206 protein-coding genes, 2 tRNA genes, 1 other RNA gene, 2 pseudogenes and 2 riboswitches (1 of these 213 cut by a window edge) are annotated in these 230,686 nt (G+C 41.2%); of the genes and pseudogenes, 105 read left to right on the forward strand and 106 right to left on the reverse strand.

Translation table 11 applies throughout. The features are described from left to right. Window positions 1-12: 12 nt before the first annotated feature. Window positions 13-429 carry a gamma-glutamylcyclotransferase family protein gene (locus NPE20_RS02160; protein WP_256536950.1) on the reverse strand — a complete coding sequence of 139 codons (417 nt, stop codon included), beginning with the start codon at window positions 427-429 and terminating at the stop codon, window positions 13-15. A 173-nt stretch (window positions 430-602) separates the two neighbouring features. Between NPE20_RS02160 and NPE20_RS02165 the strand changes: the two genes are divergently transcribed. The 6 genes from NPE20_RS02165 (at window position 603) to NPE20_RS02190 (ending at window position 6,744) form a co-directional block, all read left to right on the forward strand. Next, window positions 603-1,961, forward strand: coding sequence for a glutamine synthetase family protein (locus NPE20_RS02165; protein WP_256536951.1), 1,359 nt, complete (start codon window positions 603-605; stop codon window positions 1,959-1,961). Window positions 1,962-2,014: 53 nt separating this feature from the next. Continuing rightward, window positions 2,015-2,404: a GxxExxY protein gene (locus NPE20_RS02170; protein ID WP_256536952.1), complete on the forward strand. Its 390-nt coding sequence runs from the start codon at window positions 2,015-2,017 to the stop codon at window positions 2,402-2,404. 83 nt (window positions 2,405-2,487) lie between these two features. Beyond that, window positions 2,488-3,525 (forward strand): hypothetical protein, encoded by a 1,038-nt coding sequence (locus tag NPE20_RS02175; RefSeq protein ID WP_256536953.1) that lies wholly within the window; start codon window positions 2,488-2,490, stop codon window positions 3,523-3,525. Window positions 3,526-3,611: 86 nt separating this feature from the next. Beyond that, window positions 3,612-4,481, forward strand: a complete 870-nt coding sequence (locus tag NPE20_RS02180) for an HAD-IIA family hydrolase (RefSeq protein ID WP_256536954.1) — start codon at window positions 3,612-3,614, stop codon at window positions 4,479-4,481. An 8-nt stretch (window positions 4,482-4,489) separates the two neighbouring features. After that, complete coding sequence (locus NPE20_RS02185; RefSeq protein ID WP_256536955.1) at window positions 4,490-5,539, forward strand: glycoside hydrolase family 43 protein; 1,050 nt, start codon at window positions 4,490-4,492, stop codon at window positions 5,537-5,539. Window positions 5,540-5,664: 125 nt separating this feature from the next. Next, window positions 5,665-6,744, forward strand: coding sequence for an aldose epimerase family protein (locus NPE20_RS02190; RefSeq protein WP_256536956.1), 1,080 nt, complete (start codon window positions 5,665-5,667; stop codon window positions 6,742-6,744). Between the two features lie 66 nt (window positions 6,745-6,810). Here NPE20_RS02190 and NPE20_RS02195 read toward each other — a convergent pair whose 3' ends face one another. Next, window positions 6,811-7,392, reverse strand: a complete 582-nt coding sequence (locus tag NPE20_RS02195; RefSeq protein WP_256536957.1) for a nucleotidyltransferase family protein — start codon at window positions 7,390-7,392, stop codon at window positions 6,811-6,813. 3 nt (window positions 7,393-7,395) lie between these two features. Continuing rightward, on the reverse strand, window positions 7,396-8,556 hold the full coding sequence (locus NPE20_RS02200) for an XdhC family protein (protein ID WP_256536959.1): 1,161 nt from the start codon (window positions 8,554-8,556) through the stop codon (window positions 7,396-7,398). A gap of 128 nt (window positions 8,557-8,684) precedes the next feature. On the opposite strand from NPE20_RS02200, the gene moaA reads away from it, so the two are divergent. The 5 genes from moaA (at window position 8,685) to NPE20_RS02225 (ending at window position 13,657) form a co-directional block, all read left to right on the forward strand. Beyond that, window positions 8,685-9,674, forward strand: coding sequence for a GTP 3',8-cyclase MoaA (moaA, locus tag NPE20_RS02205; protein ID WP_256536960.1), 990 nt, complete (start codon window positions 8,685-8,687; stop codon window positions 9,672-9,674). A 12-nt stretch (window positions 9,675-9,686) separates the two neighbouring features. Further along, window positions 9,687-10,880 (forward strand): molybdopterin molybdotransferase MoeA, encoded by a 1,194-nt coding sequence (locus NPE20_RS02210; RefSeq protein WP_256536961.1) that lies wholly within the window; start codon window positions 9,687-9,689, stop codon window positions 10,878-10,880. 87 nt (window positions 10,881-10,967) lie between these two features. Continuing rightward, a complete protein-coding gene (gene moaC, locus NPE20_RS02215) occupies window positions 10,968-11,450 on the forward strand; it encodes a cyclic pyranopterin monophosphate synthase MoaC (RefSeq protein ID WP_256536962.1) in 483 nt (160 codons plus the stop codon). Further along, window positions 11,431-12,612: an NTP transferase domain-containing protein gene (locus NPE20_RS26915; RefSeq protein WP_256536963.1), complete on the forward strand. Its 1,182-nt coding sequence runs from the start codon at window positions 11,431-11,433 to the stop codon at window positions 12,610-12,612. Before moaC ends, NPE20_RS26915 begins: the two co-directional genes overlap by 20 nt. After that, window positions 12,602-13,657 (forward strand): HesA/MoeB/ThiF family protein, encoded by a 1,056-nt coding sequence (locus NPE20_RS02225; RefSeq protein WP_256536964.1) that lies wholly within the window; start codon window positions 12,602-12,604, stop codon window positions 13,655-13,657. Before NPE20_RS26915 ends, NPE20_RS02225 begins: the two co-directional genes overlap by 11 nt. 88 nt (window positions 13,658-13,745) lie before the next feature. Here NPE20_RS02225 and NPE20_RS02230 read toward each other — a convergent pair whose 3' ends face one another. Next, entirely contained in the window at window positions 13,746-14,165 is a 420-nt protein-coding gene (locus NPE20_RS02230) for a molybdenum cofactor biosynthesis protein MoaE (RefSeq protein ID WP_256536965.1), read from the reverse strand. 1 nt (window position 14,166) lies between these two features. Continuing rightward, the gene (locus NPE20_RS02235; RefSeq protein ID WP_256536966.1) at window positions 14,167-14,409 is read right to left on the reverse strand and encodes a MoaD/ThiS family protein; all 243 of its coding nucleotides are present in this window, start codon (window positions 14,407-14,409) and stop codon (window positions 14,167-14,169) included. 97 nt (window positions 14,410-14,506) lie between these two features. On the opposite strand from NPE20_RS02235, the gene fdhD reads away from it, so the two are divergent. Genes fdhD through NPE20_RS02250 form a run of 3 tightly spaced genes read left to right on the forward strand, consistent with a single transcriptional unit; the run spans window position 14,507 to window position 18,022 of the window. After that, window positions 14,507-15,382 carry a formate dehydrogenase accessory sulfurtransferase FdhD gene (fdhD, locus tag NPE20_RS02240; protein WP_256536967.1) on the forward strand — a complete coding sequence of 292 codons (876 nt, stop codon included), beginning with the start codon at window positions 14,507-14,509 and terminating at the stop codon, window positions 15,380-15,382. Then, window positions 15,360-15,713: a DUF7009 family protein gene (locus NPE20_RS02245; RefSeq protein ID WP_256536968.1), complete on the forward strand. Its 354-nt coding sequence runs from the start codon at window positions 15,360-15,362 to the stop codon at window positions 15,711-15,713. The genes fdhD and NPE20_RS02245 overlap by 23 nt, the downstream gene beginning before the upstream one ends. Continuing rightward, complete coding sequence (locus tag NPE20_RS02250) at window positions 15,710-18,022, forward strand: FdhF/YdeP family oxidoreductase (protein ID WP_256536969.1); 2,313 nt, start codon at window positions 15,710-15,712, stop codon at window positions 18,020-18,022. The genes NPE20_RS02245 and NPE20_RS02250 overlap by 4 nt, the downstream gene beginning before the upstream one ends. Before the next feature lie 119 nt (window positions 18,023-18,141). Here NPE20_RS02250 and NPE20_RS02255 read toward each other — a convergent pair whose 3' ends face one another. Both NPE20_RS02255 and NPE20_RS02260 read right to left on the reverse strand, forming a co-directional pair. Beyond that, on the reverse strand, window positions 18,142-18,546 hold the full coding sequence (locus NPE20_RS02255) for a pentapeptide repeat-containing protein (protein WP_256536970.1): 405 nt from the start codon (window positions 18,544-18,546) through the stop codon (window positions 18,142-18,144). Between the two features lie 122 nt (window positions 18,547-18,668). Further along, window positions 18,669-19,091: a secondary thiamine-phosphate synthase enzyme YjbQ gene (locus NPE20_RS02260; RefSeq protein WP_256536971.1), complete on the reverse strand. Its 423-nt coding sequence runs from the start codon at window positions 19,089-19,091 to the stop codon at window positions 18,669-18,671. A 288-nt stretch (window positions 19,092-19,379) separates the two neighbouring features. Here NPE20_RS02260 and arsN2 point away from each other — a divergent pair, with 288 nt between their 5' ends. Then, complete coding sequence (arsN2, locus tag NPE20_RS02265) at window positions 19,380-19,814, forward strand: arsenic resistance N-acetyltransferase ArsN2 (protein ID WP_256536972.1); 435 nt, start codon at window positions 19,380-19,382, stop codon at window positions 19,812-19,814. On the opposite strand, the gene NPE20_RS02270 is transcribed toward arsN2, so the two are convergent. Then, a complete protein-coding gene (locus NPE20_RS02270; protein ID WP_256536973.1) occupies window positions 19,811-20,434 on the reverse strand; it encodes an RNA polymerase sigma factor in 624 nt (207 codons plus the stop codon). The genes arsN2 and NPE20_RS02270 overlap by 4 nt on opposite strands. Window positions 20,435-20,555: 121 nt before the next feature. On the opposite strand from NPE20_RS02270, the gene NPE20_RS02275 reads away from it, so the two are divergent. Both NPE20_RS02275 and NPE20_RS02280 read left to right on the forward strand, forming a co-directional pair. After that, window positions 20,556-20,948 carry a hypothetical protein gene (locus NPE20_RS02275; protein ID WP_256536974.1) on the forward strand — a complete coding sequence of 131 codons (393 nt, stop codon included), beginning with the start codon at window positions 20,556-20,558 and terminating at the stop codon, window positions 20,946-20,948. 106 nt (window positions 20,949-21,054) lie between these two features. Then, on the forward strand, window positions 21,055-21,318 hold the full coding sequence (locus tag NPE20_RS02280; RefSeq protein ID WP_256536975.1) for a DUF4342 domain-containing protein: 264 nt from the start codon (window positions 21,055-21,057) through the stop codon (window positions 21,316-21,318). 7 nt (window positions 21,319-21,325) lie between these two features. Here NPE20_RS02280 and NPE20_RS02285 read toward each other — a convergent pair whose 3' ends face one another. Beyond that, on the reverse strand, window positions 21,326-23,281 hold the full coding sequence (locus NPE20_RS02285) for an ATP-binding protein (protein WP_256536976.1): 1,956 nt from the start codon (window positions 23,279-23,281) through the stop codon (window positions 21,326-21,328). A 221-nt stretch (window positions 23,282-23,502) separates the two neighbouring features. Between NPE20_RS02285 and NPE20_RS02290 the strand changes: the two genes are divergently transcribed. Continuing rightward, window positions 23,503-23,805 (forward strand): hypothetical protein, encoded by a 303-nt coding sequence (locus NPE20_RS02290; protein WP_256536977.1) that lies wholly within the window; start codon window positions 23,503-23,505, stop codon window positions 23,803-23,805. An 18-nt stretch (window positions 23,806-23,823) separates the two neighbouring features. Here NPE20_RS02290 and NPE20_RS02295 read toward each other — a convergent pair whose 3' ends face one another. From NPE20_RS02295 to NPE20_RS02305, 3 genes are all read right to left on the reverse strand, one after another. Beyond that, window positions 23,824-24,204 (reverse strand): iron chaperone, encoded by a 381-nt coding sequence (locus NPE20_RS02295; RefSeq protein WP_256536978.1) that lies wholly within the window; start codon window positions 24,202-24,204, stop codon window positions 23,824-23,826. Continuing rightward, window positions 24,194-24,667, reverse strand: coding sequence for a VOC family protein (locus NPE20_RS02300; protein WP_256536979.1), 474 nt, complete (start codon window positions 24,665-24,667; stop codon window positions 24,194-24,196). The genes NPE20_RS02295 and NPE20_RS02300 overlap by 11 nt, the downstream gene beginning before the upstream one ends. A gap of 97 nt (window positions 24,668-24,764) precedes the next feature. Next, a complete protein-coding gene (locus NPE20_RS02305; protein WP_256536980.1) occupies window positions 24,765-25,673 on the reverse strand; it encodes a Nif3-like dinuclear metal center hexameric protein in 909 nt (302 codons plus the stop codon). 98 nt (window positions 25,674-25,771) lie between these two features. Here NPE20_RS02305 and NPE20_RS02310 point away from each other — a divergent pair, with 98 nt between their 5' ends. From NPE20_RS02310 to NPE20_RS02335, 6 genes are all read left to right on the forward strand, one after another. Further along, window positions 25,772-26,272: a cupin domain-containing protein gene (locus NPE20_RS02310; RefSeq protein ID WP_256536981.1), complete on the forward strand. Its 501-nt coding sequence runs from the start codon at window positions 25,772-25,774 to the stop codon at window positions 26,270-26,272. Window positions 26,273-26,321: 49 nt separating this feature from the next. Then, window positions 26,322-26,804: a regulatory protein RecX gene (locus NPE20_RS02315; protein ID WP_256536982.1), complete on the forward strand. Its 483-nt coding sequence runs from the start codon at window positions 26,322-26,324 to the stop codon at window positions 26,802-26,804. 99 nt (window positions 26,805-26,903) lie between these two features. After that, window positions 26,904-26,976, forward strand: a tRNA-Gly gene (locus NPE20_RS02320). A gap of 50 nt (window positions 26,977-27,026) precedes the next feature. Continuing rightward, a tRNA-Leu gene (locus NPE20_RS02325) sits at window positions 27,027-27,111 on the forward strand. Between the two features lie 363 nt (window positions 27,112-27,474). After that, window positions 27,475-28,590, forward strand: a complete 1,116-nt coding sequence (locus tag NPE20_RS02330; protein WP_256536983.1) for a WD40/YVTN/BNR-like repeat-containing protein — start codon at window positions 27,475-27,477, stop codon at window positions 28,588-28,590. 284 nt (window positions 28,591-28,874) lie between these two features. Next, entirely contained in the window at window positions 28,875-29,516 is a 642-nt protein-coding gene (locus NPE20_RS02335; RefSeq protein ID WP_256536984.1) for a 3-keto-disaccharide hydrolase, read from the forward strand. Window positions 29,517-29,592: 76 nt separating this feature from the next. On the opposite strand, the gene NPE20_RS02340 is transcribed toward NPE20_RS02335, so the two are convergent. From NPE20_RS02340 to NPE20_RS02360, 5 genes are all read right to left on the reverse strand, one after another. Beyond that, window positions 29,593-30,636 carry a DUF6807 domain-containing protein gene (locus NPE20_RS02340; RefSeq protein WP_256536985.1) on the reverse strand — a complete coding sequence of 348 codons (1,044 nt, stop codon included), beginning with the start codon at window positions 30,634-30,636 and terminating at the stop codon, window positions 29,593-29,595. A gap of 5 nt (window positions 30,637-30,641) precedes the next feature. Next, window positions 30,642-32,000 carry a Gfo/Idh/MocA family protein gene (locus NPE20_RS02345; RefSeq protein WP_256536986.1) on the reverse strand — a complete coding sequence of 453 codons (1,359 nt, stop codon included), beginning with the start codon at window positions 31,998-32,000 and terminating at the stop codon, window positions 30,642-30,644. A 256-nt stretch (window positions 32,001-32,256) separates the two neighbouring features. Then, the gene (gene ppsA, locus NPE20_RS02350; protein ID WP_256536987.1) at window positions 32,257-34,905 is read right to left on the reverse strand and encodes a phosphoenolpyruvate synthase; all 2,649 of its coding nucleotides are present in this window, start codon (window positions 34,903-34,905) and stop codon (window positions 32,257-32,259) included. Between the two features lie 234 nt (window positions 34,906-35,139). Continuing rightward, window positions 35,140-35,895 carry an SDR family oxidoreductase gene (locus NPE20_RS02355; protein WP_256536988.1) on the reverse strand — a complete coding sequence of 252 codons (756 nt, stop codon included), beginning with the start codon at window positions 35,893-35,895 and terminating at the stop codon, window positions 35,140-35,142. Window positions 35,896-36,004: 109 nt separating this feature from the next. Then, window positions 36,005-36,808, reverse strand: coding sequence for a hypothetical protein (locus NPE20_RS02360; protein ID WP_256536989.1), 804 nt, complete (start codon window positions 36,806-36,808; stop codon window positions 36,005-36,007). A 356-nt stretch (window positions 36,809-37,164) separates the two neighbouring features. Here NPE20_RS02360 and NPE20_RS02365 point away from each other — a divergent pair, with 356 nt between their 5' ends. Genes NPE20_RS02365 through NPE20_RS02375 form a run of 3 tightly spaced genes read left to right on the forward strand, consistent with a single transcriptional unit; the run spans window position 37,165 to window position 39,865 of the window. Further along, window positions 37,165-38,133 (forward strand): nitrilase-related carbon-nitrogen hydrolase, encoded by a 969-nt coding sequence (locus NPE20_RS02365; protein WP_256536990.1) that lies wholly within the window; start codon window positions 37,165-37,167, stop codon window positions 38,131-38,133. Window positions 38,134-38,137: 4 nt separating this feature from the next. Beyond that, the gene (locus NPE20_RS02370) at window positions 38,138-39,442 is read left to right on the forward strand and encodes an epoxide hydrolase family protein (RefSeq protein ID WP_256536991.1); all 1,305 of its coding nucleotides are present in this window, start codon (window positions 38,138-38,140) and stop codon (window positions 39,440-39,442) included. An 18-nt stretch (window positions 39,443-39,460) separates the two neighbouring features. Then, entirely contained in the window at window positions 39,461-39,865 is a 405-nt protein-coding gene (locus NPE20_RS02375; protein WP_256536992.1) for a cupin domain-containing protein, read from the forward strand. Window positions 39,866-39,962: 97 nt separating this feature from the next. On the opposite strand, the gene NPE20_RS02380 is transcribed toward NPE20_RS02375, so the two are convergent. Beyond that, the gene (locus NPE20_RS02380) at window positions 39,963-40,307 is read right to left on the reverse strand and encodes a HopJ type III effector protein (protein ID WP_256536993.1); all 345 of its coding nucleotides are present in this window, start codon (window positions 40,305-40,307) and stop codon (window positions 39,963-39,965) included. Window positions 40,308-40,553: 246 nt separating this feature from the next. On the opposite strand from NPE20_RS02380, the gene NPE20_RS02385 reads away from it, so the two are divergent. Next, complete coding sequence (locus tag NPE20_RS02385) at window positions 40,554-40,892, forward strand: hypothetical protein (RefSeq protein WP_256536994.1); 339 nt, start codon at window positions 40,554-40,556, stop codon at window positions 40,890-40,892. Between the two features lie 55 nt (window positions 40,893-40,947). Continuing rightward, window positions 40,948-42,192, forward strand: a complete 1,245-nt coding sequence (locus NPE20_RS02390; RefSeq protein WP_256536995.1) for a hypothetical protein — start codon at window positions 40,948-40,950, stop codon at window positions 42,190-42,192. A gap of 76 nt (window positions 42,193-42,268) precedes the next feature. On the opposite strand, the gene NPE20_RS02395 is transcribed toward NPE20_RS02390, so the two are convergent. Continuing rightward, window positions 42,269-43,981 (reverse strand): phospholipase D-like domain-containing protein, encoded by a 1,713-nt coding sequence (locus NPE20_RS02395; RefSeq protein ID WP_256536996.1) that lies wholly within the window; start codon window positions 43,979-43,981, stop codon window positions 42,269-42,271. Between the two features lie 285 nt (window positions 43,982-44,266). Between NPE20_RS02395 and NPE20_RS02400 the strand changes: the two genes are divergently transcribed. Both NPE20_RS02400 and NPE20_RS02405 read left to right on the forward strand, forming a co-directional pair. Continuing rightward, complete coding sequence (locus NPE20_RS02400) at window positions 44,267-46,726, forward strand: bifunctional UDP-N-acetylmuramoyl-tripeptide:D-alanyl-D-alanine ligase/alanine racemase (RefSeq protein WP_256536997.1); 2,460 nt, start codon at window positions 44,267-44,269, stop codon at window positions 46,724-46,726. Window positions 46,727-46,825: 99 nt separating this feature from the next. Next, the gene (locus tag NPE20_RS02405) at window positions 46,826-47,419 is read left to right on the forward strand and encodes a DUF502 domain-containing protein (RefSeq protein ID WP_256536998.1); all 594 of its coding nucleotides are present in this window, start codon (window positions 46,826-46,828) and stop codon (window positions 47,417-47,419) included. Here NPE20_RS02405 and NPE20_RS02410 read toward each other — a convergent pair. Continuing rightward, window positions 47,403-48,665, reverse strand: coding sequence for a TCR/Tet family MFS transporter (locus NPE20_RS02410; RefSeq protein ID WP_256536999.1), 1,263 nt, complete (start codon window positions 48,663-48,665; stop codon window positions 47,403-47,405). The two genes, NPE20_RS02405 and NPE20_RS02410, sit on opposite strands and share 17 nt — an antisense overlap. A gap of 16 nt (window positions 48,666-48,681) precedes the next feature. Next, the gene (locus NPE20_RS02415) at window positions 48,682-49,944 is read right to left on the reverse strand and encodes a TCR/Tet family MFS transporter (protein ID WP_256537002.1); all 1,263 of its coding nucleotides are present in this window, start codon (window positions 49,942-49,944) and stop codon (window positions 48,682-48,684) included. Window positions 49,945-50,051: 107 nt separating this feature from the next. Between NPE20_RS02415 and NPE20_RS02420 the strand changes: the two genes are divergently transcribed. After that, the gene (locus NPE20_RS02420) at window positions 50,052-52,007 is read left to right on the forward strand and encodes a redoxin domain-containing protein (protein WP_256537003.1); all 1,956 of its coding nucleotides are present in this window, start codon (window positions 50,052-50,054) and stop codon (window positions 52,005-52,007) included. A gap of 105 nt (window positions 52,008-52,112) precedes the next feature. Here NPE20_RS02420 and NPE20_RS02425 read toward each other — a convergent pair whose 3' ends face one another. Further along, window positions 52,113-52,730 (reverse strand): 2'-5' RNA ligase family protein, encoded by a 618-nt coding sequence (locus NPE20_RS02425; RefSeq protein WP_256537004.1) that lies wholly within the window; start codon window positions 52,728-52,730, stop codon window positions 52,113-52,115. A 73-nt stretch (window positions 52,731-52,803) separates the two neighbouring features. Here NPE20_RS02425 and dinB point away from each other — a divergent pair, with 73 nt between their 5' ends. Further along, the gene (gene dinB / locus NPE20_RS02430; RefSeq protein ID WP_256537006.1) at window positions 52,804-53,988 is read left to right on the forward strand and encodes a DNA polymerase IV; all 1,185 of its coding nucleotides are present in this window, start codon (window positions 52,804-52,806) and stop codon (window positions 53,986-53,988) included. A gap of 61 nt (window positions 53,989-54,049) precedes the next feature. Here dinB and NPE20_RS02435 read toward each other — a convergent pair whose 3' ends face one another. Genes NPE20_RS02435 through NPE20_RS02450 form a run of 4 tightly spaced genes read right to left on the reverse strand, consistent with a single transcriptional unit; the run spans window position 54,050 to window position 56,220 of the window. Next, window positions 54,050-54,571: a GNAT family N-acetyltransferase gene (locus tag NPE20_RS02435; protein ID WP_256537007.1), complete on the reverse strand. Its 522-nt coding sequence runs from the start codon at window positions 54,569-54,571 to the stop codon at window positions 54,050-54,052. Between the two features lie 2 nt (window positions 54,572-54,573). After that, complete coding sequence (locus NPE20_RS02440) at window positions 54,574-55,164, reverse strand: hypothetical protein (protein ID WP_256537008.1); 591 nt, start codon at window positions 55,162-55,164, stop codon at window positions 54,574-54,576. Next, on the reverse strand, window positions 55,151-55,648 hold the full coding sequence (locus NPE20_RS02445) for an RNA polymerase sigma factor (RefSeq protein WP_256537009.1): 498 nt from the start codon (window positions 55,646-55,648) through the stop codon (window positions 55,151-55,153). The genes NPE20_RS02440 and NPE20_RS02445 overlap by 14 nt, the downstream gene beginning before the upstream one ends. Before the next feature lie 44 nt (window positions 55,649-55,692). Next, window positions 55,693-56,220 carry a hypothetical protein gene (locus NPE20_RS02450; RefSeq protein WP_256537010.1) on the reverse strand — a complete coding sequence of 176 codons (528 nt, stop codon included), beginning with the start codon at window positions 56,218-56,220 and terminating at the stop codon, window positions 55,693-55,695. A gap of 48 nt (window positions 56,221-56,268) precedes the next feature. On the opposite strand from NPE20_RS02450, the gene NPE20_RS02455 reads away from it, so the two are divergent. From NPE20_RS02455 to rpmA, 5 genes are all read left to right on the forward strand, one after another. Further along, a complete protein-coding gene (locus NPE20_RS02455; protein ID WP_256537011.1) occupies window positions 56,269-57,642 on the forward strand; it encodes a dicarboxylate/amino acid:cation symporter in 1,374 nt (457 codons plus the stop codon). A gap of 60 nt (window positions 57,643-57,702) precedes the next feature. Beyond that, a complete protein-coding gene (locus tag NPE20_RS02460; RefSeq protein ID WP_256537012.1) occupies window positions 57,703-58,077 on the forward strand; it encodes a four helix bundle protein in 375 nt (124 codons plus the stop codon). A gap of 39 nt (window positions 58,078-58,116) precedes the next feature. After that, window positions 58,117-58,620, forward strand: coding sequence for a hypothetical protein (locus tag NPE20_RS02465; protein ID WP_256537013.1), 504 nt, complete (start codon window positions 58,117-58,119; stop codon window positions 58,618-58,620). Window positions 58,621-58,688: 68 nt separating this feature from the next. Continuing rightward, on the forward strand, window positions 58,689-58,997 hold the full coding sequence (gene rplU, locus NPE20_RS02470) for a 50S ribosomal protein L21 (protein WP_067059538.1): 309 nt from the start codon (window positions 58,689-58,691) through the stop codon (window positions 58,995-58,997). Window positions 58,998-59,046: 49 nt separating this feature from the next. After that, the gene (rpmA, locus tag NPE20_RS02475) at window positions 59,047-59,487 is read left to right on the forward strand and encodes a 50S ribosomal protein L27 (RefSeq protein WP_256537014.1); all 441 of its coding nucleotides are present in this window, start codon (window positions 59,047-59,049) and stop codon (window positions 59,485-59,487) included. Window positions 59,488-59,754: 267 nt separating this feature from the next. Here the strand turns inward: rpmA and NPE20_RS02480 are convergent, their stop codons facing one another. Further along, window positions 59,755-61,353 (reverse strand): M1 family metallopeptidase, encoded by a 1,599-nt coding sequence (locus tag NPE20_RS02480; protein WP_256537015.1) that lies wholly within the window; start codon window positions 61,351-61,353, stop codon window positions 59,755-59,757. A gap of 172 nt (window positions 61,354-61,525) precedes the next feature. Here NPE20_RS02480 and NPE20_RS02485 point away from each other — a divergent pair, with 172 nt between their 5' ends. Further along, complete coding sequence (locus tag NPE20_RS02485; RefSeq protein WP_256537016.1) at window positions 61,526-62,362, forward strand: NIPSNAP family protein; 837 nt, start codon at window positions 61,526-61,528, stop codon at window positions 62,360-62,362. Between the two features lie 63 nt (window positions 62,363-62,425). On the opposite strand, the gene NPE20_RS02490 is transcribed toward NPE20_RS02485, so the two are convergent. The 3 genes from NPE20_RS02490 to rnr form a co-directional block, all read right to left on the reverse strand. After that, on the reverse strand, window positions 62,426-62,833 hold the full coding sequence (locus NPE20_RS02490; protein ID WP_256537017.1) for an energy transducer TonB: 408 nt from the start codon (window positions 62,831-62,833) through the stop codon (window positions 62,426-62,428). 3 nt (window positions 62,834-62,836) lie between these two features. Further along, window positions 62,837-63,811, reverse strand: a complete 975-nt coding sequence (locus tag NPE20_RS02495; protein ID WP_256537018.1) for a polyprenyl synthetase family protein — start codon at window positions 63,809-63,811, stop codon at window positions 62,837-62,839. Window positions 63,812-63,896: 85 nt separating this feature from the next. Beyond that, entirely contained in the window at window positions 63,897-66,035 is a 2,139-nt protein-coding gene (gene rnr / locus NPE20_RS02500) for a ribonuclease R (protein WP_256537019.1), read from the reverse strand. Between the two features lie 321 nt (window positions 66,036-66,356). On the opposite strand from rnr, the gene NPE20_RS02505 reads away from it, so the two are divergent. The 5 genes from NPE20_RS02505 to NPE20_RS02525 all read left to right on the forward strand — a co-directional run bounded on the left by NPE20_RS02505 (window position 66,357) and on the right by NPE20_RS02525 (window position 69,746). After that, the gene (locus NPE20_RS02505; RefSeq protein WP_256537020.1) at window positions 66,357-66,764 is read left to right on the forward strand and encodes an aspartate/glutamate racemase family protein; all 408 of its coding nucleotides are present in this window, start codon (window positions 66,357-66,359) and stop codon (window positions 66,762-66,764) included. After that, window positions 66,742-67,047, forward strand: coding sequence for an aspartate/glutamate racemase family protein (locus tag NPE20_RS02510; RefSeq protein ID WP_256537021.1), 306 nt, complete (start codon window positions 66,742-66,744; stop codon window positions 67,045-67,047). Before NPE20_RS02505 ends, NPE20_RS02510 begins: the two co-directional genes overlap by 23 nt. 63 nt (window positions 67,048-67,110) lie before the next feature. Then, on the forward strand, window positions 67,111-68,433 hold the full coding sequence (locus NPE20_RS02515; protein ID WP_256537022.1) for an MFS transporter: 1,323 nt from the start codon (window positions 67,111-67,113) through the stop codon (window positions 68,431-68,433). Window positions 68,434-68,445: 12 nt separating this feature from the next. Continuing rightward, window positions 68,446-69,174, forward strand: coding sequence for a (Fe-S)-binding protein (locus NPE20_RS02520; protein WP_256537023.1), 729 nt, complete (start codon window positions 68,446-68,448; stop codon window positions 69,172-69,174). A 260-nt stretch (window positions 69,175-69,434) separates the two neighbouring features. Further along, window positions 69,435-69,746, forward strand: coding sequence for a hypothetical protein (locus NPE20_RS02525; RefSeq protein WP_256537024.1), 312 nt, complete (start codon window positions 69,435-69,437; stop codon window positions 69,744-69,746). Window positions 69,747-70,052: 306 nt separating this feature from the next. On the opposite strand, the gene NPE20_RS02530 is transcribed toward NPE20_RS02525, so the two are convergent. After that, the gene (locus tag NPE20_RS02530) at window positions 70,053-71,453 is read right to left on the reverse strand and encodes an MBL fold metallo-hydrolase (RefSeq protein WP_256537025.1); all 1,401 of its coding nucleotides are present in this window, start codon (window positions 71,451-71,453) and stop codon (window positions 70,053-70,055) included. Window positions 71,454-72,134: 681 nt separating this feature from the next. On the opposite strand from NPE20_RS02530, the gene NPE20_RS02535 reads away from it, so the two are divergent. After that, entirely contained in the window at window positions 72,135-73,229 is a 1,095-nt protein-coding gene (locus tag NPE20_RS02535; protein WP_256537026.1) for an MBL fold metallo-hydrolase, read from the forward strand. Window positions 73,230-73,284: 55 nt separating this feature from the next. Here NPE20_RS02535 and NPE20_RS02540 read toward each other — a convergent pair whose 3' ends face one another. From NPE20_RS02540 to NPE20_RS02550, 3 genes are read right to left on the reverse strand one after another with little or no spacing between them, the layout of a single operon-like run. Next, window positions 73,285-75,117, reverse strand: coding sequence for an ABC transporter ATP-binding protein (locus NPE20_RS02540; RefSeq protein WP_256537027.1), 1,833 nt, complete (start codon window positions 75,115-75,117; stop codon window positions 73,285-73,287). 37 nt (window positions 75,118-75,154) lie between these two features. Next, window positions 75,155-75,694, reverse strand: a complete 540-nt coding sequence (locus NPE20_RS02545) for a hypothetical protein (protein WP_256537028.1) — start codon at window positions 75,692-75,694, stop codon at window positions 75,155-75,157. Window positions 75,695-75,704: 10 nt separating this feature from the next. Further along, complete coding sequence (locus tag NPE20_RS02550; protein ID WP_256537029.1) at window positions 75,705-76,481, reverse strand: SAM hydrolase/SAM-dependent halogenase family protein; 777 nt, start codon at window positions 76,479-76,481, stop codon at window positions 75,705-75,707. 103 nt (window positions 76,482-76,584) lie between these two features. On the opposite strand from NPE20_RS02550, the gene NPE20_RS02555 reads away from it, so the two are divergent. From NPE20_RS02555 to NPE20_RS02570, 4 genes are all read left to right on the forward strand, one after another. Then, window positions 76,585-77,550: a PhoH family protein gene (locus tag NPE20_RS02555; RefSeq protein WP_256537030.1), complete on the forward strand. Its 966-nt coding sequence runs from the start codon at window positions 76,585-76,587 to the stop codon at window positions 77,548-77,550. Window positions 77,551-77,701: 151 nt separating this feature from the next. After that, window positions 77,702-78,646, forward strand: coding sequence for a phosphoribosylaminoimidazolesuccinocarboxamide synthase (locus NPE20_RS02560; RefSeq protein ID WP_256537031.1), 945 nt, complete (start codon window positions 77,702-77,704; stop codon window positions 78,644-78,646). Between the two features lie 52 nt (window positions 78,647-78,698). Further along, complete coding sequence (locus NPE20_RS02565; protein ID WP_256537032.1) at window positions 78,699-79,076, forward strand: STAS domain-containing protein; 378 nt, start codon at window positions 78,699-78,701, stop codon at window positions 79,074-79,076. Between the two features lie 18 nt (window positions 79,077-79,094). Beyond that, window positions 79,095-80,012, forward strand: coding sequence for a ribonuclease Z (locus tag NPE20_RS02570; protein ID WP_256537033.1), 918 nt, complete (start codon window positions 79,095-79,097; stop codon window positions 80,010-80,012). A gap of 82 nt (window positions 80,013-80,094) precedes the next feature. Here NPE20_RS02570 and NPE20_RS02575 read toward each other — a convergent pair whose 3' ends face one another. Together NPE20_RS02575 and NPE20_RS02580 are read right to left on the reverse strand one after the other, a co-directional pair. Beyond that, entirely contained in the window at window positions 80,095-81,039 is a 945-nt protein-coding gene (locus NPE20_RS02575; protein WP_256537034.1) for an MlaD family protein, read from the reverse strand. Between the two features lie 40 nt (window positions 81,040-81,079). Then, on the reverse strand, window positions 81,080-82,000 hold the full coding sequence (locus NPE20_RS02580; RefSeq protein ID WP_256537035.1) for an N-acetylmuramoyl-L-alanine amidase family protein: 921 nt from the start codon (window positions 81,998-82,000) through the stop codon (window positions 81,080-81,082). 94 nt (window positions 82,001-82,094) lie between these two features. On the opposite strand from NPE20_RS02580, the gene NPE20_RS02585 reads away from it, so the two are divergent. The 3 genes from NPE20_RS02585 to NPE20_RS02595 are packed head-to-tail and all read left to right on the forward strand — an operon-like array spanning window position 82,095 to window position 87,568. Next, window positions 82,095-84,800 carry a putative LPS assembly protein LptD gene (locus NPE20_RS02585; protein WP_256537036.1) on the forward strand — a complete coding sequence of 902 codons (2,706 nt, stop codon included), beginning with the start codon at window positions 82,095-82,097 and terminating at the stop codon, window positions 84,798-84,800. Between the two features lie 2 nt (window positions 84,801-84,802). Next, window positions 84,803-86,038: a competence/damage-inducible protein A gene (locus NPE20_RS02590; protein ID WP_256537037.1), complete on the forward strand. Its 1,236-nt coding sequence runs from the start codon at window positions 84,803-84,805 to the stop codon at window positions 86,036-86,038. A gap of 57 nt (window positions 86,039-86,095) precedes the next feature. Further along, a complete protein-coding gene (locus NPE20_RS02595; protein WP_256537038.1) occupies window positions 86,096-87,568 on the forward strand; it encodes a dihydrolipoamide acetyltransferase family protein in 1,473 nt (490 codons plus the stop codon). Window positions 87,569-87,633: 65 nt separating this feature from the next. Here NPE20_RS02595 and NPE20_RS02600 read toward each other — a convergent pair whose 3' ends face one another. The 6 genes from NPE20_RS02600 to NPE20_RS02625 form a co-directional block, all read right to left on the reverse strand. After that, the gene (locus tag NPE20_RS02600; protein WP_256537040.1) at window positions 87,634-88,833 is read right to left on the reverse strand and encodes a glycosyltransferase family 87 protein; all 1,200 of its coding nucleotides are present in this window, start codon (window positions 88,831-88,833) and stop codon (window positions 87,634-87,636) included. Window positions 88,834-88,950: 117 nt separating this feature from the next. Beyond that, complete coding sequence (locus NPE20_RS02605) at window positions 88,951-90,183, reverse strand: homoserine dehydrogenase (protein WP_256537041.1); 1,233 nt, start codon at window positions 90,181-90,183, stop codon at window positions 88,951-88,953. Further along, window positions 90,183-91,238 carry a homoserine O-acetyltransferase family protein gene (locus tag NPE20_RS02610; protein ID WP_256537042.1) on the reverse strand — a complete coding sequence of 352 codons (1,056 nt, stop codon included), beginning with the start codon at window positions 91,236-91,238 and terminating at the stop codon, window positions 90,183-90,185. The genes NPE20_RS02605 and NPE20_RS02610 overlap by 1 nt, the downstream gene beginning before the upstream one ends. 79 nt (window positions 91,239-91,317) lie before the next feature. Further along, complete coding sequence (locus tag NPE20_RS02615; protein WP_256537043.1) at window positions 91,318-92,631, reverse strand: O-acetylhomoserine aminocarboxypropyltransferase/cysteine synthase family protein; 1,314 nt, start codon at window positions 92,629-92,631, stop codon at window positions 91,318-91,320. 237 nt (window positions 92,632-92,868) lie between these two features. Then, window positions 92,869-92,980: riboswitch (SAM riboswitch) on the reverse strand. Window positions 92,981-93,169: 189 nt separating this feature from the next. After that, complete coding sequence (gene tnpA, locus NPE20_RS02620; protein WP_256537044.1) at window positions 93,170-93,631, reverse strand: IS200/IS605 family transposase; 462 nt, start codon at window positions 93,629-93,631, stop codon at window positions 93,170-93,172. Window positions 93,632-93,747: 116 nt separating this feature from the next. Further along, window positions 93,748-94,863: a trans-sulfuration enzyme family protein gene (locus tag NPE20_RS02625; RefSeq protein ID WP_256537045.1), complete on the reverse strand. Its 1,116-nt coding sequence runs from the start codon at window positions 94,861-94,863 to the stop codon at window positions 93,748-93,750. 273 nt (window positions 94,864-95,136) lie between these two features. Between NPE20_RS02625 and mqnE the strand changes: the two genes are divergently transcribed. The 13 genes from mqnE to NPE20_RS02690 all read left to right on the forward strand — a co-directional run bounded on the left by mqnE (window position 95,137) and on the right by NPE20_RS02690 (window position 109,030). Continuing rightward, complete coding sequence (mqnE, locus tag NPE20_RS02630) at window positions 95,137-96,330, forward strand: aminofutalosine synthase MqnE (RefSeq protein ID WP_256537046.1); 1,194 nt, start codon at window positions 95,137-95,139, stop codon at window positions 96,328-96,330. A gap of 82 nt (window positions 96,331-96,412) precedes the next feature. Further along, window positions 96,413-97,039, forward strand: coding sequence for a histidine phosphatase family protein (locus NPE20_RS02635; protein ID WP_256537047.1), 627 nt, complete (start codon window positions 96,413-96,415; stop codon window positions 97,037-97,039). A gap of 12 nt (window positions 97,040-97,051) precedes the next feature. Next, entirely contained in the window at window positions 97,052-97,795 is a 744-nt protein-coding gene (locus NPE20_RS02640; RefSeq protein WP_256537048.1) for a menaquinone biosynthetic enzyme MqnA/MqnD family protein, read from the forward strand. 166 nt (window positions 97,796-97,961) lie between these two features. Further along, complete coding sequence (locus tag NPE20_RS02645; protein ID WP_256537049.1) at window positions 97,962-98,768, forward strand: SDR family oxidoreductase; 807 nt, start codon at window positions 97,962-97,964, stop codon at window positions 98,766-98,768. Window positions 98,769-99,035: 267 nt separating this feature from the next. After that, window positions 99,036-99,512 (forward strand): hypothetical protein, encoded by a 477-nt coding sequence (locus NPE20_RS02650; RefSeq protein ID WP_256537050.1) that lies wholly within the window; start codon window positions 99,036-99,038, stop codon window positions 99,510-99,512. Window positions 99,513-99,743: 231 nt separating this feature from the next. Next, the gene (locus tag NPE20_RS02655; RefSeq protein WP_067061679.1) at window positions 99,744-99,941 is read left to right on the forward strand and encodes a cold-shock protein; all 198 of its coding nucleotides are present in this window, start codon (window positions 99,744-99,746) and stop codon (window positions 99,939-99,941) included. Between the two features lie 118 nt (window positions 99,942-100,059). Next, window positions 100,060-101,304 carry an MFS transporter gene (locus tag NPE20_RS02660; RefSeq protein ID WP_256537051.1) on the forward strand — a complete coding sequence of 415 codons (1,245 nt, stop codon included), beginning with the start codon at window positions 100,060-100,062 and terminating at the stop codon, window positions 101,302-101,304. A 162-nt stretch (window positions 101,305-101,466) separates the two neighbouring features. After that, window positions 101,467-102,381, forward strand: a complete 915-nt coding sequence (gene hemF, locus NPE20_RS02665; protein WP_256537052.1) for an oxygen-dependent coproporphyrinogen oxidase — start codon at window positions 101,467-101,469, stop codon at window positions 102,379-102,381. 2 nt (window positions 102,382-102,383) lie between these two features. Next, on the forward strand, window positions 102,384-102,782 hold the full coding sequence (locus NPE20_RS02670) for a hypothetical protein (protein WP_256537053.1): 399 nt from the start codon (window positions 102,384-102,386) through the stop codon (window positions 102,780-102,782). Between the two features lie 179 nt (window positions 102,783-102,961). After that, entirely contained in the window at window positions 102,962-105,601 is a 2,640-nt protein-coding gene (gene gyrA, locus NPE20_RS02675) for a DNA gyrase subunit A (protein WP_256537054.1), read from the forward strand. Between the two features lie 3 nt (window positions 105,602-105,604). Further along, entirely contained in the window at window positions 105,605-106,714 is a 1,110-nt protein-coding gene (locus NPE20_RS02680; protein ID WP_256537055.1) for a tetratricopeptide repeat protein, read from the forward strand. 79 nt (window positions 106,715-106,793) lie between these two features. Continuing rightward, on the forward strand, window positions 106,794-108,041 hold the full coding sequence (locus NPE20_RS02685; protein ID WP_256537056.1) for a tetratricopeptide repeat protein: 1,248 nt from the start codon (window positions 106,794-106,796) through the stop codon (window positions 108,039-108,041). A gap of 236 nt (window positions 108,042-108,277) precedes the next feature. Next, window positions 108,278-109,030, forward strand: a complete 753-nt coding sequence (locus NPE20_RS02690) for an SDR family oxidoreductase (protein ID WP_256537057.1) — start codon at window positions 108,278-108,280, stop codon at window positions 109,028-109,030. A gap of 135 nt (window positions 109,031-109,165) precedes the next feature. Here the strand turns inward: NPE20_RS02690 and NPE20_RS02695 are convergent, their stop codons facing one another. Further along, window positions 109,166-109,363, reverse strand: a complete 198-nt coding sequence (locus tag NPE20_RS02695; protein ID WP_256537058.1) for a hypothetical protein — start codon at window positions 109,361-109,363, stop codon at window positions 109,166-109,168. 200 nt (window positions 109,364-109,563) lie between these two features. Here NPE20_RS02695 and NPE20_RS02700 point away from each other — a divergent pair, with 200 nt between their 5' ends. Genes NPE20_RS02700 through NPE20_RS02715 form a run of 4 tightly spaced genes read left to right on the forward strand, consistent with a single transcriptional unit; the run spans window position 109,564 to window position 112,371 of the window. Continuing rightward, the gene (locus NPE20_RS02700; RefSeq protein ID WP_256537059.1) at window positions 109,564-110,040 is read left to right on the forward strand and encodes a DUF4442 domain-containing protein; all 477 of its coding nucleotides are present in this window, start codon (window positions 109,564-109,566) and stop codon (window positions 110,038-110,040) included. Between the two features lie 16 nt (window positions 110,041-110,056). After that, window positions 110,057-110,311: a hypothetical protein gene (locus NPE20_RS02705; protein WP_256537060.1), complete on the forward strand. Its 255-nt coding sequence runs from the start codon at window positions 110,057-110,059 to the stop codon at window positions 110,309-110,311. A gap of 14 nt (window positions 110,312-110,325) precedes the next feature. Beyond that, on the forward strand, window positions 110,326-110,949 hold the full coding sequence (locus tag NPE20_RS02710) for an AlbA family DNA-binding domain-containing protein (RefSeq protein ID WP_256537061.1): 624 nt from the start codon (window positions 110,326-110,328) through the stop codon (window positions 110,947-110,949). A 39-nt stretch (window positions 110,950-110,988) separates the two neighbouring features. Further along, window positions 110,989-112,371 (forward strand): MATE family efflux transporter, encoded by a 1,383-nt coding sequence (locus NPE20_RS02715; protein WP_256537062.1) that lies wholly within the window; start codon window positions 110,989-110,991, stop codon window positions 112,369-112,371. On the opposite strand, the gene NPE20_RS02720 is transcribed toward NPE20_RS02715, so the two are convergent. The 7 genes from NPE20_RS02720 to NPE20_RS02750 form a co-directional block, all read right to left on the reverse strand. Continuing rightward, a complete protein-coding gene (locus tag NPE20_RS02720) occupies window positions 112,368-113,270 on the reverse strand; it encodes a histone deacetylase family protein (protein WP_256537063.1) in 903 nt (300 codons plus the stop codon). The genes NPE20_RS02715 and NPE20_RS02720 overlap by 4 nt on opposite strands. A 5-nt stretch (window positions 113,271-113,275) precedes the next feature. After that, the gene (locus NPE20_RS02725) at window positions 113,276-114,133 is read right to left on the reverse strand and encodes a bestrophin family protein (protein WP_256537064.1); all 858 of its coding nucleotides are present in this window, start codon (window positions 114,131-114,133) and stop codon (window positions 113,276-113,278) included. A gap of 6 nt (window positions 114,134-114,139) precedes the next feature. After that, entirely contained in the window at window positions 114,140-115,426 is a 1,287-nt protein-coding gene (gene kynU, locus NPE20_RS02730) for a kynureninase (RefSeq protein ID WP_256537065.1), read from the reverse strand. 116 nt (window positions 115,427-115,542) lie between these two features. After that, window positions 115,543-116,040 (reverse strand): pyridoxamine 5'-phosphate oxidase family protein, encoded by a 498-nt coding sequence (locus NPE20_RS02735; protein ID WP_256537066.1) that lies wholly within the window; start codon window positions 116,038-116,040, stop codon window positions 115,543-115,545. Window positions 116,041-116,080: 40 nt separating this feature from the next. After that, window positions 116,081-116,683, reverse strand: coding sequence for a DNA-3-methyladenine glycosylase (locus tag NPE20_RS02740; protein WP_256537067.1), 603 nt, complete (start codon window positions 116,681-116,683; stop codon window positions 116,081-116,083). Beyond that, the gene (locus NPE20_RS02745; protein ID WP_256537068.1) at window positions 116,684-117,337 is read right to left on the reverse strand and encodes an alpha/beta fold hydrolase; all 654 of its coding nucleotides are present in this window, start codon (window positions 117,335-117,337) and stop codon (window positions 116,684-116,686) included. Then, on the reverse strand, window positions 117,330-117,812 hold the full coding sequence (locus NPE20_RS02750) for a GAF domain-containing protein (RefSeq protein ID WP_256537069.1): 483 nt from the start codon (window positions 117,810-117,812) through the stop codon (window positions 117,330-117,332). Before NPE20_RS02750 ends, NPE20_RS02745 begins: the two co-directional genes overlap by 8 nt. 73 nt (window positions 117,813-117,885) lie before the next feature. Here NPE20_RS02750 and NPE20_RS02755 point away from each other — a divergent pair, with 73 nt between their 5' ends. Next, window positions 117,886-118,599 (forward strand): DUF3291 domain-containing protein, encoded by a 714-nt coding sequence (locus NPE20_RS02755; RefSeq protein WP_256537070.1) that lies wholly within the window; start codon window positions 117,886-117,888, stop codon window positions 118,597-118,599. Then, window positions 118,596-118,844 carry a hypothetical protein gene (locus NPE20_RS02760; protein ID WP_256537071.1) on the forward strand — a complete coding sequence of 83 codons (249 nt, stop codon included), beginning with the start codon at window positions 118,596-118,598 and terminating at the stop codon, window positions 118,842-118,844. The genes NPE20_RS02755 and NPE20_RS02760 overlap by 4 nt, the downstream gene beginning before the upstream one ends. A gap of 323 nt (window positions 118,845-119,167) precedes the next feature. On the opposite strand, the gene NPE20_RS02765 is transcribed toward NPE20_RS02760, so the two are convergent. The 4 genes from NPE20_RS02765 to NPE20_RS02780 form a co-directional block, all read right to left on the reverse strand. Continuing rightward, the gene (locus tag NPE20_RS02765) at window positions 119,168-119,884 is read right to left on the reverse strand and encodes a Dph6-related ATP pyrophosphatase (protein WP_256537072.1); all 717 of its coding nucleotides are present in this window, start codon (window positions 119,882-119,884) and stop codon (window positions 119,168-119,170) included. Window positions 119,885-119,913: 29 nt separating this feature from the next. Then, the gene (locus NPE20_RS02770) at window positions 119,914-120,600 is read right to left on the reverse strand and encodes an SIR2 family NAD-dependent protein deacylase (protein WP_256537073.1); all 687 of its coding nucleotides are present in this window, start codon (window positions 120,598-120,600) and stop codon (window positions 119,914-119,916) included. 70 nt (window positions 120,601-120,670) lie between these two features. Further along, the gene (locus NPE20_RS02775; RefSeq protein WP_256537074.1) at window positions 120,671-121,243 is read right to left on the reverse strand and encodes a DUF6580 family putative transport protein; all 573 of its coding nucleotides are present in this window, start codon (window positions 121,241-121,243) and stop codon (window positions 120,671-120,673) included. Window positions 121,244-121,297: 54 nt separating this feature from the next. Then, window positions 121,298-123,223 carry a TonB-dependent receptor plug domain-containing protein gene (locus NPE20_RS02780; protein ID WP_256537075.1) on the reverse strand — a complete coding sequence of 642 codons (1,926 nt, stop codon included), beginning with the start codon at window positions 123,221-123,223 and terminating at the stop codon, window positions 121,298-121,300. 250 nt (window positions 123,224-123,473) lie between these two features. Next, window positions 123,474-123,672: riboswitch (cobalamin riboswitch) on the reverse strand. A 110-nt stretch (window positions 123,673-123,782) separates the two neighbouring features. Here NPE20_RS02780 and NPE20_RS02785 point away from each other — a divergent pair. Further along, a complete protein-coding gene (locus NPE20_RS02785) occupies window positions 123,783-124,628 on the forward strand; it encodes an SRPBCC family protein (protein ID WP_256537076.1) in 846 nt (281 codons plus the stop codon). A 300-nt stretch (window positions 124,629-124,928) separates the two neighbouring features. Here the strand turns inward: NPE20_RS02785 and NPE20_RS02790 are convergent, their stop codons facing one another. The 5 genes from NPE20_RS02790 to thrS all read right to left on the reverse strand — a co-directional run bounded on the left by NPE20_RS02790 (window position 124,929) and on the right by thrS (window position 128,679). Further along, window positions 124,929-125,315: a hypothetical protein gene (locus tag NPE20_RS02790; protein ID WP_256537077.1), complete on the reverse strand. Its 387-nt coding sequence runs from the start codon at window positions 125,313-125,315 to the stop codon at window positions 124,929-124,931. 99 nt (window positions 125,316-125,414) lie between these two features. Next, a complete protein-coding gene (rplT, locus tag NPE20_RS02795; RefSeq protein WP_067059791.1) occupies window positions 125,415-125,759 on the reverse strand; it encodes a 50S ribosomal protein L20 in 345 nt (114 codons plus the stop codon). A gap of 76 nt (window positions 125,760-125,835) precedes the next feature. Then, the gene (gene rpmI, locus NPE20_RS02800; RefSeq protein WP_256537078.1) at window positions 125,836-126,036 is read right to left on the reverse strand and encodes a 50S ribosomal protein L35; all 201 of its coding nucleotides are present in this window, start codon (window positions 126,034-126,036) and stop codon (window positions 125,836-125,838) included. Window positions 126,037-126,185: 149 nt separating this feature from the next. Beyond that, the gene (gene infC / locus NPE20_RS02805) at window positions 126,186-126,752 is read right to left on the reverse strand and encodes a translation initiation factor IF-3 (RefSeq protein ID WP_134337813.1); all 567 of its coding nucleotides are present in this window, start codon (window positions 126,750-126,752) and stop codon (window positions 126,186-126,188) included. Window position 126,753: 1 nt separating this feature from the next. After that, complete coding sequence (thrS, locus tag NPE20_RS02810; protein WP_256537079.1) at window positions 126,754-128,679, reverse strand: threonine--tRNA ligase; 1,926 nt, start codon at window positions 128,677-128,679, stop codon at window positions 126,754-126,756. A gap of 482 nt (window positions 128,680-129,161) precedes the next feature. On the opposite strand from thrS, the gene NPE20_RS02815 reads away from it, so the two are divergent. Continuing rightward, complete coding sequence (locus NPE20_RS02815; RefSeq protein WP_256537080.1) at window positions 129,162-129,662, forward strand: hypothetical protein; 501 nt, start codon at window positions 129,162-129,164, stop codon at window positions 129,660-129,662. Here the strand turns inward: NPE20_RS02815 and NPE20_RS02820 are convergent. Next, complete coding sequence (locus tag NPE20_RS02820; protein ID WP_256537081.1) at window positions 129,659-130,192, reverse strand: DinB family protein; 534 nt, start codon at window positions 130,190-130,192, stop codon at window positions 129,659-129,661. The genes NPE20_RS02815 and NPE20_RS02820 overlap by 4 nt on opposite strands. Window positions 130,193-130,276: 84 nt before the next feature. Here NPE20_RS02820 and NPE20_RS02825 point away from each other — a divergent pair, with 84 nt between their 5' ends. Next, complete coding sequence (locus tag NPE20_RS02825) at window positions 130,277-131,530, forward strand: TraB/GumN family protein (RefSeq protein WP_256537082.1); 1,254 nt, start codon at window positions 130,277-130,279, stop codon at window positions 131,528-131,530. Window positions 131,531-131,661: 131 nt separating this feature from the next. Here the strand turns inward: NPE20_RS02825 and NPE20_RS02830 are convergent, their stop codons facing one another. The 9 genes from NPE20_RS02830 to NPE20_RS02870 form a co-directional block, all read right to left on the reverse strand. Then, complete coding sequence (locus NPE20_RS02830; protein WP_256537083.1) at window positions 131,662-132,615, reverse strand: D-2-hydroxyacid dehydrogenase; 954 nt, start codon at window positions 132,613-132,615, stop codon at window positions 131,662-131,664. A gap of 91 nt (window positions 132,616-132,706) precedes the next feature. After that, the gene (gene serC / locus NPE20_RS02835; RefSeq protein WP_256537084.1) at window positions 132,707-133,774 is read right to left on the reverse strand and encodes a 3-phosphoserine/phosphohydroxythreonine transaminase; all 1,068 of its coding nucleotides are present in this window, start codon (window positions 133,772-133,774) and stop codon (window positions 132,707-132,709) included. A 197-nt stretch (window positions 133,775-133,971) separates the two neighbouring features. Continuing rightward, a complete protein-coding gene (rpe, locus tag NPE20_RS02840) occupies window positions 133,972-134,622 on the reverse strand; it encodes a ribulose-phosphate 3-epimerase (RefSeq protein WP_256537085.1) in 651 nt (216 codons plus the stop codon). 92 nt (window positions 134,623-134,714) lie between these two features. Then, window positions 134,715-135,371, reverse strand: coding sequence for a 3-oxoacid CoA-transferase subunit B (locus tag NPE20_RS02845; RefSeq protein WP_256537086.1), 657 nt, complete (start codon window positions 135,369-135,371; stop codon window positions 134,715-134,717). A gap of 113 nt (window positions 135,372-135,484) precedes the next feature. Then, window positions 135,485-136,186, reverse strand: a complete 702-nt coding sequence (locus NPE20_RS02850) for a CoA transferase subunit A (protein ID WP_256537087.1) — start codon at window positions 136,184-136,186, stop codon at window positions 135,485-135,487. 156 nt (window positions 136,187-136,342) lie between these two features. Beyond that, window positions 136,343-138,706, reverse strand: coding sequence for an ABC transporter permease (locus NPE20_RS02855; RefSeq protein ID WP_256537088.1), 2,364 nt, complete (start codon window positions 138,704-138,706; stop codon window positions 136,343-136,345). A gap of 154 nt (window positions 138,707-138,860) precedes the next feature. Then, window positions 138,861-141,335: an ABC transporter permease gene (locus tag NPE20_RS02860; protein WP_256537089.1), complete on the reverse strand. Its 2,475-nt coding sequence runs from the start codon at window positions 141,333-141,335 to the stop codon at window positions 138,861-138,863. A gap of 91 nt (window positions 141,336-141,426) precedes the next feature. Beyond that, the gene (locus tag NPE20_RS02865) at window positions 141,427-143,793 is read right to left on the reverse strand and encodes an ABC transporter permease (RefSeq protein ID WP_256537090.1); all 2,367 of its coding nucleotides are present in this window, start codon (window positions 143,791-143,793) and stop codon (window positions 141,427-141,429) included. Window positions 143,794-143,821: 28 nt separating this feature from the next. Continuing rightward, the gene (locus NPE20_RS02870; RefSeq protein ID WP_256537091.1) at window positions 143,822-146,245 is read right to left on the reverse strand and encodes an ABC transporter permease; all 2,424 of its coding nucleotides are present in this window, start codon (window positions 146,243-146,245) and stop codon (window positions 143,822-143,824) included. A gap of 65 nt (window positions 146,246-146,310) precedes the next feature. Between NPE20_RS02870 and NPE20_RS26920 the strand changes: the two genes are divergently transcribed. Next, on the forward strand, window positions 146,311-146,379 hold the full coding sequence (locus tag NPE20_RS26920; RefSeq protein ID WP_354003234.1) for a YSIRK-type signal peptide-containing protein: 69 nt from the start codon (window positions 146,311-146,313) through the stop codon (window positions 146,377-146,379). On the opposite strand, the pseudogene NPE20_RS02875 reads toward NPE20_RS26920, so the two are convergent. The 14 genes and pseudogenes from NPE20_RS02875 to NPE20_RS02940 all read right to left on the reverse strand — a co-directional run. Next, a pseudogene (locus NPE20_RS02875) lies at window positions 146,373-148,736 on the reverse strand (ABC transporter permease); the annotation flags it as partial. The gene NPE20_RS26920 and the pseudogene NPE20_RS02875 overlap by 7 nt on opposite strands. 212 nt (window positions 148,737-148,948) lie before the next feature. Then, window positions 148,949-151,318: an ABC transporter permease gene (locus tag NPE20_RS02880; RefSeq protein WP_256537093.1), complete on the reverse strand. Its 2,370-nt coding sequence runs from the start codon at window positions 151,316-151,318 to the stop codon at window positions 148,949-148,951. A 26-nt stretch (window positions 151,319-151,344) separates the two neighbouring features. Beyond that, window positions 151,345-152,373: a DUF4097 family beta strand repeat-containing protein gene (locus NPE20_RS02885; protein ID WP_256537094.1), complete on the reverse strand. Its 1,029-nt coding sequence runs from the start codon at window positions 152,371-152,373 to the stop codon at window positions 151,345-151,347. 142 nt (window positions 152,374-152,515) lie between these two features. After that, window positions 152,516-154,918, reverse strand: coding sequence for an ABC transporter permease (locus NPE20_RS02890; RefSeq protein ID WP_256537095.1), 2,403 nt, complete (start codon window positions 154,916-154,918; stop codon window positions 152,516-152,518). Between the two features lie 214 nt (window positions 154,919-155,132). Continuing rightward, window positions 155,133-157,499, reverse strand: a complete 2,367-nt coding sequence (locus NPE20_RS02895; protein WP_256537096.1) for an ABC transporter permease — start codon at window positions 157,497-157,499, stop codon at window positions 155,133-155,135. A gap of 45 nt (window positions 157,500-157,544) precedes the next feature. Beyond that, window positions 157,545-159,947: an ABC transporter permease gene (locus NPE20_RS02900; protein WP_256537097.1), complete on the reverse strand. Its 2,403-nt coding sequence runs from the start codon at window positions 159,945-159,947 to the stop codon at window positions 157,545-157,547. A gap of 76 nt (window positions 159,948-160,023) precedes the next feature. Continuing rightward, window positions 160,024-162,378, reverse strand: coding sequence for an ABC transporter permease (locus tag NPE20_RS02905; RefSeq protein ID WP_256537098.1), 2,355 nt, complete (start codon window positions 162,376-162,378; stop codon window positions 160,024-160,026). A gap of 20 nt (window positions 162,379-162,398) precedes the next feature. Continuing rightward, on the reverse strand, window positions 162,399-164,789 hold the full coding sequence (locus NPE20_RS02910; RefSeq protein WP_256537099.1) for an ABC transporter permease: 2,391 nt from the start codon (window positions 164,787-164,789) through the stop codon (window positions 162,399-162,401). A gap of 24 nt (window positions 164,790-164,813) precedes the next feature. Next, on the reverse strand, window positions 164,814-167,192 hold the full coding sequence (locus NPE20_RS02915; RefSeq protein WP_256537100.1) for an ABC transporter permease: 2,379 nt from the start codon (window positions 167,190-167,192) through the stop codon (window positions 164,814-164,816). 70 nt (window positions 167,193-167,262) lie between these two features. Further along, complete coding sequence (locus tag NPE20_RS02920) at window positions 167,263-169,620, reverse strand: ABC transporter permease (protein ID WP_256537101.1); 2,358 nt, start codon at window positions 169,618-169,620, stop codon at window positions 167,263-167,265. Between the two features lie 70 nt (window positions 169,621-169,690). Beyond that, window positions 169,691-172,126 (reverse strand): ABC transporter permease, encoded by a 2,436-nt coding sequence (locus NPE20_RS02925; protein ID WP_256537102.1) that lies wholly within the window; start codon window positions 172,124-172,126, stop codon window positions 169,691-169,693. A 22-nt stretch (window positions 172,127-172,148) separates the two neighbouring features. Beyond that, window positions 172,149-174,527, reverse strand: a complete 2,379-nt coding sequence (locus tag NPE20_RS02930; RefSeq protein ID WP_256537103.1) for an ABC transporter permease — start codon at window positions 174,525-174,527, stop codon at window positions 172,149-172,151. Between the two features lie 236 nt (window positions 174,528-174,763). Then, window positions 174,764-175,441: an ABC transporter ATP-binding protein gene (locus NPE20_RS02935; RefSeq protein ID WP_256537104.1), complete on the reverse strand. Its 678-nt coding sequence runs from the start codon at window positions 175,439-175,441 to the stop codon at window positions 174,764-174,766. Between the two features lie 139 nt (window positions 175,442-175,580). Continuing rightward, window positions 175,581-176,837, reverse strand: coding sequence for an efflux RND transporter periplasmic adaptor subunit (locus tag NPE20_RS02940; protein ID WP_256537105.1), 1,257 nt, complete (start codon window positions 176,835-176,837; stop codon window positions 175,581-175,583). 301 nt (window positions 176,838-177,138) lie between these two features. On the opposite strand from NPE20_RS02940, the gene NPE20_RS02945 reads away from it, so the two are divergent. The 3 genes from NPE20_RS02945 to NPE20_RS02955 all read left to right on the forward strand — a co-directional run bounded on the left by NPE20_RS02945 (window position 177,139) and on the right by NPE20_RS02955 (window position 180,447). Next, window positions 177,139-178,494 carry a sigma-54-dependent transcriptional regulator gene (locus NPE20_RS02945; protein ID WP_256537106.1) on the forward strand — a complete coding sequence of 452 codons (1,356 nt, stop codon included), beginning with the start codon at window positions 177,139-177,141 and terminating at the stop codon, window positions 178,492-178,494. Then, window positions 178,484-179,839, forward strand: a complete 1,356-nt coding sequence (locus NPE20_RS02950) for a sensor histidine kinase (protein WP_256537107.1) — start codon at window positions 178,484-178,486, stop codon at window positions 179,837-179,839. Before NPE20_RS02945 ends, NPE20_RS02950 begins: the two co-directional genes overlap by 11 nt. Before the next feature lie 104 nt (window positions 179,840-179,943). Next, complete coding sequence (locus NPE20_RS02955; RefSeq protein ID WP_256538665.1) at window positions 179,944-180,447, forward strand: NADPH-dependent FMN reductase; 504 nt, start codon at window positions 179,944-179,946, stop codon at window positions 180,445-180,447. A 64-nt stretch (window positions 180,448-180,511) separates the two neighbouring features. On the opposite strand, the gene NPE20_RS02960 is transcribed toward NPE20_RS02955, so the two are convergent. Beyond that, a complete protein-coding gene (locus NPE20_RS02960) occupies window positions 180,512-181,249 on the reverse strand; it encodes an abortive infection system antitoxin AbiGi family protein (protein ID WP_256537108.1) in 738 nt (245 codons plus the stop codon). A gap of 181 nt (window positions 181,250-181,430) precedes the next feature. Here NPE20_RS02960 and htpG point away from each other — a divergent pair, with 181 nt between their 5' ends. The 3 genes from htpG (at window position 181,431) to NPE20_RS02975 (ending at window position 184,397) form a co-directional block, all read left to right on the forward strand. Next, entirely contained in the window at window positions 181,431-183,314 is a 1,884-nt protein-coding gene (gene htpG / locus NPE20_RS02965; protein ID WP_256537109.1) for a molecular chaperone HtpG, read from the forward strand. A 295-nt stretch (window positions 183,315-183,609) separates the two neighbouring features. Further along, the gene (locus tag NPE20_RS02970; protein ID WP_256537110.1) at window positions 183,610-184,119 is read left to right on the forward strand and encodes a DUF4251 domain-containing protein; all 510 of its coding nucleotides are present in this window, start codon (window positions 183,610-183,612) and stop codon (window positions 184,117-184,119) included. 11 nt (window positions 184,120-184,130) lie between these two features. After that, window positions 184,131-184,397, forward strand: coding sequence for a hypothetical protein (locus tag NPE20_RS02975; RefSeq protein ID WP_256537111.1), 267 nt, complete (start codon window positions 184,131-184,133; stop codon window positions 184,395-184,397). Window positions 184,398-184,421: 24 nt separating this feature from the next. Here the strand turns inward: NPE20_RS02975 and NPE20_RS02980 are convergent, their stop codons facing one another. The 16 genes from NPE20_RS02980 to NPE20_RS03055 form a co-directional block, all read right to left on the reverse strand. Then, window positions 184,422-185,351 carry a sugar phosphate isomerase/epimerase family protein gene (locus tag NPE20_RS02980; protein ID WP_256537112.1) on the reverse strand — a complete coding sequence of 310 codons (930 nt, stop codon included), beginning with the start codon at window positions 185,349-185,351 and terminating at the stop codon, window positions 184,422-184,424. 92 nt (window positions 185,352-185,443) lie between these two features. Further along, on the reverse strand, window positions 185,444-188,044 hold the full coding sequence (locus NPE20_RS02985; RefSeq protein WP_256537113.1) for an MGH1-like glycoside hydrolase domain-containing protein: 2,601 nt from the start codon (window positions 188,042-188,044) through the stop codon (window positions 185,444-185,446). A gap of 9 nt (window positions 188,045-188,053) precedes the next feature. After that, window positions 188,054-189,124 carry a dipeptidase gene (locus NPE20_RS02990; protein ID WP_256537114.1) on the reverse strand — a complete coding sequence of 357 codons (1,071 nt, stop codon included), beginning with the start codon at window positions 189,122-189,124 and terminating at the stop codon, window positions 188,054-188,056. 42 nt (window positions 189,125-189,166) lie between these two features. Beyond that, on the reverse strand, window positions 189,167-190,279 hold the full coding sequence (locus NPE20_RS02995; RefSeq protein WP_256537115.1) for a D-TA family PLP-dependent enzyme: 1,113 nt from the start codon (window positions 190,277-190,279) through the stop codon (window positions 189,167-189,169). A gap of 10 nt (window positions 190,280-190,289) precedes the next feature. Next, on the reverse strand, window positions 190,290-190,754 hold the full coding sequence (locus tag NPE20_RS03000; RefSeq protein WP_256537116.1) for a RidA family protein: 465 nt from the start codon (window positions 190,752-190,754) through the stop codon (window positions 190,290-190,292). 233 nt (window positions 190,755-190,987) lie between these two features. Continuing rightward, a complete protein-coding gene (locus NPE20_RS03005) occupies window positions 190,988-192,088 on the reverse strand; it encodes a hypothetical protein (protein WP_256537117.1) in 1,101 nt (366 codons plus the stop codon). 101 nt (window positions 192,089-192,189) lie between these two features. Next, on the reverse strand, window positions 192,190-192,984 hold the full coding sequence (locus NPE20_RS03010) for a hypothetical protein (protein ID WP_256537118.1): 795 nt from the start codon (window positions 192,982-192,984) through the stop codon (window positions 192,190-192,192). Between the two features lie 11 nt (window positions 192,985-192,995). Further along, window positions 192,996-194,549, reverse strand: coding sequence for a vanadium-dependent haloperoxidase (locus NPE20_RS03015; RefSeq protein ID WP_256537119.1), 1,554 nt, complete (start codon window positions 194,547-194,549; stop codon window positions 192,996-192,998). An 8-nt stretch (window positions 194,550-194,557) separates the two neighbouring features. Beyond that, window positions 194,558-195,499, reverse strand: a complete 942-nt coding sequence (locus tag NPE20_RS03020) for a hypothetical protein (protein WP_256537120.1) — start codon at window positions 195,497-195,499, stop codon at window positions 194,558-194,560. Between the two features lie 177 nt (window positions 195,500-195,676). Next, complete coding sequence (locus NPE20_RS03025; RefSeq protein ID WP_256537121.1) at window positions 195,677-196,231, reverse strand: hypothetical protein; 555 nt, start codon at window positions 196,229-196,231, stop codon at window positions 195,677-195,679. A 116-nt stretch (window positions 196,232-196,347) separates the two neighbouring features. Beyond that, window positions 196,348-197,472 carry a beta-1,2-mannosidase gene (locus NPE20_RS03030; RefSeq protein ID WP_256537122.1) on the reverse strand — a complete coding sequence of 375 codons (1,125 nt, stop codon included), beginning with the start codon at window positions 197,470-197,472 and terminating at the stop codon, window positions 196,348-196,350. Window positions 197,473-197,474: 2 nt separating this feature from the next. Continuing rightward, a complete protein-coding gene (locus tag NPE20_RS03035) occupies window positions 197,475-198,164 on the reverse strand; it encodes a class I SAM-dependent methyltransferase (RefSeq protein ID WP_256537123.1) in 690 nt (229 codons plus the stop codon). A 49-nt stretch (window positions 198,165-198,213) separates the two neighbouring features. Continuing rightward, on the reverse strand, window positions 198,214-198,705 hold the full coding sequence (locus NPE20_RS03040; RefSeq protein WP_256537124.1) for a DUF421 domain-containing protein: 492 nt from the start codon (window positions 198,703-198,705) through the stop codon (window positions 198,214-198,216). A gap of 192 nt (window positions 198,706-198,897) precedes the next feature. Beyond that, a complete protein-coding gene (locus tag NPE20_RS03045) occupies window positions 198,898-199,692 on the reverse strand; it encodes an SDR family NAD(P)-dependent oxidoreductase (RefSeq protein ID WP_256537125.1) in 795 nt (264 codons plus the stop codon). 32 nt (window positions 199,693-199,724) lie between these two features. Further along, on the reverse strand, window positions 199,725-200,579 hold the full coding sequence (locus NPE20_RS03050) for an SDR family oxidoreductase (protein WP_256537126.1): 855 nt from the start codon (window positions 200,577-200,579) through the stop codon (window positions 199,725-199,727). A gap of 48 nt (window positions 200,580-200,627) precedes the next feature. Continuing rightward, a complete protein-coding gene (locus tag NPE20_RS03055) occupies window positions 200,628-201,791 on the reverse strand; it encodes a zinc-dependent alcohol dehydrogenase (RefSeq protein ID WP_256537127.1) in 1,164 nt (387 codons plus the stop codon). Between the two features lie 231 nt (window positions 201,792-202,022). Here NPE20_RS03055 and NPE20_RS03060 point away from each other — a divergent pair, with 231 nt between their 5' ends. The 7 genes from NPE20_RS03060 to smc all read left to right on the forward strand — a co-directional run bounded on the left by NPE20_RS03060 (window position 202,023) and on the right by smc (window position 210,148). After that, the gene (locus NPE20_RS03060) at window positions 202,023-202,862 is read left to right on the forward strand and encodes an MBL fold metallo-hydrolase (RefSeq protein ID WP_256537128.1); all 840 of its coding nucleotides are present in this window, start codon (window positions 202,023-202,025) and stop codon (window positions 202,860-202,862) included. Between the two features lie 199 nt (window positions 202,863-203,061). Beyond that, window positions 203,062-203,922 (forward strand): sigma-70 family RNA polymerase sigma factor, encoded by an 861-nt coding sequence (locus NPE20_RS03065; RefSeq protein WP_129875191.1) that lies wholly within the window; start codon window positions 203,062-203,064, stop codon window positions 203,920-203,922. Between the two features lie 61 nt (window positions 203,923-203,983). Continuing rightward, window positions 203,984-204,688, forward strand: a complete 705-nt coding sequence (gene nfi / locus NPE20_RS03070; RefSeq protein ID WP_256537129.1) for a deoxyribonuclease V — start codon at window positions 203,984-203,986, stop codon at window positions 204,686-204,688. Window positions 204,689-204,703: 15 nt separating this feature from the next. Beyond that, a complete protein-coding gene (locus NPE20_RS03075) occupies window positions 204,704-205,045 on the forward strand; it encodes a hypothetical protein (protein ID WP_256537130.1) in 342 nt (113 codons plus the stop codon). Beyond that, window positions 205,023-205,685 (forward strand): ATP-binding cassette domain-containing protein, encoded by a 663-nt coding sequence (locus NPE20_RS03080; protein ID WP_256537131.1) that lies wholly within the window; start codon window positions 205,023-205,025, stop codon window positions 205,683-205,685. The genes NPE20_RS03075 and NPE20_RS03080 overlap by 23 nt, the downstream gene beginning before the upstream one ends. A gap of 4 nt (window positions 205,686-205,689) precedes the next feature. After that, window positions 205,690-206,475, forward strand: a complete 786-nt coding sequence (locus NPE20_RS03085; RefSeq protein ID WP_256537132.1) for a PhzF family phenazine biosynthesis protein — start codon at window positions 205,690-205,692, stop codon at window positions 206,473-206,475. A 127-nt stretch (window positions 206,476-206,602) separates the two neighbouring features. Further along, on the forward strand, window positions 206,603-210,148 hold the full coding sequence (gene smc / locus NPE20_RS03090; RefSeq protein ID WP_256537133.1) for a chromosome segregation protein SMC: 3,546 nt from the start codon (window positions 206,603-206,605) through the stop codon (window positions 210,146-210,148). 67 nt (window positions 210,149-210,215) lie between these two features. Here the strand turns inward: smc and NPE20_RS03095 are convergent, their stop codons facing one another. Genes NPE20_RS03095 through NPE20_RS03110 form a run of 4 tightly spaced genes read right to left on the reverse strand, consistent with a single transcriptional unit; the run spans window position 210,216 to window position 213,341 of the window. After that, complete coding sequence (locus NPE20_RS03095; protein WP_256537134.1) at window positions 210,216-211,727, reverse strand: S41 family peptidase; 1,512 nt, start codon at window positions 211,725-211,727, stop codon at window positions 210,216-210,218. A 59-nt stretch (window positions 211,728-211,786) separates the two neighbouring features. Next, window positions 211,787-212,404, reverse strand: a complete 618-nt coding sequence (locus NPE20_RS03100; RefSeq protein WP_256537135.1) for an HAD hydrolase-like protein — start codon at window positions 212,402-212,404, stop codon at window positions 211,787-211,789. Beyond that, window positions 212,385-212,681: a hypothetical protein gene (locus NPE20_RS03105; RefSeq protein ID WP_256537136.1), complete on the reverse strand. Its 297-nt coding sequence runs from the start codon at window positions 212,679-212,681 to the stop codon at window positions 212,385-212,387. The genes NPE20_RS03100 and NPE20_RS03105 overlap by 20 nt, the downstream gene beginning before the upstream one ends. Beyond that, complete coding sequence (locus tag NPE20_RS03110; RefSeq protein WP_256537137.1) at window positions 212,682-213,341, reverse strand: ABC transporter ATP-binding protein; 660 nt, start codon at window positions 213,339-213,341, stop codon at window positions 212,682-212,684. Window positions 213,342-213,519: 178 nt separating this feature from the next. On the opposite strand from NPE20_RS03110, the pseudogene sucC reads away from it, so the two are divergent. The 4 genes and pseudogenes from sucC to nhaA all read left to right on the forward strand — a co-directional run. Further along, window positions 213,520-214,716, forward strand: a pseudogene (gene sucC / locus NPE20_RS03115) (ADP-forming succinate--CoA ligase subunit beta); the annotation flags it as partial. 237 nt (window positions 214,717-214,953) lie between these two features. Further along, entirely contained in the window at window positions 214,954-215,484 is a 531-nt protein-coding gene (locus NPE20_RS03120) for a YceI family protein (protein WP_256537139.1), read from the forward strand. 106 nt (window positions 215,485-215,590) lie between these two features. Next, the gene (locus NPE20_RS03125) at window positions 215,591-216,211 is read left to right on the forward strand and encodes an L-threonylcarbamoyladenylate synthase (RefSeq protein ID WP_256537140.1); all 621 of its coding nucleotides are present in this window, start codon (window positions 215,591-215,593) and stop codon (window positions 216,209-216,211) included. Between the two features lie 43 nt (window positions 216,212-216,254). Then, window positions 216,255-217,400, forward strand: a complete 1,146-nt coding sequence (gene nhaA, locus NPE20_RS03130) for a Na+/H+ antiporter NhaA (protein ID WP_256537141.1) — start codon at window positions 216,255-216,257, stop codon at window positions 217,398-217,400. On the opposite strand, the gene trpA is transcribed toward nhaA, so the two are convergent. Next, window positions 217,390-218,160 carry a tryptophan synthase subunit alpha gene (trpA, locus tag NPE20_RS03135; protein ID WP_256537142.1) on the reverse strand — a complete coding sequence of 257 codons (771 nt, stop codon included), beginning with the start codon at window positions 218,158-218,160 and terminating at the stop codon, window positions 217,390-217,392. The two genes, nhaA and trpA, sit on opposite strands and share 11 nt — an antisense overlap. 305 nt (window positions 218,161-218,465) lie before the next feature. On the opposite strand from trpA, the gene NPE20_RS03140 reads away from it, so the two are divergent. From NPE20_RS03140 to NPE20_RS03160, 5 genes are all read left to right on the forward strand, one after another. Next, complete coding sequence (locus NPE20_RS03140) at window positions 218,466-219,950, forward strand: sodium:solute symporter (protein ID WP_256537143.1); 1,485 nt, start codon at window positions 218,466-218,468, stop codon at window positions 219,948-219,950. A 22-nt stretch (window positions 219,951-219,972) separates the two neighbouring features. Further along, on the forward strand, window positions 219,973-220,680 hold the full coding sequence (locus NPE20_RS03145) for an LOG family protein (RefSeq protein WP_256537144.1): 708 nt from the start codon (window positions 219,973-219,975) through the stop codon (window positions 220,678-220,680). A 312-nt stretch (window positions 220,681-220,992) separates the two neighbouring features. Beyond that, window positions 220,993-221,091, forward strand: an RNA gene (gene ffs, locus NPE20_RS03150) — signal recognition particle sRNA small type. 103 nt (window positions 221,092-221,194) lie between these two features. After that, entirely contained in the window at window positions 221,195-222,151 is a 957-nt protein-coding gene (locus NPE20_RS03155; RefSeq protein WP_256537145.1) for a YpdA family putative bacillithiol disulfide reductase, read from the forward strand. Window positions 222,152-222,222: 71 nt separating this feature from the next. After that, on the forward strand, window positions 222,223-223,236 hold the full coding sequence (locus NPE20_RS03160; protein ID WP_256537146.1) for a LacI family DNA-binding transcriptional regulator: 1,014 nt from the start codon (window positions 222,223-222,225) through the stop codon (window positions 223,234-223,236). Here the strand turns inward: NPE20_RS03160 and NPE20_RS03165 are convergent. Further along, window positions 223,233-224,102 carry an inositol oxygenase family protein gene (locus NPE20_RS03165; RefSeq protein ID WP_256537147.1) on the reverse strand — a complete coding sequence of 290 codons (870 nt, stop codon included), beginning with the start codon at window positions 224,100-224,102 and terminating at the stop codon, window positions 223,233-223,235. The two genes, NPE20_RS03160 and NPE20_RS03165, sit on opposite strands and share 4 nt — an antisense overlap. 586 nt (window positions 224,103-224,688) lie before the next feature. Here NPE20_RS03165 and NPE20_RS03170 point away from each other — a divergent pair. From NPE20_RS03170 to NPE20_RS03205, 8 genes are all read left to right on the forward strand, one after another. Next, window positions 224,689-225,342: a GNAT family N-acetyltransferase gene (locus NPE20_RS03170; protein ID WP_256537148.1), complete on the forward strand. Its 654-nt coding sequence runs from the start codon at window positions 224,689-224,691 to the stop codon at window positions 225,340-225,342. Between the two features lie 27 nt (window positions 225,343-225,369). Further along, window positions 225,370-226,569: an argininosuccinate synthase gene (gene argG, locus NPE20_RS03175; RefSeq protein ID WP_256537149.1), complete on the forward strand. Its 1,200-nt coding sequence runs from the start codon at window positions 225,370-225,372 to the stop codon at window positions 226,567-226,569. After that, window positions 226,562-226,912, forward strand: a complete 351-nt coding sequence (locus tag NPE20_RS03180; protein ID WP_256537150.1) for a cupin domain-containing protein — start codon at window positions 226,562-226,564, stop codon at window positions 226,910-226,912. The genes argG and NPE20_RS03180 overlap by 8 nt, the downstream gene beginning before the upstream one ends. Continuing rightward, window positions 226,893-227,891, forward strand: coding sequence for an N-acetyl-gamma-glutamyl-phosphate reductase (gene argC, locus NPE20_RS03185; RefSeq protein WP_256537151.1), 999 nt, complete (start codon window positions 226,893-226,895; stop codon window positions 227,889-227,891). Before NPE20_RS03180 ends, argC begins: the two co-directional genes overlap by 20 nt. 56 nt (window positions 227,892-227,947) lie before the next feature. Next, on the forward strand, window positions 227,948-229,078 hold the full coding sequence (locus NPE20_RS03190) for an aspartate aminotransferase family protein (protein ID WP_256537152.1): 1,131 nt from the start codon (window positions 227,948-227,950) through the stop codon (window positions 229,076-229,078). Between the two features lie 84 nt (window positions 229,079-229,162). Next, window positions 229,163-230,113 (forward strand): Rossmann-fold NAD(P)-binding domain-containing protein, encoded by a 951-nt coding sequence (locus NPE20_RS03195; RefSeq protein ID WP_256537153.1) that lies wholly within the window; start codon window positions 229,163-229,165, stop codon window positions 230,111-230,113. 10 nt (window positions 230,114-230,123) lie between these two features. Further along, window positions 230,124-230,504 carry a hypothetical protein gene (locus tag NPE20_RS03200; protein ID WP_256537154.1) on the forward strand — a complete coding sequence of 127 codons (381 nt, stop codon included), beginning with the start codon at window positions 230,124-230,126 and terminating at the stop codon, window positions 230,502-230,504. A gap of 1 nt (window position 230,505) precedes the next feature. Next, a protein-coding gene (locus tag NPE20_RS03205) for an FMN-binding negative transcriptional regulator (protein ID WP_256537155.1) crosses the window boundary here: on the forward strand, window positions 230,506-230,686 show its 5' end (the start). It continues 437 nt past the right edge of the window; 181 of the gene's 618 nt are visible here — the first part of the coding sequence; it begins with the start codon at window positions 230,506-230,508; its stop codon lies off the right edge, out of view.

Genomic DNA, 230,686 nt, shown 5'->3' on the forward strand with positions numbered 1-230,686 from the left:
AATCCCCCGTGTTTAATTACCGGGGGATTTTTTTTGCTTTATATATTCTGAATAATTGCCCGATGTTATTTGCGGTAAATCAGCAATGGGTAAATTATAAAGGTAAACCCAGGCCTCAATTATTTCACTATTAGTTTCAACAGGCTTTAGCACTCTCTCAAATAAATTGGGCTGTTCCTGTCCGGGCCCGAAACCTTCATAATCATCGATCACACGCAGATTTTCTTCGGGGTGACAAAGCTTGAGGACGCTACCATAGATGTATTGTTCGGCACCACCGGGAATAACTAACCCCGGGTACTCGCCAATATCATAAAGTATACCTTTCATTTTTCCCAGAGTAATATAGGTACAATGCTGATTCAGATAATCAGCAAACTCGTTGCCGGGTTGTAAGAGAGTACCATAAACAAATAGGAGGTCGGTCATTAATTTAAAGATAAGGAAGTCTAATTTATAACTACCATAAAGCTTACAAATAGCACTAAATAAAAAAGATATCCTCTGTGTTCTTTGTGGCTTTCTATTTGTGTGCTCTGTGGTAAAACAAAATACGGCACATATTATTTATCTTGCTTAAATTGGCATTTTATACTACAGCAATGAATACGGAACAGGTTATCACCTATATCAAAGAAAATAATATCCAGAAAATAAAGTTTGCTTTTGCCGATATCGATGGCATTTTGCGGGGCAAAGTTATCAGCACGCAAAAATTTATTGACGGATTGCAGGGTGGCTATGGCTTTTGCGATGTTGTTTTTGGATGGGATAGCAGCGATGTTACTTATGATAATGTTGAGATAACAGGTTGGCATAGTGGTTACCCTGATAAACAATGTTATATCGACCTGTCTACTTTCCGCACCGTGCCGTGGGAGGATAATATTCCCTTCTTTTTGGCTGATTACACAGGCCCGAACGGTGAAGCATTATCTGCCTGCCCGCGTAGCCTGCTCAAACAAATTACCAAACAATGTGAAGATTTAGATTACCATGCCGAATTTGCGCAGGAATTTGAGTGGTTCAACTTTAAGGAAACGCCGCAATCGTTACAGCAAAAAGGTTTCGCCAATATGGAGCCTTTAACACCCGGCATGTTTGGCTATTCTACACTTCGCACCTCACAAAACAGCGGGTTTTACTATGACCTGTTTAATTTGCTAACGCAATTTAATATCCCAATAGAGGGCTTACATACCGAAACAGGCCCTGGTGTGTACGAGGCGGCAATCGCCCATTCAGAAGTTTTAGATGCCGCAGACAAAGCTGTATTATTTAAAACCGCCGTTAAAGAAATAGCTTACAAACATGGCATAACCGCAACTTTTATGGCCAAATGGAACCAGGACCTTCCCGGTTGCAGCGGCCACATCCATCAAAGCCTGTGGACTAAAGATCAATCAGATAATCTTTTCTACGATGGTAACGATGTAAATAAAATGAGCGAACTGCATAAGCAATACCTGGCCGGGCAGTTATACTGTATGCCACATTTGTTGCCCATGTATGCACCAACTATCAACAGTTATAAACGCCTTGTTGAAGGTGCATGGGCTCCAACCACTATTACCTGGGGCTTGGATAACCGCACCACAGCACTTCGGGTTATAAATACATCAAAAGCCTATACCCGCTTAGAAACCCGCATCCCGGGTTCTGATACCAATCCGTACGTGGCTATGGCTGCTGCTTTGGCATCTGGTTTATATGGTATCAAAAACAAACTAAGGCTGGATATTGCCCAAACGGTAGGTAATGGATATCAAAATAAAAGCAATGGTAGCCTGCATGCCAACTTGTTTGATGCTGCTACTGCCATGCAAAACTCTGCCATAGCCAATGAACTATTTGGCGAAGGCTTTGTACAGCACTTTACCCAAACCCGTCTTTGGGAACACCGCCAATATGCCAAAAGCGTAAGCGACTGGGAGTTGAAGAGGTATTTTGAGTCGATATGATCGGGATTAAACGAATTTTACTGATTAATGGGATTTTGATTTTCTGATTTGATATGCAAGAGCAATTAATGCACGAAGATTTAACGCACAAAATAATTGGATGCGCAATGAAGGTGCATTCGGCACTTGGTGCAGGATTTTATGAAGCTATTTATCAACGTTCATTAGAAATTGAATTGACTTTTGAAGGGGTAATCTTCGAGCGAGAAAAAGATATGCCAATTTATTATCGTGAAATTAAAGTGGGTTCGAGACGCGTTGACTTTTTTGTTGGCGATTTAATTATGGTGGAACTTAAAGCAGTTGCCGAATTGGAAGATTTACATGTGGCGCAAGCATTGAATTATCTGGAGGCATACAACAAACAGGTTGGATTGCTAATTAATTTTGGAAATAAATCGTTAACATTTAAACGGCTGTTAAATAAGAAGTATCGGCAATAACATATATTTGGCCTACAATCAACCTAATTTATGCCAGGACAATCAAAATCCGACAAATCATATAAATCTGCTTAATCCCGGTCATGGACTTTCATCTCATTATAAAATCTGCCTGGGCAGACTACGATAAATCTAAAACCATCAAGGATATTGAGGATATCAGCGCGATGGTTTCAACCAATCACGTGTATCGTATCACCTTTGATGACGAGGATATCATCATAGCCAAGCTTTCCTTTTTTGGTAAGTTTGAGCACTTTAAGGAAGATCATCGCATTATCCAGTCCTTATCAAATAACCTGCTTTATCCGTTCGAGAACCTGTTGTCTAAATCTCTGTTAAAAAACAACCGGGTTTATGTATATCGCTATAAACACGGTAAAGACGATGCATGGGTGGTATTTTATAACCCAACCCGCATTTTAAACCGGTTGCCCCGTCGCCTTAATAATGAACAGATAAAGAAACTGGGGTCGCAGTTAGGCAAATTCCACAAAGCTTGCTCGCGCATTAAGAACGTATTGCCAAAATCATCTAAAACCCTGCGCACCGATATTTACGACTTGCAACGACAGCTTGAAAAAGACGAGCGCAAGTTTGGCTCACGTATGCAGGTAGATCTGCTTAAATATCACTGCGAGCAGTTCCTGAAGAACAGGTCGCGATATAATATGAGTTCTTTCGAGATCATCCCGGTATTTATCGACTGGAACATCGGCAATTTCTCGGTAACGCCCGACCTGGACTTGTATTCCCGCTGGGATTACGACTGGTTCCGAATGAGCTATCGCCTGTTAGACTTTTACTTTTTTAGCCGTGTGGTATCTGATGCCGGCGACCGTACAGTGTTCAGTTATGTAATAGGGCCAATGATGGAAGATAGGTTTATCACTTTTCTGAAAGAATATCACGAAGTAAATCCAATTACGGCTGATGAAATTCGCTTTTTGAAAGAAGCTTACCGATTTTTCATCCTCAACTATGTAATAAAAGATGGCAAATACTTTTTTAATGAACAATATGCCAAAAAATTGCAGGCCGAGGCACTGGAGATCTATCTGCCATCAGTAGACAGGGATTTTGATGCCGAGAAAATAATTAAAGCTTTAAACTTAGAGTGAGTGGTTGATTGGGTTGATTAGTGAGTGGTTGCCGCTTAACTAATCAACTTAATCTAACTCAATCAACAAATAACTTAACTATATAGATGAAACGCATTGAGGATTTTAAATCGATAATAGACCGTTACGAAATTATTTTTTTCGATGCGTTCGGCGTGTTAAAAACCCACAGTGGGTTAGTGCCGGGTATAGAACGAACATTCGATTATCTGGAGGCACAGAAGAAGGAATATTATATAGTTACCAATGATGCCTCGCGCAGCCCGGGGCAATTAGCGCAATCTTATCATAATAAAGGCCTTTACGCGGTTACTGCAGATCGTATTATATCATCAGGTATGCTTACCAAAGAATACCTTGATCTTAAAGTAAACGATGGGATAGTGGCTTATTTGGGCACAGCAGATTCGGCACATTACCTGGAAAGTTCTGGCCTGCATACTCTGCCTGTACGTGATATCAATAGCAGCAATATAGATAAAGTGAACCTGTTGGTTTTTATGGATGATGAGGGTTTCGACTGGTGCGAGGACCTTAATAAAACCGTTAACCTGCTGCGTAAACGCACCATTCCGGCTATTGTGGCCAATACAGATTATGCTTATCCGGTATTAAAAAACGATGTGGGCATTGCGATAGGTGGTATAGCTGGTATGATAGAAGCTATTGTGGGTAAGCAGTTTATCAGGTTTGGCAAGCCCGATTCGCAGATGTTTATGTTTGCGTATGACCTGATACGTGAGTATAGAAACATTAGCAAAAAAGAAATTGTTATGGTAGGTGATACCCTGCAAACGGATATTATAGGTGGCAATAAATTTGGGTTAGATACTGTACTTGTACTAACCGGTAATACGCAGGCAACCGACTATGAAAACCGTATCGAGGCTACCGGTATTGTACCAACCTATATTTGTAACAGTGCGGTTTTAGGTCCTGATGTTTTAGCTTTTTAATTACCTGTATGAAAAAGGTGATCTTAAACCTGTTATTTATAACCCTGCTGATACATGCAGCACCAGCATTAAGTCAGCATAAAAAAACATTTACCAATCCCATATTACCTTCTGGGGCCGATCCATGGGTGATTTACCAGAATGGATACTACTATTACACTAATTCGTTGCAGAATAAGCTGGTGATATGGAAAACCAAAAACCTGGCCGACCTTAAAACGGCAGAAAAGAAAACCGTTTGGACACCGCCTGCAAATACACTTTACTCTAAAGAACTTTGGGCGCCCGAACTGCATTACATCAACAAGAAGTGGTACATGTATTTTGCTGCCGATGACGGCAATAATAACAACCACCGCTTATATGTACTGGAAAATGCATCTACCGACCCGCTTAAAGGTGAATGGGCGTTTAAAGGCAAGCTAAGTGACGCCAGCGATAAATGGGCGATAGACGGCTCGGTGTTTACTCATAAAGGCCAGCTTTACCTGATATGGGCCGGATGGGAAGGTGACGAGAACGGCCAGCAGGATATTTATATTGCCAAAATGAAAAACCCATGGACGGTGGACGGCAAACGCGTGAAAATTTCTAGTCCGCTTTACGATTGGGAAAAGTATGGCGACCTGCACGATGCCAACAATCCGCCACATGTAAACGTAAACGAAGGCCCGGAAATATTAAAACATAATGGCAAACTTTTCTTAATTTACTCGGCCAGCGGCTGCTGGACAGATTTTTATGCATTAGGGATGCTAAGCGCTTCGGCTAATAGTAACTTATTGGATGCCCGGTCATGGACTAAATCGGCAAAACCGGTATTTAAAAAATCTGTTAAGAATGGGGTGTATGCACCCGGCCATAATTCGTTCTTTAAGTCGCCGGATGGAACCGAGGATTGGATCTTGTACCACGCCAATTCAAAACCCGGGCAAGGGTGTGGCGAATACCGCTCACCGCGCATGCAAAAATTCACCTGGAATAAAGATGGTTCGCCAAATTTTGGTGAGCCTGTTAAAGAAAATACGGCGTTAGCCATACCATCGCAAACCAATTAATGCAAAACACTAATTATAAAAATATTATGCGAAATTCATTTAAAAAACCAACTTTGGCGCTTGCAATCGCAGGGAGTATGTTTGTTGCTGCCTGTAATCAATCTGCTAAAAAAAACACATCCACAATGACCGACAGTACCTCAACCACTCCCCAATTACCACCAGCATCTGCTTTTGAAAAAACTATTAACGGTAAGCAAACGCATTTATATATCCTTAAAAATAAAAATGGGGTAGAAGCTGCCGTAACTAATTATGGTGGCCGTATTGTAAGCCTGTTAGTGCCAAATAAAGATGGTAAATTAACCGATGTGGTATTAGGCTTTGAAAGTGTAGATGGTTTTATAAATTCAAAAGAACCATATTATGGCGCTACAATAGGCCGTTTTGGTAACCGCATAGCTAAGGGAAAATTTAAGTTGGATGGCAAGGAATATACTTTGGCTACCAATAATGGCCCCAATACCTTACACGGTGGTCATCCTGGTTTCCAGGAGGTTGTTTGGGATGCTAAACAGATAGATAGTGTCACATTAGAGCTAAGTTACCTGGCTAAAGACATGGAAGGTGGTTTCCCTGGTAACCTGAATGTGAAAGTAACCTACCAGATAACTGATGATAACGCTATGAAAGTTAGTTATTTAGCTACGACAGATAAAAATACTGTAGTTAATCTGACCAATCATGCGTTTTTTAACCTGAATGGTGAAGGTAGCAGCACTATATTGGATCATCTGGTTCAAATAAACGCCGATAATTATACCCCGGTAGATAGCACACTTATCCCAACCGGAAAAATTGAAGCTGTTGCAGGCACGCCTTTCGATTTTACAAAAGCAACCACCATTGGCGCACGCATCAATACCGATAACGTACAGCTAAAAGATGGTAAAGGCTATGATCATAATTTTGTACTGAGCCAACACGATATGAGCACACCGGTAGCTACTGTTATTGGTGACAAAAGCGGTATAAAAATGGAGATCTTTACCGAAGAACCTGCGATGCAATTTTATAGCGGTAACTTTATGCAGGCGCAAAATGCAATGAAGGGCGGCAAAAAGGATGAGTTCCGTACATCGTTTGCTATGGAAACACAGCATTATCCCGATTCACCAAATCAACCAACATTCCCATCAACTGAGTTAAAACCCGGGCAAACCTATAAAACACAATCGATCTATAAGTTTTCGGTAGTGAAATAAAACACACTTGTAGAGACGCGATACTTCGCGTCTCTTTTTGTTTTTACACGAAGCGGAGTAATTACACTACTTTTTGTTGAGCTTCTCAAAATCCTCCAAAGTATCAATATCTACCTCGCCTAATGGAAACGGAACGGCTTGCACATCATCAGCATGCTGCAACAAAAGTTTCTTTGCGCCTTCTTTACCTTTTAAGGCCAGCAAATAGGGGAAATAGGCCTGTTTGAATAAAGCCGGCACACCAAGGGTATTATGATATTCGGATGCAATAATGCCCTTATCAGATGTTTCAGATACGTCAATCAATTGCTTTAATAAATCTGCATCGGCAAAAGGCTGATCGCAAAGCATAAATATGATAGATGTAATGTTCAGATAAGCGCTTTGTATTTCTTCAACAGCCAGACTGATAGATGTCGCCATCCCTTCGAGCCAGTTAGTATTGTAAAGGATGTTTACCGGCTGATCTTTAATTGAATATTCAATATCCTCGCGGTTTGCACCTAACACAACCAACACTGTTTCTGTAACTGATAAAGCGTTTTTTACTGCTCTTTGCAACAGTGTTTGCCCATCATAAACAAGGTTTTGTTTTGCTGAGCCCATTCTGCTTGATGGGCCTGCAGCAAGTATTACTATGGCAGTCATAAGCTAAATATTTTCGGTTAATGATTGTTGTATTATCTGTTCACCGCCACGAATGTGGTTAGTTGCTTTATACCGTAACGACGAACCATTCCGTTTTGTTAAAACGGCTTGTATCTCTGCTATGATAGATAAGGCTATTTCTTCAGAATTTTCAGAGCCAACATCCAGTCCGGCAGGGCCGTAAATGCTTTCCAGTTGCTCATCCGTTATGTTGACTCCTTCTTCCCTCAACTCATCCAATATGCGGTTTAAACGTTTCTTTGGGCCCAAAGCGCCTATGTATGGTAGCTGTAGTGGCAACAATTGCTTTAGCATTGCCATGTCGTAATTGTAATTGTGGGTCATCAACACAAAAACGGTACGGTTATCCAAACTCAGCTTACTTAAAGCATTATCAGGTTTGGTAACAATAAGCTTATCGGCAAGAGGGAAACGTTCGGGTATAATATAATTAGACCGGCCATCAATAACCGTTATCTGCCAGCCTAAAACCGCGGCCAGTTTGGTAAGCGGGATAGCATCATTACCGGCACCAACAACAATTAACGAAACAGCAGCCCGCAGTAATTCTATAAAACAGGTAAACCTATCTTCGTATATATAAGTTTTAGTAACCGAATTGCCATTCTTTAATACATCCTTTGCATCAATTAAAACCGCATCTTCAATCGTACTATCCGGAAAAACTCCTGTAACCTGTTCATCTTTATTCATTAAGGCACAAGTGCCGGGCTGCGCAGCCTGCTTATCATTCAAGGTAAAAATGGTAACAAGAACTACCGGCTCCCGCTTACTTAAAAACTGTTTAAATAAAGCGATTGGATTATTAGATGATGACGGATCGATCGGCTCTATCAGAATATGGATAATACCATTACAACCCAGCCCAACGCCAAGTTTGGCATCGTCCTCGTCGGTGGTATCATAAGTAACCAGTATGGGTTTTTGCTGTGCCATAACCAGCCGGGCTTTGCGCAGGGCATCGCCCTCTAAACAGCCGCCGCTAATGGCGCCTGTTAACTGACCATCGTCGGTTACTATCATGCGCGCGCCGGCACGGCGATAGGAGGATCCTTCCACATGCACAACGGTTGCCAATGCGGTTTGCTTGCCTGCTATTTGGGCATGGTCAAATGCTTTTACTATGTCTTGTAGTTCTTTCACACTGATGGTTATTCAAAAATAAGCTAATCAGCCCATTTATTAGACATTTAAAGTACAATTTAAAGTGTTTGTAATCATTAACTTTGTAATATTGACTTTGTTTATTAAACATAATTAAAAACAAACACTTGCTTTTAGATAACCACGGAAGAAAGATCAATTACCTGCGACTTGCCGTTACCGACCGTTGCAACTTGCGCTGCTTTTACTGTATGCCCGAGGATGGATTGAACTGGCTATCGCGCAAGGAGTTGATGACCTATGAGGAAATGCTGCAGGTGTGCACCTTGCTGGTTAAAATGGGAATCGAAAAGATCCGCATTACCGGTGGCGAGCCATTTGTGCGTAAGGATATTATGCAGTTGCTTACCGCTTTGTTAAAACTGGACGGGCTAAAAGAACTTAGCATTACTACCAACGGCGTTTTAACCGCGCCGCATGTGGCCGACTTGAAAAAGATAGGGGTGCGATCTGTAAACCTGAGTTTAGATACGCTGGATGCAAACCGTTTCTTCACCATTACCCGCCGGGATGAATTTGCCAACGTGATGGAAACCATGGAGGAGTTGCTAAAGCACGACATCGAAGTGAAAATAAACACCGTTGTAATGGCCGGTAAAAACACGCAGGATATTATCCCGCTGGTAGGGTTGACAAAAGATTTGCCGGTGAGTGTCCGCTTTATTGAGGAAATGCCTTTTAACGGCGATGGGCACAGCCATAGCGGCATTGTATGGGATTACGTAAGAATCTTTGATGAGATAAGACAAACGTTCCCCGAGATTCAAAAAGTACCCGATCCGCAATATTCTACTTCATATAATTATCAGGTGCCAGGGCATAAAGGGAGTATTGGTATCATTGCTGCCTACTCTCGTACATTCTGTGGCACTTGCAACCGCATCCGTATTACACCGCAGGGAACTTTGAAGAACTGCCTTTACGATGATGGTGTACTGAATATTAAAGATCTGATGCGTTCTGGTATGGATAATGCCGAACTGGAGACGACTTTACGTGAAGCATTTAACAATCGCCAAAAAGATGGCTGGCAGGCCGAACAAAAACGATTAGAGAACCCGAATTTTCATGAATCTATGGCCACTATAGGCGGCTAACATATTTATAACATGACAACGGTAGAAGAAGCCGAGAAAATAATACTTGCCCAGTTAAAAGATCATGGCGTAGAAACTGTACCCTTTGAACTGGCTTTAGGTAGGGTTCTGGCTGAGAATATCAAAGCCGACCGCGACCTGCCGCCCTTTAACCGGGTTACCATGGATGGCATCGCGATAGCGCACGAAGCCATTGAACAAGGTATCACCACATTCAAAATAAAAGCCACACAGGCAGCAGGCGAGGAGCCTATAGCTATCGATACTCCTGATGAATGCATTGAAATAATGACAGGTGCTGCTTTGTCGCCGTCGGTGGATGCCATCATCCGTTATGAAGACCTGGAGATAAAAGAAGGTACAGCAAAGCTTCTTATCACCGATATCAAACACGGGCAAAATATCCATCAAAAAGGGAAAGATAAAAAGCAAGGTTATACGGTAGCTGCTGCAAATCAGCTAATAACACCGGCTATTATCAGCTTAGCGGCATCGGTTGGTAAAGCGGAACTACAGGTTAAAAAAATGCCTAAAGTGATGATCATATCATCAGGCGATGAACTGGTAGATGTAGCAGATACGCCATCAGGTTTTCAAATCAGGCGGTCAAATAATTACACCATTAAAGCCGTTTTAACACAACATGGTTTGGATGCTGATATGCTGCACATTCCGGATAATCCCGAGATCACAAGGCAACAAATACAAAACTGCCTGCAAAATTACGATGTGATATTGTTAAGCGGTGGTATAAGCATGGGCAAATTCGATTATATCCCCCAGGCTTTGGAAGATCTGCAGGTTAAAAAACTATTCCATAAGGTACAGCAGCGCCCCGGTAAACCATTTTGGTTTGGCAGGCATGACAATGGCGTATTGGTGTTCGCGTTTCCCGGTAACCCGGTAGCTACGTTTATGTGCCTGCACCGCTATTTTTTATTGTGGCTGAATACTACACTTGGTTTACCAGCTAAACAACCGGTGTACGCGCAATTGGCTAAAGATTTTACTTTTATGCCGCAGCTTAAATACTTTTTGCAGGTAAAGCTTAATTTTACGCAGCAGGGGATACTATCAGCCCAACCTATAGAAGGCAATGGCTCAGGTGATTTTGCTAACTTAGCTGATACCGATGCTTTTATAGAACTACCGTTGGAACGTAATGAGTTTAAGCAAGGGGAGGTGTTCCCGGTAATTAAATTCTGAACCGGGATTTATAAGATTTAACAGATTAAGGGATTTTTATTTGCGAGACAAAGCAAAGCAATCGGTGTAATCAAAAAAATATAATCAGTGGAATCACAAAAATTAAGTCATTTAGATAGTCAGAATAACCCAAGCATGGTAGATGTATCCGGAAAATCGGTTACCTACCGTACAGCTACTGCGCAAAGTATTGTGGTATTGCCAACTGAAGTTTTACAGCATTTGGTAGATGGCGAGCTGCAAAGCAAAAAGGGTTCAGTGTTTCAAACGGCAATAATTGCAGGGATAATGGCCGCTAAAAAAACCGGCGACCTGATACCACTTTGCCATCCATTGGGCATGGATAACTGTAAGGTAACTATAAAGTTATCTGCCAGCAATGAAGTAGTAATTGAATGTACGGCAAGCATCAGCGCCAAAACGGGTATCGAGATGGAGGCTCTTGTTGGCGCATCAATAGCGGCGCTTACTGTATACGATATGTGTAAGGCCATGAGCCACGATATTGTAGTTAAAGAAACAAAACTGATAGCAAAAACCGGAGGTAAACGTGACTTTAAAAGAGCATAAAAAGCATACCGCTATTATCCGCCCGGCTATGGGTAATTTCGGCCGTAACGAGTGGGCTATGCTGGGCGGGCCATGCACGGTTATTAAGTTTCTGGCCGACCAGATCATTACCGCATTATCGCCCCGATACCAATGCGCTTACGCGGATACCTCACATAACGATGACATGATGGGCTTGCCGGGCAAATTGGCCAGCGGTGCAGCTTTAGAATATACCGATCAGATAAATCATACCCAGTTAAATTACAAAGCGCCGTTAACACCATTTACACAACGCGAGCTATTTTCGGCAATGGATCTGGTATTGGTGAACGGTAACCACCAACAGGCAAAAGCACAGGTAGTAATTATTGATATCAACAAACGGGGATCTTTACAAAAACGTGTTGCGCAGTTAACCAATGTAGAGTTGTTTTTAATGGCTGATAACGCCAATGAGATCCCCGATTTTATACAAGAAGCGCTACCTAATTGGCAGGAGATACCTGTATTGAAACTGAATGATGATACTTTAGCGATCATTGAGTTTTTTAAAACCAAACTACAGCAAGCTAAACCTATTTTAAACGGATTAGTATTGGCCGGTGGTAAAAGTGCCCGAATGGGATATGATAAAGGCGCGGTGAACTGGTATGGTAAAGAGCAGCGTTACCACATGGCCGATCTGCTGAAAAAGCACTGTGTCGAAGTTTATATTTCCTGTCGTGATACAGAGCAACAGAAAGAGATAAATGCTGAATACTTAAGTCTGCCGGATACCTTTACCGGCCTCGGCCCTTATGGTGCAATCCTGTCAGCCTTTAGGGAACAACCTGACAGGGCATGGCTGGTTATAGCCTGCGATTTGCCATTGGTAGATGCCAATGTGCTACAGCATTTGATAGATAACCGTAACACGGCAACCATTGCTACAGCTTACCAAAGTGATTATAAAGATTTCCCTGAACCGTTGATAACTATTTATGAACCAAAAAGTTATCCAACCTTACTTCAATATTTAGCGCAAGGGTATTCTTGTCCGCGAAAGGTATTGATCAATAGCGATATAACATTGCTGCAATCATCGGAACCGGATGCTTTGGCCAATGTAAACACACCCGAAGAACTGGACAGGATCAAGCGGATCCTTCACCACAAAATAGCTGCCACCAATGCATCCTGATCTGTTACGATATAGTTGCCAGGTAGCATTACCCGGTTTTGGCGAAGCATCGCAGCAGTTATTGCAGAACGCCAAAGTACTTGTAGTGGGTGCAGGTGGCTTAGGTTGCCCTTCGGCTCAATACCTGGCAGCAAGCGGCGTTGGTACTGTAGGTATTGCCGATTTTGATACGGTATCCATCAGTAACCTGCACAGGCAGGTTTTGTATAATCCATCGGATGTAGGCCAGTTAAAAGCAGAGGTTGCCTGTGAGCGATTACAAAAGCAAAATCCGGGTATAAAACTGGTGCCGCATACTGCAAAAATCACTTCAGGCAATGTGATGCAAGTTATTGAAGGTTATGATATTGTAATAGATGGTACAGACAACTTCGATACCCGTTATTTACTGAATGATGCTGGGGTATTAGCAGGCAAACCTATAGTCTATGGTGCTATATACCAATACGAGGGACAAGTTGCCGTATGGAATGTGCTAAATAAAGACGGCACCTGCTCACCCAATTACCGCGACCTATTTCCGCAGGTAGACGCTACTCAGATCCCTAACTGTACCGAAGGTGGGGTAATACCTACGCTCGCCGGAATAATTGGTTGTATGCAGGCTAATGAGGTGATAAAGTACATTACTAAAGCTGGAGAGGTGTTGGCCGGTAAAGTGTTGGTATTTGATGCCCAAACTATGCAAAGCCGCATTATTAAGATCGGTACCACTACTAAAACCAATATCACAGCATTGCAAAAAACGGCAGATATCCCAACTATTACGGCTACTGAAGCAAAAAAAGGTCTTGCCAATGATACTATAGAATTGGTTGATGTTCGCACTGATCAGGAACGCGATGAATTTGACATCGGCGGGATGCATTTTGAACTGGATGAGGTAGAAGATAACCTGGATGAATTTGAAGCCGGTAAATCGTATGTATTCTATTGTTCGTCTGGAAAAAGGAGTGGAGAAGCTGTGAAATTACTTCAGCAGAGGTTGCCGGGTGTTAAAGCTTATTCTTTGGAAGGTGGGTTAGGTTCCTGGAACCAGGATTAAGCGGATTTTTTATGATTAAAAGGATTTTGATTTGCATAATTATCACTCCAATCAAATACCTAAATCCGTTTCATCGTAAGAATCTCGGTCACGGATGTGCTGCTACCCACACCTCTCCATCTTCAAAAAACTCTTTTTTCCAGATGGGCACCGTTTGCTTTAGGGTGTCTATGATGTAACGGCAGGCTTCAAAAGCAGCGTCGCGATGCGCGGCAGATACGGCAATAATTACCGGTATCTCGCCAACCTGCAACGTTCCTGTACGGTGATGTACCAACACCTTTTGCACCGGCCACTTATCAAATGCTTGTTTAGTTATCTTTTCTATTTCATTGATAGCCATTTTGTTATAGGCTTCAAATTCAAGTTTTAATACCGGCTTACCTTTGGTGGCATTACGCACTGTTCCAATAAAGACATCTATGCCCCCGGAGTCTGGCGACATAATCCAGTCTATGCAGGCCTGGATGTTTAATGGTTCGGTATGTATCTCTATTTGGGTTTGCATGTTATCCTCCACTAACAGGCGGTATAATCGCCACTTCGTCGCGATCTGTTATTACCCCGCCATCTTCCGCATATTCATTATTAACCGCCACCATGTAGCTGGCCAGGTGTTTTAATCTGGGGTACTTCTCTTCCAGCGATGTTTTCAAATCGGCAGTAGTGGCATTATCGGCCAACGCAACCGTTACCGATGCCCCTCCGAATATATCTTTGGCAATGCCGAATGCGAGTACGGTTATTTCCATAATGCAAATATGCAACAATCTTGTTCATAACATCAATAACACGTACTAGTTGTGGCAAAAGAAGAACAATACTTTGCGCTAAATTGTATATTTGAATATGGCTGCAAATGCTGTTTTACAAATACCGGTTACTTGTGTTACCAATGGCGAAAGCGAAGAGCTAAACGACGCTATTGCCATCGAAGAACCTTTAGAGATCCGCCTGGAGCACGGCCCTGCTGCGGAACGTAAAGTGCAAAATATATCCGTTACCATGCGTACACCCGGTAACGATGCCGAACTGGCCACCGGCTTTTTATTTACCGAAGGAATCATTAAAAATGCTTTGGATATTCAGCAGGTAGCGCACTGCTTTATTGCCTGCACCGAAAACCGGGAAAACGTGATACAGGTTAGTTTAGCTGAAAACATAACCCCACATCTGCAAAATACCGAGCGCAATTTTTATACTACTTCCAGCTGCGGGGTTTGCGGCAAAAGTTCAATAGATGCTATCCGCACAGTTAGTAGCTATGAAAATAATTTTCCCGATAATAGTATCATCAATACAGATGTGTTAACCACATTACCGGGGATATTAAAAAAGCATCAAAAAGTATTTGCAGATACCGGCGGTTTGCATGCCTCAGCTTTGTTTAGTGCAGAAGGTGAATTGCTTTTGCTTCGCGAGGACGTAGGCAGGCATAATGCTTTGGATAAACTGATTGGTGCAGCCATCAATCAAAATATATTGCCTTTAAACAGATCGGTTTTGCTGCTAAGCGGAAGGGCAAGTTTTGAATTGGTGCAGAAGGCCGCTATGGCAGGCATTAATATCATCGCCGCGGTGGGTGCGCCATCCAGTTTGGCGGTGCAGCTGGCGCAAGAGTTTAACATTACACTTGTCGGTTTTTTACGCGGACAACGGTTTAATATTTACACAGCGCCACAGCGCATTTTAATACCGAGTTATGAAGATTCGCATCAAAAATAATGGTTTACGATACAGGCTTACCCGCAGCGAGGTGGAGGCCTTTGCCCTTGATGGTGTATTTAAAGAAAAGATACAAATAGGCGATGACGCACTTACGTATGTATTGCAGCGCACAGTGGAGGAGGTGCTTTCGGCATCCTTTAAAAACAATATTATTACCATGCTGGTGCCCGAGAAAATGGCCGATGAATGGACAGGTACAGACCAGGTTGGCTTCGAACATAAAACAAACGACCTGCATTTGCTTGTCGAAAAAGATTTTACCTGCCTGGATAACGTGGACGAAGACCAGAGTGATAATTACCCCAACCCCTTAGCAGCAAAGTCATGAGCAAGGAAAACGAACAACCCGCAGCAGAGAATCCGGAAACACTGCATAAATTAACAGTTAGCCAACCAAAAAAATGGGCAGCGGGAATGCCTGCTGTAACGGCGGCGCTAAAGGATGTTTTTGAAGAGACGGGCGCCATTCGCGGGCCGGGTGCTTTGTTTAGCATGAACCAAAAGGGAGGGTTTGACTGCTCCAGCTGTGCCTGGCCTGATCCGGATGATGACCGGTCGCCCGTAGCAGAATATTGCGAGAATGGGGCAAAGGCTTTGGCTGAAGAAGCTACCACAAAAAAGCTAACGCCAGAGTTTTTCGCGCAAAACGCTGTGGTCGATTTGGCTAAACTGGATGATATGGAGATAGGGAAGAAAGGCCGTATAGCGCAGCCCGTTTACCTGCCGAAGGGTGGCACGCACTATCAGCCTATAAGCTGGCATGACGCTTTCCATAAAATAGGCGATAAGCTGAATAGTCTGGCCTCGCCAAACGAAGCGGCCTTTTATACTTCCGGGCGTACAAGCAACGAGGCATCTTTCGTATACCAGCTTTTTGTGCGCGAATATGGCACCAACAACATGCCCGATTGCTCTAATATGTGTCATGAATCTACCAGTACCGCATTGGCCGAGGCCATTGGTATTGGCAAGGGTACAGTTACATTGAATGATTTTTACGACACAGACGTGATCATCATTATGGGGCAAAACCCGGGCACTAACCATCCAAGAATGCTCACCGCCCTGGAAAAAGCCAAAAATAATGGCTCTAAGATCATTGCTATAAACCCGCTGTATGAGGCCGGGTTGATGGCATTTAAAAATCCACAAACGGTGAAGGGCATATTAGGTTTTAGCACTCAACTGGCCGACTTATACCTCCAAGTGCAAATAAACGGCGATATGGCCCTGTTAAAGGCCTTAGAAAAGCTTTTGTATGATGCAGAGATGCAGGAACCCGGCAAAGTGTTTGACAGGCAATTTATTGAGAAAAGTACGGTTGGTTATGAAGAATTTATCAGCCGTGTAAAACACTTTGATGTAGATGCTCTTTGTGCCGCGGCTGGTGTGCCGGTTGAGCAGATGAAACAGGCCGCAGACACGATTAAACATAAAAGTAAGATCATTATTTGCTGGGCCATGGGTATCACACAGCATAAGAACGGTGTAAATGCCGTTAAGGAAATTGTGAACCTTACTCTGCTTAAAGGCAGTATTGGCAAAGCAGGCGCCGGATTATGCCCCGTACGCGGGCATAGTAACGTACAGGGCAATCGCACCATGATGATCTATGATAAGCCTTACAAAAAGCAATTAGATAAGCTAAAAGAAGTATTTGGCTTTGAACCACCGCGCGAACATGGTTACGATGTGGTAGGCTCTATAAAAGCTATGCATGAGGGCAAACTGAAAGTGTTTTTTGCTATGGGAGGTAATTTTCTTTCGGCTACGCCGGATACTACTTTTACCGCCGAAGCCATGCGAAAGCTGGAGATGAGCGTGCATGTATCTACCAAGCTTAACCGCAGCCATTTGGTACATGGCGAGGAAGCTATTATTCTACCTACACTTTCCCGCAGTGATAAGGACGTAGTACACGGCGAAGACCAGTTTATTAGTTGCGAAAACTCGATGGGGGTGGTGCAATCATCCAAAGGAATCTTAGAGCCAATATCTGAAGAACTGCTGAACGAAACCCAGATAGTTTGCGAACTGGCCAAAGCTACATTAGGGAGCCGTACAGTAATAGATTGGGATAAGTATGCCAATAGCTATGATGCCGTTCGCGATGCAATAGGGCAGGTGATACCGGGCTTTGAAAATTATAATCAACGCGTACGGTTGCCGGGAGGCTTTTATCTCCCCAATGCGCCACGCGAGGGTAAATTTGAAACAGAAGAGTTTAAAGATAAAGCCCCGTTCACTATTACACAGTTACCAGATCATCAAATGGCTGACGATGAATATATGATGACCACCATCCGCAGTCACGACCAGTTTAATACCACTATTTACGGTATGCAGGATAGGTACCGGGGTATCCATAACGAGCGCCGGGTAATATTCATGAACCCTAAAGACATAGCCAAAGCTGGTTTTATACAGGGCGATAAGGTAGACCTGTTCAACTATCACGACGACATCGAACGTGTAGCCCGTTTGTTTATCATTGTACCTTACAATATCCCCGAACGCAACACCGCAACCTATTATCCCGAAGGAAATGTATTAGTACCTATAAACAGTGTAGCCGAAAAAAGCAATTGCCCTACAAGTAAGCTGGTATTTATTAAGATAAGGAAGCATGACGGATAAGTAACAACCTTGTCATTTCGAACAAGGTACGAGGAGAAATCTTGTTCGATATAGCAGGTCGGCTACAAGCATATAATAACAAGATTTCTCTCTGTCGTTCGAAATGACAGGCGTGTAGCCTATTTGCTATTATACGCCCTTAACAACTCCTCCACCAAAATACCATTGATAGTCATGCCGGTTAGGTTACAATCACTTATAGCTATATCGCTTAAGTTACAATCAGTTATCGTACTGCCATGCAAATCGCAATCTTCAAATTTCAATGGGCGTTGTTTGGCATTAGGGTCGTAATACATATGTCCTTCTGGCGGCATACCAATGCTGTGGATGTAAGCGCCACCCATCTGTGCGCCGTTTATTTCCAGATCGCTCAGGTTTGCATCTGATATTTTAACGCTGGTGGCCGATACGTCGTTCATTTCCAATCCATTAATGCACGACATCGTGATCTTTGAGTTCTCAATCCTTGCTTCGTGCACATTGAGTTGTTTCGCGCTGTTTATTATCTCTATTAATTCCATAATAGTCATTATTGGTATAGTATAAAGGTCGCAAAAAATGCAGCCCGTATTAGGGGTTTTTTGCGCCAAAAACAGGGGTTTTAACGACTTTTTTTCGCCCCAAAAACGGATTTAAAACGCCATTACTCGCCCCAGGCAGTAATTACTAGGCTTCGGCTGCCACCATAATTGCGGTGCTCGCATAAATAAATACCCTGCCATGTTCCCAAAGCTAATCGCCCGTTACGGATGGGGATAGTTACCGAGCTTCCCAGCATAGCGGCTTTCAAATGCGCAGGCATATCATCCGAGCCTTCGTCATCGTGGCGATAGTCGGGGTCATTTTCGGGCACGACTTTGTTGAAATACATTTCAAAGTCCTGCCTTACGGTTGGGTCGGCATTTTCATTTATACTTAACGACGCTGATGTATGCTGAATAAATACCTGGCAGATGCCTGTTTTTATTTCGCCGATTTGGGGCAAGGCATTCACAACTTCGTTTGTAATGATATGGAAACCCCTTCTGCGCTGGTTTAAATCAAGTATTTGCTGAAATATTTTCATTATTGTAAGTAGGTAAGCAAGGTAGTAAAATGCTTGTTATTGAAAACTGGATTTATCAGTTGCATTACCATTATACTTTGTTTATGGTGCATATTCAGTTATGATAAATCATCAAGCAAAAACTAAACCAACAACATAGAGCCCGTTGTAGGTACAAATATTTCTGATTACAATTGTTGTATGGTATTTTAAATGATGATTGCAAATAGTCGTTTAAATGAAAAGCGGTCAGGCAGCAACTATCAAAACAAAACAACACCAATAATTGCTTTAAAATAAAACCGATATATGAACATTGAACTAAAACCGGCTGAACTGTACAGGGATAATGTTATAGAACTATTAACTACCGAAAAGCTCCCTACAAGCGACCTCCCAGGGATACTGAATAACTTTGTTGTAGCGGTAAATAACCAAACCGTAACCGGTGTTGCAGGGCTGGAAGTTTACGGCAATTATGGGCTGTTGCGTTCACTGGCTGTTAACCAAAACTCGCGTGGTAGGGGTATAGCTGCCCATCTGCTTAGTAAAATTGAAACACTGGCTGCTGAAAAAGGACTTGAAGCTATATATCTGCTTACCGAAACTGCTAAAGATTATTTTGAGCGCAAAGGTTATGAGCATATCGCCCGTATGGATATCCCTGAAGAGGTAAAAGCATCATCAGAGTTTACACATGTTTGCCCGGAATCGGCAACGGCTATGCAAAAATCGTTGAATTAGTCTATCCTTATTTTATCCATCACATAGTTAACTACAACATCGCATCTGATCAGGTTAAATTCATATACCTGTTTTGGTTCCCAATAACCGTAAAGTCCATCGCGCAGCATTTCTTTGGCGCGGCTTAAGCGTATTTTAACGTTAGATTCGCCAAGGTTTAATGCATCCATTGTTTCGGTCGTACTCATTTCCTGTATCTCGCGCATTACAAACACCATCCTGTATTTTTCAGGCAGATCGGCAACAGCCTTTTCCAGTATAAGTTTCAACTCTTTATTCATCAAATCCTTTAGCGGTGTATCGTTATGATGTTGGTTAACGGGTGTTTCCATAAGTACCTTTTGAAGTTGTATTTTTCTTTTTTTATGCAGCAGGCTTTCGTTGATCAGTATTCTTGTTAGCCAGGTGCTAAAGCTCGATTTACCTTTAAAATTACCCAATTGCTGGTAAGCGTTAATATAGGCTGTTTGCATAATGTCCTCGGCCTCTTTATCATCGTTGATAATGGCCATACTTATACGGTATAATTGCTGGTTAAACTTGCGCATTAAAACCTCATACAAGTGCTGCTCGCCTTTAATTATCCTGTCAACAATCTCTTCGTCGCTTAAATTCATCATACTTTTTGGATGCCTAATACAATATAGAGCATTGAGGCGGTAAAGGGTTACAAAATATAGGAAACATGCAATTTGTACCCCTTTTTAATCAGCCTCCATCTAATGTTAAAACAAATAGATTATGACAGATAGCATTAAAACAACAGCACAGGTTCAAACAATATTGAAACTGAGTTATGGCATTATCCCGATTGTGGCAGGGGCAGATAAGTTTACCAATATACTTACCGATTGGTCTCATTACTTAAACCCATCAATTGAAGGTATTTTGCCTTTTAGCGCACACGTATTTATGATGATAGTTGGCGTTATAGAAATTATTGCCGGTGTACTTGTGTTTTTAAACCCGCAAAAAGGTGGATTACTGGTAAGCGCCTGGTTGGTACTAATTGCTTTGAGTTTGCTTGCAAGCGGCCATTATCTGGATGTGGCCGTGCGCGACCTGGCAATGGCTATAGGGGCGTTTTCTTTGGCTAAACTATCGGGAATTAACGACATAAAATCCTCGGTATAATATTGTTAGGCATAACCTGCCATATATAATTAAGATGGCAGGTTATTTATTAAGATGCTGAAATATAAATTTTGTAACTTCATAGACTAATATAAGTCTATACGGTATGACAAAGAAAGAAACATTTAGCATTCACGGTAAAAACCTGGTTAATAAGATCAAAGAACTTATTGAAGAAGGCAATGTTACCAGTATTACCATAACCGATAAGCATGGTAAAGAATTAATGACCTTCCCCTTAGCAGTGGGTGTTGTTGCCGCTGTAATAGCGCCGGTACTTGCCGCAGTTGGCGCACTGGCCTTATTTGTTGGCGAATGCAGCCTTATTGTTGAGCGCGAAGAGAAAGAGGACGAGGGAGAGGTTATATAAGCTTTTACTATGCATTTTTAAGCGTTATTGTGAAGGCAGAGCCTTCGCCGGGCTTGCTTTGTACTTGTATAGTGCCGTCGTTTATTTCAATAAACTCTTTACAAAGCAGTAAGCCTAAACCAGTACCACTTTCGTTGCCAGTGCCGCGGGTACTTACATTAGCGAAGTCGAAAATTCCACCCAGTTTATCGGGAGCAATGCCAATACCATTATCTTTTACAGTAATGGCTACCTGCCCGTTTGTTGATGTGGCGCTTATGGATACATCACCGCCGGGTACGCTGAATTTTATGGCGTTTGATAACAAGTTACGGATGATAAACTCGAAATGATCGGCATCTGCCAGTACCATAACATCATCTGTAATAGTATTTTTAACATGGATGTTTTTATCATTGGCAACGCCTGCCAGAAATATTACAGCACGTTTTATTAAAGGATTGATCAAAAAATAGGTTTGATTAAGCTGGATTCCCTTTATTTGCATTTGCCCCCATCTAAGCAGGCTATCAAGGGTTTCTAACGATGCCCTCGCGTTTATTTCCAGCCGGTGAAGCATCTCTTTACGATCTGATGGATCAAGATCATCATCAATTAACTGCAGCATATTAATAACCGAAATAAACGGTGAGCGCAGGTCATGCCCAAGTACCGAAAAAAGTTTATCCTTAACTGTATTTGATTCCTGCAGTTCGGCATTGGTTTTATTAAGCAAGCGGTTTAATTGTCGGGTTTTAAAGTAGTAGAATATCACCACCAAAAGAATAACCATTACACCTGCAATTACTCCATAGGCCACCCTTTGCTCCAGCAAGCTTTTGTTATTGGCAAAACGCAGTTCCTGCACCCGTGCTTTAGACTGGTTTAACTCGTAAGCATTTTGCAGACTTACAATTTGCCGCGACATTTTCTTATAAAAGAAATCATCGGCCAGTTGATATTGCTTTGTACGGGCCGCATATGCCGCCTTATAATTTTGCTGGGATTCGTAGATGCCCGCAATGGCGTTTAACTCTTCAATTTGCTCTTTGTAGGCTTTTTTACTTTCTGATAATTGTAACGCCTGCTGCCAGTAGTATAATGCGTTTTTGGGGTCGGCTTTGCCATATGTGGTTGCCAGGCCGGTTAAGGTTTGTATCTGACGTATATAGTTATTGATCTTCCTTGCCTTTTCAAGCGCCGTTTTTTGCAATGTGATAGAAGTTTGGATATCGCCGCCTTTGGCATATACAGATGCAAGCGTATTGGTAAGCGTAATATTTAAACCCTGATATTGAGGAATATTGCTCAACTTAATGCCTTTTAACAGGTATGGTTTGGCTTCTTCCAATTTGCTGGTTTCGCGATACGCTATACCAATATCATTAAACAGGTTAAGCGATAGGTTAGAGAAAGGGATCTTGTTGTTCAGTTTCTCGGCTGTGCGGTAATACGCAATCGCTTTAGGATATTTCTTTTGCCCGGCAAAGGCTTCACCCAGGGTGATGTATCCTTCCATTTGTCCCAATTGATTACCATTACGCTGGCTGATAGCTAAGGCCTGTAAAAAGTAGCCGATAGCCTTATCAAATTGGCCCTTACGCATTTCAACAACACCCAGGCGTATATTTTCTGTAGCCATACCTTTTGTATTGCCAACTCGTTTATACAGGTTAAGTGCTTCGAGGTATTTTTTTCGCGAATTATCAAACTGGCCAACGTTATCATCTATCATACCTAGTTGGTTCAGCATCAAAGCCTGCCCTGCAGGGTCTTTTAATCGTTTTGCAAGATCAAGCCCTATATTAGCAAAATATGTTGCCGAGTCGGATTTATCATAACGATAACGGGAAACTAATTTATTGTAATGTTCAATAGTATCCGCCGGTTGGATGGGGGAGGTTTGCGCATTTAATTTGCGGGATACAATTGTAAAGAGTATTAGTAAAACAATACTTTTACAACAGCACGTAGGGGTTCGCAAATGCAGGGTCACTTTATTACTTGAGGAGCTTAAATTTAAATAGAGCCTAAAGGTACCAAAAAATACGTTTTTATTGTTTTATGAGTATAGAAAATTTTAAAACTATACGTAATTTTATAAAACAATACGCACATTAATATAATATTATCTTGTTGAAAATTTAACAATAAATCAAACAACTTAGAGGTATGTTTGTCATATCAATATAATCTTAAAGCAATATGGTAATTTTAAAAGTTGGTACAGAAAATGAGCCTGAAAAGCAGGTAGAAATTGTTACTGAAAGAGGTGTTTGGGGAAGCGGCGCCTACAAAATATTTGCCGCAAACTTTTTGAACAGACTGTCGCATAAAGACATACCCAGTGAACCAACAGATAGTAATGACCCTAATTTTCTGGGAGAAATAAGCATAGATAAAGAAAGAGAAAAATGGGAATACAAAGGTACAAAGCTAAAAATACCTGAATTAAAGAAAATAGTAGATTTTATATTTGACTATAAAGCGCCGGATGCGGTTTATTAGTAAATAGGGCTTTTGGCCCTATTTCTTTTTCAGCAAAGCTAAATTCTCGTTTTGCTTAGCACGTATCTGCACTATTTTTTTTATAAGCTCAACAGGCAAAGGCTTTCCGGGCGGGAAGTGCAGTGTAGCACCCGATGTTTTAATGCCTTTAAGCTCCTCCTTCAGTTCTTTCACTAAAGGAGGGCTCATGGTATAAAAGCTGCTGGAATTTTTGTTGACACCAATGCCTACCAGCATATAGTGATATTTAAAGCAGGGCACCTGGTAGCTTATAGATTCCTGCGCTTGCGGGATAACCGATAGCACAATATCCCGCATCTCCTGCAAATTGGCCCTGTATTCTTCCGGCTGGCTTTCAAGGTATTCTTCAAAGTTTTGTGGATTACCGTTATCCTTCATAAGCATCTTGTAATCCTTTAATGTCCAGCTTTTTCATTTGCATCATAGCCTGCATAACACGCGCTGCCTTTTCACGGTCGCTATCGCCAAGCATCTCTATTAATATAGTGGGCGTAACCTGCCAAAAAAGTCCGAATTTATCTTTCAGCCAGCCGCATTCTACCTTTTGGCCGCCATCTGCTGATAATTTTTCCCAGTAATAGTCAACCTCGTCTTGTGTTTTGCAGTCTATTACAAAAGATATAGCCTCAGTAAATTTAAAAAGCGGGCCTCCGTTCATGCCGGTAAACTCCTGGCCGTTAATTGTAAAGTTAGCCGTCATTACCGAACCTTCAGGGCCGGGGCCTGCTTTCGAGAACCTTCGTATCTCACCAGCTTCAAAGCTTTTAAATACGCTGCTATAAAATTCAATAGCTTCTTCCAGGTTGTTATCAAACCATAAAAATGGGGTTATCTTATTCATAACGTTTTAATTTAGTGTTTGGTTATACAAATATACCCCGCTATTTAATTGGATAACAGGGGTAAACGCGACAAATCAAGGGGTGAAAACCGAAGTATTAAAGCCAGGTAAACGGATCGCCGGATTTAATATGAGTAACCTTTACGTCTGTAAGTTTTGGTTGCAGCCAATCTACAAAGTATTCCATACCGGGTTCTTCGCTTAAAGCATGGCCCAGTATTATTAACGAAATATTAACGCCCAATAAATATGCGTCGCGAATGTATTCGGCGGTTTCCCATTCAGATACTTCACCACAAATAAGCACATCTGGTTTGTCGGATACTGCAAAACCTACCTGCATTTTCCCGCCAGGCGCACCGGGCAATAAAGTAATGCGACTGCAGTTTTGCTTAAGATCGCCAATAACACGCAGGTGTGCTATACCTAAGCTCGTTTTTAGGTGCTGCACCAATTGTTGCAAACTGACAGAAGGAATAGTTAAAGTAGGGCTCCCAGCTTTAAAATAGGGTAGCCATTTTAATTTTTTGATTACACCGTATTCAACAGCATCCGGGTTTAAAGAGTGGCAATAATCATGAAAGCGCCATACCGTTATATTGTGTTTTTTAAGTAGGGCCTGTTTTTGCTCTACTATGGCATTGTCTTTTACCCATTCGGGGTTGTCAGTATGGTTATAAAAGGTTGGTTCGTGGGCTATAATAAAGTTGGCATTTAGCTTAGCCGCCTGCTCAATTACCGCAACGGTTGCAAACATGGTGGTAACAATCCCGGTAACAACCTGGCTGGCATCTCCTGATTTTAATGTATCAACCGTATTAGGAATAGGCGAGAGGTTGCCTTCTTTCATAATCAGGTCCATAACCTGCTGAACGGTATATTGCTTTTGTGCAGACAAACCGCTTGCAAAAGAAGAGCGAGATAGCAAAACTAAACCTCCTGCTGATATGGCGGATGTGGTAATGAACTTTCTGCGGGTAAAGATAGAATTGGCTGACTTTTTCATATGGGTGGATACTTATTGCAATATATTAAATCCGGACATGTTTTTCCTGATCTTTATAATTTGAGTATTAGTGGCAGGTGTTTTGTACCTTGTATAGTATGGAAAATTCAAACAACGTTTTGGTAGCTACGGGTCCGCAGGATGGCGATAACCTTTCTGTAGCAGGAGGTATTTACCGGATACTGGTAAGCGGCAAGCAAACTAACGGTGAGTTCGCGGTGATAGAAATGTCGGTGCCTGCGGGTGGCGGGCCGGGGCCACATGCGCACGCAGGTTTCCAGGAATCGTTTTATGTGATAGAAGGGGAGGTAGAGGTACAAACCGAGGATGGTAAATTTATCGCTACTAAAGGCTCTTTTGTGAATATACCTTTGGGTGGCATGGTACATTGCTTCAAAAATAAAACGGACCATCTTGCCAAATTACTTTGTACAGTTGTACCCGCCGGATTGGAAGAAATGTTTCTGGAGATAGGTAAACCCGTAAAAGCCGATGAATATATTCCGCCGCAACCTATGGATGAAGCTACGATGAAGAGGTTTGTAGCGATTGCCGAAAAGCATGGGCAAAAATTGTTTCCACCTGATTATCTGGATTAGGGTAGAATCGTTATAGATCTTAATAGAATTTTATTCATTTTTGGTTTTGATGGATGCCCCTAAAAAAGTAAAAATTACCGATATAAATGTTGCCATGGCCAAGGCCGAGCATTACTGCGCCTACCAGGAGCGCTCACAGCAGGAGGTACGTAATAAACTTTACGACTGGGGGCTTTGGACGGATGCGGTAGAAAACATCATCACCAAATTGATTGAAGAGAATTATTTAAACGAAGAGCGGTTTGCCAAAGCTTACGTTAAAGGCAAGTTTAACCAGAAAGCCTGGGGCAGGATCAAGATAAAACAAGGACTAAAATTGAAAAATGTATCGCCGGTGCTGATAAAAAAAGCACTTTTAACCATAGATGCGAGCGATTACATGGATGTATTGACCCGTTTAATTGACAAAAAAGCAGCCACCCTGCCTGAGAAAGATGCCTACAAACGCAGATATAAACTGCAGCAGTATGCTTTAAGCCGTGGTTTTGAACCCGAGCTTGCCGTAGAGGTTTTGAAAAACAGCGAGTTATAAAAAACTTGAAAAAAAGTTTATTTTTTCCTTGCAGAACATTCATTTCTGTCTATATTTGCACTCCCGCAAACGCAGTAATGCTAAGCAGGAAATACCAATGCGAAAGTAGCTCAGTTGGTAGAGCACGACCTTGCCAAGGTCGGGGTCGCGAGTTCGAATCTCGTCTTTCGCTCAAATCCCTTTCTAACAGAAGGGATTTATTGTTACAAAGGTTAATCACCTGCTCAGATGGTGGAACTGGTAGACACGCAGGACTTAAAATCCTGTTCCCGTTAAAGGAGTGCGGGTTCGATTCCCGCTCTGAGTACTTTCTAAATGAATCGACACAAAGCCTGATATGAAAATATCAGGCTTTGTTGTTTTTGATGATGCCGGCTCGACCTCGGCGCCCGACTGCAAGGGTAGTTCATGTCCGATCCTGCGGAGCAAAACCTCGCTTCTTGCGATGTCGAAGTCGTAACTCCCGGGCATACTGAAAGCCGCACATAATTACAGAGATAAACGAGAGTAATATCAATCCAAACAGATAACTGCGTTTCCTGGAGAGGGGATTTCGGCTATAAAACACACTGTTTACGTTTTATTTACAAAGTTTACATTTTTATTTACAATCCTAATTCTTCAGACGGAAAGATATCAAAGTAGATTTGCTGAATCAAATTGATGGGTTATGAAAAATGAAAAAATGAAAAAATTATTTGTGTTTGTTCCGGCCGTCGTACTGGTATTGTTTCTACTAAATTCTTTTGTGTTAAAAGAAAAGGAAGCGGGGAAAAAAACAACAAAAGAGACTAAAACAGGGCTTTTGAACATCGTTTTCAGATCTACTGATGGCGGACAAACATGGCAGAACATTAGCAAAGGGCTGCCTGAAAATTTGCAGAGAGAAGGTGTGTGGAGTAATGGTTTATTTGCAAATGACCGTGGGCTCTATTTACGTGCTGGCAATGGGGTTTATCACAGTGAAGCAAATTCCACAACTACTTTTTGGACAAAAGAGATTTTCCCTGGTAAACAACGTAACCTTGCCTCCGGCAAGAATGGGATACTTGCGTATGATTTAAGGGGTCAATTTTTAAAAAAAATAAATGGAACGAATAATTGGTCGCCCATGTACACGAATTTTCAAGAGCAAGCCGTACGCATAGACAGCACGATGGATTGGATGTACAAAAATTATAAAGAGAAAGAAGTACGCACCGTTTTTGAAACTACCGAAGGCACAGTTCTCATTGGCTCCAGCAACAGCCTTTTTAGATCCACTAACAGTGGAAAAACCTGGAAACAATTGCATGTTGGAGACGGTAGAATGAAAATGGTAGAGTCAAACGGTGTATTGCTGACTACCAGCAAAGATGGAATATTAAGATCGACCGATGATGGTGAAAACTGGGATCGTGTGATTACTGAAGGGGGGCTTGGCATTGCTGTGGAACGTATAGATGGGGGATTTGCTGCTATTGTCTACAACCCAATAACCCAAACAAACAGCATGCACGTTTCACTGGATAGTGGAAAAACCTGGAATGCCATGGGCGAAGAACTTCAACCTTCCTGGGGTAGTTTATTAATGAAAAAAATAGGCTTACTTAAATCTTCATCGGATATTTTATCAATTAAACAAATGGGTAAATATTTAATATGTGGCCGCTCAGATGGTATATTCCGGTCATCAGACATGGGCAAAACATGGAAACAACTGTTACTTCCTGCTATAGAAAATTATGGCTTCAATTTATCTGTTTCGGGCAACGTTATTTATGCCATACCAAATAAAGGGTGTTGAAAAAATACTAATGATAAAACCTTCTGTCTATACTTTGTTTAGAAATCGACATCTTCGTGAGTACTTTCTAAATGAATCGACACAAAGCCTGATATGAAAATATCAGGCTTTGTTGTTTTAAACTATGCCGGTTCGACGCCGGCACACCTATCTTTCTGCTGTATTGAATAACAAATTGCCGGGAACGGATGATTTTTCTTCACTCAATATAATATGATCGTAATGCGTATTTTAGATGCAGCCAAAAGATAAGCTTAGTGGATGATAATATAAAAGAACTTAAAATGAAAACAAAGTGGAGCAGTATTACATCAATTTTTATGATGATCGCAGGATTTATCTTAATTAACCTGCAAACCAGCGCCCAAACGGGAGTTAGTGAATCTAATTTAAAAAAGGATACCTGGAAACCAGAGGCTGGTTTTGAAAGCCTTTTTGACGGAAGCACCCTTAATGGATGGTGTTATCGAAATAAAGAGGGAAAAGTCACAGAAGATTTTAAAGGAAAGACGGTGTCATCTGACGGACGCTATTCTGCTGCAAACGGAATCCTGGTGGTCAATTATCCGGTAGGGGCTGAACGAAAAATACAAGAGTCGTGGACCTTGCGAGAATTTCCAAAAAACTTTGTTCTGAAAATAGAATTTCGCGCATCAAAAAATGCGGACAGCGGAATATTTTTACGAAAAGAGCAGCTTCAATGTCGTGATTACCTTGTTGCAGGCCCTTATACCGACCTGAAAAATTACCGGCCACAGGATTGGAATGTGATTACTGTTACCGTCAAAGACAATATTGCCCACTGCGAATGCAATGGCGAAGTATTGGAGAACGCGCTGATGTTACCTGCAACCGGCCCTTTAGGATTGGAGGGTGATCGTGGACAAATGGAATACCGTCATATTCAAATAAAGGAACTACCATAGTTTAAGATTCCGATGTAATAAGGAAGATAACCGGTGGTAATTCCATTTTTAAGTATAAAAGCTCAGTTCTTTCAGCTTACTTTTTAGCAAAGCTTCCTGCAAGCGTATTGAGTTGAGCTGCGCTGGTAGTTTGGCTGCCGTTGTTAATGACAACACGATACCGGAAAGTTACTGATTCCCCTTTTTTAAGGGTCAGCATTTTCTCGGATTTACTGTTGGTAAAGATCTTCTCGCCAAGTGGGTTAGCAGCAAATAAACCATATCCGCGGGCATGCCAAAAGGTTGGATAATTGGGGTTTTTAGGATGATCTATTATAGCGATGCTTACTGAATCGGCACCCATTTTACCAAAAACTTTGCACCATACCCCACGGCTACTCCAGGCATCGTCTCCTGTTTTGCCGGCACTGGTTATATAATTACCATTGGCCACATGGTCTGTACCGCCTTTTACTACGGTTACGTTGCCTTTATCATCAGTAAACTTCTGATCTTTAGCATCGGGCATCTGTAGCTCATGAGCTAAGCGCAATCCCAGCAATCCATCTTTTGCATCCTTAAAAAAAGCATCCTTATCTGCTTTTAAAGTCGTAAAACGATCAATTACACGCTGGTTCTCGTTACCGCTAAATTCATAACGGGTTGTTTCTTCTACTATAACATCCTTTTGCTGATCGGTCCAGTTAGCATGGTAGGTTAATACACCGGTATTGCCACTTTTTGTCTCTAAAATACGGTCGGTACGTATCCAGCCATAAAGGTTCTTTTTATTTGCAGGGATAGCGTAAGAATTATTCCAGAAATCTAATCCGTTCAAATTTTCAAAGTTAAACCAAAGGCCAATATGATGCGGGTGATCTGTTGGGTCACCTTCTCTTGACTCGAGTGGGAAACTACGGGTAACAACAGTTCCATTAGCGGCATGCAGCGGATATAAAACCGGCTTTTCTAATGTATCGGGGTACAGGAAACTGGTAAACAGCTTGCCGCCGATAGAAATATCCACCTTGTTTTCATTTGCCGATTTCAGCACCGTAACAGGTTGCGTCTTTTGAGCAAATACTACTGAACCCAGGGCCATCACGACTATAAACAAACTCAAATTCTTAAATCTGATCATTCTAATTAGTATTTAAATATTTTGCCATTTGCCATTACTTCCTGTGTTTTCTCATCAAATGTGGCTTTATAACCGGTATGGACGGCGGCATTGGTCATAATATTAGCTATAGAATGGCTATAACCTGCCTCAACCGGTGCATTTGGCTCTTTACGGCTGCGTACGCATTCCATCCAGTTACGCACATGGTTTGACGTCAGTACATCCCCGCCGGTGTTGGCCGAAGCGACCACTTTTTCTGTATTCGCCAAACTGATCTCGGGCAGCAGGTTTGCTTTCATATTCATGGCAGCAGCCATCTTTTCGGTTAATCCCCCTTCCGAAGAAACTTTGTTGGTGTTCAGGTTTAATTCACCACCGTTTGAGTAATAGATCTCTGCCGGATGCTCTTCACCATTATGCATACGCGAGCCAAAGGTAACCTGGAAGCCTGTTGACAGATCATCAAGCGGGCCATAATCAAAAGCGGCTGAAATGGTATCCCAGTTTCTGCGGCCATCTTTCCATTTATAAATACCGCCATTAGCTACAACGCTGCGCGGATGTTTAAGTCCGCTAAACCAGTGAACGGTATCAATTTGATGGCTCATCCACTGGCCGGGCAGCCCTGATGAATATGGCCAAAACAGGCGGTACTCCAAATATTTCCGGGGATCAAATGCTTCATACGGGCGGTTCATAATAAATCGTTTCCAGTCGGTATCCGCTTCTTTTAACTGGCCTAATAATTCCGGTCTGCGCCAGCGCCCCGGCTGGTTAACATTCCAGGTTAATTCAACCATAGTAATAGGGCCAAATTTACCCGAACGGATAAAATCATTGGCAGCATGGTAATTGGCCCCGCTCCGGCGTTGCGAGCCTATCTGAACGATTTTACCTGATTCCTTGATGGCCTTAAGAGCAGCACGGTTATCTTCCATGGTTTCGGCAAAAGGTTTTTCCACATAGGCATCACATCCTGCTTTTACAGCTTCAATGGCATGGCGGGCATGCTGGAAATCGGCGGTGCTGATGAATACTGCATCAATAGTTTTGCTATCATAAAGTTCTTCATTATTCCGGTAGGCCTTTACCTCATTCTGCATCTTATCTTTCCAAACAGCAGCACCTTCTTCCCTGCGTTGCTTCCAGATATCTGATACACCCACTACTTCAAAGTTAAGTTCCTTGTAATGGTTCATAAAACTGGGTATATGAGAACTTTTGTGCCTGTCTGAAAAACCTACAACACCAACCCGTACACGGTCGTTAGCGCCAATAATACGTTTATAGCTCTTAGCGCTTGTCCAACTGGTTTTAGTAAGCAATACACCGGCAGTGGCCAATGCGGTTTGCCTGATAAAAGTACGGCGTGATTTTTCCATGCTGCTTTAAAAAGATTTTATTTAGGTTATTTATTTGAAATTATAAGCACCGGCCATCCGGCGGGCTTTCATCATTATATTTTTCTGAAAAATAGGTATCTGGTTTACATCGGTGGTTAGCCGACTAAACCAAATATCGATGAAATCATACAAAAAGTGATACTATTTTTTAGGATTAAATGTAACAATTATGCGGTCTTGCCATTTTAACCCTACTTAACGATATCAAAAGGTCGGTATTTCTTTTAATAGCAATTTAGAGTATTTCTACATAACCATCCGTTCCATTCACTCGGATCCTTTGCCCGTCTTTGATCAGCCTGGTAGCATTTTCTACTCCAACAACTGCCGGCAAACCATATTCACGTGCGATAACTGCTCCGTGGGTCATCAGCCCGCCAACTTCGGTGACCAGGCCTTTTATCGATACAAACAACGGCGTCCAGCTGGGGTCAGTAAATGCAGTAACCAATATATCTCCGTCTTCCAGGTCGGCATCTTCCATATTTAAGATGACACGTGCCCGTCCCTCTATAACTCCAGACGATACAGCAAGGCCAACAATGGCTTCGGCCGGGAGATCTTCCCGTTTGTACTTACCTGTAATGATCTCACCATCTGATGTAATAACACGTGGCGGAGTTAGCTTTTCATACAATTTATGCTCGTCTTTTCTTTTGCTGATGATCTGGTGATCCAGTTTATTTGTGCGTACCACTTCCCGCAATTCTTCAAAAGTGAGATAGTAAATATCTTCTATGTCATCAATAATACCGGCTTGTAATAGTTGTTCGGCCTCTTTCAGTAAAGCCTTTTTATAAACGAAAAGGCGGTTAACAATACCGTATTTTGGATATTCACGATAACCGGCGAAATTCCGGAGCAGGCTGATCATTTGTTTCGTCTCTTTTGCTTTTTGTTCACCATCCGGTAATTGCTTCAATCTATCTAATAACTCTTCTTCTTTTTTCGAAGCCTCCCGCAGTCCGTGCTCAAATTTTCGCTTGCTTGCATCAGACTCAAAGTTTTTGATATTATTAAGGATCATGGGGACAAGTATTAACGGCTTTTCACGCCAACGCGTTCTTGTAATGTCGATCTCACCGGCACATCGCATACCGTATTTATCAAGGTAGGCATTGATAGCATCCCGGGTTTCCTGTCCACCATTAAACTTAACCAGTCCATCCAAAAATTTATCATCTTTTACCTGTTGCAAATAATTAACTATTTCCGGATAGGGGCGAATCACATCCGCGACATTCAATAGCTCCAGGCCCATTTCTGAAGTAATATTGTTGGGTACAGACTGGGCAAGCGTATCTGCCGCGTTTTTTTCACCCAACCACTTTTTCATATTTTCATTGATCCATGTGGAAGCATCCATAGAAGCCATGATCGCACTTAAATTTTGCGGGGTAAATAAGCTCTTCTTTGATTGCTGACCATCTTCCAGGATAAAATCGAACAGATCTGATCCTGACCTTGTTTGGATGTTTTGTTTTAACTCTTCTACGGACCTTTGGTCAAGGCTGATCAGATCAGAAACAATGGCTGGATCATTTTCGATCTGTGCAAGGATATCTGCAGCCGATTTACCTGCACTGCTTTTAATGGAAGCCGGTTCTTCTTTATCATTTGGTAACGATCTGATAAAATCTCCCCGCTCTGTAAGGGTTATAAGCGCATCTTTTATGAGCGGATCGTGTTCACCCATAACATCTATAATTGTTTTTCTGCTTGCAGGTGAAGCCAGCATAGAGGTGACATCAACAAACAACCTCCCGCCGGCTTTAAACATCGGCCTAAAAGCTGTTAACTGCCATAAAGATAATCCTAATGGTTTCATGGCATCGGTCATCATTTGCTGATGGCCAACAGATACATAAACACGGTTTTCCTTGTCACTTGCTTCGGGGATAGGGTATAAAGTAGTGATTGGCCGGCTCTGGACGATATAAAATATATCGCCGGCCAAACACCATTCTATATCCTGGGGATGGCCGAAATGTTCTTCGATCTTTCGGCCAATGCGTTCGAGCTGCAAGATCTGCTCATCCGTCAGTGTTTGCTTATTCTGTAGCTCAGGCTCCATCTCCTGCTCTTGGGTGCCGCCATCTTTTAAAGCATAAATAGCCAGTTTTTTGTTAGATATCCTTTTATCTATAATTTTATGGTCACATACTTTATAGTTATCAGCATTCACCAAGCCGGAAACCAAGGCCTCACCAAGTCCGAAGCCGGCATCAATAGAGAGCACTTTCCTGTTAGAAGTAACGGGATCGGCAGTAAACAAAATACCCGCAGCTTGTGGGAAAATCATCTGCTGAACAACCACAGACAGGTACACTTTACGATGATCGAAACCGTTTTGAAGGCGGTAAATTACAGCCCTATCGGTAAACAACGAAGCCCAACACATGCGGATATGCTTTAGGATCGATTCTTTTCTGATAATGTTTAAATAGGTATCCTGCTGGCCTGCAAAAGATGCGTTCGGCAGGTCTTCTGCGGTAGCACTTGACCGCACAGCAAAGGCATCATTTTCATCAAACTTTGTTAAATAAGCCGTAATCTCTTCAGTTATATCATTAGAAATAGGTGCGCTTTCGATGACCTTACGGATCTTTGTACAGATCTCACTAATACTTGCCCGCTCTTCTGCTTTAAAGCGCGTTAACTCATCCAGTAAACTGTTAAGCTCGGGGTTATTTTCGGTCGATTTCTTATAGGCTTCGGTAGTAATACAAAAACCTGCCGGCACCTGTATGCCTTTGATCCGGGACAGTTCGCCCAAATTAGCGCCCTTGCCACCTACAGTCATAAATTGCGAATTATCTATCTCCTGAAAATCAAATACATATGCGTTTGTATTTTCACTCGCTTTTTTGTTTTCTGGTATCATACTGACGGCTTTTTAGAGATGTGCAAATCCAAAAATATAATGTATGGTGTATCAAAACACAGTTTTTTAACTATATTTTTTTGCGTGCAATATGATGGAAGTAAGAGCGTTATCCATACAAAAGAGAGTTGGGGTCTTTGTGTGTTGAAAAGAAAAGCCTGACACTTTCGTACCAAGCTTTTATCCCGCTTTGACTTCTATGCTGGGTAGAATCTCTCACGCAGTATTGCTCTCTTATCGCTGATTTTCAGGTTTTGCGATCCAATCCGCGTAGTTTGTTTTGCCCAGGAAAACAGCAGCTTCGGGTACTAAAGTATCAGCAGTAATTAGTGCTCCTGAATATGGGGCTCGGCTATCGGATGCTACCTCATAGCTTTTATGCGTTGCCTGTAAATATTGCTTCACCCACACTGCCATATCAAATTTTTCGGGGCCGCCTATTTCCAGGATCTTATTAGCTGGTTTTCCTAATGCTGTTTCAGCAACGAAAGCTGCCACATCTTTGCTTGCAATAGGCTGAATGTTGGCTGCAGGTACTATTACTTTGCCGTCAACCACGCTCATTTGAACAATACCACCCGCAAACTCAAAGAACTGTGTGGCATGAACAATGGTATAGGGGATACCCGATGCCCTGATCAAATCTTCCTGCACTTGCTTTGCACGGAAATAACCGCTGGCCTGTAGTTTTTGAGTACCTACTACCGATAAGGCAATATGATGCTGCACGCCTGCTGCCTTTTCTGCAGGTAATAGGTTTTCGTTAGCCGTTTTGAAAAAATTCATCACCGCATTATCTTCAAAAGAAGGCGAGTTTGATACATCTACCACTACCTGTGCGCCCTGCAGCACTTCACTTAAACCTTCGCCGGTAAGTGTGTTAACACCGTTGTTGGGTGAAGCTGCAATCACCTCGTGCCCGGTTTGCTGTAATTGATTTACCAATTGGCTACCAATAAGGCCGGTACCGCCGATAACTACTACTTTCATGATCTGTGTATTTAAGGTTAATTATATACCACAAAGATCGAACATAGTTCGCCTTAGAAAAATTAACCTTGATTAAGAAATACGCATGTAAAGTAATTCCTTTAACAGGTTAAAATTTAACCAATAGCTTTTCAGAAATAAGCTTACCATCCTTGTAGTATTCAAAAATCCAATCTTCGCCCTTTTTCAAAACTATTCCGTTAGCAGTGGCATTACTGGCTATAAAATAGTTCTCTGCCGATGTTTTCAGGAGGGTTAAAACTATTTTGGGGGTGGTGTCAATTAATTGATAACCGTTGGCTATTGCCTGGGCATACAACGTTCCCGCCGGTTGATTGGGTACGGCTTCGGTTGTTGCCTTTGCAGATGTTATTGAAGCTGTTACCTGTGATTTTACAGGTACTGCCGGGTTCGTTGTAGTTGTAACCGTTGGCTTTTCAACCGCTGCTGCAACTGTTGTTGTGGCTACTGTTGGGGCCGGTTCATTGGCAGATGCGTTATAGGTATATGAAACGGATGTAAGAGCATCTCTTAAGGCCATATCATAAGCCGCCCTATAATCTTTCTCCCGGCTTTTACCTTCTTTACTTTTTAAAATAATATTGCCCTGGCAATCTTTTAATAAAAGTGTAAGGCTGGTGGTAAACATTCCACTTTTCTCCAATAAGTCGGCACTTAAGGCGCGGCATTTATTGTTAGCTATTTCGGCGGGCAATTCAGCATTATCAAAATAAACTGTAAAACCTTTTTCCTGTAAAAGAGCTTTGGTTAAGCTGTTTAGTAAATACTGATCATTTTGTTTAAGGAAACTGAATTTTTCGGGCACGACAACATACTTGTAATTATTAATAGTGTTTTGGGAATAGCCTAAAAAAGGGAGTAATAAAAACAGCACTAAAACATATCTTTTCATATAAAACGATTATTGATTCCTAATTAGATTAAATTTGATAGCACTAAAATTAGCGTTATTTTTTAATAAGTCTTAGCGCTACGATTATTGGGTTTACGATTACAGCTTTTTTACTTTGGAGCCAATACCACTTCTTAAAAAATCCATCCCCCAATTAATGAGCATTATCCTTTCATGGTAAAAACTTTATCAAGTTAAGTACTTCGCGCATCAGTATGCCCGGTTCCCAACCTAGTTTGTCCGGTTCACCTGTTTATTGATGGTTCAAAAGCTATTGCACTCCTATGTTTGACTCATAAATCAAATAGCTAAATAAATAAATTATGGAAAATATTAAAAAATCAGCCACTCCAAGGGTGGTGAAGGTGGCGGCTGTACAGATCAGTCCGGTATTATACAGTCTTCAGGGAACTGTGGAGAAGATAATCAATAAAATAGGGGAACTGGGTGAGAAAGGCGTTCAATTTGCCACCTTCCCGGAAACCATCATTCCTTATTATCCCTACTTTTCTTTCATACAAGCACCGTATATGATGGGAAAAGAACATCAACGTTTACTGAATGAATCTATAGTTGTCCCATCCGCAGAAACCGAGGCCATTGGTGAAGCCGCAAAACAGGCCAATATGGTGGTTTCAATTGGTGTTAACGAACGCGACGGGGGGACTATCTATAATACACAGCTTCTTTTCGACGCAGATGGAACATTGATCCAGCGCCGTCGCAAACTTACGCCTACCTATCACGAACGAATGATCTGGGGGCAGGGTGATGCTTCCGGTCTTCGTGCCGTTAATAGTGCCGCCGGGCGCATAGGGCAGTTAGCATGTTGGGAACACTATAATCCATTGTTCCGTTACGCCCTGATGGCTGATGGTGAGCAGATCCACTCAGCAATGTACCCCGGATCTTTTTTGGGGCCTTTGCACGGTGAGCAGACAGAGATCAATGTTCGCCAGCACGCACTTGAATCAGCCTGTTTTGTAGTTTGTGCAACAGGTTGGCTTGATGCCGATCAGCAGGCGCAGATCGCTAAGGATACAGGTGGCCCCATTGGCCCAATCTCAGGAGGTTGTTTCACTGCCATTATAGCGCCTGATGGCCAAATTATAGGTGAACCTTTAAAAACTGGTGAAGGAGAGGTAATTGCTGATATAGACTTTGCACAAATTGATGCACGCAAGCGATTAATGGATGCGGTTGGCCACTACAGCCGTCCTGAATTAGTTAGCCTGGTTATCGACCGTGCTCCGGCAACTCACGTTCATGAACGCGTTAGCTCCGCAGGGTTTGATACTGAACGGGTACAAATTTTATCAAAGTAATAACATGAAACCACTAAATATTATAACCCGAACATTATTCTTCGGAATATTGACCTTTCAGTTTGCTGTTGCAGCTGCACAGGGTGTATCAAACGCAGATCTTAAAAATAATGAAAGCATTAGGCCTTTTAAAGTAAATATTCCTAATGCAGATCTAAAAGACCTTCGTCAGCGCATTATGACCACAAAATGGCCCGAAAAAGAAACAGTTGCTGATCAGTCACAAGGGGCAAAGCTTGCCAAAATGCAAGACCTGGTGCGTTACTGGGGTAACACCTATAGCTGGAGAAAAGCAGAAGCCAGGCTAAACGCTTACCCGCAATTTATAACTAAGATAGACGGGGTTGATATTCACTTTATCCACGTTCGTTCTAAAGTACCTAACGCAATGCCACTTATTTTAAGCCATGGATGGCCGGGTTCTGTATTTGAATTTCTAAAAGTTATTGATCCTCTAACTAATCCTGTTGCCCATGGTGGGAAAGCGGAAGATGCTTTTGATGTAATTATACCGTCTTTGCCGGGTTTTGGTTTTTCAGGCAAACCGGCCGAAACCGGGTGGGATCCTGATCGTATTGGGAAAGCCTGGGGAGTTTTAATGAATCGCCTTGGTTACAAACATTACGTAGCCCAGGGTGGTGATTGGGGTGCCGGTATCGTAAATGCGATGGCACTACAGGCCCCGGCAGGTTTATTGGGTATCCACAGTAACTTACCGGCTACCTTACCGGGCGATGTAGGCATGGCATTAGCTGCCGGCGGGCCTGCACCAGCTGGCTTATCTACACAGGAACGAACCGTGTTTGATGACCTTGCTAAATTTTTTAAAGAAGGGAACTTCGCTTACCTGGTAACGATGACCTCACGCCCACAGGCCGTGGGGTATGGTTTAACCGATTCGCCAGCCGGCCTTGCTGCATGGATGCTTCTTCATCCCGGTTTTGCTAACTGGTCTTACGGTGCCGATCCCAAACAATCGCCGACAAAAGATGAAGTATTAGACGATATCTCGTTATACTGGCTTACCAACACTGCGGCTACGTCGGCCCGGATATACTGGGAGAACAGAGGGAGGCAGCTTATCAGCGCCGTTTCGCAGAAAACCGATCAGATCTCGCTGCCGGTAGCCATCACAGTATTTCCGGAGGATGTTTATAAGGCCCCCGAAACATGGGCACGGCGCGCCTACCGTAACCTGAGCTACTTCCATGAGGTAGAAAAGGGTGGTCATTTTGCAGCCTGGGAACAACCACAATTATTTACTGAAGAGCTGCGTGCAGCATTCAAACCACTTCGGTCATCACTATAAATTAAAACAATAAAACAAATGAAAACGAACAATAATTTCCTGTTAAATGCAATCACTGTCATCAGTTTCATTGCATTGTTTATACCAGGTTTAGCTGTAGCACAGCAATCGGGAATAAAACGGACAGAGTTACAGCGACACGATCTAAGCATACCGGGGCGCGAGACCGTTCAGGTGCGGATAGATTTTGAAAAGGGCGCGGCATTCGGAAAGCATTCGCATCATGGAGAAGAGATCATCTATGTTCTTGAAGGGGAATTCGTATATGAGGTTGAGGGCCAATCTCCTGCAACACTCAAGGCAGGAGATGTTCTATTTATCCCGGCAGGTGTTACCCATGCTGCAAAAAATGTGGGCAAAGGAACGGCTGTTGAGCTGGCAACTTACGTTGTTGAAAAGGGAAAACCGCTTGTTGAAATGTAAGTGACAACCGTTAGATAAATAGGAGAGGGAGGATTCATGGCTTTGCAAGCGGTACGCTTGCGAAAGCCATGAATCCTTTTTTGTATGCCGACGGTTTTTATGGCTTCAAAACCAGGGCTTCTCCTTCAAAAGCTATACCCGGCCAACCGTGAGCCATAAACTGCCTGATATTTTGATGATCTGTGGCGGTTGGGTTAGCTAACACAGATTGGTAATGTTCTGCAAATAGGTGAAGGGTATCTGCTGCATCTAAGTTATTTATTTGAGCAAAGGCAAAAACTTTGGCACTACCTTGGTTTTGTGTTGCTTCATTATATGCATCGCCATTTTTAAACGCGGTAGGCTGATGCTGGTAATAAGTTTCTATAAATTCGATAACGTTATTAAACGCAAGTGTATTTTCCTTTAAAGCTGTAATTAAAGTACGTAGCTGTTCTTTCATTTGGCAATAATATTAAAAAATCACTTCCTGATGAAGGTTATCAATAATAAACAATCAATTGAAATTGACCTGCCATGGCATATTTGCCAGTAAAAATAATACTCATAATATTTTTTTTTCAAATACTTTGAAATGCAAAGTACTTTTGTTTAACTTTGTTACGCAAAGTACTTTAAACGTGTTGGTATTGTATATCAAGCACTTAATTATATCAAAAACTATTTATAACTTATAAACTAAATTATCATGACACAGACAAACAATTTAACAACACAGCTAATCCAGCCATCTGCATTAGGTAAACGAATGTTAATAGGCGGGGGGATCGCTTTACTCGTGATCTCGGTTTTTTTGCTTGGTGTAAATCACCCTAATCCTGCCTGGGGAAAGCTATGGATGATAAGGCCGCTAATTATAACTCCGTTAGCAGGGGCAATGGGTGGTTTGTTTTTTTACTTTATGGATAAAGTGCTTAACCAAAGCGGCTGGAAAAGGGTAGTGACACTTATATTGGGCGTTATGGGATACATCATTGCATTGTGGATGGGTACCGTTTTGGGATTGGCCGGCACGTTGTGGCACTAAACAGAATTAACAGATCAACATTAACGATTTAACAAAAAGTTTAAATTATAAACTCATGAAAGACGAAATACTTGCCCATTTAAACGACCCCGGGCACCTCGAAAAGATGTACCGAACTAATAAGGGGCCTTTTAAACGAGAGTTCCGCACTATATATCCGGAGCTAAAAGGCAACACACTCGCTGATTTCTGGAACGAAAGGCTGAACTATGAAAGTGATGAGATCAACTGGGGCACAGGCAGGGAATTATTCTTTGTGATAATTGCCTCGTTGGTGGCAGGGATTATCGCAAAGCTACCGGCAATTTTTTCTATAAACGAAGAGTTTTTCTATCCCAGAAACATCGGCTTTGTGGTGTTCCCGCTGCTTACGGTTTACTTTGCCTGGAGGAACAAACTCTCAACCGGTAAAATAGCTTTTATTGTTGGCGCAACCCTCGCAGGTTTAATTTTTATTAATTTCCTGCCTGATGTTAAGAAAAGTGATACCCTCATTTTATCGTGCATTCATTTAGTTTTATTTCTATGGTCGGTATTAGGTTTTGCTTTTGTTGGCGGGAGCAAAAAAGACGAGGAGAAGCGACTTAGCTTTTTAAAGTATAATGGCGATTTGGTTGTCATGGCAGCTCTCATTGTTATAGCAGGCGCAATTACGAGCGGTATAACCGTCGGGCTTTTCTCGCTTATAGGTTTTCATATTGAAGAGTTTTATTTCCAGAACATTGGAGTATTTGGGCTTGCCGCTGTACCAATTGTAGGCACCTACCTTACTCAAACCAACCCGCAGTTAGTAGGTAAAGTTTCCCCGGTAATCGCTAAACTGTTCAGTCCGCTTGTAGTGGTGATGCTGGTAGTTTATTTGATAGCGATAATTTACTCGGGCAAAAACCCTTATAATAACCGGGATTTCCTGCTGATCTTTAATGCTTTACTGATCGGTGTTATGGCTATCATCTTCTTTTCTGTTGCCGAAACATCTAAAACAAATAATAGTTATACGCAGATCTGGGTTCTTTTCCTGCTATCTGTTGTAACTATATTGGTTAATGGCGTTGCGCTTTCTGCCATTTTGTTCCGGATCTCAGAATGGGGGTTCACACCAAACAGGACTGCCGTTTTGGGGGGCAATGTCTTAATTTTAATAAATCTGCTTTTAGTAACCGCGCAGCTTTTTAGGGTGGTTTCAAAAAAAGGCGACATAACCGGAGTAAGAAGGGTTATTGCCTTCTACCTGCCCATCTACTTCGTATGGACAATCATCGTAACCTTTATATTTCCGCTGATATTTGGGTTTAAATAACGGAACAAAATTTATACAAGCGCTATGAATCGATGATTTATAGGCGCTTGTATTTGGATTAATTTTCAGCGTAAATTCAAGCAAATAAAAGCCTGTCTTTTATCTTACGAATCTCTGTGTAGTCCTCCAGCCACCAGGGCTCATCTATAAGGTTCTGCGGTGCCGGTTTCAGCGCTAGTTTGAGCTTGTTTTTTTTGGCAGCTTTTGTTACTACCCTAAAATGGTAGTGGTCGAAAATGCGCAGCGCTTCTATCATATAAGCAACCGCTATCTTGCGATTTTTTATCAGCACCAGGTTCTCGCCGTTGGTGCCATCCGCGGCAAACGAAAAATTGTAGGACCCCATGTAGACCCGGGCGCTTGGCTTATCAAAATCAATCACCACAAATTTATGGTGCATGCGGGTTCCACCGCCGCCTGTAGGTTCAGATTTAAAAGGCTCGGGTACATCTTTCTCTAATGAAGCCGGACTAACCGGGGAGTAGTTACCATTTGGTGTCAGGAGCTTAAACCCGCCGGCCTTTTTATCAGAAATGCCGTAAACAAAGATCTTATCGTTCAGTGTGACATCTGTCAATGCTTTGCGTACGGGGCCGCTGGTTTGCGACAAAAATGCCATGGAGTAGAAAAGACTGGAGCGGGTGGTTGCAATATCCGCGCCGATGCTACTCAATATAGTATTACCGCCCGAATGTGGCGAAAAAGCCACACTGGCGTTGATGCCTGTTAATCCGAGCGGTTGCCAGGCTGCCGATACTGAGCCGCCAAAGTCGGCTGCACTGTCACTTGTCCAGTATTGTTCAAAGGCAGCTTTAAAAACGTTTACACTGGTTTTACCTGTCAGTACAATGGCATTATTATTCTGTACGTACAAACCACGCCAGGCAAAGTTGGTTGAACCGCAAACCACCAGTTGGAGCGTTGGGCTATAAACAATGATGGTTTTGTTATGCTGCAGCTTACCCATATGCTGCCTTTTAACACCTAAAGCGGTAAGCATTAAGCGTTCTTCCGCCTGTTTTTCGGCAGAATTATCCTTGCCATGATCACCATCATTATCAATTATGAGGCGTAGCTTTTTACCCAATTGCTCCAGGCGGGTAACAATTTCGGGTACATTCAGGTCATAAGCCACAACGTCTATCTTAGCGTTGGGGTCGGCAATGGCTTTATCCAATACTTCAAATAACGCGCTGCGGGCCTCAAATCCCATCCAGGCCAGCGCCACGGCGGCTTTAGGATGGCTTGGCTGAAAGTTCAGACTTAGTTTAGCGTTTGCCGGCAATAGCGTTTTAATCGGGCCGTCCTTTTCGTAAAAATCAACAAATGCCTGCGAGGCTACAAAACCACGCGTAAAGCTCACATTGAGTTTGCCCGGATAAGTTTCGCGATGTAGTTCAATACCGGCCTGTTGGAATTCCCCATAGCTAAGTTCGCCCAGGGCGTTCATGAACACGGGCGAAACACGATAAATGAATTTACCGGGAATTTCGGCATTGCGCGGAAAATGCACCCAGCGAAATTTTTGTATAGGTGAAAGCTTTGTGGACAGCTTTAAATTTTTATCCATTCCTGTGTTTCCGGGAAAAGAGAGGCGATTTTTGAGCGCGAAAAATTTTTCACCGCCGGGCTCCTGGTATTCTATAGCAAAGCCGACAAAATCGCGTGGCGGCTCAGCGGCTTTCCAGTTCATGGCTACAAGGGTCATTCCCTCGCCGCGGTGAAGTTTAAGGCTAAACAAGGCTTTGGCATTTTTGCCGCTAACCTGAAATTCTTTTTCGGTTGGCATAAGGATAGGGGATTTATAGGCAGTGGTTTGTATTGTTAAATTTAATCAATACTTATCTATATATCATTAATAATCAGAATATTAATATTTTATAAATAACTGTCGGGCTAAGGAAGTGATGCAAATCGTTTTCTAAATTAGATAATACTGTTCCCCGAGGGTTAACTTATCCACGGAACATTGGTAATGAGAAAAGCCGATCCTAATGAGTTACTTTTTTTCGTTTTAAATAATTTTTGTCACCACTTAATATTAAATCAATTAAAAGTGTACGATATTCGTGTCATGCAAAATTCTTACACCATTAATGATGTAAAACAGGTTATAAAGGCCACCGGTAATATAGTAGATGATACCACCATAAGCGTGTTACTGACAGATACTCGCCGAATTAGTAACCCGGCTATATCGCTGTTTTTTGCACTGGCCGGCAGGCGCGACGGGCACGAATTTATTGCAGATGCTTATACGGCAGGTGTGCGCAATTTTGTGGTTAACCACCAGCCGGATACCATTATGCCCGATGCTAATTTCCTGATAGTGTCAGATGTATTGGAAGCTTTGCAGGGCCTTGCAGCGCATCACCGGAAACAGTTTGATATAGAAGTGATAGGCATTACCGGCAGCAATGGCAAAACCATTGTAAAAGAATGGCTGTACCAGTTAATGAGTCCTGAAAAAAACATCGTTCGTAACCCAAAGAGTTATAACTCGCAGATAGGGGTACCGCTTTCTGTATGGCAAATGAACGAAACGCATAACCTTGGCATATTTGAGGCGGGGATCTCTACTCCGGGCGAAATGGATAAGCTGGAGGCCATTATACAGCCCACAATAGGGGTGCTTACCCACATAGGTACCGCGCACGATGAAGGCTTTGCATCGCCGGAAGAAAAATTGTCTGAAAAATTAAAATTGTTTAAAAACTGTAAACAATTAATATATAATTATGAAGCTTTATTAGATCATAAGGACGAGTTGAAAACCCGTGAGTGTTTTTCGTGGAGCCGCAAGTTTAACCTGGTTGACCTGTATGTTTTCAGCGAAACAACCATATCCGGCAAGTATTATATGCGTGCCATGTATAAGGAGAAAGAAATAGAGTGCCTTTTGCCATATCGTGACGAGGCTTCAATAGAAAACGCTATTGTTTGCTGGGCAACTATGCTGGCAATGGGCTATAGCCCTGCAGATGCCGACGACCGTATTGAGCGCCTCGCTGCGGTAAGCATGCGCCTGGAATTAAAGCACGGCATAAACGATTGCTCTATTATTGATGACTCCTATAATTCAGATATTCAATCATTAGAGATAGCGCTGAACTTTTTGAACCAGCAAAATCAGCACCAAAAGAAAACGTTGATCCTGTCGGATATTTATCAATCCGGCTTAAAACAAGATGCCCTGTATAAACAGGTAGCGCAAATGGTAAGCACTAAACAGGTAGACAGGTTTATAGGCGTGGGTACGTTTCTGCAGGAGTATAAAGAGTATTTCAACTTGCCCCAGATGCATTTTTATGCCGATACAGCCACTTTGCTGAAGGAATTGAACAAACTGCACCTGCACGACGAAACCATCCTTATAAAAGGTTCCCGTAGCTTTGAATTTGAACGGATAAGCAGGTCATTGGTACAAAAAGCACATGAAACGGTATTGGAGATAAACCTGAATACCTTATTAAGCAACCTCAACTTTTACAAAGCTAAACTGGAGCCTGGCGTTAAAATAATGGCTATGGTTAAGGCTTTCTCATACGGAAGCGGAACTTTCGAGGTGGCTAACATGCTGCAGTATAACAAAGTAGATTATTTGGCGGTGGCTTATACTGATGAAGGTATCGCCCTGCGGGAAACCGGTATCACCCTGCCCATAATGGTGCTTAACCCAGAGCCACTGGCTTATGATAAACTGGTAGCCAATAAATTAGAACCTGCTATCTATAGCTTTACTTTACTTGACGAGTTTGTGAAATTCGCGCAAGATGAGGATGTGTATAACTATCCGGTTCATATTAAAATAGACAGCGGCATGCACCGTGTAGGCTTTGAAGCGTTTGAGGTGGAACAATTGTGCGATCTGCTCGAGACAAACCCCTACATTCAGGTACAGTCGGTATACTCGCACCTGGTAGCAAGCGATGCCGAGCAGCATGATCTGTTCACCGTTCAGCAAATAAGCATATTTGAAAAAGCATATTCACAAATAGAAGATGCTATTGGTTATAAGCCCATTAAACATATTAGCAATACATCGGGCATTACCCGCTGGCCTAATGCACAATATGATATGGTTAGGCTGGGTATTGGCCTGTATGGTGTTGATGCCGCTGTACCGCGCGAAGAAACCGGGTTGCAGCCGGTAGCTACGTTAAAAACTACCGTATCACAGGTAAAGAAAATGCCCGCTGCCGAAACTATTGGCTACAACCGCAATGGCAGCCTTAAAGCCGATGGTAAAATAGCGACCGTACGTATTGGTTACGCCGATGGTTATTTGCGTGCCTTTGGTAATGGTGTAGGCCGTATGCTGATAAACGGTACACTGGTGCCAACGGTTGGTAACATTACTATGGATATGTGTATGCTTGATGTAAGCAATGTAGAGGTAAAAGAAGGGGATGAGGTGATTGTGTTTAACGAACAGCAACGTATAGAGGAACTTGCCCTCCAAATTGGCACCATCCCTTATGAAATACTAACAAACATTTCGCAAAGGGTAAAAAGAGTGTACTTTTACGAGTAAATGTGAAGATATGCAAATGTGCAGATTTTAGATGTGCAGATTTCCAGTAGATATGCAAATCACTAAATCACTCATTCATTAAATCACTAATTATTTGAGATGAAGAGAATATTCCGTGCCTTACTTAATTATTTTATTAAAGGACTATTAATAGTTGTGCCGCTTGGCGCGGCCTTTTTCCTGATATTCTGGATCATATCACGAATTGATACTTCGCTAAACTTAAGCAGTGAAATACTGGTAGATAGCCAGGGCAAACCTTTATACATACCCGGTTTAGGCATTCTAAATGTGGTAGTTATAATTTTGATAGCCGGCATACTGGTAACCAACGTAATTACCGACCCCATAAAGAAATGGTTTATGCGCTGGCTAAACCGCCTGCCGCTATTCAAGTTCCTTTACTCATCAATAAAAGACCTTACCGAAGCTTTTGTGGGCGAGGAGAAAAAATTCAACGAGCCTGTTTTGGTTGAAGTAAACGAGTTTGGCCTTAAGAAAATTGGTTTCCTGGTACAAAAGGACATGAAAGCGCTTGATCTGCCGGGCGAGGTTGCGGTATATTTCCCCATGTCGTATTCATTTGCCGGGCAGGTGGTTATTGTATCGGTAGATAAGATAAAACCAATTAACCGAAGCGCTGCCGAAGTGATGAAATTTGTGATATCAGGCGGTGTTAGCGGCCTGGAGTAGTGGCGTTTTGGGGTAGCAGTTTTGGGTCTTTCTTTTTAAAACTCCGTATCGTTAATATAATACTGATAAACATCAGCACGGCACCCATCAGGAATGGCGCCCCCGGAAAATAAACCGAAGCCCCCTTAATAGTAAAGTGATGGAACAGTGTGGTCATCATTAGCGGGCCAATTATGGTTGTCACGCTTACCAAACTGGCAAGTGCACCTTGCAGTTCGCCTTGTTCATTAGCAGGTACATTTTCAGATATAAAGCCTTGTAAAGCCGTACCACCTATGCCGCCTAAACAATAAGGTATCATAAAAACATACATTAGCCAGCCTACATTATTAAAGGAGATAAGTATAAGCCCGATACCATAAAATGCAATGCCTGCCATTATGTTCTTGCGAAGGCCAAACTTTGGTATGGTCCATCGTACAAAGCCACCTTGTATACCTGCTATAAGCAAGCCAATGAATATTCCCAGCGCACTAATGCTATGCAATGTCCATTGAAACTTTTCGATCAGATAAAACGGAAGAACGCTTTCAATAGCCTTTTGGCCTACGTACACTAAAGTATAAGCTGTAATAAGCGTACTTATCGCCATCGAGTATTTTCTCAACCTTAATAAAGAACCGACAGGATTTGCACGTTTCCATTCAAACCGGCGGCGGTTGCGCATAATTAATGATTCGGGCAGTACAAAATAGCCATATAAGGCATTTAATAACGCCAGTCCCGCGGCCACTATGAATGGTAATTTTATCCAGTAAGCGCCTAAAAAACCACCCAGGCCAATACCTAAAATAAAGCCCAGGCCCGTTGCAGCGCCTATTAATCCGAAATTAGCAGCACGTTTATCGCCGCTGCTTACATCGGCAATATAGGCGGTAGCAGTAGTTGTACTTGCACCCGCAATACCGGCAATTAACCTGCCCACAAAAAGCCAGGCAATGGTGGGGGCAAAGGCCATAAAAAGATAATCGATGCCAAAACCAAAAAGAGAGAACAGTAATACAGGCCTGCGGCCTATCATATCGCTTAAGTTACCCAAAACCGGGGCAAACAAAAACTGCATAGATGCATAAGTGAATGTTAAGTACCCGCTATATTGGCTGGCCATACTAATATCAACATGGGCCAGCTCTTCCAGTAATTTGGGGAGGATAGGGATAATAATACCCAACCCAAGCACATCGATAAATATCGTAATGAAAATGAATCCTAAAGCAGCTTTGCCGTGTTGTACGGGTTTCTCCATATTTATTAATAAGCAATTAATGCAGAATGCTGTTATAAGATGTTTTATCGATAGATTGTTTCTCTTTTTTGAAACTTCTAACAGCAAGCAATGCAGCAATAAGCATTAATGCTGATGCTATAAAGTAGGGTGCACCCGGTAAATGAACAGGGGCCTTGCTATTAGTAAAGTAATAAAACACGTAGGTCATAAACCACGGGCCGAATATGGAGCTCAAGCTCATTAAACTAGTTAGTCCGCCTTGCAGTTCGCCTTGTTCATTTTTGGGTACTTCGTTGGTCATAACGCCTTGTAATGCCGGGCCGCAAATACCACCCAATGCATAAGGCACCATAAAGGCAAACATCATCCAGCTTTGGTTGGCCAGGCCAAATAACAACATCCCAATAGCATACAATACCAATCCAATCCAAATACTGCGGTTTTGGCCAAGTTTGGGGATAGCGACCCTTATCAATCCACCTTGTACTATGGCGATGGTTAAACCAATAAAACCTAAAGAATATCCAACCACATCTTCACTCCATTTAAATTTTTCCATGGTGTAATACGTCCACACACTTTGCACGGCATGCCCCGCAAAATAAACAATGAACAGGCAGGTAGCCAGGCCAATAACCGCCGGATATTTTTTTAGTTGCAGTAACGATCCCATTGGGTTAGCGCGTTTCCAGTCAAAATTACGGCGGTGTTCTTTATCTAAAGATTCAGGCAGGATAAAAAAGCCATAAGCAGTATTCAATAAAGCCAATGCGGCAGCGGCATAAAACGGATAATGCGTATCGTATTTACCCAGTATACCACCTATAACAGGTCCAATAATGAAACCAAGGCCAAATGCTACACCTATCATTCCGAAGTTTTGAGCACGTTTTTCCGGCTCGCTTACGTCTGCTATATAGGCAGATGCCGTGGTGAAACTGGCGCCGGTTATTCCCGCTATTATGCGGCCAACAAACAGCCAGCCAATAGTAGGGGCAAAGGCAAGGAAAAGGTAATCAATACCAAAGCCCAGCAAAGAAAATAATAGTACCGGCCTGCGGCCATATTTATCGCTAAGGTTACCTACCAGCGGCGAGAAAAGGAATTGCATAGCCGAGTAAGCAACAAATAATAATCCGGATATTTTGGATGCATCACTTAAGTTACCGTGAATAAGCTTTTCGATAAGTTTTGGAAAAACAGGGATGATGATAGCTAAACCGATAACATCAATAAGCAGGGTAATAAATATAAAGCTTAGGGCAGCCTTCTTTTTTGGTTGTGTAAGCGGGTCCATTGCCGTAAATAAACAACTAATAATTTAAATATCTATAACTAATTGTCAGATAAAATTTGGAAATTACCTAACTAAATCCGTACATTGACTAAAAACTTAGTTATCGCATGAAAACATCTAAAATCTTTTTAGCAATACCTTGCGCGTTGCTATTGCAAAGTTCATTTGCACAAACGGCAGATCATCTTAAGTTATCAAATTCTTCGCCGGCGCCCGGTGAGAAGATAACCGTTACCTATGACCCGGCAGGCACCCCGCTTGATGGTAAAGACAAGCCCCAGGCGGTTGTGTATTTTTTAGATAATAAGAAGTTCCCGGCGGCTGATATTGACCTTAAGGCAGATGGAAAATTATTGAAAGGTGATTTTACGGTACCAGCAGCAGCCAAAGCTTTTTTTGTAAAGCTAAGCAGCGGTGAAAATGTAGATGACAATGCCGATAAGGGATATGTTTACCTGGTTTACAATAAAGATAAAAAGCCGGTTGAGGGCGCTTATGCCAGCAAAGCTTATTTAATATACTCTGGCATGGGTAATTATTTTGCAAAAATTAAACCCGATGTGCCCGAAGCAACCGAGTTGTTTAAAAAAGAATTTCAGTTATATCCGCAAAGTGAAAAAGAATATCAGCTTAACTATCTGATGCTTTTAGCCGGATCAAAGGATGATGCTGATAAGAAATTATTGGAAAGCAAGGTTGCAAAATTAGCCGGCAGTGCCGATGAAAAAGATATGATGCAGGCGGCCACACTTTATACCCGCCTTAAAAAAGCAAAAACAGCCGACTCGCTAACTGCTGTTATAAAAGCAAAATTCCCGCAGGGCGATGCTGTTAAAAACGCTATGGGTATGGAGGTCAATAAAGAAAAAGACCCTGCAAAAAAGGAGGCCCTTTATGCTGCTTACATAGCTAAATACCCTGAGAAAGATGAGAAAAACTCTATTCAGGATAATTTCCGTGTGCAAATAGCCTCGGCATATTTAGAGGCAAATAATATGGAAGGTTACAAAAAATGGGAGCCTTTGGTGAAAAATAAATCATCACTGGCAGGGCCGTTAAATAACATAGCATACGAGTGGGCAAAAAAGGGTGAACATTTAGAAGATGCTGCCATGCTGTCGAAACAATCGTTAGATATATTGGATGCGAGTTTAAATGATACGGATGGCATGATGTACAGCACGCCTAAACAAGCCCGTGAAAATAACCGTGCTAGTTATTATAACGATGCCGATACCTATGCGTTAATATTACTTAAGCAAGGCAAAAATGCTGAAGCATTGAAATATCAGCAAGAAGTATATGATAACACAAAATATCCCGACCCGGAAATAATTGAGCATTACGCGCAGATACTTGCGGCTAACGGCCAGCACGCTAAAGCGCTTACGGCGATAGAAAAAGCATTTGTAGCCGGTAAAGCCAATGAAGCTTCGAAGCAGGAACTTGCATTAGACTATGTAAAGGTTAAAGGCAGCGATAAAGGCTATACAGAATATTTGGCCTCATTAGAGGCTAAGGCAAAAGCTAAATCAAGAGAGAAATTTGCCAAGGATATGATAAACATGCCGGCACCTGCCTTTGCACTAAAAGATTTTGACGGTAACGAAGTTTCTTTGGCAAGCCTTAAAGGCAAAGTTGTGGTGGTTGATTTTTGGGCAACCTGGTGCGGCCCTTGTAAAGCGTCATTCCCGGGGATGCAAATGGCGGTTACTAAATATAAAGATAACCCTAATGTGAAGTTTTTATTTATTGACACCTGGGAAAATGGCGACAATTTCCTGCCTGGAGTTAAAAAATTCATTGCCGATAACAAATACACCTTCCATGTATTAGTAGATGAAAAAGGTGAGGATGGAAGACAGGCTAAAGTTGTGTCGCAGTTTAAAGTAGATGGTATACCAACTAAATTCGTAATCGATAAAAGCGGGAATATCAGGTTTAAATATGTAGGCTATTCAGGCTCGGCAGATGCTGTACTGGATGAAGTAACCAACATGGTTGAAATGGCAGCCGACCCTGATGCAGTTACCACATCGCCTAAGGTATCCATGCTTAAATAAAGTAATTGCTCATAATAAAAAGGCGGTCTGTATGTGCAGGCCGCCTTTTTTATGATAACAGGGTTTGTAATTGAGCGGATAAACATCGCATGAGAGATGATTGATTTAAAACAAATTAATCTGGTTCTTCACCTCTTCACTCACATTGGCTTGCTTATCCAATTCAGCTAAATGCTCAAAACTCTTCGTCCCTCTAAACCGGAAGGTTTTAAATGGCTCCCATTTGGGGAAACTGCCAAAGGTTTCACGCTTTACAATTTTAAGCTCTTTTATCCAAAAGGGTTCTACCAGTTTTTTATGGTGGAAATGTGGCCACAGGGTATCAAAATCAGCCTCGGGTATGTTACGGGTAACGGTAATATGCGGAACCAGCGTTTTCCTGATGCTGAGGTTTTTCTTTAAAAGGCTAAACCATGCATCTACCGCAGGCGTAATGCGGATGTGAGCATAAATAGTGTACTGACTATGCAGATGAGGAAAATATTTAAAGCCATCAATATGCAGCAAAACCGGGGGCATAATGTTCAGGCTCTTTTCCAATTTGGTAACATCGGCAAAGAAGGGTTTTTGCCGCTCTGCATGCATAACAGAAATATGCGCCGGCGAATCCATACTTTTAAACTCACCGATATGTTTCGCTGATGCTTTTTTGTATTTGCCAATAAGCTCCTTAACAGGTTCGGGCGGGGATAGGAGGAAGAGATAGTCGGCATAGCTGGTCATAAGATCTGTGAATTATAGCTCACAAATTTTGCTAATTATTTTAGTAATTCAAATTATATTTTCATATTTGTGCATGGATGCTAAGCGGCATATAGTACATATCGACCTCGATTCATTCTTCGTATCTGTAGAGCGTAAATTCAACCCTTCACTTATAGGCAAAGCTGTTATTATAGGCGGTTCGGCCGATAGGGGTGTGGTGGCTTCCTGCAGTTATGAGGCGCGTGCATTTGGTGTACATTCTGCTATGCCTACACGGCAGGCGCTAAAGCTTTGTCCGCATGCTATTGTGATACATGGCACGCATGGCCGCTATTCAGAGGCTTCACGTGAGGTTACTCAGATCATCCATAACATGGTGCCACTGTACCAAAAATCGTCGGTAGATGAGTTTTATATCGACCTGAGCGGCATGGAGCGTTTCCATGATCCGTTTAAACTGGCCTGCGAGCTTCGCCAAAAGGTGATCCGCGAAACAGGGCTACCCATTTCTTTCGGTATGGCATCAGGTAAAACTGTAGCTAAAATGGCTACCAACCAGGCAAAACCCAACGGACAGCTTTGGATACAGCATGGTAAAGAAAAAGAATTTTTAGCCCCGCTCAATATTGGTAAGATCCCCGGACTGGGCGAAAGCACCTGCCAAAAGCTTTACCAATACGGTATCGAAAAAATTGGCGACCTGCAACGGGTGAACCTGAAGTTCCTGGAGGCAGTTTTCGGCAAGGCTGGCACTTATATTTATAACAGGGCTAATGGTATTGATGACAGCGAGATCATCCCGCATAGCGATCGTAAATCCATCTCAACCGAAACTACCTTTCATAGCGATGTGAATGATAAACGTACGTTGGAAAATGTATTAGTAAGCATGACCGAAGAACTGGCCGGTAAGCTTCGCCGGGAGAATAAAGTTTCGTCGTGCCTGGCCATTAAGATCAGATATGCCAATTTTGAAACGCATACCCAACAGCAAAAAATTGCCCTTACCGCCGCCGAGCACATCCTAATACCGGGCATTAAAAACCTACTCACAAAAGCATGGAACCAGCATAGGCCAATAAGGCTGATAGGCGTAAAATTAAGTAACCTTTGCACAGGCAGCTATCAGATAAACTTGTTCGAAGATAATGAGGAACGCATAAAGCTTTACCAGGCTATGGATAATATTAATTTCCGCTTTGGCGATAAAACGGTTTGCAGGGCAGCGGGTATGGAGATAGGAGCAAGGACGTTTAATCCGTTTATGAAGGGGTAGTAATAGATGTGCAAATATGCAGATGTGCGGATTTCAAATGCATATCCTCGCATCTGCACATCTACAACTCCTTGCGCATCAAAATGTCGGTTTGCTCGTCGGTGCCCAGCATAAAGGAGTGGCTGCCAAACTGGATAAAACCTTTGCTTTTATAAAAATTGATGGCTTTGTTGTTATGTTCCCAAACACCAAGCCATATGTATGCCATCTTTTCATCAACGGCTGTTTGTATGGCAAAATCTAATAAGTGTTTACCTATTTGCTTGCCTTGATGTTCCTGAAGAATATAGATCCGTTCCACCTCAAGGGCGTTGGCATCCTGCAACTCGGTTTGGGCCGAATTGTAGTTGAGCTTTATATAACCTGTTATAGCATTATCAACCACTGCAAAATAGAAATGCGAATCGGGGTTGCTAAGTTCTTGCTCATATCTTTTTAGCGTGAACGCTTTTGAGGCATACGCCTCCATATCGGCGGCGTTGTTTAAGTGGGCAAAGGCATCAAAAAAAGTTTTGCGGCTTAGGTTAAGCAGGGTTTCAGCATCGGCTAAGCTTACCCTATTTATTTGGATAGAAGAATTCATTATTAATCAAATTGTTCCTGTAAACGCTCCAGCCTATCAATCATCAGGTTAAGCTTTTCCTCTTCGTTTTTAAACATTCGGGGTTTTAGATAGAATGTTGTGAACATGAACCAAATAATGATAGAACCATAAGTAACCCCTTTAAAAATACCCGAAGCATTTTGCAGCACTTCTACAAAGTACAGCGCAAGGCCGGCGCTTATCAGCAAGGTATAAATATAGTAGAACCAGCCAATAACTTTGGTGCGGTTTTTTTGATATTCCTTAAGGCTATCGAGATATTCGGTTGGGTTTACGGTAGCGTCGCGCTTGCTCAAAATGTGATAATGCCTTACAATAAGCGTAAGGTACATAAACATTGTAATTAACACTATCAGGATACCAACAGTGGTAACCCATGAATTAAACGCACCAAACAATGCGATAATAAAAGCGAACGCTATTATTACAACCATGGCCACAATGCTCCAGTATATGCGGTTTGTTAAACCGCGTACCCCGCTTTTTACCTGCTTCAGCACTTCATCTACCGAAAGCTGCTCCTTTTTTGGCTGTCCCTGCCAAACCGACATTAAATGATCAAAGTCTTTCATATTGATTGTATAACTCTGTCAATTTTTGTTTAATGCGATATATCTTCACCCTCAAATTCCCTTCTGATATTCCCGAAACATCTGCAATTTCGGGGTACGGCACTTCGTCAAGTACCAACGTAATTATAATTCTTTCTGATTCTTCCAATTTTGATATGCACTTATACAGCAAAGCAACCTGCTCGTTTTTCTCTGAAAATTCTTCGCGTTTATTTTCAGCAATTTGCGGGGTAAGTTCGTCTTTGGCCTGGCGTTTCTCTGACCGTAAATAAGTTAAACAAGTGTTTACCGCTATGCGGTATATCCAGGTAGATATAAGCGCCTGATTACGAAACTTGTGAAGGTTTTGCCAAACTTTTAAAAAGGTTTCCTGCAACAGATCGTTAGCGGCGTCATCATCGCCGGTATAACCATAGCACAAATGGTAAATTTTTTTTGAATTGGCTTCGTAAATTTTGCGGAAAGCGTCTTCTCTATCTGCCACCTGGATTAGTTAATTTTTATTTTGACAAATTAACAGCTTAAATGTTACAACAGGTAACTTTTTTTATTAAACCAGGGTAATTTATCATCGGCATCATCCAACAGCTTGTTAAATTCCTGACTGTAATCAAATTGCAGGTCTTCGTGAAGCTTCCCAATTGAGGCACGAACCTTTTCTATCTGCCTTATTAATATCAAACGAATAGGTTTATAGGAAGTTTGCCTAAGCACATATTGCAGATAATTTTGGCAGAAGTTTAAAAGCAACTCTATTTCGGCAGTTTTATTACCTATAAATTTGGTGTACTTGGTAAGCATCTTTAATATTTTACGCAGCGCCTTTGCCGTAAAATAACTTTGAGCCGGCAGTTGGCTAAACATAAAACCGGCTTCGGCTTTTATGCTTTCAATAAAACCCTGCTCGTTATGCGATTCGAATAACAAATAGGCCAATAGCTCCTTATTCTCTTTTTTATAACGTATTAACCGCAGGCATAATTCGGCCAGCTGCTCCTGTGGTAAGTGCTGTAATTCCTTCTTAATTTGCTGCAGGCCATAGGTAGTAATACTCATTGATATTAAAGTTTTTAATTTTGTAGTTTTGCGCCACCAAATAAACACATGCAGAAGAGCAAACTAACCCTGTACATTTTTATAGCATTAATATTAGGCGTGCTAGCCGGATACATTTACAATGCTACTGTTATAAACAATATTAATACCAAGTTAAGCGCCGCCGAGGTAAATATAAAAACAATAGACGAGCAATTGGTTGTTGCCACCGATACCACAACAGCAACCTATAAAGCATTAAAGCTGGAACGCAAGGCGCAGGTAACCATCCGCAAAGCGGCAGATACCAGCCGCGAGGATAAGCTGGTTGGCTTTACAATTTTAAGCGATATATTTTTGAGGCTGATTAAAATGATAGTTGCACCGCTGGTGTTTACCACCCTGGTTGTGGGTGTAGCCAAAGTGGGTGATATTAAGTCGGTTGGACGTATTGGTGGTAAAACGCTGCTTTGGTTTTTAAGCGCCACACTTGTTTCCTTAGTATTAGGGATGATTTTGGTTAACTTTTTTAAACCCGGCCAGGCCATGCATTTGCCATTGCCAGATAGCCATCTATCTACCGGTATTGAAAAAACAACCTTATCGCTTCGCGATTTTATAAGTCACGTTTTCCCTAAAAGCTTTATTGAGGCAATGGCCAATAACGAGATCTTGCAGATCGTTATCTTCTCGCTATTTTTTGGCGTTGGTACTGCAGCCATAGGCGAGAAAGGCGAAATAGTGATAAAAGCAATGGACGCTTTTGCACATGTTATTCTAAAAATAACCGGCTACGTAATGCAACTGGCGCCACTGGCCGTATTTGGTGCCATAACAGCTATTATTGCTAAACAGGGCTTAGGTATATTATCTACCTATGCTATATTTATTGGTGAGTTTTATTTTTCGCTGCTGATATTATGGCTAGTTATTATACTGGCCGGGTCGGTAGTATTACAGGGGCGGGCATTTAATTTAGTAAGCCGCATTAAAGATGCTATGCTTATCGCGTTTAGTACCTCAACCAGCGAGGCTGCTTATCCCAAGGTATTGCTGGAGCTGGAGCGCTTTGGCTGTAATAATAAAATAGTAAGCTTTGTATTGCCGCTGGGTTATTCGTTTAACCTTGATGGCTCTATGATGTACATGACCTTCGCATCACTTTTCCTGGCGCAATCATACAATATCCATCTTTCGTTTGAGCAGCAACTGACTATGTTGCTTATCCTGATGGTTACCAGCAAAGGTATTGCAGGGGTTCCGCGGGCATCACTTGTAGTAATTGCGGGTACCATATCAATGTTCAACATCCCCGAAGCCGGTTTAGCACTATTAATAGGTATCGATCCGTTATTGGATATGGGCCGCTCTGCAACCAACGTTTTAGGAAATGCAATGGCAACCGCTGTAGTAAGCAAGTGGGAGGGGGAGCTGGAGAATTAATCAATTATTGAGTTATTGAATTATCGAATTATTGATTGAGTATGATGTTAATTGTTATTTATGTCAGATAGTGAAAGGGTAGATTTTGCGGAATCATTAAAAAAACGAACAAAAAAATTTGTCGTTGACAACATAAAGCTTTTCAGGACCTTACCAAAAACTGAAGAAGCCAAAATAATAGGCAGGCAATTATTGCGTTGTTCTTCATCTGTAGGTGCAAATTACAGAGCTGTTTGCAGGGCACGTTCACAAGCGGAGTTTCATTCAAAACTTTCAATAGTTGTAGAAGAGGCCGATGAAAGTGTATTTTGGATGGAAATACTTGTGGAAGCAGGAATAGTACAGACGCCAGAAATCGAGTCTCTTTTTAAAGAGGCCAACGAAATACTCAAAATAGTTTCCGCATCAAGAAGAACCGTATCAGAAAAAAAATAAATCAATAATTCTATAATTCACTAATTCTATAATTCTCTCATGAATAATCGTTCTAAAAAAATATTCCTTATAATGAGCATAGTGGTGCCGTTTTTATTGTACTGTATCTACTACTACGGTATGATGATCAAGAACGCGCCTTACAAGTTCTCCGAATTTCAGTCGATACGTTTTGAATATGGTTATGGCGATACGCTAAACAATATTTACGATTCTAAAACCGGTGAATACCAGTTTGTGAACAGGCGCGATTCTATTGTAAAAATAAACCTTAAGCTAAGCAAAAGCGACTTATTATACCTGCACCGTAAAGCGGCTGACCTGGGCTTTTGGGATTTCCCGTCAAACGAGCTTAACCCGGATGTAAAGGGCAGGGTGCCCCGGTATGTAATACAGTTTAATTATCTGCGTAAAACCAAAAAGGTGATGTATGATGCATCCTATAATGGTGCCGAAAAGCTGAAGGATGCCAACGACCGCCTGATAATAGAAATTAAAAAGATATTGAGCGATGCGGAAGCACGACAAAGAAATAGCAAGTAGGGGATTGCTTTTATTAAAAACTATCCATATATTTGCACCTCAAAATTTAAAACAATAATTAATCAACAATGTACGCAATAGTAAGTATAGCCGGACAGCAATTTAAAGTTGCAAAAGACCAGCAGATCTTTGTACACCGTTTACAGGGAGATGAAGGCGCTAGTATTGAATTTGACAATGTGTTGTTAGCAGAAAACGAAGGTAAATTCAAATTAGGTTCTGATTTGAAAAGCGCTAAAGTATCAGCTAAGATCGTGTCTCATTTAAAGGGTGATAAAGTAATTATCTTCAAAAAGAAACGCAGAAAAGGTTACCAGAAGAAAAATGGTCACCGTCAGCAATTTACCAAGATCGAGATCACCGGTATAACATTATAATTAAATTTTAACCGACTCGATTCATTAGGGTCACAAAAGAAATTAAGAAATGGCACACAAAAAAGGGGCCGGTAGTTCAAGAAACGGCCGCGAATCACATAGCAAGCGTTTAGGTATCAAAATTTTCGGTGGTCAGCCAGCTATTGCAGGTAACATCATTGTTCGTCAGCGTGGTACCAAACACAACCCGGGCCTTAACGTAGGTATCGGTAAAGATCATACCTTATTTGCATTAAAAGCAGGTCACGTAGTATTCAAAAAGAAAGCAGATAACCGTTCATACGTTTCAGTTATTCCTTTTGAAGTTGCACCTGTTGCAGAAGATTTAGCACCTGCACCAGCAGTTAAAGCTGAAGCAAAAGCAAAGAAAGTTGAAGCACCTGTTGCAGAAGTTGAAGTAGCTGAAGAAGCTCCTAAAGCAAAGAAAGCAGCAGCACCAAAAGCAAAAAAAGAAGCAGCACCTGATGCTGAAGAAGCTCCTGCCGAATAATTAAGCGAAGCTCACACAATATAAAAAGCCCTTATCAAATTGATAAGGGCTTTTTTTGTGGGGAATAATTAAATAAAACCCGCGTCATTGCGAGGTACGAAGCAATCTCTTTAGGACAATTGTACACTTTGCATAAACTAATGGCTTAAAGAGATTGCTTTGTCGCTTATGCTCCTCGCAATGACGTGACGGAGACAGAAAAAAAATAGCGATGGGTTTTACACCCATCGCTATCAGTAAAAATTAACGTCTTTGCGAGAAATTTCTTTATTCCAATATCACTTTCTTTAAATACCAGCCATCGGCATCAATAACCGGTGTGGTTTTACTGTCAACTGTTATCCCTTTGGCGGTTACTACCATGCGTTTTGTGCCGGCATCGGTAGTAACATCAATTGGCAAGTCGGTGCTTATATTTTGCAGTGTTATTAAATACTTATCTCTTGGCCTGGCTTTTACGCTTACTTCAAGCTTATTGGTGGTACGCAGGTAAAAGTCAAACAATGGTTTAAGCGATTTACCGTAAGCCTTGCTGAAATATTGCTCCACATCATCGGTAACATTCTGATGGTCGTAGGTAAAATTTGGATCGGTCACAAAACCTTTCAGGGTAGGGAAGAAAAGACTGTCGCCCATTACATAATGCAGGGTATGCATAAAGTAACCGCCTTTGCTGTAGATATCGCCGTTATACGCCGATGCCTCGTCAATATCTTTTCCTAACACAATGGGTTGCTTATTCTGAATGCCAAAAGCAGATTTCTTGAAACGATCTATATAAGCCTGTTTGCCTTCTAAGTCCAAAATTGGCAAGGCATCAGCATAGGTATCAATACCTTCGTGGATCCAGTAGTCGGCCCAATCGCGGGCGGTAACTTTATTGCCCCACCATTCGTGGCCAAATTCGTGGAACATCAGCCAGTCGAAATCCTGCCCACCAACTTTAGTGTATCTGAATTTGTTACCGTAGGCGTTCATACTTTGATGCTCCATGCCTAAATGCGGCGTTTCTACAAGGCCCAGTTTTTCTTTAGCCCAGGGATATTCGCCAAAATACTTTTCTTTTGATTGGGCGGCCTTAATGGTCATATCAACCAGGTGCTGACCTTTAGATTCATGTTCTTTCAACACATAAAACTCAACAGGAACAGTATTACCTGCAACCGATTTATAACTACCTTTTACTACTGTATAATCGCCGGCGTTAAATACCAGGCTGTAGTTATTTATGCTGTATTTGGTTTGCCAGTGATAAGTAGCCGTATTACCTTTTTTACTTACACCTTTTAATACACCCGGGCCTGCAACAACCAGGTCCTTCGGAACGGTTATCAGCATGTCGCCGCCCTCGTTCGGCTCGTCGGACGGGTGATCTTTACACGGGAAAAAGATCTTACCGCCGGTTTGTTCGGCAGTAACCGCCAGCCATGGGTGGCCGGTAGAGTCTTGCGTAAAGGTAAAGCCATCATCCCACGGTGGATTTTTGGCAATGCGTGGTTTACCGCCGTATATTACTTTGATGCTTGCTTTACCGGCAGCCAGTTGTTTTGCAAGATTAATAGTTATTAAACCATTTTTATGGTCAAATGCTTCCTTTTTACCATTTACCGAAACAGCGCCAACGTGCAACGAATCCAACAGGTCAAGGATCAACACTTTAGTCGGTTGCGCCATTATCACGTCAATAACAGTAGAGCCATCTATTGATTTTTGCTGAAAATTAACGTTTAGCGCAATGGTGTAATGGCGCACGTCCATTATAGCTTGCTCTGGTTTAAGCTTGCCGCCGGATGTTTGGGCATCGGCACCCAACCCAAAGCCGGCAAGTATAATTGCCAGGGCGGTTATTTTTGATCTATATTTCATCAGATAAGGAATTGTGTTTTTAAAGATAAGGATGTGGATCTATATATGAAGATAAGGTTTGTAAAACTTATATGTGCAAAGGATGCTATTTTGAATATAAAATGGTTTTTATGTATTAGAAATTATGAAGGAATTTTATATACTTTTATGAACATAAAAAACCTTTAATAGCATGAGAATTAACTATTTAAGATTTATTTGCCTTTTACTGATGGCATTTATTGAAACGCAAAATGTATCTGCCCAAAGCAAAAAAGATTTTTACCAGTTAAAAATTTACAGGTTAAAAGATGATACACAAGTAACGCGGGTTGATTCCTTTTTAAAAAATGCCTATTTGCCGGCATTGCACCGCCTGGGTATAAAACAAGTTGGTGTTTTTAAACTAATTGCCAATGATACAACCATGCTAAAAGCGATGAGGGTGTTTAAGCCAAGTGACAATGATGTTAATAAAACAAAATCGATTTATGTATTTATACCCCTAAAATCATTGCAACAGTTTCATGATATCACCTCTAAACTGGATAATGATGCCATGCTGGCCAATGATGGAAAAAGCTATTTTGAAGCAGCGTATAATAATGTTCCCTATCAAAGGATAGAAACAGTTTTGCTGGAAGCGTTTCCCGATCACCCTAAATTTGAAATGACTGCACTTAAATCTGCTGTAAAAGATAGGATATATGAGCTGCGCAGTTACGAGGGGCCAACCGAAAGAAAATATGCCAGTAAAGTAAAAATGTTTAATGCCGGCGGGGAAATCCCCCTGTTTAAACAATTAGGGTTTAATGCCGTTTTTTATGCCGCTGTGCTGGCCGGCAGCCATATGCCTAACCTTATGTATATGACCAGTTTTGAAAGTATGGATGCCAGAAATGCTCATTGGCAAGCTTTTGTAAATTCCCCCGAATGGAAAAAATTAGTGGCCATGCCAGAATATAGTAATACGATCTCGGGTGCCGAAGTACTATTGTGCCACGCTGCCGAATATTCTGATATTTATTAACAGCCGTGGGTAATGTCTTAATGTATAGCTCTTGTTGGTGACAACACCAACAAGAGCTATACATTAGTCATCCAATTTAAAAAAATTTATAGGCATTTGGAACTTTACACGTACCGGCTGCCCGTTTACTTTACCGGGTATCCATTTTGGCATTGCATTTATTAATCGGACGGCTTCCGCATCAGTCTCGGGCGATAAACTTTTTTGTACAGAAACGCTGCTTATACTGCCATCTTTTTCAACAACAAATGTCAATATAACCCTTCCCTGCAAATTTGCCTCTTTTGCTTCCTCCGGGTACTTTAGGTTTTTATTAATGAACTTTATCAATTTACCAATACCACCAACAAATTCGGGCGATTCTTCAACGTTATGCAAAGTTGTAGTATCCTTTTTTAACGTGTCGGTAACTTGTGCTTTAGCGGCAAATGAACAAATAGTGCAAATAAATATAAATAGTATCGTTTTCATCTTTTAATATTCCCTAACCAACAACCCGTCTGCAAAATCGCGTAGGTATTGTTTGCTTTCTTCGGGCAGGTTAATTTGATCCAACGCTTCAAAAGCTTTTTCGGCATATGCCTGCATCTCTGCTTCAGCGTGTTGGCGGATGTTTACACTGTTATAGATGCCAGTAACAGCTGTAACTTTTTCGGCCGGGTCAAAAGTGGTAAAGGTGATCCAGCGGACCAGTTCCTCGGCATCGGTATCTTTAACCAGCTCGAGCGCCTTTATCAGCAGATATGTTTTTTTGTTGGAGATAATATCCCCGCCAACCTGCTTCCCAAATTTTTCGGGGTTGCCATATACATCCAATATATCATCCTGCAACTGGAAAGCTATCCCCAGATACTCGCCAAACTGGCAAAGCAGTTCCGCGTCTTTTATATCGGCCTTGCCTATAAGTGCGCCTATCTTTAATGCGCCACCCAATACAACCGCCGTTTTAAGGCGTATCATGTTGATGTATTCCTCAATGCTGATATTATTACTCGTCTCAAAGGTCATATCCAGTTGCTGGCCTTCGCATACGCCTACAGCGGTATTATTAAAAATGTCCAGCACCTGGCGTAGTATATTCTCGCGAACCTGCATCATCAGCTTATAGCCTTCAATCAGCATTACATCCCCCGATAATATGGCTACATTGTTATTCCATTTCTCGTGAACGGTGGTTTTACCGCGCCTTTTTGGGGCGTTGTCCATAATATCATCATGCATCAGCGTGAAGTTGTGGAACACCTCAATGGCAAGGGCAGGAGGAAGGGCAGCTTCTACATCGCCGCCAAATAAATCGCAGGCCATCAGGAGCAGGGCGGGGCGCATACGCTTGCCACCCAATGCCAGTATATATTTTATTGGCTCGTATAATTCCGCGGGATATTCAGGGAATTTCAGTTCAGATACGGAACTTGCAATCAACGACTGCAGATCTTCAAGTTTTCTCATGTATAGAATGCGCGATAATGTGCGGGATGGGGGAGCGAAGAGCGGATTAACGCACCTAACACCCACACCCCGCACTCATCACATATTAATTATGTACTAATGTAAAGTCTATCTGCTTTTTGGTAAGGTCTACATTTTTAACACGGATCTGTACCTCATCGCCCAACTGGTAAATTTTCTTTTTACGCTGGCCTATAATGGCGTAGTTTTTCTCGTCTAAAGTATAAAAATCATCGCTTATATCACGCAGGCGTATCATACCCTCGCATTTATTCTCAATAATCTCTACATACATCCCCCATTCGGTAACCCCCGAAATGATGCCCGTAAATATATTACCCACCTGATCTTTAAGGTATTCGGCCTGTTTGTATTTAACTGATGAACGCTCGGCATCGGCAGCTTTTTTCTCCATTTGCGAGCTGTGCTTGCATAATTCTTCGTAATGATCGGCATTGGCACTTTGGCCGCCGTTAAGATAATGCTGCAACAGCCTGTGTACCATCACATCCGGGTACCGGCGAATAGGCGAGGTAAAGTGCGTGTAATGGTCAAAAGCCAAACCGTAATGGCTGCTGCTTTTTGTGGTATATATCGCCTTGGCCATCGAACGGATAGCCAGTTGGGTAAGTACGTTCTGTTCTTTTTTACCTTCCACATCCTCCATTAAAAAGTTGAGGGATTTGGCGGTTTCTTTATCAGATTTTGTGTTGATCTTATAACCAAATCTTGCTGCAAACTGCGCAAAGTTGGCCAGTGCATCGGGTTTTGGTGTATCGTGCACGCGGTAAACAAAGGTGTACTTATGCTTGCCTTTGCCCATTTTGCTTACATGCTCGGCAACCTTGCGGTTAGCCAGCAACATAAAATCCTCAATCAGTTTGTGCGCATCCTTACGTTCTTTTACATATACGCCGATAGGTTTGCCGGTTTCATCCAGCTTAAATTTAACTTCGGTAGTTTCAAAGCTGATGGCGCCTGCCTTAAACTTACGTTCGCGCAGTTTATAGGCCAGGGCATTTAGCTTTTCTATCTCTTCCACATAATCGCCGGTTTTAGTCTCTATCACATCTTGCACTTCCTCGTAGGTAAAGCGCCTGTCTGAGTGGATCACGGTTTTACCAAACCATTGGTCAATAATATCAGCGTTTTCATCCAACTCAAAAACAGCGGCAAAGCACAGTTTGTCCTCTTTAGGGCGAAGCGAGCATAATCCGTTTGATAACCTTTCGGGCAGCATAGGTATAACACGGTCTACCAGGTAAACAGATGTGCCACGTTCGTAGGCTTCCTTATCCAAAGCAGAATCGGGGATGATGTAGTGCGATACATCGGCTATGTGCACGCCAACTTCGTAATTACCGTTATCCAGTTTTTTAAAGGATAAGGCATCATCAAAATCTTTGGCATCAAATGGGTCAATGGTAAAGGTTAGCACATCCCTAAAATCGCGGCGTTTGGCTATTTCATCGGCAGTGATATCATTGGGTATCTCCTCGGCTTCGCGTTCAACTTCGGCAGGGAAGGATAGAGGGAATCCATACTCGGCCAGTATGGCGTTCATTTCTGTATCATTCTCGCCCTGTACGCCAAGGATATGTTTGATACGGCCTATCGGATTTTTAGCACCGGCCGGCCAGTCGGTAATTTCGGCAACGGCTTTTATACCATTTTTGGCACCATTCAAATCGCTGATGGGGATAAAAATATCGTGCATCATTTTGCGATCATCAGGGATAAAGAATGCAAAGCGTTCTGATAGTTTTACCACACCAGTAAACTCCATTTTATTACGCTGCAAGATCTCTATTACTTCGCCTTCCTGATTTTTACCGCGGCTTTTTGCATATACATAAACCTTAACACGGTCGCCATTTAAGGCATTGCGCAGTTTACGTGGGGCAACAAAAATATCGGTTTCATCAGGATCATCGGTCACAATAAAGGCCGAGCCATCATTAGTAAGATCAACCTTACCTTCAACAAAGGTTTTTAGTTCGAGTAATTGGAATTTGCCCGGCGATACTTCTTTCATTACGCCTTTAAAGGCTTCGTTCTTTAAAATATCGAGGATAACGCCACGGGCATCAGGGTCGCGTACGTTAAGTTTGGCAGAAACTTGTTTATGATTTAATGGCGTATTGCCGTTTTGTTCAAATATATCCAGTACCATTTGCGTTAGCACCTGGTCAATGGTGGAGTTGTGTTTATTCTTTTTAGACATTTATAGATGTTTGTTGCTAAGGTACGAAATGGTACTTGTTTTTATGTTGTAACGATTACTAAACACTATGGTTTGCGTAAGCATAATGTAAAAAACGTTCGCAAACCTCGCCAAGTCAAGCGTCCACGCTTGACTTTAGTGCTTTGGCAGCGTCCATGCTGCCGGTTATCGTGAGCGTGGACGCTCACATAACATATAATTCAAGCGTAGACGCTTGAACGGGCGTGCATACTGCGTAAGCTTAATGTAAAAAGTAATCCTTTTGCTGTCTTATACATAAAAAGAAGGGTGCGGGTTTACAAAAAAATATAGTTTTACCGCATGAAAACTTTAGGGCTTATTGGCGGTACAAGTTGGGTATCAACTATAGATTATTACAGATTCATTAATCAGGGCGTGAATGATAAACTGGGTGGCGTGAATGCCGCACAGCTGCTTTTACACTCGTTTAATTATGCCGAGATAGCCAAAAACCATGCTACCAACAATTGGGCTAAAACTACCCAAATGGTTATTGAAGCCGGCATAGGTTTACGCAATAGCGGTGCCCAGGCCATTGTATTATGTGCAAATACCCTGCACTTAATTGCCGACGAAGCCGAAAATGGAATTGGGTTACCCGTAATAAACATAGCCACAGCAACAGCAAACGTTATTAATAGCCACGGACTTACCAAGGTTGGTTTGCTGGGTACAAAGTATTACTATGGAACATACTTTTTTTACTGATAAACTATCGGCAGCAGGTATTGAGCCATTAACACCCAACCAAACCGACCGGGATTTTATCCACCAGACGTTAATGGACGAACTGGGCAAAGGCATATTTTTACCCGAAACCAAAGCCCGTTACCTACAAATAATAGACAGCCTGATACAGCAGGGCGCCCAGGGCATTATATTAGGATGCACCGAAATACCTTTACTGATAAAGCCAGAAGATACTGATGTGATACAGTTTGATACCACCCAGATCCATTCGGCCGCGGCAGTTGAGTTTGCTTTGGGATAAGCTGCAACGTTGATTTTTTCAAATATTTCTTAAACTACAAAAATTGCATACTTTTAGTGTGCAATGCAAGAAAAAAACAAACCTAAAACCATCCGCGCCTGGGCCATGTTCGACTGGGCAAATTCGGCTTATAACCTCGTAATCACCACAACTGTTTTTCCGGCTTATTATGTAGCCATAACAGAAAATGCCTCTAACGGCAACCAGGTAAGCTTTTTTGGCCATAGTTTTATAAATACAGCGCTAACAAATTATGCTTTGGCTGCTGCCTATATGGTTATGGTACTTTTGCTTCCTATACTAAGCTCTATTGCCGACTATCGCGGCAATAAAAAAATATTTATGCAGTTTTTTACCCTTTTGGGTTCAGTTGCTTGTTGTGGGCTATTCTTTTTTAATGCAGAACGCATTGAGTGGGGCGTTATTTGTTTTGCCCTGGCGGCAATTGGGTATAGCGGGGGCTTTGTATTTTATAACTCCTATCTACCGGAAATAGCAACGCTTGACATGCAGGATAAGGTTAGCGCAAAGGGTTTTACTTATGGCTATATAGGTAGTGTATTGTTGCAGCTTATTTGTTTTGCCTTTGTGTTAAAGCCTGAGATATTTGGCATTAACGATAAAGCGTTACCTGCGCAACTATCCTTCCTGCTGGTGGGTTTATGGTGGATCGGTTTTGCTGCCATACCTTTTTCTGTCCTGCCAAAAGGCAGTCCCAATGCACAAACACACCAGCATAATATAATAAAAGGCGGCTTTATTGAATTGGGAAAGGTGTGGGTAAAAATTAAAAGCATGCCTTTATTAAAACGATATTTACCCTCGTTCTTTTTCTATTCGATGGGGGTGCAAACTATTATGCTGGTTGCAACGGCCTTTGCCGCTAAAGAACTGCATATGAAAACACCAGAGTTGATTACTATCATCCTTATTATACAAATTGTTGCTATTGGAGGCGCAATACTTATGTCGCGCCTGTCTGACAAGTATGGTAATGTTCGCATTCTGATATTTGTGGTTTTCATGTGGATAGGGATCTGCATAGCCGCTTATTTCACCACAACATCCACTCAATTTTATATTATTGCCGTTATTGTAGGTTTGGTAATGGGAGGGATCCAATCACTTTCCCGGTCTACCTATTCAAAATTTCTGCCGCAGAACATCCCGGACACGGCTTCATTCTTCAGCTTTTACGATGTTACCGAAAAGCTGGCTATTGTAGGTGGTTTATTCAGTTTCGGGCTGATAGAAGAACTTACCGGCAGCATGCGTAATTCCACCCTGGTTTTGGGCTTGTTCTTCGTTGTTGGGCTTATCTTATTGTATTCTTTATTAAGAACAGAGCAGAAAATGCAGAAAAATTCGGAATTTAGCGCTCTTTAAAGATTTGTGCAGATGACAATTGAGTTATTCATTCCTTGTTTTATAGATCAGTTGTATCCCGATACCGCTTTTAACACCGTAAAGGTGCTTGAAAAGGCCGGCTGTACCGTAAATTACAATCCCGAACAAACCTGCTGCGGCCAGCCTGCTTTTAACGCCGGTTTTTGGGACGATGCCAAAACTGTGGGCAGCAAATTTCTGAATGATTTTAAGGAGGACAGTGTAATTGTATCGCCCTCGGCATCATGTACCGGTATGGTACGTAATTATTATAACGACCTGTTTACCAACACTACATCGCATAATAAATGCCGCAATATACAAAGCAACATTTACGAGCTGAGCGATTTTTTGGTGAACATATTACAGGTTGATTATTTTGGCGCCGAGCTGGAAGGCCGTGCAGTTTACCACGATAGCTGCGCCGGCCTGCGCGAATGCAAAATTAAAGACGAACCCCGCCAGCTGCTGTCAAAAGTATTAGGCCTGGAGCTTGTCGACCTGAAAGATAACGAAACCTGCTGCGGCTTTGGAGGCACCTTTGCCGTTAAGTTTGATGGTATATCAACCGCTATGGCGCAGCAAAAGGTAGATAACGCCCTGGCTGTCAAAGCAGATTATATCATCTCTACCGATGCATCATGCCTGTTGCACTTGCAAGGCTATATCGATAAAAACAACCTGCCCATAAAAACCATCCACATAGCCGATGTTCTGGCACACGGGTGGGGGAATGTGTAACCGGGATTAAGCAATTTTGCAAAAAATGATCCTCCCCACTATGTCATTTCTCCTTGTCATGCTGAACGTATGTGAAGCATCTAATCGCCGACATGCAATTTCGATAGGCAAAGTTCGCTAATAGATCCTTCGCTATCGCTCTGGATGACAAGGGAATTGGAAGTGAATCTTGTCGCAAAATACCTGTTATATTGTCTTAAAATAGCCTCACGTTTTATCTTTCTCAAACGTAAATTTGATTTGTCTAATCAAAACAGTTTATGAAAGCATTAAGGGTACATTACACCACCACCGCCGAATTTGCGCCGGTAAACCAGGCCAACATTGCAGGCATAGTAAAAGAATTAAAAGAACTTAACCATCCCGGGATTAAATATAGCACCTGGCTACTGCCGGATGAAAAAACCTTTATGCACTTTGACCAGTTTGAAAACGAAGAAGCGCATAATGTTTTAACGTCCTTGGCATCTTTCAAAAAATTCGATGAAGAACTTTGGGCAAGCGGGTTAGAGGCCGAACCCGTATTGGAACATATAACATTGGTAGCCGCGACGGAAGAGTTTTTTGATTGATGATATGTCATGCTGAACGTATGTGAAGCATCTATTCGCCGACATGCAATTTCGAAATGCAAAGTTCGCGAATTAGATCCTTCGCTCTCGCTCAGGATGACAAGGTTGATAGATCAATACTCGTCGAAGTTTTAAACGACCCAAAATAACGCAAGGCTTTTTCTTGCGAAACTCAAAACTTAAAGTTTTATCATTATAGGACGAAACTTAAGCTAAACTTCGACCATTGAAAGGCGAAAAAAGGCGTTTTAAGGGCGTTCCAGGGGCGTCAATATTGGCATATATTACGTCGCTACACCAAAAATTTTACAACTCGTAAGCCACCGCTTTTTCCGGTATGGTAACCTTGTAACCACCCTGCTCCAACGCGTCGGCCATGGCCTGCATACTGGTCGCCTCGCCATGCACCAAATAAACGCCTTTAAGCTTGTTTACGTCCTGAGTCTTAATATTATCCAACAGATCCTCATGGTCGCCGTGGGCGCTTAAAACATCGGTTTGTTTGATCGTGGCGTAAACAGACAGGTCGCGATCCTTAATGTGTACGATAGGGTCGCCACGCAGCAGACGGTAGCCTAAAGTGCCCTTAGCGCAATAACCTATGAATAAAATGGTGCAATAGTAGTTTTGAATATTGTAGAAAAGGTGATCCTGGATGCGCCCGCCTTCCAGCATACCGGCTGATGAAATGATAATACAGGGTTCGTAATAGTTAGATACTTGCCTGCTATCCTTAAGGGTTTCTACATAGGTAAGGTGTTCAAATTCAAACTCATCGCCTTGTTTGTTATAAAACTCCTGTGCTTCGGCATTTACCAGGTTGTGGTGTTTGCGGTAAAGGCTGGTGGCTCTTGCAGCCATAGGGCTATCCACAAATACCTTAACAGGAGGAAGCAAACCGCTATTGAAGATCTTATTTAGTGCGAATACCAGCGATTGCGTGCGCCCAATACTAAACGCAGGGATAATTAACCGGCCCTGTTCTACTACACAAACTTTTTCGATGGTTTCTATCAAAGTTTCCTGTACCGATTTCCCTTTGCTATGCATCCTGCCGCCGTAGGTAGATTCTGATACGATATAGTCGACCGGTGGCAGTGGATCAGGGTCATTTAATACCGGGTAGTTTTTGCGGCCAATATCTCCTGTAAAGGCAATTGTTTTTTCTACACCTTCATCATTTACCTTCAGTACAGCCGCGGCAGCGCCAAGCAGGTGACCTGCAGGTATAAACGTTAGTTCGATGTCGCCGGTAATGCGGAAGGGCTTATTGTAACTTATGGTTACAAAGCGCTCAACCGTATCCATTACATGCTTTTGCAGGTACAGGGGCTGCGGCCCGCCTGCACTATGTTTATGTTTACGCCTGTTACGATGATTACCCTTTTGGGCTTTTTGCAAGAAGATGTTTACCGAATCCAGCAGTAACAACTCCGTCAGATCGGCGGTAGGGGGCGTGCAAAGGATCTGGCCATTGAAACCCATTCGTACCAGGGTGGGCAGGTTGCCTGAGTGGTCGATATGCGCATGTGTTAAAATAACAACATCTATCTCTTCGGGTCTAAAGCCAAAATCTTCGTTAACCTGTATGTTATGATCTTTCTCGTAATCGAGGCCGCAGTCTATCAGTATTTTATATTGACCTACCTGAAGCAGGTGCATGCTGCCCGTTACCTGTTGGGCAGCGCCGTGTATAGTTAATTTCATTTATTTAGTTCGCGGGCCGTATACAAGGGTATGTGGCCTATTGCAATAATAACAATTAATCCTTGAATTTTAAGAGATTTTGACTGTTCCATTTTTGTCTTGTTCCACTAAAATAATGGAACAAGCGGAACAAGTGGAACATGTTTATAATCAGCATATTAATGTTTTTACCTTTCGTTCTCTATTTAAAGTTTAACTTTAAATTATATAAGCAACTATCTTTTTTACAGTATTTTATATTTTTTTTAATTCTGTTCCATTTTTAAAAAATGGAACAAAAATGAACATATTGACTCGTCTTAAAATGATTGACAGAAAAACCGGGATTTTTTTAGTCTTTTTTCGACTTTATTTCGGCCTATTTTAGGCACTATAAAGTTAACTACAAGCCAAAAAAAGATATTTAACTATTTTAAACTAAACATTTGATTTATATATAATTACAGTTTTTAACGTCTGTCCACTTGTTCCGAAGTGAACAAAATGGAACAGGCATTTTTAGTACAAACCGGACAATTCCTGACTTATTTTTCTGAGGATATCTCAACAACAGATTTTCTAAAAGGAACAAACCAACAATAACAATAAGCTCCAATTTTGATTCTGTAACATTTGAAGCTCAATTCGCCTGCAATACGTCGTTGATAAAATAATTATCTAACCTTAAGCGTTTTTGGGTTTATGATAAGGAGTTGTTTGGGGATTGGGGTGGTTGTGTTGTTGCTGATAACGATCGTGGGTTGTGGCCTGGTAAAGTCAGTGGGGAAAAATCCCGAAGGTGAAGCGCTCGCCCGGTTAGACACTCTATCTAATTACAAAAATGGCGGTTTCGAAAATTTGGCTGAACGTTCTGACACGACAGTCAAACGCAACAAGTTACTTTTGTTGTTACACAACCGTTCTAAAATCACCAGGCCTTCTCACGGGTTGCCATGGGTCAAAACTGATCTAAAAACACTAACAGCACCTGCACCAATCGTGGTTTGGTTTGGGCATTCATCTTTGCTCATCAAAACCGGGCAGGGTAACGTACTCATCGATCCAATTTTTAGCAACCATGCCGGCCCGGTGCCTGGATTGATGACGGCATTTCAAGGAACTACTAATTACCATGCGAAGGATATGCCGCCTATAGATGTGCTCATCATTTCCCATGACCACTATGATCACATGGATTACCGGACCCTGAAAAGATTGAAAGACCATATAAAAACGGCGGTTGTGCCAATGGGTGTAGGTTCGGATCTGATATATTGGGGGTTTGATCCTAAAAAGATAATTGAACTGAATTGGAACCAGTCGGTTACGCTACCTGGTGGCCTCCAGGTTACCGCTACCCCGGCGCAGCACCGCAGTAACCGCACATATGCCAAAGCAAATAAAACGCTTTGGGCATCTTATGTGATACAGACAGATCACTACCGGTTTTTTTACGGTGGCGATAGTGGATATGGGCCACTCTTTAAACAAATAGGCCAACAGTATGGCCCATTCGATCTGGCTTTTTTAGAATGCGGACAGTACAGTCCAAACTGGCCATGGGCACATCTGTGGATGGGGCAAGCGGCCCAGGCAGCTATTGATCTGCAGGCCCGTTTGCTGCAGCCTATCCACTGGGCCAAGTTTGAAGCAGCTGATCATCCCTGGAACGAACCTGTAAAGGAGCTCCTTCCCGCTGCCGAAAAGCTGGGTGTTCAGGTAAGCATTCCTCGTATTGGCGAGCCTTACACCTTGGGCAATCCGCCTAAGAAAACAGTTTGGTGGAATTTTAAATAATGCGTGAGCTAATTAACCTAACTAATAGCCTAAGCATAAACTTTTAATTTTTCAATTAGCTCTGCGCGGTCTCGAATTGTAACTGGCTCAGATAACGGTATAAGCCCTGCTCATTGGCTATTAACTCCTGGTGATTGCCGGTTTCTATGATGTTACCTTTTTCCAGTACAATGATCTTATCTGCCTCGCGGATGGTTGATAAGCGGTGAGCTATGATAATAGACGTACGGCCTTTCATCAGTACCTCCAGCGCTTCCTGCACCAAACGTTCAGATTCTGAATCGAGCGATGAGGTTGCTTCATCCAGTATCAATATAGCGGGGTTTTTAAGTAATGCACGGGCAATGGCAATACGCTGGCGTTGTCCACCGGATAGTTTTACGCCACGTTCACCCACAATAGTATCATAGTCTTCAGGGAAGGAGGTAATGAACTGGTCCGCATTGGCTTTTTTAGCGGCCGCTACAATTTCTTCTTTGCTTGCGCCCAGTTTACCGTAGGCGATATTCTCTAATATGGTACCGCCAAACAGCAGTACATCCTGCGGCACTATAGCTACCTGGTTACGGATATCGGTTAAGGCATATTCATCGGCATCCAGTCCGTCAAAGTAAATGCTTCCGCTTTGCGGATGGTAAAATTGCAATATCAGCGCCGCCATAGTAGATTTACCCGAACCACTTGGCCCCACAATAGCTACCCGCTGCCCGGCATCGGCAGTAAAAGAAATGTCTTTTAAAACCGTTAACTCCGAACGCGAAGGGTAGGCGAACACCACGTTATTAAACGCCAGGTTACCATAAATTTTCTGTTTTACAACATTATCTATAGCGTTGATAGAAACATCTTCGCCCTTCTCATCCAGTATCTCTAAAACGCGCTCGCTGGCTCCAACAGCCTTTTGCAGGTTAGCATACAAGTCCGGGAAACTACCCATTGCAGCACCTACAAATATGGAGTACATGATAAAGGTAGTAAGATCGCCAAAGTACATTTCGTGGTTATGCACCAGTACCGAGCCATACCATATTACGCCTACAAAAGTCCCAAATAAACAAAATACGATGAACGAAGCGAATACACCTCTGAATTTTGCACCGCGGACAGCGATATTTACTACATCGCGCAAGATCTTGTTATAGCGGTTAGCCTCAAACGATTCATTCACAAAAGCCTTAACATTGGCAATGCCCTGTAAGGTTTCTTCGATGATAGTATTAGATTCAGCCAGCTTATCCTGTGCCTGCCTTGACAGGTTGCGTATAAATCGGCCAAAAACAACTGCAAATGCAATAAGGAAGGGTAATATAGCCAGTACCGCAAGTGTAAGTTTTATAGAAACTATGGCCAATAATACCACACTGCCTATCATAATTACCAACTGCCTTACCATTTCGGCAATTGTTGTAGTTAGTGTATCCTGTATCTGCGAAAGATCTGCAGAAATGCGGCTATTCAATTCACCAACCCTGCGGTTAGCAAAGAAGTTCATGGGTAGGGTTATCAGCTTAAAATAGGTATCGCGCCTGATATCGGCCAATGATTTTTCTGCTACCTGCACGAACCAAACTATCCTGAAAAATGATATAAACGCCTGGCCAAACAACAAAACCATGCCGGTAATACCTATTAAAGTTATGCTATGGGGTAAAAAAGAGTATTTGTATTTATCCTGAGCGGCATCAATTAAAGCCCCTAATATAGCGGGGAAGGCAAGGCCAACCAGGCTTGATATAAACAGAAATAGTAAACCGGCTATGAATTTGCCCCGATACGGTTTTATGTAGGTGAGTAGTTTGGCTACTTTCTGTAAACTTTGCGAATTTATTTTTGCTTTGGGTAATTCTGCTTCTGCCTTACTGCCACTGTTCAGTCGTCCTCTTGCCATTTATATTTTGATGTACTATTTTAATTAAAACGTAAAATTAAGCCTTTCTTTTCCTATTAATGACCAATAGCACTAAAATTGACGCAAGCATGAAACCAAATACTATAATAGATAGTACTTTTTTCTTCTCATAATCTTCAATTTGCTTTTTTAGCTGGGCACTTAAGGCTTCGTTTTGCTTACGATAACTATTGATGGTATTCATGTAACCAATACGGGCTTTCTCAATCTCCTTCGCGTTGTTCTCTATTTGTTTTTTTTGGTACGCGGTATAGTTTAATTGCGATGTCCGATAGTCAAAAAGTTTCTTCAGTTCTATAAAGATCTCGTCGTCGGTACTCACAATATCCATCAGTATATCGTTTGATCTGCGGATATCGTTTTTGGTTTGCATGCGAAATATTCCGCTGCGTTTGGTAAGGCTGCTATCGTACTGACTAAACTTTACCTTGCGGGCGGCAAGCATTGCATTTATCTTGTTGCGTTGTTTGTTATAGGTAACCGAATCTGTATTTACCTGTGCAAAAACACCGGCACTAAAAAGCAGGAGGGAAGTTAAAAGCAATAAATATTTCATAGCCTTTAGTTTATTGAAAATCAATAATTACGCTATCGCCAAGGTTTAGGCCTAAAAGTCCGCTGGCGTTGCCTTTGTTTATGGCAATCTCCAGATGGTCACTTATACCGAATAAGCAAAGTTTTTCGCCTTCGGGTACTTCATTATAATGCCAGCTAAGCTGGCTTATGGTTTCGTTACGTTTAAAGTAAAGTACAAAACGCCTGCCTTGCTGCACACGGTTAAAAAACTCTTTGGTAACATTGGTTATCACATTTTGGAACGAATCGATATAGATCACCGCCCCCTTTATTAAATTCTTTTCTATAACGGGCTGCAAGTTCATTTTGTTTTCAACGCTGGTTACCGGCAGGCCTATCTCTGTTAAAGTTCCGCCGTTGGCTAAGTGGCAGGCAGCCTTCACAAAAATATCTGCCAGCGGGAAGTGTAAAAACTTCAGATCCTGCATAATATTTATTTCCACAATCTCTTCCGGGTCCTGGTCAAACATTAGCGAAAATATGCCATTATCGGCACCAACAAAGTAGTGGTTTTTGTACCTAACAGCAAGGTAACGGGTGTACGTATTGTACACAGTATCAATGCCTATAAGGTGTACGGTATTGTCTGGGAAATAGTAAAAACTGTTCTTTAAAATAAAGGCGGCCTGCTGCACATTAAAGGCAGCAACATTGTTAGTAATATCTACAATATTTACCGTTGGGAGCAATTTATAAATACTACCTTTAAGGGCAGCCTGATAAATATCTTTATCGCCCAGATCAGTAGTTAAAGTTATAATTGCCATTAATTTTGTAAATATTTATTGCTAATCTTGTAAAGCATTTAAAGGTGCAAATATTCAATTTTTAATTCATAAAAATTCGCAAACTGACAAAAATCAATTAGTATTGAACGAGCTAAAGTTATCAATTGAGCAAATAAACCCCGCAGTATTATGGGGACCGAATAACGATCATTTCGAGATCATAAAGAAGCAATTCCCTAAGCTTAAATTAGTTGCACGTGGCAGCGAAATAAAAGTTTTGGGTGATGAGCACGAACTAACCTTATTCCAGGAAAAATTCGATCACCTGTTGCAACATGTAGAAAAATTTGAGAGTTTGAATGTTATTGATGTGGAGCGGATATTAGGCGCCAAGCCTACTACCAAACCCGCAGCAGCAGGCGAGAGTACCCCTGATAAGTTTGCCAGTGGCGAAGTTTTGGTATTTGGCCCCAACGGCATTATGGTTAGGGCACGCACGCCAAACCAGCACCGCATGGTTGATAGCCTGAGCAAAAACGATATCTTGTTTGCCATAGGCCCCGCAGGTACAGGTAAAACTTATACCGCGGTTGCATTAGCTGTTAGGGCTTTAAAAAACAAAGAGATAAAGCGTATTATCCTTACCCGCCCGGCTGTTGAGGCAGGGGAGAACCTGGGCTTTTTACCAGGCGATTTAAAGGAGAAGATTGATCCGTACCTGCGCCCCTTATATGACGCGCTGGACGATATGATACCGGCCGAAAAACTAAAGCTTTACCTGGAGAACCGTACAATAGAGATAGCACCGCTTGCATTTATGCGTGGCCGTACGCTGGATAATTGCTTTGTGATTTTAGATGAAGCACAAAATGCTACAGATATGCAGCTAAAAATGTTTTTGACCCGTATGGGGCCATCAGCTAAATTCATAGTAACGGGTGATGTAACACAAATAGATCTGCCAAAGAAACAGCAATCGGGCTTATATACCGCTTTGCGCATATTAACCGATATAAAAGGTATTGATATTGTTTACCTGAGCGGGGAAGACGTTGTACGCCACAAACTGGTAAAACGCATTCTGGAAGCTTACGGGGATATTCAATAAGAGATTTGAGATGTTAGATTTGAGATTTGAGATTTTGCTCGAACTGATGTCTAACTTGTAATAGATTATAAGAGTTTTGATGTGAGGATTGGGATAGACTGAAGATATTTGGTCTCATATCTCCAATCTCACATCTCATATCTAATCCATAATGGACGCAATAAAAGAAACACATTTTAATTTTAAGGGACAAACCAACTACTACAAGGGCAAAGTCCGCGATGTTTATACAATACGAGATAAATACCTGGCAATGGTGGTTACTGACCGTATATCGGCCTTTGATGTGGTACTGCCCGAGGCTATCCCTTACAAAGGGCAGGTATTAAACCAAATAGCTGCTAAGTTTTTACAGGCTACTTCAGATATAGTACCTAACTGGGTAATAAACGTACCCGACCCAAGTGTTACCATTGGCCGCATTTGCGAACCTTTTAAGGTAGAAATGGTAATAAGAGGATACTTAGCCGGCCATGCCGCACGCGAGTACGCCTTAGGCAAACGCCATGTTTGCGGTGTTACTTTGCCCGAAGGTTTAAAAGAGAATGATATTTTGCCGGAGCCTATCATCACCCCAACTACAAAAGCATCAGTAGGGCATGACGAGGATATATCCCGTGAGGAAATACTGAAACAAGGTATTGTGAGCGAAGCAGATTACGTTCAACTGGAAAATTACACCCGCCAGTTATTTAAACGTGGTACCGAAATAGCGGCCAAACAAGGCCTGATACTGGTAGATACCAAATACGAGTTTGGCAAGGTTGGTGACACCATTTACCTGATAGATGAAATACATACGCCAGATTCATCAAGGTATTTTTACAGCGATGGGTATGCGGAGCGCCAGGCAAGCGGCGAGGCTCAAAAGCAACTATCGAAAGAATTTGTTAGAAAATGGCTGATTGAAAACGGTTTCCAGGGTAAGGATGGGCAAAAAGTCCCGGAGATGACCAAAGAAATTGTACAGTCGATATCTGAGCGATATATTGAACTTTATGAACAAATTACAGGCGAGGCTTTTGTTAAACACGAGCTTACCGACGTAGTAAAAAGAGTTGAAAACTCAATTAATACGGCTTTGGCCAGTTTGTAATTCTTTAATTAAAGATAAATTAATTATATCTTAGCTTTTTAATTACGGTAATATGAAATTCACGGTTGACAAGCACGAGAAATATATTCTAATCAAGCTTAACGAATCAAAATTAAACTCTTTGGTTACGCCTCAGCTAAAATCCGAGTTGATACTGATCAACACAGAAGGCCAAAGAAATATCATCCTTGATCTTTCACAAGTGAAATTTGCAGATTCATCCGGCTTAAGCAGTTTATTGGTAGGGCATCGTTTATGTAAAAATGCAACCGGTTCATTCATACTATGTGGCTTAAATGAAGCTGTTTCCCGCTTGATTACAATATCACAGCTGGATAATGTGCTTTCTATTGTTCCAACATGCGAAGAAGGCATCGACCTTATTTTTATGGAAGAGATAGAAAAAGAATTGAGGAAGGAAGTTAGATAATAATCTGTTTACCCCGGTATGAAGTTTGAAGTTACAATACTGGGCAGCAGCTCTGCGACCCCTATTTTTAACAGGAACCCCACTGCGCAGATACTTAATATAAACGAAAAGCTTTATTTAGTTGACTGCGCCGAAGGTACCCAGCAGCAGATGCTGCGGTTTGATATTAAAGCCAGCCGCATAGATTACATTTTTATTAGTCATTTGCATGGCGACCATTATCTTGGTTTAGTTGGCCTGCTATCATCTATGCACCTTAACGGCCGTAAAAAAACCTTAAAGGTATTTTGCCCGCCGCCTTTAAAAGAGATTGTAGACCTGCAATTAAAATACTCTGAAACCACGTTGAATTATCCTGTTGAGTTTATTTTTACTGATGCTACCAGCAGGGGAGTGATATTAGAGAACCAGGATATTTTTGTAGAAACCATTCCACTTAATCACCGTATTCCCTGCACCGGCTTTTTATTCAGGCAAAAAAAACGTTTAAGGAAACTGATCAAAGAAAAGATAGCGGAGTTGGAAATACCAATTCCATATTATCCAGCAATTAAAAAGGGTAACGATTATGAGGCCCCCGATGGTACTATTTATAAAAATAGCGTACTTACCATTGAACCCCAGGAGCCCAAATCATATGCTTACGTATCAGATACTCTTTACAATGAAAATTATTTACCGCAGATAAACGCCGTAACGCTGCTTTACCACGAAGCTACTTTTTTGAATGACATGCTGGATAGGGCAAACCAAACCCATCATACAACCGCACTACAGGCCGGTGAGGTGGCAGTAAAAGTAAATGCGGGCAAATTGGTCATTGGTCATTTTTCGGCCCGTTACAAAACGCTAAATGAGTTATTAGACGAAGCACAAAGCGTTTTCCCAAACACAGAACTTGCAGTAGAAGGAAAAACGTTTATTATAAGTGAGTGAGAGAATGGAGGTTAGTTAATTAGAGATTAGCTAAAATCCCTCATTAATCTAATCTCTGACCACCAACTTCTAATCTCTAAAATCAGTCTGCTTTTTTACCAAATACCGAGAAGTGTACGTAACGGCTTGGGTGTGCTTTAATATCCAGGAACAGGTTATTTAGGTTGCCCGATGCAGAGTTAAGATTATCGTACATCTTAGTATCATTGAGCAATAAGCCTAAAGACCCTTGTGTGCTGTTGATCTTAGCCATGGTAGCTTGTAGATCGGCTACGGCTTTATTGGCATTATCTAAAGTCCCTTTAATGTTTGAGTTAGCCAGATCGGTACTTACCCTTTCAAAGTTGGTAGAGATACCTGTTAAACTTGCTGTGCTGTTTTTCAAATTACTTGATGCGATATCTGCATTAGCCATTATAGAGTTGATGTGGCTGCTTTGCGCGCCAACTATGGCATCTATCTTTTTGGTAGTACCCTCTAAAGTTTGAAGTGAGTTAGCAATACTTGCAAAACTACGATCAACGTTTGCCTGAAATTTTGGGTTCATAATTTTATTAATAGCTCCCAGGGCAGAATCAACCTTAGTTATTAATACCTCGGCTTTTTTCTGAATTGGCTGCAGGCTTTCTGCCAGGCTGCCTTGTATATCAGCGCGGAGGGTATCCTGATCGGCGGCATATTTGGTACTATTGCCTAATTCAAAAACAATAGCCTTGCTGCCTAAAAGATCGGTACTTTGTAATTTGGCTAAAGTATTATCGGGTATGTCATACTGTCTATCTACTTTAAACTCCACAGTGGTGCGGCCATCTGCATGTAACTCCATTTTTGATACCCTGCCTATTTGAAATCCATTTACCAAAACAGGCTTTGATATGGTTAAACCTTCAACACTGCGGTAAATGGCGTAAAATTTATTGGCTGACGAGAAAACATCATTCCCGCGTAAAAAGCTGTATCCTAATATTAATATGGTTATGGATATTGCGGTTAATGCCCCAATTTTAGTTTCGTTAGAAATTTTCATAGGTGTGTGTATAGGTTGCAGGCATTAAGCCGATGTATATTTATTGTGTTACTACTTGTTCTACTTCTTTTTTATAATTGATCAATGCCCTCACTATCGAGTCCACGATCTCATTTTGCCCGGCTTCTGAGTTTAAATACTCTTCATCATCGTGGTTATTTATATAACCTGTTTCTACCAATACCGATGGCATCGCTGTATGGTCGAGCACAAATAGTACCTGTTCCCGCACACCTTCGCTTCGGCGGCCATCACCATCGGTAAACTCCGTATTTATTAAATTGGCCAGGTGAATGCTTTGTTTACGGTACTTGTTTTTAAATGCATTGAGCAAAATAACCGATGCAGGGTCGTCCGGGTCATAACCATTATATTGATCTTTGTAATTTTTATCCTCATACAATTCTGCGTTCTCACGAAGCGCTTCAATTTGCGGGCCTATTCTTTTTGTACTGTAAACAAGCAGTAAAGGCCCTTTCCCTGAACGGTCTGGAACCGAAACTGTTTTGTATATAGGTATTTTTTTGCCTCGTTTGCCTTTTTTATAACCAACTACTTGGGTTCGGCGCCTGTCTGACAACGAGTTACAGTGTATAGAAATAAACACATTACCATGATTGGAGTTGGCAATATCTGCCCTTGAACGGAAGGCTACGTCATCGTCGGTAGTACGCGTCATGATAACATTAACATCATTCATTTCTTTTTCTATCGCTTTCTGCAATTTAAGTGCTATTGCAAGCGTTACATTTTTTTCAACTGAATAAGAGCCGAATGCACCCGTTTTTTTACCGCCATGGCCTGCATCAACAATAATAGTTTTAAGTTTAAAACTATTATTTACAACGGTATCCTTTTTTATGTAATTTTTTGATGTGAACGAAAACAATGAGAAGCAAACTATTATCGCGGCAAAGCCACAAATCATTCTTTTCAACCTGTTCAATATTTTATTTTTCATTATGTTTGAACGCTGTTAACTGTACCTGCAAAAATACTATTCATAATCAATTTTGAAATTAGTTAGGCTTTTTTTTCTACTTGCACTTATATTAATGGTTAATGAGATAGCCTCTGCACAAACGGGCAATCAGAATATAACTGTTAAAGATACTATTATAAAGCCTGATTCTACCAGGAATAAGAAACCGCCCGGCACTAAAAGCCAGGCACCAGCTGCAAATTCCCAAAAATCGGCGCGTAGCTTTACTGCCCCAAACTCAGTTCTTTCTTCAAAAAAGGATACCACGCCAAGTGCTGGTGGCCTTAAATCAATTGGCAAAGCGGTTGCCGAAGATTCATCATTTGTAGATAACGTTAACAAAATAAAATACTTATACGGTAAGGCACATGTTACCTATGAAGATTTTGAACTGGATGCCGAATATATCAGGGTTGATGAAAACAAACACCAAATATTTGCCCGTGGTGCTATCGACCCAAAAACAAGGCGCTATGTAGGCAGGCCTTTATCTAAACAAGGCACCGAAAAGCCGGTTGCGTCAGATTCCCTCCTTTTTGATTACAAAACCAAAAAAGGGAAGATATGGAACCCGGCATCAGAGCAGGAGGGGAACTTTATATCTGGCGGGCAGGCAAAAAGGCTCAACGAAACCGAGGTTGCATACCGAAACGTAATTTTTAGCACCTGCGATCTGCCTTTCCCTGAAACACACTTTGGCATAGTTATTACAAAGGGGATCGGTCAAAAAAATCGTATTATTTCGGGGCCGGCATATTTAGAAATTGCAGGAGTGCCTTTACCATTGGCTATCCCATTCGGCTTTTTCCCAAAACCAGATTCACGCACATCAGGAGTTATTTTACCAACGTTTGGGGAAGATGCAAAGCTTGGTTTTTATTTGCGCAACCTGGGTTATTATATTGGCTTAAATGATAATATTGATGTTACAACAATGGCCAGCTTGTATTCAAAAGGATCGTACGAGCTAAGTTCTAACATACGGTATTTAAAACGCTACAAATATGGTGGCAACTTAACATTAAGCTATGGCTCGCATAATTATGGCCTGGCCGGCGACCCACCTGTAAAAGATTTTAATGTTGCCTGGACACACTCGCAAGATCCAAATGCTAACCCCGGTACAACATTTAGCGCATCGGTTAACGCGGGTACGCAAAGTTTTTACAGAAACAGCCCGGGCCAAAGTAATTATAACCTGGAATCTCTTACACAAAACAATTTAAGATCGAGTATATCTTACGGAAGGGTATGGGCCGGAACGCCATTTAACCTTAACGTAAGTTTAGGCCACAGCCAGGATCTTACAAAAAAAACAGTTACCCTGGAGCTGCCTACATTCAGTTTCAACATGTCAACATTGAGTCCGTTTGATTCTAAAGACCGTGTTGGTGAGCAAAAGTGGTATCAGCGTATTACTGTTGGTTACAGTTTGGTTGGTACAAACAAACTGAACGATATCCCCGAATCTGAATTATTTAAAGCAAACACTTTCAGTAAACGCCTGCAAAACGGCTTACAACATCAGATACCGGTTGCATTTAACACTACCGTACTTAAATACTTTCAATTTAGCACAGGCGCGAATTATACCGAGCGCTGGTATATGCAAACCATCCGCAGAAGATTTGACAGAGGTAGCGTTGCCGGCCAGGTATTACCGGTTACCGATACTATTGCAGGCTTTGCCCGTGCAGGCGAGTATAGCTTAAATGCAAGCTTCTCTACCAAAGTATATGGTACAATACCTTTTAAGAAAGGTAATATAAAAGCTATCAGGCACGTATCAACACCGTCTATCAGCTTTAACTACCGCCCGGATTTTGGCGACCCAAGTTATGGCTATTACAAAACAGCCGTTAGCAGCGCTACCGTTCCGTATCCATATTACGCGCAACGATATTCAATTTTTGAACAATCGGTTTATGGCGGGCCTTCACCGGGCAAACAGGCAGGTATAGGCTTCTCGCTCGATAATACCATTGAAGCAAAGGTTAAGGCAAAAAGTACTGATACATCTGGTATAGACAGGAAGATACCTATTCTGCAAGGTTTAACTTTTTCTACCTTTTATAATTTCGCGGCCGATTCCCTGAAGCTTTCCAATATTAATTTTTCGGGCCATACAGCGATATTAAACCAAAAGGTAAATATCAACTTTAGTGGTTCATTTGACCCTTATGTTACGCAAGTGCGCGATTCAATTTCAAACGGAAATTTACAAAACTATATTAGAAGAATAAACCGCTATAGCTGGCAGGATGGAAAATTACCTATGCTTGCTAACTTTAGTTTTTCTATGAGCGGCAGTTTAAACCCGGCGACCTTTAGGCCCAAAACCCAAGTGCCCGTTGGTACTACCCTGCAAACTATGGATCCCAACCAGGCTCAGAGATTAGCAATGATAAACAGTGATCCTGGCGCGTATATTGATTTTAATATCCCCTGGAACTTATCCCTCAATTATAGCTTTAATTACAGCAACAACATTATAAACAGCTCATCAAGCAATACAATAATGTTAAGCGGTGATGTAAGCATCACCCAAAAGTGGAAAATACAATACAATAGCAACTACGATCTTAAAGCAGGAAAGCTATCTGATGCAACATCTTTCGCTATCTACCGCGACCTACATTGTTGGGACTTATCTGTGCAATGGCTGCCCTTTGGGTTTTATAAATCATACAACGTTACCTTAAAGGTAAAGGCATCTATCTTACAAGATCTTAAACTAAGTAAACGCAGCGATTATACCAATAATCAAAATTTTAATTAAACATGCTCGCAGAGATAATAACTATTGGCGATGAAATATTAATAGGGCAAATTGTTGATACCAATTCTGCCTGGATGGCCCAAAAGTTAAATGAAGAGGGTATAAGAGTAAAACAGATCTCGTCGGTATCTGACGACCGCCAACATATACTCACAGCCCTTGCCGAGGCTGCATCACGTGCAGATATTATTTTTATTACCGGTGGCCTTGGTCCCACTAAAGACGATATTACCAAACAAACCCTTGCCGAATATTTTAATGTTAAGCTGGTTTTAAATGATGATGCCTTAAACAATGTACTTAATATATTTGAGCGTTATAACAGGCCGTTGCTTGAGGTAAACCGTAAGCAGGCCGAAGTTCCCGAAAACTGTGAGATAATACTAAATAACAATGGCACCGCACCGGGTATGTGGTTTAATGTTGATGGTAAAATATACGTGTCAATGCCTGGTGTTCCCTTCGAGATGAAGTACATGATGGAGGAGACAGTGATACCCAAACTGAAAGCAACATTGAAGCTGCCGGTTATTATTCATAAAACCATACTAACGGTTGGCGAGGGCGAATCTTTCCTGGCCGAAAAAATAGCAGATATAGAAAACGAATTGCCTGCTAATATTAAGCTTGCCTATTTACCAAAAATGGGGCAGGTACGTTTAAGGCTTAGCGCTTATAGCGATGGTGAAACCTCACTAAATGATAAATTAGAAGAATTTGCCAGCCGTATTGTTGAAAGAGTTGGCCACAATGTGGTTGCACAGGAAGATATCCCGCTTGAAAAAGTGATACAAAATTACATGACTGATAAAGGGCTTACCCTATCTGTCGCCGAAAGTTGCACGGGTGGGTATGTGTCTCATTTAATAACCCAGCACGAGGGGTCATCTCAGTTTTTTTTGGGCGGGGCAGTAACCTATTCTAACGACCTGAAAGAAAATACTTTAGGCGTTAAAAATGAAACCCTATACCAGTTTGGCGCTGTTAGCCAGGAAACTGTAACAGAGATGGTTGAAGGTGCATTAAGGCAATTTAAATCAGATTATGCGTTAGCAATAACCGGTATTGCCGGCCCCGGTGGCGGCACACACGAAAAGCCTGTTGGCACCGTATGGATCGCGGTAGCAAATGCAAATAAAACTGTGGTAAAGAAATTCACATTTGGCAACAAGCGTTTACAGAATATAGAGCGAAGTGCCGTAGCTGCATTTTTCATGTTAATTACTTTACTAAAATAAAGTAAAATGTAACGTTTGAATTGTATAATTTTGTCCAAAGAACTATAGTTTTTACATATGGCCAAATACCAATTATTACTGCCAAAAATGGGTGAGAGTGTTGCGGAAGCAACAATAATTAAATGGAATAAAAAACCAGGTGATTATATAGAAGCCGATGAGGCAGTTATGGAAATAGCTACCGATAAGGTCGATTCAGAAGTTCCATCGCCGGTATCCGGAAAATTAGTTGAACAGCTTTGTAAAGAAGATGAGGTGGTACAGGTGGGTTCTGTAATTGCCATTATTGAAACGGATGTAGCCGAGAGCAATGATGTATCGCCGGCTGCAACTGTACCAGCCCCAGAAGCTGCTCCACAACCTGTAGCAGAAAAAGCACCACAATTTGTAGCACAAGCAACACCGCAGGCAATTGTTGAAGAACAAACCCCTGAACCGGTTGCTGCTATACCGGGCATTGATCAAATTGAACAAAGAGAAACTGCACCCGTTAGCGGTGTTAAGTACGAGAATCGTTTTTACTCGCCCTTAGTTAAAAACATAGCCACCCAGGAAGGCGTTGGTAGTGCTGAGCTTGATCAGATACCGGGCACAGGTGCCGAAGGCCGCTTAACAAAAGACGACCTGCTGAATTATCTTCAGAAACGTGGCACTAACGGGTCTGCAACACCAAACTTTACGGCCCCGCAGCAAACTGAAGTTAAACAGCCTATATCTGCGCCGCCATCACAGCCGACAAAGCCTGTACAACCACAAACTGCTATTCCTGTTGCCGAAGCGCCTAAAACTGCCCCACAACCTGCGGCTACTTCTGTTTCGGGTAGTCATGAGATAATTGAGATGGACCGTATGCGCCGTTTAATTGCCGACCATATGGTTTACAGCAAGCATACGTCGCCACATGTAACTTCATTTGTTGAAGCTGACGTTACCGAGTTGGTAAACTGGCGGGAAAAAGTAAAAAACTCATTTGAAAAACGCGAAGGCGAGAAAATAACCTTTACGCCAATATTTATAGAAGCAGTAGTAAAAGCTATTAAAGATTTCCCGATGATTAATGTTTCGGTTAACGGAACGCAGATCATCAAGAAAAAGGACATCAATATTAGCATGGCAACTGCGCTGCCAAGTGGTAACCTCATTGTACCGGTTATTAAAAAAGCCGATGAGTTAAGCCTTATAGGCATTACTAAAGCCGTTAATGACCTTGCTAACCGTGCCCGTAACAACAAGCTGCAGCCCGATGATGTAAAGGATGGTACATTTACTATTACTAACGTTGGTTCGTTTGGCAACGTTATGGGTACTCCAATCATTAATCAGCCACAAGTTGCAATACTAGCGGTTGGCGCAATTAAAAAGAAACCGGCAGTAATAGAAACACCAAAAGGCGATTCTATAGCCATAAGGCATATGATGTTCCTATCCTTATCGTATGATCATCGTGTGGTTGATGGTGCTTTGGGCGGGTCATTTGTAAGCAGGGTAGCCCATTATCTGGAGAAATGGGACATTAACAGAACGATATAATTCATAGATATAGAATCGATAAAACAAAAGGGCTTCCATATATGGAAGCCCTTTTGTTTTATAACTTAATCAGCATAACCTGCCAACTTTAAAGTTTCAGCATCTTTATCAAAATTGCGGGTAAGCATTTCATGAATTATTTTAAGCCATATTAATAGGCACGGAAATGCGATTAAAGCATACGGTATAACGTAGTTAACCCTTAAATACCGCGGAAAAAGATCGGAAGGGGAGAAGTTAGTTAACACCAGGGCAAATATGATAAGGAAACGTTCGTAACCGGTAATTGGCCGGTCTAAAACAACATACCAAATACTTACACCAATAAATGCGATAACATAGGTTGGTGGTTCGGAACTGGTGCTGAATATTATAGTAAAAATTAAAACCGATGCCAGTAGCAGTAATTGATATTTCAGGTTTCTCCAGTATTTAATTCTAAGCATCGAAGCGCCAAATACCAATATCGCTGGGATTAATATGAGCATGTTTGATAAATTCTTCACTAAGAATATCTTGGTTATCATACCCATCACACTTACATTCCCCCGCGTTGAGGTAAGGTTGGTCGCGTTTTTAGCTAATAGATCGGGATACCAATCGTGGTAAGTTTTTAAAATATACCCGGGCGATGATACCAGCATTGGCAATACAAATAACACTGCCGACCAAAAAATAAGGCTTAAGATAAACTTGAGCTTGTTATCTGAAAAGAAGAAGAAGGCAAGCCCTACAATACCGTATAGCTTAATTGCGGTACCTAAAATTATCATCAGCGCGGCCCAAAAATCCTGCTGCTTTCTGATAAATATAAAACTAAAAATTACCAATGCTATGATCAATGGGTTAACCTGTACGTTACCTGATGAACCCATTATACTATTGATATTCAGTAACAGTATCACAAGTTTTTGAGAGTTGTTTAAAGGCAGTTTTATAATGGAATAATATAAAATAAAAGCCAGAAACATTACCCAAAGTATAACCCCTAACTGGTTGGGCATTAAAGCAAAGGGGGCAATCACCAAACCGAATACCGGCCCGTAGTGGTTAAGATCAAAGTAATACTGTGGCTCGGGGCCAAATAAACTTTGCTGATGAATAAGGTTTAAAAAGTTATGCTTATAAATAATGTAGTTATTGTGCGTAGTTTCTTTATTCGAAAAATGTACAATAACATCTTTAGCCACTGCAAAAAAACTCAGGCCAAACCAAAGAGTAAGTATTAAGGGCTTGTTAAACAGGATATTTTTGAGTTTTTGCATATAAGGCGTATGGCTTGCAATAATACATAATGCTCATAGAGAAATAAAGAATGGCTTAAAATAAAAAAGAGACTGTACAGTTAATTACAATCTCTTTTTTATTTTAAGCTATATATATTACAGCACGGCTGCGTATTGTTTTTCCTTTGCTAAAGTAACTCCTGTTAGCTGGTCTGCAAATGCCACAAAAGCTTTGTTTTCTGCTATGCGTTCCTGGTTATCAATAAGTTTTTGCAGGTTTATCTTTCCAATAACAAATTTATAGCTACCTGAATAAAAACGTTCGTGAATGTGTTCAAACTCTAAGGCTTCAACCAGATCTTCATCCTCATAACGCAGGTAAATATTTACATCTACATTATTAGTGAACCGTAGGTTACTTACTTCTTTGGCTTTTTTGTATTCGTACTGATAGTCATAACGTAACGCCGCGATATCTGATAATACAGCCGAACCAGTTGGGTGCCCACCAGCACCTTTACCAAAAAAGAATTGCTGATCGGCAAAAGCGGCCTGTACAGTCACACCGTTGTATTCATATTCTACATTGTATAAAAACTCTGTTTCGTTTACAAATTTTGGTAATACAAAAAGGGCGACATGCCTGTCATCCAATTCTTTGGCTACAGGTACCAGTTTTATCTTTAACTTCTTTTCGCGGGCATATTGCAGATCATTAGGCGACAGGTTTTGAATACCAATGTTAAGTACATCATCTGGATTGATAACAACACCATATGCATGTGCTGCGGCTATAATCAGTTTGAATTTAGCATCGTATCCACCAACATCCATAGTTGGGTCGGTTTCTGCAAAACCAAGGTCCTGCGCCTGTTTAAGGGCGGTATCGTAATCAAGATTTTCTAAATACCCCTTAGATAAGATGTAATTTGATGAACCATTGAATATACCGCTTATAGAATGCAGTAATTCATTATCATAATATTCCTCCAGGTTACGAATAATAGGGATACTGCCGCAAACTGCTCCTTCATACAATAATGAGGTTCCATGTTTGTGCTGCAGTTCTATCAGTTCATTTAAGTAAGTGGCTACCATTTTTTTACTGGATGACACCACATTTTTGCCTGAGCTTAATGCACGCGACACGATCTCGAAGGCTGCTTCGGTATCGTTTATCAGTTCAACCACGGTGTTGATTTCCGGGTTATTCAGTATTTCATCTCTATCGGTTGTAAAAAGCTCATTAGGTAACGATCGCTCTTTGTCCGGATTTTTGATAGCGATTTTTACAATTTCGAGATTTAGGTTCTTTGTTTTGATAATATCGTACAATCCCTGGCCTACAACTCCAAACCCGAAGAGGCCTATGTTTAGTTTTTTACTCATTAAGCAATTTTTTGCAGTTCTATAATTTTTCCTTTTACATCGGTTTTAAAAAACGATGTGATAATATTTGTTAAATCTTCTGTTTCAATTAAAAACCCGTCGTGCCCGTAAAACGAATCCAGTTCGGCAAAGGCCGATTTTGGTATATGCCTGAACAGATATTGTTGCTCCTCGATAGGGAACAATACGTCAGATTTTATACCAATAACCAACGTACGGGCTTTTATCAGGCTCAAAGCCTTATCAATACCATGCCTGCCACGACCAATGTTGTGCGAGTCCATGGACTTTGATAGGTACCAGTAGCTATAAGCATTAAACCTGTTTACGAGTTTTTGGCCCTGGTAGTTTTGATAAGTTGACGCTTTAAAATTATCAATAACATCGCTCTGCTCTTCCTGTTGGGTAATATCGTAAGTTTTATAACTACGGTAGGATAGAAGGGCTATACTGCGCGCGGCTTTTAAGCCTTTACTGCCACCATCAGGTGCACCCGCATAAAAGGTACGGTCGGCACTTATTGCTAAACGTTGCGATTCGTTGAAGGCAATGCCCCATGGCGAATGTTTGGCATTTGTAGCTATCAGTATCAGGTTTTTGATGCGATCCGGCTCAATAATACTCCATTCAATAGCCTGCTGGCCACCTAATGATCCACCAAGTAATATCTCGATCTGATCTATCTCTAAATGATCAGCCAATAGTTTATGCGCTTTTACGATATCCCTTATAGTAAACTCGGGGAAAGCTAAATAATACGGCTGGCCGGTTGCCGGGTTTATACTTAAGGGACTTAGTGTGCCATAGGGCGAACCCAAAACATTAGCACAAACTATAAAATGATCTTTAGGGTTAAAGTGATCCTCGGTACCAAAAAAGCCTTTCCACCAATCAAAAACATCGGAATTTGCAGTGAGGGCATGGCATACCCACACTACATTGTCCCGATTTTCATTGAGGCTTCCATAGGTATTAAAGCCGATTTCAAGTCCTTGCAATTTTTGGCCGGATTCCAGCTCAAACGTTCCTGTATATGTAAAACTTTGTGTGCTCATTTGTTACTTTTTGGTTATTTTGGGAGTAGTTGGCTAAACAACTACCCCCTAATAACATCACTTAAAAAACTAAAAAAATCTATACTAACTCCAGCTCTTTTATTTTGGCAAATGCCTGTTCAAAATCAGCTTTAATATCATCAATATGTTCAATACCAACCGCCACGCGTAGTTGCCCCGGTAAAACACCTGCAGATAATTGTTCCTCGTCTGACAGTTGTTGGTGCGTAGTTGCAGCGGGTTGTATAATTAAGGTTTTAGCATCGCCTACATTGGCTAAATGGCTAACCAGTTTAAGGCTATCTATAAAGTTATTTGCGTTTTCTTTACCGCCCTTAATTTTAAAGGATAATACAGCGCCGAAGCCATTTTTCAGGTACTTTTTGGCAAGTACATGATGAGGGGATGACTCTAACCCCGGGTAGTTAACAGATTCTACCTGCGGATGTTGTTCCAGCCATTTGGCCAATTCAAGGGCGTTATCTACATGGCGTTGTACGCGTAGTGAAAGGGTCTCCAAACCCTGGATATTAAGCCATGAGTTAAATGGTGATTGCGCGGGGCCAAAATCACGCAAGCCTTCTACACGTGCACGAATTATAAATTGAATATTACCAAAAGGCCCGCCGATGCCAAATACATCGTTAAATATTAAACCGTGGTAACCTTCGCTCGGCTGGGTAAACTGCGGGAATTTTCCATTACCCCAATTGTAGTTACCGCCATCAATAATAGCACCGCCAATGCTGGTACCGTGGCCGTTTATCCATTTGGTGGTAGACTCTACGACTACATTGGCACCATGTTGTAACGGGCGAAACAAATATCCGCCTGCGGCAAAAGTGTTATCTACAATCAACGGTAAATCGTACTTTTTGGCCAATTCGGCAAGCTTTTCAAAGTCGGGTATGTTAAAGCCGGGGTTACCAATGGTTTCCACAAAAATGGCTTTAGTTTTATCGTCAATCAATTTCTCAATATTTTCGGCACTATCGTCTTTCGCAAAACGAACGTCGATACCCAGGCGCTTAAAGGAAACTTTAAACTGGTTATAAGTACCACCATACAGAAAAGGAGAGGTAACAAAGTTATCGCCTACTTGTAAAATATTGTTCAGGGCTAAAAATTGAGCCGCCTGGCCAGATGCTGTTGCCAAAGCCGCTACACCACCTTCAAGGGCAGCGATACGCTTTTCAAAAACATCGGTAGTGGGGTTCATTAACCGGGTATATATATTGCCAAACTCTTTTAGCGCAAATAGGTTCGCGCCATGTTCGGCATTATTAAAGACGTATGAAGTGGTTTGATATATAGGTACAGCACGGGCTCCTGTTGTAGCGTCAACTTCCTGACCAGCATGCAATTGCAGTGTTTCAAATTTTAAGTTAGACATGTTCTGTAGTTTAAGGGGTAATTAAATGAAATGTTAACGATTACAACAGGATAATACTATCCTAAAGTGGTATCACGTGTTTTTTCAGGAAATAGAAAAAGGGGACGTGTACTGCATCAACAGCAGCAGCAACACATACAAATACAACCAGAAGAAAGTTGTTTGTATACTGATAGCGTGGCCGTTTGAGCCTGCAAGGAGTTGTGATGTACGTAAATCAGAGTTTTCATGATTAAAAATTTATATCCCCCGGTTAACTATTCTCCGGGACAGGAATTGGCACCTTCTACACCTTGTAGGGTTGCCAGCGGGTTTTCGAGCCTGATCTCTCGCCGCTTCTTTATAAATCAAAATCCGTGTGAGGGAATTGATCAAGGTATTACTACCAAATAATGTTTCAAATATAGAATAAACGATAATTAAATTCCAAATTTAATTTTAATTAATGCGTTTCGGCTAATAGATCATGTTCCGTAGGAACAATTCGTTGGTAGAATATTAAGGGTAATTAAGCAGCGTTACAGCGGAACGCCTGGTGTTATTCAGGTTCGTTAAAGATGTATTTTTCATCCCATTCAATTTCAAACGCAATTAAGAACTTTCGGTATTCTTCTAAAAATGTCTCCTTTTTGTGGTGCAATTCTTGATTTTTAATATAATTAACAACCGTAGGTATTTGGCTCTTTGAATAGGAGAACGCGCCGTAACCTTCCTGCCAAGCGAAAGGTTGAGAGCAAAACTTTTGTTCTTTTATCCATTTACTGCTCTCAGTTTTTACATTTTGAATTAAGGCTGATACCGATTGATGTGGCCTCATACCTATAAAAATATGAATATGATCAGACACACTATTTATTTGGAGCACTTTATGTTCGTTCTTTTGGAAGATACCGGTAATATATTGATGTAAACGTCCTTTCCACTCATCGCCTATGAGAGCACCCCTATATTTTACCGCGAAAACAAATTGGATATGAAGTTGAGTGTATGTGTTTGCCACTGTCTATAACTATTGTATCAATCGTTCCTACGGAACGAAATAAAAATACTCCATTTTTGCTACCAACGAAATGTTCCTACGGAACAACCCTGATTCGATCTTACTGAATAAATAACCTACGCCATTGCCTGCGTTAAATCGCCTATCAGATCATCAATATGCTCTAACCCAACTGATACCCTTAACAGGTTAAACGGCGTTTTTGTATCCGGCCCCTCAACAGATGCACGGTGTTCTATTAAACTTTCTACACCACCCAAGCTGGTAGCGCGGGCAAATATTTTTACGGAATTAACTACTTTTTTGGCTTCTTCTTCGCCACCTTTTAAGGTAAATGATAGCATTGCCCCAAAACCGCTCATTTGCACTTTGGCAATTTCATGCTGTGGATGTGAGGATAAACCTGGGTACATTACGCTCTCTACATGTGGATGGCTTTCCAAAAATTCGGCCAATAGTTGTGCATTGTGCACATGGCCACGCACACGATAAGGCAGGGTTTTAATACTGCGTACCAAATAATAGCAATCCATAGGAGAGGGGATTGCACCACCCATGGTTTGTATATCGCGTATTTTTTGCCACCAGTCGTTTTTTTCGGCGGTAATAAGCACGCCACCCATCAAATCGCTATGGCCGCCAAAATATTTGGTTGATGAATGCATCACTATATCGGCACCTAAAGCTATAGCTTGCTGGCAAAGTGGAGTGGCAAATGTATTATCGCAAACCACTTTTATATTACGCCCACGGGCTATGCTTACTACTTTTTTTATATCGGTAATTTTTAATAGCGGGTTAGATGGTGTCTCTATCCATATTACACCGGTATTTGGTTTTATATGGGCATTTAAAACATCGCTATCATTCACATCAATAAAATCGAACTCCAAAATACCTGCAAAAAGCATTTTTAGCTGATTACGCAGCCCATGATACATATCATCGGGGCAAATAATATGTGTGCCCGGCTCTAACGATTGAAATACCGACATGCCCGCCGCATTACCTGATGAAAATGCTGCCGCCTCAACACCACTCTCTAACTGAGCCAATACGTTTTCTAACGAAGTGCGGTTTGGATTAGCCGCACGGCTATAAGAATACCCGGATGAAAACTCGCCATCTTCATCACGCACAAACGTGGTAGACATAACAATGGGTTGTATAACTGCTTTTGATGAGGCATCGGTATGGTTGCCGGCGTGAATGGCGATGGTTTCTATTTTCATTATATTAAAGCTAAGCCGCCAAATTAACTAAGAATATTTGTGATTTATAGTAGCAATTTAAATGTGTTTGCCTATTTTATTCATAAAACCAACTTTATATTAAAGGTTAGGTAGACGATTGTTTCGATGGCCTAAATGTCACATCTGTTTCCACTTATGAGCTTTTTCTCTCTGTAAAAACACTGTCATACTCTGTGTTTAAACACACATTAAGTTGCCGCATTCGTTTTAAAACTGATGCAATTTGCTACATTTGCTCAAATATTTTTCTAAATGGAAGTATCAGATAATTTTCGGGTATTGTTGGATAATCCCCAACTTTTGCCCGAGCTTAAAGACATTGCTGAGAAGGTACTTCATAACCAGCGCATCACTTTTGATGAAGGCGTTTTGCTTTATGAAAAAGCCGAATTAGGCTACCTGGGAGTACTTGCCAACTACATACGCGAGCAAAAACACGGTGATAAAACATACTTTAACCGTAATTTTCACATCGAGCCAACCAACCTTTGTATTTACGATTGTAAATTCTGTTCTTACTCCAGGTTGTTAAAACAACGTGCCGATGGTTGGGAGTACACTATGGAAGAGATGCTGGATATTGTTAAGAAATACGATGACCAGCCGGTTACCGAAGTGCACATTGTAGGTGGTGTTTTGCCGCAATATGATGTTGCCTTTTATAGTGAACTGTTCAGCAAGATAAAAGCACACAGGCCTAATCTGCATGTGAAGGCTTTAACCCCCGTAGAGTATCATTATATATTTAAAAAAGCAAAGATAGATTACGCTACGGGTATGAAGTTGATGAAGGACTCAGGTTTGGAATCAATACCCGGAGGAGGTGCAGAGATCTTTCACCCCGAAGTGCGTGACCTGATAGCTAAAGATAAATGTACTGGTGACCAATGGCTTGCTATACACGAGGAATGGCATAAATTGGGTATGCGATCAAACGCTACCATGCTTTACGGCCATATCGAAAAGTTTCATCACCGCATCGACCATATGGAACAACTGCGCCAACTGCAGGATAAAACAAGTGGGTTCCAAACATTCATCCCCCTAAAATTCCGTAACCAGGATAACCAGATGAGCCATGTGCCTGAATCAACCGTAGTGGAAGATTTGCGTAATTATGCCATTGCACGTATCTACCTTGATAATTTTGATCACATAAAAGCCTATTGGGCCATGATAAGCCGCACAACAGCGCAGCTATCGCTTAATTTTGGCGTGGATGATATTGATGGTACGCTTGATGATACTACCAAAATATACTCAATGGCGGGCGCTGAAGAGCAAAACCCGGGCATGAGCACCAAAGAATTGGTAGACCTGATAAAACATGCGGGTCGCTACCCAATTGAGCGCGATACGCTCTATAATGTAATTACAGATTATAACGATTACCAGTTTGCGGAAGAAGTAAAACCGCGCTTTTATAAATTGCCTGTCATAAATTAGGTTATTAGTTCACTGGTTCATCAGTTTATTAGTATAATGCTTTAAACTTTGAAAACCAATGAACTAATGTACAAATGAACTAATGAACAAAATAGAAAAGACTTTATATATAGTACGCCACGGCCAAACAGACCTTAATAAACAAGGTATTGTACAAGGCAGGGGCAGGGATACTGATCTAAATGACGAAGGTCGCCGCCAGGCAAGCCAGTTTTACGAAGCTTACAAAGATGTACCTTTCGATAAAATATACATATCTGAACTTAAACGTACGCAACAAAGCATCCAGCAGTTTATTGACATAGGGCTGCCTTATGAAAAATTAGCCGGTCTTGATGAGTTAGCATGGGGCATACATGAAGGCCAGCCAGCCACCCCCGAAACCAAAGCCGCGTTTTTGCAATTAATGCGCGACTGGCTTGATGGTAAGCTTGATGAGAAATTTGAAGGTGGCGAAAGCCCCAATGAAGTTAAGGCAAGGCAGCTGGAGGCGCTTGACGTAATTATGAGCCATCCGGAGGAAAAAACCGTGTTGATATGCATGCATGGCCGTGCTTTGCGTTTGCTGATGTGCATACTTACCAACCAGCCGCTTACGCAAATGGATAGTTTCCCGCATCAAAACCTGGTTTTATACAAGGTAATTTACGATGGCAGCCAGTTTGAAATTGTTGAAGCCAACAATGCCAAACATTTAAAAAACTCATAGAGAGAATACTACGTGAACAAGATAAAAATTTCTGCCGTTAGCTATACTAACACCAAACCCTTTTTATACGGCCTGCAACATTCATCTATTAAAGACAAGATAGATCTGAGCCTCGATATGCCTTCTGACTGCGCCCAAAAGCTAATAGATGATGTGGTTGATATTGGTTTAATACCCGTAGCGGCCACATTAAATTTATCCCAATGGGAAATTGTATCGGCTTATTGCATCGGTGCCGAAGGTGCGGTAAACTCTGTATTTATATTCAGCAATTGCGATATAAAAGATGTTAAACGCGTCCAGCTTGACCCGGAATCGCGCAGCTCCAATAACCTGGGGCGTGTGCTGCTCAAAAATTACTGGGAAGTGCAGCCCGAGCTAATTGTAAACGCGTCGGATTATGCGCAATCAACTGATGCCCAAACCGCCTTTGTACAAATCGGCGATCGCACCTTTGGCAAAAAAGAACAATACAAATATGTATATGACCTTGCTGAAGAATGGCAAAAGTTTACCGGGTTGCCTTTTGTATTTGCTGCATGGATAGCTAACAAACCCATACCGGAAGATTTTATAAAAGAATTTGATCTGGCATTAAGATACGGCCTTGCCCATAGGCAAGATCTGTTAAAAGAACTCCCACAGCGTGCCGACTTTGATCTGGAAGACTACCTGATGCACAAGCTGGATTTTGACCTGACCGAGGATAAAAAGAAAGCGTTGCATTTGTTTCTGGATTATATTAAAGCGTTGTAATTAGAGATCAATAAACAATGTCATGGTGAGCCTGTCGAACCATTATGTCTTCGACAGGCTCAGACTGACACATCGCGTTTTTGCGAGAAACACCTCCCGAACAATTCTTCAAAAAACTAAAACCATATCCTGATATTAGCATTGCATATAGCATAGCGATATCATTATGGATCAGCAAAAACTTAAAGGACAGGTCGCCCTGATAACCGGCGCAGATAGCGGCATAGGCAAAGGTGTTGCAATTGCAATAGCGCAAGCCGGCGCGAAGGTTTTGGTAAATTATGTGCACAACCAAAAAGCTGCCGAAGAGGTGGTAAATGAAATAAAAGCTTTTGGTGGTGAAGCATTTGCCCATCAGGCTGATGTAAGCAAGGAAAACGAAGTGCAGGCCATGTTCGCCAAAATCATTGAAACTTATGGCACTATTGATATACTGGTAAACAATGCTGGTTTGCAAAAAGATGCCAGGTTTGTTGATATGACATTAGACGAATGGAATACCGTTATCAGCATCAACCTCACCGGGCAGTTTCTTTGCTCGCGAGAAGCCGCTAAGCTATTTATTAAGAGGGGAGTAGTAGAAAGCGTAAGTCGCGCCGCCGGGAAAATAATTTGTATGAGCAGCGTGCATGAGGTTATCCCCTGGGCGGGTCACGTAAACTATGCAGCAAGCAAGGGCGGTATAAGCATGTTTATGAAAAGCATAGCGCAAGAATTGGCCCCTAACAAGATCCGCGTGGTAGGCATTGCGCCCGGTGCTATACAAACGCCAATTAACAAGGAGGCATGGCAAACGCCCGAGGCATTAGAAAAGCTTTTAACGTTAATACCCTATAACCGTATTGGCAAACCAGAAGATATAGGAAAACTTGCTGCCTGGCTGGCCTCAGATGAGGCAGATTATATTACCGGCACCACAATTTTTATGGATGGGGGGATGACCTTGTACCCCGGCTTTGCTGATAACGGCTAATAATTCATGTGTAAAAGTGGCTTTATGTCATAAATAAGTCATAAACACGGGCGCTCTTTACATTAAATTAACTTAGTGTACTTTATACAATAAGTATAAGGCTTTTTTATTAGCATATTGTTAAAAGTACACTATCTACAGGCTCTATTTTTTAGATTTTAATTTAAAACGAGCATATATTATCAAATATTTATAAAAATCATCAATAATTATAAATATTAGCAATAGCACCGTACATTTGTTATATAAATTAAAATTTAAAAGGCCATGAAAAAAGTATTTATATCAACCGCAATAGCAATCCTTTTCACAGCAAATGTTTTTGCTGCTAACAAGGTTTCAAAAACAGAAGAAGGTAAAGACAACGTATCTTACGTAGTGTCATCAAAATTCAACAACGATTTTATCGGTGCTGAAAATGTAACCTGGAAAGTTAGTTCTAAATTCCAGAAAGCTACATTCACAATTGATGGCGTGAAAAAGTCAGCGTTTTACAATCTTAGAGGTGAATTAATCGGTGTAACCGAGAATGTACAATTCAAAGCATTGCCTGAAAAAGCAAGAAAAATCATAGGTGAAAAATACGAAGGTTATTTTGCTAACGAAGTAATTAAATATGAAGTTGGTGATGATAACAGCTTTGATTCAACCGTATATTTTGTTGATTTGAAAAACAGTAAAGAAGAAGTTTTGGTAAGGGTTACCCCAAGTGCCGGTGTTTACTTCTTTCAACAAGTAAAATAATTCAACCCAACTATATAAGTTTGAAAGTCATCAGTTTACACTGGTGACTTTTTTATTTTGTACTAATTTTATTTTATTTTTACTTAATAAATAATTTTATTTGGTTATTAATAATTTTATATATTTGAACAGATAGTTGTACATTCTATATTGATTATTAAACCATTTTTATATTCAGTTGAATTACTTACTGATCTTAACACAATTATTTAATACTATTATAATATTATTATGAAAACTGGAAAAGTAAAATGGTTTAACACACAAAAAGGTTACGGATTTATTATTACTGATGACGGTAAAGATCTTTTTGTGCACTTCAAAGATGTACAAGGCGGCGTAAATGCTATTAAAGATAACGATAACGTAGAGTACGAAGAAGAAGAAGGAAGAAAAGGATTACAGGCCGTAAACGTAAAAAAAGTTTAACAGCTGCCCATATAACATACAAACCTCTGATAAATGCAGGGGTTTTTTTATGCAATTTTAAACCAGTTTTTACCAGCATTTTATACCTTAGCCTAATAAACTATCACTTATCCTAATTATGACTGATACTACTTCAGCAAAAGTTTCGCGGAATGTTATATTCCTGGTACTTGTAGCCTCCCTGGGTTATTTCGTTGATATATATGATCTTTTAGTTTTCTCAATAGTACGTAAAGCCAGCTTGCATGATATTGGTGTAGCCGATGCTGATATGCTTAGCAAAGGGCAATTTATTATTAATGTACAGATGTTTGGCCTTTTGTTAGGTGGTTTGTTATGGGGAATTATAGGCGATAAACTGGGCCGTATCAAGGTTTTATTCGGATCGATATTACTTTACTCGATAGCCAATTTTGCCAATGCATACGTAACCGACGTTAACACCTATGCTATAATCCGTTTCATAGCTGGTGTAGGCCTTGCAGGCGAACTGGGAGCGGGCATTACACTGGTTACGGAGACCTTAAGTAAAGAAAAACGCGGCTATGGTACCATGATCGTGGCTGTAGTAGGTTTATTCGGCGCAGCGGCCGCTTACGAGGCAGCCAAGTATGGCTGGCAAACTGCTTATAAAGTAGGAGGAGGTTTAGGAATTGTATTGTTACTATTACGTGTAGGGACATTTGAATCTGGTATGTTTAAAAATGTGCAGAATAGTAATGTATCAAAAGGAAACTTCTTTATGCTGTTTACCACCGCCGAAAGGTTTAAGAAATATTTGTACTGCATATTAATAGGTGCACCGCTTTGGTATGTAGTAGGGGTGCTTGTAACCTTATCTCCTGAATTTGGTAAGGCATTAGGCTCTGCTGTACCGTTAAGCGCAGGCGAGGGAGTGCTATATACCTATATCGGTATCGCTATTGGTGATATTTTCGCCGGCCTGCTGGCGCAGATCACCAAATCGCGCAAGCTAACTATGGCGGTGTTCCTGATATTGTCAGTAGTAAGTACCTTTATATATTTAGGATCGACAGGTATCACACATGACAAATTTGTTTGGGTATGTTTCTTTATGGGCTGTACTGTGGGTTACTGGGCAACATTTGTAACTATAGCGGCCGAGCAATTTGGCACAAACATTCGTTCAACCGTAACTACCACCGTACCTAACTTTGTGCGTGGTTCACTAATACCTATCAATATAGCTTTTAACGCCTTTGTAGTGCATTACGGCATGGTTACAAGCGGTTATATTATGATGGTGATATTAACGCTTATATCGCTATTTTCGTTAAGTCAGCTAAAAGAAACATTTGGCAAAGATTTAAATTACATTGAAGAAGAAGCAGGGATCAGTTAAGACAATTAATGAATTATTGATTTACTGAATTAGCGATTGAAGATTTAATGCCTTAACTTGTACTTGATCATTAAATCAATAATTCTCTAAATCAGTAAATAAATTTAGTTTTGTCGTTCCTTAATCACTAATTCAGTAAATCACTAATTCAATAATTAGTTAATGATAAGCAAGGAACAAATAGCTTCAGATTACAAACAGATACAGGACGAGATATGTGCCGCGCTTGAAACTACAGATGGCATATCAACCTTTGAGGAAGAACTTTGGGAGCGTGAAGGTGGCGGCGGCGGTCGTACACGTATCATCCAGAACGGTAATATATTTGAAAAAGGCGGCGTAAACTTTTCGGCTGTGCATGGGCAATTGCCGCATACTGTTAAAAAAGCCCTGAATGTAGAGCAGGACGATTTTTTTGCTACCGGTATATCTATCGTTATCCATCCAAACCACCCGCTGGTGCCTATCATTCACATGAATATCAGGTATTTTGAAATGCCGTCGTCATTTAATACCGATATCCCACCAGTACGCTGGTTTGGGGGTGGGATAGATCTTACACCGCATTATGTGGTAGAGGATGATGCCCGGTATTTTCATCAACAGCTAAAACAAGTTTGTGACCAGTTTAACCACGATTTTTACGAGCGTTTTAAAACCTGGGCCGATAATTACTTCTACATAAAACACCGCGACGAAACACGGGGCATTGGTGGCATATTTTATGATCGTTTAACAGCTACGGATGAAATTACATGGGAAACCGTTTTTGAATTCTCAAAAGCATTAGGGCGCTCATTCATTCCTATTTATACCGAGCTCGTAAATCGCAGCCGCAACAAACAATTCACGCCAGATCAGCAGCAATGGCAATACCAGCGCCGTAGCCGCTACACCGAGTTTAATTTGGTGTATGATGCCGGCACTAAATTTGGGCTGGAAACTAACGGCCGTATCGAATCGATATTAATGAGCCTGCCGCCCACAGCCAAATGGGTGTATAACTACCATGCACAACCGGGCAGCGAAGAAGAAAAAACCTTGTCCTTATTAAAAAAAGGCATTAACTGGGTTTAGTTATGATTAAAAAGATATTACCGGCACTTTTGCTGTTAATAGCATTGTGCGCATTCAACATAGAAGATTCTTTTAAGGGCACCTGGGAATATAGCGGGGGTATATATAATGGCAAGGCCGTATCTGCATCAAAAGATTATACACTGCAACGAAAATACGACGCGGAGCACTATGATGCCTTATTTATTGAAAAGGGGGCTGAGCCTATTCCGTATGAGCGGGGTAATTATGTATTAAAGCAAGATACCTGTTTTGAAACGCAAACATTTAGTGCAGAACCTTCCAAACTGCTCAATATCACGCTAAAATATCATTACCAACTTAAAAACGATACGCTAACATTTAACGGCATTTTACCTAATGGCACCACGGTGCAGGAGTATTGGAAAAGAGTTAAATAATCTCCGGCTTTCCACATTGTAACATTAGTATTGTTTTATAGTAAAAAAGGTGGAAAACAAGTATAAATGTTAGCAAAAACATGCCTCAAAAACCATATAAATTCATAACTTCGCAGGTCATATAAAAGCACTTTTTTATATACGCATTTACTGTTAAGATTTTCCACTAAGAAAAACCAATGGCTGAAGAAACAGAAGATAATTCGAACCAAGAAGACAGAATAATTTCGATAAATATTGATGAAGAGATGCGGGCAGCTTACATTGATTATTCAATGTCAGTTATCGTATCAAGGGCATTGCCCGATGTACGCGACGGTTTAAAACCCGTTCACAGACGCGTGTTGTACGGCATGCTTGATCTGGGTTTGGCAAATAACAAACCGTACAAAAAATCGGCCCGTATTGTAGGCGAGGTATTAGGTAAGTATCACCCACATGGCGATACATCTGTATACGATGCCATGGTACGTATGGCGCAAGACTGGAGCTTAAGATACCCATTTGTTGAAGGACAAGGTAACTACGGCTCTATAGACGGCGATCAACCGGCAGCTATGCGTTATACTGAAGCTAAACTGCAAAAGATAGCCGAAGAGATGCTAGCCGATATCAATAAGGATACAATTGATTTCCAGCTGAACTTTGACGATTCGTTACAGGAGCCAACCGTATTGCCTGCAAAATTCCCTAACCTTTTGGTTAACGGTGCATCGGGTATCGCGGTAGGTATGGCCACCAACATGGCGCCGCATAACCTAACAGAAATTGTTAATGCTACCATCGCCCTTATAGACAACCGCCAGATTGAAATAAGCGAACTGATGACCTATGTTAAAGGACCGGATTTCCCTACCGGAGGTATAATATATGGTTACGAAGGGCCACGCCAGGCACTGGAAACAGGCCGCGGACGTATTGTAATACGTGCAAGGGCAGAAATTGAAACTTACGGCAGCGACCGCGAACGGATAATAGTGAGCGAAATACCTTACCAGGTAAACAAAGCGCTAATGATTGAGCGTACTGCCGAGCTGGTTAACGAAAAGAAAATTGAAGGAATCACCGCCATTCGCGATGAATCTAACCGCGAAGGGATCCGTGTTGTTTATGAGATAAAACGCGACTCGAACGCGGCTATCGTATTAAACAACCTTTACAAATATACAGCACTGCAAACATCATTCAGTGTAAATAACATTGCGCTGGTACATGGCCGCCCAATGCTGCTTAACCTGAGAGACCTGATCCATCATTTTGTTGAGCACAGGCACGAGGTTGTTATTCGCCGTACCAAATACGAGTTATCTGAGGCTGAAAAGCGTGCGCACATATTAGAAGGTTTATTAATTGCGCTCGACCATATCGAAGAGGTTATTAAACTGATCCGTGCATCGTCAACACCTGATGAGGCAAGAGAAGGTTTAATAAGTCAGTTCGGCTTAAGCGATATACAGGCCCGTGCTATTCTGGATATGACCTTAAGGCGTTTAACCGGACTGGAGCGTGATAAGATCCGCGACGAGTTTGATGCTTTAATGAAAACTATCGAATACTTAAAATCTATCCTTGCTGATGAAGGGCTGCGTATGCAGATCATCAAAGACGAACTGATAGAGATAAGAGAAAAATACGGTGATGAGCGAAAAACCGAAATGGTACACTCATCTGCAGAAATGCAAACCGAAGACTTTATTGAAGATGAAGATGTTGTGATCACCATCTCACGCGAAGGGTATATCAAACGTACTTCGCTTACCGAGTACCGCAGACAGGGCAGGGGTGGTAAAGGATCTTTAGGCAGTAACAGCCGCGATGCCGACTTTATCGAGCATTTATTGATAGCAAGTAATCACAATTACATGCTGTTCTTTACCGAATCGGGCCAGTGTTTCTGGCTAAGGGTTTTTGAAATTCCCGAAGGCACACGTACTTCTAAAGGTCGTGCTATCCAGAACATCATCAACATTCCTAAGGAAGAAAACATTAAGGCTTACATCAAGCTTAAATCGCTTAAGGATAAAGAATACCTGGAGAACAACTTTATTATTATGTGTACCCGCAAAGGTGTTATCAAAAAAACATCTTTAGAGGCATATTCACGTCCGCGCGCAAATGGTATCAATGCCATCAACATAAACGAGGGCGATTCATTACTGGAAGCAACGCTAACAACCGGAAGCAGCGAAATTGTTATGGCACTGCAATCGGGCCGTGCAATACGTTTCAACGAATCTACTGTTAGGCCAATGGGGCGTACAGCTACCGGTGTGCGTGGTATTAGCTTAGATAGCGATAACGATGAAGTTGTTGGTATGATCAGTATTGACGATAAGGAAACAACCGTACTGGTAGTATCTGAAAAAGGCTATGGTAAACGTACCGATATTGACGACTATAGGGTAACAAATCGTGGTGGTAAAGGTGTAAAAACACTTAATATTACTGAAAAAACCGGAAAACTTGTTGCCATAAAAGGTGTTACTGATAAAGAGGATCTGATGATCATCAATAAATCGGGTATCATTATTCGTATTGCAATTAGCGAATTGCGTACAATGGGCCGTGCCACGCAAGGGGTGAGGTTAATTACCCTGAAAGGTAATGATGAGATAGCATCGGTTGCTAAAATTGAGCATGATGAAGAGGAAGAACTGGATGAAGCTGTATTAGCAGAAGCGGCGGAAGATAAAGCAATTGCCGACGAAACAGATGCTGATGTACTTTCAAAAACTCCGGATGCTGAAATAAAGTCAGACACAGATATTGATACAACTAACGCAGATGATGAATCTGCTGATGATGACCAAACTGAATAAATAATGCAAAGCCGAAAAATCAGATTATTGATTTTAGCATTGTTTACCGCATCTTTTGCCTTTGGCCAATCCGAAGCGTTAAAAGTTGTGGTAAACAACCTTGCTTTTTATAAGCAAAAGGGAGATCTGAAATTCTTAAGTAACGCCAAGAAATCCGCCGATAGTTTAGTAGTGACCCGCAAAGATTCTGCGGACCTGGAGAAGAATGTTTACCGCATTATTGTAAACTCCAGTATCTTATACACCGATTCACTGAACCAATTAAATCAGCCGGAAATGTTTCTTGACCAAACCGCTGCCTTACTTGATAAGTTTTCTGAAAAGGGCAAAATATATAAATACCAGCCCGAAATTGATTACGCAAAACGTTGTTTGGCAAATGTTTATATCAGAAAAGGTTTTGCCTTAACTAAAAACAACGATTTTAAAAATGCTGTTAATGCTTTTCAAAAAGCAAAGAAATATGCACCTGCCCACAAACAGATAAATGCATATATAGCATACACCAGCAATAAATTAGGCAACCTGCAGGATGCTGCAAATTATTATTCAAATCTTATTAGTACCGATAGCACCAAAATAGAATACCTGGAAACCGCATCTACCATTTATAAATCACTTGGTGATACCGCAAAAGCCCTGCAAATAGTAAAGAAGGGAAGGCGTCTGCTTCCTCAAAACAAGCAATTATTGCATGATGAGGCTAATATTTATAATAACAAAAAAGACTATAAAGCGTTAGAACCTTTATTAATACCCTTAATTGATAATAACATCAATAATCCCGATATTACTTTTGTAGCCGCAAATTGTTATGATAATTTAAACCAATATGACAAGGCCGAATCATTATACCTTCGTGCAATTGAGTTAAACGGAACAGCTTATGAACCTGTATTCAATTTAGGCTTATTATACTTTAAGAAAAGCGTCCAAAAAAATAATAATAACGATAAAAATATAACAAGTGCTATATTGTGGCTTGAAAAAGCAAACGAAATGGTGCCCCAGGATAAAAAATGCCTGGAACTTTTGCAGTTAGCTTACACAAAAACCGGCAATCAAAATCAGCTGGATAGGGTTAACAATAAATTAGAACAGTTAACAAATTAATAAACTATAATTAATTATTATAGGCTGTAACTAAGCACACAAACGGCCATAATATCATTACCAATTTAAAACTTACCAAATGAAAATTAAATTCTTAATGTTAGGCCTGTTAGGTCTCATTTCTACAACAGCCTTTGCGCAAAAAGGGGAGTTGAACAATGCACAATCAGAATTCGAAAAATATGAGGGCTTAAAAACGCAGCCGGCTTTAAGTTTGCCAAGTCTTAATAAGGCCAAAGAGTCTATTGATAAAGCTGCTGCTAATCAAAAAACAGCCAATTTACCGCAAACCTATGCAGTAAAAGCTAATATATACGGTTCCCTGGCTCAGCTTGATACGGTAGCAACCACTTCATTGCCATTGTTTACTACTGCAGAGGAAGCCCTAAAAAAAGCTAAAGAGCTTGATACCAAAGGTGAAAACAAAAAGCTTATTGATAATGCCAATGGTATTTTAGCTCAATATCAATTAAATAAAGGGGTGAAGGAGTATCAGTCTGGTAAGTATGATTTAGCTTACAAGTCGTTTGATTTTTACCGTAGTGTAATGCCTGAAGATACTAACGCAATACTTTATACCGGTTTAGCAGCATTAAATGCCAAAAACTACCCGGCTGCAATTACAAATTACAATAAGCTGGTTACAACTAAATATTCTAAAGTAGAGAGTGTTTATGGTGAGCTGGCTGGTATATATTTAGCTAATAAGGATACAACTGGTGCACTAAAAACCGTAACAGATGGTTTGGCAAAATATCCTAACAGTGCTGAGTTAAGAAGAACTGAAATTGAAATAAGCCTGCAACAAGGCAAGCAAAAGGAAGTGCTTGATAAAATTTTAAGTGCTATATCAAATGATCCCAAAAACAAAAACCTGTATTATTATGCTGGTTTAGTTTATTCACAAGTTGCTGATGCGGCCACACAAAAAATAGCTAAAGCACCTGCCGCTACTAAAGCAACTTTACAAGCAGAAAAAGCACAAAACTTCCAAAAAGCCGCCGATATGTACAAAAAGGCGATTGAAATTGACCCTAATTATTTTGAAGCCAATTTAAACATGGGTTATGTAATTATTGCACCGGCAATTGATAGCTACAACGCGGCTAATAAGTTACCTGCTAACCAGCAGAAAGCTTATGACGCAGCTATGGCTAAAGCTACAGCGCAATTTGATCTGGCAAAACCATATTTGCTAAAAGCAGTTGAGTTGAACCCAAAATCGCCAGATGCATTAAATAACTTGCTTACTTATTATAAAGGCAAAAAAGATGATGCTAATATTGCTAAGATAACAGCACAAATAAACGCACTACCTAAAAATTAATACAATAGGAGATACTATATTTTAAAGCCCGCTGGATAGGTGGGCTTTAAAATAGAATTATTACTTAACATAATGTTAATTATGAGATTTATTCCTATATTATGTTATTCAACGGTTCACTACGACCTAAAATTGGTTCTATCATACTTCATTTACAATTATTTGTTATAAGGCGCAACAAACAGAAAGTTGGTTGAGTTAAGTAGTTTATAGGTTGTAATTTAAAACATAAATAAATGAAGACAACAGATAACCTCATCCTTATTACCGGCGGCAGTGCGGGCATTGGATTCGAAATAGCAAAATTATTTTCGGAAAACGGCAATCAGGTCATCATTACCGGCCGTAATCAGGAAAGAATGGCAAAAGCCATTTCCAAACTAAAAAACACCTGTGCTATAGTAAGCGATGTAAATAACGCCGAAGACGTAGAAAAACTGGTAGCGCAACTAAACAAAGATTTTCCCAAGCTTAATGTAGTCATCAACAATGCAGGCAGCGCTAATTATTACGACATGACCGTACCGGGCATTAACGCGTTCGACAAAGCCAGTGAAGAAATATTAACCAATTACCTATCTATTATCCGCCTTAACGAATTGCTGTTGCCCCTGCTTAAACAACAGCCCGAAGCAGCCATTGTCAATGTATCATCTATAGTGGCATTTGCAGCAAGGGCCAATAGCCTGCCAACTTATGGTGCCAGCAAAGCCGCACTGCACTCGTACACCAATAGTTTGCGCATTATGATGGAAGATACTTCGGTAAAAGTATTCGAGCTGATGCCACCATTGGTAGATACCGAGTTCTCGGCTGCAATTGGTGGTGCGGCCAACGGTATCCCTCCAAAACAAGTGGCCGACGACCTGCTTACAGCTATGCAGAACGACGAATTTGAGATACATGTAGGCCGTACAGCAGAAATATTTAACAACTTTTTTCCGCTATCACCCAAGGCCGTACTAGCAATGAACGGAAAAACCGAATAAATGAGCGGCCCATGGAAGAAGAACAAATACGCGGAGTCCCGAATGCGCATTGGCACGCGTCGGCAGTTGGCGATGCAAACAAAAACAAAAGCCCGGCTAAAATAGTCCGGGCTTTTATCAGACATAAAAAACCTATTACATTGGTTTTTGAGTAGTATCTTTTTTAGTGGTGTCCGTTTTAGTAGTATCAGTTGTTGGAGCCGGGGCCACTGTTGCTGCAGAGTCGGTTTTTGTACTGTCAGAACCGTCAGTTGATTTTGTTGAACTACAGCCTGCTATTATTGAACCAACCATCGTCGCGACTAACGCGAAACTTAAAAAGTGCTTTTTCATAGATATAAATTTAATAGTGATGTTAACAAAAATGCTTTCAGGTTATAAACCCCGAAACATCAAAGTTGTTTAATAAACTTCAATTATTATTTAATGAGTGTTTCAAATCACACATTTGCAGCTGCTTTAAGATCAAAAAAATATCAACAAAGTGGTTTCAACTCATAAAATAAATAATATTATGCTGATATTTAACGCTAATGGTAGTATCAGAAAACACCCTTAAGTGGATAATGCGCCTCTACCCTCCCCTTTTATTTCAACGGATTTGGGTGAGGGAGTTTAATAAAGGTTTTAAGGGGGTTAGCGTTACGATAATAAAAAGCATTTTCAATAAAAACTATAACGGATCTATATTTGGCGGCACCATTTTCGCCGCGGCAGACCCGTTTTATCCCGTATTGTTTGACAGGGTGTTAAATACGGGCGACAGAAAACTGAAGATCTGGTCTAAATCATCAAATATAAATTTCTTAAAACCTGCACTATCCAACCTGTCGTTCCAAATAATTTTGAGCGATGCCGATATTGAACTGGCCATCCATACGTTAAATACCACCGGAAAGTATGAAAATTCGTTTCCGATAGATATATACAATAACAACAACGAAGTATGCGTATCGCTTATGAATGAAGTATACATACGCGACCTTAATTTTACACAAACTGCTATTTAACACGATGCCTGTATTTATGAATGACGAAGCTTTTACTAAAAAAGGCTATCAAATATCAACCGATAAAACTTTGCTCAGTTTTGATGTGATATTTAATTATCTTGACCAGCAATCATATTGGGCCAAAGATATACCCCCCGAAAAGCTAAAGAAAGCCATAGACAACTCTTTATGCTTTGGCGTATACAAAGATGGTATACAAGCCGGTTTTACGGAGATAACTAACCCGGAGCGATGGATGCAGATTTTCACGCCTTACATAGCAGAATAATGAAGATTTGACAAATGAATTTAAAGCGACAGATTTTTGAAGGCGAAGGTGTATCACTTGATTTTAAGAAAACAATTACAAGCTGCGAAAAAATAGCCAGAACAATGGTGTCATTTGCCAATAACATTGGCGGCAGGTTGCTTATTGGTGTATTGGATGATGGCACCATAAAAGGCGTAAAAGCCGAAGATGAAGAGCGATATATGATCACCAAAGCAGCACATTTTTTTACCCGCCCTGCCCTTGAACCCGTTTTTGAGGAAGTTTATTTTGATGATAAACTGGTGCTGATCGTAGACATTCCGGAGAGTGACGAAAAACCTCATTACTCCCTGGCCGAAGATGGTAAATGGTGGGTTTATATCCGCGTAAAAGATAAAAGCGTACTGGCTAGTAAAGTGGTTGTTGATGTGCTTAAGCGCTCGGCCGACGATAAAGGTGTACTTATTGAATACTCTTCCAAAGAAAAAGCACTGCTGGAGCATTTAGATAAAGAGGAACGCATTACTGTAAAAGAATTTTGTACGCTGCTAAACATTGGACGGCGGCGTGCCCAACGTATAATAGTAGATCTGGTACTCTCGGGGATACTTCGTGTGCATACTACCGAAAAAGAAGAGTTTTACACAGCTTCCTGATTTAACAGGGCTATTCATTACTTTTGCCTCCCCACAGTAATGAAAGCCTTTTACCAAAAATATAAGTTCTACTATCGTGACAGTTTAAAGCTGGCTATACCGGTTGTGATATCGCAATTGGGCCATACGCTTGTACAAACTTCCGATTCTATTATTGTAGGGCATTTTGCCGGGACTACGGCATTAGCCGCAGTATCATTAGTGAACAGTATTTTCCTTGTCCCGTTAGTGATAGGTATGGGTATTAGTTATGGTATTACTCCGCTGATAGCCCAGAATAACGGCCGAAAGAATTTTGCGGAATGCGGCCGCCTGCTTTCCAATAGTTTCTTTTTAAATGTTATCACCAGTATAGTTTTGTTTTGCGCCATCTATTTTGGGGTGATACTATTTATAGACAAACTTCATCAATCGCCAGAAGTGGTTATTCAGGCTAAGCCATATTTACTACTGTTAAGTTTATCGATTATCCCGCTGCTTGTATTTAATACATTTAAGCAGTTTGCCGAAGGATTAGGCTTTACCAAACAAGCCATGCTGATATCCATCTGGGGTAACGTACTTAATATTTGCCTGGGGATAATATTTGTAAAAGGATTGTTTGGCGTTAGCCCAATGGGGATAAAAGGTGTGGGATATAGCACGCTTATCGATCGTACGGTGATGGCTATTGTAATGGCCATTTACGTTTTCCGCTCCCCCATCTTTAAAAAATATTTAAAGGATTTTGCTATCAGGAATATAGACCGGGTGCGAGGATTACAACTCCTGAAAATTGGTGCACCGGTTGCTATGCAATATACTTTTGAAGTGGGCGCATTTGGCGGCGCGGCATTAATTATAGGCAGTATTGGTATGATAGAACAGGCTGCACACCAGGTAGCAATCAGCCTTGCTGCTATGACTTACATGATGGCCAGCGGGGTTTCATCTGCAGCTGCTATCCGGTCGGGCAATTATTTTGGATCGGGGAACCACAAGCAACTTCGCTTATCAGCTATCTCAAATTATCATATTGTAATAGCATTTATGAGCTGCACGGCAATAGTTTTTACATTATTTAACCACTTGCTACCATGGATATATACTTCAGATAAAAGCGTTATTCTAATTGCAGAACAACTACTTATAGTTGCGGCATTTTTTCAATTGTTCGATGGTACACAGGTTGTAGGTCTCGGGGTGCTGCGTGGCATGGGCGATGTAAATGTGCCTACGCTAATCACTTTCATCTCTTACTGGATTATAGGTTTGCCTGTTGCTTACCTACTGGGCATTCACTTAAATCTTGGGGTTATGGGTGTGTGGTATGGTTTGGTTTGCGGCTTAATGGCATCATCTGTAATGCTGTTCCTGCGGTTTCAGAGTATCAGTAAAAGCAACAACCTCATAATTGTAGACGATATTACAACAAGCAACTAAAAGTATAAATCGTTAGCTACACGATAAGTATTGCAATGCGCCTCTACAATATCTTTTATTTGCGGCGAGTAGCCACCTCCCATACTCACCTGCACAGGTATGCCCCTTGATCTGCATTGCTCAAATACAAACCGGTCGCGCTCTTTACAGGCCTCTTTTGACAGGGAGAGTTTACCCAATTTGTCTGACTCCAGTATATCTACCCCTGCCAGATAAAATATAAAATCGGGCTGATGGGTATTTATTAAGCTGGGCAAAGTATCTTTTAACAAAGCAAGGTATTCCTCATCACCTACGCCATCAGGCAATGGAATATCCAGATCCGACTGCTCTTTCCTAAACGGGAAATTCTTATCGCCATGCATCGAAAAAGTAAATACACTTGGCTCATTTTTAAATATCTGGGCTGTGCCATTCCCTTGGTGCACATCTAAATCAATAACTAAGATAGATTTAGATAAGTTGTTATTTAATAAATAATTAGCAGCTATTGCTTGGTCATTCAGCAAGCAGAAACCTTCGCCCCAATTGGCGCCGGCATGGTGTGTACCACCGGCAACATTAAAGGCAATACCATATTTAAAAGCATACCGGCAACCATCGATAGTGCCTTGCGCAATTCGTACTTCGCGTTCTACTAATTGTGCAGACAGCGGGAAACCAATGCGCCTTTGCTCCTTGGGCGGCAGGGTTAAGTCACGAAGTTGCTGCCAGTAACCCGCATCATGCGTAAGCAGAATAGTTTCTTCATCAACTGCATTAGGCGAGAAAATATTTTCCGGGGTGATGATACCTTCATACAGCAGTTGTGCCGGAATTAGCTCATACTTCAACATAGGGAAACGGTGGCCTGGTGGTAAAGGATGCGCATATATGGGGTCGCAAGCAATTTTAAGCATACGGCTTATTCGGTAAAGATCTCTGCAACGTGTTTTTGGATATTATCGCAAATGTTATCAAGCGGCAAATCGTTTGCATCATTACCAAAAGGATCTTCAATTTCTTCTGCTATCAGCTCGATACTGGCAAACACAAACAGGATAAAACCAATTATCGGCATGATAAAATACTTCAGATCAAAAGCCCAGGTAAAGGGCAGCGTCATGATATAAGTAAAGATGAACTTTTTAATAAAAACGCTGTAGGAGAACGGTATAGGTGTTTTCTTTATCCGTTCGCAACCGCCGCAAATATCTGTAAATGAAGTTATTTCATTGGTTATACTAATCAATTGCTCCGGGTTGATCTGCCCTTCTTTATTTAAACGATAAACGTTTTTGATAATGGCGGATGCTACCTGATTGGGGACGTGCTTATTACCATCGGTAGCTAAAAGCGCCTGGTCTTCCCGCACATATTCATCACGCAGATGGTTTTTTAGTGATCTTGCATATAATGGGATGGCATAGCTAAAAAATGCCGCATCTTTATCGCTAACCAAATGTTTTAGCTTAATGGCCAGGTTGCGACTGTTATTTGTAAGGCTGCCCCAAATTTTACGCCCTTCCCACCAACGATCATATGCCGAATTTATACGGAAGGCCAGCAACAAGGAAAACACAAACCCAATAGTTTGGTGTACATAGATAACCTTCCGCAGTATGCTGGTTTCAGGAATGTGCCAATAATCTATTAGTAAAAAAGTTACCACACCTGCATAAACGCTAACCGATAACATCAGCGGAAATAATTCGCGCAGGGTATCGGCCTTGTTAAACCTGAATGTAAGCAAGAACCATTGCCTTGGATTGTAGTATATCATTTTATATTATTTAACAGCTTCAAGGGCCTTAAAAAGGCTTTGTGAGGCTTTATAGACATCGGCGTAAGAGTTATAAAGCGGCACAGGGCTCAAACGGATCACATCCGGCTCGCGCCAGTCGCCAATAACGCCATTATCGGCCAGGTAATTGAATATCGCTTTAGCATTGCGTTTACATACTACCGATAACTGGCAGCCGCGCTCGTTTTTATTTGCCGGGGTAATGATCTGGTATACATCCTCACCATATTTTTTATTTACCTCGTTTATTTTGTATTCCAGATACCCGGTCAGGGCTTCGCTTTTTTGGCGTAATGCGGGTAACCCACCTGCTTTTTCAAATATATCCAAAGATGCATGGTGCAGCGCCATCAGCAAAATCGGACTGGTACTTACGTTCCATCCTTCTGCCCCATTTTCGGCTTCAAAACCGGGTGCCATCAGGAATTGCTTATCACGCCTGTAGCCCCACCATCCCGCAAAACGGTTAAGGCTTTTATCGGAAAAATGTTTTTCATGTACAAATATTCCGCTTATGCCACCCGGCCCCGAATTTATATACTTGTATGAACACCAGCAGGCAAAATCTGCATCCCAATCGTGCAGCTTAACAGGGACGTTTCCGGCTGCATGTGCCAGATCAAAACCTACTATAGCACCTGTGGCATGACCAGCCTTAGCGATAGCTTCCATATCAAAGAACTGACCGGTATAATAATTTATCCCGCTAAACAGCACCAATGCCAGTTCATCGGCATTATCGGCAATTTGTTTCAGGATATCTTCGGTACGTAAAGTGGCTTCGCCGGCGCGTGGGGCAACTTCAATAACGGCATCTTTAGGATCGAAACCATGGAAACGTGCCTGACTTTCAACCGCATATTGATCTGACGGAAAAGCACCTGCTTCCATTAATATTTTATACCTTTTACTTGTTGGTTTATAGAAACTTACCATTAATAAGTGAAGGTTTACTGTAAGTGAGTTCATTACTGTTATCTCGGCTTCCTTAGCACCCAATATACTTGCCAACGGACTAAGTAGTTGCTTATGATAATTAAGCCATGGTTCGTTACCCACAAACCAACCCTCCACAGCATTATCTTCCCATGCATTTAATTGGTCTTGTATATACTTTTTAGCTGAGCGGGGCTGTAAGCCTAAAGAGTTACCACATAAATAAACAGCATCATGCCCATTATGCTTTGGTATCAAAAACTCATTTCGGAAATTTCTTAGCGGATCCTGCTGATCCAGTTGATTGGCAAATTCTAAAGTATCCTGGTAAATCATTAGCCAATATTACAAAAAAGAGATTTCTTAAAGTGATTTAATTAAAACAAAAGCCACAAAGATCTGTCTCTGTGGCCTAATCAAAATTTCATGACATTACTGATGACTTCAGCAACTTATACGGCTATTTTTCCGTGTTGACCTTCGTCGTATTGCTTACCTGCAAAGGTAGCTTTAAGCATATTGATCAGCACCACCATACTGCTGCTCTTGCTATCCCAGTACTCGGCATCTGTAGGGGTAACTTTTAGTAAAGTTAATTTAGGGTCGTCCAATCCTTCGGGAAAGAATGCCTCGACAAAGGGGTTCCATAACTCTTTCATTTTGGCTTTATCGTTAACCAATGCCGCTTCGGCTACAATACTTAAATAGGTGTGGTTTTTTATATCGGAATAGGTTAAAGAAACTGTATTTTCTACTGATATCTCACTCACCTTTTGTGAATATTCATTTGTAAAAAACCATATATTCCCCTCACTATCTACATCCGCAGTGCCCATTGGCCTGCTGTTAAAGCCATTTTCTGCACTATAAGTTGTCAGCATAGCTGTTTTAACTTCATTTACTTTGTCCCGAAAATACTTCAGGCTCTCTGTTTTTGACCAATCGCTCATAGTAATTAATGTATAACTGACCAATAAACCAACAAGTAAATTATTTGTTGGGCTTGCTCACATAAATATTTCCTTTAACATAAAAACGATAAGGCAGTAAAGCATCATCGCCTGCATAGTCAACACCAATACGTGGTCCTGCAGCCACTTCGGCATCCGGGAAAGTAAGCCCCCTATCCTCTATCCAGATCACATCACTTTGTAAGCTCAGCGCATTTATTTTGCGGGATATCCCCAACGCCTTGGCAACAGAACCCGGTCCTTTTGTAATATTAGGTTTTAGTGTATCTAAGTTACGCCTTAGCATCATAATATCCAAACCTTCAGTAGGTTGTATGGCCCTAATTAAAATAGCATGTGGCTGGCCCTCTTCTGATACAACCACATTAAACATTTCGTGAATACCATAACACAGGTAAACATATGATACCCCGCCCTGCATATACATAGTTTGAGTACGTGGCGTCATCCTACCTCCAAATGAGTGCGCTGCCTTATCAATAACTCCTGCATAAGCCTCTGTTTCAACAATGTACCCACCGGTAAGTTCACCATCAATGCAGGTAAAAAGGTACTTGCCTATCAAGTCGCGGCTTATAGCAACCACATCGGGGCTATGATAATAAGTTTCGGGTAATTTCATTTATTTTTTCAGAATATCGGCCAGTAGCACATTAATTTCGGCAGCCTTATCAAACACCATGATATGTGTACCGCCCTTAATAACGGCTGTGGGGTTTTTAATGTTTTGGTATGGGAAAACAAGATCTTTATTGCCGATGATGTGATATAGGTTAGAAAATTCAACATCGTTTTTCCAGTACAGCGCTGCGCGCATGGCCCATTTTAAGAATACTGGCGACGAATTTTGCAACATACTTTTAAATAAAGCCAGGTCATCCGGGTTCATCTGGCCAAACATGGGCTTTACCAGGAAACCCAAATGTGTCATTAATTTACCCGGAATAGCTTTATAAACCGGCAGGCTCCGGAAGAACTTAAAATACAGGGGAGCTTCGTTACTTGACTTAATACTTGATATCAGGATCACCTTATTTAGCTTTATCTGTTTAGCAATTTCTACCGAGATCATTCCGCCCAACGACACCCCTATTACAACAGAACTACCACTGATATTGTATTGACTTGCAAGTTTTTGTGAGTAACTTGTTAAAGTATCAGTTTCGTTAGGAATAAGCCAATCAACCAGCACAATATCATATCCGGCAGGGAGCTGAATATTCTTAAACAACCTACTATCCGCACCCAAACCGGGAATCAAATAAACCTTAGTCATTAAAGTTTATCAGGTTAACAATTTGGGTAAGGTATTTGGCATCGATCTCGTCAAACTCATTCAGTTCTGAACTATCCACATCCAATACTCCCACCACCTCGTTGTTGTGAAATAACGGCAATACGATTTCTGAACGGGATAACGAACTACAGGCAATATGGCCGGGAAACTTATCTACATCGGGCACTATCAGGGTTTCGGCCTGCTGCCATGCCGAACCGCAAACGCCCCTGCCTTTGGCTATTCGTGTACATGCAACCGGCCCCTGAAATGGGCCTAAAACCAATTCGTTCTGTTTCACCAGGTAAAACCCAACCCAAAACCATTTAAATTGCTCTTTTAAGGCCGCGGCTATATTAGCCAGGTTAGCCACCAGGTCGGGTTCGCCGTAAAGTAAAGCTTCTATTTGAGGGATGAGCGATTGGTATTGCTCTTCTTTATTTGCCGATGTTGTTATTTGTAAATCCTCTGCCATAAAGCAAATGTAATAATGCCCTGTGGAAACTAAATAAGCTAAATCTCATATTTAATATTTTATTTTCGCAGTAATGATCGTTAGCCTTACTATAGTCCGTTACCGTAAAGCGTTTGTACCATTTGCCCTGCTTGCAATGGCTATACACCGCCTGCCCATGTGGTTGCAGGATGGTTGTAGCTTCTGGAAACTGCTTGGCAGCGGACGTAACGGTACTTTTGACCTGCAACCCGACTGGCAACAGTGGGGATTATTAGCCGTATGGGACGGCAGGGACGATTACGAGCGCTTCGTCGAATCATCTTTTGTAAGTAAATGGTGGAGATTATTGGGCTCCGAAAGCTGGACATTATTATGCGAACCTATGCAAAGCCATGGTAAATGGGACGGCAAGGAACCATTCGGTAAACCAAACAATATTACTATTGACGGCCCTATAGCTGTACTTACCCGGGCTACCATAAGAATAAGCCGACTGAAAAACTTTTGGTCGCATGTAGATGAGGTGGCTAATCTTATGGTTGGTGCACCTGGCTACATTACATCTTTTTGGGTTGGCGAAGCGCCTGTTTATCGGCAGGCCACCTTTTCGGTTTGGGAGAGCATGAAGGATATGAAAGCCTTTGCTTACGGCAGCAAACAGCACGCGGAAGTGATCAAAAAAACACGTAGCGAAGGCTGGTATAGTGAGGAGCTTTTTGCACGGTTCAGTATCATTGAAAGCAAGGGAACAATTAACGGAAAAGACCCATTAAAAGAATTGATAAAAACAGATTTTACATCATGAGAATAATTGCAGAGCTACCCCATCCGGAGTTTAAAATATCTATCTTAAACATGAACCAAAAATTTATTGTGAAGATAGAAAAAGGCACCCTGGAGCAGAGTTATAAAATACCGGAAATGGATTTAACAGAAGGCGTAAACAGCGTGTTTGAATTGCTCGATGAGGAGTTTTTAAAGACAGTTTCGGCCCGCTTCGCCGAAATGGGAAAGGATTTTAGAGAGAGCTATTATAGGTACAACTATTAGTTCAATTAAAATACATAACTATCTGTAAAATAGTTGGTTATTTTTATTAAACTTATCACGCCAAATTTTATTTGGTAATGTTTTAAGTATAAACATATACATTTAGCTTTTATCTGTTAAATTACCTGCGAATATTATTACGATATGAACAATATAAAATACTGATAGTTAATTAGTTATCTAAAATAAAAAGTTCAAACAAAATTATATTTGGCAGCCTTTTTATAGGAAAATAAGAGCAATTATATACATGCAGTGCCCACTTTAAACATTATTTGAACCCTCTTAAAATGATGTTTGAAATATTAAAAACATAGAGAATTTTAAGCTGGCAAAAGATCGCAATACCAAAAGCCGGATAATGTTTTATCAGTGCCTTCTCCGCAAGTATCATCTGATTTTTTGGGCGCTTTATATTCCTTAAATACCTTCTCCCCTGTTTTATATTTCACCTTGTTTTTAAAGATGGGGCCCTTAAAAGCGAAGGTGTGAAACTCGCCATTTTCACCGCACACATCTACATTTTCCGGCAGGTTTTTTATAAGCTCCGGGTCTATTTCCTTCCCTACTATTTCTTCCAGATGATCTTGAACGCAGGCTATAACTGTACCAAATCCAAGCGATAAAAATTCATTTATCAGTTCGCCGGTGTCGCGTTTCCAAAGCGGATAGATCCCTGTCATTCCCACTTCAGCTAAACGTTTATCGCGATAGTTTCTGAGGTCTTCCAAAAAGATATCACCAAAAATAGAATGTGTAATGCCTTCATTTTTAAAATGTGTTAGGTGACCGGTCATCACCTTATCGTAAGTAGCCATATCGGGCATTTCGGGCAAACGTATTTGATAAAGCGGTATACCTATGCTTTCGGCCTGCTGTATCAGCAACTCTGTACGAACGCCGTGCATAGAGATCCGATCTACAGCATCATTAATAGTAGTAACGAGGTAACGGATATCCAGTTCGGGGTTTTGAAGGCAATGGTAAAGCGCTAAGGCACTATCCTTACCACCGCTCCAATTAAATATACAAGAAGTCATTTTAATTACTGAATTAATGAGTTAGTGAATTAAGAATTTCCTATCAATTCATTTACCAGCATGGGTACACCTACAGTAGCCTTGTAAGGCATTTCTACGATATGCCTGTTAGCAATGGTTGGTATATTAGGGTCGATAATGTATTTGGTTACATCCCTAGGTACATAGTTGATTAGTCCAGCTGCGGGATATACTGCCAGTGATGTTCCAACCAAAATAAACAGTTCGGCTTTTGAACAAAGTTGTGCCGCGGTTTCTATCATGGGCACTGCTTCGCCAAACCAAACTACATACGCACGTAATTGCGAGCCCAGTTCGCAGGTCTCTCCCATTTTTAATTCCCATCCATCAATGGGATAAGTAAGGTTCGCTTTGATACTCGATTGGGAACGGGTGATAATTCCATGCAGGTGCACCACATTTGTTGAACCGGCCCTTTCGTGCAGGTCATCTATATTTTGGGTGATAATGGTAACATCGTATTGTTCTTCCAGCTTGGCCAATGCATAATGGGCAGCATTTGGCTCAGCGGCTAAAACCGACTTACGCCGCTCGTTATAAAAATCCTGCACCAGTACCGGGTTACATTCCCAGGCTTCGGGCGTGGCTACATCCTCTATATTATATCCCTCCCATAGCCCATCGCTATCCCTGAAGGTTTTTAAGCCACTCTCAGCGCTTATTCCCGCGCCGGTAAGCACCACTACTCTTTTCATATTATAGTTCAACAGATACAAAAAAAGCGGCTATGTAAACACAACCGCTTTTCTCTAAATTTCATTAAGCTTATAAAGCCAGTTGTCTTTTTGTTTGCAATGCAGTGTATTTGCTTTTTGCCAGTTCAAAACCACCAAATAAGATAGCTCCAAACAGTATATCGCCTAATATCATATTTTTTTCGAAAGGGATAGCAGCTACAAGCGAAGCGCCATAACCGGCCAATGTATGTGAATATAAACTTCCGTACAACCACGGCAGATCCATTATTAACCAATGCACTAATACACCGGCAAATGAAGCCAGGGTAACATTAACAATATTTACCTTTTTAATAAAGGTACCTATCAGTACCATTATAGCGAAGCAAATGTACATGTAGATAGATCCGCTATACATCAGCACCCACTTAGAAGTGTACATATAATTGATAAATATATCGCTTACAAAAAGCGCTAATAAAGGCACCATGTAAGCTTTCCATTTATCGGTAAAATAAGCACCGCCAAACAGGGCAATAGCACCTACCGGTGTAAAGTTGCTCATAAGTGGGAACTTATAACTTACAAAACGCATTGCTGTAGCAGCAAGTATCATTAATATAAGTACAATGGTACGGGTGTTGATCTTTTGTAATGACATAGTTAAAAATATGATACAAATTTATTGATAATACACTGTAATATAAAATGCTATTTAAAACTGATATTTTGCACCAAGTGTAAAGTTGATTCCCCGGGTGTTATATCCTAACCAATCAATATACTTCTCATCAAGCAAATTATTCAGGTCACCAAAAACACTAAGCTTTTTAGTAGCGTTTGCCTGGATATGGAAGTCGACCAAATTATAATGTTTTAACACAGTAAAAATGGCATTGTCGAATGTTTGCTCGCTCCTATCCCCGGTATATTTATAATTTACACCTACTGAAACATCATTTAGAACCTGATAGTTAACATTTGCTCCGAATGTGTTTTTGGGTCTGCGGTATAAATTAGCAGTTTGTTTACCTGTTTGGTCTGTTTGCTTGCCGGTTACATAAGCATACCAGGCAGCCGCAGAAAACTTTTTATCGGTATATTTCAACTCACTCTCAAAACCTTTATCTTTTTGGAAGGCGCCATTTTTATAAACACCAAAAGGAGGAGCTGATAGGTCTGCAAAATAAATTACATCCTTAACATTCCTTTTATAAAATGAAGTACTAAGGGATACTGTATTTTTAATTATCTCCCAATCAAAACCTGCCTCGTATGAATTGGTAGACTCGGGCTTTAAGTTTGAATTACCATATTGTGATGATAATTGATATAACGTAGGCGCCTTAAACGCAGATGCTATTGTACCAAAAATCTTAAACTGATCTGCCAGCAATAATGATGGATTAACAGTATAGGTGAATTTGTCGCCAAATAAACTATGATTATTATAACGGCCACCTAACTCCATATGAAATATGCCCGATTTAAAAAATAGAGATGTATAAACACTCGCAATACTATTATTAGCTGTATCCTTATTTATTATACTTGGCCCCGGGTTATAACCAGGCTGTTCAAACAGGCTGTACTGGCTGGTATTGCTGTATTTGTACCCAGCCCCGCTGGTAATATCAAAGTATTTACCCAGGTTATAATTCAGCACCGCCTCGGCATTTGTTATACGCCCGGTATTCTTAGTTTCCTGATGCGTCCCACTGTTATCCGGTGGTAAATTCTTAAAGTTATTCTTAACCGTATTTTGGGTAACGTTGAAATTTAAAAGTCCTTTTGGTAATTTAACCTTAGCACCTAAACCACCAAATAAAAACGTATTATTATAATCGTAATTTTTATCGTCGGTAAATGTACCGTAGGGTAAATTACCTTTATTATAAGTGGCTTGTAAGTTTCCTGTTAATGAAAAACCTTCTGATATCTGCTGATCAATGTTTATACTGGCAGAACGCTGATGAAAGCCATCTTTTTTAAATTGGCCTGTATTCAGTGTATCTGTAGCGGCAGCAAAACCTCTGGAATCGGTATTAGAAAGGTTTATAGCTAAACCTGTTTTATTGATTTTTCCATTTATCCCTACAGATTCTTTAAAAGTATTATAGCTACCGCTGGTTAATTGCACGTTTGCCTTTAACCCATTTTGCTGCGAATGTTTGGTTATAATGTTTATTACTCCGGCCACTGCATCAGACCCATATAGTGTAGAACCGCTTCCCTTTAATATTTCTATACGCTCTATTTGATCCATTGGGAATGCGTTAAGATCATAACTTCCATCAATTGATGATGCATTATTAACAGGGAACCCGTCAATCAATATTAGCGTATTGCCATTTGAAGCACCCTGCAAAAATACAGAGGTACTAATACCAGGGGCATTTTGCGCGCCAGAGAATGTAATTCCGGGTATGGTATTTAATAACTGAGGCAAGGTTTTCCCCTGTGAGCGATTGATCTGCTCGGCAGAGATGATCGTCACTACCCGTCCGATCTCATTAAGTTTTTTGGGCGATCGTGTTGCAGTTACCACTACATCATTTAGGACTCGAACGGAGTCCTGACTGTAAGCTTGCAGCGAAATCAAAAATAAAATTATAATAATGTATGTAGAATTCTTATTCATTGTGAGAGTTTAAAAGTGAAATAAATTAAAAATTGCAGTTACAGATATTGCACATCAGGACCGGCAATAAGCGTTTAAAAATTGATGTGGATGCTAAAAGAAGCGGGACTAACTTTTTTTTCATGTTTGGTATATAAATTTATATTAATAAATGCTTGTAAACATTTTCATAACAAAAAGATATACACAGGAATGGAAATACACTGCAATGAAGAGCATTTACACCCAAGCTTCAATCCCCGAAAGCTATGAATAATATAGTGCTGAGGCAGGTATTCTGACTTACTCCCCTTTGCCCGGCCTTCCCACCCAAATACGGGCAGTGACTGTTGATTGGACATTAGTTAACGGAGCTTACAGCTGCGGGACAGTTATGGATTTACACCATATTCCCTTTTAATTCCATCGGGAAACATTCCCGGCAGAAACCTAAAGCGCTGCAAATGTAGCATTAGAATTGCTAACTGCAAAAGGTAAATATGGCCCATGGTTAAATTAATTTCAATAAAAGAAAACCCGCTGTTTATTAAGGTGTTTAATAGATACATAACATACAACCATGGCAACAGCAACATTAGAAAATAGATGGAGAGAAACCTCTGCTTCGCAGGCAGAGAAAGGTTCATTAAGTAATAATTTATCATCTGCGGAGCGCACTGTTTCTATAGCAGCCGGTGCTAAACTGGCCTTATCCGGATTTAAAGGTTTATTTAAAAGCCCCTTTTCGAGCATTATAAAGCTTGGCGCGGGCGGATATCTTTTAAATCGCGGCATTACCGGGCATTGCGAACTATACTCGCGAATGGGCCGAAATACTACCGAGCCTATAAATGTGAACATACGTTCATCATATCTGATAGATAAGCCGCGACAGGAAGTCTATGATTTTTGGCGTAAGCTGGATAACCTGCCTTTGTTTATGAAACACTTGGAAAGTGTAGAACTAATAGATGATAAACGCTCTCATTGGGTTTTAAAATTGCCAACCGGTGTAGCCAAAGTAAGCTGGGATGCCGAGATTGTTAGCGATGAGCCGGGTTACAGCATTGGCTGGAGCTCGCTTCCCGATTCGCTGATCGACAATGCAGGTAAGGTACGCTTTCAGGATAGCACTGATGGTAATGGCACTTTGGTAGATGTGGTTATCTCCTACCGCCCGCCTGCAGGTGGTTTTGGCGGCGGCATTGCCCATATATTAAACCCGGTATTTAAAAACATGGTTGATAATGATGTTCGCAACTTTAAGCAATATATGGATATTGACGGCGGCGAACCAACTGCACCGGACGAACCCGTTGCAATTGTGATTGAACAAACCATTATTGAAGATGCGCCCCGCTTCCGTTCACATATTGAGCCTGTTGATGAGGAGCAGAAGCCAGGTTCGGAGAATGCAGTTATGTAAAAAACCATCCGTTATTGTGAGCTTGTTGAACCTTTTTTTGTAAATGGCGTGAGAAGTGTTCACGTTCATGGCCGTGAACACCATCGTGAACACATAAATAACTGACAATAAGAAGCTTATAAAAACAGGTACTGACAATATAACGTCACCATTAAATCCAAACTAAGCACAGGCAAAATGCACTATAATATAGGCGGCTACATTGCACGGTTTCGTAAAAAATAGTATTTATTTCGCCCTAAATAGGCCCCGAGGATTTTATAACATAACAAACAGGCCCCGAAATTCGGGGCCTGTTGTTTAATGTGCCGGGCTAATATCCCGGATCTTATCATATCTGAAAACCCTTGCCGGGTCCGGATTACCTTTTCCCGGGTGATAATTTTTGGGGTAACCTTTTCCTTTATAAAAACGCCCGGTTATTTTGATCCTCACAATGTGACTACCATCTACCAGCGAATCAGCATCAACTAATTTGTTGTTTGCCGGCTCCAGGTAAATGTGCTCCCTATTTATCGTTTTGGCATAGCGGTTATTAATGATCCATTCCGCGCACGGGCAACCAATATACCCGTAAGTAACAATAATGGTCGACGGCTTTTTATCAAGGGTTGTTTGCGCCTGTGTAAATTGGCGGTTAGCACAAAGGGTTATGATGAGTAGTATAATGATCCTTACAGGTTTCATGGGTTCAAAATTGTGATACAATATACTTAGCAAAAACTTTTAAAACAAAAAAGGCCTTCTGATTAAACAGAAGGCCTTTTCTTATAAAGTATGCTCTAATTATTTTACAGCATCAATGATAGCTTTGAAAGCATCAGGGTGGTTCATCGCTAAATCAGCTAATACCTTACGGTTTAAACCAATTTCTTTAGCGGCTAACTTACCTATTAATTGAGAGTAAGAGATGCCGTGTTGGCGTGCACCAGCATTGATACGTTGTATCCATAATGCTCTGAATTCTCTTTTCTTGGTTTTACGGTCACGATACGCGTACTGTAAACCTTTTTCTACTGTGTTTTTTGCAACGGTATAAACCTTGCTTCTTGAACCCCAATAACCTTTGGCGAGGTTCATGATCCTTTTCCGGCGTCTTCTCGACGCGACTGCGTTAACTGAACGTGGCATTTTGTGTTGTTTTTGGTAGTGAGTGTTCCTTTCGGAAGCTTCTGTACTCTAATACCTGGTTAAAAAATTTGTTTAATTACTTGCCTATGCAAAGCATACGTTTTACGTTGCCCATGTCTGCAGCAGATACTAAGCTGGTATGACTAAGGTTACGCTTGCGTTTAGTCGACATCTTGGTTAAGATGTGGCTTTTGAATGCGTTTTTTCTGGCAATTTTACCGGTTCCAGTAAGCTTAAAACGCTTTTTTGCACTGGAATTGGTTTTCATTTTTGGCATAACTCTATTATTTATTTAGATATAAGATTTGAGATGTGAGATATGAGAAAACTTCTCAATAGCACACCTCATTTCTTGTGATTGCAATTTAATATTTCAAAGATCTAAGTTAGAGAATGTCTCAAATCTCAAATCTAACGTCTCAAATCTTACTTTTTCTGTGCCTTTGAAGCAACCGTTAAAAACATACGTTTACCTTCCAGCTTTGGTAATTGCTCTACTTTACCTAAATCTTCAAGCGCCTGTGCAAAACGCAGCAATAATATCTCGCCTTGTTCTTTGTATACAATTGCACGGCCTTTAAAGTGTACGTAAGCCCTTACTTTTTCGCCGGCTTCCAAAAACTTTTGCGCATGCTTTAATTTAAATTCAAAGTCATGATCATCGGTATTCGGTCCGAAACGGATCTCTTTAATTACGGTTTGCTTGGCATTGCTCTTAATCTCTTTAAGCTTCTTCTTTTGTTCGTAAACGAATTTGTTATAATCGGTTACTTTACAAACGGGAGGTACAGCGTTTGGAGATATCTCAACCAGGTCAAGTTCTTGTTCCTGTGCGATGGCCAAAGCATCTCTTAACGAGAATATGCCTTGCTCAACGTTATCACCTACAAGGCGCACTTCCTGTGCCCTTATGAACTGATTGATATTATGTTCGGCTTCTTTTTTCTTAAATGGAAGCCTTGGTCCTCTGTTGAAAGGTTTGTTTAAAGCCAAGTTATACTGTTATTTCTTTAATTATTTGTTGTTTAAAATCTTCAATGCTCATACTTCCCAAATCGCCTGTACCATGTTTACGAACAGATACTAACCCTTCGGTTGCCTCTTTTTCGCCCACTATAAGCATATAAGGGATCTTTTTAACTTCAGCGTCGCGTATTTTACGCCCGATTTTCTCGTCTCTAAAGTCAATCAGCCCGCAAATATCGGAATCTTTTAACTCATCTGAAAGTTTTTTTGCATATTCTTCATACTTTTCGGATATAGGCAGGATAATAAATTGTTCGGGAGACAGCCACAGCGGGAAATTACCGGCACAATGCTCTATTAATACGGCCACAAAACGCTCCAATGAACCAAACGGTGCCCTGTGTATCATCACGGGGCGATGTTTCTGGTTATCGCTACCAGTATATTCCAGCTCAAAACGTTCCGGTAAATTATAATCTACCTGAATAGTACCCAACTGCCATTTACGACCTAAAGCATCCTTCACCATAAAATCAAGCTTAGGGCCATAGAAAGCCGCTTCGCCGTATTCTACAACAGTGCGCAAGCCTTTTTCTTCGGCAGCTTCAATAATAGCAGATTCGGCTAATGCCCAATTCTCGTCGGTACCAATGTACTTGGTTTTGTTATTAGGGTCGCGCAGGGAAACCTGTGCAGTATAATCGTCAAAACCTAAAGCACCGAATACGTAAAGCACCAGGTCAATAACTTTCTTAAATTCCTCTTTAACCTGATCGGGGCGACAGAATAAGTGCGCGTCATCCTGAGTAAAGCCACGTACACGGGTTAAGCCATGCAGCTCGCCGCTTTGCTCGTAACGGTAAACAGTGCCAAACTCTGCCAAACGAACCGGAAGATCCTTGTAAGAGCGTGGTTTAGTTTTATAGATCTCGCAGTGGTGCGGGCAGTTCATCGGTTTTAAGAAAAACTCCTCTCCCTCCTGTGGGGTTTTTATCGGCTGAAACGAATCGGCACCATATTTTTCATAATGGCCTGATGTTACATACAGGTTTTTATGGCCAATGTGCGGCGTAATAACCTGCTCGTAGCCAGATTTCACCTGTGCTTTCTGTAAAAAATTAGTCAAACGTTCGCGTAAGGCAGTACCTTTGGGTAACCACAATGGTAAACCCGCTCCCACTTTTTCAGAAAATGCAAACAGTTCCAGCTCTTTGCCCAATTTACGGTGATCACGTTTTTTTGCTTCCTCTATCAGGTGCAGGTAATCAGTAAGCTCGCTTGCCTTAGGGAAGGTAACGCCATAGATACGTGTAAGCTGTTTGCGGCTCTCGTCACCACGCCAGTATGCACCGGCAACGCTCATTAGCTTTACAGCCTTTATAGCGCCTGTATTAGGGATATGCGGGCCACGGCAAAGGTCGGTAAAGTTACCTTGTGTGTAAAAAGTAATACCGCCATCTGGCAGGTCCTTCAAAAGGTCGAGTTTATACTCATCCCCTTTTTCGGTAAAATATGCAATAGCATCGGCTTTGCTAACCGGTTTGCGAATGTATTCGTTTTTGGTTTTTGCCAGCTCGATAACCTTGTCTTCAATTTTCTTGAACTCGTCAGACGAGAACTCGCGGTCACCAAAGTCAACATCATAATAAAAGCCTGTTTCAATAGCCGGGCCTATACCAAATTTGGTACCCGGGTATAAAGCCTCTAAAGCTTCGGCCAATAAGTGGGCGGATGAATGCCAATAGGTTGATTTGCCCTTTGCATCGTTCCAGGTTAATAATTTAACGCTCGAATCTTCTTCAATGGGGCGGCTTGCATCCCAAACCTCGCCGTTTACTTCGGCAGCTAATACGTTACGTGCTAAACCTTCAGAGATAGACAACGCTATCTGCATGGAAGTGATCCCTTTGTCGTATTCACGAACGGAACCATCAGGAAGTGTAATACTAATCATCTACAACTATGATTTAAATTTTAATAAAATAATGAATTATAAAACGAATCACATACTAACGTGATTTGAACTTATCGCAAAAATAGGATTTTATTTATACAAGGAAAGTAAATATTAAAATACGCAATAATGATGTAGAGACGCGATACTTCGCGTCTTATTGAATTGTGCAGGATTTGCATATGGGAGACGCGAAGTACCGCGTCTCTACGGCGAACTTTGTCAGTCTGAGCTTGTCGAAGACCTATACAATTTGCTAATGGTTCGACAAGCTCACCATGACAATTCATATCCGGGCGTTGCCTTCGGCCGGGCTTTCCGCTCATACTACACAGGCATTAGCCACAAGGCCGGTATCCGCTGCAATTCCTAACGCAGAAAGCCGGTTGTAGTGCGAAAATAATATAAAGCCATCGGTTTTTTAAGTATTTTCATAGCTGTTAAATTTCGCACATAAAATGAGGTCGATATATTACTTTTCAATGCTCTTAGTTTTAAGTCTTTTTTTTCAATATGCACAAGCACAACGCTTATCGCAGGTTAAGGTTAACAAAGCACAGAGCAACACAAATCTTCACGTAAACATCAAACTGATTAAACCCACATTTGAAACAAGTGATAGTATTAAAATCCATGTCACTATTTCCAACGTATTAAATAGGGTATTATATATCCAGTACGATAAATCAAATCATTATCGTCCTATAAATACATCAGCACATGTTACTGATGAACATGAAACATCAGTAACAGAAGTATCTAATCTTGATATGTTATCTTCACATATACCGACAAACGAAGAATCAGAAAAGACACAGTATACAATGTTTCCATTAGAGTCGGTATCTCAAACTTACTATTTGAAAGATATATTGGTGTTTAATTATAAGCGATTTAACCGGTTGTTACCAGGGAAATATAATCTAATAATTAAGTCTAATGGAAGCTTATCTAACAAAGTAAGCTTTACAATTTTACATTAAATAGTCAAATACTTAGCCCTTATCAAATTATAATGATGCATTTCATGCCCGGCAATATGGTAAGCCAATGCCCTTACGGTAGCATCATTAGCCGTGCCAGTACCATGCCCCATCCTGTCAAAAGATTCCTCGGGCAGGCCATTAAATAAGGCTATAGTTGAGCGCCTCACGGCTTCGTACTCTTCAAATATGTTATCCAGGTCGCGGTTATCGGCATCCGAGTATTTGGCGTAGCTATCCTGATCAAAGCCAATTAAATTTTGCTGCTCGTTACGGGCAAAGCGTAGCGCGCGGTAGGCAAATATGCGTTCGTCATCAATAATGTGCACCAGTACTTCTTTAATACTCCATTTGCCCGGTGCATAACGGCGTAGCAAGGTAGTTTCGGGCAGGGAATAAATCAGCTCTTTCACCCTATAAAAGTTATTCTGCAGATACTTTAATATCAAGCCATCTGTTGGTATCAACTTCATATACATTATAGCATATGGCGGATAATCGCCGGGTTTGGGTGGATGAATTATTCTCATAGTAATACCTTTATTTGTAATAAATAATTATAGTGATGCAACGTTTTACAGCCGTTTATAGTCTTGCATAAAAATATCAATTAAATGAAAATCAAACTGATACTTGTTTTCACTTTTTTATTGTACATATCTATCTGTTTTGCTCAAACTGATAAAGCAAAAGTCGATTACCTAATCAAAAACTCGGCAACCTGGAATGATGGTTTCAAGAACATGGAACAGGTATTTACTCCCGAAGTATTAAAGAATCAATTATTCATGATCGGCGAAGGCCATGGCATAGCTTATTCTTACGATATGCAGTATGACCTGGTGGCCTATCTGCAAAAAAAAGCTGGTGTAAAATACCTGTTTATGGAGCTTGGTTATCTTGATGGAATATTGTTGAATGATTACTTAAAAACCGGCAATGACTCGGCATATATCGCTGGTTTTGAAAAATATAATGGCACTTACTATTACAACAAAAGCGTACACCAGCTTTTTCAGAAACTATACCGGTTAAACAAAACATTGCCCGAAGGCAAGAAAATGGTAATACTGCCGGTTGATATTGAGCATGGTTACCGCAAAGCCATCAAATATTTGCAGGCCAAACTGTTTAGCGGAGCTAATGCAAACACATATGTGGGTTTAGCTATTAATAAAATTGATAGTGAAAAAGGCGTAGGGAAAGAAATTGCTGCCGAAATAGTGAAGATATACCCAATATACAAAGCCGATATTGATACTTATAAGAAAGCCTTAGGCAGCCAATTTAACGATGCCGACTTCCTGATGCGTAATACTTACGAAATGCTGAACATAGCCCTTAAAAAGGCTGCAGATACCCGCCGCGATAGTGTAATGTTAGAGAATTTCAACATCTACAAACAGCGTTATCATTTGGAGAATGAAAAACTTGTGGGGCTTTTCGGTGGCTTTCATGTTAAACAAACCGATCAGCCAAACGATATTCGGTTTGCTGCATTACTTAAACGTTCGGGTCTTGTTAAAGGGATTTGCTCGGCACTAATGGTTTACAACGATGGTTTTATTATGATGCCAAAGCGAAGCAGCGATACAACAAAAACCGGTAATCGTTATAAGCAGGTAGCCAATACATACGATTATTTTACAGGAAGTTTTACGGATGGCGAACTGCTTACACCATTTGGCAGAAGTGCTAAAGGAGTATTGTTTAACCTCACCGCCAAAGGCACACCTTTTACAGGCCAGAAAAGCTTTTTAATGGATAAAGACCAATACGCCAATGTGGATGAAATGTTCCAATTGCTGATATTAATAAACAACTCCCCTGCTACTGAACCGCTCACTGGTGACATGGACCGGGATTAAGCGGATTTTAAGATTTAGCATGGGATTTCCACTCACAACACCGTCATTTCGAGGAACAAAGCAATGACATTTTCTAACTAAAAACGCCCCTGCTATTCACAAGGGGCGTTTTTTCATGAAGTAATATTAAATTATTTGCTAAAATGACCTATAATTAAGCTGGCCAGTTCAACACCTATACGCTCCTGGGCTTCGTTTGTGGCGGCGCCAATGTGCGGGGTTAATGAAATTTTTGGATGAGATAAGATCTCCTGACGAGGGGTTGGCTCGTTATCAAATACGTCTAATGCAGCGTATGATACCTGGCCGCTATTTAATGCATCTATTAATGCCAGTTCGTCAATTAATCCACCGCGTGAAATATTGATTAGTTGAACACCTTTTTTCATTTGCGCTAATTCTTCAGCACCAATTAAGGCTTTGTCAATAAATGGTGTGTGCAAGGTTATAAAATCAGCAGTTTTAATGATCTCGTTAAGCGTTGCTTTTTTAACAGTTACATTAACTTTTGTACCACCTGTACCTAAAACAACCTCAACTTCGGGGTTAAACTCGAACAGATCGTAAGCAATTACATCCATCCCAACACCTATCGCAATTTTGGCAACCTCGCGGCCAATACGGCCAAAGCCAACAATACCCAATGTTTTGCCACGCAGCTCAACACCTTTGGCATAAGCCTTTTTCAGATCGTTAAATTTGGTACCACCTTCAACCGGCATTTTGCGGTTACTATCATGCAGGAAACGCACACCGGTAAAAAGTTGCGCGAAAACCAGTTCGGCAACAGATAGTGATGAAGAAGCAGGTGTATTGTATACGCCTATGCCTTTTGCTTTGGCATAGTCAACATCAATATTATCAACACCTACACCACCGCGGCCAATAAGCTTAAGATTTGGGCAGGCATCAATTAAAGCAGCGCGCACTTTAGTAGCACTACGTACAGTTATAGCATCAAATTCCTGTAAACGTACAGGCAATTCATCCTGTGGGATGTTATTGGTTTCTACAAAGAACCCGGCATCTTCCAACATTTTTTTACCAATTGGATCGATACCATCGTTAGCTAATATTTTGATCATGATTTTATATATTCATTAGTTCATTTGCTCATTAGTTCATTGGTCTGCTTTGTTACTAATAAACAAAGAACCAGTGAACCAATAAACTAACCTATTTATTTTTCTCAGCAAACTCGCGCATGGCATCAATCAGCACATAAACGCTGGTTATTGGCAATGCATTGTATATAGAAGCACGGAAACCGCCAACACTTCTGTGGCCTTTTAAGCCAACTATGCCTTTTTCGTCGCATAGTTTCAGGAATGGTTTTTCCAGTTCCGGGTTTTCAGCAACAAAGCAAACATTCATGCGTGAACGGTCTTCAGGTGCGGCAACGGCTTTAAATAATGGGTTACGGTCAATTTCCTCGTAAAGCACTTTTGCTTTTTCGTTATTCTCTGCCTCGATAGCCGGAACGCCGCCTTTTGCTTTTAACCATTTAAGGGTAAGCATAGATACGTAGATAGCAAAACAAGGAGGCGTATTGTACATAGATCCGCCCTCAATTTGTACCTGGTAGTTAAACATAGCCGGTATTTTACGGCCTGTTTTACCTAACAGGTCATCTTTAACAATTACCAGGGTAACACCTGCAGGGCCCATGTTTTTCTGAGCGCCGGCATAGATCAAACCAAAATCGGCTACGTTTACTGTGCGGCTAAATATATCTGACGACATATCGCAAACCACCGGTATTGGCGATTTAGGGAACTCCTGTAATTGCGTACCGTAAATGGTATTGTTTGATGTAATGTGGAAATACGCCGCATCAGCAGGTACGGTATAATCTTTAGGGATATAAGTAAAGTTGCTTTCTTTTGATGTGGCAACAATCTCTACATCACCAAAAAACTTAGCTTCTTTTATGGCTTTGTTTGCCCAAACACCTGTTTCCAGGTAAGCAGCTTTGCCCCCGTCCGGTAAAAGGTTATAAGGCGCTAATGCAAACTGTGTGCTTGCACCACCTTGTAAAAACAAAACAGAATAACCTTCAGGAACGCTGAAAAGTTCTTTCACAAGTTTTACGGCTTCATCTAATACTGCTTCAAATTCCGATGAACGGTGTGAAATTTCCAGCAGGGAAAGACCGGTTCCGTTAAAATCAATTACTGCAGCAGCAGCCTGTTTTAAAACTTCGTGAGGTAATATGCCGGGGCCGGCACCGAAATTATGTTTCATAATGTTGAACTATATTTGACTAATAACTAATTATCAACTTTTTATTAAGAAAGGCCGAAGTTAATAAATTCGACAAAGTTTATAGACTATTTTTTACAATTTTATAAACAGATAGAATTTAACAAAGAAAAGGCCCTTCATTTGCATTTATACCATTACAAGGCTTTTATAAAGACTTAAAATTATCAAACTGATAATCACGATCGCTTTAGTTGCGCGATTTCTGCAATTTGATCTGTTGCCGAGAATACTGAATTGCCCGCTACAAAAACATTGGCACCAGCTTCTATAAGCTTTGCTATATTCTGATTGCTTACTCCGCCATCAACCTCAATATATAGGTTTGGATTGGAGTTAGCGCTCATGGCTTTAACCTCGGCTATTTTAGTGTAGGTATGTTCAATAAATTTTTGTCCGCCAAAACCGGGGTTAACAGACATTACCAGCACCATATCCAAATCGGCAATAATATCTTTTAACATTGCGGTAGGCGTAGCGGGGTTAATAGCTACCCCTGCCCTGCAGCCTAATTGCTTTATTACCTGTACCGTACGGTGCAAATGCGGGCAAGCCTCGAAATGCACGGTAATGCTATCCGCGCCGGCTTCTGCAAAGTCTTTCAGATAGCGGTCGGGATCAACAATCATCAGGTGCACATCCAGTGGTTTGGTGGCATGTTGTTTTGTAGCCTTTACTATGGGGAAACCAAATGAGATATTAGGTACAAACATGCCATCCATCACATCCACATGAAACCAATCTGCCTCGCTGTTATTGATCATTTCAATATCGCGTTGCAAGTTGGCAAAATCGGCAGCTAATATAGATGGGGCTATCAAATGGTTCATGACGGTAAATATAGGGGAATTTGTTTAATGCAGTTAGCAGTTGATAGTTGGCAGTTGGCATTTTTTTTTGCAAACTGCCGACTGCAAACTCCTTATATCACCATCTCCGGGATCTCGCCTTCAATGATCAACTTACCTGCGGTAGCATTCTTAATTTCCTCCACGCTTACCCCCGGTGCACGTTCCAATAGCCTGAAACCACCTTCGGGCAATACATCAAGTACAGCCAGCTCGGTCACTATTTTTTTAACGCAATTAATACCGGTTAATGGCAATGTACATTTTGGCAATAGCTTTGATTCGCCGGCTTTATTAACGTGCTGCATGGCCACGATAATGTTTTCTGCGGATGCTACCAAGTCCATAGCGCCGCCCATACCTTTTACCATTTTACCGGGGATTTTCCAGTTGGCTATGTCGCCGTTTTCGGATACTTCCATGGCGCCTAAAATGGTTAGGTTAACCTTTTTGGCACGGATCATACCAAAACTCATGGCCGAATCAAATATCGCGGAACCGGCTAATTTGGTAATGGTTTGTTTACCTGCATTTATGGTATCGGCATCCTCTTCACCTTCGAACGGGAAAGGGCCCATACCAAGCAAACCATTCTCTGATTGCAGGATAACATCCACATCATCCGGGATATAATTGGCTACCAGTGTTGGAATCCCAATACCCAGGTTAACGTAGTAACCGTCTTTTATTTCTTTAGCTATTCGCTTTGCGATGCCTTGTTTGTCTAACATATATTCTACTTAACCGTCATTGCGAGGAACGAAGCAATCTCAGAACTTTGCATAGCCGATAGTCTATCGGGAGATTGCTTCGTTCCTCGCAATGACGCGTGGGTTTATCGTGATTAATTATCTCTCTTCCTAACCGTTCTCTGTTCTATCCTTTTCTCGTAATTCTCGCCCTGAAAAATGCGGTGCACGTAAATGCCGGGGGTATGGATGTTGTCCGGGTCAAGTTCTCCGGGTTCTACCAGCTCTTCTACCTCGGCGATGGTTACCTTACCGGCCATGGCCATAACCGGGTTAAAGTTTCGCGCGGTGGAACGATAGACAAGGTTACCCAGCCTATCCCCTTTCCAAGCTTTTACAATGGCGAAATCGGCATCAAAAGCCATCTCCATCAAGTAATCTTTACCATTAAAATTGCGGACTTCCTTCCCTTCAGCCACCTCAGTACCTATACCGGCCGGGGTAAATATAGCGGGCATACCATAACCAGCAGCCATGCAGCGGGTAGCCAGCGTACCTTGCGGTATCAGCTCCACTTCCAGTTCACCGCTAAGCAGTTGGCGCTCAAACTCGGCGTTTTCGCCAACGTATGAGGAGATCATTTTTTTAACCTGGTGCTGGTGCAGTAACAGCCCAATGCCAAAGTCATCTACCCCGGCATTGTTAGATATACAGGTCAGGTCCTTCACCCCTTTTTTAACAAGGGCTAAAATGCTTTTTTCGGGGAGGCCGCACATGCCAAACCCGCCAAGCATGAGGGTCATGCCGTCTTCTATATCGCGTATGGCCTCGTCGGCACCGCTCACAACTTTATTCATGTTATATAATTGGTTGCGGTAAAATTAGGCATTTTGGATGAAGCTTCCCAGTAAAAATACTATGCATGCATAATATTTTTTTATTCCCTATTTATCGGATCTTGTTCCGTTTGTTTCGCCCTTATTAATTTAATAAAAACTCTTGAGCGTCGCTCCTTACTCGCTTCTTAAACTTTTTATGGGGTTTACCCAGGCTGCTTTTATGGCCTGCCAACTAACGGCTATCAAACATAAAATAATACTTAAAAACAATGTTGCCACAAACACCCAAACACTAAACGTTGTGTGATAGGTATACGTGTTAAGCCATTGGTTTATATTATACCAGCTTATAGCTGCCCCTATTACAAATGATACAAATACCAGTTTAAGAAATTCCTGCGATAGCTTTAACCAGAGCCCGGCGGTGCCTGCACCCAATATTTTACGGATACTTATCTCTTTTCCACGCCGCTCGGCTGAGAATGAAGCTAAGCCAAACAGACCGAGACAGGATATAATAATAGCTAAAAAGGTGAACATTACAGCCATTGTGCCAAGTTGCTGTTCGGCTTTAAACTTGTTGCTGAAACTTTCGTCAGTAAATTTATAATCAAAGGGATAATATGGGTTATATCTTTTGTAGATCTCCTGCAAAAGCCCGATGTTTTTTGATATGGAATTTGCCGGATTAAGCCGCAGGCCTATATTACCTATCCAATCTTTTGAAAACCCTATTATAGTGGGTTTAACCGCTTCATACGGCGATCCCCATACAAAATCCTTTACCACGCCAATAATTGTGCGCTCGGCATTCATCCACGCAATTTTTTGTCCGATAGGGTCTTTCAAACGCATTAGTTTTACGGCAGCCTCGTTTAAAACAACTGCTGTTGAATCTGAAGGTCGATCTTTGGCAAAATCGCGGCCTTGTATTATCTTTATCTGATAGGTATCAAACATATGATAGGTAGCCGCTATACAATCTATAGGCAACTTATCTTCACCGGGTAACTGGCCCGGCCATTTATTTTTCCATGTAGCGCCGGTTATGGTGGTTATGGGCTCGGATATAATGGCGCCATCTGTAATTGCACCCGCGCTGATAGCATCCTGCCTGAAGCTTTCAAACTTATCATACATAGCGCCGTCTATCGGTAGTTCAATAAGCCCGCTACGGTTATACCCAATGGGGAGGTCTTTGATATAATTGATCTGCTTATAAACAAAAATGCTTGATATAACCAGGCAAATAGCAAAGGTAAATTGTATAACAACCAAAACCTGGCGAGGCCTGATAGTTGATCTTGTATTAACAAATTGCCCTTTTAAAACTTTAACAGGATTAAAGGACGACATAAACAACGCCGGGTAACTACCCGCGAACAAGCCCGTAATGACCGTTATTATAAATGTTATTAACCATACCCATATGTTGCTGTAAGGAATGTTTAACTGAATGCCAATAATGTTTCCAAATACAGGCAACAGTGTAATAATCAATACTAATGATAGCATTAACGCCACCAAAGCCATCAGCAGCGATTCGCCCATGAATTGTTTTATCAATGTGATGCGGCGGGCACCAATAGCTTTGCGGATACCCACCTCCCTGGCGCGACGTTCTGACCGGGCGGTAGATAAGTTCATGAAATTTATACAGGCGATAACCAATATACCGATAGCCATAAAGAGGAACAGGCGCACATAATCAATCCGCCCGCCCGCATTAACACCGTTTTTAAAATCGCCGCGTAAATGCAGATCAGTAAAAGGGTAAATAAATAATTTAACTTCTTTATCAGGCGCAAAATGTTCACCTATAAGGTTCTTTATCTTTACATTAACAGTGTTGCTTGATGTACCGGGCTTTAAAAGCACGTAGGTGGCATATGAATAGTTGTCCCAGTTTTCGCCCTTTAACCAGGGTTGCTGTGACAAAAATGCTTCCCACGAAATGATGACCTTAAAGTTAAAACTGGAATTTGGGTTATCCTTTATAACCGCGCCAACCTTCATCGGGAACTGATTACCAAATTTTATAACCTGGCCTACCGGGTTTATATTGCCAAAAATTGCTTTAGCAGTCGATTCTGTAAATATGATGGAAGATGGATCGGACAAAGCGCTGCCCTTGTTGCCCTGTACAAAGTTAAAGCTGAACATGTTTAATATATCAGGGTCAACAGCCACAGTATTAAATTTCAGCCCTTTGTCTTTGTAAAATATCACCACATCTTTCGGCTCGTTTATGCGGGCGGCATTGGCTATCTCAGGGATATCTTTCTTTAATGCACCGGCAAGCAACTGCGGTGTAAACCATTTGGTGCGTATCCCGCCATAAGTTGGCTGATTTTTAAACACTTGGTATAAGCGGTCGCCATTTGTGTGGAATTTATCAAAAATATACTCGTTGTAAACATAAAGGAGAAGCATGAAACTTACCGCCATACCGATAGCTAACCCGCCAATGTTTATCAGGGACGAGATCTTGTTTCTAGTAAGGTTTCTCCATGCTATTTTGAAGTAGTTTTTTATCATGATTTAGGCATCGCTTATTTGTTTAATACTACAATATCAGCACTATAGATGTTAAATTACAATTTTTAACATCTATTAACTAAACAAAAAAGCGATGAGTTAAACCCATCGCTTTATAAATCTTGATTCTTGTGTCTTTCCTCTTGATTCTCTTTTACTCGCTTCTTAAACTTCTAACCGGGTTGGCAACTGCCGCCTTTACGGTTTGGAAACTTAGGGTAACAAGGGCTGCCAGGAGCATACCGGACCCACTCAGGGCGAAGATCCACCAGCTTATGGTGGTACGATCGGCAAAGTTTTCCATCCACTTGTGCATTGCCCAGTATGCAAGGGGTGTTACCAGTACAAAGGCCAGTACAATCAGCCATATTAGTTCGGTTGATAACAGGGTGACTATTTGCGCTACAGATGCCCCTAATACCTTACGCACGCCAATTTCTTTGGTGCGTTGCGTAGTGGTATAAATAGCCAGGCCCAATAATCCAAGGCAACTGATAAAGATAGACAAGCCCGTTGCCCATGTTAGCAGCTTTGATGTATTTTGCTCGGCAGTGTAAAACTTGGCAATGTTTTCATCATAAAAATTATATTCAAAATCATCTTCAGGATAAATGGCTTTCCAGGCTTTCTCTACACCGGCAATAGCTTTTTTCCACTCATCGCCACCCGCGGTTTGCGCTTTTAGGGCAATGTGGAAAGTGCGGTTGTTCCATTTATTTTTTACAGGTATTAAAATAGCCAAAGGTTTAATAGCTGAGTGTAACGATTTTTGGTAAAAATCTGCAGTAACCCCTATAATTTCCCTTTTCTTTTCATTGTAATCAAGCACTTTCCCGATGGCATCATCAGGGCTACGGAAGCCTAAAATTTTAGCATAAGTATTATTGATAACTACACCACCGCCGCCTACGGTATCTGTTGATTTTAAATTACGCCCGGCCAGCAGTTTTATCTGGTAAACTTTCAGGTAGTTTTCATCGGCAAATTTTTGTTGCAGGTCGGTTTTAACTTCCTTTTTACCATCGTTATAAGTAACCATTGTGCTGTTTGTATTACCAGATGATGGCGGGGCACCGCCAACGCTTATCATTTCAATTTGAGGGATGGCGCTTAACTTATTCATAAACACCTGCTGTTTGTTGGTATTTATTTGTTTAAATGGGGTTGATATATTTACTATGGCATCTTTTTTAAAGCCCAGATCTTTATGCAACGCGTAATATATTTGCTTGCTTACCAGTATAGTTGCCATTATAAAAAACTGGGCTATAACAAACTGGGTTACCGTTAACGATTTACGCAACCATGCACTGCGAGATTTACTACCACCACTTTGCACCTGATTTTTAAGTACCTGCGCCGGCTTATAGCCCGATAGCATAAGCGCCGGATAAAAACCGGATAATACGCTTACTACTGCAACCAGTATGAACAGGAATATAAACAGATCTGGCTGTTGCAGATAGTTTACTTTAACACCTTCGGGTATAAAACTGGAAAAAAGTTTTAATATAACCGGGGCTAAGGCTACAGATACAATAACCGCGAAAAGGGTAATAAGGAAGGTTTCGCTTAAAAATTGCATGATAAGCTGCCCACGGGTGCTTCCCATTGTTTTACGGATACCAATTTCTTTGGCGCGTTGCGATGCCTGCGCGGTTGTAAGATTAATAAAGTTGATACATCCCAATATCAACAGGAACGCGGCAATAATTAACAGGCCGTATAAGGTGGTTTTATTGGCCGTTCTAACACCATCCATGCCGCCGTAAACCTGGTCAAAGTGGATACTCTCAAGCGGCTGCAAATGAAAACCCTGCGTATTTCCCTTATTTTCGGGCTTTGGCGGGTCATGTTTTTTTAACATCACATTCAATTGCTTTTCAACCTGCGCGGCAGAGGCTTTGGGCGAAAGCTTTATAAATAGCTGTGATGCAGAGTTAGTATTTCCCCATTGCGACAACTCGAAATTATTTTTCAGGTAGCTATCGGTACTCCCGCTTATGTACGATATAAAATCATGGTAAGCAAAGTCCGTTCTCTCCTTTAAAGGCTCAACAATCCCGCTAACCGTGGTTTTAACCGAGTCGTCATATATCACTTGCTTGCCTATCATATCCTCATAATTTAATTTGGGGAAATAGATTTTGGCCTGGGTAGATGTAAGTACCACCTGGTTAGGTGCTTTCAAAGATGTTTTTGCCGATCCGCTGATCCACTTATAGTTGATCAGGTTAAAATACTGCTCATCGGTAAATATTACCCCCTCCTGCTTTTTAATTTTGTTATCGGCAGCCGTACCGTTAGGGATCAAAACGGTTGTTTCTCCGTAAATATAAAAAGGTGCAACTATATCAATTCCGGTAGCCTCTGTTCTTGCCGCAGCGGGCAGGGCCATAGTTACCCCGCTGTTATGACCAACCTCGCCGGCAAACGAATAATCGGTTGTTACACGATAGATGCGGTCGCTGTCTTTATGAAATTTATCAAACGTAAAATCAAAGTGGACGATGAGATAAATTACCAACGCGGCACTAATGCCAATTGATAAACCAACAATGTTGATCAGGGTAAAAAGCTTGTGCTTACGAAAACCCCGAAATGCGATTTTAAAATAATTTTTGATCATACACTGTTGATTTAATGTTGTGTTTATCTATCTCACACTTCCCTATTATCCTGATTCTTATATCTTGATTCTTACTTCTTGACTCTATTCCTTACTCACTCTTCAAGCTCTTCACCGGATTTGCCAACGCGGCCTTTATGGCCTGCCAGCTTACCGTACTTAAAGTTACCAGTAAACTTATAAATATGGTTGCGGCAAAAACCCATACACTTATATCGGTATGATAGGTATAGTTTTTCAGCCATTCGCTCATAAAATACCAGCTGAGCGCCGCGCCGATAAAAAACGCTATTAACACCAGTTGTATAAACTCTTTTGACAGGTTATACCACAGGGCTCTTGTTGAGGCACCCAATACCTTACGGATCCCTATCTCTTTACGGCGCTGCTCGGCACTGAATGATGCCAGTCCGAATAAGCCCAGGCAGGATATCACAATGGCCAGTATCGTAAACGAATTTGCAAGCGTGCCCAATAGCTGTTCAGTACGGAACTTATTATTGAAAAGCTCGTCAACAAACTTGTATTCGAACGGGTATTCGGGGTTGTATTGTTTGTAAACCGATTCTAACTTGGTCATCGCGTTTGATACAGACAGCGCGGGATTTAAGCGCATGGTGGCAGTACCGGCCCAGTATTTCATATAACCCACTATTACCGGTTTTACAGGCTCGCCGGGGGCACCCCAATAAAAGTCTTTTATTACACCTACTACGGTACGCTTTTGCCCCTGCCAGGTAATGATCTGCCCAAGTGGGTTTTTCAGGCGCATTAATTTAACCGCCGATTGGTTCAGCATAACAGCTGTAGAATCTGACGGGCGGCCCGGGTCAAAATCGCGACCCTCTGCCATCTTAACACCAAATGTGCTGGTAAAGTGGTAAGTGGTAACCATCTGGTCAATTGGTATCTTATCCTCGCCGGGCAGTTGGCCGGGCCATAATACCCCCCACGATGCACCATCGGCATTGGCAATGGTATTTGAGGTGGCAGAGCCTTCTATAACTGCCCCGGTAGCAATGGCATCCCTCCGGAAATTCTCAAACTGATCGTATATTTTACCATCCTGCGAAATTTCTACCAGTCCGTTCTTATCGTATCCTAAAGGCCTGTTTTTAATGTAATTAAGCTGTTTGTATATCAATATGGTTGACAGGATAAGGCAGGTTGCAAACACAAACTGCACAATAACAAGCACCTGCCTTGGCCGAAGCGTTGATGAGCCGGTTTTAAACACCCCTTTTAAAACCTTAACCGGTTTAAATGATGACAGGTACAGTGCCGGGTAACTACCCGCTATGATACCGGTAAGCACGGTTATACCCAAACTTACCACCCAAAAATAAGGTTGGTTATAAGGGATAACCAGGTTTTTATGAATGATACTGTTAAAGTTTGACAGCAGCAGCGTAGTTATTACCAGGGATAACAAAAAGGATATAATCGCCATAAATAACGATTCGCCCATAAACTGCTGGATGATAGAAAAACGCCCGGCCCCTACAACCTTACGCACCCCAACTTCGCGGGCGCGGCTTTCAGATCGCGCTGTAGACAGGTTCATGAAATTGATGCAGGCTATCAGCAAAATGCCTATGGCTAAAAACATAAACAAACGAACGTATTCGATAGCGCCGCCTGTGTTTACCCCGTTTTTGAACTGGCTGTAAAGATGTATGCGTTTATAAGGGAACAGGAACAATTTATTGTCTTTACTCTCGGGATCATATCGGGGTATAATATTTTGCACTTTGGCGTTTAGCTCCTTAATATTGGCTCCTTCCTTTACCAAGGCATAATTTTTAAAGGCATAATTCCCCCAACCAGAGTTTTTTACCCATGGCTGATCAGCTTCAACCATGGCCCACTGCCCCATTATTTTAAACTTAATGGTAGAGTTTTCGGGCATATCCTTAATAACGCCTGTAACGGTTACCAGGCGTTTATTATTTAGCTTAAAGGTTTTACCCATAGGGTCTTCATCACCAAATATGGCCTTAGCGCCCGATTCTGTAACTATAACCGATGCCAGGTCTTTAAAAACTGTTTTTTTGTCGCCTTTTATAAACGTGTAGGAGAATATGTCCAGTATACCCGGGTCGGCAGATAGCATTGACACATTAAGCGACTTATCCTTATAATTTACAAGGTTATCACTCCCACCATTGGCACGAGCTGTTTTTTCAATCTCGGGGAAATCCTTTTTTAAAACCGCGGCAACCTGTACCGGCGTACTGTTACCTGTATTAATATTACCATCCGATTTTTGATTACACCAAACCTGGTAGATCCTGTCAATATTTGTGTGATTGTTATCATAGGTAAATTCGTTGTAAACATATAACAACAGCATAAAGCTAACGGCCATACCTACCGCCAGGCCGCCTACGTTTATAAAACTGAAAAGCTTGTGCTTGGCCAAATTACGCCAGGCAATTTTAAAATAGTTTTTTATCATACATTCAAATCTCCTGTCATACCTTATCTTATTCGCTCTTTAAGCTTTTAACCGGGTTAACCAACGCGGCTTTAACAGATTGAAAGCTGATGGTTATAAATGCTATTGCCATTGCTCCACCACCTGCCACGGCTATTATCCACCATTTTATACCATCGCGGTAAGCAAAACCCTGCAACCATTTCTGCATAACTAACCATGCTATTGGCGATGCTATCAGGATAGCTATAATAACCAATTTTATAAAATCTTTGGAAAGCATTCCCACTATAATAGAAATACTGGCACCCAACACCTTACGGATACTTATTTCTTTAGTACGCTGCTCGGCAGCGTAAGCGGCAAGGCCAAACAGGCCAAGGCATGCAATAACAATAGCCATGGTGGTAAAGGCAATAAAAATGTTCCCCATGCGCTGCTCGGTGCGGTAAGTATTTTCAAAATCTTCATCCATAAAGGAATAATCCATTTGCTGGTTGGGCGATAGGGTGCGCCATTTTTCTTTCACCTGCGCTAATAAAGCGGTGGTTTTAGCGGTATTGATACGTACGGCGATGCTCCCCCTGCTCTCGTTCAAAGAAAATAGTACAGGTGTAATATTCTCGCGAAGCGTATTAAAGTTAAAATCTTTTACAACCCCTATAATATGAAGAACTTTGAACTTTTTCCCGCTGTTATCTATAGATTGATACAACTCTTTGTTAAGTGGATCTTTAAACCCTAAAATTTTAGCAGCAGCCTCGTTAATTATTAGGGCTGATGAATCGCTTTTCATGGCTTTTGAGAAAGCACGACCGGCTATTATTTTCATGCCCATGGTACTTACATAATCCTCATCAATATCCCAGATCTGGCTGGAAAGGGCCTTTTTGATATCCAGCGTAGCATCCTGGAAGAAAGTGGTACTGTTGCGCCAATTACTGGTTGGTACAAAACCCGTCATGGTGGTGTTTACTACGCCCGGCAGTCGTTTTAATTCTTCTTTAAACACTTTTGATTGATTGCCTAAAATTTCGATATCATTTATGAGCATTACCTGTTCGCGGTTATAGCCCAGGTCTTTACTTTGAATAAATTTAAGCTGATGATAGATAACCAATGTACCTATGATCAGAAAGATGGATATAGAGAATTGGAACACCACTAAAAAGCTGCGCAAAAAGCCACCTTTAAAGCCGCTTGATAATTTGCCCTTTAAAACATCAATAGGCTGGAATGCGGAAAGGAAAAATGCGGGATATGAGCCTGCCAAACAACCTATTACCACTACGGTAATAAGCAATGCCGGCAATAACCATACAAAGGTTGTTGCGGTAAAGGCAAGCTCTTTATCTGCCATTTGATTAAATACGGGCAATAACAACCAGGCCCCTATCACAGATATAACCGTAGCGATGAACGTTACCATTACAGACTCTGAAAGGAACTGTATGATAAGGTATTTACGCGGCGAGCCCAGCACCTTGCGCACACCAACTTCGCGGGCGCGATTGGATGAACGGGCAGTGCTTAGGTTCATAAAATTTACGCAGGCTATCAACAGAATAAATATCGCGATAGCAGAAAATATATAAACATATTGAATATTACCGTTTGCCCTTAACTCGGCCACACGGTTTGATTTAAGGTGAATGTCTCTTAGCGGAATTACACTTAACCTAAAATAGTTCCCTCCCTTTTCAAGTTGCTCATAGCTCATATGAATGGCTGCCTGGATCTGCCCACCAACATACTTACTCACTAATACAGGGAGCTTTGCTTTAAGTTTTTCAATATCGGTGCCTTGTTTTAATAAAATATAGGTGTTAAAGTTATTGCTTAACCAGGCATCCTCTTTGCTCTCATCCAATCCTTTCATCGAAAGCAGGAAATCAAAATTAATGTGCGATTGTTTCGGGATATCTTTTATAACACCTGTAACCTTGTAAAACAGGGTATCGTTAAAAGTCAGCGTTTTGCCAACCGCGTCATCTGTATTAAAATATTTTCTCGCAGTAGTTTCGTTTATTACTACACTTTTTTCGTCGTTTAAAGCGGTTTTAGGGTCACCATGCAGCATAGGGAATGTAAACACATCAAATACTTGCGGGTCGGCATATAAAAAATTATGCTCCTGTACGTTTTGGTCGCCTTTGCGTACCTTAAAGTTACCGCGCTCCCTAAACCTTACTGCTTTTTCAACCTCGGGGAAATCGTTTAACATGGTTTGCGCCAATGGTGCCGGCGATACGGCATAACTGTTGGTATTGCCCCCAAACTTAATTTCGTTGTTGAGGCGGTAAACACGGTCGGCTTTTTTATTGTAAGCATCGTAGCCCAACTCATCTATCACATAAAAAATAATGAGCATACAAACGCATAAGCCCAAAGCAAGGCCCAATACGTTAATGATGGTAAAGCCCTTATTCTTTTTTAAACTCCTGAAGGCTGTTTTGATATAATTTTTAAACATGACGTAAATTATTAATGTAAATCAATATCCCGGGCAGGTCTTCTGCTTAGGCTATATGACAACCTATAAAGCAAACAGGTTACTCACTTCGTAAACTTTTTACCGGGTTGGCCAGTGCGGCTTTAACCGATTGAAAGCTTACTGTTATAAAGGCTACCATTAATGCAAGGGCACCTGCTAACAGGAACACCCACAACGATATATCAATACGATAGGCAAAGCCTTGCAGCCACTTATGCATGGCAAACCAGGTGAGCGGGAACGATATAACAATGGCAATAGTAACCAACTTTAAAAACTCTTTTGATAGCATACCGGTAATACTCACCTCTGATGCACCCAGTACCTTTCTGATGCCTATTTCTTTTACCCTTTGGCGGATGGTAAATGCAGCCAGGCCAAACAAGCCTAAGCTGGCTATAATAACCGCCAGAACGCTAAATGCCGTGAATATTTTACCGGTACGCTGTTCGGCAGTGTAGAGTATAGCAAACTGATCGTCGAGGAAGGTGTAGCTGAAAGGCCCGCTTGCATGGAAGCCGTCCCATTTTGTTTTAAGGTCAGCTAAAAACGGTTGCATATCGGCTGTTTTAACCTTTACAATTATTGATCCGTTGCTGTGCCCGTATAACATCATCAATGGGGCAATTGCTTCTTTAGCCGATGAGTAATGGAAATCTTTAACCACACCAATTATAGTAAACTCGTGCTGGCCCGAGCGCACAATGGTTTTACCTATAGCATCGGTTTTGCTTAAACCCAGATCGCGTACAGCGGCTTCGTTTATAACAACAGCAGATGAATCGCCGGGGGATGCCGGTAAAAAGTTACGACCCAAAGCCATCTTCATACCCATGGTTGGTACATAACTTTCATCAACATGATAAATGTTGGCGTGGATCTCGTTATGCGGCTGGTTCATAGCCGTGGGCTTCAAATATATTTGTGTACCATCGTTAACCCGTACAGGTACATCGCTGGATATGGTGGCGTTTAATACTCGTTTATCCTGCAATAAGGTTTGCTTAAAAGGCTCGATATTATTCCCAAGTGTATAAGTATCATTTACCACTACTACCTGGTCTTTATCATAACCCAGCTTTTGGTTCTGCATAAAACTTAATTGCTGATAAACAACCATGGTAGCTATAATAAAGCCTGTTGATATAGCAAACTGGAAAACTATTAACCCGCTGCGCAATAAGCTACGGTTGCTTTGTGTATTGCTATTCCCTTTTAATACGCTCAGTATTTTAAATGATGAGATAAAGAATGCCGGGTAAATTCCTGCGGCAGTACCTACAAATAAGGCTACCAGTAATTCAATAGCAATAGCTTTATAACTTAAATAAAACGCCATGGTAAGATGTTTGCCGGCAACATCATTAAAGTAAGGCAATAACAGGTAAACTAACCCTAAGGCCAGCGCCATTGCAAACCCGGTAAGCAGGATAGATTCTGCCAAAAACTGCGATACGAGGTTGCTTTTTAATGAACCCAGCACTTTACGGATCCCCACCTCCTTTGACCGCTTTGCCGAAGCCGCGGTAGATAAGTTAGTAAAGTTGATACAGGCCAGTATTAATATAAATGCCGCTAATGCCCCAAATATGTAAATGTATTGCATATCGCCATTTGCCTCGCGCTCGTATTTGGTGTGCGATTTTAAGTGGATATCTGTAACTGGCTGTAGAGTAAAAAGAAACGTGTTTACCGATTTTTGCGCCTCGGCAAGGCTCACACCCATATCCTGCTGAATTTCGGGCACTACATATTTAGCTACAAGATCGGGGAAGTGGGCTTGCAGTTTCTTTGGATCGGTGTTTTTATTTAATAGCAGGTAGGTATAATAACCCAGATTGCTCCAGGTTGCCCGCCTACCGGTAATGTAGGTTATAATGCTTACAAAACCATCGGCATGGAAGTGTGAGTTATCCGGTACTTTATTAATAATGCCGGTAACTTTCATTGATTTATCGCCCACAGTAAGCATTTTGCCCATTGCAGTTGCATCGCCAAAGTATTTTTTGGCCATATCTTTAGTGATCACAATACTATTAGGCTCGGTCATGCAGCTTTTTGCATCGCCCTCAAGTAATGGGATAGAGAACAATTCTAAAAAATTGGCGTCAGCCATAGCAATATTGGCCTCTTTAAACTGACGATCATCATATTTAACAAACTGAGGCGAAAGGCTCCCCAGGCGGGTTGACGCGATGATTTCGGGATAGGCATTTTTCATACCCTCGCCTACCGCGATATCAACCATAGGGTAAACAGTGCTGCCGCCATTTTCGGCAACGCCCAGGTTTACCCGGTACAACTGATCTGCATTTGCCGAATAGGTATCATAGGTTAATTCCTGATACAAAAAGCCACTGATGAGCATGCAACAGGCAAGCCCAATAGCCAAGCCAGACATATTAATGAACGAAAATACCTTGTTTTTAGTGAGGCTTCTCCAGGCAATTGTAAAATGGTTCTTTATCATGATAAATATGATATACTTAAAACTAATACCAATTATTTAACTAATTTATTTTCAAATAGTTAGTTAGATAAGAAAGCGTTCCTATGTACGTTAACGTAACAGGGATTGTTCGGTAATGATACAGTGTTTGAGGAAGATGTAAGAGATAAGAGTCAAGAACCAAGACTTAAAAAGCATTCTTGATTCTTGACTCTCATCTCTTTATTCTAAATCTATTCTGACCGTAAACTTTTTACCGGGTTTGCCAGCGCTGCTTTTATGGCCTGGTAACTTACCGTTGTAATGGCAATAATTATTGTAATTAAACCCGCTAATGCCAGCATCCACCAGCTTAGGGTAATACGGTACTCAAACTTTTGCAGCCATTTGTTCATAGCCCAAATAGACACAGGTACGGCTAATACTATGGCAATACCTACAAGTTTTAAAAAGTCTTTTGATAACAGGGCAGTAAGGTTAAATACCGTTGCACCAAGTACTTTACGTACACCTATCTCTTTAACGCGCTGTTCGGCCGCATAAGCCGCTAAACCAAACAAGCCCAGGCATGATATAACAATGGCCAAACCACCAAAAAGATTAGACAGTGTAGCCAGTAACTTTTCGTTCTGGAACTTCTTCTCAAAATCGCTGTCAACAAATTTTACGGTTGGCGGGTAAGCCGGGTTAAATGTTTTAAGGGCTTTGTTTATAGCTTCTATATTGGTACTGATGCTTTTGTTTTGGTTTAAGCGAAGGTCGATAGTTGCACCGTTACTGCCGCCATAACTGGTTAACATAGGACGTGTTTTTTCGTAAGGGGAGCCCCAAACAAAATCTTTATACACACCAACTATAGTAAGTTGCGTATCGCCCCATTTTATCAGCGCGCCTATCGGATTTTTAAGTTTCATCACTTTTGCGGCTGATTCATTCACCATAACTGATTTGCCCGAAGTATCAGCCGGATAATCAGGTGAAAATTCACGTCCGTCTATTAACTTAACACCCGCTGTTTTGGTGAAATCTGTACCTGCGCTAAACACGTCAAACAATATGGTTTCATCATCCCGTTTGCCCGGCCAGCTTACACCCCATGTATTATTGCCATTTTCGGTAATACTTTGCGAAAATATGGTAGCGTTAGTAATTGTACCCGAGCTTTTTAGCTCGTTTATCAACACGGCGCTATTTTTTTGCAGGTCGCCTTCTATGGGTATCTCTACAAGGTTGTTTTTATCAAACCCTGCAGATTTTTCCTGCACAAATTTTATCTGGCGGTAAATACATATGGTAGCGGTTATCAGGAACACAGCAAAACCAAATTGCACTACAACCAATACTTTGCGTAAAGGCAATGCGGAACTATCGCCTTTAAATATTCCCTTTAAAACTTTAATAGGCTCGAATGATGATAGATAGAATGCCGGGTAACTGCCCGCGAGTATGCCTGTAAACAGACCAATGCCTAATATGGCTATCCATGTAAACAAGCTACTGTATGGTAATGCCAATTGTATCCCCAACAGATTATTAAAATAAGGTAAGGAAACGATCACTATAACAATTGCGAGCGCCGTAGAGAGCAGTGAAAGAATGATTGATTCGGTAATAAACTGACTAACCAAAGATGCCCTGCTTGAACCAATAGCTTTGCGGATACCCACCTCTTTGGCACGCTCTTCTGACCGGGCCGTGCTCAGGTTCATGAAGTTTACACAGGCAACCAGCAAAATACAGATAGCCAGGGTGATGAATAGTTTTATCTGATCTATCATCCCTCCCACAGGTTTGCCTTCAACAAATTCCGAATACAGGTGCAATTTGCTGAACGGGTAAAGAAAAAGCTGATTCTTGTTACCATCATTATGCCTTTCCACCATGTTTTTCATGATGCTATTGGCACGCGTTAATGCTGATGGGTCTTTCAGTTGTACAACAGTACGGGCAAAATTGCTACCCCAATCGGCATTTTTTGCCCACGCGTTCGAATCCTCAAACATCACCCATGGTAAAACAAATTCAAACTGAAATGTGGCGTTTGCAGGTACATTCTCAATAACACCGGTAACCTTTAACGGCAACTGGTTATTACGTTTAACTATCTTATTCATGGGGTCTTCATCACCAAAAAGTGTTTTAGCCAGCTTTTGGGTGATGATGATAGAATTTGGCGATTTTAACGCGCTCGACGCTGTGCCTTTTATAAAATGGTAGGAGAATATATCAAAGAAGCCATCGTCAGCAAACAAGCCCGATTTTTTAAAGCTGTTGTTTTTATAGGTAAGCAAGCCCTCGGCAGTATAGCTAATAACCCTTACCGCGCGTACGGCATCCGGTATTTCGGTTTTAATAGTTGCCGCTGCCAGGCGTGGCGTGGCCGCGAAGGTATAGATCTTACCATCGCCGGGCTGGTTATTTTCTACAAGGTATATGTTATCGATATTTTTAAACTGCTTATCATAATTAAGGTGATAGGCTACATATAAAAGCAAAAGCAGGCAACTTGCCATACCCAATGCTAACCCGCCCGAATTAATTAATGAAAATCCTTTGTGCTTGATGATATTACGCCAGGCAATTTTGAAATAATTCTTTAACATATACCTCTTATTTTTATTGTGATATTTTATTTTGCTGATACATTAACGGTTCCATCGCCACGTACTTCAACCAGTGAACCACCGCCGTTAAGCTTGCCAGTTACCCGTTCTTTTTCTTTGTGGCCTTCAAACTTACCACTGATGTTAAAATTAACGTTGTTACCTCTTAGGTCAACATCTACGCCCTGGCTGGTTGGTAATTCCAGATCTACGTGGCCCGAGTTTGCATCAATTTTTACATATTTACCTACACGCAGCATTTGTACATGCATGCTGCCAGCACTGGTTGAAGCATCTACACTGCCAGACATGGCCGATAAATTTACGCTACCGCCAGAAGTACCGGTTACCAATTCCCCATCTATACTGCTGCCCCTAACACTGCCGCCGCTGGTTTGCGCGTTTATAGTTCCTTTCAGGTTGGTAAGGTTTAATGACCCACCGCTGGTTTCCAGTTTTATACGGCCTTCGCAATTGTTTGCAGTTACGCTGCCACCACTGGTTTCCAGGTCAATATCCTGTTTTGAGTTTGAAACGTTGATGCTGCCGCCAGATGTTTCGCCCTTTATTACACCGGTTAACCTGTCTACACTGATACTGCCGCCGCTGGTTTCAAAATTTTGGCTGCCTGTTAAATTATCCAGGTGAAGGCTGCCACCGCTGGTGCTTAGGTTTGTAGTGGTTTGTTTATTCACATAAACTTTAAAGCCAATGCTTAATGATCTTCTCCAGTTCATGTTATTTCTGCGGCTTTTCGCGGTTGCATGCAGCTCGCCGTTCTGAATGTCGATATTCAGGATATAATCTTCCTCCAGGCGTTTTTTGATCTCTTCTTTGGTAAGGCTTTGGTTATTATTACCCACCACGTAAACATCAATATGGGGTTGTTGTGTACCCGCACCGCTTACCGAAATGCTGCCACCACTGGTGTTTACAAATACGGCTTTAATACCGTCGTTAGTTAATGCACGGGTGTAATATGGCGTTTTGCTATCCTGCGCCGAGGCAAAGTAAACCGGCGATGCCATCAATAATAAAAGGAAATACTTTTTCATAATGTTTAAGTTTATTAGAAGACCACTTTTTAGTGGCATTGGTTGCATGTGTTTAAAAAAAAGTCGATAGTCCATGGACCATGTCGATAGCTTTTGATTGCCGCGCATTCCATGGACTATCGACTATGGTCTATGGACTAAATCATTCACTTCTTAAGCTCTTCACCGGGTTTGTTAATGCCGCTTTTATTGATTGTATACTTACTGTGGCAAAGGCTATAAGCGCCGCGCCCCCACCAGCCAGCAGAAACACCCACCAGTTAATGGTAATTTTATAGGCAAAATCCTGCAGCCATTTATCCATGGCAAACCAGGCTATCGGGCTGGCAATAAGTATGGCTATTACTACTAAACGCATCAGATCTGTTGATAGCAGGTTTACAATGCTGCCCACACTTGCGCCTAATACCTTGCGGATACCTATCTCTTTAACACGCTGTTCTGCAGTAAAGGTTACCAGGCCAAACAAGCCGAGGCAAGCAATACTAATAGCAAGAATGGTGAATATTAACAGGATAGTTCCTTGTTTTTGTTCTGTTTGATATTGTGCTGCAAAGTTCTGGTCAAGGAAGTGAAATTCAGCTTTATTCTCAATATCAAAAGTGCTATAAACTTTAAAGATATAATCTAACGATGCCTGTACATTCCCCCTGCTAATGCGCACATATACATTGTCTTTATCTTTTGCTTCGGCAGGTAGCCCCATGGTCATTGGTGCTATTTTGTGCTGTAACGAATAGGTATTAAAGTCTTTTACTACGCCAACTATAGTTTGCTCAATAACTTTGCCTTGCTCATCAACGCCGGTGCGCACGCGTTTGCCAACAGCATTTTTCCAGCCCAGTTCTTTAACCAGGGTTTCATTTACGATGATAGCGTCTTTAACATCGCTTGTAATGGCTTTTGAGAAGTTACGGCCATCGGCCATTTTTATCTGCAGGGTTGGGATAAAATCTTCATCTATCTGCAGGTTTTGAACGATCTTTGATTCGGAAGTTGCCTTGCCATCGGGGCCAAGGTTAAAATCGCCGCCGCCTATATTGTTGTTGCCGATAGGGTTACCCGCTACACCAACGCTTTCAATAGCCGGGTTCAACAGTAATTGTTGCTTTAATGCATCTACCTTACCCCGTACCTCGCGGTTATTAATATGAAAGGTAAGTGTTTGTGCTTTGTTAAAACCCAGGTCTCTTTTCTGAAAGTAGTTTAATTGCTGGTAGATAATACAGGAACCGGCTATCATTACAATGGTAATAACAAACTGAAATACGACTAATGATTTCCTGAAAAGTATGGTTGATAATTGGCTACCCAACTGCCCCTTCATGGCCGGTATGGTTTTAAACCCTGACAGGAACAATGCAGGATAAATACCGCTTAATATGCCTGTTAATAAGGCGAACCCAATAAATATAGCAACTGTTGGTATAGTGCCGAATTGCAGCAGTATTAAACTTTTACCAGATAGCTGATTGAAGTATGGCAACACAAACTGGATAATAACTGCAGCCAATAAGGTAGAAATAAAGGTAAGCAGGATACACTCGGAGAAAAACATTAACATTAGCTGTGCCCTGTCAGAGCCGATTACTTTGCGTACGCCAATTTCTTTGATGCGGATGGATGACCTTGCCGTAGTGAGGTTAACATAGTTGATAATAGCGATAACCAGTATCAGCAAAGCGGTAATGCTAAACACATACACATAAGTGATATTGCCGTTAGAGCCCAGTTCATAACTCAGGTTCGAACGCAGGTGGATATCTGTAAGCGGCTGTAGTTCCATAGTAAACTTCATTGGCCCCAGGTCATTCTTAATATGCTTCTTAAAGAAAGCGTCTCCGGCTGCCTCTATTTGCTTATGATCATCATGGTCTTTAAGTAACAGGTAGGTATATAAGTTTGAATTACCCCAGTTACCGCCATAGCCTTTAGTATAATCGGCGGGTATGGCGCGCAATGCTTTAAAGCTAAAGTGAGAGTTTACAGGGACATCAGCTATAACACCAGTAACGGTTGCCGGCTGGTCGCCAAGTGTGACTGTTTTATTGAGGGCTTCGGCAGCATCACCAAAAATATTTTCGGCAAGTGTTTTTGTAAGTACAATGGTTTGCGGTTTTGATAAAGCGTCGTTAGCATCGCCATACAAAAACTGGTAACTGAATATGTTGAAGATACTATTATCGGTAAACAACATACTGCCTTCATTTATGGTTTTATTGCCATAAGTGATCTTGCTGCCACCTTCAGGGTCTATGCGGCAGGCATCAACCACTTGCGGGAACTCGGCTTTTAAAGTTGGCGCGTATGGCGGCGAGGTAACCGCCAGATCAAACTTACCACCGTTCCATTGGCCATGCTGGGCAACACGGAAAATGCGGTCGGCTTTAGTATTATACCTGTCGTAGCTCCATTCGTCAGTAACATATAACGCGATCAACCAAAAGGCTGCTATACCCATAGCAAGGCCAAATATATTAATGAACGAGAAGGCTTTGTGCTTCTGCAGGTTTCTCCAAGCAATTTTGAAATAATTCCTGATCATGGCGATGTTGTTTGACTAGATAAACTTAAATAAAATGCCAAATATATAATAGTCTAATTATCAATTAATTAAATCAATTATATATTTGGCAATACGTTCGTAAGTGTAACAGTATATGTTCGGTTATGATACAGTCCGAAGCAGAAGCAAAATGTTAGAATCAAGAGTCAAGAATCGAAAAACTGTCTTATGTCTTGATTCTTGACTCTTAAATCTATTCCGACCGTAAACTCTTCACCGGGTTGGCTATCGCTGCTTTAATAGCCTGAAAGCTAACCGTTAACAAGGTTATCACTACGATGGATACTATGGCGATGAAGAACACGCCTGCACCTATATCAATGCGGTAGGCAAAGCCCTGCAGCCATTGGCTCATGGCCCACCACGATAACGGGAAAGCTATTATGACTGCTATTATCACCAGTTTCAAGAAGTCTTTGGTAAGCATAACAGTTATGTTATTTACCGAGGCTCCAATCACCTTACGGATGCCTATTTCTTTTTGTCGTTTTTGCGCGGTGAACGCAACCAGCCCGAATAGACCGAGGCAGGATATGATGATGGCCAGTGCCGAAAAATATCCTGCTAAAACAGATACCCTGGTTTCGGTTTCATACTGTTTCTGATAAGCTTCGTCAAGATAGTTAAAGGTGAAAGGAAAACCCGGGTTATAGGATTCGTACATTTTTTGAATCTGCGCGATGGTTTCCTTTTGCTGCGTGCCTTTTATTCTGACCATAACTTTAAACCATGGGTTTACCCCCTGCCCCAACAGTATAAAGGTTGGTTTAACCACGTCGTGTAACGATTCGAAATGGAAATCTTTAACAATGCCAACAACCTGGAACGGCGTATCGCCCCATTTGATGGTTTTACCAATAGGATTTTTAAGATTAGTAGCCTTTGCTGCCGTTTCATTGATGATAATCTTATTATTTTCGTCGCCAAAGCCCTTTGTAAAGTACCTGCCCGCAGCCATTTCCATGTCCATGGTCTTTATAAAGTTATAGCCGGCCCACATCCCCTCGAAATAAACATTTTGGCGTGGATTTTTGCCCTCCCAACTCAAATCTGCCGAACCAAAATTACGACCAATAAGGTTGTGCTGCGTAAAACTGGCATTTACCACACCAGGAATAGTTTTTAAAGCGGTAGTAAAATCCTCTTCATTACCCTGTAATTTACCTTCCGAATCAATCCTGATGACGTTATCTTTGTTATAACCCAGCTTGGTTGATTGTATGAATTGTATTTGCCTGTATACAACCAATACAGCAACTATCAGCATGGCCGATAGCGTAAACTGAAACACCACCAAACCTTTACGGGCAACAAGTTCGGCAAATGATGATTTAAGCTTCCCTTTTAAAATAGCTAAAGGTTTAAATTTGGATAGATATAACGCCGGATAGCTCCCTGATAAAAGACCTGTAAACAAGGTAATGCCTATCAACACCGCCGCCAGCGGCAAATCAAACTGCATTTTTATATTCTTACCTGTAAGCAGATTAAACTGCGGCAACAATAACCAGGCAACCGCAATAGCCACAATCATTGTGAATATCGCCATCAGCAATGATTCGGAAAGGAACTGGATAATGAGCTGACTACGTTCGGCACCTACAACTTTTTTAATACCCACCTCTATCATTCTGCCCGATGCTTTGGCGGTACTCAGGTTCATAAAGTTGATACAGGCAATAACCAATATAAAAATGGCTATCAGCGAAAACAGCTTCACATACTCGTAACGACCGCCTACCCTTGCACCGTGGTTAAATGTATTTTGCAGGTAGTTATCAGAAAACTTCATGGCAAAGGCGCTGCGTGTTGTATCACCGCTGTTTTTGGAAATAATGCCGGCAATGCGTTGGTTAAAAGCATTAACATCGGTGCCTTTTTTAAGCATGATAAAATTATGCGGACCGCCATTATTCCATGTTTTAACCCAGCCCTGAACATCCGCCAGGTAATCAAACGATAATACAAAATCAAACTGCTGTGATGAATGAACAGGCAGCTTTTCAAATACACCCGATACAAAGAAATCTTTATCATGCTGAAACTTAATGGCCTTACCTATAGCATTCTCGCTTGTGCCAAAAAGTTTTTTTGCAAGCTCGTCAGATATTACAATGGAGTTTTTATCGTTAAGCACCTTCCCCCGTTCGCCATCAAGCATTTTAAAGGAAAATATATTAAAGTAATCTTTACCGGCATACTGCCCCCATGCTTTAATATTTTTATCTCCGGATGAAAGGGTAAACTTCTGATACCAATCTGCAGGTGCAACAGCCGCGGCATACAGCACTTCGGGGTTTTGTACTTTCAAAACTTCGCTAACCAAACCCGACGATTCATCTGTAAGACCCTGGTTTTCCCCGCCTTTTCGGTGTTCCATAACCTGATATACCTGGCTATCATTCTCAAAAAACTTGTCGTAGCTTACCTCATCGTGTACCCACAAATAAATGAGTAAAGTACAGGCAATACCCGCCGAAAGGCCAACCACATTCAATAAAGTAAACTGTTTATCCTTTACCAGGTTGCGCCATGCAATTTTGAAATAGTTTCTTATCATGATATTGAAATTTTAAACCCTATATCTAACTCTAATCATAAATCCCTACTCGCTCCGTAAACTCTTAACGGGATTAGCCACCGCCGCTTTTATAGCCTGGAAACTGATGGTTGCAAAAGCTATAAGCACTGCTATAATACCGGCCAACAGGAATACCCACCATTGCATATCAATGCGGTAGGCAAAGTTTTGCAGCCATATATTCATAAGCCACCATGCCAGCGGCGACGCTATCACCAAAGCCACAATAACTAAAACAATAAAATCTACTGATATTAGAGATACAATGCCCGATACTGTCGCGCCTAATACTTTACGGATGCCTATCTCTTTGCCACGTTGCTCGGCGGTAAATGCGGCCAAACCAAACAGGCCAAGGCAGGAAATAATAACCGCCAACACAGCAAATACCGACATTAAACCAGATGATTTTGCATCGTTACGATAGATCTTATCAAACTCCTGATCGAGGAAACTGTAACTGAACGGTTGCCCCGGAAAATTCTCTTTCCATACGGCCTCTACCAATTTTATGGTTTCAGCTTGTTTGTTGGGTGCAACTTTTAACAAATAATTTGTACTGTATCCGGTATTATTTTTAAACACGACCGGGCCAATTTTATCATGCATGGTTCGATAGTTAAAATCTTTAACCATGCCTATTACCACACCTGTATCGCCCTGCGATATAAAGCGTTGCCCTATATAAGGTTTATGCAGATTAAGTTCTTTAGCAGCAGTTTCATTTAATATGGCATTGTGCTCATCTACCTTACCTTCCAAAAACCATCTGCCTGCGGTAAAATCCAGCTTTACCAGTTTGTTGTAATCACGGTCTACATCAAAATAGGAAATGGCGGGGTCAAAATCTTTGGGGCGGCCATCCCAATCTGCACTTCCCGATGAATAACTATTGTTGTCCTGGATAGACCCCAACCCTATTAATGATACCGCCTGTATAGGTGCCTGCTGTAATAAACTTTGTTTAATGGTTGATTTTACAGCCACTTTTTTTGCATCATCTAAATGGCGCATCAGTTTCCACGGAATATTAAAAGACATGATCTGCGAGCGATTGTAGCCCGGGTTTTGCGAGCGGATAAATGCCAGCTGACGGTAAATAGTTATTACACCTACTATCAGGAATATAGAGAACGTAAATTGCAGCACCACAAGGCCTTTACGCAGAACTGTGTCTTTCATTTTAAGTACACTGGCACCCCTAAAAGTATTTAACGGCTTAAATGACGATAATAATAGTGCAGGATATATACTATTTAAAACAATGGTTATCAGCAGCGTAGCTATCATAATAAACCACAGGTAGCCCGAACCCACAGTTAACGAGAAGTTGCGTTCGGTAAAACTGTTGAACGATGGTAAAAATACACTGATAATAAGCACCGTTAACGCCAGCGCCATTAAACTTACCAAAGCAGATTCTGATACAAACTGCGCAAACAGATGCTTACGCCCCGCCCCTACAATTTTTTTAATGCTTACTTCTTTTGCCCGTAAACTGGCCCTTGCGGTGGTAAGGTTTACATAGTTAATGCAGGCTATCACCAATAACAATACACCAAGTATCACAAAAATTAAAACAACTTTTTTGTCGCCATGCAAAATACTGGAGTTTTGCAGGTCGCTCTCAAAATGCATATCGGTTAACTTTGTTAAACCTACTGTAAGGTTTTTTTGGTCGCGGTGCTTTTCTAGGATGCCCTGTAATTTAGCGGCTGTTTTTTTGATCTCGGTACCCGGCCTAAGTTTTAAGAAGATTAGGTAATTAAAATTGCCCCACTGTAGCTCATTCTCTTTTTGTTTCACATCGGCGTGCCTTGCCGCCACCGGGATATATACATCAAATTTAAAGCTGGAATTTGCTGGTGCATCCCTCACAATCGCCTGTACCTGGTAATCAATTGTATCAATGCGTATAATTTTACCAATTGCATCCTGGTTAGCAAAATATTTTTTTGCCTTAGTTTCTGATAGGATAATGCTAAATGGGTTTTGTTTAAATGCTATGGCGTTACCGCTTATAAAATCATTTTTGAATACATCAAACCAGGCATCGTCAACATAAGCCGCGGTAGTTTCAGGGAAAAATTCGCCCCTGATATTCAAGTAAAGCGGCTGGTAGCTTACAGGTTGCACACGGGTAAGCGCCTCCACCTCGGGCATTTGTTTTTTTGCTTCCTCGCCTAAGTTATAGGGCGAATTTTCCCAAACCCAGGTGGTTACTTTATCTATGGCCAAATAATCTTTAATTCGATATATATTTTGGGCATCAGGTTGGCTTTTATCAAAATTATACTCGTTTTGTACCCATATAAATATGAATACTGCCGCAGCCATACCAACAGATAAACCAGCAATATTAATGAAGCCGGTTGTTCTGTGTTTCCAAAAGTTTCTCCACGCGGTTTTGAAGTGATTTTTTAGCATATGATTTAGCGTTAGATTATTACGTTACCAGTCATTGGCCTGTTTAACTGACCAATGACTAATAATAAAAAGTGATTTATTCCGAACGCAAGCTCTTAACCGGGTTAGCCATCGCGGCTTTCATGGTGTTAAGGCTTACTACTATCATGGTTAAAAGCAATATCAACACCCCTACACACGCAAACAGCCAAATACTGATATTAATATGATAGGTGTATTTTTGCAGCCAGTTACTCATCAAATACCAGGTTAACGGTACCGCAATAACAAAAGCTACCAACACCAACTTTAAAAACTCGGTTGATATCAGCATTAACAGTTGTTGTACCGATGCGCCCATTACCTTACGCACCCCAATTTCGCGGAAGCGTTTTTCGATAGTGAATGATGCCAATCCGGCTAAACCTATACAGCAAATGAATATGGCCAGGCCTGCAAATATGTTGGTGATGCGGCTTATCAACTCTTCGGTTACAAACTTTTTACCAAACTCCTGGTCTACAAACTGGTACTCGAACAGGTTTTGCGGATTGTATTGTTTAAAAATAGGCTCCATTGCCTTAATGCCGGCTTTTGGGTTAGTGCCATCCTTAAACCGCACGTTGATCATGCTGGAATTATTGGGATCGTAATAGATCATAAGTGGTTCCACCGGGTCATATGGCGATGCCATTACAACGTTATCTATAACGCCGGCAACGGTAAACTTCCTGCCGTAGCGCATTTCCATACCTATGGGGTTCTTCAGCTTCATGGCTTCAACAGCCGCTTTGTTTAGCAGCATTACTGATGTATCGCCGGGTGTTTTATTAAAATCGCGGCCCTGCAATATTTTAATACCCATCGTTTTTGTAAAGTCGGCATCGGCATTTAGTCCCGAAAAAATAATATCACCATTTGCGGTCTTACCGGCATAATCAGGCGAGCCAGATTTCCACCAAATTTGTGTGATAGGCGATGAGGTACGGGTCACCGCGCTTACCAACCCGGTATTCAGCAGGTCTTGCTTAATGGCCGCGTAGTTCTTATCTATATCGCTTGACGATGGCACCATTACCAGGTTGTTAGGGTTATATCCAATGCTGCGGTCTTTGATATGCTGTATTTGCTGGTAAACAATAACCGTAGCCGATATTAACAGTATAGACATAACAAACTGCCCAACAACCAATATCCGCCTTGGTAATACAGCGCTTTTACCCGCCGCGAATGTGCCCTTAAGTACCTTAACCGGATTAAACGATGACAGGTACAAGGCCGGATAACTGCCCGCCACCAAACCGGTGAACAGAATGATGATGAGCGCACCGATCATAAAGTACGGCTCAAAAATGCTCAGATGGAGGTTCTTACTAACCAGTGTGTTAAAGAATGACATCAGCAGGTAAACAAAACCTACCGAAAGTACAAACGCTATCAACGCCAGTATAATAGATTCAAAGAAGAACTGGGTAATTAGCTGCCTTTTATCAGAGCCTAAAGTTTTACGGATCCCTACCTCTTTGGCACGTTTCTCTGAGCGGGCGGTACTCAAATTCATGAAATTTACGCAAGCTATGAGCAATATGATGATAGCGATAACGGTAAACATACGCACATACTCTATCATTCCCCCCACATTTTTACCATCCTTCCACTCACTGTACAAATGCCATTTGTTCATGGGGAAGGTATAATAAGTGCTTATTTTATCCTTGGGCGCATTGTCGTGTTTTATCTTGTCGATATACTTATCTATAGCGGCCATATTTGCACCGGGTGTGGTTTCAACGAATACATTATGCGATGAATTGTACCATTCCTTCATGCGGTTCTTCACATAATCTGATGTGTAATCAAACGGCTGTATAAAATCAAATTTGAAGGTAGAATTACCCGGAGGATCAGCCACAACAGCTGCTATCTTATAACTTAGCTGATTATCAAGCCTTACGGTTTTATACATAGGGTCATCACTCCCGAAGAATGATTTAGCCGCAGATTCTGTGATGATGATCGACTTAGGGTCTTTAAGCGCTTCGCTTGAGTTACCCTTAATTGTTTTCCAGGTAAACATGTTAAAGAACTGCTCACTCGCCTGGTAAAGATCTTTCTTAAGTTTGGTATTTTTATACTCAATCAGGTGCGATTCCTGGTGCGAGGTAACTACTGTTCTTACAATTTGAGGATTACCACCTTCAAGGGCTTTAGCCAACGGCAGCGCCATATTTGGATCTGTGAAGATGGTGGGCTTAAAATCGCGCGTGGCCATTACCTGGTAGATATTGTCGTGATCTTTATGAAACTTATCAAATGCTATCTCATCTTTCACCCATAAAAAAATGAAGATGGTGCAGATCATGCCAATAGTAAGCCCCAAAATGTTGGTTATAGCGAATCCCTTGTTCCTGACAAGGTTACGCCATGCAATTTTTATATAGTTCTTTATCATGATATTGGTGATTAGTCATTTTATTCGGAACGTAAACTTTTTACCGGATTAGCCAGCGCTGCTTTTATAGATTGTATGCTGATAGTTGCCAGTGCAATTAACGTTGCCCCGCCACCGGCAAACAAGAATACAACCCAGCCTATATTTATTTTGTAGGCATAATCCTGCAGCCAGCTATTCATAGCAAACCAGGCAATAGGCATGGCTATTACTATGGCTATAATAATAAGTACCATAAACTCGGTAGCCAGCAGACTTATAATTTTGGCCACACTTGCGCCAAGCACCTTGCGAATGCCTATCTCCCTTGTTTTTACCTGTGCCGAATAAGTAGCCAGCCCAAACAAACCAAGGCAGGATATTACAATAGCAATGGTTGCAAACAGGTTAAATAACTCTCCCTGCTTTTGTTCTGTTGTATACAGCTTATTATAGCTTTCATCTAAAAAAGCGTAGTTGAACGGCACATCGTTGTTGTATTGTTTCCACGAGGCCAATGCCGCGGCTATGGCTTTCTGTGCGTCGCGGCCGGTGGTTTTCACATATACACGCCAGGAATAGTCGGGCTGGTATTGAAAAACAACGGGTTCTATTTTTTTATGAATTGTAGTATAGTGGAAATCTTTAACCACTCCAATGATAGTGCCGTTACGAGTTTGGATACGCAGGCGTTTACCAACCGGATTTGTAAGCCCCATTTCTTTAACGGCTGTTTCGTTGATCAGGAAGTGCGCCGAATCGGCCACTGCACCTGTAAAATTAGCGCCGTCAAGTATCTTCACTTTAAAGAACGGGATAAAGTCCTTATCAGAATAGATTTGGGTAAACCACATATTTGAATTTGTAGGTTTGCCATCCCAATCGTTATCACCTGTAGAACTACCGCTTTGTATAATATCAGACCCGGCACGGGTTACTGATAACACAGCCGGATTTTTAAGCAATTCGGTTTTTACTACATCGTAATGTTTCTGCATTTCGTTACGCATATTGAAAGAGAACACGTTCTCTTTATCGTAACCCAGGTTTTTATTACGGATAAATTTGAGCTGATTGCCAATAACCAGCGTACCAATGATCAATATGATGGATGCGGAAAATTGCAAAACAACCAGGATCCTCCTGAATGCCACATTACCTATACTTACAGATATTTTGCCTTTCAGCGCTTTTAATGGTTCAAAAGATGATAATAGCAATGCCGGATAAATACTTGAAGCCGCAAGCGTACCCAACAAGGTTAGTATAATACAAAGCCAAATGTTATAGTTAGACAGATCTAAAGTGATCTGCTTACCCGAAAACTGATTGAAATTTGGCAGCAGGACAACCATTAATATAAAGGCAAATACAGCAGCTATCATAAACAGCAATGCGGTCTCCACCATAAACTGCATAAAAAGCTGGAATTTGCCCGCGCCAATTATTTTACGCATACTTACCTCTTTAGCACGCAGCATAGACCGAGCTGTAGACAAGTTCACATAGTTGATACAGGCGATTACCAATATCATTAAAGCTACAATGGCAAAGGTGCTCACGGTTGACATGCCTCCATCCGTTCCATCGGCTTTATAAAGGTGCATTTTAAGCAATGGTTGAGTCAGGTATGGTACTGGTGCATCCTCGGGTTTATTGCGCTCATGGATAGCCTGCAATTTTTTTTCGAGTGCGGTTGCATCAACCCTATCACCTTTCATTAACAAATAGGTTTGAAACCTAAAGGCCGACCAGTCGGCATCTATTGATGAGACAACGGTTTTATTGTCATAACTGGTCTTACTTTTAACGTAGGCCAGGTAATTAAACCTCGACATTGGCATTAACACATGGTATTTGAGGCTTGAGTTAGCAGGGTAATCAGGTATCACTCCCGTAACTTTGTTCTGTTCGTCCTGCCCAGTAATAACTACTTTACCTATTGGGTCCTCGGTGCCAAAATACTTTTTGGCTGTGCTTTCGGTAATTACAAGGGAGCTGTTATCAGGAAATGGATTATTTTTGTCGCCTTTAATCAAATTAAAATCAAACACCGTAAAGTATGACGGATCTACAAAGGCAAAATCGGGCTCGTAAAAAATCTTGTTTTTATATTTAAACGGAGCCTCGCCAAGCGCTATAATACGTACAGCATCTTTAACCTCGGGTATCTCGTTTTTAGCGAAAGTGGCAACCGGCCCTATAATGTTATTAAATATTTGTTTACTGATGCCTGTACCGCCAACTATACCTATTTTATAAATGTTTTTGGCGTTTGAATTAAACTTATCATAGCTCAGCTCATCCTGCACCCAAAGCAGCATAAATAAGCCTACAACAAGGCCAACTGTTAGCCCGGCCACGTTAATGGTAGCGTAAAACTTATTTTGTAATATGTTACGCCAGGCAGTTTTTATATAGTTTTTTATCATGATATTGATTTTTATAAATGGTATTTATTCACTCCGTAAGCTATTCACCGGGTTTGCCAATGCAGCTTTTACAGCGTGATAACTTATAGTGACTATTGCTGTTATTAATGCCATTGAGCCTGCCAACGCAAACACCCACCATGGGATATTAATACGATAAGCAAAGTTTTGCAGCCAGTTATGCATTGCATACCACGCAACCGGCGAAGCTATAATTACCGATAGCAGTATCAGCTTTAAAAAGTCTGTTGATAACAAGGTGGTAATGGTAGCCATACTTGCCCCCAATATTTTACGGATGCCGATCTCTTTGGTACGCTGCTCAATTGTGAAGGCTGCCAAGCCAAATAAGCCCAGTGTGGCCAGTAAAATGGTGATGTAAGTAAACGTACTGAATATAGCCGCCAGCCTGTCCTCTGCTTTGTATTGCTTATCAAAGGCATCGTCCATAAACGTATAGCTGAAAGGCGTTTCCTGATCGTATTTTTTATAAATGTTTTCTATTGAGCCAATGAGTGATGGTATGTTGGTATGGGGCTTTATTCTCGCAAACAGGTTGCAGCCCATTGTTCCCCAGGCCTGCGTAGTATCAGCAGCTATAAATAAACCCAGCGGCCCAATAGTGCTTTCCATCGAACTGAAATTGAAGTTTTTGACAACACCCGCCACTTCGAGTTTTTGGTTACCAGCATCAATGATACTACCAACGGGGTTAGCGGGCAATTTCAGGTCTTTGATTGCGGTTTCGTTTATAACTATCTTAGTGCGCGTAGCCAGTTGTGCATTTGGCGTCGGCGCGAATTTCCACTCTAAACCAAGCGTAGAAATAAACTTATTATCAACCGAAAGCGATGCCAGCGCTACACTTTCCTGCTTGGTTTTACCCTCGATAAAGAACATATCATAACCACCATACATAGCATAATGTGATGTAGCCACGCTGCTTACCCCCGCCAATGCCTGCACATCTTTATTAAGTGCAGGGTAGTTTTTACCAATGCTGTTTCCAACAGGTATCATTACCACGTTTTCGCGGTTAAGTCCTGTATCGGCATGCCTTAAATAATAAAGCTGCCTGTCTATAACAACACCACATATAATTAAACCAACCGCGATGCTAAATTGCAGCGTAGTAAATACTTTACGTACAACTGTGCCCCCCGATTGCCTGCTCAATTTACCTTTTAGGGTGATAACCGGCTTAAATGATGACAAAACAATTGATGGATAAATACCTGATATTAAGGCTGTTAATAATAGCAATCCAAACAAAAACATTAATACGATTGGACTGTATAAAAAGGAGTTATCTATTTTTAATTGCAGAATGTTTAAAAACCAGGGCTTAAACGCGTAACACAGCAAATACCCCAGTGTGAATGATAACAGCGTGAACAAACCCGATTCTACATAGAACTGCGCTGCTATTGCTTTTCGACTGGCCCCTGATACTTTGCGTACCCCCACCTCTTTTGCGCGCAGGGTTGCCCTGGCGGTGGTAAGACTCATGTAATTAACCAGTGCCAGCAGCAATATCAATACAGCAACCAGCGGGAATATTTTAAGATATTTTAGGTTAGAGAAATCGCCAAAATTATTAGCTAAGTGCAGGCTGGTTATTGATGACAGATGGTATTGAGTTTTAAAATCACCTTTATTATTGTCGGCCATATGCTGCAAGCTTTTGCGGGTATTAGCTGTATCAGCGGCATTTTTTAGCAGCAGAAACAAATTAAATGATCCTCCGGATATGCTTTGTTCGCCGGTATAATTCTTCGCTTCTTTCATGGCCAGCAAACTACTTGCCGACGCCACAAAATTGTAATTGATAGAGGAGTTTGACGGTGCATTTTCGGCAACGCCGGTAACCTGGTAGGTGTACGCGCTGTCGGTTTTTAGGCGGATGGTTTTACCTACCGGATTAGTATCACCAAAATACTTTTTGGCCATATCCTGCGATATCACAACCGAGAACGGCTTGCTTAGCACATCCCCTGCTGTACCTGCTTTTAAATTGAAAGTGAAAAAGTTAAAAAAGGCAGGGTCGGCAAATACCAATTTCTCCTCTTTAAATTTAGTTTCGGGGGTAAGCGGATTGCTTACTATAACCGGCTTAAAATAATCTAAAGTGCGCATGTAGCTCTCAACACCGGGCTGGCTTTGTTTTACCAGCGGGCCCGATGCGTAGCTCATGTAGTTCATGTTCATAACGTTGCCACCAATATTAATACTGGCCTGGAGCTTATATATACGCTTAGCATTAGCATGGAAACGATCGTAGGTCATTTCGTGCGTAACATACAGCATTATCATCATGCACACGGCCAAACCAACGGCAAGTCCCGTAATGTTTATCAAGCTGTAAAGCTTTTGCTTTTGCAGGTTACGAAAGGCAATTTTCAAATAATTTTTAAACATAATATTGAAATTCTAAAAACCTAAATGCTAAACACCACGGGGTTTCCATTAACCCCTATTCACTCCGCAAACTATCCACCGGATTTGCCAGCGCTGCTTTTACAGCCTGGAAACTCACCGTTATAATTGATATAAGTGTTGTTAAAAACGCGGCCATGGCAAACACCCAAACGCTTATATCCACCCGATATGAGTAATGCTGTAACCAATCATGCATAAAATAGATAGCAATCGGCGTTGCCACAATAAACGATATACCTACCAGTTTCAGGAAATCTTTTGACAGCATGGTGGTCACTCCTAATACTGTTGCACCTAAAACTTTACGCACACCTATTTCTTTTATGCGATTTTGAGCCATGTATGTTGCCAGGCCAAACAAGCCCAGGCATGATATAAATATGGTTAGGCCCGCAAATAATGAAGCCAGTACGCCAATACGCTGTTCATCTGCAAATTTTTTGCTATATTCTTCATCCACAAAGTGATATTCAAACGGGTATTCTGAATTAAATTTTTTGAATACTGCTTCGGCCAGTTTAAGGTTTTCTGCTGTAGTGTTTTTTTCGTTAAGCTTAAAATGGACAACGTTAAACCACGATTTTGGCCCTTGTATGATCATACCCTTCACCGGTTCGTATGGCGATTGCAGAATAAAATCTTTTACAACACCTACTACCTTCATCTTGTCATCACCATTCCTTAAAATTTGCCCTATAGGCTGTTTAAAGCCCATTATCTTTACCGCAGCCTGGTTAAGTAACACCGCAACCGAATCTGAAGGATAAGTTTTAACATCAATATCCCGCCCGTCTACAATTTTAAGGCCCATGGTTTTTGTAAAATCGCCATCAACATTAAATATATTGAAGTCTAATTTTTCCTTTTCGTTCTTACCATCCCATGTAAAATTCCAGGTATCGCTCCATCCCTCAGTCATAGGCGCACTGGTTTTGGTCACCGCTGTGGCAGCCCCGCTTGTTATTAATTCGTTACGGATAAGCGAATAATTCTTTTCTATATTCCCCTGCATTATAGTATAAACCAGGTTGTTCTTCTTATAACCTGTATCACGGTTCTGAGCATATTCCAGCTGCTGCCTCACAATAATGGTAGATATGATGAGTACAATAGCAAATGTAAATTGCGTAACAACCAGGATCTTGCGCGGTGAAAAAGTCGCGTTGGCTGCTTTAAATGTGCCTTTTAAAACTTTTACCGGCGCAAATGATGACAGGTACAATGCCGGATAACTGCCAGACACAATACCTGTGAACAGGATAAAAGATACTACGATCAGCCAAAATGAAGGGCTGCTAAATGGCACAAACAGGTGTTTTTGAGTAAGGTTGTTAAATGCAGGCAGTGATAACTCAATAATTATCAATGCCACAACGCCCGCAATTAATGCGATCATTATAGATTCGCCCAAAAACTGTCCGATCAGGCTGCTTTTTGATGCGCCTACAACTTTACGGATCCCTACTTCTTTGGCGCGTTTTTCGCTGCGGGCGGTGCTCAGGTTCATGAAATTTATGCAGGCAATCAACAAAATAAAGACTGCTATAATGCTGAATAGCTTTATAGTATCTATTCTACCGCCTGCTATTTTGCCATTCTCGAATTTTGAATATAGCCTCCATTTAGTTGCCGGATGCATAAACACATCAATATCTTTAATATCCGAATGGCTGCGGGTGATATCTTTTACCCGGCTATTTATAAATGCTTCGGTAATGCCTGGTTTTAATACAGCAAAGGTGTGTACTGAGTTATTGCCCCAGTTTTTATCTTCACTCCCATTTATTTTTTCCCAGTATGACCAGGGCATCAAGTATTCAAAATCAAAATCTGTGTTATTCGGTAGGTCTTTCATTACACCGGTCACAGTAAAAAAGTCAACGCTATCTATCTTAACGGTTTTACCCATGGCATCCTCGTTACCAAACAATTTCTTAGCTGTTTTTTCGGTGATAACGATATTTTTCATACTGCTGAGTGCAACCTTTGGATTGCCCTTTACCAGCGGGAAGCTAAACATGGTCAGGAAATCAGGGTCGGTAAAATATCCGTCAATATTTAGGTGTTTATCACCAAGGGTAAACAGAAAGTTGGCGGACTTTACACGCGCGGCTTGTTCTACCTGCGGATAATCTTGCTTCAAAGCTTTCATCATGGGCTTTGGCGTAGTACCCCAGCACCAAAGTTTACCATCAAAAACCGACCTGTTATACATTTGGTATAACCTATCTTTATTTTGATGGAACTGGTCATAGCTCACCTCGTTTTGCACCCAAAATAATATAAGTGCGGCACTGGCCATACCCACTGCCAACCCGGCAATATTTATGCTGGTGAAACTCTTGTTTTTTAATAGGTTACGCCAGGTTATTTTTAAATAGTTCTTAAACATCTGTCACCGTTTTATTGGTTACTAATTCTGTTAATTTATCTTATTTCCTGATTCTTATATCCTGAATCTATTACTCATTTTTTAAGCTATCTACCGGGTTTGCCAGCGCTGCCTTAACAGACTGAAAACTGATGGTAACAAATGCTATTACTAATGCCCCAGCACCGGCCACGGCAATTACCCACCATTGTATCGTTATACGGTAGGCAAAATCCTGCAGCCATTTGTTCATGCCATACCATGCAATTGGCGAAGCAAGTACGATAGCGATGCACACCAGCTTTATAAAATCTTTTGACAGCATGCCAACAATAACAGATACATCGGCACCTAAAACTTTCCGGATGCCTATTTCTTTGGTGCGTTGTTCGGCAGCGTAAGCAGCCAGGCCAAATAAGCCAAGGCAAGCAATGATGATTGCGAGCGATGTGAATATTACAAAGATCGTCCCGATACGTTGCTCGGTACGGTATGACGCATCAAAATCCTGATCCATAAACGAGTAATTGATCTGTACACCCGGCGATAAGCTGTTCCATTTATCCTTTATCTGACCCATTAATGCCGTGATATTTGTAGTGCTCACCCGGATACCCAAAGCGCCTGAGTTTTGACCCAGTGTCATTACAACAGGCTCTATTTTTTCGCGAAGCGAATTGAAGTGAAAATTTTTAACCACACCAATTATATGGCATTCTTTAACATTGGGGGCGCTCCCTTTACGGTCACCACCTGACGATTGATAGATGGTTTTATTTATAGGATCTGAAAATCCCAGGAATTTAGCAGCCGCTTCATTTAAAATAACCGCTGATGAATCGGTCATCATTTCTTTAGAGAAGTTGCGGCCTGCAGCCATTTTCATATCCATGGTAGGTATGTAATCGGCATCAACCTCCCAGCTCTGCGGGAACAGTGATTTTTTTTGATCAAAGCTGGCGTCTTTAAAGTAAATACGGGTGTTTCTCCATCCGTTAGTGGGTAAAAAGCCGGTCATGGTAGCACTTTTAACACCCGGTAGCTCCGCTAATTCCTGTTTAAATACTTTAGCCTGATCTTTTAGTTCAGAGGAATTTTGTACAACAAGCACCTGGTTGCGGTTATAACCCAGGTTTTTGGTTTGGATGTAGTTTAGCTGGTTATAAATAACCAATGTGCCAATAATAAGCAGTATGGATACAAAAAACTGGAACACAACTAAAAAGCTGCGTAAGTCACCACCTTTAAAACCTGCCGAAAGTTTACCTTTTAAAACATCTATAGGCTGAAATGCCGACAGGAAAAAAGCCGGATATGAACCTGCAAGCGAACCTATCACCAATATGATAAATAATAATGATGGAACCAACCACTTAAGCGACTCAACTGTGAGTACTATCTCTTTACCTGATAACTGATTAAACAAAGGTAACACAGCTGCTGCCGCGATCATTGCTATAACTGTAGCCACAAAAGTTACCAGTATAGACTCGGCCAAAAACTGAAGTATTAAATATTTACGTGATGAACCCAATACCTTGCGAACACCGACCTCACGTGCACGGTTTGATGAACGGGCTGTGCTCAGGTTCATGAAATTTACGCAGGCAATCAACAATATAAACAGGGCAATTGCCGAAAATATGTAAACATACTGTGTAGTGCTGTTTGGGCCAAGTTCGCCCGAACGGTTTGATTTTAGATGGATATCTGTTAATGCGGTAAGGTTCAGCCTGAAATGGCTGCCGCTTTTTTCAAACTGGGAAATGCTCATACCTAACTCTGACTGCATTTGCGAGCCACTAAACTTTTGTAAAAATGCCGGAAAGCTGGCTTCCAGTTTTGTATGATCTTTAGCATCCTTTAATAATACGTAGGTATTATAATCGCTTCTTAACCATTCGTTTGAACGGCTATCAGGGAAGGATTCTAATGACACAAAAAAATCAAAGTTAAAGTGTGACTGTTTCGGAACGTCTTTTATAACGCCGGTTACTTTAAAGTTTTCCTTTTCGTTAAAAACGATGGTTTTGCCAACGGCATCGGTCGTGTTAAAATACTTTTTGGCGGTGCTTTCAGTAAGTACAACTGTGTTGGGCTCAAGCAGAGCGGTTTTTGGCTCGCCACTTATCATAGGCAGGGTAAATACGTTGAATATAGAGGCATCAACAAAACCAACCCTGTTTTCAACTATATTAATATTACCTTTTTTAACGTGAGTGGTACCGGCGTTTTTAATCCTGGTTGCGTCCTCTATATAGGGATATTCTACTTTTAGCGTTTTAGCCAACGGAGGCATAGCAACAGCATATTGCACATTGTTCTCGCCAAGTTTAAGGTCTTCATTTACACGGTAAATACGATTTGCCTTGGTATTGTAACGGTCATAACTTAGTTCATCAACCACATAAAAAACAATAAGCAGGCAAGTGGCAAGGCCCAATGCCAAGCCTAATATATTTATAGCAGTAAAGCCCTTATTTTTATAAAGACTCCTGACGGCTGTTTTTATATAGTTCTTAAACATGATGTGTTACATTTTAAATTAATCACTCAGACCGTAAACTTTTAATGGGGTTACTTAACGCCGCTTTTATTGCCTGGAAACTAATGGTTATTATGGCTATTAGTATAGCTGTTAAACCAGCCACCGCAAATACCCACCAGTGTATTTCAATACGATATTGATACCCTTTAAGCCAGCTGTGCATTACAGAATAGGCTACAGGGAAAGCTATTGCACAGGATACGATAACTAATTGTAAAAAATCTTTAGATAGTAAAGTTGCAAGCCCTGATACACTTGCGCCCAATACTTTACGGATACCAATTTCCTTTATTCTTCGTTCGGCTGTGTAAGCGGCCAGGCCAAATAAGCCGAGGCATGATATAACAATGGCCAGCGCAGAAAACACCCTTGATAATTTACTTACCAGCATTTCGCTTTGGAACATTTGGCTAAACTGATCGTCAACAAAGCGGTAATCGAACGGGTAAGCAGGGTTATCTTTTTTCAAAACATCCTGTACAGCTGTTAATGAAGCCTCTATCTCTTTTTGCGATTTAATGCGCACATACATCAACTCTGTATTTTTAGGGGCCGTACTAAAAAACATCACCGGATCTGGCTTGCCATACATATTGCCATATACATAATCGTTCACTACACCTACTACAACGGCCGATGCTGTATCACCCTCGCCATGAACTCTTTTGCCCAAAGCGCTCCCTTTGCCCATTAAGTTTGCCATACTTTGGGTTATAAGCATATTTAAAGGTTTAGCATTGGTATCGGTTACCGTCAGGTTTCTGCCTTCTAATAGTTTTAGTCCGGATGTTTCCACAAACTCCGGGGTAACATATCTTTGCGATATTAATACTTGTGAACCAGGGGGCTTACTATCCCAGGTAAGTCCGGATGTGTTATTACCGCCATAAATAATAGCATGATCTGACAGAGCTACGTTTTGGATATAGCCGGTGTTCACCAAATCTTGTTTAATAGAGTTAAAATTCTTTGCCATATCTCCCTGCAAGGGGATCTCTACCAGTTTATCTTTATTAAAACCTAACTGCCTGCTTTTTACATGCTGTATTTGCTGATAAACTATAATAGTGCTGATGATTAAGATCACCGACGCGGTAAACTGCATTACAACAAGCCCTTTACGGATATATGCTGCTCCGGTATCTTTTAGTTTTATCCCTTTTAATACAGATACCGGGTTAAATGAGGAAAGGTATAACGATGGGTAACTGCCGGCAACTAAACCACAGATCACCGTAATAAATAATAAACCAATAATATGATAAGGGTTATCAAAACCGGGGGTAAGTTGCTTTTGCACCAGCAGGTTAAATGCGGGCAGAACAAGCATAATAAATACGACTGCAAAACACCCGGCAACAAATGACATAAATAGTGCTTCGCCTATAAATTGCAATGCCAGGGATTTTTTGTTTGCGCCCAAAACTTTACGCACACCAACTTCACGGGCACGTTTTTCGCTGCGGGCAGTGGCCAGGTTCATGAAATTGATACAGGCGATGAATAAAATGATCCAGGCGATAACAGTAAACAGGCGTACATATTCTATCTGGCCGCCACCTGTTCTAAAACCATCTTTAAAATCGTCATACAGGTGCCAGTCATTCATGTTAAATAAAAACACATGGCTTAATAAAGAAGTAGGCTCATGCTTTTGTATGAAACCGTATAACTGTTTGTTTACCGTTTTTGGATCAACGCCGGGCTTTAGTTCTATATAAGTACTTAATGAGTTATTGCCCCAGCTTTTTAACCACGGGCTTTTATCCCAATATATTTGAAAAGGCATAAGCCACTCAAATTGAATGGTAGAGTTGGCTGGAATATCTTTTATAACACCTGTTACAATGTAATCTTGTTTATTATCGACCCGTATACTTTTGCCGATAATGTTTTTATCGTTCCCGAAGAATTTTTTAGCTGCTTTTTGAGTAATAACCAGCGAGTGTAGTTGTGTGAATGCAGTGGCTGGGTTCCCCTCCAAAAATGGCAGGGTGAAGATGCTGAAAAACGAAGATTCTACATATTTACCGTAGGCAAAAATTGGCTTATCACCGGTAGCAAACAACAAAGACTGTGTGCCTTCATTTGTACGGCAGGTATTAGCTACGCCAGGTAGTTCGGCTTGTATGGCCGGCCCCATAACGCCCGGTGTTGATGAATGAGTAAACACATAGGTATCATACTTCTGGTTTTCGCGCGCAAGGTAAATTCGGTCTTTCTTTAAGTGGGCAGAATCGTAGTTAACCTCATTTTCAACCCATAAAAAAATAAGAGAGGCACAAGCTATACCTATTGATAAACCAAAAATATTTAAAAAGCTATATGCCTTATTTTTGGTAAGGCTCCTGAAGGCGGTTTTTACGAAGTTTTTAAACATGATACCGGTGATTTTAATTATTTACTCGTTTCTAAAACTCTTAACCGGGTAGCTTAATACAGAATTATAATGAGTAAAAAGTTCTTTTGCTACTTTGAGGAGGCCTGTTCCGTAGCAATTTTTAAACATGACAATCCCATAATAAGGCAATTCTCAAGCCAGCCCCTCCGCCAGATGAAGGGCGGAGAGGAAAGCAGGAGGCACACTTAACTATATTATATTAAACTAAAAAGGTATTATACCATGATGTTTTCCATCACAGTTTGTCCATCCAATAAACGGATGATACGGTGGCTGTAACGGGCATCATGTTCAGAGTGGGTAACCATTATAATGGTAGTCCCTTGTTCGTTCAAATCTGTAAGTAGTTCCATTACATCGTTACCGTTGCTGCTATCCAGGTTACCGGTAGGCTCATCCGCAAGTATCAGCTTTGGTTTGTTAACAACAGCACGGGCAATAGCCACACGTTGTTGCTGACCACCAGATAACTGTTGAGGGTAGTGGTTACGACGGTGCATGATCTGCATTTTGTCTAACACCTCTTCCACCCTTTTAACACGCTCTGCAGCGGTTACACCTGTGTAGATCAATGGAAGCTCAACATTTTCGAATACGGTTAACTCATCGATAAGGTTAAAGCTCTGAAATACGAAACCGATGTTATGCTTACGCAGGTCGGCACGTTTGCGCTCGTTAAAATGAGCTACCTCAATCCCGTTGAATACATAGCTACCTTCGTCCGGATCGTCCAGCATACCCAAAATGTTCAGCAAGGTTGATTTACCGCAACCAGATGGCCCCATAATGGCCACAAATTCGCCGGTGTTAACTTCCATTGTAAGCTTGTTCAATGCAATGGTTTCTACCTCTTCGGTGCGGTAGAATTTCTCAAGATTTGTAATTTTTATCATTTGGCCTCCCCAGCTTCCGCGCTCTCGCGCGGAAGCCTTTTGTTAATTGTGATTTATATTTTTATATAATTAATTTCTCTTTTTACATTATTACTTCTTATTAAAGACGCATCATTTTAAAGAAGGTTACACGCCTTTGCTACTTCTTTAGTACAAGCTCCTGTATATCGCCATAGTTCTCATAGCTCGATGTAATTACTTTATCACCAGGTTTTAAGCCTTTCAGCAATTCATAATTATCCGTATTGTACCGGCCTATCTGTATGTCTGTTTTATATGCTGTTTTACCGTCATCGCTTACTTTAAAGATCCAGTTGCCACCTGTTTGCTGGTAGAAACCACCTTTAGGTAATAGCAGCGCGGTTGTTTCGTCGCTCAATGCTAAACGTATTTGTAAGGTTTGCCCTTTACGGATGCCCTTAGGCACTGCGCCAACAAACTGCATATCTACCAGGAAACGACCTGTTTTGCCTACCGATGTATAAACCTTTTTAATAACCAGCTTATAGCTTTTATCGGCAAAGGTAAAATCGCCCACTAAACCGTTGTAAATTCTTGACAAGTAGTGCTCTTCAATCTCAACCTGTACCTTAAAGCCGTTCTGTGCATCCAACTGGCCTAAGTGCTCGCCTTTATTTTTGTTTTGCCCAACTTCTGCATCCAGCGATGTTAACTGACCATCTATTGGGGCCCTTAAAGTTAAGCTGGCTACCTTTTTACGCATCAGCGTTAGCGCTGCTTTCATTTGTGCGTAGTGTTCTTTTGCTTGTTGTTCTTGCTGTATAGTAAGAGCGGTATCTTGTTTTAAGATCTGTGTAGTTAAACGTTTACGGCGCAACTGGTAATCGTAAGCGTTTTTTGCTGCCTGATACTCCTGCAAACCAATGGCTTTTTGTTCATAAAGCTTTTTATCAAGCAGGTAAACACGCTCGGCTTCTTTAAATGCATTGTCAACATCGGCCATTTGGTTAAGTTTACTTACCGTATTTTGCTGCGCATTGTTATGCGCTATCTGCATTTGTGTTTGCTCGCCAAAAACTGCCGACTCCTGCGAGGCAAGGCTTAGTTCTTCGTCTACGTTGCTTAGTTTTAAAATAGGGTCGCCTTTTTTAAGCATTGCGCCATCCTCTACGTATTTCTCTTCAACCTGCCCGCCTTCTACAGCATCCAGGAATATGGTATTCAGCGGCATTACCACGCCATTAACCGGAATAAACTCCTGGAAGGCGCCTTTTTTAACTTCGCTTATGGTTATACGCTCTGTATCAACATTTAATTTACTCTTGCCCGATGTAAAAAATATACTGCCGGCAACTAAAACTACAACACCTGCAATACCGGCTATGGTCATCAGGCGCTTAGTGCTCCATTTCTTTTTTGCTATTACTCTGTCCACTGTATTTTATTAATATTTTGTAATTGAATACAAAAACACATGCCACAAATTAAATTACTGTATTTCAACGCCTTATACGTAAAACCTAATATTGCACCGTACGCTTCTGTTACAGCATGTGTTCGGTTATGATACACTGCTAAAAGAGCCTGGTTTTTTATAGCCGCATATCACAGTTGATTTTCAATATAATAGGTATTATGCTATAAATGGTACGATATTTAACATTCAGTTATTAATTTGCAGCGTAAAATGTTTTACTTTACTATCTATATATAACCTCGAATTAACTACCCCATAAATGATACTTAAAAAAGCAACCGTTTTAATTGTTGATGACGACCCCGATGTACTTACGGCTGTTAAGTTATTGCTAAAAACAGAAACACAGGAGATCATTACCGAGAAGAACCCCGAAAACCTGAATTGGCTTTTACAGCGCAACCAGGTTGATTTGGTTTTGCTGGATATGAACTTTAACAGCGCCATTAACACCGGCAACGAGGGTATATACTGGCTGCGTAAAATAAAAGAATGGAAACCCGACGTTTGTGTGATAATGATTACCGCATATGGGGATATTGACCTGGCGGTACGGTCGTTAAAAGAAGGTGCCAATGATTTTGTGGTGAAACCATGGCATAACGAAAAGCTGATAGATACTATAAAAGACCTGCTTGATAAAAAAGAAGGCGGCGGTAAACCTACAAAGGCATCTGCCAAAGGCGATACCGGTACATCTATCCTGGGCGATTCTGAGGTGATGGAGGATATATTTCATAAAGTAAATAAGATAGCCCCTACCGATGCTAATATTTTAATATTAGGCGAAAATGGCACAGGTAAAGATTTAATGGCGAAAGCTATTCATGAACGCTCGTTACGTGCCGATAAACCTTTTATAAAAGTAGACGTTGGCGCGTTAACCGATTCGTTATTTGAAAGTGAATTGTTCGGTCATAAAAAAGGCGCTTATACTGATGCCCGCGAAGATCGTATGGGTCGCTTTGAAGAAGCCGAAGGTGGCACCCTGTTCCTTGATGAGATTGGTAATATCAGCTTACAGCAACAGGCAAAATTGTTAACCGTATTGCAAAACCGACAGGTAACGCGCTTAGGTACCAACAAAGCAGTTGATGTAAACATCCGTTTGATATGCGCTACCAATGTGCCGCTTACGGAGTTGGCTAACGAGAATAAGTTTCGTAAGGATTTAATATACCGCATAAACACGGTTGAAATAAATATGCCGCCATTGCGTAAGCGTGCCGAGGATATTGTGATATTGGCTAAGCACTTCGCTAAGCTATACAGTAGCAAATATCTTAAACCAACAATGGAGTTTGAACCTGCATCTTTACAAAAGTTGCGCTCCTATAATTATCCGGGTAATGTACGCGAACTACAGTATACCATTGAGCGTGCTGTGATCATGGCTGATGAACACATACTAAGGGCCGATGATCTGATCTTCTCGATACTGGAAACGCCCGGAGAGAGCATGATAGATGAGGATAACATTCAACTAAGCACCCTGGAAAAGAACGCGATACTACGTGTGATTGAAAAACATAACGGCAACATTACCCGTGCCGCTAAAGAATTAGGTTTAACGCGTACCGCCCTATACCGCAGATTAAGTAAATATGATATTTAACCGTTACGAATGGCGGCTGGTGCTGCGTGTACTTTTTTTATTTGTTGCCGTAGCGGCTACAGCTATTTTGCTGGTAAACGATGGGAAATTCTTCTACACCGTTATAACCGTGCCTTTGGTAATCTACTCGGTACTTGACCTGATACGCTTCAACAAAAAAGCGCAGGACGAGGTAAACCAGTTTGTAGAATCTATTCATTACCGCGATTTTTCCCGTCATTTTGATGTGCGCAAGGCCCCAAATGAATTAAAGCCTTTACGTAAAGGATTTAACGATATTAATACCACGTTTAAACTGATCAGTCGCGAACGCGAAACACAATATCATTATTTGCAAAAAATATTGGAACTGGTTGATACGGGCATTTTAAGCTACGAGCAGGAAACCGGTGAAATAAGCTGGATAAACGAAGCTTTTAAATCGCTGATAAGTATACCCTATTTAAAAACCATACACTCGCTTGAAAAACGCGAACCAGCCCTGTATAAGGACGTGGTAAGGCTTAAGCCGGGCGATTCTAAAGTGTTAAGCATTACCCGCGACCAGCAGCAGGTAAAAATGCTGGTTACCGCAAGTATTATGCGCAGCGATGAAAAGATGTATAAGCTAATCGCTTTCCAAAACGTGAGTGAGGCTTTGGATGAAACGGAATCAAAGGCATGGTCGAAGTTGTTAAATGTAATGACGCACGAGATAATGAACTCGGTTGCCCCAATCTCTTCTTTGGCTGATACCATGAAAAACCGTCTGCAAAGCCCCGAAATAGCCAACAGCATACAAAGCGCCGACCTGGAAGATATATCCCTGGGTATTGATACAATTAAACGCCGCAGCGAGGGCTTACTTAAATTTACCGAAAGCTATCGCAGCCTTAACAAAATAACCAAACTTGACCTGGACAAGATACTGGTGCGCAATATGTTCGAGAACCTCGCCAGCCTGATGCGACCGACGCTGGAGAAAAAGAACATCGAACTGGAGATCATTCTGCGCGATCCTGCATTGGCCATAGAAGCGGATATAAACCTTTTAGACCAGGTAATGATAAACCTGCTGGTAAATGCCATTGAAGCGGTTAAAGACCGGGATGAACCACGTATTACCCTATCTGCCGAAATACAAAGCAATAACCGTACGCTGGTAAAAGTAATGGACAATGGCCTTGGGATGCCACCTGAATTATTGGATAAGATCTTTATTCCGTTTTTTAGCACCCGCAAAACAGGTAGCGGTATTGGCCTTAGCTTGTGTAAACAGATAATGCTGCTGCATAAAGGAAATATTCAGGCACAATCTACAGAGGGCAAAGGCTCGGCGTTTATATTGCAGTTTGCTAATAATTGAGCCCCCCAACCCCTAAAGGGAACTATATTTTATGGTATGGAAAACAACAAATCAGATAATTCTACTCCCCCTTCAGGGGGTCGGGGGGGGCTAACATTTTCGCCATCTCTGGTAGCTTGCGTGCAGGCTCATCAAACCATAATATCTTAAAACACATTGGTAGTTTACTTCCTTCGGATGTAAATTATCATATCTATGATGCACTTAGCTCCATCCCACCTTTTGACCCGGGATTAGATAATGATACGCCCCCCGAACCTGTCATAACTTTAAGAAACGCCATTACTGCTGCAGACGCCATAATTATTTGCACGCCTGAATATGCTTTTGGGGTACCCGGTCAGCTTAAGAACGCTTTAGACTGGCTGGTAAGCAGCAGTACTTTGGTTGATAAACCTGTGGTATTGATCACAGCATCTTTAGGCGGAGAAAATGCTCATGCTTCGTTACAATTAATATTAGGTGCGTTATCTGCAAATATTACAGATACTTTGCTTATAAATTTCATCCGTTCTAAAATAAATGCAGATGGGAATGTGACGGATGAAGACGTTAAAACTGGTTTGAAGCAGGTTGCAATTAACCTAAAGCGAACTTATAATACATAAAGGTCTTTCAAATTAATGATTATTATTACTAGTAGGTGTCGCTCAAAATAATCCCGCTGCTTAATTAAAAATCACTCTTTATTTGTTCAACTGTTATTATACGAGTCATTAAGCGTTCAACATCGTTATAAGAATACTTTGTACCTTTTGAATCTCTTAGCATATTTATAAACTCAGTTATTTCATGATCATGCTGGATAATGATGTATTTAATATCCTTCGGCTCAAAGTATAATCTTAATTCATTCAATTTGTTATTAAATTTTGCCTTATTTGATACATAAATTTCGTTCCGATAGACCATAGGAGCTTCATTTTTATTGGGGACATATCTCCATTCCTTTTCATCTGCATATCTATAATTGTGTTCAATTTTTCCGTTTCTATTTAAATCCGCTTCATAATTCTTCATATATCGCATTACATCTAAGTGTTTGCTTTCTATATCTGTTAATTCTGAAACCTTTCTTTTAGGACCAAGAAAAATTTCATCAAAGGTTTCATAATATGCTTTTCCAATAGATGAGTTTTTATCAACATAAAATACTGGATTTAAACTATTTGCTTGTCCCCACTCCCGTGTTAATCCGATGCCATAAGAACCATATTTTTCTATATGTTCTTTAATTTCTGACATGGGGATATCACAGAAACTTACCATGGGAACAGCATAAGATAACTTTCCCGTTTGTGTTAATACATTTTCAACACAATATTTAATCTTAAAATTTTCGGTTAGTATCCCTTTTAAAGCTTGTTTGGTATTCGTTAAATGAATAAGTGAATTTGAACTTAAGGACATGATATACGATTAGGTATTACAATAATAATAAATTTCGGTCGCTTTACTTATTTGTCAATGAATAGAATTATTTAATTTATAATCCTTCCCTCCTCTGCCAATTTGGCAAACCGCAAGCTTTGGAACGGGCATTGATTGGGTGTATCCGTAAATCATTCAAATTTTCTAAACACATAATACTATGCAAGAAAAAGGAACAATTTCGATACACACCGAAAACATTTTTCCCATAATTAAGAAGTTCTTATACTCTGATACCGAGATATTTCTGCGCGAGCTGGTATCAAATGCGGTTGATGCTACACAAAAAATAAAACGTCTGGCTTCATTAGGCCAGTACAACGGCGACCTGGGCGACCTGCGTGTTGAAGTTGCCTTTGATGCAGACAAAAAGACCATCACCATATCTGATAATGGTTTGGGTATGACGGCCGAAGAAATAAAAAAATACATTAACCAGATCGCATTTTCGGGTGCTACCGAGTTTGTGGAGAAATTTAAAGAAGCTAAAGACGCCAACGAGATCATCGGTCGCTTTGGTTTAGGCTTTTACTCTGCGTTTATGGTGGCCGATAAAGTTGAAATTGAAACCCTATCCTACCAGGATGGCGCTACTCCTGCTCATTGGGTTTGCGATGGCAGCACCGAGTTTGAAATAAGCGAAGGCAGCCTGGAAGAACGCGGCACCGAAATTACCCTGCACATTAATGCAGAATCGGAAGAGTTTTTGAGCCAGCACCGTTTACAGGAAATATTGGATAAATACTGCAAATTCTTACCCGTACCTATCAAATTTGGCACTACCACTCAAGAGGAAGAAGACGGTGTTGATGAAGAAGGCAAACCAAAATACAAATCTATCGAGGTTGATAATATCATCAACGATACTAATCCTATCTGGACAAAAGCGCCAAACGAGCTTAAAGATGAGGATTACCTGAAATTCTACAAAGAACTATACCCATACTCTGAAGACCCGCTATTCTGGATCCACCTTAATGTTGATTATCCGTTTAACCTTACCGGTGTATTGTATTTCCCTAAACTGAAGAACGATTTTGAGATTCAGAAGAACAAAATAAAATTATTCTCCCGCCAGGTATTTATTACCGAAGAGGTTAAAGATATTGTTCCTGAATTTTTAATGTTGCTGCATGGTGTTATCGATTCGCCGGATATCCCGTTGAACGTATCACGTAGCTTTTTACAGGCCGATAGCAACGTTAAAAAGATAAACAGTTATATCACCAAGAAAGTAGCAGATAAGCTTGCCGAACTGTTTAAAAACGACCGTAAAGGCTTTGAAGAGAAATGGAACGACATTGGCCTGTTTGTAAAATACGGCATGGTGAGCGAAGATAAGTTCTATGATAAGGCTAAAGATTTTGTTTTGGTAACCAACACCGCTAAAGAAAACTTTACGCTGAATGAATATAAAGACAAGGTTGAAGCTGTACAGACAGATAAAGATGGCCAGCTGATATACATTTATACCAACGACCCGCAGAAACAGGATTCATTTATCCAATCGGCAGGTAAAAAAGGTTACGATGTGTTGGTGATGAACTCTCCTATCGATAATCATTTCATCAGTCAGTTAGAACAAAAGCTGGAAAAAACATCTTTAAAACGTGTTGATGCTGATGTTGCTGATAAGCTGATCAAGAAAGATGATGCACCTGAGCATGTTTTAACCGAAGAGCAATCAACAAAAATTAAAGAGATCTTTGATAAGGCCATTAACAAACCTGCTTACAAAGTGCAGTTGGAAAGCCTTAATCCCGATGAGCTACCTGTTACGGTTACGATGGACGAGTTTATGCGCCGTATGAAAGATATGGCTGCCATGGGCGGCGGTATGGGTTTTTACGGTAACATGCCCGATAACTACAAGGTAATTGTAAATGGCAACCACAAATTGATAGGCAAGATCTTAGAAGGCGAAGACGAAACTGTACAGGCACAACTTGCCAAACAAGCGTTTGACCTGGCCCTGCTATCACAAGGGTTATTAACCGGTGCCGAGCTAACCGAGTTTGTTAACCGCAGTGTTAGCCTGATATAAAAAGTACATTTAGATCATACAAAGCCATCCATTAAAACGGGTGGCTTTTTTTATGTAAAATATTTTTGAGTGCTTTATGGAAACTCGCTTGTAAATGCATCTTAAATAAAAAAACAATCATGAATTATGCTCACAAACAATCTTATTATTCAACAGCTTGCCCTTATTTAAGTAAAACAGCGAAGGCTGCTAATTGTATTACAATATACTGCAATAATCTTCTTTTCAATTAAACTTATTGCTAAGCATAAAGTCTAACACGGGTATTACGTTATTATACATTAAACCATTAAAAATGAAAGCTTTAATTAAAATATTTTTCGCTTTATTCATCGCATTTGCTGCCATAGCTCCCGCTACAGCGCAAACTAAAAAAAGTGAGAAAAAAGCAGCAAAAGCTGCCGCTATTAAAAAGATGATAGAATCAAAAGATTTTACTTTTGAAGCAAACTATGCCTATCCATCATATGGCATCCAACGTTATTTAACAGCGGGTTATGATCTGCGTGTTGCTAAAGACACTGTTGCATCATTTCTGCCATTTATGGGGGTTGCTTATTCGGGTGCCGGATATACTAATAGTGATGACAACGGAATTAAATTCACATCAACTAATTTCACTTATACATCCGAAGAAAAAAAGAATGGCATGTTCTATGTAGTGATAAAACCAAAAGATGTAAAGAACGCCAGCCAGATGGCATTAACCATTTCGCCTAACGGTAGTGCCGATCTATCGGTGTTGAGCACTAACCGCGAGCGGATGCGTTTTACCGGTAATATTAAAGAAAAACAAAAGAAATAAATTTAAAGTTTATGTTACGGATAGCTATTCCATCAACAACAATATCGGCTAAAGTTTTTGAGCAGCACACCCTCCTCACTCCACCCAACGGAACGGAAACAGAGGTAAGTGGTGAATTAGTATTACTATTTGAAGATGAGGAAGAAGCTGTAGCTTATTTAGATAAACTGGAAGATTATTCAACCGAACTGGATCATAAGTCCCCCGAAAAATCGGTAATAAACGCTTTGGTTAGCGCAATAACTAATGATGAATTTGTACAAGCTTATTTGAGATAAACTTGTACAAATTCTTATCCGATATTAAACATTCAGGTTTTTACTAATATATTGAATGCTGCTGTTAATGCTTGCAAAAGCATCTTTCGGCATATCATGTTCAACAAAAAAGCTGCGCATGCCAGCTGTAGAGGCGGCCGCGAATATGGGCTTAAAATCAATAGTACCACTACCTACAGGCAGTATATTCTCACGGCTTGCATCCAGATCTTTCACATGCCATAATGGGAAACGACCAGGGTTTTGTCTGAACAGGTCAACAGGGTCTTTCCCCGCTTTAATAGCCCATGCCAGATCCAGTTCCATTTTTACATGTGTAGGGTCTGTTTCTGATAACAACATATCGTAAGGTATCACACCTCCGCTGATGATCTTAAATTCCATATCATGATTGTGATAGGCAAACGTGATCCCCGCCTTTGTAGCCGCCTCGCCGGTTTTATTTAATACCGCAATTGATGCCTTTAAGTCGTCCATGTTTTCAGTTGGGGTATTGGCACATACCAGGTATTTAACCCCGCCCTCGGCCGCTTCGTCTACCAACTGCTGCATATTGTCCCGTAAGTTTCGCATTGGTGGTATTACCATGGGTTTACCATCGGGCGTGGTTGGCATTTTAGCGCCTGCCGGCATTTTGAACGGCGCGCCCAGCACATGATGCGATTTCCACGATAAGCCCAGATTATTTGCCAGTGATTTAAATTCCTTTGGTTTAAGGCCATAATAACCACCCTTTTTGCTAAATGCCGATTCTACTTCTTTGTAACCCGCTGCAGCAACCTTGGTTAAGGTTCCCTTAACATCGGCATCTATTACATTAAAAAATGTAAACAGCTGCACACCCACCGGGTGTTTAATAATGTTTAGGTATGATGATGCCTTGCCTGATAAAACTGCACTGCCAAGCACCAAAGTGCCCGTGCTTTGCAAAAACTTGCGCCTGTTAAAATTCATTACGTTTATAATTTAGTTTACTTGGTAAGTAAATCTAAATCAATTAATTTAAAGAAAGAAATTTTATTGTGTCAAATCAACGCATTAAGCATTTAGTGATACAAACAGTTAGCAATCAAACCAGTCCACCCTGTTTGGTGTGCTGAGCCTAATCCCCTGCCGGTATCCCCATCAAAATATTCGTAGAACAGAATATGATCTTTAAAATTAGGGTCAGTTTGCGCTTTTTCGTCCTGCCCGTTTATTGGTCTGCGGCCATTTGCATCCGGCAGGAAAAGTTTTGAGATCCGCCTGTAAATTTCGTTGGCAACTTCTTTCAGGTTCATCATATTACCGGAGCCGGTTGGGCATTCTACTTTAAGATCGTCGCCGTAGTACAGGTAAAAATCGTTCAGGCTCTCTATAATGAGGTAGTTAATAGGCATCCAAACCGGACCCCGCCAGTTACTGTTGCCGCCAAACATATTGCTATCGCTTTCGGCAGGCACATATTTTATACTAAACTGAGTGCCATTAATATTTGCGCTGAAAGGGTTATCGAGATGATATTTTGACAGTGAACGAATACCATACTCACTTAAAAACTCATTTTCATCCAGCATATATTTAAGGATCCCCTTCATACGGTACCCGCGCAACAGGCTTATCAAATGTTTACCACCGGCGCTTTTCTCATCCCAGCGGGATACCAACGCGACCAGATCGGGGCGATTGGCCTTAAACCAATCCATACGTGCACGAAAGATGGGGTTATTCACGATATCCGCTTCATTTAGTACCTCGGTAGCAAATAAAGGTATTAAACCTACAATACTGCGCACCTTCATCTTCTCTGCTGTGCCATCCGCCATACGCAGCTGGTCGTAAAAAAAGCCATCTTCGTCATCCCACAAACCACTATTACCACCTTCGCCCAGGTTTGACATAGCCGCCGAAATATAAATAAAGTGTTCAAAAAACTTAGAGGCAATATCGGCGTATGCTTTGTTAGTAATGGCAAGTTCGGCAGCTATGCGTAACAAGTTAAGAGAATACATGGCCATCCAACTGGTGCCGTCCACTTGCTCTAAACGCGCACCATTTGCAAAGCGGGTGTTGCGGTCAAAAACACCAATGTTATCCAGTCCTAAAAAGCCTCCCTCAAATATATTATTGCCAACCTCATCTTTACGGTTTACCCACCAGGTAAAATTGAGCATCAATTTATGAAAGATCCGTTCCAGGAAAAACGCGTCTCCTTGCCCTCCGTTTGCCTGTTTATCTAACTGGTAAATCTTCCAGGTGGCCATGGCAAGCACAGGCGGATTAGCATCGCTAAAATCCCATTCATAGGCGGGTAGCTGCCCGTTGGGGTGCATATACCAGTCACGCACTAACAAATTCAATTGCCTTTTAGCAAAGGGCATATCAATAGCGGCCAGTGGGATGCAATGAAAAGCAAGGTCCCAGGCGGCAAACCATGGATACTCCCATTTATCGGGCATGGAAATTATATCCTGACTATTAAAATGTTGCCATTTACTATTGCGCTGATGCAAACGTTCTACAGGCGGGCCGGGCTCTGCCGGGTCGCCGCTTAACCATTGGTGGATATTGTAATAATAGAACTGTTTGTTCCATAACATACCGGCAAATGCCTGGCGTTGTATTTTGGCTTTTGCATCATCTGCATTTTTAGGGTGAAGATCCTGATAGAACTCATTCGCTTCCTGCCGACGCGATGCAAATACAGCATCAAAATCATTAAAAGTATTTCCGGCCTGGTCAGATAATCTTAACCCGATTATGGTACTTTCACCTGCCGGGATAGTTATATCGTAGTTAAACGCAGCCTTTGTACCTGTATTTGCCGGGTTAACGGTATTAGCTCCGTATAAAACATGATCGTTTATACCGTCTTTGTAATACGATTTGCCATCGTCTACATTATTGAAACGTTTTGTATTAGTTTCGTTATCGCAGAAAAGGATTGTTGATGTTCCTTCGGCGATTAAGTGCTTTTGTTCTAAATCCTTATGTTCTATCCTTATGGCGTTGTTTGCATCTGCCGACAGTTGCGGTTTATAATTATCATACCCCCAGTCCCATGTATTGCGAAACCAGATGGTTGGCAGCACGTTTAAACTTGCAGCCTCTTTGCCCCTGTTATGTACGGTGATCTTAATCAGGATATCATCGGTTGATTGCTTGGCATATTCAACAAATACATCAAAGTATTCATCATTGTTAAAAATGCCGGTATCCATCAAATCGTACTCGGGTTGGGTACGGTCGCGTTTTTTGTTCTCGGCAACCAATTGGTTATACGGGAATTGCTGCTGCGGATACTTATACAGCATTTTCATGTAAGAATGCGTAGGCGTATTATCCAAATAGTAATACACTTCCTTTACATCTTCGCCGTGGTTACCTTCTGCATTGCTTAAGCCAAAGTAGCGTTCTTTTATAATAGTATCTTTCTTATTCCACAATGTTACCGCGAAGCATAAGAGTTGTTCGTTGTCGCAAATACCGGCTATACCTTCCTCGCCCCAACGGAAAGCTTTACTACGGGCAATATCATGAGTAATATAATTCCAGGCATCGCCATCAGCGCTATAATCCTCACGGACGGTTCCCCATTGTCGGTCGCTTACATACGGGCCCCACTTTTTCCATCCAGTTGCCTTTAACCTATCCTGCTCTGCACCCATTTTTAATTTTTATTTCCAAGCGTTCCTTAAAAAACGAAGCCAGTTACCATGCATCATATTTTCGATATCAGCATTAGTATAACCCCGTTTTTTTAACAAAGAAGGTACCTTCTGCATATCAGCAATAGTTTCCAGATCATATGGGCATTGCTCTTTTCCAAAGGCGCCGTCTAAATCTGTGCCCATACCTACATGCAGGGCATTACCCGCTATCTGGCAAATATGGTCAATATGATCAATCATTACCTCAAGGTTGCAGTTCATTTTACGTGGGGTTGACTCTCCCCTCACCCAATTAGGTACCATCATCCAGGCATCAAGGGCGGCGCCAATTACCGCGCCGCGCTCAATAAGGGCTTTTATCATTTCATCGCTGTACTGCCGGTTGTGGTTTACCAACGCTCGGCAATTATTATGGCTGGCCCAAATATGGCCGTTAAAATTATCCAGTGCTTGCCAAAAAGCATCATCGCAAAGGTGGGTAGCATCAAGGATAATGTTCAGACGCTCCATCTCTTTTAGTAACTCAATTCCGTTAGCACCCATTTTTCCGGTAGCATCGGTACCATTGGCATACCTGCCCGGCCCGTAATGCGCGGGGCCAACGGCACGTAGGCCGTTTTGATAGGCACTTTCTAAAAAACCTACGTCTATAATAGAATCCGCGCCTTCAAGGCTTAATATGTACCCAATAGGTTTATCTGTATTATCTGCACCGTCGTTCCATAGGGCAAGGTGATTATTGAGACTTTGCAAATCGGTTACCTGGGTCATTTCACCGGCAATTTCCATGGCTATATACCAGGCAAGCTGCCCTTGCGTTTGTGCCCACGCCTGTTCTGGTGAATGCCAGCCGGGTAGCGAATTACCAGGAGCTACATATCTGCCTATTTGCGTTGCAACCACTAAACCAATATTCCCTTTACGCAGCTCGGGTAAGGAAACTACCGCTTTGGCACGATCGGGTTTATCAGTTAAACCTTCTTCGCGCTGGTTTATTTCGGCAACAGGCCTTTGCAGGTCGCGGTTCCATTCCAGCGCGTTCATACTTAGGTCTAAGTGGGCGTCTATAATGAACATATATTTTAGATTACACTGATTGTGTTTGTGATTACACAGATTTTAGATCGTTATTTTCCTATCTCTTGCGGTTGTCTTCCACTCGCCTGCAACTAACTGGTTTTCAATTAACACAGCGCGCTCATATAAAGAAACAGTTGGGCATATATGATAAGGTAAACCATACATTATATCGCCTACTTTATAATGGTGATCTTTACCGGCATCAGCCACTAAGTGTTCTTCGCTTTGGCCGGTAAACACTAATTCGGGGGCGTTTAAAAAGTAGATCCTTTTACTCAACTCATTTTCTGCAGCTACCGATTTATGGCCAACATCAATACATATTTTTCCATCCCCGGGTAAAGAAATAACCCTTGCAATAACAAGGGCTGCTGTTAAAAAAGCCTGCTCCTTAAAGGCCAGCTGATATCCTCTATCCCAATAAGCAAATGTTCCCGGGCTGCATTCAATATTTTTTCGCTGGGCGAGAATTGGGAAGGTTGGCGAACCACCCGCAATTACTATAGGTTCTTTGTATCCTTTAGTTAAAATAGCAGCGGCTAACTTTAAAACAGGTTCAATACTTTCATCAGACCTTTGCTTGCGCACATTGTAATCGCTATCATGGATATGACCATCGTAAGCATGCAGGCCCATGATATCTATCCCCGGTAGCGATGCACAGGTTTCATACAAACCTAATGCTTCATCGGGCACAATACCTGTACGGTTCATACCAATATTAAGATCAATACAAACCGGTATTTGGATGTTATTTTTTAGTACCTCTATCGATACGGCATTAGCTGTGACCTGGTTGTCTACCAAACAGGAAAACGTTGTTTGCGGATAGGTTTTTATTAATTGAATAAACCGTTTAAGCTTTGGCCCCGAGGGCTGGTAAGCCAACAGTACATCCGGGGCCTGGCTCATGCCCAACATTTCTGCTTCCGCAATGGTGGCACATTTAAACTTGTTAATGCCGGCCTTTATCATCAGCAGGCAAATATCTTTGCTTTTATGTGTTTTTACGTGTGGCCTTATACGGGATACGTCATCGATCATGGTTTTAACCAAATCGATATTGCTTTGTACCCTGGCGGGATATACCACTAAGGCTGGCGTATCCAGCTCATCAACATTATTTATGGTATACCACTCAGATGATGCCATGTTTGTATCTTTAAACTAATTCAAATAAAGCTTCTATCTCAACCGGGATATTATCGGGCAACGAACCCATACCAACAGCGCTGCGAACGCCTATACCGTTATCTTCCCCCCAAACTTTTGCAAACAGCTCGCTTGCACCATTTATAATGTATGGATGTTTTTCAAAATCGGGCGTGCAGTTAACCATGCCTAATACCTTTATTACACGTTTAACCCTATCCAGGCTGCCTAAGTTTGCTTTAATTGTTGCCAGCATAGCTAAGCCAACCTGCCTTGCTGCAAGCTTTCCGTCTTCCATACTAATGGTTTCGCCTATGCGGCCAATAATAAGGCTGCCATCATCCTGTACAGTACCGTGGCCGGATAGGTAAAGGTATTTACCATCAATTAAACAAGGTTTGTAAATACCAAGCGGTTTTGGTGCAGGTGGCAGGCTTAAGCCTAATTCTTTAAAGTTTTGTTCAGCTGAGTTCATTTTGTAAATCTATTATTTAAAAATAAAAAGTAGTATAGTTTTAATTTTAACCACAGAGGTCACAGAGAAAAAGACACAAAGAACACAAAGTAAAATTATGGTTCTTAATTTAAATTCTGCAGTTAAAATCGCTGCTAACTCTGTGAAACCTCAGTGTCCTCTGTGGTTAAAAATTTGAAAACAAAAAAAGGCCGGGAACCACCCCAGCCTTTAATTTATATAACCATGTAGTATTAAAGTTTAAACGTTACACCAACATTTACAGCATAGTCTGCAAATGCAGCATCGCCCTGTGCATATACACCGGTTAACCGCGTAGTGATTTTATCAGGAACACTTTGTATACGATCGCGAACCATAGCAATCGGAACAAATGTATAAATAGAGAAACTTTTGATGCGATAGGTGATACCCGGTTCTGCAGATATGATATAACCCGGCCTGCGGAAACCATTACTGCCACCAACCAGATCTTTAGCCGGTAAACACTCTTCACGTACACCTGCCGAGAAGTTAAATTTGCCCACACCATAATTTGCGCCAACCCTAATCATAAACTGATCCGGAACGCTCATTATATCACTACCGTTACTTACTGCTTTGGCACTTGGCGTACCGCCGCGTGCAGATGATACACCATTTTGCTCGCGTGGACTGATCATGTAATAGAAAGTGCCATACAGGCCAAAATTATGCGAGAAGTTATAGTATCCGTTTAATTCGGTTATAATACCAGTGCCACCATCACCTAACTGTATAGACTGATCAACCGGGCCTAATAATTTTGCACCGCCAACGCCGGTGTTTTGAAAATAATCCTGATAGTTATAGCTTCCGGTAGGCAGCTTTAATCCTAAACCTGCCTGAATATTTCCTTTACGGGCTTTAGCCGGGTTTAATAACCAGGCGTAGGCTTTCACGCTTACATCACCTATGCCAAATGAATGTGTATCATGTCTTTCTTTACCGCCATGTTCATATAATGAAGAGCGGACGTTATTAAGTATGGGTACATCTATTGAAAATGACCAACGGTTGTTGAAGATGCGGGTAAGTGTAAAATCCTGAGCGAATGAATGGTTAATAACATTGGTACCCAATGCAATACGTTGTTTTTGCTCTTGTTTGCCTACAAAGTGTTTGTATGAGCGGTAGTATCTGCTATTGGCGTTAAAAAGCCAGCTGCCGCTTGATGACAGGCTATCCGGGTGTTCATCCATAGCGCACAGGCCACCTGTACTTCTGATGGCCACGCAACCCTGCGCGTTTACATTTGTATTATTAAAGAATAAGTAAATAGCAATTCCGATAAAAAATTTATAAGTAAATTTCATGTTTATGATTTATGTAAAAAGGTTAAATGTTGTTGTAATACAGCCGACACACAATAAGGATTGGCTATAACCCGTATCCAGGGTTTATATTTATAATTGTTTTAAATGTGATTATTTTTAAAAGTGGGCACTTTGAGATTGGACGATACTTGCTTAGTTGCAAACCATAATGCTATAAGGGTGCAATAGCTGCCGCCACGCTCTATCCATTCAAATAGCCCATAATGCGGGTACAGCAATTCGCTTGAAATTTTCCATATTATGAATAAAAGAAGGATGCTTCGGATAGGCTTAATTAATACAATAAGGGCGGCGGCTATTTCAAATACACCAACAAACTGTGCAACTTTTGCAGGGTTGGTAAACCCTATTGCCGCATACTGGCTTAACAAACCTTTCTTTTGAATAATGTTTAACCAGCCATGCCCCATCAGCAGCAAGAAACCAACTGTTTTTAAACAATTGAATACATTTTGTATCGTAATGGCGTCAACCGCAGCATTGGGGTTAATGGGTACAAATAACTGGCGAAAGCTTTTAATCCCTCCCGATAGGATAAGGAGCGCAAGTGGTGCACCAAAGTTACCGGCACGCTCTATAAACTCCGCAAACGGCTCGCCGGATACAGGGCGCAAAAAGGCTGTTACTCCCCCCCATATAACCAACCACAAGGCAATGGCACGAATAGGGTAAAACAACATTATTACTCCCAGTAAAATATCGCACACACCAACCCATGGCATTAAAGCATAGGCAGTATCGGTACCAATACCAAATACGGCAAAATAGTTACACCATATTTGTTTTGTAATAACACCAAATATACCATGCCCTATAAAGCACATAGCCACAGCTATACGTAAAACATAATGTATTTTTTGTTCGGTCCTAAGCATACCCTCTCTCACTATTTCCCTCCGCCGTCTGTTTTGGCCCTGTTTACAGCATACTCGCCAACTTTAATACCACTGGCCAAACCTGCATCGCAATCACTGCGGTAATGTATACCACCGTATAATCTTGACATACCGGCTTCTTTTGCCATTGTCATAAATTGTGTTGCTTTTTCAGGCACCAGGTAACTCAAAACGGTAGCAGCAGCACCACTGAATGTAGAGTGGCCTGATGTATATGACGGAAAGTTTGGTATGCCCGTAAGCGTTTTTATGTTAAACATGGTTTGTGTTGGGCGGGGATTAAAGTAAAAATATTTGGCATCCCAGCAAACAATAGCAGCATCCATTTCGGCCATGTTAAGTAATGCGAAATTACGCGCCCAGCGTACTTCACTGTAATTATGTTTAACAAATTCATCGGCAGCAATAACATTCCAGTGCCCTGTAGGGGTTACTGTACCTGCACCATCTGCCCAGAATGCAACAATACGTTCATGCTCGCGGCTATGATCGTTACTCATAGCCAATACCTCATCAGCTTCTTTTTTAAACTCGGGCGAACCGGTTGAATATGGTGCGGGCGGGCGGATAGATGGTATAGTTGAGTTTTCAAATAAAAACGGCTTTACCTTTGAAAACAATGGCAGCATTGGCGGGCGTTTTGGCAATTCAAGGCTTATCCATGGCACCTGGCCGGTTGCAGATGTATTTGTTTCAAATGCTTTCCAGTCCTCTGGTTTGCCAATAGCCGCACCAGCGCCGTCTGTGCGTGCACGGGCTAAAAATACAGCTGCTACTTGTTTACCAAGGGCTTCGCCTGCATCCATATCAGAGCGGGTATTAGCACCTGCCATAATGCGGTATAGTTTTTCTTCAGCAACTTTCTTTTGGATATAATCCAGATCACCAGGGAAAAGCAATTCCATCATTTTGGCAGTAACACCTGCCACTACAGCATCTTCGCTTGGATACGAAGGCAAATCTGACTTAGGAACAAGCGCTTGTATAGCCGGGTCATTTTTGTAAGGTGCCGGGCGACCAAATTGCTTTTTAAATTTCCATGTCTGTACAAGTGCATCATACTGCGCAGCACTTACATAAGCATAGGCACGTGCTGCATATGGCGGGTTTGAAAACGGAAACAATGGATATGCTAACGGGTTAGCTGCACTTGGCGCAGGATAAGTGCCATCATTATTTTGATATGGCGGCAGGTTATGTTTTGCAACAAGTTCGCGCAAAATCTCGTTCCACCTTAATACCGAGCCAGCGCTCCAGTATTTGATAATATCTTTTTGTTCGTTGGTAAGGTTACGCTGATAGCTTTTTATCTCGTTAAGATCTGCCAGGTAGTTTGGCGTAGTAATAGCATCGGGCGTAGCCACGGTAAATGTAGATGACGCTGTTAATACTGGCGTCCAGGTATCAGCATCAAGATCAATGTTAGCTGGCGCTAATGCAGGGTATAACTGGTTACGCTCCTGGATATCCTTTTTGCATGATGAACTAAATACCGATATGGCTATCATCATTACAGGAATTATATTGAGTATGTTTCTTTTCATGATTGTTCTTATTTATCAGATTTATCCTTTTTTACCGCAAACACGTAGTACAAACCACCAAAAAACGATCTGTTTTGACCAACATTACGGCCTTTTAACACATAGTTGCCTCCGGCAGTAAGTTCAAGGCCCGGTATAGATTGAAACATGTATTTGAATATGGCCCCCGCCATAGTTGCATCCATATTGTTGCTTGGGAAAGGCATATTATTTTTTGTGATATCGAAGCCGCCAATTGTATTAAACTTAGTTAAAGTTGCTTCGGCATTAAATTTTAAGCTGCGGTAACCGGTGCTAACCAAAAAGTTTGTAGCATTTGGCATAGCCACCTGATTGGTGTAATGCATTTCGGTAGTGTAATAAGAGTCGCGATCAATAGTTATATTGTCCTTACGTACATACTGGCCAGAACCCGCAACAAAGAACCTGCCTACCTGATAATTTAGCAAACCACGCAGGGCGATGCTTTTACTACGCATACCTAACGATAAAGGAAGATAATCTGCCTGGTAATCGCCAACAGGGATCACACCTGATGCAATAGCATGTAAGCTTAATAAACCAGTGCCCACCTCTTGCTTAACAGCCAGCCATTTAACAGCCAAACTAATATCCTGCACACCACGCTGGCCCCTTAAAGTACCTGCCGATGCATTTGATGTAATGTAAGGTATCATAAATAATAAGTTTACCCTATTGCTTAAACCGTAGTTACCGCCAACAGCATAAACGTTGCTGCTTATTGTTCCAAGGTTTAAGTTTTCGCGTTTAAAGGTACCTTCCCAGTAATGGTCCCAGCTATTGTGGGTGTACACGCCGGCGGCACAGAAATAATTTTTAGGGATCATTAAAGCATCGTTTTCAGTTTGAGCGCTTGCCGGTTGAAAGAACCCGGCACAAACTAAAACAACTAAACAATACTTGAATATATATTGTAAACAGTGTTTCATATAAATTTTTAAGTAAGAAGTACAATAAGCGTATTAAGCATCAGCTGCTAACAATCTCACAATTAGTAGCTGACGCTAAATATTCACTTCGCAGATATGAATAAATGTGCCGCATTACGACAAAGCGCAGCAACAGCGGTATTCAAATCAGGAATATTAAGTTAAATGGAATATTAATCAACCGATGTGATTAGGCGGTTTGCCCGGCGATTCGATATAAGGATGAGTTAATTTGGAAGATATAGGGTTTTCTCTTCTATCGATGGAATCTGTAAAACTTAAAAATGTGAAGCTTACCTCAGGATTATTATACTCCGAGCTTACTGACGATACCTTTTTAATAGGCGCCTCTTGTCCCTTTTTACTTAGGGGAGCATCGCTTACATTTTTAGCTACAATTATATTGGCATTAAAAAGCTTTGTTTTTACACTGTTTGCAATACAAACCAGGTACATGGTGTCACGGGTCATTTTAACGCCCACGTAATTATAAAAACCATCTTTTAACTGAATTTGGCCCTGCACATGTTCATAATCGGCCCAGTCTGATGTTCCGGAGTTATGCACCGGGATCTTTATTTGTACAAGCTGGGTGGCATCTACCTTGTTCTCATAGATCTGTTTAATGATCTGCACTTCGGAACGATGAATGAAATATTCGAAAATAAGGCTATACCCACCTGTATTAAACAGATGTATGCTAAGTAATAATAAAGCAAAAAACCTTCTCACAGTTCGTTAGTATTAGGGACAATACAGGGTAAATATATGTATTTATTTAACTATAACAAAAAAATTACAAAAAAGCCCTTAGCTATTAAAACAATCTTAAGAACCAATTGTAAGGGTTACTTATCCGGGTTAAAAATAGCTACCGCGACCCTTGAATCGGCACAGCCATAATACAAAAACCATTTCTTTTGGAAATAAACCAATCCCTCCATAAATACAGTGCCTGCAGGATATTGTCCGCTTTTTTCAAATGCTTCTTGTGGTACAAAAAAGGGCTTATCTAATCTGCGAATTGCTTTAGTTGGATCGCTTGCCGAAAACATTACCTGCCCGCCACAATACGAGTTTGCAGTATAATGCTTATCGCCATAAGTGATGTTATTTTTGCCATTGTACAACAATAGAATGCCTTTTGGAGTAATTATTGCCGGAGGGCCGCACTCGGTTAAATCACTGTCGAAGTAATTTTTGCGGGGCGATATCAGTGCTTTAAGGCTGCCATCATTGTTCATTAAAGGGGCCCAGTTTATCAGATCTGTGGAGGTAGCGGCATACACACCGGTTTCGCCCCAGTACATCCAATACTTCCCATTAATTTTCGCGATTATCTGCTTTCCGCCTGTTAGTTTTGTTATAATGGATGCCGATTTACTGGCGATATTAAAGAACCTGCCGTTGTATGCCTTGCGAAATATAGGGCCATGCTTCGTCCACTTTTTTAGATCTTTTGATGTGGCTACACCTAAACGCGGCATATCGTGGTTCCATTGGGTATAGAAAACGACATACGTTCCGTTGGCGGTCATAGCAACGCGTGGGTCTTCACAACCACCTGTCCACTCAAATTCTTTCTGGCTATCATTATCGGGGTATAACACTGGTACAGGCGACCGCTTAACCGAAATACCGTTGCTGCTTTCGGCCAGGCCAAGGCGGGAAGTCCTGCCCCCTATCCCGGTGCCCGATTTATCTTCGGCGCGATAAAGAATATATATTTTGCCATTTTTTATGGTAGCAGCGGGGTTAAAGGTGTCGTTAGATTCCCAATCCATTTGCTTTTTGCGCATGGGGTCATAAAAACGTGTTGTAGTATCGGGACTTATCAATGGGTTAACCCCAGCCGGCCGCACAAATGGGCCAAAAGCCCAGGATGGTAATTCGTCGGTTTGTGCCGATACGGAGCCTGCTGTTAATACAAGCAGGATTAAAACACGAATAATTTTGTAAAAATCTCTCATCATAATTAATTAACAGGTGTTAACCTTACCAGGTATTGATCCATATCGTCTTCATATAAAAGCTCCGTTACCCAACCTTCTTCGGCAGCAACCGCTTTTAGTTTTTCATGGTCGATATATAACCATTTAAACCAGTCGGTTTTTTTCCCTTTGTAGGCATACTGATATAGCAATTCGCCATAGTATTCGCCTTGGGGTAAATCACCTTCATACAAATAAGCAATATCAGAAGAATCAAATAATAACTGGCCGCCCTTATTCAGCAGCGTTTTGGTATGCCGTAAAAATAGGTGTAATTGTTGAATAGTACCACATAGCCCTATACCATTCATCATTAATAATAAGGTATCGTATTTATCTGCCTGATAGGTGAAAATATCTTTTGCTATTGCATGTTTAACCCCGCGCTGCAGCATAACAGTAACAGCCAAACCCGATATATCCAGTGCGGTAATTTCTAATCCCTTATCCTGTAATATTAAAGCATGGCTACCGGCACCCGCACCAATATCCAAAACTTTGCCGTGGCATTTATTAAGTGCGATTAGTTCCAGGTCGGGCATTTCCTCTTCGGTACGGAAATATGCATCCAGCGGCATCTCTTCTTTTGGACCGTAGGTGTTGTTTATCCATAACTTATGCTTGCCGGCATTTTTAAAGTGATCAAATAATGCCTGCCCAAATATATCTTTCAAGTAATTTGTAATTTATACAGACCAAAGAAAGGAATTGTATGCTAAAGCGTCAATCTTTTTTCTTCACAATGCTAAGCTCACCGGTATTTTCCATGTAAATCTCTTTTACATTATTAAGGGTATCTTCATTTGCTTTCAGGCGTACATCGCTCATCAGGTCATCTTGTGTCATAAGACATTTATGCAGATTTCTTTCGTTGATATGGCCATCCTGATAAAGTAATATCTTTTCGCCTTTTAAAAGTTTGCTAACTGGTTTGCTGTATAAAATAACCCACCCCAATATCCGGTGAATTAAAACCAGAACCAGGCAGGCCGCTACTGTAGCCATAAACGGGGAAGCACCAACTACAGCCCTGCTCAATACCGCACCAAGTATAATGGTAATAGTGATATCAAAGGCCGACTTTTTGCCGAACGTCCTTTTTCCAGATATATGTATCAAGGCGAGCGCTATAAAGTAAACCACAAATGCCCTTGCGCTCATTTGCGATAAGGTGAGATCTTTACCCTCGCCGAATATTTTGATAATGATATCCATAGATTGATACTTGTATTAAAATAACATTAACACGTTGCTAAATTATAATACAAACACAATGGAATTGTTTGCCGGCAAGTATAAAATTAGCTTGTAAGCTTATGTTAATCAAGTTTATAGGCTAAGGTTAACCGCACAAAAAAGACCCCGAACCGGAGCCTTTGTAATATTAAGTTTGAAAAATTAAAACTGTTAATGCTCAACAGGTTTTTGCTGTTCGTTTACCATATGGGCCAGGGTACTATCCGGCGTTACATTGCCCATAGCCATCTGCAACTTATTTTTAAAGCCGGACACTATTTTATCCTTTCCGGCCATTAGCGCGTCGTAGCCATCTTTGGCTACATTGGCAGCGTTTGCCATGGCTTCTTTGTCCTGCACGGCTTTGCTATCGTTCATACCGGCTTTGTTAAAAAAGTCGGTATCAGTTACACCGGGTTGTAATGCGGTGATCGTGATATTGGTATCCTTAACCTCTTCGCGAATAGCTTCTGTTAATGATAGTACATAGGCTTTTGTAGCATGGTAAACCGCCTGCCATGGGCCAGGGGTTTCGCTTGCAATAGATGCCACGTTTAATATCTTACCTTCATTACGACTTACCATTTCTTTCAGGAAATGTTTAGTAAGTATGGTTAATGCCCCAATGTTAAGATCAATGATCTTCAGTTCACGATCTATATCGTTATCTTTAAATAAACCATAAACACCCTGCCCGGCATCATTCACCAAAACATCAACCTGTATACCGGTGCGTTTCACCTCTTCGCAAAGCGAGAATACTTCATCGCGGTTAAACAGATCTTTAGCTATGGTTATTACATCCACTCCGTTCTGTTGTAACTCTTTTGCTGTTTTATCCAGTTCCTGCTGATTGCGGGAAACAATGATCAGGTTATAATTATCTTTTGCAAATAACTTTACCAGCTCTAAGCCTATACCGCTTGTTGCACCGGTAATTAAGGCATATTTTGTTGTGTTACTCATAGTTATATTGTTTTATTAGATGTCACGCTCACTTATCCATTTACCACTTCGCCACCATTAACATGTATAACCTGACCGGTGATGTAGGATGAATCGTCTGATGCCAGAAAAACATACGCCGGGCCCACCTCTGATGGCTGCCCTGCTCTTTCCATTCCTGTTTCTTTGCCAAACTCTTTTATCTTTTCCTCATCAAAGGTTGATACAATGAGCGGTGTCCAGATAGGGCCGGGCGCCACGGCATTTACACGGATCTTCTTTTTAGCAAGATTTGTGGCCAAAGAGCGGGTAAACGCAGTAATTGCCCCTTTTGTAGATGAGTAATCTATTAAATTTGGTGAGGAACGATAGGCGGTTACCGATGTGGTATTGATAATTGTATCCCCTTCATGCAGATGCTCAAGCGCTGCGGTTGCAAAATGGAAATATCCAAAAATATTTGTTTTAAATGTATCTTCCAGCTGCTCTTCAGTAATATCCTTCAGGTCCTGCTTTGGAAACTGTACGGCAGCGTTATTTACCAGAACATTGAGTTTGCCCAGATCATTTACTATTTGCTCAACCGCGTTATTTACAAACTGCCTGTCCTTTACATCTCCCCGTATCAGTAAACATTTACGGCCTTCCGCCTCAATTAACTTTTGTGTTTCAGTGGCGTCTTCGTCTTCTTCCAAGTATACAATAGCCACGTCTGCTCCCTCACGTGCATAATGTACGGCAACCGCACGACCAATGCCGCTATCGCCACCGGTTATTAGGGCTACTTTACCTTCCAGTTTGCCGGCTGCTTTGTAATTGGCTTTTATATACTCTGGCCGCGGGTCCATTTCGGCTTCTACTCCGGGCTGATGGTCTTGTTTTTCGGGTGTTTCTTGTTGTGTGCTCATATATCTTAAATTAAAATAGCTATCGCGGTTAAGCGAAAGCCTTGTTATTTATTGCCAGGGTTTCATTACAACCTTAACGCAATCATCTTCTTTTTTGTCAAATATCTCATACCCTTTAGCTACCTCACTTAATGGTAGTGTATGAGAGATAATATCGTCCAGTACAACCTTCTCTTCTTTAACCAGGTCTATCAGGTGATCTATATAATTAAGTACCGGCGCCTGTCCCTGGCGGATAGTTAAGCCTTTATCAAACATGCGGTGCATCGGGAAATTATCGTAGGTTGAGCCATACACGCCCATTATGGTAACTGTGCCGCTTCTGCGTACGGCTTTAAAGGCCATATCTAAAACCTTCATGCTACCTACTTCAAAATTCACCAATGCTTTGGCTTTATCAATGATAGTACGTTCGGGCTCAAAACCTACCGCATCAACACAAACATCGGCGCCACGGCCACCTGTCATCTCACGGATGGCTTCTATCACATCAACCTCGTCAGGGTTTAGGGTATCAACTTTATTTACAGTACGTGCTTTTTCTAAGCGATAGTTTAATGGGTCGATAGCGATAACACGGCTTGCTCCGTTTATCCATGCAGCCTTTTGCGCCATTAAACCTACCGGCCCCGATCCAAATATGGCTACCACTTCGCCGCCTTTTAGTTGTGCCCAATCAATGGCCGACCACCCCGTAGGGAAAATATCGGTCAGGAAAAGCACCTGTTCATCGGTCATATTATCAGGTACAATCCGCGGACTGATATCTGCATAAGGTACCCTTACATATTCGGCCTGCCCGCCGCTGTAGCCGCCGTACAGGTCAGTATAGCCAAATAAGGCTGCGCCTTTCTGATCCATCATGTCGCCATTGGGGCCATAATGTTTGTAGTTAGAATTTTCGCAGTTTGGCGATGCACCGTGGTTACAAAAGAAACAATGCCCGCAAGCAATAGGGAAAGGCACAACTACCCGGTCGCCTTTTTTAAGGTTAGTAATTGCCGAGCCAACCTCCTCCACAATACCCATAAATTCGTGCCCCATTATCATATCGCTGGTTTGTGGCACGCCGCCGCTTAATATGTGCAGATCCGAACCGCAAATAGCGGTAGATGTTACCTTAAGAATAACATCCCTCGGGTCTTCTATACGTGGATCGTCAACAGTATCGTAACTGATGTCGCCGGGTTTGTGAAATACCGCTGCTTTCATAAATATTATTTTAGTTTTCGTTTAGTTTTAATACAACATGGGTTATTAAATTATAGTTTTAAGAAATTAAATTTATTCTATAGTTATAAATCATAATCAATCGTGTGATTAAAACCATCAGGAACACAGAAGAAACGAACCTATCCTTGTAATGCTTTTGCTCTCTGTAAAAAAACGCTGTGCACTCTGTAGTTAAAATTTTACCTTCACCTTCGAAAATTGAATTTAAAAATGAAGTTACATACTATAGATACCGGCTTTTTTAAATTAGATGGCGGTGCCATGTTTGGCGTAGTGCCCAAAGTGATATGGAATAAAACCAACCCGGCCGATGATAGAAACCTTTGCACCTGGGCCATGCGCTGCCTGCTAATAGAAGATGGCAGCCGCTTAATTTTGGTTGATACCGGCATTGGCAACAAGCAGGATGAAAAGTTTTTTAGTTATTACTATTTGCATGGTGATGCTACACTGGATAGTTCGTTGGCTGCAAAGGGCTTTCATAGGGATGATATAACCGATGTATTTTTAACCCATTTACATTTTGACCACGTTGGCGGTGCTGTTACACGTAATGGGGAAAAACTATCTCCAACATTTAAGAACGCTACATACTGGAGTAACGAGCAGCATTGGGATTGGGCAGTTAACCCCAACGAGCGTGAAAAAGCATCATTCCTGAAAGATAATATATTGCCCATACAGGAAAGCGGACAGCTGAAATTTATCCAGGCCCGGGATGGTGTGAGCTTTACTGATGACATTAGCATCCGTTTTGCATACGGCCATACCGATGCCATGATGCTGCCGCTTATTAATTACAAAGGTAAACAGCTTTTATACATGGCCGATCTGCTGCCATCTACAGGCCATTTGCCTCTGCCCTATGTAATGGCATACGATATGTTTCCACTAAAAACTTTAGGCGAAAAAAAAGCTTATTTAAATGAAGCGGTTGAAAAAGAATATATACTATACCTGGAGCACGACCCGATAAACGAATGCTGCACCCTGCAACAAACTGAAAAAGGAATAAAGGTGAAAGATATATTTAAGCTGGATGAGATGTAATTTTAACGTTTAAGAAATTTTATTAAATAAACTTCTTAAATCTTTCACCACAAATATTATTCCAAAGTAAGTCAATTAAAACATCTTTCAAATAATAGTAAAATACTGGCATTATTGGCTATAAAATGTTATTTTTAGAAACAAATTTGTAGCTTTGCACGTTCAATTCTAAATTAAAGAATCGAGGTTAATTAAATAAATGAGACAACTCAAAATAACTCAATCAATTACCAACCGTGAGTCACAGTCCCTCGACAAATATCTTCACGAAATTGGTAAAGTTGACCTAATAACTGCCGAAGAAGAGGTAATTTTAGCACAGAAAATTAGAGAAGGCGATCAGGCTGCATTAGAGCGCTTAACAAAAACGAACCTTCGTTTTGTGGTATCGGTAGCTAAACAATATCAAAACCAGGGACTTACCCTTGGTGACCTTATTAACGAAGGTAACTTAGGGTTAATTAAGGCTGCAAAACGCTTTGATGAAACCAAAGGTTTCAAATTTATATCATACGCTGTTTGGTGGATCCGTCAATCAATATTGCAAGCTATTGCAGAACAATCACGTATTGTGCGTTTGCCATTAAACCAGGTTGGTTCCCTGAGTAAAATAAGCAAAGCATTTTCAAAGCTTGAACAGGAATATGAACGCGAGCCATCTCCGGAAGAGCTTGCAGATATGCTGGAAACTACAGTAGACAAAATATCTGACACCCTGAGTAATAGTGGCCGCCATGTATCTATGGATGCACCATTTGTACAGGGAGAAGAAAATACTTTATTAGATGTACTGGAAAACCAGGAACCTAATACAGATTCTATCCTTATTAACGAATCTTTATCTGAAGAGATTAAACGTTCGTTATCTACCCTTACCGAGCGCGAACGCGAGATAATTGTTTTGTTCTTTGGCTTAGGTAGCAATCATCCTTTATCACTGGAAGAAATTGGCGAAAAGTTCAATTTAACACGCGAGCGTGTACGTCAAATTAAAGATAAGGCGCTGCAAAGGTTACGACATACCTCAAGAAGTAAGATCCTGAAATCCTATTTAGGGTAACTATAAGTTAAAACTTAAAGCCTCCGTTAAACAAAACGGGGGCTTTTTTCGTTATGGTTATATGGATCCATCCGGCTACGAACACTTGTCACCCGCCGAAGCAATTGCTTATCAGGACGAGCTGCGCCAAAAGATCCAGATTCGCGAACTTAAAACGCCCTTTAAAACCATTGCCGGGGCTGATATTTCCTTTAATTTAGATTCTGAATTATTATATGCAGGCATCGTGGTATTTAAATATCCCGATATGCAGGTGATAGCCACATCAACCGCTATGTCACATACCTCGTTCCCTTATATTTCGGGCTTGCTCGCCTTTAGAGAGATACCTGCATTATTTAACGCGTGGAATAATCTTTATGTAAAACCCGACCTTTTGGTGTTAGACGGACAAGGCATAGCCCATGAACGCCGCCTTGGTATTGCTACGCATTTTGGCTTGCTTACAAATGTGCCTACTATAGGCAGCGCAAAAAGCAGGCTTTATGGAAGGTACGAAGAACCCGCTGATGAAATATTTGCCGAAAGCCCTATGTATGATAAAGGCGAACTCATTGGCATTGCGCTACGCAGTAAATTACACTGTAAACCTATTTACATTTCGCCGGGGCACAATATCAATATGCAACAAAGCGTTGATGTGATAAAAAATTGCATTCGTGGCTATCGCATACCTGAACCTACCAGGCAGGCGCACATCTTAGTAAATAAAATAAGGGTAAAGAACGGGGAAGATAATACTAAGCAGCTGGGATTGTTCGATTGATAGCTTAAACTGTACATGTCTCACATCCGTACCTTATTAAAGTACTTTTACAAACCCATCCTACCCTGGAACTTGGGGTTTACCCTTACCGCTATCTTTTTTATTGGTACATACGGCGCCCGGGTAACAGGCTTTATGTTTTTTTGGAAATTTATAGGTTATGCTTCAACAATATTCCTGCAAAGCTATACCGCCAAAAACGTTTATATGTATTACCGCAATGCCGGTTACAGTATAAAGCGGATGTATATTTATGCCTTTGCAATTGATATGGCCATATTCATAATTATGCTCATCGTTTTATTTACCGCCTCACACTTATTTGCCCCGCACCATGTACACACTAAAGGCCGATAGCATTGAACTGGCTTTTGATGGCCGCAAGATCTTGCGCGATGTTCACCTGTCATGCAAACAGGGCGAAGTAATTGGTTTGTTAGGCCGCAACGGCTGCGGTAAATCATCCTTACTAAAAATTATTTTTGGCACTTTAACTGCCGCCCACAGGTATGTTAGTATTAACGATCAGTTTATACACAAAGGCTATCACGATAACCGCATAGCTTATTTGCCGCAGCACAACTATTTGCCAACTGGTATCCGGCTGGATAAATTAGCTAAAATACTCGTCGATCCCTTTTCATGGGATGATTTTGCCGAACTACCTATCTATCAACAAAATGCAAATAAAACTGCCGGGCAGGTATCGGGTGGCGAACTGCGCCAGCTGGAAACTATGATGATCATTCATAGCAGGGCAGATTTTATTTTGCTTGATGAACCCTTCACACACATATCACCCATACAGGCCGATGCATTTAAACCTATTATCCGGGCATGTGCCAAACGAAAAGGCATCATCGTAACAGATCATCAGTATTATAATATATTAGAGGTTAGTGATAAGGTGATTTTACTAAATAATGGCTGCACAAAACATATTATTGATAATGAAGAATTAGTTACTTACGGCTATCTTAGCAGTATCAATCGATAATACCATGACTATCCCTATTTATCAGGCCGACGCCTTTACCGATAAACTGTTTGGTGGCAACCCTGCTGCTATCTGTCCGCTGGATGAATGGCTGCCTGATGAAACCATGCAAAAGATAGCGCTGGAAAATAACCTTGCCGAAACCGCTTTTTTTTTAAAAACCGAAAATGGCTATTTGCTGCGCTGGTTTACCCCCGAACTGGAAATAGATCTTTGCGGACATGCCACACTTGCATCAGCACATATATTATTCACCGAACTGGGATACGAGGGCGATACCATTCGTTTTGACACGGTTAAAGCCGGCACGCTGATAGTAAAACGCGATGGTGATAAGTATTCAATGGATTTCCCGTCGCGGCCCCCATTTGCTGCCGATAAGCCTGAAGGTTTGATAGAGGCATTAGGCGGTAAAAAGCCTAAAGAAATCTTACGCTCACGTGATTACTTTCTGGTTTACGATACTGAGGATGATATTTTAGATATAAAACCCGACCATTTTGCTTTAGCCAAGATAGATAGCCTTGGCATTATTGTTACGGCCCCCGGTAAAGATGTTGATTTTGTATCCCGCTTCTTTGCCCCTGCTGCCGGCGTTCCCGAAGACCCGGTTACCGGTTCGGCGCATTGCAATCTTATACCCTACTGGGCCGCAAAATTGGGGAAGAACAAATTACATGCCTACCAGGTATCTGCCCGCAAAGGCGAGCTATGGTGCGAGCTGAAAGGTGACAGGGTAATTATGACCGGCAAAGCGATAACTTATCTTAAAGGGGAAATATATATTTAAGCGAAGCCCTCTAAAGGGATAGTCAATTAAAATTAGACGTTCGAAAGCTCCCCTATCAAGGGGTTGGGGGGCTGACTTTTTTTGCTTATTTTCCGACCTTAATTTTTTTAGATCATACGGAGTATTAATGCAACTTACCAAGTTAGAAATCAAGGGGTTCAAAAGCTTTGGAGATAAGATCACCATTAATTTTAATGAGGGTGTTACCGCTATTGTTGGCCCAAATGGCTGTGGTAAGAGCAATGTGGTCGATTCTATCCGCTGGGTTTTGGGCGAGCAAAGTACCCGTGCGCTGCGTTCCGAGAAAATGGATAACATAATTTTCAACGGGACTAAAAGCCGCAAGGCCGCTAACCTTGCCGAAGTTTCCTTAACATTCGATAATACCAAAAACGTCCTCCCTACAGATTTCTCGCAGGTAACTTTAACGCGCAGGTTGTACCGCACCGGCGAAAGCGAGTATCGCCTTAATGATGTACAGTGCCGTTTAAAGGATATCACAGATCTTTTCCTGGATACGGGCATCGGTGCAGATTCGTATGCTATCATCGAATTAAAGATGATAGACGAGATCATTAATAACAAAGAAGGCTCGCGCCGTAATTTGTTTGAAGAAGCATCGGGTATCTCTAAATATAAGCTTCGTAAAAAACAAACATTCAGCAAGTTAAAAGATACCGAAGCTGATTTGGAACGTGTTGAAGACTTGCTATTTGAGATAGAAAAGAATTTAAAAACGCTTGAAAATCAGGCTAAAAAAACAGAACGCTACTACAAGCTGAGAGAACAGTATAAGGTACTAAGCATTTCACTGGCGTCATTCCGTATCGCAAATTTCAGCAAGTCGTTAGCCGAAATTGAAGAGAAAGAACAGATCCAGCGGGAAGAAAAATCGGGCATTGCTGCGCACATAGATACTTTGGAGGCCGCATTGCAGCGAAACAAGCTGGATAGCTTTACCAAAGAGAAAAACCTTGCAGCACAACAAAAAGCCAGTAACGAGTTCACGGCCAAAATACGGGCATACGAAAGCGAGAAACGTGTTAAGAACGAGCAGCTAAAACATCAGCAGGATAAAGAAACCCGCTTAAAGGAAGAGCTGGAACGGGACAATAATCAGTTTAAACACGTTCAATACAATATAAAACGCCTGAACGAAGAGAAATTGCAGGAAGACGAAAACCTGCATACGATAACCCAACGCGTTGCCGAATTAAAGGAAGCGGTTGACGAACTGCGTGTGCAACAGGCAGAGGCACGTAACGAGCTAAATGAACTGAACAGCATAAACAGCAGGCTGCAAAACCAGCTTTACAAAGCCGAAAAGGATATTGAAATCCTAAACATACAACAACAGGCGCTTGAGCAGGAAAGCCAGCGCAATATGGAAGACACCACTAACAAGGAAGCCGAACTTTCGCATTTCAACACGGTAGTTGCTGAGCTGCAGAACCGCGTTGAAACTTTAAAAAGCGAATATGACCTTGCTGTTGATGCCGAAAACAAGCTACAGGAACAAATAGCCGAAACAGAGACCGAACTAAAAACGGCAAACAATAACATAGCCACTGATGGTCGTAAACTGGATGCTAAACAGAACGAATATAACCTCACCAAAAGTTTGGTTGATAATTTGGAAGGCTTCCCGGAATCTATTCGTTTCTTAAAAAAGAACACTAACTGGGCTAAAACAGTTACCCTTTTTAGCGATATACTATTTTGCAAGGAAGAATACCGGGTAGCCATTGAAAACTACCTGGAGCCGCTTATGAACCATTATGTGGTAAATACTTATGACGAAGCCATAGCGGCTATTAACCTGCTAAGTAACTCGGCAAAAGGACGTGCGCACTTTTTCATACTGAATAACTACGAGGCCGCGTCAAAACCAAACGAAACAAGTTTAATAGATTCGGCCGCTGTACCTGCTTTATCTGTTGTGGAAGTTGAGGAGCGTTATAAGCCATTATGTAATCATTTGCTAAAGAGTGTTTACTTGGTAAATGATAATACAGAACAAGATATTAACGCGGTTAAATTACCCGATGGCGTTGTGCTGATTGGTAAAAGCGGTAAGTTCAATAAATCAAAACACACCATGGCTGGTGGCTCGGTAGGTTTGTTTGAGGGTAAACGTATTGGCCGGGCTAAAAACCTTGATAACCTGCTAAAAGAAATTAAGCAGGCCGAAACCCGCATTCAAAAATATAAAAGCAAAAGTGAGGAGCTGCAAAGCAAGCTATCTGCCTTAAAGGAATCGGGCAGAACTAATGAGCTAAGGCAGCAGCAGTTTGAACTGAATCAGGTAAATACCGAATTAGTCACCGTTAAAACTAAACAGGAACAATACCAGGCATTTATAGAGAACAGCCTTAACCGTAAGCAGGATATCGCCAACAAAATAGCCGGCATAAAAGAAGAGATACTTAACCTTAGCCCCCTATCAATTGAACTGAAAGCCCAAAAGCAGATCCAAAGCGATTTGATGCTGGATAAGCAACAGGCCTTTAATGAGTTGAACGAAATGGTAACGGTACAATCCACTACCTATAATCAGGAAAATATCCGTTTCCATCAGCAGCAAAATAAAGTTTCGGGGTTGGTGAAAGATCTTGACTACCGCGAAACCCAGCTGGAACATCTGGATGTACGCATCCGCCAAAATAGTACAGAGCTAGAAAAGGTGAAGGCCCAGATCATGGAAAACCTGCAGCAAACCGGCGATAGCGACGAAAGCCTGCTGGAAATGTATGAGCAAAAGGAAGCGCTTGAAAAAGGTACTGCGGACGCCGAGCAGGAATACTATACATGGCGGGCTACCATTACCGAAAGCGAGAACGAGGTGTCGAAATTAAGGCAAAGGAAAGACCAAACCGAGGCTTTAGAGAATGAATTAAAGGATCAACGCAATAACCTTAAGTTGGAACTAAATGCCTTACGTGAGCGCTTATCAGTAGAATTTAACGTAGATATAAACGACCTGATAGAGATTGACACCAATGAAGCCGGCGATGAAGATGATATACGCGAACGTACCGAAAAGTTAAAAAGGCAACTGGACGATTTTGGCGCTATTAACCCAATGGCTGTTGAAGCTTATAATGAAATGAGCGAACGCCATAGTTTTATACAGGGGCAAAAGAAAGATCTGGCCGAAGCTAAAGCATCGTTACTGGCAACCATACAGGAGATAGATGATACCGCTAAAGAGAAATTCATGTCGGCTTTTACTATGGTGCGCGAGAATTTCATTAAGGTATTCCGGTCGTTATTTAATGAAGAAGATTCCTGCGATTTGATACTAAGCGACCCGCAGCATCCGCTGGAGTCTGAAATTGATATTATTGCAAGGCCTAAAGGGAAACGCCCTTTGTCTATCAATCAACTTTCGGGTGGCGAAAAAACGCTTACAGCTACGGCGATATTGTTTTCGCTTTACCTGTTAAAGCCTGCGCCCTTCTGTATTTTCGATGAGGTTGATGCCCCGCTTGATGATACCAATATTGATAAGTTTAATAACATTATCCGTAAATTTTCTAAAGAATCGCAGTTCATCATTATATCACACAATAAACGCACTATTGCCTGTACCGATATTATTTACGGGGTAACCATGGTTGAGCAAGGCATATCAAGGGTGGTACCTGTTGATCTGCGCGAATTAGCTGATTAGGAATATAGGGTAAACAAAAAAGTCCGAAAGTTAATACTTTCGGACTTTTTTGTTTATGCAGACCAGCTTATTTTTTAAGCTTCAGATGATCATATATCATACCCTTAAACTGTTTTTTATCCATTTGGGTAGTCATTCTTTTTGCTTCATCCATAGACAAGGTTTTAAGATTAGATGTGCTTTGTATGCGTTTAGTTGGAATAGAGAACACACCGTTTTTTACATAGTTAATAGCATAGGCAAATAAACTTTCGGTTGGGTCACCAAACTCTTTACTTACGTCATCAAAGTCTTCAACTCCCGGGTATTTAGTAGAACCAGGCTTCATACCATCATAATATCCCCCGTTGCCGGCAGAGTTTTTGGTTTCAAACTGAGGTACATACAATTGATATTTATTAATATCGATGGCAAAGAAACCCACCGGTTTACCATAACTTGTTGTTCCAATAAGTTTAACATCCATTTTAGGTATTAAATTATTTATTGTAAGCTCACTTGCTGATGCTGTAGAATTTGTAACAATAAAAAATACCCTGCTGATATTTAAATTACCCGCTTTAGCAAACTTTGCCTGGTTGGATGGATCGGTAGGCAAAAATTCGCCGGTTTTAATATTGTAGATCTTACTTAATAAGGGGTGAATATCATGCTGAAGATCATCATTATAAAATGTAGAATACATTAACGAACCGTTGGCAGATGAAGGCGCAATTAAATCGCTTAAATATTCGGCTGTTGAAACATAACCGCCACCGTTATAGCGCAGATCAACTACCAGATCTGTTACGCCCTGTGCTGCAAAATTGCTAAATGCAGCATCAAGTTTAGGCTTGGCGTTGGCATCTTCTGTAAAGCTGTTAAATACAATATAACCTACCTTTTTGCCACCACCTGCATCAACAATGTTTGTAGCTAAAACAGGGTTAACAATGTAACTGCCCGTTGCCATAGATACATTAAAACTGTTACCATCTGGCTTTTTAAGGGTCATGGTAATAGTTGGACTACTATTATAAGCATTAACAATAAAATTCACATTAGCTCCTGAACCATCTCCATCATAAGTTAAACCAGAGCCACTACGGCCATTTATAGCAGTAATTTGATAGCCTCTTTTTAGGCCTTTAACATCGGCAGGCGAACCCGGATAAACATATTTTACCCTTAAATCATTCTCTGTTGTGCCGTATGAAGGTGCAAAACCAAAGTCGCCTTTTACACCACCTAACTCGCCGGATACGCTTCCATCGTCAATAAAAGAATATTTTGCATAACCAGGTGCCGGTGAATAGTATTCATAAGGCTTACCGGTTGCAGGGTTAATAGCGTATTGCGATAACGCATCAACTTCGGTTGATAATGCGTCCAGATCATTAGTGCCACTAAACGAACGGGGTTTAAATGCCTCATAAGTTGGCAGGCTTTTATTCCAATAGTAAGTTTCTTTTGTATACAGATACACCGAATCTTTTATCAGATCTAATGCTGATGGGGTTGGTGTTACTTTTTTATCCTTTTTACAAGATGTTATACCTACTGCCGAAAGCAATAGAAATAAGTAAAATATTTTCTTCATATTTTATATTAATTATTTACGAGTTAACGATATTATTATATTTATATTATATCACTGATTTATATGATATCTTTGACATTTAAATAGTCTATACCACATGCTTCGGCGCATAACTTATCTGTATCCGAACCTTCTATCATAATTAAGTCTCTGCGTTCCAGGTTATGCTCTTTCATTAACAAGTGCAACACATCCGGTTCGGGTTTAGGGAGGCTTTCATCAGCAAAGTAACAGATAAGGTAGGGCTCTAACCCATGCCACTCCACTTGCCGTAGCTTATTAAGCTGTTGCTGTGGGTTACCGTTTGTTACTATAAAAAGCTTTTTACGGTCTAAAACCACTTCCTGCATAAAGCTAAGCATATTTTTGTATAGCAGCAATTTTAATGGAAGGCGAGATGTTAATAACATTATCTCTAAATTTTTACGATACTTTTCATCAACGTTTAACTCAGCCGCTATTGTGTTAAACACTTCCCCCTCTCCTTTCTGGATATATGTATCTATCATCAGATCGGTTGTCTTGGCGGCGCTATTTAATTCGGTGTATTCCAATAAATTCGCAAAAAGGTAATAGATCTGGAAGTAATAATCTTTTGCGGGGTAAAGCACATCATCCAGCTCAAAAATAAAAGCTTTTTTACGCGGGTCTATATCGCTATATGTTATGGCTTCCATTTATAATATTAATATTATACTCCTTAAATAATTGGCCGGATAATAGCAATACATCTGCCTCCTGCTTGTTCAGCAAATAAGCGGTATCAATGTTATTATCTAAACAAAATGTTAGCATTTCGTGCGCATAAGTATCTGATGCAGGGTTGGGTAATTTCAGCATTCCCATAAAAACGGGTAGCTCATTAAAATCGCCCATAACAACTTCATCATTATTCAAAGTATTTTTAAGCTTATGGGCCTGGGCCGATGTAGCGGCGGTAATAAGTATTTTCACCTATAAATTATTTACAATTAACCCGTCTTTCATCAATATGGTGCGGTCGCTCATGTCAGACAGGTCCTGGTTATGGGTTACAATTACAAAGGTTTGGTTAAAATCGTTGCGTAGTTTTATAAAAAGTTCGTGCAGTTCAAGCGCGTTTTTCGAATCGAGGTTACCAGATGGTTCATCTGCAAATATTAGGGCCGGGTTATTTATAAGCGCCCTTGCCACAGCAACGCGCTGCTGCTCACCGCCGGATAGTTCTGCCGGTTTATGCGTGATCCTATCACCCAGGCCAAGCATCTCTAACAATTCCCTTGCTTTTTTCTCGGCTTCGGCGCGTGGTAAACCTGCTATAAACGCGGGTATGCACACATTTTCAATAGCGTTAAACTCTACCAGTAAATGATGGAACTGAAAAATAAAGCCGATCTTTCGATTGCGAAACTCGCTTAAGTACTTGTTGCTAAGTTTGCTAACCTCAACATTATCAATAAATAACTGGCCTGAATCCGAGGCATCTAATGTTCCGAGTATATTTAATAGCGAGCTTTTACCTGCGCCTGATGCACCTACAATTGTTACAATTTCGCCGCGTTCTACTTCAAGGTCTACCCCTTTTAATATATGGAGCTTTCCGTATGATTTATTTATCGATTGTGCTTTAAGCATGGGCAAATTTAGTGAATAGAGATTAGTTAATTGGTGGTCAGGTATTATTTAAAATCATAAAAAACATCCATAGCAGTATAATTATCACAAAACAATTACCGTAAATATTACAAATCTCTAACCCCTACCCACTAATCTTTAAAACGAAAATAGTAGCTTTACCGCAAATTCTTCAAATAACATGAACATTCACGAATATCAGGGCAAAGCGATACTAAAAAGCTTTGGCGTAAGAGTACAGGAAGGCATAGTTGCAGATACACCTGAAGAGGCTGTTGCTGCTGCTCAGAAAATGAAGGAAGACTTCGGGTCGGACTGGACAGTTATAAAAGCACAGATACACGCAGGTGGCCGTGGTAAAGGCGGCGGCGTAAAGCTGGCTAAAAATCTTGAACAGGTTAAAGAAATTGCAGGCAATATAATAGGCATGCAATTGATAACCCCGCAAACCGGCCCCGAAGGTAAACTGGTAAAAAAGGTTTTGGTTGCGCAGGATGTTTACTATCCGGGCGAAAGCGAAGTAAAAGAATATTATATAAGCGTATTACTTGACCGTGCTAAAGGCCGTAACATTATCATGTATTCTACCGAGGGTGGCATGGATATTGAAGAGGTAGCACACTCTACACCAGAGTTGATACACAAAGAAGAAATTGACCCTAAAGTTGGTTTACAAGGTTTCCAGGCACGTAAAATTGCCTTTAACCTGGGCCTATCGGGCGATGCGTTTAAGGATATGGTAAAATTCATCACCGCTTTATATAAAGCGTATGATGCTACCGATTCTTCACAGTTTGAAATAAACCCGGTATTAAAAACATCTGATAATAAAATTTTAGCCGTTGATGCTAAAGTTAATATTGATGATAACGCGTTATACCGCCACGCAGATTATGCTGCACTGCGTGATACTGACGAGGAAGACCCTACCGAAGTTGAAGCAAGCAAATCAAACCTTAACTATGTTAAGCTTGATGGTAACGTTGGCTGTATGGTTAATGGTGCCGGTTTAGCTATGGCAACTATGGATATTATTAAAATTGCCGGTGGCGAACCTGCTAACTTCCTTGATGTTGGTGGTACTGCTAATGCAGCTACTGTTAAAGCCGGTTTTAATATCATTTTGCAAGATCCTAACGTTAAAGCTATCCTGATCAACATTTTTGGTGGCATTGTTCGTTGCGACCGTGTTGCACAAGGTGTTATTGATGCTTATAACGAAATTGGCAATATCCCTGTTCCTATCATTGTTCGTTTACAAGGCACAAATGCCGAAGAAGGTAAACAACTGATTGATAACTCGGGTTTGAAGGTTTACTCTGCTATCCTTTTAAAAGAAGCTGCAGACAGAGTTAAAGAAGTTTTAGCGCTTTAATTTTAAAGATTAACTAACCTTAAATATGAAGGGGGCCAATTGGCCCCCTTTTTTTTATCGGTGATTTTTGAAACATGAATGATAATATAAACTTAATAAACAATGCCCCTATTTATTTGGTTATGTATGCGAATGTCTGTTGATTGTAATTGTTTGAAAATATAATAGATGTTTAAACATCTATTATTATCTTTGTTCTATAGTTAATAAGAAACAAAACTAAAAACATAAAATATCATGGCAACAACAAAATGGGTATTAGACCCAATGCACTCAGAAGTACAATTTAAAGTAAAACACCTTGTAATATCAACTGTAAGCGGTTTCTTCAAATCATTTGAAGGACAACTTGAAACAGAGAACGAAGATTTTACAGGTGCTAAAATTGAGTTTTCACTGGATGTGAATAGTATAGATACTACACAACCACAACGCGACGAGCACTTAAAATCTGCTGAGTTTTTTGACGCGGCAACATACCCCAAGATCACTTTTAAATCAACTTCTTTCACAGCAGACGGTGATGACTATAAATTAGTAGGTGACCTTACAATTAAAGATATTACAAAACCGGTTACCCTTGCAGTTGAGTACGGTGGTTCTGCCGGCGATTTTTATGGCAACACAAAAGCCGGCTTTGAAGTTACCGGTAAAATTAACCGTAAAGAGTTTGGCTTAGTATGGGATGGCGTTACCGAAGCAGGTTCCATAGTGGTAGGTGAAGACATTAAACTAAACATGAACATACAGTTTGCGAAGCAAGCATAAGTAGTTCTGATATCGAAATTGAAATTTCGAATTGATTTAAAATGCCGGATATAACATTTATTCGGCATTTTTGTATTATATCAAGTTTGAAACCCGATTTTGCATTATGCTAATAAAGATATACCCCGAAAACCCAAACGAGAAAGCAATAGAACAGGTGGCTGATGTATTGCGCAAAGGCGGCCTCATTATATACCCTACCGATACCGTTTATGGTTTGGGTTGCGATATCACCAATCAAAAGGCTATCGAAAGAATATGTAAAATAAGGAATATCAAACCAGAGAAAGCCAATTTCTCTTTTATCTGTTATGATCTTAGTCATATATCAGATTATATAAAACCTATTGATAACGCCACGTTTCGTGTATTAAAGAAAGCGCTGCCGGGACCGTTCACCTTTATTTTTAATGCCAGCCACGCCGTACCAAAACTGTTAAGTTCAAACAAAAAAACAGTAGGTATCCGTGTTCCGGATAACAACATAGCCCGCGAAATTGTAAAAGTACTGGGCAACCCTATCCTATCAACTTCTATCCACGATGAAGATGATATCATAGAATACTCTACCGACCCCGAACTGATCCATGAAAAATATGAAGACCTGGTTGATCTGGTAATTGACGGCGGTTATGGCGAAAATATCCCTTCAACCGTTATAGATTGTACATCCGGTGGCTTCGAGGTTATTCGTGAAGGTAAAGGCGAGTTGGAAGAATATTTATAATCTTATATTTACCGTGCTGTCTTTATAACCGGCAAATAAAAATTTGATAACAAACCTTAAACAATTTGCTGAATTTATACGCTCTTATGCCACTGGTGGGGGCATTTTAATTGCCTGCGTTATTATATCCCTTTTAGTGGCGAATTTTGGCTTTAATGATCCGTTTAATGGCGTTTTGGAAACTACCATTGGCCCCTATACTACCCTTGCCTGGATAAACGATGGTTTAATGGCCATCTTCTTCCTGCTGGTTGGTCTCGAGATTAAAGACGAAGTATTAAATGGCGAATTATCTGATAAACAATCGGCCACCCTACCCGTATTTGCGGCCATTGGCGGCATGCTTATTCCTGCCGCAATATATGCGCTCATTAATCTAAACACAGCCACCGGTAAAGGCTGGGGTATCCCTATGGCTACCGATATTGCTTTTGTAGTGGCTATCATCAGCGTCATCAAATCGAGGGTACCACAATCGTTGCAGGTGTTTATAAAAGCACTGGCAATTGTAGATGATCTTGGGGCGATATTGGTTATCGCCATATTCTATTCGGCCGGGCTGCATACAACTTATCTGTTACTGGCATTGGCTATGTTTATTTTACAGCTAATATTTAACCGCTTTAATGTACGTTATTTGGCGGCATACCTTATTCCGGGAGTATTTATGTGGTATTTTATCCATCACAGCGGCATACATGCAACTGTGGCCGGGGTGTTAACCGCAATGGCTATCCCACATAATATTAAGTTGGGTTTCTCTCCGTTAAAGAAGCTGATACACCTGCTGGAGAACCCGGTAAATTTTATCATTGTACCGTTATTCGCCCTGGCTAACTCTAATATAAATATCGTGGAAAGCCTGGCCGGTGGTAATATTATAAATCCTCTATCAGCAGGGATCTTATTTGGTTTGCTGTTGGGCAAGCCCATAGGCATAACGCTGTTTAGCTGGCTGGCAGTAAAACTTAAGCTATCAAAATTAGCCGATGGCGTAAAATGGACTCAAGTTTGGGGAATTGGTCAATTAGCAGGGATCGGTTTTACCATGTCTATATTTATGGCGCTGCTTTCCTTTGCTGATGTCGAATTACAAAGCCAGGCAAAGTTCACCATATTAGTCACTTCGTTATCAGCAGCGGCAATTGGCTATATATTTCTTGTCCGGGTAAAAAGGACTACGACTTAATATTGCCAATAAAGGCAGGGATCTTGTCCATGTAATTATCTTCGGCAAGTAGTTTCACAAAAGCGCTTCCTACAATAGCGCCATTAGCATATTGGCAAGCTTTGCGGAAAGATTTATGGTCTGATATGCCAAAACCTATAATAGTTGGGTTTTTCAACTCCATGGCTTTAATGCGGTTATAGTAACCTTCAATGCTATCTGTAAGCTGTAAATTGCCACCCGTTATTGATGATGACGAAAGCAAGTAGATAAAGCTATTGCTTAACCTGTCAATCTTACGGATGCGTTCTTCAGATGTTTGCGGGGTAACCAGGAATATATTGCTCAGGTCATTATCCTCAAAATAATTGCTGTAAAGCAGTTCGTATTCGTACATCGGCAAGTCGGGTACAATAATACCATCTACGCCTACCGCAGCTGCCGCTTTGCAAAAGCGCTCAACACCAAACTGCACTATTGGGTTAACATAACCCATTAACAAAATGGGGATGCTTACGCGGCTACGCAGATCTTTCAATTGCTCAAACAGCAGATGAAGATTCATGCCATTATCCAGCGCCGTTTGCGAGCTATGCTGTATAGTTGGCCCGTCTGCAACCGGGTCCGAATATGGGAAACCTATCTCCAGGAAATCGGCGCCGGCTTTTTCTAATGCTTCGGCAATATCAACAGTGGTGTTCAGTTCCGGATAACCGGCAGTAAAGTATATCGAAAGCAGGTTTTTATTTTTTGTTGCAAAAAGCTGGTTCAGTCTGTTCATTGGAGATGTTGTGTTTGCCATATTCCTTACCTGCAAAAATTAGTTGGCAGGCAGCTGCAAAAATATCGTTAATAAATGTCTTTTATAGCATGATAAGAATATTTTACCACAGACGACACAGAGTTTTTTCACAGAGGCCACTAAGTTTTTTAAATTATTAATCTTTGTGCTCTTTGTGTATTTTTCTCTGTGACGTCTGTGGTTAATTGCCTGCTATTATAGTTAATTAATTTTGTTTTGCTGATCCTAACCTCTACTTTAGAGCAATCTGCTTTTAGCAGATATGCATTAAACCCTGAAGAATTATGTCTCCCGGAATATTACTCTCATTTATAGTTGGTTACTTTTTAGTACTCTTGGTGATATCATATCTCACCTCAAAAAAATCATCAGATAACGATACCTTTTTTGTAGCTAACCGTAATTCCAAATGGTATTTAGTTGCCTTCGGGATGATAGGTACGGCATTAAGTGGTGTGACTTTTATATCGGTACCCGGTAAAGTAGGTGCTCCAAGTGGCGACCAATTTGCCTACTTTCAATTTGTGCTGGGTAACGCGGCAGGTTTTATTATAATAGCCACTGTACTGTTACCCTTATATTACCGCTTAAAGCTTACATCTATATATAGTTATATTGAACAAGCTTTGGGTACTTGGAGCTATAAAACAGCAGCAGCCATTTTCTTGCTTAGCCGTACCATCGGCTCATCATTCAGGCTGTATCTGGTGGTTATTGTATTGCAGAAATTCATTTTTGACAGCTATGGTGTGCCATTTGCGGTAACAGTGCTGATATGCCTGGTGCTCATATGGTCGTACACGTTTAAAGGCGGCTTAAAAACTATTATTATAACCGATAGCCTGCAAACCTTATTCCTGGTATCATCGGTGTTCCTATCTATCTATTTTATTTGTGACAGCCTTAACTACAATATATTTGAAGCAGCCGAGGCCATCAAAAACAGCAGTTACTCTAAAATATTTTTCTTTAATGATTTTCTGGGCAGCCACTTCCATCTAAGTAAACAGTTCCTGGGTGGCTTATTCATTACGGTTGGTATGACCGGCCTTGACCAGGACCTGATGCAAAAAAACCTGAGCTTGAAAAATATAAAAGAGGCACAGAAAAACATGTTCAGCTTTACCGCGGTATTTGTGGTGATCAACATTTTCTTTTTAAGTGTTGGTGCTTTATTATACATATATGCGCAACGCAATGGTATTACGGTAGCAAAAACCGATTACCTATACCCTACCATCGCTTTACAATACCTGGGTATAATACCTGCAATGGTGTTTATGCTGGGCTTAACCGCGGCAACTTTTGCCACTACCGATTCGGCGCTTACAGCGTTAACAACTTCCTTCTGTGTAGATTTCTTAAATTTCAATAAACGCGGTGATGTAAACAGCAAGAAAATGGTTAATGTGCGCCATTATGTGCATATCGCTTTTTCGGGCCTTATGTTCCTCACGATAATTATGTTCAACGCGCTGAATAATGATGCCGTTGTAACCGCTATATTCAAGGTAGCATCATACACTTATGGGCCATTATTGGGGCTTTACAGCTTTGGTTTATTTATGAGTAACAGGCAGGTTAATGATAAGCTCGTGCCGTTTATTTGTTTGATATCCCCAGCGGTTTGTTACTTCCTCAGTACCGAGTCAAAAAACCTTTTAGGAGGTTATGTTTTCGACAATGAACTTATCATTGTAAACGGATTAATTACCTTTGGTGGCCTGTTGCTAAGCTCGCATAAGAAAACAAAGCTTGCAACATTATAGTTATACTTTTTTATTATAGAACATGACTGGTGAAGAAAAAATAAGACAAGCATTTGAGAACAAAAACTGGCAGGAAATTAAGGTTACCGATTCCTGGCAAATATTTAAAATAATGGCCGAGTTTGTAGACGGCTTTGAAAAACTAGCAAAAATTGGCCCATGCGTATCCATCTTTGGGTCGGCACGTACACATAATGATAACAAGTACTATAAACTGGCCGAAAACACTGCCCGCTTGCTTACAGAGCGTGGCTATGGCGTAATATCAGGCGGTGGGCCGGGTATTATGGAGGCAGCTAATAAAGGCGCTTACGAGGCCGGTGGTAAGTCGGTAGGCTTAAATATCGAGCTCCCTTTTGAACAGTTCCACAATAAATATATCGACAGGGATAAAATACTGGAGTTTGATTACTTCTTTATCCGTAAGGTTATGTTTATGAAGTATTCGCAGGGCTTTATAGTATTGCCGGGAGGCTTTGGTACTATGGATGAATCGTTTGAAGCAATAACGCTGATACAAACCGGCAAAATAGCCCGCTTCCCTATCGTTTTTGTTGGGGTTGAATATTGGGGTGGCCTGTTTAAATGGGTTGAAGAACGTATGCTGGCAGACGAGCACAACATCAGCGCGGATGACCTTAACCTTTACCGCGTGGTTGATACTGCCGAAGAAGCCGCGGAACATATCTTCCGTTTCTATGATAAGTATGTGTTGAAACCAAACTTTTAAAGTTGAATATGTTTCCAAAAAAGGCGGTTTGTATGTACAGGCCGCTTTTTTGCTTAGGAACAAATTGCTTTTTCTTCTTAGGCGGTTCTGTGACGACTCTTCTTGCGCTCGTCTGCGACGAGTGCTTAACATGGTTTAGCATCTGTGATGCGGTGGAGCGATATAAGCGCTAACCCATGTTAAGCACTGATTATAAATCAGCGCAAGTAATATTTCTAATTAATCTTCCTGATAATCAACCGCTACGCTCCTTAATTTCCTTTTTTAATAATTTCTTAACCTAAAATGCATCCTTTTTCTATCTTTGCGGCGGGATAAGTCTTTTACGGCCAGCTCCTCTTGAACTCCCCCAGGGTGGGAACGCAGCAAGGGTAGAGAGTTGAGCGGCGCGATAAGAGTAGCTTATCCCATTTTTATGCCCTGTTTTTTCTAAAAGGGCATAATTGGATATCAAACTCACAGATATTCAACATTCAAAATACATTTCTTCCGGCCAAACTAATTATCTTCGCACATGCTCGATATACTTATTATAGGCGGTGGCCCCATTGGTTTAGCCTGCGGACTGGCAGCTCAAAAAGCCGGATTAAGTTTTGTTATTGTTGAAAAAGGCTGCCTGGTAAATTCATTGTACAACTACCCTTCTACCATGACATTCTTCTCTACATCAGAAAAACTGGAAATTGGAGGCGTGCCTTTTGTTACCGTACACACAAAACCAACCCGTGCCGATGCCTTAGAATATTATCGCCGTGTGGCTTTGTCTAACAACCTGCCATTAAACTTATTTGAAGAAGTAACCGATGTAAAACCCACAGATGGCGGCTATACTATCGTCACTTCAAAAGCTACTTACCGGGCAAAAAAAGTGATCCTTTCAACAGGGTTTTATGATATAGCTGTAAATTTAAATATCCCCGGCGAAGACCTGCCTAAGGTAAAACACTATTATCAGGACCCGCATTATTACACCTTGCAAAAAGTTGTTGTGGTGGGCAGCAGCAATTCCGCTATTGACGTGGCTTTAGAAACTTACCGCAAGGGTGCCGAGGTTACACTTGTGGTTCGCGGCCCCGAGATTAGCCCCCGGGTTAAATACTGGGTGCGGCCGGATATCATCAATCGTATAAAAGAAGGCAGCATTAAGGCTTATTTCAACTCAAACCTTGCTGCTATCCGCCAAACGGAGGTTGATATACATACCCCGGAAGGTAAAATAACCATCCCTAATGATTTTGTTATGGCCATGACGGGTTATAAGCCTAATTTTGATTTTCTGGCAAAGCTGGGCATTAAACTATCCAAAGATAAATTCATACCCGAATACAATCACGAAACTATGGAAACCAACCAGGCGGGACTATACCTTGCCGGCGTGGTTTGCGGCGGATTGGATACACACCTTTGGTTTATCGAAAATTCACGCATTCATGCGGATATGATAATTGATGATATTGTGAGAAAGAAGTAAGAGTTGGTTTTTTTATTGATCAATATTTATTATCGATGAAAAACTTTATATTAACTACATAACCCCGGCTTATGAGTAATATCACTATCAAAGAGCTTGCACTTAAATTGAATTTGTCGGCCGCCACTGTATCGAGGGCATTAAGTGATAGTTACCAAATTAGCACTGCAACCAAACAAAGGGTTTGGGATTTAGCTAAAAAACTAAATTATGAACCTAACCCATCGGCAAGTACTTTACGAAGCCATAAAACCAAAACCCTGGCGGTAATTGTTCCCGAGATAGCCAATAATTTTTTTTCGCAGGCAATTAATGGCATCGAAGAAGTTTCGAGGCAACATGGCTATCATGTATTAATTTATCAAACCCACGAAAACAGCGAAATAGAAGCCGCCTTTATAAAAAGTTTAGTGAGCGGCCGTGTTGATGGGGTTTTAATCTCAGTATCGAGCGAAACAAATAATAAGGATCATTTTACCGAACTAAATAAAACCATCCCTGTTGTGTTTTTTGACAGGGCGTTAGACAATATGGAGGCTGTTAAAATAACAACCAACGATTATGAAAGTGCATATAACGCTACAGAACACTTAATTGAATGCGGCTGTAAAAAAATAAGCTTTCTTTTTGCACTTAATAACCTTTCAACCGGTAAAAACCGACTAAACGGCTATATAGATGCATTGACAAGTAATAACATTGCTTATGATGAAACACTAATAATTAACTGCGATAAAGATGAAAACCAAAATTACTCGCACATAAAAGATCTATTGACTAAAAATAAACCAGATGGCCTGATTTCCTCTATTGAAGAATTGGTACTGCCTTGTTATGCTATATGTGAAGAGCTAAATATAAATATCCCCGATGATCTTAAAATAGTAAGCTTCTCTAACTTAAAAACAGCGCCATTCTTAAACCCGTCGTTAACAACCATTACACAACCCGCATTTGAAATAGGTATAACAGCCGCAACCCTCATTTTAAAGCTATTGAATAAAAAACAAGTTGACACAAACGAAGTTGTCGTGTTAAAATCGGATCTGATTGAGAGAGGATCTACGGCTGTTAAAAAAAATTAAAGTTTAACCGTTTCGGGTAAGTACTTAGCAATTAAATCTTCATAATAGGGTTTTAACTCGGCCACTACGGGTGGTTTAGGGCTTTTAGAATACAAGTCGTACGGGTTAAATTTATCAACCCATTTAAACATCTCCTTATCGTGGGCATTTAACAGGTGATCATAAGCGTTTTCGCGATGCTGCGAATAAAACGAATGATAACGGATCATGTATAAAGCGGGTTCGGGAAGATAATCTTTAGTTATATGATACAAATATTCATCATGTCCCCACGACATATGAATGTTATCTAACCCACACTGGTGCGTGTAAACGCCGTATTTGGTATTAAAACGCTCGTCGTCATTATCAGGGTTGGCAGCAAAAAATTCTGGGAATACAATTTTGTCCGAAAACTTGCAACCCACCGGGAAGGTATCTCCCACAACATTCCATTGTGGTTCGCCAAATAAGCATAATACCTTGCCTAAATCATGTATAAATCCGGTTAATACAAACCAATCCGGATGTCCGTCGGCCCTAATGGCTTCGGCTGTTTGCAGTAAATGTTGCAGCTGATCTAAAGAGGTATCAGGATCAGAATCATCAACCAGGGTATTTAAATAATCCATGGCATCCCACCAGGGCATTTCCTTTTTATCAAACTTTAAAAAATTAGCCTTTTTTGCCAATACATTATCATAGGTTTGATATTTATGGTTGAGCCTATAAAATTCGCGCACCGAGTCGTTTTCCGGGCTATCGTAATTCCTGAACTCCTCTTTAGCTTTTTTTGTGCCGTCTTCCGGATATCTTTTTAAAACATCATCTTCCCATACATCCAAACTACTTAGCGGTGCTATTTCATTTTCATTTAAACTTTCCATATCAGTAATTTTTTATTGAGCCTTCGGATAAAACAGCGTTAATAGGACTGTCCTTTTATAATTGGTATTATAAAGTTCAATAAAACATATGGTTATGTTGGCAGTAAGTGTGGTGTATATTTACGTAAACGATTACGTAGATGTTTGTTAACCGCATTATTATCACAAAACAGAAGTAATAATCAACATTAATTAAGCTTTTGCAGATACTGTTCTGTTATATTAATATTTCTCAATTGTAATGTTTTATGCGTGCAGGCAAATTATAACAGTTTTTTCTTGCATAAGTAAAATTTAATGCAATAATTTGCACAAAATTAAAAAGTACACATACTTTCAAGAAAATGATCAAACAAAACATAAACAGAATGGATATCAGTGCATTTTTTGCTCCGGTTGCCGCTGCTTTAGTTTCTTTTGTTTTGTTATTCCCCCCCAGCCGACGACGGGTGTTCATCCCACGGGTTTGAATTAGGTTTTAATCTCCACCCAAACAAAGAAGCCTTATTAAACTTCTTTAAACAACGTCCATCTAATTATTACGGCCTTATAAAGCCAATAATTTAACGGTAATTTTTCTATTATAATGACCATACAAGATTTTGACATAACCGTAGCAACTGCACAACATGCAGACTTTGCCACTATTATATGTGATGAAATGGCAGAGTCGGCCAAGGCGCGCGGTACTGGTATTGCCCAGCGTTCTCCGGAATATGTCGCTAACAAAATGCTGGAAGGCAAAGCTGTTATAGCCTTGCATAAGGACGGTACCTGGGCAGGCTTTTGCTATATCGAGACCTGGAGCCATGGCGATTTCGTGGCTAACTCTGGCTTGATAGTAAACCCCATCTATCGTAAAGCAGGTTTGGCAAAAGCCATCAAACATAAAATATTCGAACTATCGCGTACAAAATATCCTAAAGCTAAACTTTTTGGGTTAACTACGGGTTTGGCAGTAATGAAGATCAATTCGGAAATTGGTTACGAGCCCGTTACCTATTCTGAACTTACTCAGGATGAAGATTTTTGGAAAGGCTGTCGCAGCTGCGTTAATTACGATATTTTGATGAGCAAAGATCGTAAAAACTGCATGTGCACCGCCATGCTTTTTGATCCGGAAGCTATTCAGAAGCAATACGAAGAGAAAATGAAAAAGATAACGCACAAAGCAACGTTATTAGAGCGTATTGAAGCGGCGATAAAGAAACGCATGGAGAAAATGGTTTTGTTTAGTTAATAGAAGGTTACAGGTTAATAATATATAATGGACAAGAAAAAAGTAGTACTGGCATACAGTGGAGGATTAGATACATCATTTTGCTGCATTTATTTAACACGCGACTTAGGTTACGAGGTTCACTCGGTGATTGTTAATACAGGTGGTTTTAGTGACGAAGAGCTTAAGGGCGTTGAAGAACGCGCTTACCAAATGGGCGTAACTTCGCATCACGTGGTTGACGAGACCGAAAACTTCTATAATACCTGTGTACGTTTCCTTATATACGGGAACGTGTTAAAAAACAACACCTATCCCCTTTCGGTAAGTGCCGAACGTGTTAGTCAGGCCACTGCTATTGCCAATTACGCCAAAGAGATTGGCGCCGAATATGTTGCTCATGGCAGTACCGGCGCGGGTAACGATCAGGTGCGTTTTGATATGATCTTCAATATTCTTGTGCCCGAAGTTCAGATCATCACTCCTATTCGTGATTTGAAACTAAGCCGCGAAGCAGAGATTGAATACCTGAAAAAACACGGCGTTGAAATGAACTTTGAAAAAGCAAAGTATTCTATCAACAAAGGTATTTGGGGAACATCAGTAGGTGGTAAAGAAACATTAACATCAAATTTAGGTTTACCTGAAGAAGCATGGCCTACACAGGTTACCGAAACTGAGCCAAGAACATTAGAACTTGTTTTTGACCAAGGCGAACTGGTTGGTATCAATAACGAAAAATACGATCACCCAACTAAAGCTATACAGGCTTTACAAGCAATAGCACAACCTTACGGCATTGGCCGTGATATCCATGTGGGCGATACCATTATCGGTATTAAAGGCCGTGTGGGTTTTGAGGCTGCTGCACCAATGGTAATTATTAAGGCTCACCATACGTTAGAAAAGCATGTGTTAACCAAATGGCAGCTTTCGTGGAAAGACCAGTTATCTGCTTTCTATGGTAACTGGCTGCACGAGGGACAGTTCCACGACCCTATTATGCGTAATATGGAAGCATTTTTAACTGATACACAAAAGAATGTGAGTGGTAAGGTATTTGTTCAGCTTTATCCGTACCGTTTCCAGGTGGTAGGTATCGAGTCTGATCATGATCTGATGTCGAATAAGTTTGGTAGCTACGGCGAAATGAATAACTCATGGAGCGGCGAAGATGTGAAAGGGTTCTCCAAAATATTTGGTAACCAGGTAATGATATACCATAAAGTAAACGGCACAAATGAGTAACCCTGTTTTTTCGAGAAGTGAATGCCTGAGCCAGTACAGGTGGGGCGATGATTGCCATGGCTGGAACTTTGTAGATACAGATGAATTATCTGTTAAGCAAGAACTAATGCCGCCTGATACAGCTGAGCAGCTTCACTATCACGAAAAAGCAACTCAGATGTTCTTTATTTTAAAAGGCAGGGCCATTATGACCATTGATGGTGTAGAAAGCATGCTGAAGCCGGAACAGGGTATTTTGATACTTCCCGGCCAAAAGCACTTCATCAGCAATAAAGACCAGGCCGATCTTGAGTTTATATTATATTCTTATCCCTCAACAAAAAATGACAGAATCAACCTATAAACATATAAGAGCAGGTATTGTAGGCGGTGCAGGCTATACCGGTGGCGAAATGTTGCGGATACTTATTAATCACCCAAACGTGGAGATAGTATTTGTACACAGCAACAGCAATGCGGGTAACCATGTTTACGATGTGCATACCGATCTGTTTGGCGATACCGACCTTAAGTTTGCAGCTGAATTAGCCTACAATGTTGACGTATTGTTTTTATGTGTTGGCCATGGCGATGCTAAAAAGTTTTTAGAAGCTAACGAGATCCCAGATCATATCATGATAATTGATTTAAGCCAGGATTTTAGGTTAAGTCAAAACTCAAAATTTAAAAATAAAAGCTTTGTATATGGTTTGCCCGAGTTGAACCGTGAAGCCATTAAAACGGCTGATAATATAGCAAACCCGGGTTGTTTTGCTACCTGTTTACAATTAGGCTTATTACCGCTTGCAAGTAAAGGCTTGCTGAAAAGCGAGGTACATGTAACCGCAACTACCGGATCAACCGGTGCGGGCCAAAGCCTTTCTCCTACCTCGCATTTTACCTGGAGGAATGATAACCTGTCTGTTTACAAGGTTTTTAATCACCAGCATTTAAACGAGATCGGTCAATCATTAAGGCAACTGCAAGGTGTTTTTGATAAAGATATAAACTTTGTGCCCTATCGTGGTGGCTTCACCCGCGGTATCATCGCTTCTATTTACACCGAAAGCGACCTGTCGGAAGCTGAGGCGTTAAAGCTTTATCAGGAGTATTATGCAGGCCATCCGTTTACACATGTAACCAATAAAGACATCGACCTGAAGCAGATCGTGAACACCAATAAATGCTTCTTGCAGGTTAAGAAATACGATAATAAGATATTCATAATGAGCATAATGGATAATTTACTTAAAGGTGCTTCGGGCCAGGCAGTTCAAAATATGAACCTGTTGTTTGGCTTAGATGAACGCACAGGATTACGACTTAAGGCGACTGGTTTTTAAGCCATTCGCCACAATAGCGTTTATCAATTAAGTATTAATTTTTCTTCTGTTTTAAAATGAAATTATTCGACGTATATCCAATCAATCCAATCAATATAGTAAAAGGCGAAGGTAGCCTTGTTTATGACGACAAAGGCACTGAGTATCTTGACCTTTACGGCGGTCATGCTGTTATTTCAATAGGCCATACTAATCCGCATTACGTAAAACGTTTAGAAGATCAGCTGCAGCAAATAGGTTTTTACTCCAACTCTATTGAGATCCCACTGCAAACCCAACTGGCCGAAAAACTGGGCCATGTTTCAGGTAAAGAAGATTACCAATTGTTTTTGTGTAACTCGGGTGCCGAGGCTAACGAGAACGCTTTGAAACTTGCATCGTTTTATAACGGTAAAAGGAAAATCATTGCCTTTAGGAAGGCATTTCACGGCCGTACATCATTGGCTGTTGCTGCAACAGATAACCCAAAGATAGTTGCCCCTGTTAACGAAACGGATAATGTGATATTCCTGCCATGGAATGATGAGGCTGCTTTGGAAGAGGCTTTTAAGAGCAACGAAGTATCATCTGTAATTATTGAAGGTATACAGGGTGTTGGCGGTATACAGGTTGCACCGGTTAGCTTCCTGCAAAAAATAAGGTTGCTTTGCGATACGCATAACGCTGTTTTTATAGCAGATTCGGTACAATGCGGTTACGGCCGTACAGGCGAATTCTTCTCGCATGATTTCGCAGGCATTAATGCCGATATCTACTCCATGGCTAAAGGTATGGGTAATGGCTTCCCTGTAGGTGGTATCATTATATCGCCTAAGATTGCGCCGGCTTATGGTATGCTGGGCACTACATTTGGTGGCAACCACCTGGCATGCGCCGCGGGTTTAGCCGTGCTTGAAGTTATTGAACGTGATAACCTGATGCAAAACGCTGCCGAAGTTGGTGGTTACCTGATTGAAGAATTAAAGAAATTTGATAAGGTAAAAGAAGTGCGTGGCCGTGGTTTAATGATAGGTATAGACCTGCCCGAAGAACTGAGCAACGTTAAAAAAGACCTATTATTTAAGCATAAGATCTTTACAGGCGAAGCCAAACCAAATGTGGTTAGATTATTACCTGCACTGAACCTGACCAGGGCGCATGCCGATAGGTTCCTGGAAGCATTTACTACAACTTTAAACAATTCTTAGTATTAGATATATATTTTTACAACATAATCATTCAAAGTCCCTCTCCCATGGAGAGGACTTAGGGTGAGGCTAAAATGGGGCTCTATGAAACTATTCTCTTCGGTAAATGATGTTAAAGATGTGCCGGCACTGGTTGCCAAAGCGCTGCAATTGAAACAAAACCCATACGCGCATCAACATTTGGGTAAGAATAAAACTCTGAGTCTCGTTTTCCTGAACCCAAGCCTGCGTACCCGCATGAGCACCCAAAAGGCAGCCATGAATTTGGGTATGAATGTAATTGTATTAAATATTGATAAAGAAGGCTGGGCGCTTGAGCTACGCGACAACGTGATAATGAACGGTACTACCGTGGAGCATATCCGCGAAGCTGCCGGTGTTATGGGTGAGTATTCGGATATTATTGGCGTGCGTTCTTTCCCGGGACTGAAAGACCGTGAGGAAGACTATAGTGAAACCATTTTTAACAAGTTTGTAGAGTTTTGCAAGGTACCTGTAGTTAGCCTGGAATCTGCTACCCGCCACCCGCTGCAAAGCCTGGCCGATCTGGTTACCATTGAAGAACTTAAAACTACAGCACGCCCCAAGGTGGTATTAACCTGGGCACCGCATATAAAGCCCTTGCCACAGGCTGTACCCAACTCTTTTGCCGAATGGATGTGCAAGGCTGATGTGGATTTTACCATCGCCCACCCGGCAGGATACGAGCTTTCTACAGATTTTACAAATGGCGCAACCATCACCCATGATCAGGATGAAGCCATAAAAGGTGCTGATTTTATCTATGTGAAAAACTGGTCGGCTTATGAGCCTTATGGTGCGGTAACCGGCGGTAACGAGGATTGGATGCTGAGCAATGCTAAGCTTGATACAGTAGCACCTAATGCCAAAGTAATGCATTGCTTACCTGTACGCCGCGACCTGGAGCTTTCTTCAGAGATACTGGACGGGCCAAGGTCTATAGTGATCCATGAAGCTGGTAACCGTGTTTGGGCGGCGCAGGCTGTGCTTAAACAAATGCTGGAAGCGTTGTAATATAATGGTTATGACTATTGAATATGATATCTTTCTTGACGATGTAAAAATTGGAGTTACTAAACTTGAAAAAGCCGATGCACCTATGGGGGTTGTGTTCGGCGATATTAATTTCAACGACAGTAAGTTTAATTATGATTTTCTGAGAAAATATTGTGTTATTAACAATATAACCTTTTCAGAAGATGCAGAGAGTAAATTTATAAACACGAATAATATCCCAGCATTGATTGTAGAGGATAAAGCTCTCAACCTAATTCAAGGTATATCACGTTCTATTTCTGGCATGGATGCCGAAGGCTTCGAGATTAATATTATAGGGATCGAGTATCCATTATACGAAACGCTATTTCCACATCACGTTAGCTATTACAACACTTTATTAAAATAACGTGTACGTACCAAAACACTTTCAACTATCCGACAATCAGGAAGCTATCAGCTTTATGCAGAAGTATAGCTTTGCTACGATAGTTACGATGTTGAATGGCGTACCCGAAGCTACCCACCTGCCCTTTTTAGTTGAGCAGCGCAACGGGCAATTGGTTTTGGTATCGCACTTTGCCAAAGCGA

The sequence above is a fragment of the Mucilaginibacter aquariorum genome (assembly GCF_024498135.1).
GTDB lineage: Bacteria > Bacteroidota > Bacteroidia > Sphingobacteriales > Sphingobacteriaceae > Mucilaginibacter > Mucilaginibacter aquariorum.

Bases quoted from the DNA above. Each gene is read 5' to 3' on its own strand.
- NPE20_RS02160 (WP_256536950.1), bottom strand. From the start codon at position 429: ATGACCGACCTCCTATTTGTTTATGGTACTCTCTTACAACCCGGCAAC.
- NPE20_RS02165 (WP_256536951.1), top strand. From the start codon at position 603: ATGAATACGGAACAGGTTATCACCTATATCAAAGAAAATAATATCCAG.
- NPE20_RS02170 (WP_256536952.1), top strand. From the start codon at position 2,015: ATGCAAGAGCAATTAATGCACGAAGATTTAACGCACAAAATAATTGGA.
- NPE20_RS02175 (WP_256536953.1), top strand. From the start codon at position 2,488: ATGGACTTTCATCTCATTATAAAATCTGCCTGGGCAGACTACGATAAA.
- NPE20_RS02180 (WP_256536954.1), top strand. From the start codon at position 3,612: ATGAAACGCATTGAGGATTTTAAATCGATAATAGACCGTTACGAAATT.
- NPE20_RS02185 (WP_256536955.1), top strand. From the start codon at position 4,490: ATGAAAAAGGTGATCTTAAACCTGTTATTTATAACCCTGCTGATACAT.
- NPE20_RS02190 (WP_256536956.1), top strand. From the start codon at position 5,665: ATGACCGACAGTACCTCAACCACTCCCCAATTACCACCAGCATCTGCT.
- NPE20_RS02195 (WP_256536957.1), bottom strand. From the start codon at position 7,392: ATGACTGCCATAGTAATACTTGCTGCAGGCCCATCAAGCAGAATGGGC.
- NPE20_RS02210 (WP_256536961.1), top strand. From the start codon at position 9,687: ATGACAACGGTAGAAGAAGCCGAGAAAATAATACTTGCCCAGTTAAAA.
- NPE20_RS02225 (WP_256536964.1), top strand. From the start codon at position 12,602: ATGCATCCTGATCTGTTACGATATAGTTGCCAGGTAGCATTACCCGGT.
- NPE20_RS02230 (WP_256536965.1), bottom strand. From the start codon at position 14,165: ATGCAAACCCAAATAGAGATACATACCGAACCATTAAACATCCAGGCC.
- NPE20_RS02235 (WP_256536966.1), bottom strand. From the start codon at position 14,409: ATGGAAATAACCGTACTCGCATTCGGCATTGCCAAAGATATATTCGGA.
- fdhD (WP_256536967.1), top strand. From the start codon at position 14,507: ATGGCTGCAAATGCTGTTTTACAAATACCGGTTACTTGTGTTACCAAT.
- NPE20_RS02245 (WP_256536968.1), top strand. From the start codon at position 15,360: ATGAAGATTCGCATCAAAAATAATGGTTTACGATACAGGCTTACCCGC.
- NPE20_RS02250 (WP_256536969.1), top strand. From the start codon at position 15,710: ATGAGCAAGGAAAACGAACAACCCGCAGCAGAGAATCCGGAAACACTG.
- NPE20_RS02255 (WP_256536970.1), bottom strand. From the start codon at position 18,546: ATGGAATTAATAGAGATAATAAACAGCGCGAAACAACTCAATGTGCAC.
- NPE20_RS02260 (WP_256536971.1), bottom strand. From the start codon at position 19,091: ATGAAAATATTTCAGCAAATACTTGATTTAAACCAGCGCAGAAGGGGT.
- arsN2 (WP_256536972.1), top strand. From the start codon at position 19,380: ATGAACATTGAACTAAAACCGGCTGAACTGTACAGGGATAATGTTATA.
- NPE20_RS02270 (WP_256536973.1), bottom strand. From the start codon at position 20,434: ATGATGAATTTAAGCGACGAAGAGATTGTTGACAGGATAATTAAAGGC.
- NPE20_RS02275 (WP_256536974.1), top strand. From the start codon at position 20,556: ATGACAGATAGCATTAAAACAACAGCACAGGTTCAAACAATATTGAAA.
- NPE20_RS02280 (WP_256536975.1), top strand. From the start codon at position 21,055: ATGACAAAGAAAGAAACATTTAGCATTCACGGTAAAAACCTGGTTAAT.
- NPE20_RS02290 (WP_256536977.1), top strand. From the start codon at position 23,503: ATGGTAATTTTAAAAGTTGGTACAGAAAATGAGCCTGAAAAGCAGGTA.
- NPE20_RS02295 (WP_256536978.1), bottom strand. From the start codon at position 24,204: ATGAAGGATAACGGTAATCCACAAAACTTTGAAGAATACCTTGAAAGC.
- NPE20_RS02300 (WP_256536979.1), bottom strand. From the start codon at position 24,667: ATGAATAAGATAACCCCATTTTTATGGTTTGATAACAACCTGGAAGAA.
- NPE20_RS02305 (WP_256536980.1), bottom strand. From the start codon at position 25,673: ATGAAAAAGTCAGCCAATTCTATCTTTACCCGCAGAAAGTTCATTACC.
- NPE20_RS02310 (WP_256536981.1), top strand. From the start codon at position 25,772: ATGGAAAATTCAAACAACGTTTTGGTAGCTACGGGTCCGCAGGATGGC.
- NPE20_RS02315 (WP_256536982.1), top strand. From the start codon at position 26,322: ATGGATGCCCCTAAAAAAGTAAAAATTACCGATATAAATGTTGCCATG.
- NPE20_RS02330 (WP_256536983.1), top strand. From the start codon at position 27,475: ATGAAAAATGAAAAAATGAAAAAATTATTTGTGTTTGTTCCGGCCGTC.
- NPE20_RS02335 (WP_256536984.1), top strand. From the start codon at position 28,875: ATGAAAACAAAGTGGAGCAGTATTACATCAATTTTTATGATGATCGCA.
- NPE20_RS02340 (WP_256536985.1), bottom strand. From the start codon at position 30,636: ATGATCAGATTTAAGAATTTGAGTTTGTTTATAGTCGTGATGGCCCTG.
- NPE20_RS02345 (WP_256536986.1), bottom strand. From the start codon at position 32,000: ATGGAAAAATCACGCCGTACTTTTATCAGGCAAACCGCATTGGCCACT.
- ppsA (WP_256536987.1), bottom strand. From the start codon at position 34,905: ATGATACCAGAAAACAAAAAAGCGAGTGAAAATACAAACGCATATGTA.
- NPE20_RS02355 (WP_256536988.1), bottom strand. From the start codon at position 35,895: ATGAAAGTAGTAGTTATCGGCGGTACCGGCCTTATTGGTAGCCAATTG.
- NPE20_RS02360 (WP_256536989.1), bottom strand. From the start codon at position 36,808: ATGAAAAGATATGTTTTAGTGCTGTTTTTATTACTCCCTTTTTTAGGC.
- NPE20_RS02370 (WP_256536991.1), top strand. From the start codon at position 38,138: ATGAAACCACTAAATATTATAACCCGAACATTATTCTTCGGAATATTG.
- NPE20_RS02375 (WP_256536992.1), top strand. From the start codon at position 39,461: ATGAAAACGAACAATAATTTCCTGTTAAATGCAATCACTGTCATCAGT.
- NPE20_RS02380 (WP_256536993.1), bottom strand. From the start codon at position 40,307: ATGAAAGAACAGCTACGTACTTTAATTACAGCTTTAAAGGAAAATACA.
- NPE20_RS02385 (WP_256536994.1), top strand. From the start codon at position 40,554: ATGACACAGACAAACAATTTAACAACACAGCTAATCCAGCCATCTGCA.
- NPE20_RS02390 (WP_256536995.1), top strand. From the start codon at position 40,948: ATGAAAGACGAAATACTTGCCCATTTAAACGACCCCGGGCACCTCGAA.
- NPE20_RS02395 (WP_256536996.1), bottom strand. From the start codon at position 43,981: ATGCCAACCGAAAAAGAATTTCAGGTTAGCGGCAAAAATGCCAAAGCC.
- NPE20_RS02400 (WP_256536997.1), top strand. From the start codon at position 44,267: ATGCAAAATTCTTACACCATTAATGATGTAAAACAGGTTATAAAGGCC.
- NPE20_RS02405 (WP_256536998.1), top strand. From the start codon at position 46,826: ATGAAGAGAATATTCCGTGCCTTACTTAATTATTTTATTAAAGGACTA.
- NPE20_RS02410 (WP_256536999.1), bottom strand. From the start codon at position 48,665: ATGGAGAAACCCGTACAACACGGCAAAGCTGCTTTAGGATTCATTTTC.
- NPE20_RS02415 (WP_256537002.1), bottom strand. From the start codon at position 49,944: ATGGACCCGCTTACACAACCAAAAAAGAAGGCTGCCCTAAGCTTTATA.
- NPE20_RS02420 (WP_256537003.1), top strand. From the start codon at position 50,052: ATGAAAACATCTAAAATCTTTTTAGCAATACCTTGCGCGTTGCTATTG.
- NPE20_RS02425 (WP_256537004.1), bottom strand. From the start codon at position 52,730: ATGACCAGCTATGCCGACTATCTCTTCCTCCTATCCCCGCCCGAACCT.
- dinB (WP_256537006.1), top strand. From the start codon at position 52,804: ATGGATGCTAAGCGGCATATAGTACATATCGACCTCGATTCATTCTTC.
- NPE20_RS02435 (WP_256537007.1), bottom strand. From the start codon at position 54,571: ATGAATTCTTCTATCCAAATAAATAGGGTAAGCTTAGCCGATGCTGAA.
- NPE20_RS02440 (WP_256537008.1), bottom strand. From the start codon at position 55,164: ATGAAAGACTTTGATCATTTAATGTCGGTTTGGCAGGGACAGCCAAAA.
- NPE20_RS02450 (WP_256537010.1), bottom strand. From the start codon at position 56,220: ATGAGTATTACTACCTATGGCCTGCAGCAAATTAAGAAGGAATTACAG.
- NPE20_RS02455 (WP_256537011.1), top strand. From the start codon at position 56,269: ATGCAGAAGAGCAAACTAACCCTGTACATTTTTATAGCATTAATATTA.
- NPE20_RS02460 (WP_256537012.1), top strand. From the start codon at position 57,703: ATGTCAGATAGTGAAAGGGTAGATTTTGCGGAATCATTAAAAAAACGA.
- NPE20_RS02465 (WP_256537013.1), top strand. From the start codon at position 58,117: ATGAATAATCGTTCTAAAAAAATATTCCTTATAATGAGCATAGTGGTG.
- rplU (WP_067059538.1), top strand. From the start codon at position 58,689: ATGTACGCAATAGTAAGTATAGCCGGACAGCAATTTAAAGTTGCAAAA.
- rpmA (WP_256537014.1), top strand. From the start codon at position 59,047: ATGGCACACAAAAAAGGGGCCGGTAGTTCAAGAAACGGCCGCGAATCA.
- NPE20_RS02480 (WP_256537015.1), bottom strand. From the start codon at position 61,353: ATGAAATATAGATCAAAAATAACCGCCCTGGCAATTATACTTGCCGGC.
- NPE20_RS02485 (WP_256537016.1), top strand. From the start codon at position 61,526: ATGAGAATTAACTATTTAAGATTTATTTGCCTTTTACTGATGGCATTT.
- NPE20_RS02490 (WP_256537017.1), bottom strand. From the start codon at position 62,833: ATGAAAACGATACTATTTATATTTATTTGCACTATTTGTTCATTTGCC.
- NPE20_RS02495 (WP_256537018.1), bottom strand. From the start codon at position 63,811: ATGAGAAAACTTGAAGATCTGCAGTCGTTGATTGCAAGTTCCGTATCT.
- rnr (WP_256537019.1), bottom strand. From the start codon at position 66,035: ATGTCTAAAAAGAATAAACACAACTCCACCATTGACCAGGTGCTAACG.
- NPE20_RS02505 (WP_256537020.1), top strand. From the start codon at position 66,357: ATGAAAACTTTAGGGCTTATTGGCGGTACAAGTTGGGTATCAACTATA.
- NPE20_RS02510 (WP_256537021.1), top strand. From the start codon at position 66,742: ATGGAACATACTTTTTTTACTGATAAACTATCGGCAGCAGGTATTGAG.
- NPE20_RS02515 (WP_256537022.1), top strand. From the start codon at position 67,111: ATGCAAGAAAAAAACAAACCTAAAACCATCCGCGCCTGGGCCATGTTC.
- NPE20_RS02520 (WP_256537023.1), top strand. From the start codon at position 68,446: ATGACAATTGAGTTATTCATTCCTTGTTTTATAGATCAGTTGTATCCC.
- NPE20_RS02525 (WP_256537024.1), top strand. From the start codon at position 69,435: ATGAAAGCATTAAGGGTACATTACACCACCACCGCCGAATTTGCGCCG.
- NPE20_RS02530 (WP_256537025.1), bottom strand. From the start codon at position 71,453: ATGAAATTAACTATACACGGCGCTGCCCAACAGGTAACGGGCAGCATG.
- NPE20_RS02535 (WP_256537026.1), top strand. From the start codon at position 72,135: ATGATAAGGAGTTGTTTGGGGATTGGGGTGGTTGTGTTGTTGCTGATA.
- NPE20_RS02540 (WP_256537027.1), bottom strand. From the start codon at position 75,117: ATGGCAAGAGGACGACTGAACAGTGGCAGTAAGGCAGAAGCAGAATTA.
- NPE20_RS02545 (WP_256537028.1), bottom strand. From the start codon at position 75,694: ATGAAATATTTATTGCTTTTAACTTCCCTCCTGCTTTTTAGTGCCGGT.
- NPE20_RS02550 (WP_256537029.1), bottom strand. From the start codon at position 76,481: ATGGCAATTATAACTTTAACTACTGATCTGGGCGATAAAGATATTTAT.
- NPE20_RS02560 (WP_256537031.1), top strand. From the start codon at position 77,702: ATGGACGCAATAAAAGAAACACATTTTAATTTTAAGGGACAAACCAAC.
- NPE20_RS02565 (WP_256537032.1), top strand. From the start codon at position 78,699: ATGAAATTCACGGTTGACAAGCACGAGAAATATATTCTAATCAAGCTT.
- NPE20_RS02570 (WP_256537033.1), top strand. From the start codon at position 79,095: ATGAAGTTTGAAGTTACAATACTGGGCAGCAGCTCTGCGACCCCTATT.
- NPE20_RS02575 (WP_256537034.1), bottom strand. From the start codon at position 81,039: ATGAAAATTTCTAACGAAACTAAAATTGGGGCATTAACCGCAATATCC.
- NPE20_RS02580 (WP_256537035.1), bottom strand. From the start codon at position 82,000: ATGAAAAATAAAATATTGAACAGGTTGAAAAGAATGATTTGTGGCTTT.
- NPE20_RS02585 (WP_256537036.1), top strand. From the start codon at position 82,095: ATGGTTAATGAGATAGCCTCTGCACAAACGGGCAATCAGAATATAACT.
- NPE20_RS02590 (WP_256537037.1), top strand. From the start codon at position 84,803: ATGCTCGCAGAGATAATAACTATTGGCGATGAAATATTAATAGGGCAA.
- NPE20_RS02595 (WP_256537038.1), top strand. From the start codon at position 86,096: ATGGCCAAATACCAATTATTACTGCCAAAAATGGGTGAGAGTGTTGCG.
- NPE20_RS02600 (WP_256537040.1), bottom strand. From the start codon at position 88,833: ATGCAAAAACTCAAAAATATCCTGTTTAACAAGCCCTTAATACTTACT.
- NPE20_RS02605 (WP_256537041.1), bottom strand. From the start codon at position 90,183: ATGAGTAAAAAACTAAACATAGGCCTCTTCGGGTTTGGAGTTGTAGGC.
- NPE20_RS02610 (WP_256537042.1), bottom strand. From the start codon at position 91,238: ATGAGCACACAAAGTTTTACATATACAGGAACGTTTGAGCTGGAATCC.
- NPE20_RS02615 (WP_256537043.1), bottom strand. From the start codon at position 92,631: ATGTCTAACTTAAAATTTGAAACACTGCAATTGCATGCTGGTCAGGAA.
- NPE20_RS02625 (WP_256537045.1), bottom strand. From the start codon at position 94,863: ATGAAAATAGAAACCATCGCCATTCACGCCGGCAACCATACCGATGCC.
- mqnE (WP_256537046.1), top strand. From the start codon at position 95,137: ATGGAAGTATCAGATAATTTTCGGGTATTGTTGGATAATCCCCAACTT.
- NPE20_RS02635 (WP_256537047.1), top strand. From the start codon at position 96,413: ATGAACAAAATAGAAAAGACTTTATATATAGTACGCCACGGCCAAACA.
- NPE20_RS02645 (WP_256537049.1), top strand. From the start codon at position 97,962: ATGGATCAGCAAAAACTTAAAGGACAGGTCGCCCTGATAACCGGCGCA.
- NPE20_RS02650 (WP_256537050.1), top strand. From the start codon at position 99,036: ATGAAAAAAGTATTTATATCAACCGCAATAGCAATCCTTTTCACAGCA.
- NPE20_RS02655 (WP_067061679.1), top strand. From the start codon at position 99,744: ATGAAAACTGGAAAAGTAAAATGGTTTAACACACAAAAAGGTTACGGA.
- NPE20_RS02660 (WP_256537051.1), top strand. From the start codon at position 100,060: ATGACTGATACTACTTCAGCAAAAGTTTCGCGGAATGTTATATTCCTG.
- hemF (WP_256537052.1), top strand. From the start codon at position 101,467: ATGATAAGCAAGGAACAAATAGCTTCAGATTACAAACAGATACAGGAC.
- NPE20_RS02670 (WP_256537053.1), top strand. From the start codon at position 102,384: ATGATTAAAAAGATATTACCGGCACTTTTGCTGTTAATAGCATTGTGC.
- gyrA (WP_256537054.1), top strand. From the start codon at position 102,962: ATGGCTGAAGAAACAGAAGATAATTCGAACCAAGAAGACAGAATAATT.
- NPE20_RS02680 (WP_256537055.1), top strand. From the start codon at position 105,605: ATGCAAAGCCGAAAAATCAGATTATTGATTTTAGCATTGTTTACCGCA.
- NPE20_RS02685 (WP_256537056.1), top strand. From the start codon at position 106,794: ATGAAAATTAAATTCTTAATGTTAGGCCTGTTAGGTCTCATTTCTACA.
- NPE20_RS02690 (WP_256537057.1), top strand. From the start codon at position 108,278: ATGAAGACAACAGATAACCTCATCCTTATTACCGGCGGCAGTGCGGGC.
- NPE20_RS02695 (WP_256537058.1), bottom strand. From the start codon at position 109,363: ATGAAAAAGCACTTTTTAAGTTTCGCGTTAGTCGCGACGATGGTTGGT.
- NPE20_RS02700 (WP_256537059.1), top strand. From the start codon at position 109,564: ATGGTAGTATCAGAAAACACCCTTAAGTGGATAATGCGCCTCTACCCT.
- NPE20_RS02705 (WP_256537060.1), top strand. From the start codon at position 110,057: ATGAATGACGAAGCTTTTACTAAAAAAGGCTATCAAATATCAACCGAT.
- NPE20_RS02710 (WP_256537061.1), top strand. From the start codon at position 110,326: ATGAATTTAAAGCGACAGATTTTTGAAGGCGAAGGTGTATCACTTGAT.
- NPE20_RS02715 (WP_256537062.1), top strand. From the start codon at position 110,989: ATGAAAGCCTTTTACCAAAAATATAAGTTCTACTATCGTGACAGTTTA.
- NPE20_RS02720 (WP_256537063.1), bottom strand. From the start codon at position 113,270: ATGCTTAAAATTGCTTGCGACCCCATATATGCGCATCCTTTACCACCA.
- NPE20_RS02725 (WP_256537064.1), bottom strand. From the start codon at position 114,133: ATGATATACTACAATCCAAGGCAATGGTTCTTGCTTACATTCAGGTTT.
- kynU (WP_256537065.1), bottom strand. From the start codon at position 115,426: ATGATTTACCAGGATACTTTAGAATTTGCCAATCAACTGGATCAGCAG.
- NPE20_RS02735 (WP_256537066.1), bottom strand. From the start codon at position 116,040: ATGAGCGATTGGTCAAAAACAGAGAGCCTGAAGTATTTTCGGGACAAA.
- NPE20_RS02740 (WP_256537067.1), bottom strand. From the start codon at position 116,683: ATGAAATTACCCGAAACTTATTATCATAGCCCCGATGTGGTTGCTATA.
- NPE20_RS02745 (WP_256537068.1), bottom strand. From the start codon at position 117,337: ATGACTAAGGTTTATTTGATTCCCGGTTTGGGTGCGGATAGTAGGTTG.
- NPE20_RS02750 (WP_256537069.1), bottom strand. From the start codon at position 117,812: ATGGCAGAGGATTTACAAATAACAACATCGGCAAATAAAGAAGAGCAA.
- NPE20_RS02755 (WP_256537070.1), top strand. From the start codon at position 117,886: ATGATCGTTAGCCTTACTATAGTCCGTTACCGTAAAGCGTTTGTACCA.
- NPE20_RS02760 (WP_256537071.1), top strand. From the start codon at position 118,596: ATGAGAATAATTGCAGAGCTACCCCATCCGGAGTTTAAAATATCTATC.
- NPE20_RS02765 (WP_256537072.1), bottom strand. From the start codon at position 119,884: ATGACTTCTTGTATATTTAATTGGAGCGGTGGTAAGGATAGTGCCTTA.
- NPE20_RS02770 (WP_256537073.1), bottom strand. From the start codon at position 120,600: ATGAAAAGAGTAGTGGTGCTTACCGGCGCGGGAATAAGCGCTGAGAGT.
- NPE20_RS02775 (WP_256537074.1), bottom strand. From the start codon at position 121,243: ATGTCATTACAAAAGATCAACACCCGTACCATTGTACTTATATTAATG.
- NPE20_RS02780 (WP_256537075.1), bottom strand. From the start codon at position 123,223: ATGAATAAGAATTCTACATACATTATTATAATTTTATTTTTGATTTCG.
- NPE20_RS02785 (WP_256537076.1), top strand. From the start codon at position 123,783: ATGGCAACAGCAACATTAGAAAATAGATGGAGAGAAACCTCTGCTTCG.
- NPE20_RS02790 (WP_256537077.1), bottom strand. From the start codon at position 125,315: ATGAAACCTGTAAGGATCATTATACTACTCATCATAACCCTTTGTGCT.
- rplT (WP_067059791.1), bottom strand. From the start codon at position 125,759: ATGCCACGTTCAGTTAACGCAGTCGCGTCGAGAAGACGCCGGAAAAGG.
- rpmI (WP_256537078.1), bottom strand. From the start codon at position 126,036: ATGCCAAAAATGAAAACCAATTCCAGTGCAAAAAAGCGTTTTAAGCTT.
- thrS (WP_256537079.1), bottom strand. From the start codon at position 128,679: ATGATTAGTATTACACTTCCTGATGGTTCCGTTCGTGAATACGACAAA.
- NPE20_RS02815 (WP_256537080.1), top strand. From the start codon at position 129,162: ATGCTCTTAGTTTTAAGTCTTTTTTTTCAATATGCACAAGCACAACGC.
- NPE20_RS02820 (WP_256537081.1), bottom strand. From the start codon at position 130,192: ATGAGAATAATTCATCCACCCAAACCCGGCGATTATCCGCCATATGCT.
- NPE20_RS02825 (WP_256537082.1), top strand. From the start codon at position 130,277: ATGAAAATCAAACTGATACTTGTTTTCACTTTTTTATTGTACATATCT.
- NPE20_RS02830 (WP_256537083.1), bottom strand. From the start codon at position 132,615: ATGATCAAAATATTAGCTAACGATGGTATCGATCCAATTGGTAAAAAA.
- serC (WP_256537084.1), bottom strand. From the start codon at position 133,774: ATGAAACATAATTTCGGTGCCGGCCCCGGCATATTACCTCACGAAGTT.
- rpe (WP_256537085.1), bottom strand. From the start codon at position 134,622: ATGAACCATTTGATAGCCCCATCTATATTAGCTGCCGATTTTGCCAAC.
- NPE20_RS02845 (WP_256537086.1), bottom strand. From the start codon at position 135,371: ATGTTAGACAAACAAGGCATCGCAAAGCGAATAGCTAAAGAAATAAAA.
- NPE20_RS02850 (WP_256537087.1), bottom strand. From the start codon at position 136,186: ATGAATAAAGTTGTGAGCGGTGCCGACGAGGCCATACGCGATATAGAA.
- NPE20_RS02855 (WP_256537088.1), bottom strand. From the start codon at position 138,706: ATGATAAAAAACTACTTCAAAATAGCATGGAGAAACCTTACTAGAAAC.
- NPE20_RS02860 (WP_256537089.1), bottom strand. From the start codon at position 141,335: ATGATCAAAAATTATTTTAAAATCGCATTTCGGGGTTTTCGTAAGCAC.
- NPE20_RS02865 (WP_256537090.1), bottom strand. From the start codon at position 143,793: ATGATAAAAAACTATTTTAAAATTGCCTGGCGTAATTTGGCCAAGCAC.
- NPE20_RS02870 (WP_256537091.1), bottom strand. From the start codon at position 146,245: ATGTTTAAAAATTATATCAAAACAGCCTTCAGGAGTTTAAAAAAGAAT.
- NPE20_RS02880 (WP_256537093.1), bottom strand. From the start codon at position 151,318: ATGTTAAAGAATTATTTCAAAATTGCCTGGCGTAATATCATCAAGCAC.
- NPE20_RS02885 (WP_256537094.1), bottom strand. From the start codon at position 152,373: ATGAAAAAGTATTTCCTTTTATTATTGATGGCATCGCCGGTTTACTTT.
- NPE20_RS02890 (WP_256537095.1), bottom strand. From the start codon at position 154,918: ATGATCAGGAATTATTTCAAAATTGCTTGGAGAAACCTGCAGAAGCAC.
- NPE20_RS02895 (WP_256537096.1), bottom strand. From the start codon at position 157,499: ATGATAAGAAACTATTTCAAAATTGCATGGCGCAACCTGGTAAAGGAT.
- NPE20_RS02900 (WP_256537097.1), bottom strand. From the start codon at position 159,947: ATGCTAAAAAATCACTTCAAAACCGCGTGGAGAAACTTTTGGAAACAC.
- NPE20_RS02905 (WP_256537098.1), bottom strand. From the start codon at position 162,378: ATGATAAAGAACTATATAAAAATTGCATGGCGTAACCTTGTCAGGAAC.
- NPE20_RS02910 (WP_256537099.1), bottom strand. From the start codon at position 164,789: ATGATAAAAAACTATATAAAAACTGCCTGGCGTAACATATTACAAAAT.
- NPE20_RS02920 (WP_256537101.1), bottom strand. From the start codon at position 169,620: ATGTTTAAGAACTATTTAAAAATAACCTGGCGTAACCTATTAAAAAAC.
- NPE20_RS02925 (WP_256537102.1), bottom strand. From the start codon at position 172,126: ATGTTTAAGAACTATATAAAAACAGCCGTCAGGAGTCTTTATAAAAAT.
- NPE20_RS02930 (WP_256537103.1), bottom strand. From the start codon at position 174,527: ATGTTTAAAAACTTCGTAAAAACCGCCTTCAGGAGCCTTACCAAAAAT.
- NPE20_RS02935 (WP_256537104.1), bottom strand. From the start codon at position 175,441: ATGATAAAAATTACAAATCTTGAGAAATTCTACCGCACCGAAGAGGTA.
- NPE20_RS02945 (WP_256537106.1), top strand. From the start codon at position 177,139: ATGATACTTAAAAAAGCAACCGTTTTAATTGTTGATGACGACCCCGAT.
- NPE20_RS02950 (WP_256537107.1), top strand. From the start codon at position 178,484: ATGATATTTAACCGTTACGAATGGCGGCTGGTGCTGCGTGTACTTTTT.
- NPE20_RS02960 (WP_256537108.1), bottom strand. From the start codon at position 181,249: ATGTCCTTAAGTTCAAATTCACTTATTCATTTAACGAATACCAAACAA.
- htpG (WP_256537109.1), top strand. From the start codon at position 181,431: ATGCAAGAAAAAGGAACAATTTCGATACACACCGAAAACATTTTTCCC.
- NPE20_RS02970 (WP_256537110.1), top strand. From the start codon at position 183,610: ATGAAAGCTTTAATTAAAATATTTTTCGCTTTATTCATCGCATTTGCT.
- NPE20_RS02975 (WP_256537111.1), top strand. From the start codon at position 184,131: ATGTTACGGATAGCTATTCCATCAACAACAATATCGGCTAAAGTTTTT.
- NPE20_RS02980 (WP_256537112.1), bottom strand. From the start codon at position 185,351: ATGAATTTTAACAGGCGCAAGTTTTTGCAAAGCACGGGCACTTTGGTG.
- NPE20_RS02985 (WP_256537113.1), bottom strand. From the start codon at position 188,044: ATGGGTGCAGAGCAGGATAGGTTAAAGGCAACTGGATGGAAAAAGTGG.
- NPE20_RS02990 (WP_256537114.1), bottom strand. From the start codon at position 189,124: ATGTTCATTATAGACGCCCACTTAGACCTAAGTATGAACGCGCTGGAA.
- NPE20_RS02995 (WP_256537115.1), bottom strand. From the start codon at position 190,279: ATGGCATCATCTGAGTGGTATACCATAAATAATGTTGATGAGCTGGAT.
- NPE20_RS03000 (WP_256537116.1), bottom strand. From the start codon at position 190,754: ATGAACTCAGCTGAACAAAACTTTAAAGAATTAGGCTTAAGCCTGCCA.
- NPE20_RS03005 (WP_256537117.1), bottom strand. From the start codon at position 192,088: ATGAAATTTACTTATAAATTTTTTATCGGAATTGCTATTTACTTATTC.
- NPE20_RS03010 (WP_256537118.1), bottom strand. From the start codon at position 192,984: ATGCTTAGGACCGAACAAAAAATACATTATGTTTTACGTATAGCTGTG.
- NPE20_RS03015 (WP_256537119.1), bottom strand. From the start codon at position 194,549: ATGAAAAGAAACATACTCAATATAATTCCTGTAATGATGATAGCCATA.
- NPE20_RS03020 (WP_256537120.1), bottom strand. From the start codon at position 195,499: ATGAAACACTGTTTACAATATATATTCAAGTATTGTTTAGTTGTTTTA.
- NPE20_RS03030 (WP_256537122.1), bottom strand. From the start codon at position 197,472: ATGATGAGAGATTTTTACAAAATTATTCGTGTTTTAATCCTGCTTGTA.
- NPE20_RS03040 (WP_256537124.1), bottom strand. From the start codon at position 198,705: ATGGATATCATTATCAAAATATTCGGCGAGGGTAAAGATCTCACCTTA.
- NPE20_RS03045 (WP_256537125.1), bottom strand. From the start codon at position 199,692: ATGAGTAACACAACAAAATATGCCTTAATTACCGGTGCAACAAGCGGT.
- NPE20_RS03050 (WP_256537126.1), bottom strand. From the start codon at position 200,579: ATGAGCACACAACAAGAAACACCCGAAAAACAAGACCATCAGCCCGGA.
- NPE20_RS03055 (WP_256537127.1), bottom strand. From the start codon at position 201,791: ATGAAAGCAGCGGTATTTCACAAACCCGGCGACATCAGTTACGATACT.
- NPE20_RS03060 (WP_256537128.1), top strand. From the start codon at position 202,023: ATGAAGTTACATACTATAGATACCGGCTTTTTTAAATTAGATGGCGGT.
- NPE20_RS03065 (WP_129875191.1), top strand. From the start codon at position 203,062: ATGAGACAACTCAAAATAACTCAATCAATTACCAACCGTGAGTCACAG.
- nfi (WP_256537129.1), top strand. From the start codon at position 203,984: ATGGATCCATCCGGCTACGAACACTTGTCACCCGCCGAAGCAATTGCT.
- NPE20_RS03075 (WP_256537130.1), top strand. From the start codon at position 204,704: ATGTCTCACATCCGTACCTTATTAAAGTACTTTTACAAACCCATCCTA.
- NPE20_RS03080 (WP_256537131.1), top strand. From the start codon at position 205,023: ATGTACACACTAAAGGCCGATAGCATTGAACTGGCTTTTGATGGCCGC.
- NPE20_RS03085 (WP_256537132.1), top strand. From the start codon at position 205,690: ATGACTATCCCTATTTATCAGGCCGACGCCTTTACCGATAAACTGTTT.
- smc (WP_256537133.1), top strand. From the start codon at position 206,603: ATGCAACTTACCAAGTTAGAAATCAAGGGGTTCAAAAGCTTTGGAGAT.
- NPE20_RS03095 (WP_256537134.1), bottom strand. From the start codon at position 211,727: ATGAAGAAAATATTTTACTTATTTCTATTGCTTTCGGCAGTAGGTATA.
- NPE20_RS03100 (WP_256537135.1), bottom strand. From the start codon at position 212,404: ATGGAAGCCATAACATATAGCGATATAGACCCGCGTAAAAAAGCTTTT.
- NPE20_RS03110 (WP_256537137.1), bottom strand. From the start codon at position 213,341: ATGCTTAAAGCACAATCGATAAATAAATCATACGGAAAGCTCCATATA.
- NPE20_RS03120 (WP_256537139.1), top strand. From the start codon at position 214,954: ATGGCAACAACAAAATGGGTATTAGACCCAATGCACTCAGAAGTACAA.
- NPE20_RS03125 (WP_256537140.1), top strand. From the start codon at position 215,591: ATGCTAATAAAGATATACCCCGAAAACCCAAACGAGAAAGCAATAGAA.
- trpA (WP_256537142.1), bottom strand. From the start codon at position 218,160: ATGAACAGACTGAACCAGCTTTTTGCAACAAAAAATAAAAACCTGCTT.
- NPE20_RS03140 (WP_256537143.1), top strand. From the start codon at position 218,466: ATGTCTCCCGGAATATTACTCTCATTTATAGTTGGTTACTTTTTAGTA.
- NPE20_RS03145 (WP_256537144.1), top strand. From the start codon at position 219,973: ATGACTGGTGAAGAAAAAATAAGACAAGCATTTGAGAACAAAAACTGG.
- NPE20_RS03155 (WP_256537145.1), top strand. From the start codon at position 221,195: ATGCTCGATATACTTATTATAGGCGGTGGCCCCATTGGTTTAGCCTGC.
- NPE20_RS03160 (WP_256537146.1), top strand. From the start codon at position 222,223: ATGAGTAATATCACTATCAAAGAGCTTGCACTTAAATTGAATTTGTCG.
- NPE20_RS03165 (WP_256537147.1), bottom strand. From the start codon at position 224,102: ATGGAAAGTTTAAATGAAAATGAAATAGCACCGCTAAGTAGTTTGGAT.
- NPE20_RS03170 (WP_256537148.1), top strand. From the start codon at position 224,689: ATGACCATACAAGATTTTGACATAACCGTAGCAACTGCACAACATGCA.
- argG (WP_256537149.1), top strand. From the start codon at position 225,370: ATGGACAAGAAAAAAGTAGTACTGGCATACAGTGGAGGATTAGATACA.
- NPE20_RS03180 (WP_256537150.1), top strand. From the start codon at position 226,562: ATGAGTAACCCTGTTTTTTCGAGAAGTGAATGCCTGAGCCAGTACAGG.
- argC (WP_256537151.1), top strand. From the start codon at position 226,893: ATGACAGAATCAACCTATAAACATATAAGAGCAGGTATTGTAGGCGGT.
- NPE20_RS03190 (WP_256537152.1), top strand. From the start codon at position 227,948: ATGAAATTATTCGACGTATATCCAATCAATCCAATCAATATAGTAAAA.
- NPE20_RS03195 (WP_256537153.1), top strand. From the start codon at position 229,163: ATGAAACTATTCTCTTCGGTAAATGATGTTAAAGATGTGCCGGCACTG.
- NPE20_RS03200 (WP_256537154.1), top strand. From the start codon at position 230,124: ATGACTATTGAATATGATATCTTTCTTGACGATGTAAAAATTGGAGTT.